Origin of the sequence: Saccharomonospora cyanea NA-134 (genome assembly GCF_000244975.1) — a bacterium.
Taxonomy (GTDB): domain Bacteria; phylum Actinomycetota; class Actinomycetes; order Mycobacteriales; family Pseudonocardiaceae; genus Saccharomonospora; species Saccharomonospora cyanea.
This window is the reverse complement of record NZ_CM001440.1, coordinates 1-223721: the sequence shown is the minus strand read 5'-3', so window position 1 is coordinate 223721 and position 223721 is coordinate 1. Positions and strand designations below refer to the sequence as shown.

Here is a 223721-nt window from a genome sequence, read left to right as displayed (position 1 = left end):
GCCTGTCCAGCGGGGTGCCACTCGTCGGTGTGCTGTTCCTGGTGCTGCCGCCCCACATCGGCCGCAACGACCCGGCCCCGAGTCTGCTGGTGCTGGCACTGATCGGGTTGGTGGTCGGCGCGCTGGCGACGGCGTTGTTCGCCAGGGCCGTGGCCGCGCCGCTGCACCGGTTACGGGTGGTGCTCGACGACATCCGCGCGGGACGCCGCGACGTCGCGGTGGGCATCGACGAGGCGGGCGAGATCGGCATGCTCCAGGCCTCCGTCAACGACCTCGCCGCGGGGCTGAGGGAACAGGAGCGGCTACGCGACCTGTTCGGCCGCCACGTCGGTGACGACGTCGTCCAGCACGTGCTGGAACACGGGGTCTCCCTGTCCGGCGACGTACGCGACGTGTGTGCGCTCTTCGTGGACGTCGCCGACTCGACCGCCCTGGCCTCCGAACTGCCACCCGACGAGGTCGTCCGCAGGCTGAACCGGCTGTTCGAGGTGGTCGTCGCGGCCACGAACGCCCACGGCGGGCTGGTCAACAAGTTCCAGGGTGACGCCGCGTTGTGCGTGTTCGGCGCGCCCACGCGACACGCCGACCCGGCGTCCTCGGCTCTGCGCACCGCCAGGGTGATCCGAGACGCCGTCCGCGAACTCGGCGAGCTGGACCTCGGCATCGGGGTGGCCACGGGGCAGGTCTTCGCCGGTCAGCTCGGCTCGCCGAGCAGGCTCGAGTACACCGTGATCGGGGACGCCGTGAACGAGGCGGCCCGGCTCACCGAACACGCCAAGCAGGTCCCGGGCCGGGTGCTCGCGAGCGGGCCGACGGTCGAGGCGGCGACACGGTCCGAACGCGGCCACTGGACCGAACACGAGGCCGTTCGCCTGCGTGGCAGGCCCGTGCCCACGGCCACCTGGACCACTACGTCCTGACGGTCACGGCAGCGGTGCGCACGCCAGTTCCGGCCAGCGCAGCACCGTCGAACCCCAGGTGAGACCCGCGCCGAACGCGGTGACGAGCACGCGGTCGCCCGGCTGCAGCATGCCGTCGACGGCGGCGTCGACCATGGCGAGCGGGATGGAGGCCGCGCTCGTGTTGCCAGTGTGCCCGATGTTCACCACGAGGCTGTCGGCGGGCAGGCCGAGGTTCTTGGCCGTGGCCGTGAGGATGCGAACGTTGGCCTGGTGCCCGACGAACCGGTCGACGTCCGAGGTGGTCCACCCGGCCTTCTCCAGCACCGCTCGCGACGAGGACGCCATGCGCGCGGTCGCGTGGCGGAACACGGCAGGACCCTGCATCTTCAGGAAGTGGTCGCTCGCGTTCTCGGACTTCTTCCGTCGCGAGCCGCCCGCCGGCACGATCAACAGTTCCGCCAACTCGCCGTCGCTGTGCAGGTCGAACGGCCCCACAGCGCCCAACTCGTCGGCGCTGCCCTCCCGCAGCACCACGGCCCCCGCGCCGTCGCCGAAGATCGGGACGGTGGTGCGGTCGTCCGGGTCGAGCAGCGTGGTGAAGGCGTCGGCGCCGACGAGCAGCACCCGCTTCGCCACGCCGCCAGAGATGAGCCCGGAGGCCGTCGCGAGCGCGTAGACGAAGCCACTGCAGACCGCGTTGACGTCGAACGCCGCGGCGCCGGACAACCCGAGCTCGGCGGCCACCTGGGGCGCGCTCGCCGGGCACACGTGGTCGGGGGTGCTGGTGGCGAGGACGACGGCGTCGACGTTCTCGCCGTACGGCCCCGCCGACTCGAGCGCCCTCCGGCCCGCCTCCACCGCCATGTCGACAGTGGACAGCCCAGTGTGGACAACGTGACGTTTCGCGATTCCCGTCCTGGTGCGGATCCACTCGTCCGACGTGTCGAGGCGTCGGCTGAGTTCGTCGTTGTCGACCACGCGGGGCGGCAGCCAGCCACCGAGGCCGGCCAGCACCGCCACACCACGCGCGTCCTGCGTGGACACCTGCACTCCTCCACGGGCCGACGACGGGAACAACGAGTGGTGAAAACGGCCCCTCCCAAACTTCTATGGGCTACCAGAGGGTAAGAGATTTACATGTGATTCTTGTCTCTACAGCCAGGCCCAACTGGGTGATTGCGGAAAGGAACGGTCATACCTAACGGCTAGGACTACCTCATGACGGTCCTCGGAAGACGCGCACTGAACCGCGCCCTGCTCGCCCGCCAGTTTCTGCTCGAACGCACGGCGATACCGGCGCTGGACGCGGTTCGGCACCTCGTGGGCATGCAGGCGCAGGCCCCGTTCTCCCCGTACTTCGGCCTGTGGACACGGCTGGCCGGCTTCCGGCCCGAGGAGTTGTCCCGGCTGCTGCTCGACCGTGAGGTGGTACGGCTCGTCTGCCTGCGCGGGACCGTGCACCTCATCACCGCCGGCGACGCGCTGGAGCTGCGCGCGTTCACGCAACCGGTGATGGACGCCGACCTGCGGGGCAACACGACGCACACGTCCCGACTCACCGGGGTGGACCTCGACGAACTCGCCGACACGGTCAGGAAGGTGCTCGCCGACGGGCCGCTCGACCACCGTGCGCTCGGCCGCCGGTTGGCCGAGCGCTGGCCCGACACCGAACCGACCAGTCTGGTCTTCGCCGCCCGGAACACCCAGCCGCTCGTCCAGGTGCCACCCAGGGCGGTGTGGGGCCGCAGCGGTCTTCCCACCTACGCCGTCGCGCACGACTACCTCGGCCTTCCATCGGTCGACGTCCCGGACGTCGAGGGGATCGTCCGCCGCTATCTCGCCGCCTTCGGACCCGCCACCGTGCGCGACATCCAGACCTGGTGCGGCCTGACCAGGCTCTCCGCCGTGGTCGACCGGCTCCGGCCGGCGCTCGTGACGTTCCGCGACGAGGCGGGGCGGGAGCTGTTCGACCTGCCCGACGCGCCACGCCCGGAGCAGGACGTGCCCGCGCCGGTGCGCTTCCTCCCCGACTTCGACAACCTGCTGGTCTCCCACGCCGAACGCACGCGCGTCATCAGCGACGACGACCGTCGCCGCATCCGGACCCCCAACGGCGTGCAACCCGGGCTCTTTCTCGTCGACGGCTTCGTGTCGGGCCGCTGGAGGACCGTTCGCGAGAAGAAGCACACCACCCTGGAGATCGAGCCGTTCCGGCCGCTGACCCGCGTGGACGTCCGCGAACTGCGGGACGAGGGTGAGCGACTGCTGTGGTTCTCCGAGGCGGCCGACGGCGACGTCGTGGTGAGGGAGCCCTGAGCCACCCGCTATTCGGTGTGGGGCCTGTCCCGGGTCGGCCTCACCGAAGGCGCGTCGCTCCGACGTTGCTCGTCGCTGCGCGCCCTCAACGCCTCGTCGGCAGGCGATGGTGGGGTGAACACGGTCGACATCGGCAGGGCATCGAGGCTGGGCCCGCCCGGCTCGTCACGCGGGACGTCGATCGGCACGGGCAGTTCCCCACGATCGTCGCGCCAACTGTCGGCGGAGTCGCGCCGCCGGTCGGGGTCGGCGGGCACGACCGACGGCACCACCTTCCGCAGGGTCGGCTCCACCGAGGAACTCGGCATGGGACTCGTCCGGCTCGTCGTGTCCTCCGGGACGGGCGACGACGTCGTCCGCTCGGTGGCGTCCGGCTCGCCGTCCAGCAGCACCGGAGGTGACGAGCGCAGGCTCGACGCGACCGGAACCCCCTCGACCACCTGGGAACCGCCGGTCGTGGTCCGGGCGATCTCGGTGGGGCTGTCGTGGCGCTCGCGCACACCGGTGACCAGGACGGCCGCCATCAACACGACGGCGACCAGTGCGCCGAACTGGGCCCGGAGCCCCCTGTGCCGGTAGGCGTCGGGTGGAACGTCGAACGCGTCCGGCACGCAGGGCGCGCTCGAGGAGATGATGCCCGTGCGGTCGAGCATTCCGGCCTCGTGCGGCGTGCGGCGCAGGACGTCGGGGGCCATCAGCCTCGTCCCTCCATCAACGGTCCCCAGCGCGGTCACCCACAGCAAGATCGATCTCACTGGTGTCTACCGCGCGTAGCCTGTGCCTGTCACCAAACAACGACCGTTCCAGACCCAAGACGACTCGATCGTGTGACACTCGGCGTGCGTCCGGCCCACCCTCGACCGCCCGGTCGGCCCAGAAGAGGCACCCACCCCGACAGCGCATCACCGCACCTGCTCTACTGTCCGTCTCGATCATCAAGATTCGCCCGAACGGCGCATCACTTTGATGGCAGATGGACGTCTTCATCAAAGGGAACGACCGCACGCGCCAGGCGGGCGCCACGGATGGACGGGAGCGTGCCGTGGACAACAACGCCGTACATCAGAACCAGTTCGTGTACCTCAGCGGGTGCGAGACGCCCGTGTTGTCCAGGCTGACCTACGCGCCGAGCGCGCCTTTCACCGTCGCGCTCGCCTTCCGGGTCGAGCCGGGCGAATGGGTGGAGTGGGAGTTCTCCCGCGACCTGCTCATCACCGGGCTGCACGCGCCTGCGGGAATCGGCGACGTCCGCATCCGGCCCGACCTGTCGCCGTCCGACGACGACGTGCTCGTCATCGAGCTGGAGTCGCCGGACGGCTACGCGGCCGTGGAGATCAACAAGGGTGACGTCAAGGCGTTCGTCGACGCCACGCTGACGCGCGTGCCCCTGGGGTACGAGTCCGACCGGCTCGACATCGACGCGGTGATCACCAACCTGACCACCGCGCGCCCCTGAGCACGCTCGCGGCTCAGCCGCAGGCGCCCTTGGCGGTCAGCACGCGGGTGAGCGCGTCGTTGACGCGTTCCTGCGGCAACTCGCCATCGGCCATCGCGGCCTCCAGCCGGTCGAGCACCGGGCCCACGTCACCGCCGGCCGACCACAACGGCTGGTCGGCACCGGCCTTGAGCGCGATCAGCACCGCCTCGTCGAGCGTGTAGTTGTCCGAGATGGCCCTCATCGCTCCGAGGTCGTCGGTGAGGACCACGCCGTCGTAGCCGTAGTCCTCGCGCAGCAGCCGGTACGCCGCCGGGGACAGCGAAGCGGGCTGTCCCTCGGTGAGGCCGGGCACGGCGAGGTGGCCCACCATGACCTCGGTGTCGTCGGGATAGACCCCGAGGTCCTCGTAGGGCACGAGGTCGGTTTGACGGAGGTCCTCCAGCGGCGGCGTCTGCACCAACCCCTGGTGGGAGTCGCCGCTGGCGCGGCCGTGTCCGGGAAAGTGCTTGATGACCGGGTGCACCCCGGCTTCGGACAGCCCCCCGGCGAACGCGGCGGCGTACTCGGTGGCCTCCTGGGGATCGGCGCTGAACGACCGGTCGCCGATCACCCCGCCCGCGGGGCCGTCGGTGAGGTCGACCACGGGCGCGTAGTCCACCGTGACCCCGAGCTCCCGCAACTGACGGCCGCGTTCGGCCGCGAGCTCCCGCACCTGCTCGGGCGTCATCGTCGCCGCCATCTCCCTGGCACTGGGAATGGACCCGACGAGCTCGTCGATGCGCTGCACCCGGCCGCCCTCGTCGTCCACCGCCACCGACACGGGGAGGTCGGCGGCCTGCTGCACCTGCTCCAGCGCGTCGCCGGTGAACACCTCGGTGGCGTTGCCGCCGATGAAGATGCCGCCCACCTGGTTGTCGCGCACGAGCGCGACGGTGGAGGCGGGATCGCTCGGCTCGACGCCCACCACGAGCAGTTGGGCCGCACGTTCCCGGGGCGACAGGCCCTCGATCACGCTCGCGCACTCGCCACCCGGCGGCTGCGTGGCCGAGGGCGAGGGCCTCGGTGAGGCCTGCTGCGTTCCCGTCGGCCCCGGCCGTGGTGAGGCGCCGTCGCCGTCGCCCGCCTGGTCGTCACCACCGCATGCCGCCGTCGCGAGGGCGGCGACACAAGCCGCCGCGAGCACCGTTCGCTTCATCACCCCGCCACGCTATCGCCGTCGGCGGAGGCTCGCCCATCACCGCCTCCGCGAACCGCCGGGATCGTCCGCCCGTAACGGCGCACGCACTGGACGCTTCCGTCGACGCGTTCGACGGTCAGCTCCGCGTGGCCGGAGGCGCGGGCGAGCCGCGCGGCCTCACGGACGGCGTCCCGCTTACGGCAGTGCCGGGACAACGCGGTCGGGCCCCTGCTCACCAGCCAGGTCAGCGAGTCGGGCGAGAACCGGAAGACCACGGAGTAGGACGTGCACACCAGCGAACCCCCTTGCGTGTTGCAGAGGAGGAACAGTGTATTGGTCGAGCAACGCCGTGGCAGGTGTGACACACCCCTGTGATAGTGAAAGAGGACGCACGGACAGCAGTGACATGGAGGGCGTTGAGGCGGCGACATGGAAGGCCGGATGGACGCGCGGCGCCTCTACGACGCGCTCGACGCCCAGCGGCGGGCTCGCGACCTGTCGTGGAGGCAGCTCGCCGAGCAGGCCGGGGTGAGCCCCTCGCTGCTCAGCAGGATGGGCAACGGGCAACGCCCCGACCTGGACGGTTTCATCGCGCTGGTGCAGTGGCTCGGAGCGCCGGCCGAGGAGTTCATGGTGTGGCCCGGCGAGGCCACTCGTTCCGGGGAGCAGCCAGCACTGGAGACCCAGTTGGCCCTGCTCCTGCGCGCGAGGGACGACCTGAGCGAAGCCGACCGGGAATACCTCCTCGACATCGTGGGCGCCACCATGCGGCGCATCAAGGCGGACCGACGGGAGAGCTGACGTGGCGCTGCGGCGCGGCTTCAAGGCGGAGGCCAGACGGCTCGCGGCCGAGGTGCGTGAGGAACTCGGCATCCGCACCTTCCAGCCTCTCGACCCGTACGCGCTGGCCCGCCTGTACGGCATCGAGGTGCTCACCCTCGACGAGCCGTGGTTGCCCGTCCGGGCCGTCACCCACTTCACCGGTCCGGCCCTCGAATCGTTCTCGGGCGCGCTGATCCAGGTCGGCACGGGTTGCGTGATCGTCGAGAACCACGTGCACGAGCGGACCCGCCGCCGCTCGACCGTGGCGCACGAGATGGCCCACGTGCTGCTGGAACACGAGTTCGACGTGCTCGTCGCCGGCGGCCTGTCGTGCCGGTCCGGTGACGACCGGCACGACAGGCCACGCTCGACCGTGGAGCAGGAGGCCGCGGAGCTGTCGGCCGAGCTGCTGCTCCCGAGCGACGCCGCGAGGACGGCCGCGTTCCGCGACTGGACCGACGCGAGCGTCGCGCGCTACTTCCGGATCAGCGAACGCATGGCCCGGTGGCGCATGAACGTCACCGGGGCCCGCCGGATCGCCCGACGCTCGCGGGAACGCCCGCCGTGTCCGGTGGCGGTCCGAGCGTGACGTCGCCGAGCCCACGCAGCAGCGCCGCCGTCGCGTCGTCCAACGGGTAGAACAGCTCGATCGCCAGCTCGGACAACGTCACGTCACCGGGTGCGCCGAACGTCGCCATCGTGCTGAACATCGCGAGTTCGCCGTGGGGCGTGCGTACCCGCAGCGGCACCTCCACGGGACTGCGCAGCACCGGGTCGGCGCCGGCGCTCCCCTCGGCCCCGGGCGGGGCGGGATAGCCCCTGACCTCGGACAGCAGCGCCTCCAGGTGGGGATCGCCGGTCTCCTCCACCTGCCGGTGCAGGCGTTCCAGGAACAACGACCGGACCTGCCCGTAGTTCACCAGCTTCGGAGCCAGGCCGTCGGGGTGGAGCACGAGCCGGAACACGTTGGGCGCCGGTGCCAGCAGGTGCTCCGGCGTGTCGCCGGTCAGCACGGTCATCGCGCGGTTGCCGAGCCGCACGTTCCACCACCGGTCCACCACGACGGCCGGGTAGGGCTCGTGCGCGGTGAGCATCGTGTCGAGCGCCGCCCGCACCGCCGCGAAGCCGTCGTCGTCGAGGCCGCTCTCGCGGTACGCGGGCGCGTACCCCGCCGCGAGCAGCAGCGTGTTGCGTTCGCGCAGCGGGACGTCGAGGGTGGCCGCCAGCCGCAACACCATCTCGCGACTCGGCTGCGCACGTCCGGTCTCGACGCAGGAGACGTGCCGGGCGGAGCTCCCCGCCTTCAACGCCAGTTCGAGCTGGCTGAGCTTGCGGCGTTGCCGCCACTTCCGCAGCAGTACCCCGACCCGGGCCTGGTCCCGTTCGCTCACGCCGGTGACCGTAGCGGCCCGCCCGTCATCGCGGCCATGACCTCGGAGGTCATTGAGCCCGAACACCGCACCGTGTCACCGTCCACGGCAGACCGACGGAATAGGAGTCGTCACATGCACCACGAGGATGGGAACGCACCGCGGCGGAGCGGTCCGCTGCTGACCAGCCTGCGGCTCGACGCCGTGGGAACGGGGGCCTTCGGGGTTCTCATGCTCACGGGCGCACCGTGGTTGAGTGCCCCGCTGGGGCTCCCGGCCGCCGTCTTCGTGCCCGTGGGCATCACCATGCTGGCGGGCGCCGCGGCACTGGAACTCGTCGCGCGGCGCGTGCCGAGGTCGACGCGGGGCGCCGTGGTGGCGGTCGGCGGCGACGCCGTGGCAGGGCTTTCGATGCTGGGGCTGCTGACCACCGGAGCCCTTCCGTTGACCCACCTCGGCGAGGGGTTCCTGCTCGCGGGCGTGGCCTGGGTGGCGGCCTTCGCCACGCTGACGTCGGCGGGTCTGCGGTGGTACGGGAGGGCGACGTGAAACTGACGGTTCTCGGAGCCACCGGAGGCACGGGGCGGTCGGTGGTCTCCCAGGCGCTCGACGCCGGGCACGCGGTGACCGCAGTGGTCCGCGGACGGGACGCGCTGGGTCTCACGCACAAGGCACTGCGCGAGGTGGTGGCGGACGTGTTCGACGCCACCTCGCTCGAATCCGCCGTCGCGGGCTCGGACGCGGTGCTGTCCGCACTCGGGCCACGCGGCCGCAGGGACACCTCCGCGGTGTGTTCGACCGCGGTGCGCAACGTCGTGGAGGTCATGCGCCGCACGGGCACCACGCGCATCGTCGCCGTGAGCGCACAACCCGTGCTCCGCTCCGGCGCGGGCGAGCCCCTGTGGTTCCGGGCGACGACAAGGCCGTTGGTGCGGGCGCTCTACCGCACCGTGTACGCCGACCTGGAGCGGATGGAGGAGGTCCTGCGCGCGAGCGGCACGGAATGGACGGTGCTACGGCCTCCGTACCTGACGGACAAGCCCGCCACCGGGCGGTATCGCACGGCGGTCGACGCCAGTGTGCCGGGTGGCAGCCTGCCACGCGGTGATCTGGCCCGCGCGATGCTCGACATGCTCGCCGAGGCGGCCACCGTCAGGGCCGCCCTGGGCGTGGGTCCGGGCGGCCGCTGAGTGTCGTCGAAGGGTCAGCTCGTGGTGCGAGCCTTGCCGCCGTGCACGGCGATCGCGTAGATCACCACGATGTCGAGTGCGATCACCACCAGTGCCCACAGCGGGTAGGCGGGGATGAACGCGAGGTTCACGATCGCGCTGAGAGCGGCCAGGGTGATACCGAGGGCTCGGGCCCACGTCTGCCCGGTCAGCAGGCCGAGTGCCGCGGCCACCGCAGCGGCGCCGAGCGCGAGGTGCACCCAACCCCACGCCGTGTAGTTGACGTTGAGGGCCAGGCCGCTCTCGGTGACGACGTAGAAGTCGCTGTTGAGGAGCGTGGTGAGCCCCACGATGATCTGGTAGGCGCCCGCCAGGAACAACAGCGTGGAGGCGAACGCGATGCCGCCCATGCTCCCGTCGGCCATCCGCGTGGGCATGGACTGGCCGGTCATGGGCCGCTCGTAACCCTCTTCCCTGCCTTCTTCCATGCGACCACGCGTCTGCGGGGGCACCCGTTGCGTGTCGGTCGCCTCCTGGGCCCCGGATCGGGCCTGTGACGTCTCGCTCATGCTTCCTCCCGCCTACGACCACGGATGTCCTTCCACCGTGGACCGGGTGGGTCGGTCACACATCATGCGCAGCGGATGAACTCCGGGCCGACGGCCCGGCTCAGCGGGGTCTTTCGTCCGTGGTGGGCCGAAGCGGGCACTCGCTAGTTTCGTATCGAAGCTCCCAGCCGTCAGAAGGCACTCCACGGTGAAGGCCACCACGCGAGTTCTCCATCCCACCCCGGTGACCCCGGTGACCACGGCGGATCCGGTGTCGGCATGCCGGTTCGGTGCGCCCGGACCGCCCCGTCACCACGTGCACCGCGAACGGGCGTCGAGGCTGCTCGCACGGGCGGACGCGGTTCCGCTCGTGGTGGTGGCCGCCCCCGCGGGTACGGGCAAGACCACGCTCGTCGCGGAGTGGGTGAAGGCCGAGGGCCGTTCGGGCGACACGGCGTGGGTCACGTTCGACGGTCCGGGGGAAGGTCTCGGCGAGCCGGCCACGTTCTGGGCCTGCGTCGTCCGCTGCCTGGCCGAACTCGGGGTGGACGTCCCCCCGTACCGCCAGGCGTGGCCGTCGTGGACGTGGTTGCCGTCGGTCGCGGCGGCGGTCGTCGCCGCGGGACGGCGGTTGACCATCGTGCTCGACGACCATCACCTCGTCACCGCCGACGTCGCCGACGACGTGGACCTGCTGCTGCGGCTTGCGAACGGCCACCTCCGGCTGGTGTTCGCGGGTCGTCGGGCGCCGGCTCTCCCCCTGTACCGGTACCGTGTGGCCGGCACGGTGGTCGAGCTCGGGTTCCCGGAGCTGGCCTTCGACGACGCCGAAGCGGCGGCGTTGTTGGACGCGCTGGGCGAGTCACCGGAGGCATCCGAGGTCGGCGCGCTGAACGCCTACCACGGAGGCTGGGCGGCCGGCCTCCTCCTCACGGGAAGGCGGCGGCGCGAGGGCGGCGCCCCCGGCGGCACGGCAGGCTCGGACATCGGCTCGGACATCGACGACTACGTGTGCCGTGAGGTGCTCGACCCGCTTCCCCCGCAGGCGCGCCGGTTGCTGCTGGGCACGTGCGTGGCAGGCGAGTTCGACGGCGAGCTCGCACACGACCTCGCCGGGCCTGCCGCCGACCGCTTGGTGCGGCTGGTCGAGTGTTGCGCGTTCGCCGCCGCCACGAACGGCGGGCACCACGCCTACCCGCCCGTGGTCCGCGACGCGCTCCGCAGGCAACTCACGCACGAGACCCCCGGAGAGCAGGCGGAAGTGCGGACGATCGTCGCGCGCCGACTGCGTCGCGACGGCGCGAGGGACGCGGCGCTGCGGGAGTTCGTCACCGCGGGCGCGTGGGACGAGGCGGCCGAGCTGCTGATCGAGGACCAACTCGTCGGGCGGCTGCTCTCGGAAGGACCGGACGGCGTGGTGCGCGCCTACAGTGCTCCCCTGTTGGGAACCGCGAGCAGGGCCGACCTGGTGGTGCGTGCGGCCACCCGGCTCGCGGCCGGGGACGCGGCAGGCTGCGCCGACGCGCTGACCCGCATACCGGGCGCCCCCACCGACACCGCGTTGCGGGGCTGTGTGGCCGCGCTCGACGCCGTGCGAGCCCGCCTGGCGTCCGATGCGGACAGCGCCCTGGCGGCGGCCGAAGCGGCACAGCGTGAGCTCGGCGAAACCGGGACGTTCCACCCGGTGGGGCCCCTGCCCACGCTGGTCCGCCTCGCGCGCGGGGTCGCGCTGCTGCGGCACGGCGCGTTCGACCTCGCCCGCGCGGCGTTCGAGGAGACGGCGGCCCGGCAGGACGGGCGCAGCCTCTCCGCCCCACACGCCGACTGCCTCGCACACCTGGCGCTCACCGACGCGCTGGAGGGTTACCTGGCGAGAGCGGAGCACACGGCCACCGAAGCGCTCACAGCACTCGCAGCGCTCACGCCGGACAACCCGGGCACACCGTTCGGCGGGCAGGCCGCCGCGCACGTCGCGCTCGCACTCGTGGCCCTCGATCGCTGCGAACCAGGGACGGCCTGGCACCACGCCACCGCGGCCGAACCGGCGCCGGAACCGCTCACCCGGCACCTCGCCCAGCAGGTCACCGCCGGAGTCGAGGCGGCCGAAGGACATCCCACGGCGGCGGCGAGCCGCCTGCACGCCGCACTCGCCGAGGCCACGGCGACGGACCCGTGGACGGCCGACCACCTGCGCGTCGAGGCCGCCCGGCTCGCCCTGGTGGAGGGACACCCGGGTCTCGCCCTCCACGAACTGGGGCAGCTCGGCAACCCCCACGCCCCCACCCACCTCGACGCGGTCGTGGTGAGGGCCGCCGCCCACACGCGACGCAACGAGGACGGCCCCGCACAACGAGCGCTGGCAGCGGTGCTGGACGGGTTCCCACCACTGCGGCCACGCGTGGAAGCCCTGCTCGTGGAGGCGGAGCGACGCCTGAGGCACCATTCGCCGACGCGCGCGGCGACCGTTCTGGACGCCTCGCTGCGACTCGCCGCGCCGGAACGGCTCCGGCTGCCGTTTCGGCAGGCCGGTCGGGAGGTCCGACATCTGCTGGCCACCGAGGCGAGGGGCGCGCACAACTGGCTCGGCCGTGCCGGCGATGCGTCCGAGACGGCACGCGTGGAGACGCTCACCGCGAGGGAACGCGAGGTGCTGGGCTACCTCACCGAGCTGCTCACCACCGAGGAGATCGCCGAAGCCATGGTGGTGTCCGTCAACACCGTCCGCACCCACGTGCGCGGCATCCTCCGCAAACTCGGCGTCAACCGTCGCTACGCGGCCGTCCGCCGCGCGAGGGAACTCGGCCTCCTCGACGAGTGAACCGGCCCGTCACGCGAGGACCTCCGGCAGGCCGAGGAGACGGGAGTGGTCGGCGTCGAGGAACGCCGTCACCGCCGCGATGCGATCGTCCCGCAGCGTCGACACGCCGACTGCGGGATGTACTCGCCGCCTGACCGCGCCTCGACACCGGGACAGAGTTTGGACTAACGTACTAATTGTACGGAAGTCCAACATGATTGCGGGAGACATGGCATGAAGCCTGGAACCACCGGGCGTGCGGGCCGCACGGAATGGGCCGGTCTCGGAGTCCTCGCTCTACCGACCTTGCTGCTCGGCCTGGACGCCACCGTGCTCTACCAGGCTGTTCCCGTCCTTTCGGCGGATCTGCGCCCCAGTGGCACACAGACGCTGTGGATCATGGACAGCTACGGGTTGCTGATCGCCGGATTCCTGATCACCATGGGATCGCTGGGAGACCGCTACGGGCATCGCCGGATGTTGCTCATCGGAAGCCTGGTCTTCGGCGCGACGTCCGTCGTCGCCGCTTACTCAGTGAACGCGGGCATGCTCATCGCCGCGAGGGCCGCACTGGGCATCGCGGGAGCGACCCTGATGCCGTCGACACTCGCGCTGGTGAGAACCATGTTCACGGACACCCGCCAGCGAGGGGTGGCGATCGGGATATGGGCCACGATGTTCGCCCTGGGCATGGCGGCAGGCCCCGTCGTGGGAGGAGTGCTCCTGGAGCACTTCTGGTGGGGCGCGGCCTTCCTCGTCGCACTCCCCGTCGTCGTGCTCGTGGTGGCGCTCGCCCCGCTCCTGCTGCCGGACCACCGAGCCCGTCACGGCGGACGCATCGACCTGTTCAGCGTGGCCCTCTCCCTCGGCGCGATGCTGCCGCTGGTCTACACGGTGAAGCATCTGGCCGCCGATGGCGTGCGGCCGCCGATCCTGGTGCTCCTCGCGGGCGGGCTGGTCTGCGCCGTCGTGTTCGTCCGGCGGCAACGGACGCTCGCCGAGCCCCTGCTGGATCTCAGCCTGCTCACGAACCGCGCCCTGGCCTCGGCGCTCACCGTCCTCCTGCTCGGGCTGGTCTGCGTCGGCGGCGTGATGTACGTGGTCACCCAGTATCTCCAACTCGTCGACGAACTGAGTCCACTCATCGCCGGAGCCTGGCTCGGCCCGCCCGCACTCCTGATGTTCGTGGCCGCGCTCGCCGCACCCCTGGTCGCGCGCCGCGTTCCTCCGGGCCACGTCGTGGCTGGCGCGCTCGGCCTCTCCGCGATCGGCCACATCCTGCTGACACAGGTGGACGGCCCCGGCCGGACACTCCTCGTCGTGTCCGGTTTCGGACTCGTCTACCTCGGGTTGGGTGCCATCGCCGCGCTCGGCACCGACCTCGTGGTCGGCGCAGCGCCACGGGGAAAGGCAGGATCGGCGGCCGCGCTCTCGGAGACCGTCCAGGAGCTCGGCATCGCCGTGGGAGTGGCCTTCCTGGGCACGCTCACCACGGCCGTCTATCGCAGCCAGGTCGCCGAGCACCTGCCTGCGGGTCTTCCGGACCACGTCGACGCGGCGGTCCGGGACAGCCTCGCCGATGCCACTGCGGTGTCGCCACCCACGCAACTGTTGACACAGGCGAAGCTCGCGTTCACGTCGGGCCTCAACTCGACCGCGGTCCTCACCTGCGTCATCACCGTGGTGGTGGCCGTCCTCGCGGCCACCACCCTGCGCCGATCCCCTGCAGACGGGCCCGGCCACGTGGACGCACCGCTCGACGCGAGACACGGATAGAGCTGGTCGACCGTGGGGCTACCGTTATGGTGTTGGCGTGGGTCGGCGTGCGGCGGATCGGACGAGACCCCCGGGCACCGACGGCAGGCGTGCCCGGGGTGAACGACGCAAGGCCGAGATCATCGACGCCACTCTTCGTGTCGTCGAACGCGACGGCGCGGACGGTGTCACCCACCGAAGCGTCGCCCGCGAAGCCGGGGTGCCCCCCGGCCTGCTCACGTACTACTTCGCCAGCTTGGAAGAACTGCTCGTGGCCGCGCTCTCCGCCGTGGCCGACGAGTACGTGGCACAACTACGAAAGATCGCCGAGAGCGCCGACCCGCTCACCGGGTTCGCCGAGCTCATCGCCAGTACAGGCAGCAGTGGTCGCCGACGCGCCGTGGCGGAGCGCGAACTGTCCACGCTCGCCGCCCGGCGCCCCGCACTGCGCCCCAAGGCCCGCTACTGGCGTGACGCGGTCACCGGTATCGCCCACCGGTACACGTCGGACCCGATGCACGTCGAGGCGCTGGTCGTCGCCGCCGATGGTCTCTGCGCGGCGATCCTGCTGGAGTGCATCGAACCGGACCCCGAGCACATTCGCGGTGTCCTGGCCCGAGCTCTCGGCGTGTTCTCCGCCGACGGCGACTGACCGCACGCTCCGGACCGGTTCGATGTGGTGACGCACTTCCTGACAGCGCGTCTTACGGTGACCGGCGAGACCAGCCTCCCCGCCGCATGAGCGAGGCAGGACTCATCGGCCGTCCACCCCAGCGGAAACGAAGGGGTTGCCGCCCCGCCGAAGCGTGTGCGAGCGTGGAATCAGAGCCCGATCAGGCGGGTTCCCGGACGAGGGGCGCCGTACCCGGTGTGCGACAAGACGGCCCGCGGGAGGCTGTCATGTCCTGGCTCGTCCTGGTGCTCTCCGGTGTGCTGGAGGCCGTGTGGGCCATCGCGTTGGGCAAATCCGAGGGCTTCAGCCGGCTCGGTCCGTCGGTGGTGTTCTTCGCCGGCCTGGCCGCGAGCATGGCAGGGCTCGCCTACGCGATGCGGGAGCTGCCCGTCGGCACGTCCTACGCCGTCTGGGTGGGAATCGGTGCGGTGCTCACCGTCGTGTACTCGATGGCCACCGGGGAGGAACCGGCCTCGGCGCTGAAGGTGCTGTTCCTGGCCATGATCGTCGGAGGCGTGGTCGGACTCAAGCTGGTCCACTAGAACGCGACCGGTGACGGCCAACCGTTGCGAGGTGGGCGGGGGCTCTTCCCGCCCACCTCGCATTTCGGTGGGCCAACCGGTCGTCCGTCTGTAGCCTCGCTCTCCTATGAGCTGGCTGCCTGACGACTTCGTCCACCCCGTCTCCGTGCCCGTGCCCGGCACCTCGCTTCGCCTGCGGCCGATCCGGGAGGCGGACACCGCACTCGACTACCCCGCCGTGATGGGCTCCAGGGAGCGCTTGTGGGAGATCTTCGGCCCGGCCTGGGCCTGGCCCGGGGAGACGATGACCTATGAGGAGGACCGAATCGACCTGCTGCGGCACGAGAAGGAGATAGCCGCGCACCAGTCGTTCAACTACGCGCTGCTGGACCAGGAGGAGACGGCGCTCTTCGGCTGTGTCTACATCGACCCACCCGAACGCACCGGCTCGGACGGCGAGATCTCCTGGTGGGTGGTGGACGACCTCGCCGGCGGCGAGGTGGAGCGCGCGCTCGACGCGTTCGTGCCGCAGTGGATCGCCGCCGACTGGCCCTTCCAGCGACCCAGGTACCTGGGTCGCGACATCACGTGGCAGGACTGGCTCGCGCTCCCGCGCGCGACTCCGTGACACGTCCGGTGCGGCCGGCGGCTGCACCGGAACGGCGAGCGAGTGTCACGCGGCATCCCCGTGGTCGGAGGGGAATCCCCGTCGCGCCACGAGGACGACGACGAGGCTCAGCAGTCCGAGCGCGGCTGCGGTGATCGGCACCGCCGTGATGTCGATGCCTTGCAGCAGGATTCCCCCGATGACGCCTCCGGCGGCCATGGCGGCGTTCCACAGAGTCACGAGGATCGCCTGGGCTGCGTCGGCGGTGGCGGGACTGTGTTTCCCTCCTAGTTGGCCCGCTGCTGTTTGAAGCAACGTGGGAACGCCGCCCCAGCCGAGTCCCCAGAGGACCGCGGCCGCCCAGACGACGGCCGTGGCCGTGGTGACGGAGAACGCGGCCACGGCCACGGTGAACAGGACAGCGGCCGTGATCGTGAGATGCCGTAGTGCCGTGTCGATGTGGCGCCCCGTGTACCAGATGCTGACCAGGCAGACAGCGCCGAAGACCAACAGGACGAGGTCTGTCGAGGACCCGAGTTCGGCGTGCTCGAGGTAGGGCGCGACGTAGGCGTAGATGACGGTGTGGCCCAGGACGAAGGTGACGACCACCGCCATGATCGCCGCCATTCCTGGAACGCTCAGCGCTGTGCGGGCGGTGACTCGACCGCGCTGGGTACCCGACGCGGCGGGGACAGAGGGAACGCTGATCACGGTCCACAGCATCACGATGACGGTGAGCCCGGTGATCGCCCCGAAGGTGACACGCCAACCGATCTGCTGTCCGATCAACGTTCCCGCAGGAACCCCCAGTGACAGCGCGAGAGGGATACCGACCATCGTGACGGCGATGGCGCGGCCTTCCAGACCCTCGGGCGCGATACGTCGCGCATATCCGGCCAGTAGCGCCCAGGCCAGCCCGGCTGCGACACCGGCCAACACCCTGGAGACCAACAGCACGGGGTAGTTCGGCGTGACCGCGGTCAGGGTGTTGGCGACGGTGAACACCAGCAGCGCCCCCAGCAGAAGGGGTTTGCGTGCCCAGTGTGCGGTGGCGGTGACCAAGGGGATGGCCGTCAAGGCCGTCCCCGCCGCGTAGGCGGTGACTGACTGCCCGGCCTCACCCGCGGTGATGTCCAGGCTGGACGCCATGTGAGGAAGCACCCCGGCGGGGATGGTCTCGGTCAGGCTGGTGATGAACACGGCGGTGCCGAGAGCAAGCAACGCGGCCCACGGGAGCGTCGCGTCGGCGCGTGGAAGCGTCGAGGTCGATGTCATGCGCGGATCGTGAAACCCTCACATGGATGTGAAGGTCAAGTCGGTGTGTCGTACTTATCATCAGGCCATGAGGATCGGTGAACTGTCACGGCTGACCGGGGTCTCACGAAGGCTGCTGCGCTACTACGAGGAGCAGGGTTTGATCGTTCCTGACCGGTCGCCGAACGGGTACCGCGACTACGACGCCCGCTATGTCGATCGCGTCAAGCAGATCCAGGGACTGCTGGCTGTCGGGTTACCGACCCGGATGATCAAGCAGATCCTTCCGTGTCTGGACAAGCCCCGGTCCATCCATTTCCCGGATGCCACCCCCGAGATGCTGGCGATGCTCACCGCCGAACGCGACAAACTCTCCGAACGCATCGAGTTGCTGATCCGCAACCGTGACGCCATGACGGAGTACCTGGAGGAGGTGGCCCGCTGCCGAGCCGATGCCTCGGTGCCGCATCCGCGGAGCGCCTGACACCCACGGCGGATGCCGTCCCCCGAACCGAACGCGAACGAGACCGGAAAACGAGGCCAGGGCGACCACCGACCAGCCGGAGCGATCCGGACCGACCGGCGTTCGCCCTGGTCACGGCTGCGGAAGCGGAGGGATTTGAACCCCCGGACCCTCGCGGGTCGCTCGCTTTCAAGGCGAGTGCATTCGGCCGCTCTGCCACGCTTCCCTGCGCGCCTAGCCTAACGTCTCAGTCTCCCGACTCCGACAGGTGTGCGAGGATCCGCGAGAACGCGCGACCCATGACCTGTTGCTCCTGTTCGGTCAGCAGGTTCACGAAGTGGGCGCGCACCCCGTTCACGTGGGTCGGTGCCGAGCGCCGCAGCAACTCCGCGCCCTGCTCGGTCAGCTCCGCAGCGACGCCTCTGCGGTCGCCGGCCTGACGAATCCTGCGCACGAGGCCCGCGGACTCCATGCGGGCGATCTGGTGGGACAGCCTGCTCTTCGTGGACCCGAGCATCGTCGCGAGTTCGGTCATGCGCATGGCGCCGCCGTCGGCATCCGCCAGGCACACCAGCACCTCGTAGTCGATGAGCGACACGTCCTGCCGCTCGGCGAGCTCCCTGTGCAGCCGCTGCCGCAGCATCAGCGTCGACACGATGTACGAGCGCCACACCAGCATCTCCGTGTCGGTCAACCAGCGCACCTCGCGGGGTTCCTCGCTCATGAACACGCAGGGTAGACACCCGGGTCCAGCTGGTCAGCAGGATATCCGTCCGGGCATCGATTCCCTGACAAACCGGACGAAATCGCGTGTGAACGTGCCACGGGCCGGGCACTCAGTCGACAACGAGCGGGTCGCATCCGAACGACGGAGCTTCCGCCCGGAGCCCGGTTCGATGCGCCCACCGGGAAAGGTCAGGTGATGTGGTGGCAGCTAGTTCCACGCGGTTGACCGTCCCGCTGCAGGACAGCGGAAACTGTATCCCCACGATCGAGGTGGCTAGATCCGGCCGGTCGTGACGAAGGGCAGTTCCGGGGCCGAGAAGGACTTGTCTTCGCGGCATTCCGCGTTCGGCTCCGCCGCTGGCGTTTCGGGCGTCGGATGCCGGTCCCGCGACACGGTGCAACCGCGTTCGCACGAAAACCTCGGTAAGCAGCCCGGGCGCGGACGGCAGCGACGTGCCTCCCCGCGCCCGGGCCTTTCCGTGTGCGCCCGCCCGTGGATCAGGCGGTCACCGCGTGAGCGTGCGCGGCGGTGGTGGCCGCCACGGCCTGGCCTGCACGCTGCTTCGCGAGCTTGGCCTTGTTCTTCGGGCTCGCGGGCCCGACCCCGTTGACGTCCTCTGTGCTCAGCGCGTACTTGCCGGTCACGTACGCCATCGCGTCGGCGTTGCGGTCGAGCGCGACCCGGTCGACGTTGCCGAGGTCGTCGCAGGCCTGGTGGTAGCAGGAGTCGTACGCCTCACCGGCCGTACCGCCCCACTGCGCGGCCTCCTCCTCGGTCTTGATGCCCTCGGCACCGGTGAACAGGCCACCCGCCGGGATGCCGACCGCGATGAACTCGCCGTAGTCGGAGCGACCGTCGAAGTCCTTCTCCCCGGTCGCGACGCCGATCTCACCTTCGAGGTAGTCGACGAACGCCCGCTCGATCTGGGCCGAGCCGTACGGGCCGGGGCCCGAACCCTCACCCGCGGAGTCGTCACCGTCGTACACGAAGTAGCCGGCGTTCGGCGAGCCGATCATGTCGAAGTTGAGGTACAGCGCGATGTCGAGCTGCTGCTCGAAGCTCAGCGAGTTGACGTAGTGCGTCGAGCCGACGAGACCGAACTCCTCGGCGCCCCACCACGCGAACCGCACCGCGTTGTTGACCTCCGGCTTCGACCCCATCGACAGCGCGGTCTCCAGCAGAGCCACCGAGCCGGTGCCGTTGTCGTTGATGCCGGGGCCCTCCGTGGCACTGTCGAGGTGCGCCCCCGCCATGACCACGTTGTCCTTGCGGCCGGTCTGCGTCTCGGCGATCACGTTGTAGGTGGTGCGCTCCTCCATCAGGGCGCGCAACTCCAACGTGATGTCCTTGCCGTCGAGCGCGGCGAGCGCCTCGCCGTCGGCCCGGGTGATGCCACCGGCGGGCACGTAGCCGTCGTTCACCTCGCCGAGAGTGCCGTTCACCGGCCCTTCCGCGTTGTTGTAGACGAGGACGGCCACCGCTCCCGCCTCGGCCGCTGCGAGGCTCTTCTCCGCGAACGAGCACGAGCCACGCTGCACCAGCGCGATGCTGCCGGTCACGTCACCGTAGTCCGACGCCTCGCAGCCCGGGGTGTCGTCCGGGGTGATCGCCGCGAGCGGTGCCGTGACTCCACCCTCCTCAGTGGACGGGCTGTAGCTCATGATCGTCACGGGGATCTCGGTGCCGTCGGCGACGAGCTTCTCGGCCAGCGTCTCCGAGTAGTGGAACGGAAACTCCTGGCGCGTGACGTCGAATCCGGCCCGCTCCAGCTTGGTGGCGATGTACTCGGCTGAGGCGTCGTACCCCTCCGTGCTGGCCGCGCGGTTGCCGTTGTGGGTTTCGGCGATCCGCTGCAGCGCGATGAGGTGCCGGTTCATCTTCTTGATGTCGACCTGCTTGGTCAGCCGGTCGGGCAGCTTGGGATTGGCCATCGGTTCGGCGACAGCCGTACCCGCACCGACGAACGCAAGGCTCGCGCACGCCGCGACAGCGACGGCAGGTCTCAACCTCGCTCGCAGAGATGACATGTGAAATTCCCCTTCGTCACAGGTGACGGATCACTTTTGTTCGTTCCGTCCGAGAAATCAAGCATCATTGGTAGGAACGTGTTCAGCCGGCGCCCGTACGGTGACCTACAGTCGACGCATGCGCGCGATCATGCTCAGCGAACCGGGTGGTCCCGGCAATCTCACGTGGACGGAGGTCGACGACCCGAGCGCGGGCCCCGGCGAGGTGGTCGTCGAGGTCGTGGCGAGCGCCGTGAACCGGGCCGACCTCCTGCAGCGACAGGGCAAATACCCGCCGCCCCCCGGCGCCAGCGACATCCTCGGTCTCGAATGCTCGGGCACCATCGCCGAGGTGGGCGAGGGGGTCGAGGGCTGGCGGGTGGGCGACCACGTGTGCGCGCTGCTCGCGGGCGGCGGCTACGCGGAGCGGGTCGCGGTCCCCGCAGGTCAGCTCCTGCCCGTCCCCGGAGAGGTGGAGCTCGTCGCGGCGGCGGCACTACCCGAGGTGGCCTGCACGGTGTGGTCGAACGTCGTCATGATCGCGCGGCTGGCCGAGGGGGAGACACTGCTGGTGCACGGCGGCGCGGGCGGTATCGGCACCCACGCGATCCAGGTCGGCAAGGCGCTGGGCGCCACCGTCGTCGTCACCGTGGGCTCCGACGAGCGGGCCGAGCGGTGCAGGCAACTCGGCGCGGACCTCGCGATCAACTACCGCGAGCAGGACTTCGTGGAGGTCGTGAAGGCCGAGTTCGGCGGCGCCGACGTCGTCCTCGACAACATGGGCGCGGCCTACCTCGACCGCAACGTCGACACCCTGACCACCGGCGGCAGACTCGTGGTCATCGGCACGCAGGGCGGCCGCAAGGGTGAGCTGAACCTCGGCAAGCTGCTCGGCAAGCGGGCGAGCGTCACCGCCACCACCCTGCGTGCCCGGCCCCTCGACGAGAAGGCCGCGATCGTGGCGCAGGTGCGCGAACACCTGTGGCCGCTGGTGGAGCAGGGCAGCGTTCAGCCGGTGATCGACCAGGTGTTCCCGCTCTCCCGCGCGGGCGACGCGCACCGGGCGCTTGACGAAGGCGGGGTCTTCGGGAAGGTCCTGCTCACCGCGCGTTGAGAGCTCCTGCCCCTCTGGCGTTCGCTCGGGAAGCGGCGGCAGGGGACACGTCAGGAACTCCGAGCCAGTTCCTCCAGCACGCGCACGAGCTGGTTGATCTCGAACACGTTCGAGTAGTGGGCGAGGCCGATCCGCACGGCTCCGCCGACCTCGCCGACCCCGAGGGCGGCGAACACTCCCGTGGTGCCCTCGTCGGCGAACGCGCAGACGTTCCTCTCCGCCAGATGCCGCACCACGTCGGTGGCCTTGCGATCGGCCACCGTGAACGCGACGACGGGAATGCGCCGTGTGGCGTCGCCGATCACCATGACGTGCGGCAGGGAACGCAGCTCCGTCGAAAGCTGCGCGAGCAGCCCCGCGTGGTACGACTTCGCCGAGCCCAGCGACGTGAGCAGGCGTTCCCGCCGGGAACCCGCGGCGGCGTCGTCGAGGCCGGCGAGGTAGTCGACCGACGCCACGACCCCGGCCAGCAGCGGGTACGCGTGCGGGCCGAGTTCCAGCCGTTCGGGTCCGGTGGCCGACGGGTCGAGTGCCACCGCCGGGATGCTGTCGAGCAGTTGCCGGTCCCGGAAGACCAACGCACCCACGGAGGGCCCGCCCCACGCCTGCGCCGACAGCACGACGACGTCGGCACCGAGTGCCGCGATGTCGGTGGGCACGAACGGCGCCGCGTAGGTGGCGTCGACCACCACGAGAGCTCCGGCCTTCTTCGCGATCTCCACCACGGTCGCGACGTCGGGCCGGGTGCCCACCGACCCGGACGCGGAAGTCACCGACACGACCTTCGTGCGCGGACCGACCAGCTCCTCGTACTGCCAGGCGGGCAGCTCGCACGTTTCGATGTCGATCTCGCCCCAACGGACCTTCCCGCCGACGCGCTTCATCGCCCGCACCCAGGGTGCGATGTTGGCCTGCTCGTCGAGCCGTGAGACCACCACTTCGTCGCCGAGCGTCCAGGTGTCCGACAGTGCGTCCACCAGCCGGTCGAGCAACACGGTCGAGTTCGGGCCCAGCACGACGGCGTCGGGTTCCGCGCCCGCGAGGTCGGCGACGGCACGCCGCGCGGCTCCGACGATGCTCTCCGCGCGCTGGGACGCCGGGAAAACCCCGCCGGGCCCCGACACCGGCGCCCGCATCGCCGTCGACACCGCCGACGCGACCTGTTCGGGCACCAACATGCCGGCCGAACCGTCGAAGTGGATCCAGCCGTCACCCAAGGCGGGGAACAACCCACGTATCCGAGCGACGTCGAACGCCATGCCGACACCGTACGGACCAGTAATTTCGCAGCGCGTTCGGGGTTGGCCTCGGCGGGTCACGGTACACCGGGACCCCACTACCCTTGAAAGCAGAGCGAGGCGTCGCGCAAGAACCAGGATGGAGCCCATGACGGAGCCGAAACCAACAGACATGAACCAGCCGGACGGGTCGCAGCACGTCGTGGTGGTCGGGCCCGACGGATCGCCGGTGGGAGCCGCGCGCATCGACCCCGACCACGACAAGGGGGAGTCGGTCGGTGACATGGTCGAGGAACCCGCCAAGGTCATGCGGATCGGCACCATGATCAAGCAACTGCTCGAGGAGGTCAGGGCCGCCCCGCTCGACGACGCCAGCCGCAACCGGCTCCGCGAGATCCACGCCACCTCGGTCAAGGAGCTGGAGCAGGCACTGGCGCCGGAACTCCAGGAGGAGCTGGAACGGCTCGTCGCGCCGTTCACCGCCGAGCGCATCCCGTCGGACGCCGAGTTGAGGGTCGCTCAGGCCCAGCTCGTGGGGTGGCTCGAAGGCCTGTTCCACGGCATCCAGACGGCCCTGTTCGCGCAGCAGATGGCCGCGCGGGTGCAGCTCGAACAGATGCGCCGCGGCCTCCCGCAGGGCACACACGGCGGCGACCAGCAGCACGGCCACGGCCTCGGCAGCACCGGCCAGTACCTCTGAGTACCTGCGAGTACCTCCGAACAGCGAGAAGGCCGCCCGGCACGGGGCGGCCTTCCTCGTCTCGCCACCCCCCTCAGCCGCCGCCGAGGCGGGTGGCGAGCCGATCGACCCAGCGGTCGATGGTCAGCTCGTAACGTCCGGGGTCGTAGGTCGCCTGCGCGTAGGTGGCATGGCGTTCCACGGCGGTGGCCACCGGGTCGGCCCATTCCGGCAGCACGAACAGGTTCAACCAGTACCCGTCGCGCATCTGCACCCTGCCCACGTACTCGTAGCCCGCGGTCGCCTCCACGACCCGGAGCCCGTAGGCGTTCTGAGGCACGTAGGGCCCGTACGCGCGCACGACGATCATCGTCGGTCGGGCCTGCCGCACGACCGCCGTCGGGTCGGCGCCGTGCGCGATCGCCTCGTCGTTGAGCCCGATGTAGTCGACGGTCTCCCAGCCGCTGAAGTAGGGGATGGCGCCCGCGTCGTGGACGGCGACGCTGCGGTGCCGTTCGTCGACGTCCGACTCCGCGAGCGCCTTGCCGATGGCCACGTGGGCGCGCTGGAGGTCGACACCGTAGTTGGCGATCAGGGGCAGCTGGTCGGACAGCACGCCCCACAACCCGATCCAGCCGACCGCGAGCACCCCGGTCGCCGCCGCGAGCGTGCGCTGGATGACCGCGTTGCCGCCGATCCTCCTGGCGATCACGCTCACGCCGAGCCCCGCGCCCAGGCAGATCACCGGAAACGCGTGGTAGGCGAACCGGTGCAGGTAGTCCATGGTCGGGCCCGAGAGCGCGTACGTGACGTACGTGGCCGCGACGACGGCGAGCAGCAGCGCCCCCCACCTGCGCGTCGCGCGGGGCACGAGCAACACCCCCGTGAGCGACACCAGCGGGCCCATCACCACGGCTGTGTCCTCGATCCAGCGCAGCCCCGCGTCGACGTCGCCGAACTTCACGTAGAACGTGTTCGGCAACGGGTGCCCGTAGAAGGACCAGCGCCACCCGAAGTAGCCGAGGCCCACGGCCGCGGCCAGGCCGGTCCAGAACCACGCGGCGCGATCACGACGCTGCTGCCACAGCCACAACGCCAGCGGAATCGCGGCCACGAGCACGCCCTCCGGCCGCAGCATCCCGGCGACCACCACGAGCAGCGGAGGCTCCCACACCCGCACGCGCCGCTTCTCCACCGCGTCGAGGCCGACCACGCTCGCCCGCAGCACCACGGCGGCGAACGCCATGGTCTCCAACCCGGCGGCCACGTGGAAGTACGTCGGCAGGAACACCACGAACGCCGTGGCCGCGACCACCGCGGCGGGCCAGGAGCCGAACCGGTACCCGTGGCGCACCAGCATGCCCGCCGTCACCACACCGATCACAGCCGACACCACCTTCGCCACGGCGTCGAGGTGCCAGTCGAGCGCGGCGAACAGCGAGAACAGCAGCATCCAGCCGAAGTTCGTGAACCCCTCCACCGGATCGGCACCGACGTTCCACACCGGCCCGTGCCCGTCGGCGAGGTTCTCGCTGTACCGGAAGGTGATGTAGGCGTCGTCCACCGTGAACTCGATCGCCGCCCACGTGCCCACGCCGAACACCGCGACGAGGCCGAGGAAGAGGGCGGCCTTCCCGACTATGGCCCGAAGGCTCGCGCGTGGCGCCTCGGGCTCGATCATGTCGTCACCCTCACCGCGGCGTCGAGCACTCGCGCCGCCCCGAGACCGTCCACAGCGGCGGCGGCCTCGGACGCCATCCGCCGCCGCCCGTCGGGATCGCCGAGCAGGCCCGCCAGTGCCGCCGAGGCGCCGTCGAGCGCGGAGTCGCCCCGGGCCCACCCCAGTCCTACGGCGAGCCGCTTCTGGACGGCCGCGTGGTAGCCCGCCTCCTGGTTGTCCACCAACAGCACCAGCGCGGTGGGCACACCGATGCAGCACGCTTCGAGCAGGGTCACCCCCGCCGCGCTCACCACGAGGTCGGCCCCGGCCAGCCGCTCCGGCAGGTGGGTGTCCGGTGTGGACACGGTGAACCGCTGACCCGGCGCAGGTTCGGGAACGTCGGGGTCGCCGTGGGCAACGACGTCGGCGTCGAAGGCCAGGCCGGTGTCGCGCAACGCGCGCAGCACGCGCGTCACCTCCTCACGCCACACCGCACCACCGCCGAGCACCACCACGACCCGGGGTGCTCCGGGGTGTTCGCGCGATCCGGCCCGCTGCCGTCTCGCCCGCAACACCTGCTCACGCAACGGCGCGTAGCGCGGCCCCCGAAGCACCACGGGAGAGCCGTCGTCGGGCCGGGGAAGGTCGTGGAGTTCCGACTCCACCACGACGTCGGCCTGCCTGCGCCCGAACGTCCGGCTCTCCAGCGACACCAGCACCGCGCCCGCGGCGTTCACGGCGGCGCGCTGCTCACCGATGCCGTAGTGGTCCACCAGCACCACGTCGGCCGCCACCGCTCGCGCCAGCGCGGGGAGGGCCCGCTCGTCGTCCACCTCGGTCGGGGGCACGACGTCGACCCCGAGATCCTTCAGTCGCGCGGCGAACCAGTCGGCGCCGGTCAACGTGCCCGAGAACGTCACCGGCCAGCCGCGGGTCCGTGCCTGCTCGGCGAACGCCACCATCCTCGACACGTGCCCGACACCGATCGTCGGCGACGCGTCGGCCCGCAGCAGTAGCCGCGTCATCACGCGACCTCCTTCTGTTCGACGTGGGCGTTCAGGGCCACGAGATCCGCGCGTTCCCGGAGTACCGCCACCACGTCGCGCCACGCGAACGGACCTTCGCCGTGCCTGCGCGACAGCTCTCGCACGAGCGCTTCGAGCAACGCCCAGTCGTCCTCGGTGTCGAGCGTGACGCGCAGGTCGTCGGCACGCGGCGCCGTCACCACACCGGAACAGGCGTAGGTCTCGGCGTCGTTCGCCACGCCGTAGGTGACGTGCTCCCGGTGCGGGCCCTCCGGCCGCCGCGCCTGCTCGGCCAGCACGGGCACCCGCACGAGTTCGGCGTCGAACCCTCGCGGCAGCGTCCGCACCAGCGTGGTGCTCACGTAGTCCAGCTCGGGCTGGGCCCGCCACAGCGCCACCACCTGCGTCAGCAACGCCGGGTCGTGCAGCGGGCAGTCGGCGGTCAGCCGCACCACGGCGTCGGCCGGATACTCCTCACACGCCACGAGAAACCGCGCGAGCACGTCGTCGAGGGGACCGCGAACGACCCGCGCGCCCTGGCGGAGCGCCTCCTCGGCCACGGCGTCGTCGTCGGGTGCGTCCGAGGTGGCCACCACCACCGTGTCCACACCGCGCGTCCGCCGGGCCGCGCGCACCACCCAGCCCAGCACGGACCGCTCCCCCAGCGGACGCAGCACCTTGCCCGGCAACCGGGTCGAGGACGCCCGAGCCTGAATCACGACGTTCACGGTCGGCGATGACGACATGAATGACATGATGTCGGTCGGCAACAACGCATCACCGCGGAGGTAGGGATGGCCGAGCTCGACGGGTCCAGCATTCTGCTCACCGGAGGAACGGGCTCGTTCGGGAAGGCGTTCATCGACTACGCGCTCGCCGAACTGAACCCGCGCAGGCTCGTGGTGCTCTCGCGTGACGAACTCAAGCAGTACGAGGTGAAACAGCAGTTCGGGAACGACCCGAGGCTGCGGTGGTTCATCGGCGACGTCCGCGACCGGCGCAGGCTGGAACGCGCCATGCACGGCGTCGACTACGTCGTGCACGCCGCCGCGTTGAAGCAGGTCGACACCGGCGAGTACAACCCGTTCGAGTTCGTCCAGACCAACGTGATGGGCTCGCAGAACGTCATCGAGGCGGCCATCGACACCGGTGTGAAGAAGGTCGTCGCGCTGTCCACCGACAAGGCGTCGAGCCCCATCAACCTCTACGGCGCCACGAAGCTGTGCGCCGACCGCATGTTCATCAGTGCGAACCACTACGCCGCCACGCACCCGGCCCGGTTCGCCGTCGTGCGGTACGGCAACGTGATGGCCTCTCGGGGAAGCGTGATCCCGTTCTTCCGGTCGCTGGCCGAGCGGGGCGAGTCACTTCCGATCACGCACAAGGACATGACGCGGTTCTGGATCACGTTGCCGCAGGCCGTGAAGTTCGTGGTCGACTCCTTCGACCTCATGCGCGGCGGTGAGCTCTACGTGCCGCGCATCCCGAGCATGCGGCTCGTGGACCTCGCCCAGGCCATCGCACCCGGCAGCCCCATGCACGAGGTCGGCATCCGCCCCGGCGAGAAGCTGCACGAGGAGATGATCGCGCCCGACGACTCGCGCCGCACCGTGCGGCTCGGCGACCGCTACGTCGTGCAGCCCCACATCGCGGGTTGGGGCTACGAGCCGCCCGAGGACGGCGTGCCGGTGCCGGACGGCTTCTCCTACCGGTCCGACACCAACGACCTGTGGCTGTCCACCGACGACATCAAGAAGCTGATCGCCGAGCATGAGTGACTTCCTGCCCTACGGACGCCAGTCGGTCAGTGAATCCGACATCGCCGCCGTCACCGAGGTACTGCGCGGCGACTGGCTGACCACCGGGCCCGCCGTGACCCGGTTCGAGTCCGACCTCGCCGAACACACCGGTGGCACGCCCGCCGTGGCCGTCACCTCGGGCACCGCCGCCCTGCACGTGGCCTACGCCGCCGCGGGCGTCGGCCCCGGCGACGAGGTGGTGACCAGCCCCCTGACGTTCGTGGCCACGGCCGCCACGGCCGCTCTGCACGGCGCGAAGGTCGTGTTCGCCGACACCGAAGCCGACACCGGCAACCTCGACCCGGCCGCCGCGCGAGCCGCGGTCACCGAACGCACGAAGGTGCTCGCGGCCGTCGACTACGCCGGGCATCCCGCCGAACTCGACGCCCTGCGCGACGTGGCCGACTCGGCGGGCGCGCTGCTGCTGGAGGACGCGGCCCACTCCATCGGCGGCAGTTGGCGGGGCAGGCCCGTCGGGTCGATCGCCGACCTCACCACGTTCTCGTTCTTCGCCACGAAGAACCTCACCACCGCCGAGGGCGGTGCGGTGGTCAGCCCCGTGCCCGAGCTGGTGGAGCGCGCCCGCGCGTTCCGCAACCACGGCCTCGTGCGCGACCGCGACCGCCAGCGGTACCCGGACGAGGGCGCGTGGCACCAGGAGGTCCACGCCTTCGGGCTGAACTACCGGCTACCCGACGTGCTGTGCGCGCTCGGCTCCAGCCAACTGCGCCGCCTGGCGGCCTTCAAGCAGCGCAGGGCCGAACTGCACGCCCGGTACGACGCCGGGCTGAAGGACGTGGCGGACGTGCTGACCCCGGTGTGCCGGGCCGAGGCCGACCCGATGTGGCACCTCTACCCGCTGCGGGTGCTCGACGGCAGGCGCGGGGAGCTGTTCGACCACCTGCGCGCCCACGGCATCGGCGTGCAGGTGAACTACATCCCCGCGTACTGGCACCCCGTGTTCGAGGACCTCGGCTACCGGCGTGGACTGTGCCCGAACGCCGAGGCGTACTACTCCCAGGAGCTGTCACTGCCGCTGTTCGCCGACCTCACCGACTCCGACGCCGACCGCGTGATCGACGCCGTACGGTCGTTCTTCGGCGCCTGACGACTAAAGCAAATCCCAGGTCAGCGGCGTGCCCTTGGCCGCGTCGGCACGGAACGTGCGGCCCAACACGGTGGTGATCTCCGCGGGCGGAAGTCCCCCGGCCGGCCGGATCGAGCGCACGTTGCGCTCGGTCACCGGTTCGCCCGCCTTCACGTCCTCCACCACGTAGAGCGAACGGCGCAGGCGCAGCCCCTCCTGCTCGCTGGCCTTCGGCCCGATCGACGCCGTTCCGAGTGCCTCCCACGCACGCCGGGTCTCGGTGACGAGCGCGGCCAGTTCGTGGGGCTCCAGCGAGAACGCCGAGTCGACGCCGCCGTCGTCGCGCGCGAGCGTCACGTGCTTCTCGACCGCGCACGCGCCCAACGCCACGGCCGCCACGGGAGCACCGATACCCATCGTGTGGTCGGACAGCCCGACGGGAGTGCCGAAGGTCTGCGTCAGCACGGGCAGCGAGCGCAGGTTGCTGTCGCTCGGCGGCGCCGGGTACGACGCGGTGCAGCCCAGCAGCAGGATCCGGTCGTTGCCCGCCGCGCGCGCCGCACGCACGGCGGCGTCGATCTCCCCCACGCTCGCCATCCCGGTGGAGATCACCAACGGCTTGCCCGTCCGCGCGCACAGCTCGATGAGCGGCAGGTCCACGATCTCCGACGACGCGATCTTGTACGCGGGCGCGTCCAGCGATTCGAGCAACTCCACGGCCGTGGGGTCGAACGGGCTGGAGAACACCTCCAGGCCACGCTCACGGGCGCGGGCGAACAGCTTCTCGTGCCACTCCCACGGCGTGTGCGCGCGCTCGTACAGGCGGTACAGGTTCTCGCCGCTCCACAGTTCGTGGTCGTCACTCAGCCGGAAAGCGGGCGTGTCGACGTCGATGGTGATCGTGTCGGGCCGGTAGGTCTGGAGCTTCACGGCCTGCGCACCGGCGTCCGCGACCGCGTCCACGATGGCCAGGGCCCGGTCGAGACTGCCGTTGTGGTTGCCGGACACCTCGGCGATCACGAAGGGTGGGTGGTCGGGCCCGATCTCGTGGCTGCCGATGCGGATCGACGTCATTCACTGCCCTTCCGACGAGACTGCCTTGACGAACCGGAGGAAACCGGTGTCCGTACCGTCCGTGCCGTCCGGCGCGTACCCGGCCGTGCGGAACAACGCCACCGACGCCGTGTTGTCGCGGTGCACGGTCGCCAGCACGGTACCGGGTGACCGGCGACGGCGGAGCTCCCGCTCACCCTCGGCGAGCAGCGGGCGGGCGAGCCGCGTACCCCTGTGCTCGGGGGCGACCGTGATGCTGACCTCCCACGTCCCCGCGTCGATCCGGTCGAACCGGACCATGCCGACCCGTTCCGCCGCGTCGTTCTCCGCGACCAGCAGCAGCCGGCCCTCCGACGCCAGCACCCCGCGCAACCAGGCGAGGTGATCGGCGAGTGCGACCTCGGCCGTGTTCCGTGACCAGCGCCGGGTGTCCGGATCGTTGCGCCAGCGCAACAACGCCTCGGCGTCCGACTCCGAGGCGAGGCGGACCCTCGGCACGCCGTCAGCCATTCGCCTTCTCGGCTGCCTTCTCTGCCGCCTCCTCGGCGGCCTTCTCGGCCGTACGCTCCTCCAGCACCCGCAGCCGGTCCTCGTAGCGCGCGATCCCCGCCAACCGCACCCGGATCTGCGCGTGCTGCCGCTGGATCTCCTCGATCAGCGTGCGCGCCTCCACCGCCTGCTTGTCGTCGCTCGACGGGGTCAGGGCGATCCGCTCGCGCAGGTCCTCCAGCTGCGCCTCCTGCGCTGCGACGTGCGGGACGAGCCGCTGCACCTCACCCGTCGTCCACAACAGGTCACCACGTACCCGGTCGAGCCCGGCCTCCAGCTCGTCGAGGCGGCGGCGATGGTCGACCGTGCAGTGCTCCTGCTCGGTGATCCGCTCCTCGTGGCTGTCCAACCGGCCGCGCGTGAGCTCTCCGACACGGAAGTCCACGAGGCGGGCGAGTCTGTCGCCGAGGCGGGCACGGAGCATGGCGAGCGGGTTCGTCGAGGTCATGTTCAGCGGTTCCTTAGGTGCGTGAGGTGAGTCCACGAAGACGGTCAGCGGAGCAGCCGGGCCGAGCCCGCGTCGAGCCACGACTGGAGGAGCCTGCCCTCCAGCGCGATGCGGTGTTCCGGGCCGACGATGCACGAGTCGCCCGCGGCGTGCTGCCACGACGTCTGGTTCGGGTCGTCCACGAAGGAGAAACCCGACAGCACGAGGTCTGCGTCGGGAAACGAGGACCGCGCGATCCACGCCGCCATCGTGCCCGTCGTCGCCCAGGCCGCCTCCTCACGGCTGGGCAGGCCCATCGCTTCCGACAACGGCAGCGTGACCTCGCAGTTCGACACCGGAACGAACCCCAGGTCGGCGGGCCACCACCCCGGAATGTCCTCCGGTTCCCAGTGCAGCCTGCCGGGCTCCACCATCAGGTAGAGCTTCGAGCGGTAGTCGGCGAACACCCACTTCGTCGCGCGCAGTGCGCGGTTGAAGACGACGACGTGGGTCCTCGCCCCCACGGTCGGCGGCGCACCCGGCTCGTCGCACACGAAGCCGTTCACCCGGATCACCAGGTCACACGAGTCGATGGCCTTGGCGCGTTCGGCGTCCGGAGCGAGCGGCTGGTTCCCCACGACGGCCACGGACCGTGGGTCCGGGCGGTCCGCGTACGCCTGAAGCAGGCTCACCATCAGGCTCGACGTGAGGACACCAGAAGTCATGCGGCGGAAGTTATCAGGGCGCGCGCCCGTGTGCTCCACGTACACCCGGGATCGACGCAACGTGTCGACCGCCGCGCGAGCCCTGGAAGCCGCTCGCTGCCTTCACACCGACCTCACGCCACCACGGCGAGCCCGTCACCTGCGACAACGGCCGCCGAAACGGTCTGGTCCGGTGTTCGGGCAGACCGCGCGATCGCCGTCCGCGGACGCAAGTACCCTCATATGCCGTGCACGCCACAAGCACCGTCGACCCCACAGAGACGACATCGATGACGTCGGCACCACCCTCCTCGGACAGCCGGACCTTCGGCCGCGCGCTGTCGGACATCAGAAACGGCTTCAAACAGCCTGAGCTCTGGGGCCACCTGGCCTGGCAGGACATCAAGCAGCGCTACCGGCGTTCCGTGCTCGGTCCGCTATGGATCACCATCAGCATGGGAATCACCGCGCTGGGGCTCGGCCTGCTGTACTCACAGCTCTTCGGCGCCTCCGTCGGCACCTTCCTGCCCTACATCACCACGGGCTTCATCGTCTGGAACTTCATCCTCGGCTGCCTCACCGACGGCACCGACACGTTCATCGCCAACGAAGGCCTCATCAAGCACCTGCCCGCGCCGTTGTCGGTCTACGCGCTGCGCACGGTGTGGCGCCAGTGCATCATGTTCGTCCACAACATGGTGATCTACTTCATCGTGGTCGCCATCTTCTGGAACGACATCACGGCGCCGAACTACACGATGACCGAAGGCGGCATGTCGCATCCGGGCCTGAACTGGGACGCGCTGCTCGCCATCCCGGGCTTCGCGCTGCTGGCGATCAACGCGGGCTGGGTGGTGCTGCTGTTCGGCATCGCCTCCACGCGCTTCCGCGACATCCCGCAGGTGGTCTCCAGCCTGATCAACCTGCTGTTCTTCATGACGCCGATCGTGTGGACCACCGACATCCTGAAGGACAAGTTCGGTGGCACCGCCGACTGGCGCGACTACGTCGCCGAGCTGAACCCGCTGTATCACTTCATCCAGGTGGTGCGGGCGCCGCTCATCGGGAACAGTGTGAGCTGGCACCACTACGCCATCGTCGGTGGCATCACCGTCGTCGGCTGGGCACTCGCTCTCGTGGTCATGCGCAACTACCGTGCCCGCGTCTCGTATTGGGTGTGACAATTCATGATCAGCATTGACGTTCGGAACGCCTACGTCGACTTCCCGATCTTCGACGCCAAGACGCGGTCGCTGAAGAAGCGGGTCCTCGGCAAGGTCGGCGGCAAGATCGGCACCGAGAGCCGGGTGCCGATCATCGAGGCGCTGCACGACATCAACCTGTCGTTGAAGAGCGGTGACCGCGTGGCGCTCGTCGGCCACAACGGCGCGGGCAAGTCCACGCTGCTGCGGCTGCTGTCCGGCATCTACGAACCCACCCGCGGTTCGGCCCGCGTGCGGGGTCGCGTGGCGCCCGTGTTCGACCTGGGTGTCGGCATGGACCAGGAGATCTCCGGCTACGAGAACATCCTGATCCGTGGCCTGTACCTGGGCATGTCCCGCAAGGAGATGGAAAAGCGGATCGACGACATCGCCGACTTCACCGAACTCGGCGACTACCTGTCGATGCCGCTGCGCACCTACTCCACGGGCATGCGGGTGCGGCTCGCGCTCGGCGTGGTGACCTCCATCGACCCGGAGATCCTGCTGCTCGACGAGGGCATCGGCGCGGTGGACGCGGCGTTCCTCAACAAGGCCCGCGACCGGCTCGTCGACCTCGTGAACCGGTCGGGCCTGCTGGTGTTCGCTTCCCACCAGGACGACCTGCTGCTGGAACTGTGCACGTCCGCCATCTGGATGGACGAGGGAAACATGAAGATGCAGGGCTCGCTGCGGGAGGTCCTCACCGCCTACAAGGGCAGGGATCCGTTCGAGAACGTCAGCCAGGAGACCCTCGACCGGCTCGAACAGGCCTCGGCGACGAGCGGTGCCTGACGTGGAGGCGAAGCGCTTGCCGGAAGGTGCGGTGGTGGCCGTGGTGGTCACCCGGCACCGCCGTGACCTGCTCGCGGAGTCGCTGAAGATCGTCGCTGCCCAGACCCGGCCCGTGGACCACCTCGTGGTGGTGGACAACGGGCCGGACCGACCCGCGCGGGACGTGGTGGCCGACTGTGGCGTGCCGTCGACGTACCTGCCCTCGCACCACAACCTGGGCGGCGCGGGCGGATTCGCGCTGGGGATGCTGCACGCGCTCGCGATGGGCGCGGAGTGGGTGTGGCTCGCCGACGACGACGGCAGGCCCGCCGACGAGAACGTGCTCCAGGTGCTGCTCGAGGAGGCGGAGCGGCGCAACCTCGCCGAGGTGTCGCCGGTGGTGGCGAGCATCGACGCACCCGGAAAGCTCGCCTTCCCGCTGCGGCGTGGCCTGACGTGGAAGCGGTCGGCGTCGGAACTCGGCACCGACTTCCTGCCCGGTATCGCGTCGCTGATGAACGGTGCGCTGTTCCGCGCCTCGACGCTCGAAGTGACCGGTGTTCCGGACCTGAGGTTGTTCGTCCGGGGTGACGAGGTGGAGATGCACCGCAGGCTGGTGCGCTCCGGTCTTCCGTTCGGCACCTCGCTGCGCACCGCGTACCTGCACCCGAACGGTTCGGACGAGTTCAAGCCCATGCTCGGCGGCCGGTTCCACGCGCAGGACCCGGAGAACGAGGTCAAGCGGTACTACACCTACCGCAACCGCGGCTATCTGCTGTCGCAACCGGGGATGCGCAAGATCGGGGCGCTGGAGCTGCTGCGCTTCGGCCTGTACTTCGTGGGAGTCAAGCGCGACCCGAAGGCGTTCGCCCAGTGGCTCAGGCTCGTGCGGCAAGGCCGTAGGGAGCGCTTCTTCCGGTACTGAGAGACGTCCGACGGTGGCGTGGTCGAAAGGAGTGGGCCACGCAACCGTCGGTTTTCGATGCGGCTCTCAGTGCAGCTTCGGGGCGATGAGATCAGCCATCCTGCGGGCCGTAGGGCAGTTGTCCTCCGGGTCGGGCATCGTCACGGTGACATCGACGACGCCCGTCTGCTTCGTCGAAGGTTCCTTGAACACAGGCATCGTCACCGTGCAGGAGTTGTCGAGCTCCCTCTCCGTGAACGGTCGTCCCGCGGCGGTCCTGCCCTGCCGCCCGTCCTCCTCGGCGCGGGACAGCACGGCGCTGAAACGCACCTTGTGAGCGACCTGGATGTTGAGCTGCGGTTTCACCGTGGTCTTCAGCGGCTCCGTGGTGGAGTTGTACCAGGTGCACTTCGTTCGGTTCCCCTCGCTCTTCCGCTTCGGCTCCCCATAATCGCCGAACGACGAGAGCTCCGAGGGGCTCAGGAGTTCACACGGGTCGACGTCGCGGCTGGAGTCGAAGAGCGAGCACCCAGTGACCAGCATGCCGGCAGCGGCGACCGAAGCGATCGTCCTGACGCTGCGCCGACGGTTCGTCAAGGTTGGCCTTTCGGCTTTGGCCGACGGATGGTGGTGACGTGAAACAGCGGACACGCCACGGAAGGGCGTGTCCGCTGTCAGCGGTGTCGGTCAGGCGCCGATCACGGGCGGCGCGGTGCGCTGGCTGGTGCCGAAGACTTCGTCGGGGTCGGCTTCCACCAGGTAGGTGGGACGCTGGTGCTCGCTGTCCTCGCTACCCTGGCCCTTGCCTCCACCGGCCCCCATCGGCGCGCCCGCCATACCGGCGCCGCGGGCGGCTCCTGCCGCACCGGGCGCGGCCGCGCCGGGACCCGCTGCGACGGGGCCTCCCATCGGCTTCGCGCCGGTCGCGGCCCCAGCGCCCGGTCCGGCGCCGGGCCCGGCTGCGCCGCCCCCGCCAGGACCGAACCCACCGGCCGACAACCGGCCGCCGCCGTAGCCGCCGCCCCCGCCGCCGGGACCGAACCCACCGGCCGGCCCCATCGGCATCGGCCCGATGCCGGGCCCACCGCCCGGTCCGAACGTGTTGCGACCGCCGTTGTTGTTACGCCCGCCAGGTATCGACGGACGCCATCCGTTCGGCTGCAACCCCGACGGCCGGGTCGAGCCGGGCCTGATCGCGGCACCGGTGGACGGACCGGGCGCCACCGGTGTGAAGGAACCACCACCGGACGGTGCGCCACCGGAAGGCACGCTCACCGAGCCACCGCCCGTAGGCACTCCGCCCCCGGCAGAACCGGCGACACCACCCGCGAACCCGGACGCACTCGTGCCGGGGTCGTTGATCTGGATCACCCCGCTGGCGCTGGTGTCACCGGACCCACCGGCGCCGTTGAACTTCGGCGGTTCGGCGAACGCGGGCTGCTTGTTACCAGCTTGATACAGGTCGCTGTCGTACTGGGTCATGACCCGCGCGGCCTCGTCGTGCGCGGCCCGGCTCTCCGCCATCTTCGTGATGGTCTGATCGACCTGCTCGTGGAAGGTGAACGGGTTGTAGCCCCAGCTGTCCATCTCCTGTTCCAGGTTGAACGGGATGGGCTCGGGCATGCTGTCTCTCGCCCGGATAGCGGCGTCTGTCTCTTCCGAGATGATGCGGGAGGCGAGTTCAGCATTCTCCGAGTTGGCGTCTGCCCACGTGCTTAGGCTCGTGAAGTAGCCGTGGGCATTGTCAGCCGCGCCGCCTTCCCACCCCTGCTTCGACTTGCCGACAGCCTCATTCAGCTCGCTCGACAAGTCGAAGAAAAGCTGCTTCAGATCGTCGTAGCCATCCTTGTAAGAAGCGATCCCCTCGGCCTGGATCACGTCGACGTCTTGCTTGAGCTTCTGGTGCTCGATTGCCGGATAATTGTTGTCCGACGGCGGTATACCGTCTATGTATTCTCGATCGCCAGACTGCAACTGTTCAATACGCTGATCCTGATACCTGTTGGCATCAGCACCAACGCGCAACATACCAAGCAACCCAGAATATTGCGGGTCTCCCGTTGAGGCAAGATAGAGCGGCAGAGCATCCTGATGCAGCTGCGCCTTCTGCTCATCGGAAAGCATTGGGGGCTTTTGCCCCGACATCAAATATGACTGGACACGACTAGGCGGCCATGTTACGAATTCTTCCGCCGTTGGCGCTCTCCCGCTCATCCTTCCACCCTACTCACCCAGAGGCAGCTTTTCGTCGATGATGTCGACCAACTCTTCGGCAATCGAGCAAGCGTTGTCGAGCTCGATCATCGAAACGATGACATCCACACGAGCACTTTCACCTACCGCCATAGCCACGACGCAGCCATCCTCGTTAGATGTCCGCACAACGCTCCGACCCGATCCAGCACTTCCGGTTTGCCGACCCCCGCCGAGGTCAGGAAGCAGGCCTATTCCAGCGTTGTCCTCGACAATAAGGTCCACGAGTGGCACCTGCTCGGACGCCCCCTCGCGATCGGCCTGCCATCTGCAGTTGCGCCCAGTACCATACTCCCGATACTCCCCTTGACCGAACTCGCCGAAACGATCGAGTTCAGATTCCACAAGAAGAGAGCACGGGTCCACCTGCTTAATTGACTGATTTTCGTGGTCCTGATTACCCGATGTTGGCGGAGCCGCAACGGTGCTACCGCCTTCATTACGCGTGGTAGACGATGCTGAACCCGGTTCAGTTGCAGTACAACCAACCAACATCAGACCCACAAACAGCGGGACAACGATAACACTGCGTCGCATGGCGCACATGGCTAGACCTGACCCGACTTGAACGGATTTGAAGCGTCGCCTTCCGCTTCCTTGTATTTCTCCATAGCAATCTTGAGTGCTTGGTCGGCGTCTGCCAGAACTTGAGTCAACTGCTCAAGAACCTTCACTGGAGATCCTGCCCTGACAGTGACGGCCTCTTGATGGTGCAGGGCCACTTTCTGCCCGTAATCGTGATTTCCCAGTGTTGGCTGTCTCGCTGCCAGAACGTTCATGTCGGCCCTCATTCGGTCGACGCGGTCCTGGAACTTTTCCAGCACGTCCCGGATCGGCTGCGCCGCGTCCTCGCTCACCCGGAAGCCGCCGGACTTCGCCGCCTTGAGCATCTCCTTGGCTTCGGATGCCATGGAATTGACAGCCTTGCTGTTGAGGCTGGCCCCCATCGCCGCCGCTGCGCCGCCCCCCACGGCACCACCCACGGCACCGGCCTTCACCGGCTCGTCCCAGCTGATCGGCATACGTCACCCCCGCTTCACGACTACGGCCGCGCGCAGTCTACCGGTCACAAACGTGCGGTTGAGCACTTCCGGCAAGGACAGGTACTCCTACCTACTCCCCGGCTACTGCAGATACGGCTGGATCTGCGCCGTCAGTTGTTGCGTGATGCGCGCGTTGTCCCCGGGCGCGTAGGTCAGCCAGGTCTGACCGTCCTCCGCCTTGCGGCTGGTGCTGAAGATGCGGCCGTCCTCGGTGTCGAACCACACCACCGGGGAGAGGTGCCGGTGTTCGCCCTTACGGCCCTGGGTGAACGCCGTGAACTGTCCCATCCGCTTCGTCGGCTTCTCGAACATCCGCTGCACCGCTCGCTCCTGCACCGACGACCGCGAAGCAGGCGCCGACATGCCGGCGAACGGGTCGTACGAGTCGGGTTCCGCGCGCCGCGGGTTCTGTGTTCTCGGCTCCGGCTTCACCAGGGTGACCGACTGACCCGGTGCGGGGCGAGCCGACGGGATGAGATCGACGATCTCGGGAACGAGCCCCTCCGGGCGGATCATGGTGAACACGATGAGGTTGCCGTCCCGCTTGGCGAGTACCGCGAACTGCCCGTCGCCGGCCGACCGGGCGAACAGCTTCTCGCCGCCGTCCAACTTCGCCGCCGCCGTCAACGCCACCCGACCCCGCGCGAACGTCGTCAGCGCCGCTTCCGCGTCGGCGTCCAACCTGCCGCGCCTCATCAATCCGCGACCTTCGAGGTCGCGGAACACCGCATCCCTGATCTGCGCGCGCTCGGTGTGCGTGGTGCCCAGGTGCGGCACCTCGAACGGAAACGGCGCGTGCCCGAGCTTCAGTTGCTCGAACAGGATGTCGACGGCGGCCAACGACAACGAGAACGACTGCACCATTCCCAGCTCCCCCACTGAAAAACGACGTATCGCACAGGCACGGTAGCAGTCAGGTGTCACCCACCCGGACGTTCACCCGAACGGGAGGGACCTGATCACGCCCTCAGCGAACTCCGTTGCGGCCACCACCCTCAGCTGCTGGTCTGAGTACATGGCCGAACAGAAACCCGCGCTCGTCCTCCACCTCGTCAGCGGCGGCGACCCGCTCGTCTTCACGCTGCGCCCCGACGACGTGTCCGAGCTGCGCAAACAACTGCACCTGCACCTCGAACACGGCTCCGTGGAGGCCGTCCACACCGCCGAGGGCCGGACGGTGAACGTCAACTTCACCCACGTGGCCGCCGCCTACATCGACGACCTCCAGCGCCAGGGCAAGGTGTTCGGGCTGCACTGACACAGGGTCCGGACACGGCGGCGGGGCCGCGAGCACATCGCCCACGGCCCCGCCGACCGAACGAGTCAGAGCTGGTAGAGGCGCTTCCAGTTCTCGCGGCTGGTGAGCTGCGGCATGGCGCGCTTGTACTCCTCCTGCACGAGCTTGCCTTCCTTGCGCAGCCTGCTGATCACCTGCACGCCCCGCTTGGCGAGTTCGAACATGCGCTGCCGGTCGTAGCGGCGCACCCGCACGCCCTCCTGGGAGGCGTCGGTGACGATCGCCGTCTCGAACTGCGACACGTGCCACCAGTGGGCCTCGTCGCTCGGGATGGCGCCGAGCTCGAAGCGGTGCTTGCCCAGCAGCCGGTAGATGATCCGCTTGAGCAGCACGAGGCGCTGCATGCTCGGCCTCGGCGCGGTGTTGATGATGCCGATGTCGTTGGACGCGATGCCCGGCACCTCGGTCGGCGCGTAACGCTTGGTCTCCGGGTACTGCGCGCGGATCTCCCGGATGCGCTTCATCGCGGCGACGCCGCCGTCGTGCAGGACCTCCGGTCCCTTGAGGAAGTCCTCCACCGCGGTGATCAACGTCGCCGACAGGCCGTACTGCATGCCCAGCAGGTAGCGCACGAGCTGTGCCAGCAGCACCCGCGAGAGCAGGTTCAGGTCGAACGGGCTGTGCAGCGCGGCGGTGATGATCGAGTTACGCAGGTTGAAGTAGCGGTGCCACTCGTCCCAGTCCTTCCAGTGGAAGTCGGCGTGCCACACACCCGCGCCGGGCAGCGTGACGGTCGGGAAGCCGTGAGCCCGGGCCCGGTAGCTGTACTCGGCGTCGTCCCACTGGAAGAAGAACGGCATCGGGTAGCCGATCGCCTTGACCACCTCGTAGGGGATCAGGCACGACCACCAGCCGTTGTAGCCGGCGTCGAGCCTGCGCTCCTGGCGGTTCGGCCTGCCCGTCTCGGGGTCGACGTCGAGCAGGTCGGCCGTGGAGAGGCTGTGCGGGACGGGCTGGCCCGGCTCCAGCGTGTTGAGGCGGGCGTACTCCGCGCCGACGTGAAGCTGGTTGGGGTGCAGCAGGTTGAGCATCTGCCCACCGACGATCATCGGGCTCGCGGCCCGGTTGGAGAACGCCGTCAACCGGATGATCAGGTCCGGTTCCAGGAGCACGTCGTCGTCCATGAACAACACGTTCGCGTGCTCGGTCTCGGTGTTGCCCGCCACCTCGTACAGACCACGGGTGAAGCCGCCCGCGCCGCCGAGGTTCGGCTGCTTGATGTAGTGCAGCTTGTCGCCGAGCCGCCGCGCGACCTCGGCGAAGCCCTCGCGCGAGTCGACGGTGTCGGTGCCCTGGTCGGCGACGTAGATGGCGTCGAGCGTGTCGAGGGCGGGCAGCGAGTCGGCGAGGGCGTACAGGTTGCTCAGGCAGTCGTCCGCGCGGTTCATCGTGCAGATGGTGACCGCGGTGGGCCGGATCCTCTCCGGCGAGTCGACGGTCCAGCGCACGTTCGAGACCGTCAGCTGTCCGCCCTCGGTCTCCAGGTCCAGCCACAGCGCGCCGCCGTCGAGGAACTTGTCCAGCGGGGCGGCGAGCACCACGTGCTCGTCCTTCACGTCGGTCACGTTGCGTACGGCGACGGTCCTCGGCTCGCCCTCCATGTCGGAGGCGCGGACCGCGAGCTGGCCGGAGCCGGTGACGTCGGCCTCGACGGAGACGGACTTCGCGGTGGTCCAGCGCTGCCAGTAGCTGGCCGGGAAACGACCGAAGTACGTGTTACCGCAGACCCGGGCCGACGGCTCCAGCGAGACACTCTCCCGCTCACGCGTGGCCACGCCCTCGACGACCTCCGAGTAGAGGTCCTTGCTCACCACCTCGGACGGGCCGGAGAACAGGCCGCGCTGCGCGAGCAACCTACCGGTGCCGGCATGTTCGGAGAACAGGGCCTTCTCTGTGCTCGTGGCCTTGCTCGCGGCTGCTTTGCCGTTTTTGGCCTGCTCTGGTGCGGTGGCCGGTGCCGCTTTACCGGGCATGAGACCTCAGTCCTCCAAATGAATTGCAATCACGCGGGGAGTCCGTCCAGTAAGGTACAGGCCGATCGGTTGATCCCTCCGCCTGCCCGTCAGGGGCGCGGTTCCCTGAACACAACCCACTTCAGCATGATGAAATTGATGGTGGTGGCTGTGCCCTGCGCGACGATCCAGGCGATCGCCAGCCGCCACCGCAGGTCCGGGAGCAGGTGCAGGGCCAGTGCATTCGTACCCACATTGACGAAGAACGTCACCGTGTAGAGCAGCACAAAACCACCCAGCTGCCCGGCTCCGCCCTTTTGTGCCGCAGTAAAGGTAAAACGCCTGTTAAGGAAATACGCCGTAGTGGTGCCCGCGATGAAACTCAGGGCCTTGGCGAGGTGGACCCACGCGCCCGCCTGGAGCAGCAGCCAGTACAGACCGGAGTCCACGAGTGCGCAGAAGCCGCCGATGAGGACGAACCGCGAGATCTGGGCCAGCAGGCCGGGCGACGTCGTGCGCGCCGCGCTCTCGGTCCCGCTCGCCTGCGAATCCGTTGCCACCATGCATTACCTCGTCGGCAGTTGGTCGTCCCGTCCGAGTCTAGGCAGCCTGCCGCCGCTACTCTGGTTCGGGTGAGCACCGAACGGCGGACACTGACCGGATGGGGCCGCACGGCGCCGACCACGGCCGACGTCCTGAGCACGCCCGATGTGGACGTCATCGCCCGCGCTGTCACCGAGGCCGGTGGGCGCGGCGTGATCGCCAGAGGACTGGGTCGGTCCTACGGTGACCCGGCGCAGAACGCCGGCGGTCTAGTGATCGACATGACGGCGCTCGACCGCATCCACTCGATCGACCCCGACAGCGCCGAGGTGGACGTCGACGCGGGCGTGAGCCTCGACGCGCTGATGCGCGCCGCGTTGCCGTACGGGCTGTGGGTGCCGGTGCTCCCGGGCACGCGCCAGGTCACCATCGGCGGTGCCATCGCCAACGACATCCACGGCAAGAACCACCACAGCGCGGGCAGCTTCGGCAACCACGTCGTCTCGATGGACCTGCTCACGGCCGACGGTTCGGTGCGCACCCTGACCCCGGAGGGCCCGGAGAAGAACCTGTTCTGGGCCACCGTCGGCGGTATCGGGCTCACCGGCATCGTGGTCCGCGCCACCATCCGGATGAAGCGGACCGAGACGGCGTACTTCGTGGTGGACGCCGACCGCACGGCGAGCCTCGACGAGACCCTGGAGCTGTTCACCAACGGCTCCGACCTGCGCTACGACTACTCGATGGCCGTTCCGGACCTGATCTCGCGGGACGGCAAGCTCGGCCGCGCCACGTTCTCGCGCGGCTCGCTGGCCACCGTCGACCAGCTTCCCGACAAGCTGAAGGCCGATCCGCTCAAGTTCGACGCGCCGCAGTTGATGACGCTGCCCGACGTCTTCCCGAACGGTCTGGGCAACAAGCTGACGTTCGGCACCATCAACGCGCTGTGGCAGCGGACCGTGCCCAAGAAGGGGGCGCGCGGGAAGATCCAGAACCTGACGCAGTTCTACCACCCGCTCGACATGCTGGGCGAGTGGAACCGCGCCTACGGTTCCCGTGGCTTCCTCCAGTACCAGTTCTCGGTGCCGTTCGGGCGGGAGGACGCACTGAAGTCGCTGTGCCGCCGCATCGCGAACTCGGGCCACTACTCGTTCCTCAACGTCGTCAAGCGGATGGGTGAGGCGAACCCCGCGCCGTTGTCGTGGCCGTCGCCGGGGTGGATGCTCAGTGTGGACTTCCCGGTGAAGCAGGGGCTCGCCGAGTTCTGCGACGAGCTCGACGCCGAGGTGCTGGCCGCGGGCGGCCGCCTCTACACGGCCAAGGACTCACGGACCTCGCCGGAGACGTTCCATCGCATGTATCCGCGGCTGAACGAGTGGCGCAAGGTCCGCGACGCCGTGGATCCCGACCGCATCTTCATCTCCGACATGGCCAGGAGGCTCGAACTGTGATCGACGCCGTGGGCAACCCCCAGTCGTTGCTGCTGCTCGGCGGCACCTCGGACATCGCGCTCGCGATCGCGGAGAAGTATCTGTCGGCCCGGCCGTTGCGGGTGGTGCTGGCGGCGCGGCCGTCACAGCGCCGCGACGAGGCGGCCGAGCGGTTGAAGGCCGCCGGGGCCGACGTGGCGAGCATCGACTTCGATGCCCTCGACACCGACTCCCACCCCGCCGTGCTCGACCAGGCGTTCGCCGACGGTGACATCGACGTCACCGTGGTGGCGTTCGGGCTGCTCGGCGACGCGGAGCAGGCCTGGCAGGACCACGCCACGGCGGTTCGGCTGGCCACGGTGAACTACACCGCCGCCGTGTCGGTCGGCGTGCCGCTGGCGCGGAAGCTGCGGGAGCAGGGGCACGGCAAGGTGATCGCGCTGTCGTCGGTGGCCGGTGAGCGCGTGCGCCGGTCGAACTTCGTCTACGGCTCCACGAAGGCCGGTTTCGACGGTTTCTACCTCGGACTCGGCGAGGCCCTGCGGCCCCACGGTGTGACGGTGACGGTGGTCCGGCCGGGCCAGGTCCGCACGAAGATGACCGAGGGAATGGGCAAGGCTCCGCTGGAGCAGACCGCCCCGCAGGTCGCCGAGATCGCCGTGAACGCCGCCCGCGAGGGCAGGGACCTGGTATGGGCGCCGGGTGCGTTCCGCCTGGTCATGTCGGTGCTGCGCCACGTTCCGCGACCGATCTTCCGCAAGCTGCCGATCTAGGTCGGCGGTCACTGCACGAACCAGTACCCGAAGGACGTGTACTCCGGGTACGGCGACAGCAGCGGGCGGGTGGGCCCCAGCTCGACGGTGACCTCCGATGAGGTGACGAGCTCGCCCGCCACGGTGAACTCGGCGGTCGTCCACGCTCCCGGGGACTCGGGCAGCCGCCACACACCGGCGTCGCGGCCGTCGATCCGCACCCGCACCTCCCGGTTCTCCGCGGACGACAGCACGCGCGTGGCGATCCGCAGCGGCTTTCCGGGCGTCAGCCCGCGTGCCGTGAAGCTTTCCCCGCCGACGACCGTGCGTCCGCTGTCGACGACGTCGCCCTGCCTGCGCAGCACCGTGTACGGCTGCCAGCCGGGTTGCTGCGGGCGCACCTCGTAGCCGTGCCGCTGTTCGCTTTCCAGGGAACCGACGTTGAGGTAGTCCCTGACCCGGCCGTTCACCGGGGCCCGGTCGCCGCTGCCCGCGAGCGTCCAGTCCGCGCGGTACACGCTCATGTCGGTGAACGGCACGATGCGCCGGTTGTTCAGGTCCGGTGGGGTGCGCACCGGGAAGGTGATCAGCGCGGGCGAGGCGAACACCCCCGCGTCGACGAACGGCCGCATCGGCGCACCCGGCCACGGCTCGTACACGGCGAAGTGCGTGGGCCGCTGCCCGCGCGGCAGCTCCCGCAGCTTCTCGTAGAGGCTGCCGGCGCCGTTGTTGCTGGCGTCGGCGAAACCGTTGGTGGCGAGGCCGATGGTGTCGACCACGCGACGCTCGCCGAAGTAGGCGATGGCTCCGACGTCCTTGACGCCCACGACGGCGTCGGCGGGCAGGTTCCCGCTGATCCACGCGCCCACCGACACGTCCGTGTCGCGGATGGTGGCCGCCTGCCGCCCGAGGCGCACCGCCCACGTCGGGGTGGCCACCACCGTGAACAGCACCATCACGAGCAGCACGGCGTACAACGTGAACCTGCGCTCGCGTTCTCGTGGGACGAGGCGGGTGAGCGCGTAACCGCCGATCGTTGCGAACACCAGAAACAGCGGCAGGAACGGCTGGAAGTACCGCAGCTCGTGGATGAGCGCGGTGCTCAGCGTCGACGCGGACAGCACGACGGCCGCGAAACCCGCGATCACGGCCACCCCCAGTGCCCGCCACTCGGGGCGTGTCACCAGCAGGTAACCGAGGCCGACGAGGAAGAACACCAGGGCGAACGGGAACGCGAAGTCGGTGTTGTTGAGGCCGTTGAAGTGGTCGACCACCACGCGGACGTTGGCGAACGTGCGGTCGACGAACTCACCGAAGTAGAAGATCGGCCGGTCGTAGAGGTGGGACTTCGACTGCACGCCGTTGGCGCTGAACGTGCCCGTGGCGAGGCGGTAGAACGCGTACTGCGCCACGGCCACCAGCAGGGGCGAGCAGCACACCGCGAGACGGCCGAGCCGCATGCCGTGGGCACGCCACGAGGTCCACGCCATCGCCGCGCACAGCATGAGCGCGAAGAACAGCCCCTCGGGCCGCACGAGAGCCAGCAACGCGGCGAGCACGGGCGTCCACCGGAACCGCGCCGTGTCCCGCTCGCGGGCGAAAGCCAGCACCGAGCCGGTGACCAGCGCCGCCGTCAGCCCGACCTCCATGCCACTGGCCGCGCCCCACAACAGCGGGCCGCTCACGGCCGTGAGCACACCGGCCCAGACACCCACCACCCGGCCGGTGAGAGCCGCGCCCAGCTTGCACACGAGCACGGTGGTGAGGGCGAAGCACCCGACCCCGAACGCCACGGCGAACGCCAACAGTGCGGTGCCCGTGAACCCGACGGCATGGGCTGCGGCGAGCACGAAGGCGTACAGAAGGCTGCTCGCGCCCGTCGAGACGGGATCACCGGTGTTGTACTCGAACGGATGGCCCGATCCCAGCTGGCTGGCGTACTGGAGGTGGATGTACGCGTCGTCGATCGGCGCGATGAGTTTGCCCTGGTTGAAGGCCAGGTCCACGGCGACGAAAGCGCAACCCAGGAGCAGGGCGAGTACCCCGACGAGCCACGCGCCCCGGTCGTCGCGCCCCGGGAGCGGCCCGGAGCTCGACCAGGGCTTCGACGGCGAGGCGGAGCCGATGGGCGAGGAGGCCTTCACCTCGCCCGCCTCGGCGTCACCGCCCGCTTCGTGCTCGGTGGTCTCTCTGTCCGTCTCCGCAGTCATGACCGCCTGTCTCGTCGGGCTCTCTTTCGTAAGCTACCCATCGGCACAGCCCCGGAGGCACCTGGGGCGAGATCATCAGGTGCGTCCGGAACCGTTCGTCTTCCACGCGCGTCCGAACAGACCAGAAACACCCGGAAAACGCCAGAGGAGTGCCGTGGGTAGCGAGGAACGGCTGGAACAGGCTCTGCGCTCCTTCCAGGAGCAGGCCAAGAAGGCGTCCGAGCTCAAGGAGAAGCTCTCCGAGTTACGGGGGCACGCCCGCAACGCCGACGGGTCGGTGACGGTCACCGTGGCGCCGTCGGGCGCGGTGCTGGGGCTCCAGCTCTCGCCCCTGGCCATGCGCCGCAGCCACACCCAGCTTCAGCAGGAGATCCTGGCCACCATCCGGCAGGCCACCCAGCAGGCCGCCGCCACGATGCAGGCGACGGTGGAACCGGTCCTCGGCGACAAGATGCAACGCTTCAGGGAAGCGTTCCAGGCACAGAGCGTGACACCCCTCGGCCCCAGCGCGCCGCCGCCCGCGTCGTCGTTGCCACCGCCGGGACAGCAACCGGGACAGCCGCTGGGGACACAGCCGGGACAGCAGCCGGGTCGACAACAAGCCCAGCCGCCTCCCCCGCAGCCCGCGCAGCACCCGGGACAGCAGCCCCTCAGGTCCGCACCACGCACTCGGCGTCCCGTGGAGGAACCGGACGACGAGGACTTCAACGGCCCGATCCTGCGCTGAGCCCGTCCGCAGCCTCATCGACCCGCACCGAGAACAAAAGAAGAGGACATCGTGACCGGCTACGAAGTACATGCCGAAGCTCTGCTCGAACACAGCAAGGGCTCGCAGGCGTCCGCCGAGAACTTCGCGAGCCTGGCGAGTCTGCTCGAACAGGCGCGCGTCAGCGACGACTGCTTCGGCCCGATCGGCGAGTTCATGGCTTTCGCCTACTTCAACGGCCTGGAGGAGTGCCAGGCGCTGGCGAACGACGCCAAGGGCTTCCTTGAGGAGATCGCGGAGAAGACCACCCAGGCCGCCAAGATGTACCAGCAGTCCGACGAGGCGGTCGGCGACGGCATGAAGCAGATCGACAGCGCGTTGTCGCAGGTCAGCACCGGGCCGGGCTCGCTGGCGGACCTCAACTCGGCTGGTGGCGACAAGCAGCGGAGCTTCGTGGAGCAGCACGGCGGATACGGCAGTTCGTGGCTCAAGACGGGGCACAGCCTGTCCACCGCCACGAGTCCGCCCGACATCGCCATCGCCACCGTCCACACCCGGCTCGAACAGCTCCAACTCGTCACCAGCCCGGGGCAGGCGTTCATCGACAACGGCCTGGGCTTCCTCATCGGTATCGTCATCAGCCCGTTCGTCGAGTTCATCCTCGAACCCGCCATCGGCGACCCCGACCAGATGCGCAGCACGGCGATGGGCTGGGAGAAGGTCGCCGAATGGCTCGACACGGCGGGTGAGGACGAGAAGAAACGTGCCGAGGCCACCGCCGAGGCGTGGCAGGGCCCGGCAGGGGACGCCTTCCGAACCCAGCTGAACGAGTTCGGCGACGGCTCCGCCGCGTTCGCCGACAACATCAGGGACCTCAAGCAGATCCTCGAAACGGCTGCCGACCTGTTCGACATGTTCGTCGAGATCGTGATCGACATCCTCACGGAGCTGGTGCTCGGGCTCATCATCGAGTGGCTCGCGGCACTCGCGGCTTCGTGGATCACCGCGGGTGCGTCGGTGGCCGCCGCCGGTGCCGCCACCACCGCGCAGGTCGGCATCACCGGGACGCGCCTAGGCCTGAAGGTCAAGGACCTCGTCAGCAAGCTCGGGCCGCTGGTGCGCAGGCTGGAGGACATCCTGGTCACCCTCCGCAACGGTCCCCTGCGTGGGCTCATGCAGCAGTCGCAGCGCCTGCGGGGCATGCCGGGCGGTGACTTCCTGCACCGCCAGCTCGGCGCTCAGAGCCCGCTGTACCGCATCGTCGCGAACGCCGACGACGCGGGCAGGTCGGTCACCGGCAACCACTTCATGGGCAGCCGCGGGTTGAGCAACACCGGCTCCGACGCCCTCGCCGCGAACCTCAGCGAGCTCGGGCTCCGCGCCATGGGCATGAACGGCACGACCAGGGTGGGCACCGCGGCGCTTCACGGCACCATGGAGAACGCGCCGACCACCGCTGTCGAGCAGGGTGTCAAGCACGGTTACCACGAAACCACCACCTCCGACGAGCAGCAGCGTCAGGAGGACATCGACCGAGGGTTCAGTCTCTGATGGGTTTCTCCGACGCTCCCGGGCCTGCCACGCTGGCCCGCCAGGCGGTCGCGGAGGGCGAGACGGTGTTGTGGGCCGCCCACGGCAGCCGCTTCGTCTACGACGTGGCCCGGCTGGACGAAGAGGGCCGCCCACAGGCGGGCGCGGTCTCCCGAGGACTCGGAGCGCTCGGCCGTGGGGCGGCGAACGTGGCGGTGGGGCTCGTGGCGGGAGTCGAGGACGACCCCGGTGCGCCCAACCTGCCTCCGGACGTCGTCGTGTTCGGTGACGAGCCCGACTGCCTGGCTCGCACGGCCCTGCAGGACGTCCCCCTCGCCGCCCGAAGCAGTTGGCGAACGTGGGCGCTGACCTCGGCGCGACTGCTCGTGCTCGACGTCGTCCAGGAGCACAGCCCGCCCAGGGAGGGATCACTGCTCCGTAAGACGCTCGGGTGGGGTATGGACATCGTCAACATCGTCACCGACCGCACGAAGAAGTACGGCGAGAACGTCGCGGACGTTCCCGTCGCCTGCCCACCGATGACGGTGTCCGCCTCCGTCGACCGCGGCCGGATCGGCGAGCTCACCGTGTCACGACGCAGACTGCGGATGCGCACCAGGCCCTGCTTTCGGGTGTCCTTCGTGGACGGCTCCGGCGTCGACCTGCTGCTGGGCGTGGACGACGAGAGCGTGTTCGAGTGGATGCTGGCGCTGAGCCGAGGAGGCCACTGATGGAGGAGAACCCGAGGCAGGCGGCGCAGAACGACGAGATCGTCGAGACCGAACTCGCGCAGTACTGGCTCGCGAAGGGCGAGCGGCTGATCCTCGGCTGCCCGCCGATCCGCGCTCACGTCGGTGCGCTCGTGGGGGGTCACCGCCGCGCACCGCACGTACCGAGCCGGCGACTACCGGAGGTCCGGGCGGAGAAACCGCGGTGGCCGCTGCCGGTGGAGGGGCTGCCCCCGGAGGACTGGACCGACGACCCCACGCTGGGACACTGGGTCCACGCCGACCACGAAGGGCAGGTCGCGGTGCGGTTCGCCGACCATCTGGCCGTCAGCCACGGCGAGGCACGGGTGGTCGTCACCGACCGCAGGATCGCGGTGGTGTACCCGACGAAACTCCTCGCCGGCGATCCGGTTCCGGGCCCGCACGTGTTCTCCACGTTCGAGGAGATGGACGCCGGGCACCTCGCAGCCCTCGACGCGCCGTTCCTCGGCCGCAGCGTTCCACCCCGCCCCGTGATCGCGTTCCGGTTCACCGACGGCTCCGAGTTGTACTCGCGGGACGTCCACGCGGTGATGAAGGTGCGGCGGGCACGGGAACGGGCCCACGCCCGCCGCTGAGTCCGGGTCAGCGCGTGGCGGTGTGGGCCCCCGGTCCCCGCCCCTCCTCGGTCACGAGGGTGAAGTGCCCGACACCGAGTGCGTCGGAGTGCACCTGCCAGGTGTTCTCGCCGCCGCCGGGACCGCGTTCGTAGCGCAGCCGGTGATCGACCTGCGCGCGCTCGACACCGTCGTCGAAGAACAGGTAGTTCAGTTCCAGCAACGCGGAGGACACCGGACCGGCCTCGGCGACACGCTTCTCCACGAGTTCGGCCACCCGACCACGATCGGAGAACACGTCCACGATCCTGCACTCGCAGTGGTAGGCCAGCGTGCCGATCTCGCCTGGTGACAGCACGGTGTCCCCGCCGACCCGCTCACCGAGCTCCCGACCGACGTGCGCGTAGTCGGAGGCGCTCGCCCAGTTCCCGAAGATCACGGGTGAGCGCCAGGGCACGCCCCGGCTCGCGTCCACGGCCACCGCCCCCACCACGAACGCCACCACGACGCCGAGCGCGGCCAGCGGAGTGCGCTCCACCAGCCTGGCGTCCTCCCTGGCCTTCACCAGCCACACGCCGAGAGCCGCCACCGTGAACATGCCCATCGCGGTGGTGGGGGCCACGTAGTACCAGTGGTACGGCCCCACTCCCAACGCGGTGTAGACCAGGTAGTAGGCGATGGCGCCCCCACCGAGACCGATGAGTGCGGAGAGGTCGGGAAAGCGCGTCCAGCGCCGGGCCAGCCGTAGACCCACGAGCCCGAACCAGGCGACGAGCCCCACCAGTGCGGGTGCGAACGCCATCAGCACGGCGAACTCCTGGCCGAGGTAGTACATCACCGGACCCGTCGCGTAGGTCCACCTGCCGAAAAGCCCCTCCTGTTCCTGCTTGATGACGAGAGTGTCGGGCACGGCCGAGCCGAGGACGATCCAGCTGAACACGTACCACGGCGCCGACACGGCGACCGCCGTGGACACGGCCCTGCCGATGCGCCGCCGGATCGGGCCCGCGCACAACGCCACCACGAGCACGAACACCACGAGGTCGAGTCGCGTGAGCACGGCGAGCGCCGCGGCCACCCCGAACGCCATCGGACGCCCCTCGACGGCGAACACGGTGAGCAGCACGAGCACCATCGGGATGAGCAGCACCTCGAGGCCGATGGCCGACAGGACGAACGGGTTGGCCAGCACCACGAGAACCCCGAGCAGCGCCACCGGCCACGGCAGCCGGTACGCGCGCGCCAGGCGCGTCCAACCCCACGCGAGCACGGCCGTCGCCAGCACCGTCAGCGCCCCGAGCGCGAGCACCGGGTGGGCCGCACCCGACACCCGGGTCAGCAGCGTGAGCGCGCCGAGCAACAGCACGTTCAGCGGTGAGGTGGCCGAGTTCGCCTGCATGCCCGGCACGAGTCCCCACTCGCCGTGCACGGCGAGGTTCTTGGCGTAGGACAGCGTGATGTAGGCGTCGTCGATGAGGCTGTCCTTGACGACGACGAAGATCCCGGCTGCGAGTAGCGCCGCCCCGGCCACGACCAGGGAGGTGGCCCGCCGAGTCGGATCGGTTATCCGTTCTTTACGCTCCAACGGTGACCTTCCGTATTTGGTTGATCACGATATGCGGCGTGCTGTCCACGGTGACAGCCGGGCTGTTCGTGCTCGCGCCCGTGGAAACGCGCACGACGGTGTACGAGTGGCCGGACGCACAGGTGGGGAACAGGACTCTGCCGCTTCTTCCGTACGAACCACACCGAATGGACGCCACGTTCCGCTGCACGGACGTGCACACGCTCGGTGAGGGCCTGCTGCTGTCTACCACGGCACCACGTGAAGTGCCTGTTGCGAACCACGTCGGCGGTGGGCTCACCGTCGACGTCGCCGCCGGTGCCGTCACGGTCCGGGTCGGAGACCTGCGGTTGATCACCTCCAGGGCGGGCCGCGACTGCGAGTGGTCCGTCTCGTCCGACCCGCGCGGCACCGTCGTGTCGGTCGACGGCGAGCAGGTGGCACACACCGAGAACACGCCTGTGGTGACGGGGATGTTCACCGAGGCTTCCGGCCAAACCGGTCTGCGGGTGACAGTGGTGCCGGACACGAGGTTCGAGAGCACTCCAGGCCCGGCACGTGTCGCACTGGCCGTCTTGGCGCTGGCGTCGGCGGCCGCGATGTTCGTACTGGTGCTTCGAGCCCGGTCGGCACGGACCGCACGGACCCGCCGGGTGCGGATGCTGCCACGTGGCTGGTGGAGCCCCCGTGGCCCCGACGCCGTCGTGGCCGGAGCGCTGGCGGGCTGGCTCGTGGTCGGTGCGCCCACGGTGGACGACGGCTACATCCTCACCATGCTGAAGGCCGCGGGCGACGGTGACTTCGTCGGCAACTACTTCCGCTGGTTCAACGCGCCGGAGGCGCCGTTCAGCTGGTTCTACGAGCTGTACCGGATCGTCACCGAGGTCGACGACGCCGCCGTGTGGTGGCTTCGCCTGCCCTCCGTCCTCCTCGGGTTTTTGCTGTGGCTGCTCGTCGACCGGCTCCTGCTTCCCCGGCTGGTCCGCCGACCGAGCGGGCTGGCGCGGTACGGCGCGGCGGGAGCGTTCGCACTCTGGTACGTCCAGTTCGGGGTGGGCCTGCGTCCCGAACCGTGGGTGATGCTCGGCACCGTCGTGGTGTTCCTCCTCGTGGAGCGCGCCGTCGCCACGCGAAGCGCCGCCGCGCTGGCCGCGGCCGTCGTGGCGGCGGCACTGACCGTCGCTGTCACCCCCACCGGTGTGGTGGCTCTCGCGCCGTTCCTGGCCGCCGCGGGCGGCCTCGGGCGGCTGCTACGGCTCCACGGCGCGGTGCTGGCGCCCGTCGTGCTGGGTGCGGCGGCCGTCCCGCTTCTGGTGATGTTCGCCGACCAGTCACTGGCGGCGGTGCTGCACTCCACGGACGTGCGCACCGCGATCGGCCCCTCCTACGGAGTGTTCGACGAGCCGAGGCGCTACGAGGACGTGCTCGATCCGGTTCAGGGCGGCCTCAACCGCCGGATGCCGCTGGTGCTGCTGTGGCTGTCGATACTCGTGCTCTCGCTGCTGCTCGCCACCCGTCGCGCGCGCGGGCTCGCGACCCGCCCCACCCGACGAGCGGTGCTGGTCGCGGTGCTGTTCTTCGTCGCCCTGGCGTTCACCCCCACCAAGTACACGCACCACTTCGGCGCCATCGGCGGCATCGCCACGGTGTTGTTCGCCGCCGTGGTGCACACCGTGCGTTCGGGCGCGCTACGGCGGCCCGCGGAGTGGTCGCTGTTCGTCACCGCCGTGGCCGCGACGGCGGCCTACGCACTCAGCGCGCCGTTGCGCTGGTGGTTCGTCGCCGACCTCGGGGTGCCGTGGTCGCGGGAACAGCCGGACGTGGGCGGCGTCGACCTCGCCGACCTCGTGCTCCTCGGCGGACTGTCGCTGGCCGCGGCGGGCCTGCTCGGCGCAGCCGTCGGCAGGCCGCGCCGACTGCCGTCGGCTGCCTGGCTGCTGCCCCTCCTCGCGGTGGGCACCGTGGTGCTCGAACTCGTGTCACTGGCCTACCCGCTGCACTCCCGTGCCGGCACCTACAGCCTCGCGCGCTCCACGGTGGCGTCGTTCTCCGGAGGCTGCGGTATCGAGGACTGGCTCGACGTGGAACCCGACGTGCGGATGGGCCTGCTGCGGCCCGAGCCCGGCGGAGAGGCGGCACACGGTTTCCGGCGCAACGCGGGCTATCCCGACCACACTCCGCCACCCGCTCCCTACGGCACGGACGCGGCGCCGGTGTGGGGCAGCGACGGGGCCGCCGCCACGGGCTCGTGGACCGGCCCGTGGTATCCACTGCCCGCCCATGCGACCGCCCGCGGCGCACCACCACTCGTCGTGCCCCTCGCCGGGCGCGGCGAGGTGTCGGCGACAGTGCAGTTCGCGGGCCGCGACGGCACCGTCGACCGCGAGGTGCGCCTCCGGCTGGGCGACGGCTCGTGGCGCGAGGCACGGCTCGCTCCCAGGGACTCCGAGCGCATCCGGATCGTGGCCGTCGACCGGGGTGACGGGTGGCTCGCGGTGGGCACTCCCCGGCTGCCTCACGTCGTGCCGGTCACCGAGTACGTGCCCGCCTCCCGGCCCGTCGCGCTCGACTGGGTGGACGCCTTCTTCCTGCCGTGCAGGCAGCCGGCCTCCGTCGCCCACGGCGTCACACAGCCGGTGACCCACCTGTTCGCAGCGGGCCCGGACAGCCGCTGGCTCACCGGCATGTCCTACTCCACGGACGCGGGCGGGCCCTACGCCCCGCTGCTGGACGTCGCGAAGCTCGTGCCGGTGCCCACGTACCTGCGCGGGGACAGGCTGCGAGAGGAGATCAGTGTGTTCCGGTTCGACTACGTGGCACCGCCGTTGGACGGCGTGGCGAGGTGACGCTCAGAGGTAGTACGAGCAGGCCAGCGTGACGACCCAGCTCGCGCCGAGCACCTGGAGCACGCGGTCACGCAACGCGATCTCCTCCGGCTCACCCGCGTTGCCGCCGTCGACGTCGACGGCGTAGCGCAGCACCGCGATCACGAACGGCACGATGGAGATGACGCTCCACACGGTGCCCGGCACCCGATGCTGCTGCTCGAACGCCCACAGGCAGTACGTCATGATCAGTATCGCCGCCGACGTCGCCCACACGAAGCGCAGGTAGCTACCCGAGTACTTCTTCAACGACGACCGGATCTTCGCCCCGGTGCGCTCGTAGAGCATCACCTCGGCGAAGCGCTTGCCCGCCACCATGAACAACGAGCCGAACGCGGTGACCAGCAGGAACCACTGTGACAGGCTGATGCCGGTGGCGACACCACCCGCGATCAGACGCATCAGGAAACCGGATCCGACGATCACCAGGTCGATCACCGGCTGGTGTTTCAGACCGAAGCAGTAACCGAGTTGGACCGCCTCGTACACGACGAGCACGATCAACAACCGCCAGTCGGCGAGGAAACTGACGCCGATGCCCGCCCCGAAGAACAACGCCGCGGAGGCGTACGCGAGGGGGATCGGCACCACACCCGCGGCGATCGGGCGGTTGCGCTTGGTGGGATGCGCGCGATCCGCCTCGACGTCCACCGCGTCGTTGACGAGATAGACCGAGCTGGCAACGAGCGAGAACGCCACGAACGCCACCGCGGCGTCGACGAGCACGCCGACGTTGGTGATCTGTCCCGCGGTGAACGGCGCCGCGAAGACGAGGACGTTCTTCACCCACTGCCGTGGCCGGGCTGTCCGGACCACGCCGAACAGGGTCGGGATCGGTCCCCTCCGGGTGGAGGCACCGCCCTTGACGTCGGCACGCTCGGTCGTCTCACTCATCGTCGTGTCCGCTTCCGTGAGGTCAGCCTGCGGCGCAGGATGCCGCCGACGGCACCACCCAGGGCGGCGCCGGCGAGTACGTCGGTCGGATAGTGCACGCCGAGCACGAGACGAGAGACGAGCATCGGCGGCACGAGGGCGGGCACGAGGTTACGCCCCACCAACCCCGAGTACAGCACAGCGGCCGCCGTGGTCGACGTGGCGTGTGACGAAGGGAAACTCAACCGGCTGGGGGTACCGACACCCACGGTGACGGCCGGGTGCTCCGGCCGCCGCCTGCGCACGACCCTCTTGACCGCGATCGAGGTCGCGTGCGCGCCGACGGCCCCCGCCGCCGCCGTGAGCCACTCCCTGCGCCGCCGCGAGTCCACGGCGGCGCCCACGAGCCCCAGCGCGAACCAGCCCGCACTGTGCTCGCCGAAGTGCGACAACCCGCGCGCCGCCTTCACGACGGCGGGGCGGGCGATCGCCCGTTGCACGCCCGCCAGGACGGCGAGCTCCCCCGAGGGCCGTGGGATCTCCTCTCCCACGGCCCTGTCGTCGGGTCGCTTCTCAAGCATCGATCGACCCGTCGAGCGGAGCGCCGTCGGTCAGGTGCGGCGCGATCTTGTTGTCGAACATCGACAGCGCCGACCCGATGGCCATGTGCATGTCCAGGTACTTGTACGTGCCGAGACGGCCACCGAAGAGGACGCCTCGTTCCGCCGCCTCCTTCTTCGCCAGCTCGCGGTAACGCTCCAGCTTGTCCCTGTTCTCGGGCGTGTTGATCGGGTAGTACGGCTCGTCGTCGTCCTCGGCGAACCGCGAGTACTCCCGCACGATCACCGTCTTGTCGGTCGGGTACTCGCGCTCGGGGTGGAAGTGCCGGAACTCGTGGATCCGGGTGTACGGCACGTCGATGTCGTTGTAGTTCATGACCGCCGTGCCCTGGTAGTCACCTGTGGGCACGACCTCCTGCTCGAAGTCCAGCGTGCGCCAGCCGAGCTTGCCCTCCGAGTAACCGAAGTACCGGTCGAGCGGCCCGGTGTAGACCGTCGGCGTGCCCTCCGGGATCGCGTCGCGCACCTCGAAGTAGTCGACGTTCGTGCGAACCTCGATGTTCGGGTGGTCGGCCATCCTCTCCAGCCACGCGGTGTAGCCGTCGACGGGCAGGCCCTCGTAGGTGTCGTTGAAGTACCGGTTGTTGAAGTTGTAGCGAACCGGCAGCCGCGTGATGATCGAAGGCGAGAGTTCCTTCGGGTCGGTCTGCCACTGCTTGGCCGTGTACCCCTTGACGAACGCCTCGTACAGCGGACGCCCGATGAGGGAGACGGCCTTCTCCTCCAGGTTCTTGGCGTCCTTGGTGTCGATCTCGCTGGCCTGTTCGGCGATCAGGTCGCGGGCCTCGTCGGGCGAGTGGGACTTGCCGAAGAATTGGTTGATCAGGTGCAGGTTCATCGGGAACGTGTAGACCTGCCCCTGGTACTTCGCGAACACGCGGTGCTGGTAGCCCGTGAACTCGGTGAACTGGTTGACGTAGTCCCAGACCCGCTTGTTCGACGTGTGGAACAGGTGGGCGCCGTAGCGGTGCACCTCGATGCCGGTCTCGGGTTCGGGCTCCGAGTAGGCGTTGCCGCCGATGTGCTCACGCCGTTCCAGCACCAGCACGCGCTTGTCGAGCTGGCTGGCGGCGCGTTCGGCCACGGTGAGACCGAAGAAACCGGATCCGACGACAACCAAATCGAAACCGGTGTATGCGCCGTTCGTGATGTCTGTGGTGTTCGTGTCCGCGCTCACGAGCGAAAGGCTACCGACGCGCATCGACCCCCGTGCGGTGAGGCCGTGGTTATGAAAACCCCGTTAAGTGGGTCCGCTCCACGCCGCTTCCGCCTCGTCGCACGAGGGCCGTGCGCCCCTCACTGCCCCTCTTCCCCGGGCGCCTGTCTGTTGCCCTTGCGTCGAGTCCGACGATCCGGGAGCCCGGCGAGTTCCTCACGCTGAGTGATTCACCCGTTCAAGCGAATCAGTTGGTCTGGTCCCGACCCTGCACGCGAGGCAGGAGGTCGGCGGCGATCTCCTCCAGCACCGACTCCTTGCCCTGGTAGGGCGTGCCGCTGCGCGGCCAGTGCACCACCACGTCGGTGAAGCCCAGCTCCTCCGCCCTGCCCACAGCCTCCGTGAAGGCATCGATGCTCGTCAGCGAGAACACCGGTGCGGCGTCCAGGCTGAGGCAGCGCACCACCTGCTCGCGGCCCGCCTCGGCGAGGGAGTCGTCGAACCTGCTCGACAACTCCCGTACCCGGCTCCACCACGCCTTCTGCGTCTGTCCCTCCTCGGGACGGCCCGTGGTGATCCAGCCGTCGCCGGCGCGAGCGGCGAAGGCGATCGTCCTCGGTCCGTCCGCTGCCAACAGCAGGGGCGAGCGCGGTTTCTGCACACATCCGGGGAGGTTCCGCGCACCGTCGGCCTTGTAGTAGGTGCCCGAATGGTCGAAACCGTCGGTGCGCAGCAACCCGTCGAGCGTCTCGACGAACTCGATGTACCGGTCGGCCCGCTGCGCCGCGGACAGCTCGGGCCCGCCGAGCACCGAGGCGTCGTACCCCTGCCCGCCCGCGCCGAGACCGAGCACGAGACGCCCGTCGGCGAGGTCGTCGAGGGTGATGACCTCCCGCGCGAACGGCACGGGGTGGCGGAAGTTCGGTGAGGCCACGAAAGTCCCGAGTCTGATGGTGGTCGTGACCATGGCCGCCGCGGCCAGCGTGGGAACCGCGGTGAACCACGGTCCGTCCACCAGCGAACGCCAACCCAGGTGGTCGTACGTCCACGCGTGGTCGAAGCCGTACTCCTCGGCGGCCCGCCACTTCGGCTCGGCGGCCCACCACCTGTCCTCCGGGAGGATCACAATGCCTACGCGCACGCCGTCGACGCTATCGGTGAAACACGACACCCCGCAGCACGGGCATGATCTGGGAAACTGGTGTCGTGGAGAAACCCCGGCTCATCGCCTCTGACGTGGACGGCACCCTGCTCACCCCCCTGGAGCAGGTGGCGCCTCGCACCGCCGACGTGGTGACCCGCGCCGTCGACGACGGCGTTCCGGTCATCCTCGTGACGGGCAGGCCGCCACGCTGGATCCCCCCGGTCGCCGAGGCCACCGGCCTGACCGGCTACGCGGTGTGCGCGAACGGCGCCGTGCTGTACGACATCGGCGCGGATCACGTCGTCGACGTGCACGGCCTGCTCGAACCCGTGCAGCTCACCGATCTGGCCGAGGCACTCGACCACGCGCTGCCCGGATGCAGGCTGGCGGCGGAGCGCATCGGCACGAAAGCGCAGGAGAACGACCTGCACAACTTCGTGATCGAGTCGGAGTACCACAATCCCTGGGGTGACGGAGAGGGGTTCGTGGTCCCGCGCGCGGAGGTGCTCGGCCACCCGGCTGTGAAACTGCTGGTCAGCCACCGCAAGATGACGTCCGACGAGATGGCCGTCGCGGCGCACAGCGTGCTGGGCGACAGCGTGCACGTCACGTTCTCCTCCGGTGGCGGACTGATCGAGATCGCCTCTCCCGGGATCACGAAGGCGAGCGGGCTCGCCGAGGTCGCCGGGCGGTTCGGCGTGTCGGCCGAGGAGACGATCTCCTTCGGTGACATGCCCAACGACCTGCCGATGCTCGGTTGGGCCGGCCACGGGGTCGCCGTCGCCAACGCTCACCCGGCGGTGTTGGAAGCCGCGGACGAGATCACCGCGTCCAACGCCGAGCACGGCGTGGCGCAGGTGCTGGAGCGCTGGTTCTGAAGGCCGCGACGGAGCCGGTCAGAGGCACGACACGTACGTGAAGTCGGGGTGGGCGTCCAGGAGTTCGAGGAGGTAGCTGGCCGACACGCGCCGCACGTACACCGACACCCAGTACGGTGTGCCCTCCCGGCGGAAGCTCGCCACCTCGTAGAGCCCCGCGTAGGCGGGGTTGATGCCGCATTCCTGCTCGGTGGTGTAGCCGGACTCCTCGACCGCCACGGCCGGTGAACGGGTGTTGACCACGTAGTCGAAGTCACGCGTGAGGTAGACGCTGTGACCTGCCACCCGCAACGGTTCGCCCTCACGGGCGATGTGCTCGTCCGTGCGGCCGAAGACGTCCACGACGACGATCGACGGTCCCGCCTCGTACGCCAATGCCCCCGTGTTGTGAGTGCTGATCACCGTCCCTGCCGGTAACGACTCGTCGAGCCACCTGCCGACCTCGGCGAGCTGGTCGGCGGACGCGCGCAGCTCGTGCATGGCGGGCAGTGCGCGGGGATGCACCATGGTCACGACCAGCGACAGCCCGCACAGTGCCATGGTCACCACGGAAACCGTGCGCCTTCGTGCGAGCGGGGATCGCGGTTCCGGCTCGGCGGACGTGGGCGCTTCCCTCGCCGGGCTGGTCACGACGAAGAGCCCGTACGCGGCCGTGCCCACGATCGCCAGCAGTACCGGCACCGGGGCGAGCAGCCGCCACGCCGGCATCCAGCCACCGCCTGCGGCCAGGACACCCACCACGTGTCCGACCGCGAGCGCCACCAGCAACCACACCACCGAACGAGCGCGCGCCACGCTCTCCGGCACCCCGCGGCGGGTCAGCAGCAGCGCCAACGCGGTCACGGCGAGCGCCACGAACGCCTGGTAGGCCAGCGCGAACTCGGCCACGTACTCCCAGCCACCCGCCAGCCGGTCGGACCAGCCGCCCTTCCATCGCGACACGACGACGTTGGGCAGCAGGTGTTCGTAGATGGTGAGTCGCCACACCGTCCACGGCACCAGCAGCACGACGACACCGACCACATACGCCACGGCGGTCGAACCCGCCTGCCTGCGGCGGACCGCCTCCACGGCGAACCACGCCAGCCCGACCACGGCGAGGACGAGCCCTTCCGGTCTCGTCATGACCGCCAGCGCGGCCACCACCCCGGCCACCACCGCTCTACCGGCCGCGAGCGCCAGACAGAGCATGAGCGTCAGCAGCACGAACAGCGGCGCTTCGAGACCCGACGCACCGTAGGCCGAAAGCGAGCTCGACCCGGCGGTGAGCGCTGCCGCCACCACTCCGAGACCGGGCATCCCCGGCCCCCCGGGCCGGGCGAGCAGCACGATCCGGTTCGTCAGCCGGTACGCCAGCAGCACACACCCGAGGGCACTGGCGATGCCGAGGGCCACGGCGGTCGCCACGATGGCGTCGGAGTCGTCGAACACCGCGCCCGGCAGAGCCACGACAATCATCCACAGGAAGTTCGCGTAGCCCTCGACGTACTCGCCGGGGTTGTAGACGGCGCCGTAGCCCTCGGCGACGTTGCGCGCGTAACGGAAGGTGACGTAGGCGTCACCGGCGATGGTGGCATAGGCGAGCTGGTGGAACAGCGACAGCAGCAGAGCGAGCCCCAGCGCGACGAGTCGCCAGAGCCGCCTCGTGTTGATGCGTGGCCACCACACGATCAGGAAAACGGCCAGCACGAGCCACGAACCGATCGTGACCGCCGTCACCACCACACCCCGCCCGCTCGACCGATGTGCACCCCTTCCGTGGCGAAGCTACTCGCTCCACGACGACTCGGGGCTGATCCGACCACGTGTGTCGGCAAGGGTGTCGACAAGATCCACGGCCACGCCGACCCACGGCCACTCACCGTTCAACAGCAGTAACGTTCCGCTCTCGCGATCATCACGAAGGGGTCGGGTGCGTTACGCCGCCCGCACCGGGCCGATGTCCCAACCGTGCTCAAGAAACAATCCGGACTTGTCACCGTCCTGATCGTGGTGGCGCTGACCACGTCGTGCTCGGCCTCGGAAACCGGGAAACCCGAGCGAACCGGCGCGGCGGACCAGCCCGGCACCGCCCAGGAAAAGCCGCTGACGGCCGAGGCCGCTCTCGGCGACCTCTCCGCGGTCGACTTCTGCGAACTCCTCGACGCCCAGGCTCTGGCGAAGGCCGGCGCCGACGTCGACTTCACCGTGCCGAGCTTCCGGCACTGCTACGTCGGAGTCACCACCCCGTCCACCACGCTGACCATGACGATCGGCAACCTGTACGACAACAACCCGAAGGTCATCTGGCCCTCGGAGGACGAAAAACTGTCCCGCTCGGTGCGCAGGCAGAGCATCGAGGTCGAGGGCGAGGGATGCCTGCGGGCTCTGATGTTCGCCGACGAGATCGGCCTGCGGGTCCTCGCGCAACCACTCAGCGACGCCGAACAGATCGATCAGGAGGAGCTCTGCCGCATCGCCGACGCCGCGACAGACGGGGTCGCCGAGGCCGCCTTCTCGGAGGAGACGTTCCCGCAGTCGTTCCGGCCGGGCTCCCTCGCGGAGTTGGACCCGTGCGAGCCGTTCGAACGGGCCGGAGTGCCCGACCTGTTCGAGGATGGCGTGAACGTCCACGAACAACTCGACGGCCACGGCTGCGCCCTCGGTAAGCCGAGCATGCCCGCGGTCGAGCTGGACTTCGAGGTGTCGCTCACCGACCTGTCGGACTTCTCCACGAAGATCGCGGGTCGTCCGACGAAGGTGACCCCGCTCGAGTACGGCTGCGAGGTGACGACCCCGCACATCCGGTTCTCGGAGGAGAACCCGCACGAACGGGAGGTGGTCACCCTCTCCGCCGTGTCCTTCGACCCGGACCGCTGCGCGGGTGCCGAGGAACTCGCCGCCCTCGTCTGGCCGGAGCTCCCCGAGTACCGCGCCTGACCCGTCCCCGGGAACGGCTCGACTTCGGCCGAGCCGCTCCCGGCGGCGTAAGCTGCCGCACCGTGCGGCACGTGACGGTCATCGGTGGCGGCATCATCGGCCTCGCCGTCGCCTGGAAGCTCACCGGGCGCGGCTACCGCGTCACCGTGCTGGAGAAGGAGAGCCACTGGGCGGCTCACCAGACGGGGCACAACTCGAACGTCGTGCACGCCGGGCTGTACTACCGGCCGGGTTCGCTCAAGGCGCGGCTCTCGGTGGCGGGCAACCGGTCGATCGTCGCCTTCGCCCGCGACCACGGGGTGCCCGTCGACGTGTGCGGCAAGCTCGTGGTCGCGACATCCGAGGCGGAGCTGCCCGCGCTCGGCGTGCTCGCCGAGCGGGCGGAGGCGAACGGCGTACCCGCCACGATGCTGGACGCCGCGCAGGCCAGGGAGTACGAGCCCGAGGTGTCGTGTGTGCGCGCGTTGCGCGTGCACTCCACCGCGGTGATCGACTTTCCCGCCGTGTGCCATGCGCTGGTGTCGTTGTTGCACGACGCCGGTGCGGACCTGCGGCTGAACACACCCGCGCTCGGGATCCGCACCGGAGCACGCGGGGGCGTCGAGGTCGCCACGCCACAGCACGTGGTGCGGGCGGACGTGCTCGTCAACTGTGCGGGCCTGCAGTCCGACCGCGTGGCCCGCCTGGCCGGGCTCACACCGTCGGCGCGGATCGTGCCCTTCCGCGGCGAGTACTACGAGCTGCGGCCCGAGCGGCGTCACCTCGTACGCGGACTGATCTACCCGGTACCGGATCCGGCGCTGCCGTTCCTCGGCGTGCACCTCACACGCATGCTCGATGGCAGTGTCCACGCGGGACCGAACGCCGTGCCCGCGTTGCGGCGGGAGGGCTACCGGTGGCGGGACGTCTCACTCGGCGACCTCGCCGAGGTGGTGACCTTTCCGGGCACGTGGCGGCTCGCCCGCCGCTACGCCGTCCCCGTGGGGCTGGCCGAGGTCACCCGGTCGCTGTCGAAGCGGCTGTTCGCGGCGAGCCTCGCCCGGCTCGTTCCCGCCGTGACACCGGACGACATCGTGCGCCACGGCTCCGGAGTACGTGCCCAGGCCCTGCTCCCCGACGGCAGACTCGCCGACGACTTCCTCATCGAACAGGTCCGCGACCAGGTGCACGTGCTCAACGCTCCCTCCCCCGCCGCCACGAGTGCGCTGGAGATCGCCGCGCACGTCGCCGACCGGGTCGAGGCGTTCGCCTGAACGCTCACTGCCGCGGCAGGTTCTCGGTCACGAACGGGATCGTGTCCTCGACCTTCGCGCAGACCTCGTCCATCTCGGCCTCGGCTTCCACGACCGTGATGTTCACGTACGACTTGTCGGTGAAGGCCACGTGGGCGAGGCACAACCCGGGGATGTCCGCGGAGTACACCACCCACTCGTGACCGTCGGACTCGACGTCCTTCGGTTTCCGGTCCGACTGCTCCTCCGGGACCGGTACCGGTCGGTCCGTCTCGACGCCCACGATGGTGGCGTTGCGTTCGTCGCCGTCGGCGGCGATCCAGCTGCACCGCGCGGGCAGCAGCTCGTCCGGTTCGAGGAACTCACCGTGCCCACGACGGCCGAGTTCCTTCGCCTGCTCCGCGGTGAGCAGCGAGCACGGGTCCACCGACTCCAGCGGGCTCGGCTGCTCCGGCTCGATCTTCGCAGGCGCGCCGCCGGGAAGGTTGGAGGCCACGTACGGCGCCGCGGCCTCGGCCTGCTCGCAGGACTTCGACTCGTCGACGAAGTCACTGCTCGCGATCAGAACGAACGACGAGGGCGAGAGCTCGGTGGCGATCGAGCACATCGCCTCGGTACCGAACGGGTCGGGATAGTGCGCCCACGTCAGGCCACCGAAGTCCTTCTCCCAGTCCGGCTCCGCACCGTTGACGTAGTCGGTGAGCGGGATGTCCACGGAGAAGTAGACGTCGAGCAGGTCCATGCCCTGATCGCTGTAGGCGGGGCTCCACGTGCACGCGGGCGGCACGAGCTGCTGCGGCCTTCCGGGGGTGAACTCGCCCTTCTCCTCGTAGTCGAGGGCGGCGGCCTGCTCCGGGGTCAACAGCTCGCACGGCTCGCCCGCGGCCACGTCCGGCCGACCGCTCGACGGTGGTGAAGCCGGTGAGGCCGTGCCGCTCACGGTGGTCGCACATCCCGCCAGCAGCAACGCGGACCCCAAAACGGCGAGAACCCTCCCGCGCACGTGACCCTCCCAGAGTCGCCTTCCGGCTGACACGATCAGAGTAACGGCACGGGAGGGCGCAGCGGGCTGACTCGCGAACTCAGGCTCGCGGCTCCAGAACGGACAGTCCACCGAGGAACGGGCGCAGCGCCTCCGGGACGCGCACGGAGCCGTCGGCCTGCTGGTGGTTCTCCAGGATCGCGACGATCCACCGCGTGGTGGCGAGCGTGCCGTTCAGGGTGGCCGCGACCTGCGGGCGGCCGTCGGAGTCGCGGTAGCGCACCGACAGCCTGCGCGCCTGGTAGGTGGTGCAGTTGGACGTCGAGGTCAGCTCGCGGTACGCCTGCTGGGTGGGCACCCACGCCTCACAGTCGTACTTGCGTGCCGCGCTGGAACCGAGGTCGCCCGCCGCCGTGTCGATCACCCGGTAGGGCACCTCGATCTTCGCGAGCATCTCCTCCTCCCAGGCGAGCAGCCTCTCGTGCTCCGCCTCGGCGTCGGACGGCTCGCAGAAGACGAACATCTCCACCTTGTCGAACTGGTGGACGCGGATGATTCCGCGGGTGTCCTTGCCATAGGAGCCCGCCTCGCGGCGGAAGCACGACGACCAGCCCGCGTACCGCTGCGGTCCGGCCGTGAGGTCGAGGATCTCGTCCGAGTGGTATCCGGCCAGCGGCACCTCCGACGTGCCGACCAGGTAGAGGTCGTCGTCGGGCAGGTGGTACACCTCCGACGAGTGCGCGCCGAGGAAGCCGGTCCCCGCCATGATCTCCGGCCGCACCAGCACGGGCGGGATCATCAGCTGGAAGCCCTTCTCCGCCGCCTGCGCCGCCGCCAGGTTCAGCAACGCGAGCTGGAGCCGGGCGCCGATGCCGGTGAGGAAGTAGAACCGCGCCCCCGACACCTTGGCGCCGCGTTCCATGTCGATGGCGCCGAGCGCCTCGCCGAGCTCCAGGTGGTCCTTGGGCGTGAAGTCGAACTCCCTCGGCGTGCCCACGTGCTTGAGCACGACGAAGTCGTCCTCGCCGCCCGCCGGTACGTCCGGGTGCACGACGTTCGGCACCACCCGGTGGAGCTGCTCGAACTCCTCGCTGGCGCGGTTCTGCTCCGCTTCGGCCGCCTTGACCTGGGCCGCGAGCTCCTTACCGTGCGCGAGCAGGGATTCGCGTTCCTCGCCGGACGCCTTGCCGATGCGCTTGCCGAGCTGCTTCTGTTCGGCACGGAGGTTGTCGGCCCTGGCGATGGCGGACCTGCGTTCGGCGTCGAGGGACAGCAACCTGTCCACGACGCCGACGTCCTCACCGCGGGCGCGCTGCGAGGCGCGCACGACGTCCGGTTCCTCGCGCAGAGTCCTCAGGTCAATCACGGTTAGCAGGGTAGACCGGTCGCTCGGCGCACACGTGGTCGGCCGCCCCCCAACGCGCAACCCATAGGTTGCAGTGAGGCGACTTCATGTGCAACCCTGTGGTTGCACTAATCGAAGGAGAATCCAATGAACCTGGACCGCATCGAACGCGACGTGTGGATCAACGCCCCCGCAGCACGGGTGTGGGCGACGCTCGTCGAGTTCTCCTGGGTGGACGACGGCCACCGCCGCGGCGTCACCCCGGAGAGCGGTGAACGCTTCGTGGCCAACAGCGCCGAGGACGGTGACTACCCGATCCGGATCGAGAAGTCCGAGCCCCCTCACTACCTCGCCTATCGATGGGCCAGCGCCTTCGCCGGTCAAGAGCCCGGCGAAGGTAACTCCACGCTCGTGGAGTTCACCCTGACCGAGGAGCAGGGCGGCACTCGCCTGTCAGTGGTGGAAACGGGGTTCGCGACGCTGCCCGAACAACACCGTGCCCGCGCCTTGGAGGAGAACACCGGCGGCTGGGAGGAACAGCTCGACGTGCTGCGGAAGTCCGTCGCGGCATGAGCCCGGTCGGTGTCGACGCGGTGCTCGGCGCGCTCGCCGACCCCACCCGGCGAGCGGTGTTGGACGTACTGTCGGCACGGGGTCCGGCCAGCGCCTCGGCACTGGCCGGACAGCTTCCCGTGTCGCGGCAGGCCATCGCCAAGCACCTCACCGTGTTGGAGCGGGCGGGGCTGGTATCGGCGCAACGCACCGGCCGCGAGGTCCGCTACGTCCTCCGATCGGAGGCACTCGACGTAACGGCACGCTGGATGGCACGACTGGCCGCCGATTGGGACCGCCGTCTCGCGACCGTCAAGCGCGCCGCGGAAGGACAGCCCTGACGCCGGACGCGAACGGGCTCACGGGCCGGAAGGACCCGGAGCCGGGAGCCGGGGAACCCCGGGAGGCCAGAGTGGACTCAGGGTCGCTCCAGTCCGCGCACGAACTCGACCACGACACGGGCCAGCTCCTCGCCCGCGTCCTCCTGGAGGAAGTGACCCGCGCCCGCGATGGTCGGGTGCTCCCGCCCTGCGGCGCCCGGCATGGTGCGCCGCAGAACCGGGCCCATGGCCTCGGTGATCGGGTCACCGTCGGAGAACGCGCACAGAAACGGCAGCGACGACGTCGACAGCTTCTTCCACGCCGCCCTGTTGGCCTCGGACGCGTCGTCGTCGGGCGTGGTGGGGACCAGTGCGGGCAGCGCACGCGGCCCCGCCTTGTACATCTCGTTGGGAAACGGCGCGTCGTAGGCGGCACGCTCCGCCTCGGTCAGGGTGCGTTCGCAGCCCGACTGCACGAAACGGGCGATGTCGAGCACCTGTGCGTTCTGCACGGCGTCGTGGAACGCCCACCACTGCTCGGGCATGTCGTGGTCGCCGGTCGGCAGACCCGTGTTCGCCGCGACGACTCCGGCGAAGCGGTCGATGTTCTCCGCGACGAGCCGCAGGCCGATGAGGCCACCCCAGTCCTGCCCCACGAGGACGACGTCACGCAGATCGAGGGCGTCGAACGCGAAGGCGCGCATCCACTCGACGTGCCGCGCGTAGGTGTGGTCGGCCACGTCCACGGGCTTGTCGGATCGGCCGAAGCCCACGAGGTCGGGCGCGACGGCCCTGATGCCCGCTTCGGCGAGCACGGGCAGCATCTTCCGGTAGAGGTAGGACCAGCTCGGCTCGCCGTGGAGCAGCAACACGGTGGGGCCGTCGGGTGGTCCCGTCTCCACGTAGCCGATCCTGATGATGCCGTGCAACGGGTGGTCGACGTCCGCGTGGAAAGCGGGGAAATCGAAATCGGGCAGGTCGCTGAACCGGTCTTCAGGTGTCCGCAGTAACCGCACGCGCCACACCGTAGTGGACGAAATCATCCGAACGGGCCGTCAGAAACCAAGGCGATATGTACGCACCTCCCGCGGGACCTCCGTCGGGAGGTCCCGCGGGCGGGGCGCTAGGAGATCGAGACGGCGACCACGAGGCCGAGCGCCAGGTGGGCGGCGGCCACGATGAGGCTCGCGGGCGTGTACCTGTCGCTCTCGATGGCGGAGCGGATGTCGATGCGCGTCGCCCACTCCAGCAGCCGTACCGCCAGTACCTGGGCGACGATGCCCACCAGGCCGTACACGAGCGAGGTGATGAGGCCCTCGACGAGGTCGCTCGACGACGTCCAGATGGCCACCACCACGATGAACGCCATCGACAGCAGCCCCGACGCCGTGATCACCACGGCGTTCGGCAGACCCCGGCGCACCAGCTCGGACAACTTGCCAGGGGTGGTCAGGTCGATGGCGTAGAAGCCGAGGAGCATGAGCACCAGGCCGACGATCGCGTACAGCATGATCGCCCCGATGCCCCTGGCCAGGTCGGTACCGAAGGTGTCGGACAGTGCTACGAGCACGAAGGTCTCCCAGGTCGAGTGAGCAGGTTGCGGGCGTGTCCTATCACGACTGCGGGATGCGGTGTGGGACGAACGCCGCTCCGTCGTCCGTCACCAGACCCGACGACTCCCGGATGCCGAGCCCCGCCGCATTGTCGCCGACGATCCACGCGCCCAGCACGGGACGGTAGCCGTCGAAGTCGGGAAGCGGGTCGAACGCCTGGTAGACGTAGCCCTCGGAACCGTAGACGCCACCGGTCTCGGTCTCGTACCCGGGAGCGACGATCTTCACGTTGGCCCCCTCCCGTCCGAGTTTCGGTTTGCGCACGTACTCGGTGAGCAGGCCGGGCTGGTCGTTGAACGCGGGCAGCAGGTTGGGGTGCCCCGGGTAGTTCTCCCACAGGATGCCGAGGAGAGCCTTGTTGGACAGCAGCATCTTCCACAGTGGCTCGATCCACAGTGTCTGTGGCAGCGACTCGACGGCGTAGCGGCCGAACTCCTCGTCGATCACCCACTCCCACGGGTACAGCTTCACGACCGTGTTCATGGGAGCTTCCTCGAGGTCGACGAACCGCTTGAGCAGCGGGTCCCAGCCGATCTCCTCGATGGCGAGCCCCACCGTGTCCAACCCGGCCTCCGCCGCGGTCTCCTGGAGGTAGGTGACGGTCAGATGGTCCTCACCGGTGGGATCGGCACTCGACCAGCTGAAGTGGAGTTCGTTGGACGGGAGTTTGGCTCCGACGACCCGCCACCGCTCGACGAGCTGCTCGTGCAGCGAGTTCCACTGGTCGTCGTCGGGGTGGACGTCGGTCTTCCAGTACCACTGCACGATGGCCGCCTCGAGCAGGGAGGTCGGCGTGTCCGCGTTGTACTCCAACAGCTTCGCGGGACTGCGGCCGTCGTAGCGGACGTCGAACCTGCCGTAGACGTGCGGATCGGCACGGCGCCACGACTCGGCGATGTGGGGCCACACCCATTCGGGGAGTCCGAACTCGGCGTACCTCTCGGTGGTCACGACATGGTCCACGGCTTCCAGACACATCGAGTGCAGCAGTTCCACGTCGGCCTCGACCGAGAGCACCTCCTCCATGTCGAGGACGTAGTGGACGGACTCGTCCCAGTACGGCCGGGGCTGTCCCGTCCCGTACCGCGCGGGGGTGCCGAACACGAGCCCCTGCTCGGCGACGGTCTTCTCCCAGCCCGCGCGGGGCGTTCCCGTCTCCCTGCGCATGTCAGGAACCCCCGCCCTTGCCGAAGCTGCCGCCGCTGATGCCGAAGCCGCCGCGCTGGACGGTGCTGCCCGACTTGGTGCTGATGGAGGCGTTGGCGGGGCGCGTGTACGTACCGCCGCTCACCTTCTGGCCCACCGTCCCGGAGCCGCCGTAGTTGTAGCGGTACTGCTGGTAACCGCCGCCCGGCGACGGGAGGAAGATCCAGCCGCCGCTGTGGTAACCGTGGTGGGAGTTCACGTAGTCGTCGTCGCAGTAGTCGTCGTCGACGACGGTGCCGTCGGCCGTGGTGCAGACGGCGGTGACCTCCTCCGGCATCGCGACGACGTACCAGGCCGCGACGAGACCGACGAGGCCGACCGTCACGCCGCCGCCCGCCAGGACCTTGCGCCGGGTGCGGGCCTTGGCCTCGGCCTCCTCGCGCTGCCGGCGCTTCTCCTCGGCTCGGCGCTGGTTCTCCTCGACCGCCCTCATGCGTGCCCGCTTCTCGGCGAGCGTCGGTTCCCGGGGGGTGGTCGTCTCAGGATCCTGGAAGCGCATCGAGCCGCGCCGTTCCCCGTCCCTCTCGTCCTTCTCGCTGTCATCCGTCATCGCGCACTCCAAGACCGCGGGCCATGCGGTATGTCACCTTAGCCACTCACTCACGGTCACACGGCGAAACAGGCATGATGGTGCTGATGTCCGACCAGCCCGACCGCCCGCCGAACGACTCGGCGCTGCGTACCCGCGTGTTGATGGGGGGTGCCTTCCTCGGTGCCCTCGTCGCCATGACACTCAGCTGGGTCTTCTCGTGGGTTCCCGAGAGCCCGCAGCTCGTCGCGCAGCGACAGGCCGAGGAGAAGGCCGAGCAGGTGGCCAAGGCTCGGGAGGAGGCGTTCCGCTCACCTCCGGGCAGCTGCCTGAACTGGACCGCGCCGGACGCGAGCGACGTGCACAAGGTGTCGTGTGACGAGGAGCACCTCTTCGAGGTCGTCGGGGTGGCCGACCTCACGTCGGAGCACGGGCCGAAGGCTCCCCTGCCCGACGAGCGGACGTGGCGGGAACTCACCGAGGAGCACTGTGGCCCGCTGGTCGAGGACTACCTCGACGGCCCGCTCGACCCCGAGGGCAAGCTGACCATCGGCGTGCTGCGGCCGGACGAGAAGCAGTGGTCGGGCGGGGACCGCGCCCTGCACTGCGGACTCCAGTGGGTCGGCCCCGGTGGCGGCCTGCAGGTGCTGACGGAGTCGGCGAAGGACATCGACCAGTCGAACGTGTGGGAGCCCGGCACCTGCCTCGCGCTGGTCGACAAGAGCGTGGGCGACCCGATCTCCTGTGACTCGCAACACTCCTACGAGATCGTCGCCACGGTGGACCTCGCCGACGAGTTCGACTCCTACCCGTCGGAGGACGACCAGAAGGAGTGGCTCGAACCGACCTGCGCCGAGCTCGTGGAGTCCTACACCGGAGGCAAGAACGTCGAGGCGCTGGCCGAGGACGGGCTGATCCTGAGCTGGGACACGCGCTCGGAGGAGAGCTGGGAGGCGGGTTCGACGCTCGTCAACTGCAAGGTGGGCACCACGCTGGAGGACCGCAGCGGGCTGGCTCCCGTCCAGGGCAGCGTGAAGGACAGCAAGGACACCGAGAAGGGCGACAAGGGCGACAAGGGCGACAAGGACGGCAAGGGCGAGAAGGGCACGGAAAGCGGCGAGGACGGCCAGGGCAGCGGCGACGGCGGCAGCGGCAACGGCGAGAACGGCGGGACCGCCGAAGGCGGTGACGACCCCGGGGACGGCGAGCCGACCGACCAACCGGAGCCGTCCGGCAACCAGGGAAACGGGGGTTGACGGCAAATGCCTGTCGACATGAGCCGCGCGCGGTTCGAGGAGCTCGTCGCCGACGCCCTCGACCAACTACCGCCGAAATTCGCCACCGCGATGGACAACGTGGTCATCCTCGTCGAGGATCACCACGAGGAGGAACGGGATCTGCTCGGGCTCTACCACGGCGTCGCGCTGACCGAACGCGGCCACGACTACGGCGGCGTGTTGCCCGACCGCATCTCGATCTACCGCGAACCGATCCTGGCCATCTGCGAGACCGAGGAGGACGTCGTCGAGGAAGTCCTGATCACCGTCGTTCACGAGGTGGCACACCACTTCGGTATCGACGACGCTCGGCTCCACGAACTCGGCTGGGGGTAGTGCACATGGGCCCCGCCCCGGATGCGCCCGAGGGAACCGACCCCGATCGTGCCGACGGGCCCACGACACGTGAAGACACCGTGTCGCCCAGGAGGCTCAACCGGCTGGTGGGCTCCAGCGCCTTCGCCAACCTCGGCGACGGCATCGCGAAGGTCGCGTTCCCGCTGCTCGCCGTCCAGGTGACCCAGGACCCGCTGCTCATCGCGGGATTGTCGGCTGCGCAGTTCCTACCCTGGTTGTTGTTCGGCGTGCTGGCGGGCACGCTCCTCGACCGTGTCGACCGCCGCGCCGCCGTCGTCGTGGCCAACACCGTCCGCGCCGCGGTGGTCGGCCTCCTCGCCCTCCTCGTCCACCTCGACGCGACGAGCATCTGGTTGGTCTACGTGGCCGCCCTGCTCGTGGGTACCGCGGAGACCGTCGCCGACAGCGCCACGAACGTGCTGATCCCGTCCGTGGTGGAACGCAGCGGGCTCGCGGGCGCCAACAGCAAGCTGCAGGCCGCGGAGATCGTGGGCCAGACCTTCCTCGGTGGCCCGGTGGGCAGCCTGACGTTCGCGGTCTTCGCCGCGTTCCCCTTCCTCATCGACTCGGTGGCCTTCGCGCTGGGTGCCGTCCTCCTGGCGGCGCTGCCGGGGAACTACCGGCCGGAGCGCGACAGAGCCGACCTGACGTCCGCCACGGCAGGCGTGCGCGCGGACATCGTGCGGGGGCTCCGCTGGGTCCGCGGGCATCCGGTCATGGGGCGCCTGGTCCTGGTCGTGGGGCTGGTCAGCCTCGTCAGCGAGATGGCACAGGCGCAACTCGTGCTGTACGCGATCAAGGACCTCGGCCTCAGCGAGGCGGCGTTCGGGGTCTTCGGTTTCGCGGGCGGCATCGGGGGGCTGCTCGGCGCCGCCGTGGCGTCCCGGCTGATCGACCGCCTGGGCAACACGGCCACCCTCACCCTCAGCCTGGTCACCTCCGGAGCCGCCTTCCTCGCGATGGGACTGGTGAAGGTCCCCGTCCTGTCGGGCGCGCTCTTCGGGTTGTTCGCGGCGGCGGTCGTGGTCGTCAACGTCCTGCTCGCCACCGCCCGCCACACGCTGGTGCCGGAGGAACTGCTGGGCCGGGTGATCGGGGTGTGGCGCACGGTGGCGTGGGGTGCGCTGCCCGTCGGCGCTCTGCTCGGTGGGGCCACGACCCGGGTGCTCGGCTCGGCGAGCGCCACGTTCGTCCTGTCAGGGGCCGGGCTGCTGCTGGTGGCGCTGGTGGCGTGGGGCGCGGTCCGCGCCCACGACCTCACGCCTGCTCGCCATTCCTGACCGCCTGCACCCACCGGGTCGCGTCGGCGAAGTCGGAGTCGGTGGCCGTGGCACCCACGGTGGCCCGAACCCCGTCGGCGCGGGGATGGGAACCGAGGAAGCGCACGTCGCAACGGCGTTTCAGGGCGGCGAGCGCGTCGCCGACGCGGGCCTCGGCGACGTGGCCCTCGAAGTCGAGGAAGAACCGGTAGAACCCGAAGTTGCCCTTGATCGGGCGCGCGTCGAGGCGGGTCAGGTTGATCCCGCGTGAGGCGAGTTCGGTGAGCAGTTCGGCGAGCGCGCCGGTGCGGTTGGCCGTGGATGCGACGATCGAGGTGCGGTCGGCGCCCGTCGGCTCGGGCTGCGGCCCCGGTGGGGAGAGCAGCAGGAAACGAGTGCGCGCGTCGGGCACGTCGGCGACGCCTTCGGCGAGTACGCGCAAGGGGTAGGTCTGCGCGGCGACGGGTGCGGTGACAGCCGCGTCGTACTCGCCGTCGCACACGGCGACAGCGGCCGCGGCCGTGGACGACGCGGCGACCGCGGTCGCCTCCGGAAGGTTGCGTTCGAGCCAGTTCCTGACCTGGGCGAGAGCGTGGGGATGGCTGGCGACCGTGCGGATCGTGTCCACGTCCGGCCGGGTCAGCACCGTGAAGTGCACCGGCAGCAACGCCTCCGCCACCGCCACCAGAGGGGAGTCCTCGGCGAGCCCGTCGAGCGTCGCGGTGACCGGACCCTCCACGGAGTTCTCCACCGGCACGCACGCCATCTCGGCCTCGCCCTTTCGCACGGCCGTCAACGCGGCGGGAATCGTCTCCATCGGTACGAGTTCCCGCCCTGCGGCGAGGCGGCGGGCGGCCTGCTCGGTGAACGTCCCGGCAGGGCCGAAGTAGGCGATGCGCGACATGCGTCAGAGGCTACGCCGCGCACGAGATGAGACGATCCTCACCCGTGTCGCGTGTCCAGGTGGTCGGATACCCGGTTACCTGGGGCCTGGATTTTTGCCATGCTGTTAGCGTGACCGCCGAATCAGGCACGCACACGTGGAACGGCACAGGCGCAACGACCTCTCCCGCGCTCCCGGAGTTGGTGTTGTGCGCACTCGACGACTCCCTCGCGACGGCCTGGCACAGCGTCGCCGAGGCCGTGAACGGCCCCTTGCGGGTGCACCGCGGTTCGGTGTTGGACGTCCCGGCGCAGGCCGTGGTGAGCCCCGCCAACAGCCACGGATGGATGCGGGGCGGGGTCGACGCGGTGTACGCGCAGGCGTTTCCCGGCATCGAGCAGCAGGTGCGCAGCACGATCCTCGCCTACCACGGCGGTGAACTGCCGATCGGTGAGGCCGTCGTCGTGCCCACCGGTGAGGCATTGCCCGAATGGCTGATCAGCGCCCCCACCATGCGGAGTCCCGGCGAACGGCTCCCCGACGACACGGTTCACCCGTACCTCGCCGCGCGTGCGGTGTTCCTGCTGTGGCGCGACGGTCAGTTCGAGCACGGCACGCGTTTCCGCGACGTCGTCGAGACCATCGCGATGCCGGGGCTGGGCACCGGGATCGGCGGCGTGTCGCCGCGGACGTGCGCCCGCCAGGTCGCCGCGGCCTGGGACGAGGTGTTCGGCAACCGCTGAGGAGGCCCCACCGGGAGGGCCTCCTCAACCGGAGTTCAGGACCCGATCTTCTCGCCCTTGGGCTGGACCGAGCCGGAGTTCTGCCCGTTCGACTGCTCGATCTGGTTCAGCGCCTCACCGAGGTCGATGAGCACGGCGATGAGGCGGGTGACGACGAGCGCGAGACGGGAGACCTTGCCCGCGATGTCCATCGCCGCCTTGGCGATCGTGGAGATGGCGGCGGGGATCGCCGTCACCGCCAGCGGCGGGATCAGGCACTTCACGGCCGCGCTGACGAGGCTGCCCGCGAGGTCGGCGAGAATGTCGCGCACCATGTTGCGCACCGACGCGACGACGTCCTTCATCTTCAGCGCCGCGTCCTTGACGGCCATCGCGCCCGCGTACGCGCCGGACAGCGCGCCCTGGGTGTTGGCCGCGGCCTTGCGGTAGGCGTCGGCGCCGTCGCCCTTCCAGTGCTCCTGGCCGTTGACGGCCTCGCCGATGGCCGCGTACTGGCCTTCCAGCCGCTTGGCGATGTTGTCCCACGTGTCCGCGTAACCCTGCACGATCGCCGGCTCGCCGGTGAGGCCGTGGAGCACCATCCTCAGTGGTTCGAGGTGCTCCATCATCCAGCCGACCAGCTGCCCGGCCACCGCCGCGATCGGGTCGCCGATGGCGCCGACCACGTCGGCGCCCACGATGAGCGCGTTGGGGATGCCCGCCGCGTAGTCGCCACTGCTGATCTGGTTGTAGGCGTCCCACGCCGTGCCGATGGAGGTTCCGGCGGTGAGTTCGTAGGCGGAGCCCATGTTGTCGAACTGGCCGCCCATGGCTCCGGCAGCGATGCCCACGGGCAGCAACGCCGGGTTCGCCAGCCCCAGCATCAACGCGCCACCGGCCGCGGCCTTGGTGGGGCTCTGCAGCGAGTCGTACGTGTCGCGGGCGGTGACCCCGTCGGCGATCAACCCGCTGTCGGCCAGCTCCTGGCTGGGCTGCTCGTCCAGGATTCCCATACTTCCGCCGCCTCTCAGACCGCGATGATGTCGGTACGGTCGATGTCGTCCTTCGGCGGCTGGAGCCGCTCCTGGCCTTCCTTCTCGCCCGCCTCGTACTTCTCGGCGGCGGTCTTCAGCTTGTCCGCGAGACCTTCGAGCTGCGTGCTGACGGAGTCGATGAGGCTCGCCACCCGTTCCTGCGCGTCCTGCAGGGCGTTCGGCAGGAACATCATCCGCGGGATGGCACCGTAGGCGTCGTCGAGCCCGGACACGTAGTGCCCGGCCTGGCCCGCCTCGGCCACCTCCGACCTGATCGTCCCGATGCTTCCCGCGTGCTCACGCAGCCGCCCCACGTCGACCTGGTATCCAGGCGCACCCACGTTCGTCCTCCTCGTCGTCGAAGCGATCCCCGTCGCGGCTCAGCGCCGCAGGACCGAGCCGCCGAAGTAGTCGTCGCCATCATCGCCGTCGTCGTCGGAGTTGGGACGCGGCCGGGACGGACGTGGTTCCGTGCGCGGCGGCGCGGGCGGTTCGTCGGGCTGCGCGCCGAGGTGCATGGTGCGAGGCCCGGCGGCGGGCGGTTCCTCACGGACCGGCTCGGTGAACCGCTCGCGGTAGTTGTCGACGATGTCCTGCCCCGCGGCGTCGTCCCCGACCGTCGCCATCGTGAGCTGGGTCACCTGCTCACGCAGCCTGGCCTGCGCCTGCCGCAGCGTCTGCGTCAGGGTGTGCGAGAGCTGCGCGGGGTCCACGCCCCGGCCCCGTTCGGTGATCGTCAGCTCGGTGGGAACACCGTTGGCGTCGACGGTGACCCTCGCCACTCCGTCCGGTGACTGCGCGGACACCGACACCGCGTCGAGGCGCCCCTTCAACTCGTTGTACTGCGCCGCCTTGCGCTCCAGGTTCTTCGCCCAGTCGGTCAGATCCTGGGCGAACTTCATCGGGTCGGACGCGTGTGGTTCGGGTGTGCTCACAGTGAAACCCCTTGTTGGAAGAACCGGGTGGCAGAACAAAGTAACGGATCGCAGGGGCCGGGGTGACTGTGACGGGTGTAGAACGTCACAGCCCGCCACGGCCACGGAAGACCTAACGTTGAATGCGCGTTGAGAGCTCCTGACACATTGGCGTTCGATCAGGGAGCGGTGGCCGGGCTGCGTCGCCGTGAGCCGGACAGTCGATGTGTCCGGGGCTTTCGGAGAGCTGATGTACGCGCCAGGCCCATCGACGGGCGAGGAGTGACCGAATGCCACCACGGGTCCGTGAGCGCAGTCCCTACGTCGAACTACAGCGCGATCAGTGGCGCGAGTTGCGTCGCTCGACCCCATTGCCGTTGACCGCCGAGGAACTGGACCGGTTGCGGGGCCTCGGCGAGCAGATCGACCTCACCGAGGTCGCCGAGGTGTACCTTCCGCTGTCCCGCCTGATAAACCTCCAGGTGGCGGCCCGTCAGCGCCTGTACGAGGCCACCACCACCTTCCTCGGCGAGGACGCGCACGGCACCAAGGTCCCGTTCATCATCGGCATCGCGGGCAGCGTGGCGGTCGGCAAGTCCACCACCGCCCGTATTCTGCGAACGCTGCTGGCCCGTTGGCCGGACCATCCGAGGGTCGACCTGGTGACCACGGACGGCTTCCTCCACCCGCGCGCCGAACTCGTGCGCCGGGGCCTGATGCACCGCAAGGGCTTCCCCGAGAGCTACGACCGTCGCGCGTTGCTGCGGTTCGTCACCGAGGTGAAGTCGGGTGCCGAGGAGGTCAGGGCGCCGGTCTACTCCCACCTGGCCTACGACATCCTCCCCGGCGAGGAGCAGGTGGTGCGCAGGCCCGACATACTGATCCTCGAAGGGCTCAACGTCCTGCAACCGGGCCCCAGGCTCACGGTGTCGGACCTGTTCGACTTCTCCATCTACGTGGACGCCCACACCGCCGACATCGAACAGTGGTACGTCGAGCGGTTCCTCAAGCTGAGGCACACCGCGTTCGCCGACCCCGCGTCGCACTTCCACCACTTCGCCGGTCTTCCCGACGACGAGGCCAGGGCCGAAGCCCGGCACCTGTGGAAGACGATCAACGAGCCGAACCTCGTCGAGAACATCCGGCCCACCCGGCCCAGGGCGACGCTGGTGTTGCGGAAGGACTGCGACCACTCGATCAACCGGGTGCGGCTGCGCAAGTTGTAGGGACCACCCGATCCGGTGGCTTTCCGAGTGGTTGACCTCCGAGTAGGGCTCGACCATGGCCGGTGTGGGCAAAGGCTCGACTCACCCGCTTGTCAGTGTTCTCGGTCCGCTCCGCGTCACCAGACGTGGGGCTGAGCAACCGATCACAGACAAGGCCATGCGTGTCGTGGCTTCGGCGCTGGTCGCCGAAGCCAACCGCGCTGTGCCGACCGACACCCTCGTCCGTCTCGTGTGGGCCCCTCACGAGCTGCCGGCCAACCCCCTCGACTCCCTCGAAACCCGGATCAGCAGGCTGCGCACGCTGCTGGCCCCCGAAGCCGACCTCTCGTGGGCGGCGGGCGGGTGCGTGCTGACAGTCGAGCCCGAACTCGTCGACGCGGTGTGTTTCGAGCGGATGGTCGAGGCGGCCCGCTGGTGCACACCACGGGAGGCGATCTCCACGCTCGAACGGGCGCTGTCACTGTGGCGCGGGGACCCGCTGCCCGACCTCCGCCGGGACGGTGTGGACCATCCCGCCTGCGTGCGGCTGCGGCAGCTCCGGGCCCGCGCCGTCGAGGACCTGGCCGCGTGCGAACTCGAGGTGGGCTCCGTCGAGGACGCGGCAGGACGGTTGCTCGCGCTGCTGTCGGCCGAGCCGCTGCGGGAGCGCGCCTGCGGACACGCGATGTGGGCGCTGCACCGGCTGGGCATGACGAGTGACGCCGTCGCCTGCTACGACCAGCTCGTCGAGCGGCTGGAGGACGAACTCGGCGAGGGGCCGAGTACCGAGCTGCGCGAGACCTACCGCGCCGTCACCGGGCGGGAGCCCGCTTCGGCGGATGCTGTCGCGGCCGATCGCGTCGACACGACGTTCGTCGGCCGTGGACACGAGCTGGCCCGGCTGTCCACGATGATCCACCGCGACCGGTTCGTCACCGTGACGGGACCCGCCGGATGCGGCAAGACCCGCCTCACGCTGGAAGCACTGTCCGCGACGGAGGTTCCTACCACCTTCGTCCGTTTGTCCACGTGTGACTCGGTCGATCTCCACGGCACGTTGGCCGCCGCGTTGGGGATGCACTCGCGGGGACGCCACGACACGTCCGACGACCTTCCCACGGTGCTCGCCGAGTACCTGTGCGGACGGCGGCACGTGCTGGTGCTCGACGGCTGCGAGCATCTGCTGACAGCCGTGCGCACGCTCGTGCGCAGGCTGCGCTCCCGGTGTCAGGACGTCACCGTCGTGGTCACGAGCCGGGTGCGGCTCGGCCTCGCGGGCGAACAGGTGCTGCCGCTGGGCCCGTTGGCCAGGGACGGTGTGCGCGATCCGTTGCTGTCCAGGGCAGGGGAGTTGTTCCGCGACCGGGCCCGCCGGCTGAGGGCCGACTATCCCCGCGACGACGCGGAGGCCGACGCGGGACGGGCCGTGCTGCGGCGAGTGGACTGCCTGCCGCTGACGCTGGAGGTCCTCGCCGGAGGCGTCGCAGGCGACGGCTGGACGATGCCGTCGGCCTGGCCGAACGACCTCGTCGAGTGGTCGTGCTCCCAGCTCACGCGCATCCAGCGTGACCTCCTCGGTGCCCTGACGGTGTTCGGTGGCGACGTCTCCGCTGACGCTGCGGGGAGGGTGGTGGACAGCAGCGACACCGTGGAGGACGCCCTCGATCGTCTCGGGCGCGCGGGACTGCTCACCACCACCGCCGACTCGCGCCACCGGCTGCCCGACCTCGTGCGCAGGCACGCCACACAGTGGTTCGCGGGCACGGAGGCCGAGCACAAGGCCAGGCAGAGGCACGCACTGTGGTGTGTCGACGTGGTCACCGACGCCGTGACCCACCCGCCCGCCGACGAGCTCGCGAGCTTCGAGCGGCTCCGCCGGATGGAGGACGACGTGTGTGTCGCGCTGAGCTGGGCCTTCTCGGAGGAACCGGCTCTGGCGGCGGAGCTGACCGGGTTGGTCGGGTCGCTCACCACCTACCGTCCGGCCCCCAGGCTGCTTCCGTGGCAGCTCGCCGTGGCGCGCGCTTCTGACCCCCGGCTGTCCCGCCATGCTCCCGCCGCGGCGTCGGGCGCGGCCGCGGCGCTGCGCTGTGGCCTGCCCGAGGAGGGATTGCGGCTCGCGGCCCGAGCCGCGGAGCTGGCCGCCACGCCGCAACAGCACTGTTCGGCCGTGCACACCCTCGTCTGCGCCTACTACGACCTCGGTGACGACGACCGGGCCGCCACGGTGTGCCACGAGCTGCTGGAACTGCCCGACATCCCCGACCACTGCAGGGCCGACGCCCACTCCTTCCTGTCGTTGGTGGCCGCACGCGGCGGACACCACCACGAGGCGTCCCGCAACGCCGAACTCGCGACCCGGTTCGCCCGCGAGTCCGGCTCCGCGTGTCGCATCGCCCTCGCCGCCTACGCCGAGGGCCGCTCGGCGAGCCTCACCGACCTCGGCAGGGGCGCGAGTGTGCTCGCGAGGGCGCGGGCCAAGGCCAAGGCCGCCGAGGCCACGTGGATCACGGCGTCGTCGGGGACCGCGCTGGCGGACGCGCTGCTCACGCTCGGCCGTGTGCCCGAGGCGGCCAAGCTGCTGCAGCTCACCCTCGACGACTGGCACCGCATGCGGGCACCACGACAGCTCAGGGCGTGTGTGGACGTCGGTCTGCGGTGTGTCGCCTCAGCGGGTGGGAAGGCCGCGGCCGAGGCACTGGCGCGGGCGCAGGCGGAGCGCAGCACATCCGAGAACCTGGCACTGGCCAGGACCGCGCGTGCCGTGGCGAAGGCGCTCGCCGGAACGTTCGGCGCCGCGCATCCCTAGGTCGATCGGCCGAGCCGTCCCGGCAGCACTAACCACTTGGCCGATACCCGGTTGATCCCCCGCCCGTGACCCTGGGGGAAGAGCGACACACACGTTTCGGGAGGGCGGCCACGATGCTTGCGGACATTCTGACCTGGGTCGGTGCGGTACTGGGCATCACGGTGCTGCTGGCGATGGCCTTCGGCGCCGCGGCCCTGGACTACGGCGACGTGCGCGGCTGGCGCAGGGCCAGGCGCTCGAACACACCGGTCCGGTGACTCAACCGGCGAGAACCTTCGGCAGCGCGACCCGCGCCTTGCGGAGCTCGTCGAGCAACCGCGTCTTGCGCCGGTGCCGGGTGAGCAGCTCGGCGAGGTACGTGGAGAACTCCCCGGAGGTGCCCGCGCGCCGATACAGCATCCGCAGCCGCCGCAGTTGCACGGCCGCGTACTCGTACTGCCGCGGGTTGCGGGAGTCGATGAGCCGCTCGACGCAGTCGCGGTAGAGCGGGATGACGTCGGAGGGCTCGTAGTCCGCCGAGGCCTTCCACGCCTCGTCGCAGCGACCCTCGTTCAGCAGAAGCTCGACCTCGGAGGTGTCGACGGGCGACTGCCGTGTGCGCACCCGCTCCAGCGCCTCCACCACCGGGCCACGGCTGCCGTTGCCGCCCGCCGCCGTGTTGCCCAGCGCCTTCGCGGCGTGGGCGATGGCCTCGGAGTGCCGTCCCGCAGCCCGCAGCACCCGCACGATGCGCAGGCTGACGTCGAGGCGGGGCAGTTCCTCGGACAGCAGACTCACCACGGTGTCGACGTCCGAGGTGATCTCGGCGAGCTCCAACCGCAACGCGCGTGCCGCGCGTGCCCTGCGGCTGTCGCCACCGCCCTCGGCGAGCACCGCGTCCACCACCGACCGAACCCGCGCCAACCCGTCGTCGCCGAGCACTTCGGCGAAGTCCGCCAGGCACACGACGGGCCTACCGGAACCGTCGAACGCGAGCCGGGTGAGCCATTCGGCGAGTTCGCGCCGCGGCGGTGGATGGGCCGCGCACGCCCGCGCGTACAGCGACACCGCGCGCCCGAGCTGGGCGATCAGCCCGTCGGAGGGCTCGTCGCTCTCGCGTACCGCCGTGGCGAGGCGGTCGGCCGTTCTTCGGGCCAGTGGCGTGACGTCGGCGGACGTGCCCGCGTCGAGCAACCGCTGGACCGTGTCCAGTACCGAGTCGAACTGCACCGTGTCGGCCCGTGCGGTGTCGTCGTCGAACAGCACCCGCGCGGGCTCGCTGTCCCCGCCGAGCGCCACGAGCCGCCGCCGCAGCTCCTCGTCCCGATCGGCCTGCTCGCACAGGACGTCGACCAGCGTCTCCGGGTCCAACGTCAGGAGGAACGCGCGCAGGTCCGATCGGCGGGTCACCCGGCTATCGTGCCATCCGGCGCCGGATGAGTGATCACGGTCGCGGTCCATCCGGTGGCGGACTGTTCCCGCTGGCGGGGAATCAACACCTCACCCAGTCGGCGCACCACCAGTCCGCCCCGCAGGTGGAGGGCCTCCACCGCCCCCAGCGGCGTGCCCGCGGGAGCACCTCGCACGGCGTCGAGATCCGCCAGCAGGTACAGCCTCTCGCGAGCGCGGGCGATGCCGGAGAGGAACGACCGCACCCTGTCGTACCAGCCGTCGGTGGTGAGGTCGAGGACCACAGTGCCGAACTCGTGGCCGGTGACCGTGGTCGCGGTGCCCACGTCCACGGTGAGGGTGTCGCGCAGCACCTCGCGCCACTGCTCGACATCCTCCTCCGACGGCACGAGGATCGCGCCGCCGTCGGAGGAGATCAGCCGTACCAGCGCCGCGCGCTCCACCGGCTCGCCGGCCGTGTCGAGCAGGACCACCTCCGTGTGCGAGCCTTCGGCCGCGACCAGTGCCTTGTAGCCGATGTTGTCGGCGATCGCCTGGATGGCGGGCCCGACCCGGTACTGCCGGGTCAGCACAGCACAGCCGGGATGGGCGTGCGCGTCGGACGGGGTCAGGATGCCGCAGTGGCTGAACGGCGTGGACAGCGTCCACTTCTGGACCTCGGGCAGCTTCTCCAACTCCACGGGCGACACCTGCGGCCACGGCTGAACCAAATCACCGAACACGACGGCGGTCTCGCGGGCCTGCGCGACGGCCAGCAGCACGTCGCACAGCCGGGCCGAACCGGCGTCGTCGACCAGCACCACGTCGAAAACGCCGCCGGCGTGGGTGAGCCCGGCCATGGTCGTGACGACCACGGGTTCCGAGGCCCACCACCGCGCCTCCTCCCCCATGCGCAGCTCGTGTTCGCGTTCGCCGATCCACCACAGGCGTTCCTGGAACCTGCCGCGGAGCGCGGCCCGGTGCCTGGCCCGTTCCCTTAGCGCCTCGCGTTCGGCGTGCAGTCGCGGCAACTCCCGGTGCAGGCAGTCGGCGTAGTAGCGGTGGTCGGTCTCGTCAGCCAACCCGGCCGCACTCAGCCGGATGAGTTCGTCCCGCACCAGTTCGAGCTGCGTGCGTGTCTCCGACTCGACCCGCTCGGCCTCGCGAGCCTGCGCACGTGCCCGTTCGAGCTCGGACGCGAGCCTGCGCACGTCGTCGGACACCGTGTTCACACGCTTCCGGCACTCCTCGATGCGCGACACCAGCCTGCGGCGCTCCTCCTCCGCCGCGCGCAGTTCCTGCCGGTCGCGCTTACGACCACGGTGGAGCGGGTTCCGGTTGCGCGCCCGCTCACGCAGCTCACCGAGCCGCTCCTCCACCTTCGCGAGCTGGTTCGTCAGCACGCGGGCCTCGGTCCGCCGCGCGTGCTCGCCTGTCACCCTGTCGTGGGAACGCTGCGCCAGGCGCAGCGTCTCCCCCGCCTCGGCCGTCTGCAGCGCCAGCGCCCAGTGCCGTTCGCACAGAGCGGCGAACTCGCTCTCCAACGCGGCGACGCGCTGAGCGTTCTCGATACGCCGCTCGGCCGCGAGGAAGGCTTCGTGGTCGTAGTCGCGGAGTTCGGAGTCGAGCCGCGCGAGTTCCCGATCCACTGCGGACAGATCGGCGAGGTCCCGCTGGAGCGCGAGCCGCTCGCCGCCGTCCACGGTGTGCAGTGACGCCCGGCCCGCGACAGCCTCCTCGGTGACGAGCAGGACGCGCTTGCCACGCCGGGCCAACTCGGCCGCGGCCTGCGCGGCGATGTGCGACTTCCCGCTGCCCGGCGGTCCCCACACGAAGTGCAGACCGGGCACGAAGCACGTGGAGTAGGCGTCCTCGCCCGCCGGATCGAGCTCGCCGTCCGCGAGCCGGTCGGCCAACGGCGCGTCACCCAACTCCCTCAGCGCACGCGCGAGCCGCGCGAGCTGGTGGCCGTGCGTCACCTCACGCGCCCAGACTCGGTCGCACTCGAACGGCACCGGCCCGACGTCGTGCAACCACAGCACGCCGCGCGAGAACTCGGTGCTCACCGGCACCGCCGTCCCCTGCCTCGGACGCTCGGAACCCGAGACCCGGACATCGTTCAGCGGGTGGACCCGGCGTCCCCGAAGATCGACGACACAGTCGCCGTCGTCGGTCCGCCGCAGCGGGCCCAGCACACTCCACTCACCGGCCTGCCGCGCGTGTTCGAACTCGGCCTCGACCGCGCTGGCGGCCTGCTGACGCCACTCGGTCATGCCACCCCTTTCGGTCCAAGCCGAGTAAACCAAGGGTGCGTCTGACCAGCGCTTCGAGTAATCCCTGCGGGTTACAGCCTGCATCCGGGTGCGTGACGGGGCGGGAACGGCACGGGCGGTTGTGGCTGGGGCTTCCGCGCCGCTCAGGTGCTGGCTCAGGAGGGCGGGTCCACCTCCGCGTTCGAGCCGAACCGCCGCGTGGTGGCGCCCGGCTTAAGAGCGAGCAGTCGCCGCAGGGTGGTCGGGGTGTGCCCGAGGTGTTCACGGACGGTACGGGTCAGGTGTGCCTGGTCGGAGAAGCGCAGGTCGGCGGCCAGCGAGGCGAGGCTGCTCTCGCCCTCCGCGAGCCGGTCCATGGCTCTGGCGACACGGACCCGGTTCCGGTAGCGGGTCAGCGAGAGGCCCATCTGCCGGGTGAACGACCGGCTCAGCCGGTACGGCGAGACCTTGAGCAGGGCCGCCAGTGTGCACAGCCCCTCGGCCTCCCGCGCACCTTCGATGATCGCTTCCCTCGCCGCCGCGACGAGCGCGCGGTCGGCAGCCCTCTTCGGCAGCACCTGCTGCTCGGCGGCGACCGCCACGAGGCCCAGCAGTTCCTCCGTCACCTCGTAGTCGAGGTCGCCACCACGGGCGGCGGCGAGCATCCGGCGGTGTGCCAGGTCGACGCGGGCGTCGACGTACACCGCTCGCGCGGCGGGGCGCCTCTCCCAGAGCGAGGGCGAGAACGTCACCGAAGTGCAGACGTCGCCGCCCGCGGGATGCGCGAAACGTTCCTCCTCCCCCGGTACCGCCAGGTAGCCCAGCGTGGCATCGAGGTCGACGTCCGCCCCGCCCGTCCTTCGCCGGAACCTGCCGCGCCTGACGAGCACGATGCGGTGGCCGTCCGGTGCCTCGACCTCGGACCATCGCGCGTGGTCACCACGGCAGGCGACCGTGGTGACGACGAAGCCTTCTCGCGCGGCGAGTGTCTCGGTGGACAACACGGGCGTGACACTACGCGCGGGGTACGACGAAACAGCCCGCAAGAATCTTCAAGACTCGGCCTCTCCCGCGAGGAATGCTGACCGGGTAAGCAATCCACCGCTGGGAGACATCGCAATGACCGTCCACGCACGACTCACCACGATCACCATCGACTGCACCGACCCGAAGGCACTGGCGGAGTTCTACCGCGACGTCACCGGCTGGGAGATCACCCACAGCGACGACGACTCCGCAGAGGTGGGAACCGGTCCGGTCCAGCTCGCCTTCCAGCGGGTCGACGGATACCGGAGCCCCGGCTGGGGTGATGGCCACACGCACGTCCACCTCGACTTCGCGGTCACCGACGTCGATGCCGCGACCGAGCGCCTGCTCGACCTGGGAGCGACCAAGCCCGACCTCCAGCCCGGTGAGGACCGGTGGACGGTCCTCGTCGATCCGGAAGGCCACCCGTTCTGCATCGCCACGGCCTGAACAGGAGCACCAGATGGCCTCCATCCACAAGGAATTCGTCCTCGACGCCGACCCGGAGGTGGTCTGGGAGGTACTCCGCGACTTCGGCGCCGTGCACCAGCGCCTCGCCCCCGGCTTCGTCACCGACACGCGGCTGCACGCGGACACCCGCACGGTGACGTTCGCCGACGGCACCGTCGTCGCCGAACGGCTCGTCGATCGGGACGCGGAGCACAGGCGGGTCGCCTACACGGTCGTCGGCGGCGACCTCCACCCCTCCCACCACCACGCCTGGATGCAGGCGCTGCGGGCCGAGGACGGCCGGACGAGGTTCGTCTGGCACACCGACGTGCTCCCCGACACGCTCGCCGCCCCGATCGCCGACTTCGTCGAGCAGGGTTCCACGGTCATCCGGCGGACCTTGGGGAACGCCACCACGAGCGAGGACGCGGCGGCACAGCCCTCCCGTTGAGATCGCGGCGTCGCGGACGGCCTGGTGCGCCGGGCACCGTGCGCGACGCCGCATCCGGGCGCGTGGCGGGGCGGGCACGAAAATCCGTAACCTCGTCGGCACGACGACAGCGGGGAGAGCGACCGAAGTGTCCTGGCAACTGAAGCAGGCGGACCGTCTCGTCGGGACGATCACTTTCACGGAAAGGGACATGTTCTGGCACCAGGGCAGTTTCGAGCCCGGCCCCGCCTGGCCGGAGTTCGCTCCGCTGTTCGACGCGCTGAACGACGCGACCGAACGCGGTGACGACGAGGCCCTCCACGAGGCGGACGAGGCGATCGGCGCGGCCGGGTTCGTGCTCGTTCCCCCTGGCGACGGTCCGGTGGTCACCGAGTTCCTGCTCAGTATCGAGGACGACGCCGTCGCGGTGCGTTTCCCATGAGCCGGCAGCGGCTTCAGCCCTCGTCGCGGACGCCGTCCACGTACACCTCCGCGCGGTCCTGCGGGAAGGCCAGGTAACCCGCGATGGGTTCGCTCTCCCGCAACGGAGTGCGGTAGCTCCACGCGAGGTCCTCGACCAGCTTTCCGTTCACGCGCACCGACCAGTACTCCGCCTGCCCCTTGTACGGGCAGTGAGTGACCTTGTCACTGGGTTCGAGCAGGTCGAGTCGCACGTCGACTTTCGGCAGGTAGTACCGCACCGGGAGGTTGGTCTCGAACAGCAGCCGCGGTGAGCGCGTGTCGGCCACCGTCACGCCGTCGACGACCACCCGCACGTGCCGGGAGCTGGTCAGCACGTCCACCCGCACGTACGGGTCTCGTGGATGCGTGTAGACCTCCTCGTCCTCCTCGAACCAGGCGTCCATGGCGTGCCAGTGCAGGCGCACATGGCCGCGCAGGGCCTCCGAGTCCGTGTACTCGGTCACGGCGTGGGCGGCCTCGCGGTCACCGACCCGCAGGTGCGACACCGTGCCCGCGCCCCGCTGCCTCGAGTTCCGGGTTCGGCCGGTCGGCACGAACAGCTCCGTCCTCACGTCCTCGCGCGGGAGGTAGTAGGTCGGGTAGTACGGCACTTCCCACACCAGCAGCGGCCGGGTCGTGTCCGCCACCACCTCGCCGGCGAACACCGCCCGCACGCGTTTGGCGCTCCGCTCGATCCGCCCTCGGTTTCGGCTCTCGACATCACCGTGTGTGCTCACGGTCACAGCAACGTGCGCCGGTCGTGTGGTTATTCCGGCGCCGTCCGGCAGGACTACGCTCGACGTCATGGCGATCGAGGTGCTCCTCGTCGACGATCACGAGGTCGTCCGTCGCGGGTTGAAGGAGTTGCTGAGCGACGAGCCCGACATCGAGGTGGTCGCGGAGGCCGGCAGCGCCGACGAGGCGTTGGCCGTCGCCATGCACATCGAGCCCGACGTCGCCGTGGTGGACGTGCGGCTCGGCGAGAACGAGACCGACGGCATCGAGTTGTGTCGCGAGCTGCGGTCCCGGCCCGACGCGCCGCGCTGCCTGGTGCTCACCGCGTTCGACGACGAGGAAGCCATGGTGGGCGCCATCATGGCGGGTGCTTCCGGATACCTGCTCAAGCAGGTGCGCGGCCAGGACGTGGTCAACGCCGTCCGTGAGGTCGCCGCGGGGCGTTCCCTGCTCGACCCGCTCACCACCGCCCGGCTGCTCGACAAGATGCGCAACCCTGCCGAACGCGACCCACTGGCCAAGCTCAGCGAACGCGAGCGCAGTGTGCTGGAGCTCATCGGTCAGGGTCTGTCCAACCGGGAGATCGCCGAGCGGCTCTTCCTCGCGGAGAAAACCGTGAAGAACTACGTCACGTCGCTGCTGGCCAAGCTGGGCATGCAGCGCCGTACCCAGGCCGCCGCGTGGGTGGCGAGGTACGGCAACCGCCAGGCGCGGTGACCAAAGAGTCCTAACCGGACTTCAGGGGCAGGTCGAACGCCACCAGCGTGCCCATGCTGGGCGATGAGTTGACGGAGAACTCCCCCCCTGCCCCCTCGGCGCGTTCGGCGAGGTGGCGCAACCCGCGTTTGGCGACGTCGCGCGGAACTCCGCACCCGTTGTCACGCACCCGCAGTCGCACACCGCCGTCGTCGCGGTGCAGGGTCACGCGGACCTCGCTCGCTCCCGAGTGTCTGACCACGTTGGACAGTGCTTCGCGCAGGGCCGCGCGGATGTGGTCGGCGCGTTCCGCCGGGATGTCGGCCAGCTCGCCCGAAAGCTCCAGGGTCGGCGGATAGCCCAGCAACTCGCCCGCGATGCGGACCTCGCCCCGCGCCGACTCGGCGAGGTCGGTCTCGGTGGCGGCGGGCTCGCGCGGCTCCACCTCGGTGGTGCGCAGTTCCCGCACCGTGCCGCGAATCTCCTCGATCGTGGCGTCGAGCTGGTCGATGGCCTCGCCGAGGCGCGCGCCGTCGGCCTGGGCGAACCGCCACCGCATACGACGGCGGACCCGGTCGAGTTGCATCCCCGCCGCGTACAGGCGCTGCACGATGACGTCGTGCAGCTCGCGGGCTATGCGTTCGCGCTCCTCGTACAGCGTGAGCCGGTGCCGGGCGTTGGCTCCCTCCGCGAGGGCGAGCACCACCCCGGCCTGTCCCGCGAACGCCGTGAGCACTTCCACGGTTTCCGTCGCGAACGGCTCGGCGCCCTTGTCGCGGTACACGGTGAGCGAACCGAGCAGCCGCCCGCCCTGACCGAACGACGCGGCGGCGAACGGCCCGTACGACCGCAGGACCTCGGGCACGAAACGCGAGGTGCGGGGGTCGCTCGTCACGTCGTCGGTCACGACGGTCTCGCCGCCTGCCGCCACCCGTCCCGCGGCCGACTCGGCGGGCAGGACCAGCCCGAGCACGTCCCGCCGGTCGGAGCCGTGCGCGGCCTCCACAGTGACACTGCCGTCCTCGGCGCGCACCATCACGAGCCCCAGGTCGGCGTCAGCGAGTTCGGCCGCGTGCCGTACCACCGTGCCCAGCACCGTGCCGGGATCGACGTCGGACAACGCCGAAGCCGTGATCTCGGTCGCCGCGGCCAGTGCCCGCGCAGCCAGGGTCGGTTCCATGAGCAATGCCCAGTTTATGTCCGCTCACCTGCCCTCATCACCTCGCCGGCGCCTCGGACGAGGCGGACCCGGCCGTCGGTGACCTCCACCACCACCTCGGCGTCGGCCGCCTCCTCCGGCCGGTGGGTCACGTGGAGCACCGTCCGGCCCGCCAATGCGGTGCGCAGGTTCGCCAGTACCGCGGCCGCCGTCTCCCGGTCGAGGTGGGCGGTGGGTTCGTCGAGCAGCACGACGTCGGCGTTCGACGCGGCGAGCACCGCCCTGGCCAGAGCCAGGCGGTGTGCCTGGCCACCTGACAACCCGCGCCCGGCGTCGCCCAGCACGACGTCGAGGTCCACCTCGCCGAGGCAGGCGGTGGCCAGTGCCTGCCGCAACCGCTCGTCGGTCGCGTGTGGGTCGGCAAGGCGCAGGTTCTCCGCGACCGTGGTCGACACGAGCTGCGGCTCCTGCGGCGCCCAGGCCACCCGCTTCGACACCACGGCGTGACCCCGCTCCGGCCGGAGGAACCCGAGCACGGTCGCCAGCAGCGACGACTTGCCCGCCCCCGACGGACCGACCACAGCCACGTACGCGCCGTGCGGCACGTCGAGGTCGACCTCGCGCAGCGCCGACCGCGCAGCGCCCGGCCAGCGCACGTCCACGGCCCGCAACCGCACGTCACCACCGTCCACGAGCTCCACCGTGCCGAGAGGCCGCTGTTCGTCCGGCTCGGCGTCGAGTGTGGCGGCGAGCCTCGTCCGGGCCCGCCGCAGGGCGTCCCAGTGCTGCGCGGCGGGCGGCAGCAGCGACAGCGCCTCGGCCAGGGCTAGCGGCACGAGGGCGAGCACCGGCGCGAGCACCGGGTCGAGCGTTCCCGCCCCGACGGCGTCGGCGGCGAGCACCGCCCCCGCCACGGCCGCGAGCCCGGTCGTCACCGTCACCACGGCCTCGGCGACTCCCTCGCCCCACGCCTGCCTGCGCGCGAGCGCGGCCAGGCTCCGGTCCCGCTCCGCCAGCCGGGCCCTGCGCTCGACGTGCGCGCCGAACGCGATCAGCTCGGCGGCGCCGTCGAACAACGCCAGCACGCGGGCGGACACGTCACGACGGCCGTCGGCCAGTGTCGCGGTCGCACGCCGGTCGAGCAGCACGGCCAGCGTCGGTGCGACCACGGCGGCCACCACCACGGCCGCGGCGAGCACCCAGCCCGCCGCGGGGAGCACGGCCGCCTGCACCACGACCGCGCCCGCGACGACCACCGCGGCCACGCACGGGGGTGTCACCGCCCTCGGAAGCAGGTCGCGCACCGTGTCCACGTCGTCGACGAGCTTGCTCAGGCTCTCGCCGTGACGCGCCCGCACGCGCGCCGGGCCCAGCCGCACCAGCGACCGCCACAGCCGCTCCCGCAGCCGCGCGGCCACCCGGAACGCGCCGTCGTGGGTGACGAGCCGCTCGACGTAGCGCAGGCCCGCCCGCGCGAGCCCGAACGTGCGCACGCCCACGACGGCCACGGTGAGGGTGAGGATCGGCGGTTGCTGGGACGCCTTGGCGATCAGCCACCCGGACGTCGCCGTGAGCGCCACGCCCGCCAGCAGTGCCGCCGCGCCGAGAACGACGCCACGCGCGAGCCTGCGATCACCCAACTCCCGCAGCGGAACGGGCCGCCGGAACGAGCGCCGCGACGGCCGGGCCTCGCCGCCGGAGCCGACGTGCGGGACCACGTCCTCGTGTGGTGGCGCCGCCTCACCACGGGTGTGTGCGGCGACCACCACCGCCGCGCCCGCGTCCTGCGCCTGCCGCACGGCCTCCCACACCCGTTCGGCGTTCGCCGGGTCGAGGTGCGCGGTCGGCTCGTCGAGCAACAGCAGCCACGCGCCTTGCCGCACCCGAAGCAGAGCCCGCGCCACGGCGACCCGCTGCCGTTGCCCGACCGACAACCGGTGTACGGCTCGCTCGGCGAGCCCGGCCAGGTCCAACCGCGCCAGCATCGCGTCCACCTCGGGTTCCGTGGCGCCGCTCAGCGCCAGCTCGTCGCGCACCGTGCCGCCCGCGAACGCCGGCGACTGCGGAACCCACGCGACGGCGTCCCGCCACCGCGACATGTCGAGCTCGCCCAGGGCCACGCCGTCCACCGTCACCGTTCCCGAGGTGGGCGTGACGAAGCCGAGCAGCACGGAGAGCGTGGTGCTCTTGCCGGCCCCGCTACGGCCGGTGAGCCGCACCCGCTCGCCCGGACGCACGGTGAACGTCTCGCCGTCGGGCGCGTAACCACCCCGCCGCCGCACCCGCAGGTCGCGGACCCGCAGCGGCCCCCGCCGCGGGTCACGCGTCCCCTGTCGCGGCGCGGGAACGGAAAGCACGTCGGCGACCCGGCGGACGGCCTCCACGCCGTCCTGGCTCGCGTGGAAGGCGGAGCCGACCGTGCGCAGCGGCTGGTAGCACTCCGGAGCGAGGATCAACACGCCGAGCCCCACGGCCAGCGAGAGGTCGCCCGACACCAGCCGCACACCGATCACCACGGCCACCAGCGCCACCGACAGTGTGGCCGCGAGTTCCAGCGCGAACGCCGACGCGAAAGCCAGTCGCAGCGTCGCGAGCGTGGTCGTGCGGTGGTTGTCGCTCACCCTGCGCACCGCCTCGGCCTGAGCCTCGGCCCGGCGGAAGGCGGTGAGCACGGGCAACGCGCGCACGAGTTCCAGCAGGTGACCCGACATCCGGTGCACGGCGTCGGTGGCCTGCTCGACGCGGTCGGCGGTCTGCTTGCCGATGAGCACGGCGAACAACGGCAGAAGTGGCAGGGTCACGGCGACGAGCACGGCCGAGGGCCAGTCGGCCACCAGCACGGCGAGCCCCGCCGCGAACGGCACCACGGCGGCCGTGACCAGCGCGGGAAGGTACTCGGTGAAGTACGCGTCGAGCGCGTCGAGGCCCTTCGTGGTGAGCGAGGTGAGCTCCCCCGTGCCCCGGCCGTCGATCCACTCGGGCCCCAACCGCAGCGCGTGGTCGACGGCCTTGGCCCGCAGTTCCTCCTTGGTCCCCGCCGCCGCGCGGGCGGCCACCACGCGCATCGCCCAGCCGAGCACGCCACGCGCCACGACCGACCCGGCGAGCGCGGCCACGGCCGGGGTGTGCCCGGTGACGTCACCGGCGACGAGGTCGGCGAGCACGGAGGCGAGCAGGAACGCCTGAGCCACCAGCGCACCGGCGTTGACCAGGGCCAGCACGGCCGAGAGGACCAACGCCCGGCGCGCCGCCGCGGACAGTGCGGGCAGCGCGCCGAGCGGGCCCCGACCCACCCACGTGGTGTCCCGCCCCGGCTGTCGGCCGGAGGACACCTCGGCGGAAAGGGGAGCGTGGGTGAGCGCGTTCATCGGGGTGCGTGGACCTTCGGGATGTGGTCGGTGCCGATGCGCTTGCGGAAGACCCAGTACGTCCAGCCCTGGTAGACCAGCACGGCGGGCGCTCCGAAGAGCGCGACCCAACTCATGACCTGCAACGTGTACGGGCTGGACGAGGCGTTCTCCACGGTGAGCGAGTTCGCCACGTCCAGCGTGGACGGCAGCACGTCGGGGTAGAGCGCGCCGAACAGGGTCACGACCGCCGCGGCGATCACGGCACCCAGCGCGGCGAACGCCTGCCCCTCCCGGCCGAGCAGCAGCCGCCACAGCGCGACCAGGCCCGCGAGGGGAACGAGCAGCAACGGCACCAGCGTCCAGGTGATGCCCTCACCCCACTGCACGAGCAGCAGGAGCGTGAACAGCGGGAGCAGCGCTACGGGCACGAACCGCACGGCGAACGCGCGAGCCCGGTGCCGCAGCTCGCCCTCGGTCTTCAGCGCGAGGAAGACCGCACCGTGCACGAGTGAGAACGCCGTGACGGCCACCCCGCCCAGCACCGTCTCCCAGCGCACGGCCTCCAGCACCGACCCGACGCGGTCGCCGTCGGAGTCGAGCGGCAGTCCGAACACCGTCGTGGCCAGGATCAACCCCACGGCCAGTGGCGGGATCCACGAGCCGAGCACGATGACGCGGTCCCAGTTGGCCCGCCAGCGGGGGGAGTCGACCTTGCCGCGGTACTCGAACGCCACGCCACGGCCGATGAGGGCGAGCAGCAGCACGAGCAGTGGCAGGTAGGCGGCCGAGAACAGCCCCGCGTACCAGGCGGGGAACGCGGCGAAGGTGGCTCCGGCGGCGACGATGAGCCACACCTCGTTGCCGTCCCAGACCGGTCCGATCGTGTTGATCATGACGCGGCGCTCGGTGTCGTCACGCCCGAGGACCGGCAGCAGCATCCCGACGCCGAAGTCGAACCCCTCCAGGAAGAGGTAGCCGAGCCAGAACAGGGCGATGACGCAGAACCACAGGGTGGGCAGGTCCATCAGCGCGCCCCCTCCCCGAAGACCGACATTTCACGTGAAACAAATGATCCACAGGCTGTGGACAACTCCTGAAGTTGTCCACAAACCGCAGGTGGCAGCCCGTGGAAAACTTGATCTTGGCCGTGTGGCATCCCTGGTGTCCCTTCCACCTCAGTACGCGAAGGCCAGCGCGTCGCCCGAGCCCTGCTTGTCGTCCGGATCGCTCTCCGGCGGCAGTACCGCCTCGACGCCACCCCGCACGTAGCGCACGATCAGGAACACCTCCACCGCCGCGAGCACCGCGTACACCGAGGTCAGCGCGAGCAGCGATGTCCACACCTCGCCGGTGGTCAGGTCCGAAACCGCCGTGGCCGTGTACATCCACACGCCGTCCACGCCCGTCGGGTTCGGCACCACCACGAACGGCTGCCTGCCCATCTCAGTGAAGATCCAGCCGGCGCTGTTGGCGATGAACGGCAACGCGATCCCGGCCAGCGCCAGCCGGGGGAACCACCGCGACTCCGGAATACGGCCGCCCCGCGTCAGCCACAGCGCCGCCATGCCGATCGCGGCACCCAGCGCACCGAAGCCGATCATGATCCGGAAGCCCCAGTACGTCACCGGCAGACTCGGGACGTAGTCGACGGGTTTGCCCGCGAGCTCCCCGAGCGCCGGGTCGTTCGGGTAGTGCGTGCCGTAGCGCTCCTGGTACTCGCCGACCAGCTCGTCGATGCCCTTCACCTCGGTGGTGAAGTCACCGTGCGCCAGGAACGACAGCAGAGCCGGGACGTTGAACGTCTTCACGCTGTCGCAGTCGGCGTCGGCCACGTCGCCGACCGCGACGATCGAGAAGCTCGCGGGCTGCTCGGTGTGGCACAGCGCCTCGGCGGCGGCCATCTTCATCGGCTGCTGCTCGAACATCAGCTTGCCCTGGAAGTCGCCGGTGATCGCGAGCACGGCGAACGCCACCGCGCCGGTCCAGGCGCCGAGCTTCACCGACGAACGCCAGACCGGGCGGTCCAGATCGTCCGTGTTCCGCTTGCGCCACAGGTGCCAGCACGCGATACCCACGAGGAACGCCGCGGCGACGGCGAACGCCCCGGCGATCGTGTGCGGGATCGCGGCGAGCGCGGTCGAGTTCGTCAACACCGCCCAGATCGAGGTCATCGTGGGCCTGCCGTCCACGAACTCGGCGCCCACGGGGTGCTGCATCCAGGAGTTGGCGGCCAGGATGAAGTAGGCCGACGCGACGGTGGCCAGCGAGAACGCCCAGGCACACGCCAGGTGCACGCGCTTGGGCAACCGGTCCCAGCCGAAGATCCACAGTCCGAGGAACGTCGACTCGACGAAGAACGCGACCAGGCCCTCCATGGCCAGCGGCGCCCCGAACACGTCACCGACGAACCGCGAGTAGGCACTCCAGTTCATCCCGAACTGGAATTCCTGGACTATGCCCGTCACCACACCCATGGCGAAGTTGACGAGCAGGAGCTTTCCCCAGAACCTGGTCATCCGGTAGTAACGCTCGTCACCCTTCCGCACCCACGCCGTCTGCATACCGGCGACGAGGATGGACAGGCCGATGGTGAGCGGCACCATAAGGAAGTGGTAGACGGTGGTGATACCGAACTGCCAGCGAGCGAGGTCGAGGACTTCCACGAGATCGACTCTGCCCTCTTCCTGGGCTTTCGCGTCAGGTCCCGTGGTCCTGGAAAGGTCGGGACCAAGGTCCTGCCGGAGCCGTGGCCGCCGTCACGACTCCGGTTACGGAGCGCCGAAGAAAATTGTCAGTCGCACCGTCGTGAATTTCTCAGCGAGCCGCAAAAAGCAATTCGACAAATCGACGGTCTAGGCATTCCACGGACTCCCCTTTATCGTTGAAGAAGAAAGGGGTGGGAAACTGCCGTGTCTGCCGCGCTCATCGCATTCGTGACCGCTTTCGCACTGGTCATGGCCGTGGAGCTTCCCGACAAGACGTTCGTGGCGACGCTGGTCCTCACGACCCGCTTCCCCGCGAAGGCCGTTCTCGCCGGGGTGGCGGGCGCGTTCGCGGTGCAGGCACTGATCGCCGTCGGTTTCGGCAGTGTCCTGACCTTCCTGCCCGACCAGCTCGTTTCCGTGGTGGTCGGCGTGCTGTTCGGCGTCGGCGCGGCCATGCTGCTGCGGGAGGGCTTCCGCACCGGGGACGACGACTCCCACGACGCGTCCCGGGGCGGCGCCGCGCCCGTGACCTTCCGGCGCGCGGCCCTGACGTCGTTCGGCGTGCTCTTCGCCGCGGAGTGGGGCGACGCGTCCCAGCTCGCCACCGCGGGTCTCGTGGCCCGCTCGGCACAGCCGCTGGCCGTCGGCCTCGGCTCCTTCGCCGCACTCGTCACCGTCGCCGCGCTGGCCGTGCTGCTCGGCCGCAAGATCCGCACGAAGCTGCGGCCCCGGCTGCTGCAGCGCATAGCGGGTTTCGTCTTCGCCGGGCTGGCGGTGCTCGCCTTCGGCAGCGCGGTCCTCGGCTGAACACCACCGCGGCAGAACTCCCGTTCGCTTTCAGTCGCGCAGGGCCTCGGCCAGTGTGCTCGCCGCCTCGACGAGCCGCGCTCCGACCGTCGCGTTGTCCAGCGCCACCAGCGACACCACGCCCAGTGCCGCTCTGACCCCGACGATGCCCCGCACCGGGGCGGCGACACCGTGAACGCCCGGCTGCGGGTCCCCCGTCGCGGCCGCCCAGCCCCGGCCCCTCGGTCGCAGACTCAACGCCTTCCCCACGGCACCCCGCGACGCGGCGTGCCTGCTCCCCAGGCGGTACGCCACGTGGAACGTCGTCAACGTCGGCTCCGCCACCGCCACGACGTGGACCTGGTCACCCTCGGCCACCGACAGGTGAGCTGTCGCGCCGACGCCGTCGGCCAGCGCACGCAGCACCGGGCGCGCGGACGCCCGGAGTTGCGGCAGCATCTGTTCGGCCAGGCGCAACACCCCCGCGCCGAGGCGGACCCGGCTGCCCTCCCGCCACACGAGCCCGCGCTCGGTGAGCGGCACCAGCAGGCGGTACACGGCCGCTCTGCTCGTGCCGACGACCCTGGCGAGGTCGGTCACCGTGGCGGAGGCTCCTTCGGCGTCCGCCACGGCCTGTAACAAAGCGAGCCCGCGATCCAGCGTCAGCGAGCTCTCCCGCGTCACAGCAGGCCCAACCCCTTCAGGTCGGCGACCGACTCGTCGAACGTCGCCGAGGCGTAGCAGGCGAACACCGAGCGCACGGCTTTGGAGGCCTCGTCGCTGAGCCCGAGCGCCTCACCGGCGAGTGCCTCCCCGTCGGTGCTCGCCAACGCCTCGCGCACGTTGCCGCCCGACAGGCTGCGGCCCACCGCCACCAGCAGGTTGAGGAACCCGTGGTGTTCGAAACCCGTGTCGGCTGCCGCGTGCCGCACGGCCCGGTGAAGGCTGTTGGTGGCCTTGAACGCCGCGCCGGGTGCGCTGCTGACCACGGCGAGGAAGTCGGCCACCTCGTCCACGCTCGGGAAGTTCTCGGTGGACAGCCCGCCACAGCGGATCTTCGGCCAGCTCCCGTGCTCGATGACGTTACGAACCCCGTCCAACCAGCCGACGCCCCTGCGAGGCTCGACGACGCGGTGGACATCCTCGGGAACGAACTCCGAGACCCGCTCCAACCACACCTCGTCGACGTCCGAGGGCGCGGGCATCTCGACCATGCGTAGCGACAGCAGCTCCTCGCGCGACTCGACGATGGAGATGGCCTTGGGCACACCGCCGAGCCCGGTGTCGATGATCAACGAGAGGGGCAGCGGCTCCTTCGGCCGGATCTTGATCAGCTCTGTGATCATCTCGGGCAACCGGGAGGCCGGGCAGAGGAAAACTCCCTGCACTCCGGCGTGCTCCCCCGCCCTGTGATCCAGGTAACCGGCCAGCGCGTCGGCCATCGACGCCTCGCTGGGTGGGAAGAGTGCCGAATCGTCGACAAGCCGGGCGAGCAGGGGTGGGATTCCACGGGGGCCTGGGGGCGGGAGTTCCACAGCGCTTGTCACGTCCCCCACGCTAGTAGCGAACGTAATGCGGACAAAACTGTCCGTATTCCGACCAGATTCGGACAGGGTGCCGGACGCCACGTTCCACTCACAAGATCGATAGGTTAGCCTTACCTAACAGGAGGTGAGTCGTGAGCGAACCCGCCACTCGCATGCCGCCGACGCCCCGCCCCGCCGAACGGGCCAAGACCATTGCCGTGCGCGGCGGTCCGGCACACCTACTCCTCGCCGTCGGCCACGACGCGCGAACCGAACCGACACCGCCCGTGCTCTGGCACCTGCACGCGGGACACGACGTCAGCATCGTGCTGCCCACCGACGACCCGCTCGCCTCGGGCCTGCACGGCGACGCGAACGCCGAACTCGCCGTCACCCTCGAGGTCACCGACGAAGCCCCGGTCGACCTGCGCCAGCCCGTCCGCGGCCTGCTGTGGCTCACCGGGTGGCTGCGCGGCCTCGACGACCACACCGCCCGTTCCCGCGCGGTCACCATCGCCGACGCCTCGACCGAACCCGAGCCCCGGCTGCTCGACGTGGGACACGGCCTTTCGCTGCTGCGGTTCACCCCCGCCTCGGTGGTCGTGGCCGACAGTGAGGGCACGCACTCACTGTCACCGATCACCTTCGACGCCGCGATGCCCGACCCACTGCACGACTACGAGGGCCGGTGGCTGCGGCACCTGGAGCACGACCACGTCGACATCGTCACCCGCCTGTCGCGACTGCTGCCGCCCGAACTCCGGGAAGGCCGCGTGCGGCCGCTGGGGCTCGACCGCTACGGTCTCCGCCTGCGCGTGGAGCTGCCCGACGACGACCACGACGTGCGGTTGGCGTTCACCCGCTCCGTGGAGAACCCGCCGCAGCTCGCCGTCGAACTGCGCAAGCTCGTCGGCTGCCCGTTCCTCCACCGTCGCGACGTCCAGAGCCCCGGCGTGGACGGCGAGGCCTGAGAACGACCGCGGCGCCCCCGGTCTGAGCCGGAGGCGCCGCGGTCCGCGAGTGACCGACGTCAGGACGTCGTGACCTTCTCGCCCTTCTTCCCGTCATCCTTGCCGTTCGGTTCGACGAGGCCGTCGTCGATCAGGCTGTTCGTGACGTGTTCGGTGAGCTGTTCGCGTTGCAGCTTGCGCTGAGCTCGCAGCATCGCCTTGCGTTCGGCCCGGAAGTCGCGCCAGATCGACACGCACATGCCGATCATCACGACGCTGAACGGCAACGCGATGAGGATCGCCACGATCTTGATCGCGTCGAGACCGCCCGCCAACAGCAGCGCGACGGCGACGGCACCTTCCAGCAGACCCCAGAACACGCGGTTCCACTTCGCGGGCTCGATGTTCCCACCGGTGGCGAGCATGGTCACCACGAGCGAGCCGGAGTCCGCCGACGTGACGAAGAAGAGCACGATGAGGATCAGCGCGCCCACCGACAGCGCGGCCCCCGCGGGCAGACCGTCGAGCATGCTGAACAGCGACGCCTCCGTGTCCACCGTGGCGGCGCCGGTCTCGTCCGTGCCGACGAGGCCACCTTCACCGAAGAGCTCCCGGTGCAGCGCGGTGCCGCCGAACACGGTGAACCACAGCATCGTGACCGCCGTGGGCACCAGCAGCACACCCGCGACGAACTCGCGCACCGTACGGCCGCGCGAGATGCGCGCGATGAACACGCCGACGAAGGGCGCCCACGAGATCCACCAGCCCCAGTAGAACGTCGTCCACCAGCCCTGCCACTCGTTGCCGTCGGCGCCCTCGTACGCGGTGGTGTTGAGGCTCATCCGCAGGATGTTCTGCAGGTACTCGCCGATCGACAGCACGAGGTCCTTGAAGATGAACAGCGTCGGGCCGAGCACCAGGACGGCGAGCAGGAGAACGGTGGCCAGTCCCATGTTGAAGTTGGACAGCCACTTGATGCCCCGCTTCACGCCGGTGACGACCGAGAAGATCGCCAGCGCCGTGATCGCACCGATCAGCACCACGTAGGTCAGGTTGCCGGGGTCGGACACCACGTCGAGGAAGTCGAGCCCGGCACCGATCTGGATGACGCCCAGACCGAGGGAGGTCGCGACACCGAACAGCGTGCCGACGATGGCGGCGATGTCGATGACGTCACCGAGCCAGCCGTTGACGCGCTTGCCGATCAGCGACTCCAGTCCGTAGCGGATGGACACGGGGCGCTTCTTGCGGTGGATGGCGTACGCGATGGCCACACCCACGACCACGTAGATCGCCCACGGGTGCAGGCCCCAGTGCAGGAACGTCTGCACGATCGCGCCCTGTGCACCCTCCTCGTCCTGCGTGATGCCCGTAGCGCGGTTGGGCAGCCCCGCGTAGTGGTTGAGCGGCTCGGCCACGCCCCAGAACACCAGGCCGATGCCCATACCGGCCGCGAACAGCATGGCGAACCACGACTTCAGACCGAACTCGGGTTCCTCCTCGTCGGGGCCGAGTTTGATGTCACCGTAGTGACTCAAGCCGATCCACAGCGAGAAGACCACGAACACCGAGACGATCAGCATGTAGTACCAGCTGAACGTGCTGATGACCGCTTCCTGGATCCCGCTGATCGCGTTGTTCATCGCGTCGGGTGCGATGACCGCCGCCAGCACGAAAGCCAGGATGATCACTGCCGATGGCCAGAAGACCCGCGGCGCCACCGTGGCGTGCCACGGTCGCCGCGAACCAGGCGGCACGCGGGCCTCAGTATCGGACTTCGCCGTCACGAGGCTTGCCTCCTTCTTCGGGATTTTTCGGACCGTAAGACCCTAGTGGTCCAACTTGCCGATTAAGCCAAGGATCACGTACCCGATACGGAAAGGACACCAGTTCGCGCCTCTGACCAGCACAGATTCAAGTTAATGTAACGTGCCACAGTGGCCATTCGAGCGCGTGATTGGATCAGCCCACAGCCTCCGGCGTCGCCTGAGCGCGTCGTCGACCCGCGCGAGCGCCGCATGCTCGTGGTGGAGCTCGTGCTCGTTTTCTCGATCACGCTGGGTCTTTCGGGCGTGCGCAGCGGGTTGTCCCTTCTGGATGCTCTGTTACGTCCGGAACCTCTTTCGCGGCAACAGGTCGCCATCAACGTCTCCCGAGCGGAACTCGGCCTCATCGACCTGCTCAAGCAACTGCTCGGTGTCGTGCAGCTCGTCGGCTGGGGAGCGCTCGGGCTCTACCTGTTGTGGCGTACGGGAATCCGGTTGTCCCGCATCGGCCTCGACCGGGAAAGGCCCGGCAGGGACACGGTGTGGGCGGTCGCGTTGGCGGCCGGGATCGGGATTCCGGGTCTGGCTTTCTACTTCGTGGCGTGGAAGCTCGGGTTCAACCTCGCCGTGCAGCCATCCACTTTGGACGAAGCATGGTGGCGCCCCTTCGTGTTGACCCTCTCGGCGTTCGGCAACTCGTTCGCCGAAGAGGTGCTCGTGGTCGGCTACCTGCTCACGCGGTTGCGGCAACTCGGGCTCTCCGAGAACGCCTCCCTGCTGCTGTCGTCGGTGCTGCGCGGCTCGTACCACCTCTACCAGGGGCTCGGCGGGTTCGTCGGCAATGTCGTGATGGGGCTCGTCTACGGCAGGGTCTGGCAGCGGACGAACCGGTTGTGGCCACTGGTCGTGGCACACCTGCTACTGGACGTGGTGGCCTTCGTCGGCTACGCGGTGCTGCGCGACCACGTCACCTGGCTGCCGTGACGCCGTGACGGCGTTGCCACGCGTTCGAACACGTGTTCTAATTGTCGAGCCGGTCAGCAACCGACACAGCGAGGCCAGGAGGGGACGATGGCTTGCAAGATCACTCACCGGGTGACCGACCAGCAGATCCGTTTCGCCAACCGCGACGCGGCGGAGCGGTACGCCGAGATCATGGGGGGCGGCGTCCACAACTGGGTCTTCACCACGGTGCCGAACTCCGAGGTTCGGCAGCCGCGCCTGTCGAGCCCCCGTACGGTCTCCACCGCGGGCTCGCCGGGGATGGCCTCTGCCGTCCGCTGGTGACGACGTAAGGCGGACGGCGCAACGAACCGCGCTCGGGGCGCCCTCTTCGTTGCGAAGGAAGGGCTCCCCGGCGCGAAGGCGCTACCACGCCGCGCCGCGTCGTTTCGCGTCACGCGAAGGGGCGCCTCGGTCACTAGTCTCGCCCCTGTGACCGAATCGACTTCCCCCAGCTCCAGCGGCCTTCCCGAGCGCCTCCCCACCCGCGTGGAAAGCGAGGTGGGACCGCTGCGGACGGTGCTGGTACACCGCCCCGGCAACGAACTCCGGCGGCTCACACCGCGCAACAACGACCAGTTGCTGTTCGACTCCATCCCGTGGGTCGACCGGGCACAGGAGGAGCACGACGCCTTCGCCACCGTGCTGCGCAGCCGCGGCGTGGAGGTGTTGCTCCTCGCCGACGTGCTGCGGGCCGCGCTGGAGGACCCGAGGGCTCACGCCGCGGGAGTCCACGCGGCGGTCGACAGCAGGCGACTCGGGGACGAACTCGCGGACGTGCTGCGGTCACACCTGTCGAGTTCGACTCCCGCAGCGCTGGCCGAGGCGCTCATGTCGGGCATGACGTTCGAGGAGCTGCCCGCGTCGGAGGGCGGCTCGCTGGTGCGGAGAATGCACCATCCGCACGACTTCGCGGTCGATCCGCTGCCGAACCTCCTGTTCACGCGCGACTCGTCGGTGTGGATCGGCGATCGGGTCGCCATCTCGTCGCTGGCGATGCCCGCACGGAAACGGGAGACCGCGCTGGTGGACCTCGTCTACGCCTACCATCCCCGCTTCCGAGGGGCAGTCCGCGCCTACGGTGCGCATTCGGCTCCGGTCGAGGGCGGCGACGTGTTGCTGCTCGCGCCCGGTGTTCTGGCCGTGGGCGTGGGCGAGCGCACCACGCCGGCGGGTGCCGAGTCGCTGGCGCGGTCCGTGTTCGCCGACGACCTCGCGCACACGGTGCTGGCCGTGCCGATCGCCCAGGACCGCGCCACTATGCACCTCGACACGGTCTGCACGATGGTGGGACCGGACTCGGTGGTGATGTACCCGCTGGCGAGGGACTCCCTCATCGCCTACACGCTCACCCCCGACGAGGAGAAGGGCGTGCGCGTGGCCGGGCCCGCCCCGTTCCTGGAGGCGGCGGCCGAAGCGATGGGCATCGACCGGCTACACGTCATCGACACGGGCCTCGACCCGGTGACGGCCGAACGGGAGCAGTGGGACGACGGCAACAACACGCTCGCCCTCGCCCCCGGCGTCGTCATCGGCTACGAACGCAACATCGAGACCAACGAACGCCTGGAGGACGCGGGTATCGAGGTCGTGCGGATCGCGGGCTCCGAACTGGGTTCCGGCCGCGGCGGACCGCGGTGCATGTCCTGCCCCATCGCGCGTGAAACGGTCCCGGCAAGCGGTTAGGCAAGCCTTTTCTCAATAAGCGAAGGCTCAATTAAATAAGCGAAACCTTGGCTCAGAAATTGTACTACAATGGGATCGAGGTCACCACTTCCAAGTGGATCGGGAATGAATTTCGAGCGTATGGTGGAAGCATGTCGAACCTCAAGAGGAGCCCTCGCTCGAAATTCTACGAACTGATACAGGCGCAGATCCGGAACGAATTCCACGCTTCCCAGCAGTACGTGGCGGTGGCGGTGTGGTACGACGGCAAGGACCTGCCGCAGCTGGCCCGGCACTTCTACCGGCAGGCGCTGGAGGAACGCAACCACGCGATGGCCCTGGTCCAGTACCTCCTCGACACCGACCACCACGTCGAGATCCCGGAAGTGCCCCAGGTCCGCAACGACTTCGCCGACATCCGAGAGCCGGTCGCGCTCGCCCTCGCCCAGGAGCGGGAGGTCGAGGCCGACTTCGTGCAACTCGCGAAGGTGGCCCGGGACGAGGACGACTTCACGGGCGCGGAGTTCGTCCGATGGTTCCTCAAGGAACAGGTCGAGGAGATCTCCTCGATGAAGCGGCTGCTCAACGTCGTCGACATGGCCAAGGGCAACGTGTTCGACGTGGAGCAGTTCCTCTTCCGCGAGTCCGTCGGTGACGAGGACGATTCCACCATGCCGCCGGTCGCGGGCGGAAAACTGTGACGCCCAGGCACCTCGACGGTGCATCGAACGGCACCGTCGAGGCGTTCCCGTCGCACTGAACGAGCAATTCGATCGACGGAATCCTCGGCACCTACGGTGTCCGACGAGTGCGTTGCCACCGTCGCTGCCTCCCGGCCGGCCGGAGCCGTCGGTTGTCGCCCGGCTGCGACGTGACCGCCTCCCACAGCGCCGCCCACTGGTACGCGTCGAGATCGCGCGGCAGACTGCGGGCACCCGTTCGCGCTCTGTCGAGAGCGCGCCGCGTCGTCGACGTGCTCCACCCGGTGTAGCTCTGAACGATCGCCTCCAGCCCGTGTCCACGCCCGGTGAACACCGCCCGGACGAAGGCTTCGTACCTACGTCGATGCTCGGGAGCGACGAGGGGCGAGCCCCGCCTCGTGATGGCGAGCAGGCCACCGTCGACGCTCGGCACCGGCCGGAAACCCCGCGCGGGCACCCGGCCGTGGAGTTCGAAGGTGAACCACGGCGCGGTCTGTGCGGTGAGCATCGTGCTACCACCGACTCCGGCCCGTTTGCGCGCGACCTCCCACTGGGTGAGCAGGATCGCGTGCTGCCACCGGCTTGCCGCGAGCAGGCGGCGCATGATCGGGGTGGTGATGTGGTAGGGCACGTTGCCGACGACGACGGGGTGGTCGAAGGGCCGCGTGAGGGCGTCGCCCCGCACCACCGTGGCGCGGGGAACACGTCGGCGCAGCAGACGAACGCGATGCTCGTCGATCTCGAGCGCGGTGAGGCGCCGCCCGAGTCCGGCGAGCGGACCGGTGAGGGCACCGTCGCCGGCACCGATCTCCAGGATCGGCCCGGTCGTGTCGGCGACGAGCGCGACGATGCGGTCGATCGTCGGCCGGTGGACGAGGAAGTTCTGTCCGAGTTCGTGGCGGCCGCCGTGGCGGGAACGGTTTCGCATGTGAGCGCTCCAAGGCGAGAAGGTCTGGAGCACCCCGACGCGACGTCTGTCGGGTACGAAAGAGAAAGACGCGCGGCCGGGGTGCACGGGCATCCCGGTCGACGGCGCGCTTACGCGAAGACCAGCGAACGCGCCGTCAGGCGCGGCGGTCGCGAATCCAGAAGGAGCACACCGTCAACGGCGCGCTGCACAAAATTCCTGCCACGGCACCAGAGCCTAGCGGTGCGTCCTGCCGACGGCCACCGGTTTTCCGCGGCCGTCCATGTCCGCTCCCGCCTCAGCAGTCGGACGTGTGCGCCTTCAGCGTGACTTCCGTGACGACTCCGTCTGGAACCCGGAACTCGTAGAAGCCCGCACCGGTGTCCACCGTGTACGCCGCTTCGGCCTGCCTGCCGCCCGGATACAGACCTTTCAACTGGTCGACCGACGTCCCGACACCCGCGCCCTCGGGTGTCACCGCGTTGTTGGCGGCGAAACCGACGACCCCGTACTGGCGTGAGATCGTCACCGACCGCACCGACGCGTCACCCTCCACGAGCGCGTAGTCGGCGCACGTCGGGGGCGGAGGGGTCTCGCCCGAGACCATGAGCATGTCCGTCGCCACGGCTTCGCGGTACGGCATCCCCAGCTTCAACGCGCGATAGCCGTCGGGATCGAGGACAGCGTCGGCGATCACCACGGAGCCGCTGTGGACAGGGGGAGTCGCTGCCGTCGAGGGCCCCGGGGGCGGGCTCACCAAGTGGCTCGAAGTCGGGTGCTCCGCCCCGGGCGTCCTCGACTCGTTCAGTGGCGGAGGGTCGTCGGGCGCATCCGGTTCCCGAGTCGTGAACACGGACGCGGAGGCGGGCGGCGGTTCGGCAGGGGAGGCCGCCACACGGATTTCGTCGCCCTTCTCCCCCGTGCGCGACCCCGCGACCATGACAGCCGCCGCCACGGCCACGACGGCGAGCGTGGTGCCGCCGCCGGCGAGCACGGCCCTGCGCCTGCGCAGCCGCCGCGCACCCGCCACGATCCGCTCCTCCGCGCGCGCACCGGGTGTCACGTCGAGCCGGGAGTCGGCGAAGAGCGCCCGCAACCGGGCGTCGAGATCGTCGGCGTCCGGGCCGGAGGTGTTCACACCACTTCCCTCCCCTCACTGCCCTCGTCGCGGCGCAACTTGCCTCGCAGCGTCGTGAGTGCCTTGCTCGCCTGACTCTTCACGGTGCCCTGGCTGACCCCGAGCGAGGCGGCGATCTCCGCCTCGCTGAGACCTTCGTAGTACCGCAGCACGATGACCGCCCGCTGCCTAGGGGGCAGTTCGCGCAGCGCCCGCCACAGCGGTTCGTGCTCGAACGGGTCCGGGTGCACCACCGAGTCGGAGTCGGGCACCTCGGCCACGAGGCGTTCGCGCCGCAACCGGCGCCACCGGCTGATGTGGGCGTTCGTCATCGACCTGCGGACGTAGGCCATGGGGTCGCCCGTCTTGCGCAGCACCGAACCCCACCGTGAGCCGATCTTCTCCAGCACCGACTGCACGAGGTCGGCGGCGTCGTGCGGATTGCCCGTCAGTGCGTGCCCGTAACGTAACAGTGCGGGCAGGCTGGCCTGCACGAACTCGGAGAAGTCCGTGAGGTCGCCAGACACGACCATGTCCTTCCTGTGGCCGACAATGCCCGCCAACCCGCCGTCGTGAGGGGGCGCGGGCACAGCGGATACGAACGCAGTCACCGTAATCCCTCCCTCACGCGGACGTATGTGCGCCTCGGCGTTCCGGCCGAAGTGGTCACGCGTGAGGGAGCCGGTAGGTTGCCCGGGACCGGATGCGTCACCCACCCGGCGCCGGGGACGGCGGCCGGAACCGCCCGTCCGGGCCCGGTAGGTAGGGGGTCACCGACACCACCGCCGAGACGGGGATCGGCCCGTAGACGTGGGGGAACCACGCACCGTCCGGCTCGGCCGGATCACCCGGCTCCCACCGGACGGGCACGGCGAGCCGGTTCTCCTCGATCCACAGCAGAACGAGGTCGGTCCGGCCCGCCGCCACCGCGTTGGCGGGCAGGTGCACGGTGCCGTGCTCCGAGCAGTGGACGAAACCCACCTCGTCGAGCGACGCGGCTCGGTACGAACCACCGTCGGGCACGGCCTCCCAGTCCCGGGCAGGACAGAAGTGCAAGATCATCCGGTGGAGCGTGGTCAGCGCAGGGTGAGCTGCCGACCGATCAGTCCGTCCCGGGCCCGGCGCTCGGCCGCGTTCAGCGGTTCGTCGTCCAACGTCTTGAGCGCGGTGTCCAGCCGCGCGCCGAGCTGCTCAGCCGGTTCGCTCCACTCCCTGGCGTGAGCCTCGGCGTCGAGGTCCCACACTGGCACGAGCAGACCGTGCGCGCGGAACGAACCCGCGTAGCGCGAGCCCTCGCCGAGTGACAGCTCGCCCGCCGCCGCCAGCCGGGCCATGGCCTGGAGCAGCTTGTTCTCGTCGGTGGGCCACACCCAACGCAGGTGTGCCTTCTCGCCCGCCAACGTCCAGTACGCTCCCGGGCGCACGCGCTCGGTGGGCATGATCGCGGCGTTGGCGCGTTCGAGCGACATCGCGACCTCGCCGGTGGCCTGTGCGTCGTCGGTGAGCCACCAGCCGAAGTCGGAGTGCAGTTCGACGTCCAGCTCGGCGTTCGGGTCGAGCAGGTCCTGCAACCGCTCGCCCGGCTGCGGTTCGCTGGTGGTGTCGGGCACCGACAACACCTGACCCGGCTTGGCGTCCAGCGCCCAGCGCAGCGCGCGCCCCAGGTCACGGCTGATGTCCGACGACCGCGTCTGCACCTGCATGCCGATGAGGATCTCGCCGGTCTCACCCCGCACCATCGCCGCGGCGGCCACCGGCAGCACGGACGCGAGTGTCACCGTGCGGTCGCCCGCGTCCTTCACGGGAAGCGACGCGGTCGCGGACGGCACGAACTCACGCAGCGCGATGAGCTCCGGCTCCGCCGCGAGGCCCTCGAACGGGCGCGCCACGAAGACGTCGCGAACCTTCCGCTTGCCGGCCGCCTTGCCCGGCCCCTTCCTACGTGCGCCCTTGCCCACGGTTGCCGCCCTCCTGCGTGTTCGGTTGGCTCGACGCTACTCGACCCGAATCCAGACTAGGCGTGACGGGGCCGCCCCGCCCGGGTGACGGCCGCCTGGTCACGTCAGGCGGGACGGGTCTCGCCGACCACCCACGACAGGTACTCGGTACTTCCCCCGACGACCGGGGTCGCGACGACCTCCGGGACGTCGTAGGTGTGGTGCCGCTTCAGGTGCTCCACCAGCTCGTCGACGCGGTCGGCGGCGGTCTTGATCTCCACTCGCCACTCGGGGTCGGTGTTGACGCGCCCCTCCCAGCGGTACACGCTGGTGATCGGCCCGACCACCTGCGCGCAGGCCCCCAGCCTCGCCTCGACGGCCCCCGCGGCGAGTTCACGCGCGGCCGATTCCGAATCCGTCGTCGTGGACACGACAAGATGTTCCGAGACCATGCTCGTCAGGCTAGCCTGAAGAAGGTGACGACTCGGCACGACGAAGGACCGGTCGCACTGAGCGGCCGCACTGTCCGGCTGCGCGAGTTCACCCTCGCCGACCTCGACGGGGTGCGACGAATAGTCGGGGACGACCGCGTCACCCACTTCCTCTCGTTCACCACGCGCAACGACGAGCAGGCACGCGAACTTCTCCACACCATCGTCGAGCGGTCCAGGGAACGACCACGCAGCGAGTACTACCTCGCCATCACACCTCGGGAGCCCGCGGACACCGCCGACCACGACAGGGCGGTGGGCTTCACCCGGCTCAGGCGGACCAACGAGCACTCGGGCAGGCTCGTCTACGCCGTCGCCTACGCCCACCAGGGTCGCGGCTACGCCGGGGACGCGGTGCGCACGGTGTTGGACTTCGCGTTCGGAACACTCGGGTTGCACCGGGTGACCGCCGCGGTGGGCCCCGACAACCGGGCGGGTCTCGCACTCGTGAAACGCCTCGGGTTCACCCGCGAGGGTGTGCTGCGCGACCACGTGCACACGAACGGCGCCTGGCGCGACTCGGTGCTGTTCTCCATGCTCGCCCCGGAGTGGAGCCCGACCCCGGAGGCGTGACCGGCGTGGACTCCCGGTCTACGCTCTCCTGCGTGTTCGACCCTCGTGATCCGCGGTTCCTCGCCGACCCCTACCCCGTGTTCGCCGAGCTCCGCTCGTGCGGAGCCGTCCACCACCACGACGGACTCGGGCTGGCCGTCGCGGTTTCCCATGCCGCGGCCTCGGCGGTGTTGCGCGACCGCAGGCTCGGTCGGATCTGGCAGGACGCCACCCCCGCCGAACAGTTCGCGTCGTTCAACATGCTGCACCGCAACTCGCTGCTGGAGAACGAACCGCCCGCCCACACGCGGTTGCGCAGGCTGGTGTCCGCCGCGTTCGCGCGCGGACACGTGGAACGCCTGCGCCCTTCGGTGGAGGCACTCGCCGATCGCATGGTGGCCGAACTCGCCGACCGCATCACCTCCGACGGCCGTGCCGACCTCTTGGAGCACCTGGCCCAACCACTGCCCGTCGCCGTGATCGCCGAACTGCTCGGCGTTCCCGAGAAGGACGGGCCGATGCTGGTCGGTTGGAGCAACGCCATCGTGAAGATGTACGAGTACGGGCTGCCGGAGCCCCGGCGAAGGGAGGCCGAGGCCTCGGCGACCGAGTTCGCCGACTACCTCCGCACGCTGGCCTCCCACCGGGCCGCCCACCCCGGCGACGACCTGCTGAGCCACCTCGTCGCGAGCGACCTCACCGGTGACGAGGTCGTGGCCACGGCGGTGCTGCTGCTCATGGCGGGACACGAGGCCACGGTCAACGTGATCGGCAACGGCGTCCACGCGTTGCTGACCCACCGCGACCAGTGGGACCGGCTGGTGGCCGAACCCTCGCTCGCGCCCACCGCCACCGAGGAGTTGATCCGCTACGACTCCCCGCTGCAACTCTTCGAGCGCACCGCCACCACCGACGTGGAGGTCGCCGGGCACCGGGTCGCCGAGGGCGAGAAGATCGCCGCGCTGCTCGGGGCCGCGGCCAGGGATCCCGAGGTCTTCGACGCTCCGGACACCCTCGACATCGGTCGCACGCCCAACCCGCACCTCGGGTTCGGCGGCGGTGTGCACTACTGCCTGGGCGCTCCCCTGGCACGGATCGAGATCGCGGCGGCGCTCACCGCGCTGACCCGGCGGCTGCCCGGCCTGCGGGAGGCCGAGGCGCCCACGCGGCGCGGGGAGTTCGTGATCCGCGGGTTCAGCACGCTGCCCGTGACGGTGTGATCGCGGGGTTCAGCGCGCCGCCGTCTTCGGACGGGCCCGCCGCGGCAGCTCCGGTGCGTTCTCGACACGCAGCACGCGCAGCGGTCGGACGAACTGCTCGTCCATCGGCGCGAGCAGCCTGGTGAACCGGCGGACGACCTGGACGGTGGCCACCGCCAGCAACACCGCCGAGGCGTCGGTGAACGCGGTGAGCGCGACGGCGTCGACCTGGGCCTGCACCCCGTCCCGGGCGCGCCACACCACCGTGAGGGTCACCAGCAGTGCGTTGGCGATCCACGCCGCCCACCACACCAGCACCAACCGCGACGGCGTGGGCCGCTGGTTGGCGGGCCTGCGGGTGGCGGCGTGTTCGAGCTCAGCGAGGATCGAACCGGCCATGGCCAGGTTCAGGCCGGGCACGAGCAGGCCGACGAGCACCTGCCACGTCTGCCGGGGCGGGTGCTGCCCGGCCTCGTCCGCCGCCGCCCTGCGGGCCACGAGCAGCCACCACACGGACACGGCGAACGCGAACACCGTCATCACGAACGTCAGCAAGGAGAACGTCAGCACCAGCGCGTCCGAGGCGCCCACGACAGAGGAGGACAGCGCACTGTCACGGCTCAGCACGAGCAGGACATAGCGCCAGACCTCCGCGCCCGCGGCCACCGTGGCGAGGGCCGCCAACGTCCACAGCACGGCCACCGCGTTGCGGGCGATGAGCAACATCCGCTGCGACGGCACCGGCGTGGCCGCGCTCGTGCCCTGCACCGCCGTCGGCCACCGCCACACCACGTGCGGGAAACCCCAGCGCGGCGCGGCGGCGTACGCGGGCGGACCCAGATACGGGCCGCGCTGCCGTCGGCCGTCGCCGTCGGCCTGCGCGCTCCTCGCGCTGTCGGGCACCGACGCGACCCACCTCACCGGGACGCGCGCGGGCTGCCCGTTCCGGTGTCCCGGAGCGGGGCCCCAGCCGGATGCCGCCCGATTCACGCGACCGCCCTCGCGCCCCTCACAACACCTCGGGAGGCGTGTCGGCGTGGTCGGAGACCAGCGGCCGCCCCATGACCTCCCACGTCTTCATGCCGCCCGCGACGTTCACGGCGTCGACGACACCCGCGGCGTTCAACCAGGCCGCCGCCCGTGCCGACCGGCCACCGGTGCGGCAGATGACGTGGACGGGACGGTCGCCGGCGAGCTCGCTCAGCTCACCCGCGCGCGAGGGCAGGTCGCCCAACGGGATGTGAACGGCGGAGGGGGCGTGGCCCGCCGCCCACTCGTCGGGTTCCCGCACGTCGAGCAGCACGTGGTCCTCTTCGGAGGAAAGCTCCTCGACCGAGACCGTAGGTACATCGCCGGAGTGGTTCACGGGCCCATCGTCGCATGCGCCGTCGTGCGATGCCCGTGAACCTTCACGACCTGCGAGCGCGGCCACTCGCGCCCGGCTTGCCCACACCACTCGGGTCGCGCATGAACCCCAGCCGGTCGGGCGCGTGCAGTTGGAGCATCACCACATCGACATCCTCGGGCACGCGGCGCGCGGTCGCCAGGCTCACGACCACCGTGGTGAGCAAGGCGGCGGGCACCGTCAGCAGCGCCGGCTGCGTGACGAACCACGGCACGCTCTGTCCGCTCAACCGGTTCGCGACGTGGAAGGCGATGGCGGTGAGCACCCCCGCCCCACCGACCAGCATTCCCAGCATCGCGCCGACCCACGTCAACCTCCGCCACCAGATACCGAGCAGGAGAAGCGGGCAGAACGTCGACGCCGCGAGCGCGAACGCGAGGCCGACCGTGTGCACGAGGTCGTCGAGCGGCAACACCGCCGCGCCCGCGGCGGCCGCACCCGACGCCAACGCCACCGCGGTGACGAAGTCCCTGCGTTTGTTCCACATCAGGTCCGTGGCGACCATTCCGGCCACGCTGACCAGCAACCCCGACGACGTCGACACGAACGCGGCGAACGCACCCGCCGCGAGCACCGCGACCACGAGCTGCCCCACGACATCCGGCAGCATGGCGGTGGGCACCCGCAGCACGGCGGCGTCGGACTCCCCCGTCACGAGCAACTCCGGCACGTACAGCCGGGACAGCGCGCCCATCAGCACCGGGAAGAGGTAGAACAGTCCGAGCAGCAGCAGCACCTGCACCGTGGTGCGACGCGCGGCTCTGCCGTCGGGGTTCGTGTAGAAGCGGCCCAGCACGTGCGGCAGTCCCATCGTGCCGAAAAACGTCGCCACGAGCACCGAGTACGTCCACCAGACCTCGTCGGTGTCCTCGGCGGGCCGGAGCCAGCCCGCGTTGTCCGACTCGGCGTCGTCCACCATGGGCACCGCCGACGCGGCCGGGAACAGCAGCCGGTCCCCCTCCCGCACCGGGTAGTCGATGCCCGGAACCCACATCCTCGGCCCCGGCGGCTCCTCGTCGAGTTCGTGCACCATCGTGGCTTCCTCGACGCGCAGCACAGCGTCGGAGCCCACCGTCACCGTGGTCTCCTCGGTGAACTCCGGCGGCGCCTCCTGGCCGAGCCCACCCGCCGCGCCCGTACCTCCGCTGCCCAGGAACACGGCACACAGCACGAACACCGGGATGGCCAGCGCGAACAGCTTGACCCAGTGCTGGAACGCCTGCACCAGCGTGGCCGAACGCAGCCCACCCCACACGACGTTGCCCGCGACCAGCACGACCGCGAGCACCGAGCCCCACGGCACCCAGGACTCGGGCATGATCGCGGCCAGGGTCAGCCCGACGCCCTGCAACTGCGGCACGAGGTAGACCAGCCCCAACAACGCCACGAAACACGTCGACAGCCTGCGCAGCCCCGCGGAACCGAGCCGCGCCTCCACGAAGTCCGGGATCGTGTACGCGCCGGACCGGCGCAGCGGCGCCGCCACGAAGATGCCGAGCGCGAGGAAACCGACGGTGAAGCCGATGGGAAACCACAGCGCGTCGGCGCCGTCCTTCAGGACCAGGCCCGCGACACCGAGGAAGGACGCGGCACAGAGGTACTCACCGGAGATCGCCGACGCGTTCCGCCGCGACCGCACCATGCGCCGCGCCACCAGGAAATCGTCGGTCTCCCTGGCGGACTGTGCCGCGCGGCGCCCGAGGTAGGAGGTCGCGGCCATGACCAGCGCCACGCTGGCGAGGGCCCACGGGTTCAGCTGCACGGACTGTTCCCTCGCTACCTCGTGCCGACGGCATCAGTTTTCGATCATCGCGACGAAGTCCCGTTCGTGTCGCTCCGCCAGCCGGTTGTACCACAGGCCGACGCCCAAAAGCAGCGGGAAGGGCAGGATGCCCAGCAAGATCCACGGTACGGGTATCCCGATCACCCGCCACGACACCAGTTCCGGCACGTGGTGGAACAGCACCGGCAGCACGCCCAGCAGCACCACGACGAGGCCGAACAGCAGCAGCCCGGCCCGCATCTGCACCCGGACGAGGTCCCTGACCAGCAGCTTTCCCCAGCTCGTCTGCTCGGCCAGCTCGACACGCGCCCGCATCGACGAACTCGACATCCGCCGCGGCTCGGCGAGCACGACACGCTGCCTGCGAGGCTTGACGTTTCCCTCGGCGGCCTGCGAACCCGACGACAACGACACGGCGGGCCGCACCACTTCCGACGGCCGTGGCTTCTTGCCCAACGTCGGGTCCGGCTCCCGGATGCCGTGGACTCTGCGGTAGATGTCGTCGTCCGCCATGTCCGGCTATCCCAACCGGGACGATCCGACCAGTTTGTCCTTGAGCGCCCGCGTGTGCCTTCGGCTGACCGGCAGGATCTTCTCCTCGTTACCGATCACGACCTGGTAGCCGCCCTGTCCCATGCGCAGTTCCGTGATGAGCGGCAGCGACACGAGGAACGACCGGTGGATGCGCACGAACCCGGCCTTGGCCCAGCGGTCCTCCAACTGGGCCAGTGGAATCCGCACCAGATGACTGCCCTCGGTGGTGAACAGCCTGGCGTAGTCGCCCTGCGCCTCCACCCATCGCACCGACGAGCGCGGGATGAGCTTCGTCGTACCCGCGAGCTCGACCGGGATCACCTCGTCGTCCCGGCCACGGTCGGGCTCCGACGGTCTGCGGTGCCCCGAGGCGGCCTCGATCTTCTCGACGACCCTCGCCACCGCCTTGTCGATACGCTCCTGCCGGGCCGGCTTGAGCACGTAGTCGACCGCACCGAGGTCGAACGCCTCCACCGCCTCCTCGGCGTGCCCGGTGACGAACACCAGCACGGGAGCCGGGTTCAGCGAAGCGAACACGCGCGACATCTCCATGCCGGAGAGCCCGGGCATGTTGATGTCGGCGAACACCGCGTCCACCGGCGGCAACCCGCGTTGCTTGCGCGCCCGGATGAGATCGTCGTCCGAACCGAGGAGCCGTAGCGCCTCGGACGCGTCGACGGCGGGAAGCACCCGGCCGACGTGCACGTTCGCCTCGAGACAGTGCTTCAGCTGAGCAAGGCCGTGCGGCTCGTCGTCAACGGCCAAGACGAGCAGCTTCGGTGTGTCGTGGGGAGCACTCACAGTGAAACGCATCCTGCCGCTTGCAAGGGTCGATGTCCACTACGCTGCCGGGCGAATCGAACGCCGCCCGTTCACCCCAGAGTAGAGAGCATCGATCACAGACCGAAGCGAGACCATATCGCTCGGTGTTGCACCGCGTCCAGCACAGCGGCGGCGGGGGAGGCCACTCCCAGCCTGGCGAGCAGCGGCTTCTTCGGCTCGGCCACCGCGATCTCGGCGTCGGGGTAACGCTCCTCCAGCACCTCACGAAGGTTGCCGAGGCCGTCGACCAAGCCGAGCTCCAGCGCCTTGGAACCGAGCCAGATGTCGCCGGAGAACAGGTCCTCCGAGTCGCTGAGCCGGTCGCCGCGCCGCTGTTTCACCCACTCCACGAACATGTCGTGCAACTGCGTGTGCAGCTTGCGCAGCCACTCCACGTCCTCGGGTTTCTCCGGGCTGAACGGGTCGAGCCGCGACTTGTTCTCCCCTGCCGTGTAGAGCCTGCGCTCGATGCCGAAGCGTTCGAGCAGCCCGGCGAAGCCGAACGAACCCGAGATCACGCCGATGGAGCCCACCATCGACGTCCGGTGGGCGTAGATCTCGTCGGCCGCGCACGCCAGCCAGTAACCACCGGAGGCCGCCACGTCCTCGGCGAACGCGATCACCGGCACGCCCTTGGAGTCGGCCAGCTTCCGGATGCGCTCGGCCACGAGGCCCGACTGCGTCGGCGCACCACCGGGCGAGTTGATCTGCAGCGCGACGGCCTTCAGCCGCTCGGGGGCGAACGCGCGCTTCAACGCCGACTCCATCGCGGCGAGGTTGATGACGCCACGCGCGGCCAGCGGCGAGGCCTGCGGCGTGATCACGCCGTGAAGCTTGATGACGGAGACGACGTCCTTGCGCTCGACACGCTCACCGAGCTTGGGAATGCGGGAGACCAGAGTGTCCTTGCGGCTCATGACGACCAGCGTACTGACGTGGGGCGGGCCGTGGCAGGTAGTCGATCACGAGCCGAGCGCGGCGCCGGGCCTCGACGGGGAGAGCTCTCGGCGGGCGGGAGCGAGTTCACCGTACCCCGGCATGTCGGGGCGCACCGCCCTGACGAACTTCGGCACCCGCATGGTGACCTTCATGCCCGCGCCCACGGCCGTCTCCACCATGAGCGAGTACCGGTCGTGGTACACCTGCTTCATCCGGTGGTTGATGCCTGCGAGACCGATGTGCGCGCTGCCGCGGGAGTTGCGCATGTCCTCCAACCGCGCGGGGTCCATGCCCACGCCGTCGTCCTCGACACTGATCTCGGCCTCCGTGCCGACGTCCTGGGCCACCACGGTGACCGTGCCGCCGCTCGGCTTCTTCGAGATGCCGTGCTTCACGGCGTTCTCCACCAACGGCTGGATCAGCAGGAACGGCACCACCACCGACTGGACCTCGGGGGCGATCTTGAGCCGGACGTTGAGTCTGCTGCCGTAGCGTGCGCCCTCGATGGTCAGGTAGCGGTCGATGTTGCGCAGCTCGTCGGAGAGGGTGGTGTAGGTGCCCTCGACCCGGAAGCAGTACCGCGTGAAGTCGGCGAAGTCCTGCAACAGCTCACGCGCCTCCTCCGGATCGGTCCGGATCAGCGACGAGATGGTGTTGAGCGCGTTGTAGACGAAGTGCGGGGAGATCTGCGCCCGCAGCGCCTTGATCTCCGCCCGCTGGAGTTCGTGACGGGCCTTCTCCAGGCGTGCGGCCTCCAGGGGATTCAGGACGATCTTGGAGGCGACGTCCGCCATCTTCGCGATGTGCCTGCCCCGCGTGCGACCCACCACGATGAGGACGGCCTCGACTGTGTCCTCGATGAGGAGCGGCACGATCACGGCGGTGCGCATCCGGCACGTGCTCTTGTGGTTGCACGGCACCCTGTTGTGGGAGATGATCTCGTGCCGCTTCTTGCGGATCGCCGCGCCGATGGGGTCGACGAGGTCGAAGTAGTGGTCGTTGGCCTCACCGTCCCACGACAGCAACGAGCCGTCGCGGTCGGTGATCCCGATCGCGACGCACCTCAGCAGCCTCAGCAACCGAGACGTGATCTTGTCCGCGGCATCCTGGTCCAGGCCCCGCCGCAGTTCGAGTTGCGAGTCCGACATGAACCGAACGGCGTCGAGGACGGTCTCGTCGACGGCTCCGCCCGCATTGCGGCGTCTGATGACGACGACGAGGACGGTGACCAGCCCGACGAGGCAGGCCCCCAGCCCGAAGGCCACGACGGTCTGCGTGGTCAATACACTTGACACAACGTCCATGCTCTGCTTTCACACGGTGACGTGCAAGATCTGACCGCGTACCTTCCGTACTCGATCAGCTACCTTTTGCTCTCGGCGAACACAGCGGGTCACTTTCATACGCGAAACAGTTACTTCAGCAAACGGGACAACCGGCGGTCGGCGAGTGGCTTCCCACCGGTCTGACACGTCGGACAGTACTGGAACGCGCGGTCGGCGAACGACACCTCACGCACCGTGTCACCGCACACCGGGCACGGCAGTCCGGTGCGCCCGTGCACCCGCAGTCCCGAACGTTTCTCACCCTTCAGCCGCGCGGCCTTCCGCCCCACCGACCGGTCCACCGCGCTCGTGAGGACGTCGCGCACGGCGTCGGAGAGCCGGTCCAGCGCCTCGTCGGACAGCTTCCCCGCCGTCACGTACGGGGACAGGCGCGCGGCGTGCAGGATCTCGTCGGAGTACGCGTTGCCGATCCCCGCGACGAGCGACTGGTCCACCAGCGCCGTCTTCAACCTCACGCTGCTGCCGTGCAGGAGGCGTTCCCAGCCGTCACGATCGACGTCCATGGCGTCGGGACCGAGTCTCGCGATGCCCGGCACCTCGCCGGGAGCCCGGACGAGCCACACCGCGAGGCCCTTCTTCGTCCCGGCCTCCGTCAGATCGAAACCCGGCGCCGTGCCCGGCTCACCGCCACGGTCGGCCTCGCCTGACAGTCGCACCCGCAGAGCGACGGGGCCGCGTCCCGGCCGGGGTGGGGCCTGCGACAACGCGTCGGACCAACGCAGCCACCCGGCCCTGGCCAGGTGGACGACGAGGTGGAGGCCGTCGCAGTCGACGTCGAGGTACTTGCCGTGTCGACCGGCGCCCGTCACCGTCGCACCGTGCAGCTCCGTCCAGGCCGGGCTCACGGTCTTGAGGACGGTCGGCGACGCCACGTCGATTCTCGTCACCGCGCGGCCCACCGCGTTCTCCCTGAGGAAGAACGCCAGCGCTTCGACCTCGGGCGACTCGGGCACGGCTACTCGACCGGATGCAGTGGCCCGTCGAAGTCGGGCAGGTCGTGCTTGTGGATGGACTTGGCGATGCGCGTGACCTCGCCCCTGACGTTGAAGATGCCGATGACCGTGCCGACCCAACGCTCGGACGGCTTCTCACCCGTGGCGTCGCCCTCCGTCTCGGCTACCACGGTCCACGGCCTGCGCAGCACCCACCGCAGCGGGAAGAACAACAACACCAGCAACAACGCGAGGGGCACCCACTCGGGCACCACGACGTCCTCGGGCATCCACACGAGCAGGACGACGCCCAGCGCGATCGCCACACCCATCATCGCGACACCGGGGGCGTAGTTGGCGGCGACGTCGTGCTCGAAGTCGTCGGCGGTGGCGGGTTTGCGCCACTCCATCTGCGCACGGATGACCCAGTCCCGGCCGTCGGATCCCTGGACAAGCCGGTTCATCGCTTCCTCCGCTAGCCCGGTCCGTGCAGATCGTCACCGCAACGTTACCGTGATCGTCACGGCCTCGGAAAGCCCGCGGTGCCCCCGAGTGGGCGGACTTGTTCCGAGAGGTCGGCACCCGTCCGTTCTCGTCCCGGCCGGCGCGGGCCGGTGTCGTCCTGGGGGCCGCCTTCAGGGCGGTCCTTCGGCCCCGCCCACGGCGGCGTTCCCGTCGTGTCCGACGGCCTGCTGTCGTGGGCGGGCGGGTCCACCTTCGGCCGCCGCGTCGGCTCGGTCGCCGAGCTCCCACCCGCCCCGGCACCCGCGTCGTCGCGGGGTCCTCCACCAGAGCCCTGCCGCGTCTCGTCGGAGAAACCGGGGCCACGCGACGGAACGTCCCCCTCCGGCACCGCGCCGTCCGCGGCCGGTCCACCGGGCAAGGCGCCGGGGGAACCGGAGTCCGCCACGAACTCGGTCTCGGCGGGCAGGGTGAAGTCTGTGGGGCCCTGCGGACCGGCCGCGGACTCGGCGGACTCGGCGGGCAACGTGGTCGAGCCGGTGCCGTCGCGACCTTTCACGGGGTGGCCGACGGCCGCGTCGAGGCCGCCGCGCGACCATCGTCCGTCGTCCGTGGCGCTCGACGGTGCCACCACCACCTCCCCGCCCGGCATGGAGGCCTGCGCGCGCCGGCTGTCGATGTCGTCGAGCATCGGGGCACCCGACACCCCCACGACCGCCGCCGCGGACGCGAACGTGAGCCCGAGTTTGCTTCCGCCGAAGGCCGTGGTGATCGCCGCCCCGGCTCCCGTCCCACTGCCCGCCGCGACACCACTCACCGTGGCCGAACCGCTCGCGGCGACGGCCACACCCGCACCGGCGTACGCCCCGGAACCGGCCAGGGCGAGCCCCGAGAGAGGCACCAGGGCCAGGATCGCACCCGCGTGCGCCCGCAGCGACGACGAAACCCGCAGCAACTCGTCGTGTGTCGACCGGCACGACGCACACGTGCTCAGATGGTCGCTGATCTTGTGTGCCTCGGCTCCCGTCACGCTGCCCGCCGTGTAGCCGCCGAGCTTGCACACCACCCGACGGCAGCCCGCCGAGGAACGGTCGGTGGCCAGGTGGGCCTGCAGGTAAGCGGCGCGCAGACCGATCCTGGCGCGCCGGGCCAGCGCGGCGGTGGCGTTCGCGCTGAGGCCGAAGTGCGGAGCGACGACGGCGGGCTGCTCACCCTCCACCTCCGTGTGCCACAACACGGTCCGCCATCGCTCGGGCAGACTGGTGAACGCGCGGACGACCAGGGTCGACTCGGCGGTGCGACTCTGCGAGTCGGAGCCCGCCCCCGCCCGTGCCACGAGCTCGTCGTCCGTCACGGGAACCTCGCGGCGCGCCGCCTGCCACTCCCACGACACCCGGCGAGCCACGGTCAACAGGTAGGCGCGCACGTTGTCCCGGGGACCGTTGCCCCTGCGGATGGCCTGGAAGACGCGGAAGAACGTCTCCGCCGTGATGTCCTCGGCATCGGAGGCGTCGGACACCAGCCGACGGGCCAACCTGCGCACGGCGGTCTCGTGCGCCTGGAAGAGCTCACCGAAAGCAGCGTCGTCTCCGAGACGGATACGTTCGACGAGACCCGGCTGGTCGGATGCGGAGCCCGATTCGTTCGACATTCAGCCAGGCACCCCCTCCGGGCCGTAGCCCTTTCGGTTGAACTTTGAACACCATACGGAGTCATTCGGGCACCCGCACCCGTCAGTTTCCATGGCGTGACCAAACGACCCGCTGTCGAGTGACGCAACGGGTGGGTATACACTGGCTTTCGCACGGGTTGAGAAACCCGGGGCACGCGGACGTAGCGCAGTTGGTAGCGCATCACCTTGCCAAGGTGAGGGTCGCGGGTTCGAGTCCCGTCGTCCGCTCTCCCGAAGAAAAGGGCGGGGCCTTCCGGCCACCGCCCTTTTTCGTACGCTGCGTGAGCTGCGGTCACCCGGCCGAGGCGATCCCCACCGGGCAGGACACGCCCGTGCCACCGAGACCGCAGTAGCCGTTCGGCACCTTGTACAGGTACTGCTGGTGGTAGTCCTCGGCGTAGTAGAACTCGCGCAACGGCGCGAACTCCGTGGTGATCTCTCCGTGGCCGGCGGCCCTCAACGCCTTCTGGAACGACTCGCGCGACGCCTCGGCGATCTCCCGCTGCCGGTCGTCGACGTAGTAGACGGCCGACCGGTACTGCGTCCCGATGTCGTTGCCCTGCCGCATGCCCTGCGTCGGGTCGTGTCCCTCCCAGAACACCTTCAGCAGAGACTCGTACGACACCTGCGCGGGGTCGAAGACGACCAGCACCACCTCGGCGTGTCCGGTGCGGCTCGTGCAGACCTCCTCGTACGTCGGGTTGGGCGTGTGGCCCCCCGCGTATCCCACGGCCGTGGAGTACACGCCCGGCGTCTGCCAGAAGAGCCGTTCGGCACCCCAGAAGCAGCCGAGACCGAACACCGCCGTGCTCATGCCCTCGGGAAACGGCGGCTTGATCCGCCGGTCACCGAACACCGCGTGGAAGTCGGGCGTCACAAGCGCCTCCGCCCGCCCCGGCAGAGCCTCGTCAGGGGACACCAGCTGCGTCTTGCTTCGACCGAACAACACCATGTCGTCGATTCTACCGCCAGAATGTCACGCGAACGGGTGGCGAACTATGGTGTAGCAGCCGCACAGGCTCAGGGGGTTGACGATGTCTTGGCAGGAAGAGTTGCGTCGTCTCGACGCCGAACTGGCCGCGGGCACCATCAGCAGCGGCGAACACCGGCGCCGCCGTGAGGACATCCTCGCCGAGGTGTCCGGTGCGCCCCTGGTGCCGTTCGCGGGTGCGGCCTCCTCCCGCACTCCCGACGACGTGCCCGCACCGAACGCGACGGAAGCCACGGCACCGACCACGCCCGGTACCCCGGAAGAGGCCCCTCAGTGGCGGACCGCCAACCCCGCCGGGGCCGAAGCCGTTCCTCAGACCACCGACGCCGCCCCACCCGAGAGCTCGGGCCCGAGCTCGGCCACAGCCGCACTGCTGTCGACGACACGACCCACCACGGCGCCCAGTCCCGCCGACCAACGCCCCACGGAGCTCATCCGCAGACCCGATTTCTCGGTGCCTCCCCCCGGACTTCCGGCTGCCGGGGAACGAGCGCACACGGGGAGCGGCGCGGGCCCCCGCCGATCCGGGCTCACCTGGGTCGCGATCTCCGGCGCGGTGTTCGTCGCGCTCGGCGCCGTGATCGGCGGTGCGTGGTGGCTGGGGCAGGACCGGTCCGACCCACCGCCCGCGGCGGCCGGGAACCCGGCACCGGCGGAGGACGCCGCGGCGAGCGCACACCAGCCGACGCTGGAGGACCGCATCCCGGCCCTGCCCGGTCAACCCAGCGCCAACGACTCCACGCTCGCCGTGGACAAGGGCGTGGACCTCGGCCTCTACCCCGACCACTCGGCCCGCATTCTCGCCGACCACGGAGTCAACGAGGTCATTCACCGGGCGTCCACCGACGGCGACACCGGCTACTTCCTGCTCGTCATACCCACGCCGGACGCCGAGCGCGCCGCCTCGCTCACCGACGAGCTGAGCGCCCTGACGGTGAGCGCCGGGTTCACGAGCGTGGAAGGCTACGAGGGCGGCCTCACCGGAGTGCTCGGCGACCACAGACTGCGCGGCACCTGGTACACCTCGGACAACGTGGCGGTGAACCTGTGGGTGTCGCAGCGCACGCCCGCCGACACCGATCGGCTCACCTCGCTCACGAACGAGGCTGTGGCGACCCTGAACCGGGCGCTCCCGCCCTCGTGAGAGGGCCCCGCCCCGTGTGGGGAACGGCTGCCGCCGCCGGGAGCCGAAGCCTCAGTCCACCGGGTCCGCGCCCGTCAGCAGCTCGGACAGGGTGCTCCTCGCCACGTCAGGGCCGAACCCGGCCTCCACGGCCGTCCTCCCGGCTCGGGCCAACCTCGTCCACAGCCCGTCGTCGGTGAGCACGGAGGAGATGCCACGCGCCAGTTGCTCGGCCGTGTCACCGACGATCGCGCTCTCACCGTCGCGCAGGTCCATACCCTCGAGCGCCAGCGTGGTGCCGACCACGGGCACACCGTGCGACAACGCCTCGCCGACCTTTCCCTTCACACCCGCACCGAACCGCAGCGGCGCGACGACCACGCGCGCCTCGCGGTACTTCACCGCCAGGTCCTCGACCCAGCCGTGCACCACGACACCGTCGCGTTCCAGATCGAGCACCTCCCTCGGCGGTTTGCTGCCCACGATGTGCGCCACCGCAGCGGGGTGCTCCCTCCTCACCAAGGGCATGATCTCCTCGGCCAGCCAGCGCGCCGCGTCCCGGTTCGGCACGTGGTCGAAGCCACCCACGAAGAGCACGTCCCGACGCCCGTCGGGGAAAGTGGGAGCGGGGGACGCGCTGTGGATGTTCGACAGGACCTTCACCCGTGCGGACGGTACGAGTTCCGCCAGAACCCGCCGCTCGTCGTCCGACACCGTCAACGTCACGTCGCTGGCGCGGGTGAGGCCGAGTTCGAGTTCCCGCAACGCCTCCGCACGCCGGGACAGGGAGACGTACTCGGGTTCGTCACCGAGTTCCTTCGCCAGCTCCGCCTGCCTTCCCAGGCGTACGAAGTGGAGGTCGACGGTGTCGTAGGCCACCACACAGTCGGGCGCGTACTGCCTGACCTGCTCCAGCAGTTGCCAGGCCACCTGAGGACGCGACAGCACCGCGAGACGCAGCTCGGTACCGGCCTCGCGCAGGAACTCCTGCCGCTGTCCCGCATCGGCGACCACGGTGACCCCGGCCTGGTACAGCGCGGAGGTGTAGCGCTCCGGGAGCGCGCCGTTCATGGGGAAGAACACCACCCGCTGGTCGAGTCCGACCAGCAGGTCGAGGATGCGCGACATCCGCACCGAGCCGGAGTCCTCGTCGGTGCGCGGCACCTGGTGGTCGGCGACCAGCACGATGCCGCCACCGTGACCCCGCGAGGTGCGGTTGCGGCCGAGCCACAGGTTCCGCGGGCTCGCCTCGGGGCGGTGGTGGGCGAGCGCGTCGGCCCACTTCTCGACGAAGACGGCGCGGTTCAACTCCTGGTGGCGCTTGACGCCCGAGGAGACGTCCGTGCCGTTCGAGATCCCCTCGTGGTGCGTGACCACCGACTCCGGCTGCACCACCGTGCGGTAGCCGGCGGCCCTGACCGCGAAGGCGAGGTCGGTGTCCTCGTAGTAGGCGGGCGCGTAACGGGTGTCGAAACCGCCGAGGGAGTCGAACAGGCTCTTGCGCACCATGACGGCGGCGCCGGAGCAGTAGTCCACGTCGCGCAGGGTCGCGTACCGCGGTTCGTGCGGGTTGTCCCCCCGGCCGTAGTTCCAGCCCGTGCCGTCGGCCCAGATGATTCCGCCGCACTCCTGGAGGGTGCCGTCCGGGTAGACCAGTTTGGACCCCGCGAGCCCGATGTCCCGGTGTTTCTCGAAGGCCGACACCAGCGAGTCGAGCCAGCCTTCGTGGACCTCGGTGTCGTTGTTGAGGAACAGGACGAACTCGCCGCCCGCGTGCCGCGCGCCGAGGTTGCACGAGTGCACGAAACCCTGGTTGCGTTCGGCCCGCACCAACCGCACACCGGGACACCGCGCGACGAGGTCGGCGGAACCGTCGGGCGAGGCGTCGTCCACGACGATCACCTCGAACGGGGTGTCCGGCAGGTTCGCCTCGATGGAGGCGAGGCAGCGCCGCGTGTAGGACCAGTTGCCGTACACGGGGACGACGACACTGACGATGGGATCGACGCTGGTGGTGACCCCGACCGGCGAGGTGTCCTCGACCGGGGTGGGCAGCACGCCCTTCGGCCTGCCCAACGCGCTCTCGTAGGCGTCGCGGAGGCGGGTACCCCGCGGGGCGACGCGCTCGACGGTGCTGCGGTAGCGACTGATCAACCGCTGTGCGAGTGCCGACTGCTCGGCCTTCAGCTTGGCGTTCTCGGCCGCGAGCGCCCCGACCGTGCGGCGCAGTTCACCGGTGTGGTCGGACAGCCAGGCCAACCGCTTCGCATGGCGGGCGAGTCGTTCGCGCAGATCGGTGTTCTCGCCGACGGCCTCGGCGTGCCTGCGTTCGGCGTCGGCTGCCCTGGCGAGCGCGGCGTCCCGTTCGTCGGCGCGCCGCCGCGACTCCGCCTGTTCGCCACGAAGGTTGTTCTCGGCGTGTTCGAGGCTCGCGCGCAGGGTGGACACGGCCGCCGTCAGCTCCGCGATCTCGTCGGAGCGGCTGTGCGCCACGAGCGTGAGGTCCGGGTCCGTGAGCACCGAGGCCCGCGGCACCTCGACGGGGACGGCGGAGGCGACGCCGAGCAGGTACGTGTGCGGGGCCCCGGGCGACACGCTCCATCCCTGCCCCGGTGTGCCGTTCAGCGTGTGGGTCTCCACGTCGCCCCGCTCGGGACCGTCGTGCACCAGGGAACCCACGGCCACGTTCTGCCGAAGCAGCGTCACGTGCTCGAAGGTGCCCGCGAGCAGTTGCCGGAAGCCGTCTCGGGTCAGTTCCTTGACGTGGTACGGGTTCTCGTTGCCGTGGTCGTGGGTGTAGACCGCGACGTCCGGGGTGCTGCACAGCAACACACCGTCGGGGGCCAGCCGCGCCCGCACGAGTCGCATCAGCTCGTCCTGCTCGGCGACGTGTTCCACAGCCTCGAAGCAGGTGACGACGTCGAACGGCTCCTCGTCGGCCAGCACCTCGGGATCGGTGATCGAGCCGACGGTGAACCGCAGGTTGCCGAGCGGGTAGGTCGCGCTCGCGTGCGCGACGGTCGCCTCGTCGATGTCCAGACCGACGACCTCGGCGGCTGTCGTGGCGAGCATGGCGCTGCCGTAGCCCTCACCGCTGGCCAGGTCGAGCACCCGCTTGCCCGCCGCGAACCGCAGGGCGAACGCGTAACGGTGGTAGTGCTCGTAGATGACCTGGTAGTCGTGGACCCACGGAACACACCGTTCCCCGGTCCACTCGATGAGTCGGCCGTCCCCGACTCCCGAACCGCCCACAGCCTCGCCAGCCATGCCGGGGAGGTTATCGGCTCACCGGGACCCCACGCCGTCAGGTTCCGCTTTTCCGCACGGTGACACCGTTCAGGACGTACGACAACGTCCTGCGGTCCTCACCGAGCCCCGCGGCGTGCGGGTTGACCCACCAGTCGGCGCTCAACGTCAACTCCGCCGTCACGTGCGCGGGAAGCGCGACCTCGACCGACCGGTGCAGCAGCCCGTGTTCGACCGGCACCGCCGCCACCTGGTGCCCGTCGAGGGACACGGTGAGCGTTCCCCGCTCCGGCATCCACTCCGGCAACCAGAACTCCAGCTCGACCGTGTCCACCTCCGCCGTGGTGCGCAGCGGGATGGTCGCCGTCCTGCCGACCCACCGGTCGTGCAGAACGCCGTTGCACCGGCCCACGGCGAGACCGGAACCCCGTACGAGCCGGTGCGGGTCGGACGCCGCGGGATGGAAGGACACCCGGCCCGCCGGGTCCACGACGTCGGTGCGGCGCACCGACCGTTCTGGAGTGCGGTCCCGGTACGCGCGCAGCGGTTGCGGACGTGGGTGGAACAGGGCCGTCAGCCGGGTCGGTGTGACCACGCCCAGGTCGATGAGGCTGTCGTCGAGCACACCGATGTCGTCGATGAGAGCACGGTGCCGCTCGTTCTCCATGTCGAAGTTGTGCCCGTAGACGCGGTCAACGAACGGGTCGATCACGTTGCCGAACGTCAGGAAGACGCTCGGGTGCAGGTACTCCAGCAACACCGGGAGCACGTCCTGCGAGCGGATGCCCTCGAAGCCGTCGACGGCACAGTCGATGTCGTCGAACCGTTCGTCGATCATCCCGGTGACGGAGTTGCGACGCAGCTCGGGCGGCAGCGTCGCCCAGATGCGTTCGATCACCTCCAGCGCCTCGGGCCAGCGGCGATGCCCGTTGCGTCCGATCATGTCGTGCACCACCAGCACACCGTCGGACCGCAGTCCCTCGGCGACCTGCCCGTAGAGGTGTTCGAGGTCGAGCACGTGGTGCAGTACCTGGAACGCCACCACGACGTCGTACTCGGTGTCGGCCTTCCACGTGTTGAAGTCGGTCTCGAGGTGTTCGACCCGGTCGGCGAAACCGAGTCGCCCCGCGGCCTCGGCCGCCCGCCGCTGCATGTCGTGGTTGATCTCCAGAAGCCGTACCCGCACGTTGTCGACGCCGTCGTCCGCGAGCGCGCTCAACCAGCCGAGTTCCTGGTCACCGTTGCCACTGCCGAGGGACAGCACCACCGCGTCCCGTCCGTGTTCCGCGGCCTCGCGGGCGCGGGCGCGGATCTCGTCCACGATCAGCGAACCGATGCTCTCCACACCCAGTTCGTGCAGTTTCGGCACCATGTGGCGGGCCGCCCACCGGTGGGCCGAGGGAGGAAGATCGCCGTGGACGTCCTCCTGGTCGGAGAAGTTGTCCCGCTCGGCAGCGAGCCGTTCCGCGTAGTCAGCACCGTGTCCGGACATCGCCTACTCCACTCCCGTGCCCGCCGATCATCGTGATCGGCCCTCCCACACCGTGGCCGGCGGCTACGATACGGCGCGTGCTCTCCGGCATCCCGCCACACCCGCGCAACGGGCCTGCCCTTCCACCGACGCCCGAGTCGTGGTTGCCGCAGGAACACAACCTCTACCGGCCCCGGCACAGTGCGAGGCAACGCACCGCCCTGGTCTGCGCCATCGCCTTCTTCCTCGCCCCGGCCCTGGCCTTCGTGCTCGGGGTCCGCGCCGAGCCGTTCGAGAACCGGAAACTGAACGACTTCCCCAGCCTGGCCGACGGCTGGAGCTTCTTCACGGAGCTGTCGCCGTGGGCCACCGACCACCTGCCGTTGCGGGAGGCCGGAGTGGAGGTGGCGGACGCCGTCGGAACGGGACTGTTCGGCGATCCGCCCGGAACCCAGTCGGGCGCGCGGTCCGGCACCGTCGGAGTCCAGCCGGACCAGCCGGAGTCCAAGCAGGTGGTGCCCCGCAAGCTGTATCCCCGAGTGATCTCGGGCAAGGACGACTGGCTCTTCCTCGGCGAGGACGTCGCCAGCAAGTGCTTCCCGGTCATGGACGTCGGCCGGACCGTGGCGGCGTTCAACAAACTCCGTGCCGCCGTGGAATCCTCGGGGCGGAAGTTCGTCCTGGTCATCGCCCCGAACAAGACCACGATGCTGCCGCAGTACCTTCCCGACGACTATGTCGGGAAGGACTGCGCCGCCGCCAGGAGTCGTGAGTTCTGGGAACGCGTTCCCACCGAGGCGGGCGCCATCGACCTCCGGGAGCCACTTCGCCAGACGGCCACGCAGCTCGGCACAGACGTCTACCCCACCGTCGACAGTCACTGGAACTTCGCGGGCGGCCTCACCATGACGTACGCGGTGGCGGAGCAGATCAGCCCCGGCATCACCCGTACCTGGCAGGTGGAGGCGAGCAAACTCCGGACCTGGCCCGCCGACCTCCCCCGACTGCTCGGCAGGTCCGAGGAGTGGGAGCTGCGCGAGTACACGCTCGCCCCGGACGGAGCGGACGACCGGACCCGCTACATCGCGAGCGACTTCAAGACCCCGCTGCGCACGCAACAGTTCGGCGACCCGGCGACCGGTGTCTACAACGGCAACGTCGGGGTCGTCGCCGACTCTTTCACGCAGTTCGCCTCACCGTTCCTCGCGGCGACGAACCGCGACCTCCTCATCGCACACTCCGACACCGTGGCCCAGGGCTCCCCGGAGGACATCGCGAAGCTGCTCGGTGACCGGGACGTCGTGGTGTTCGAGTTCGTGGAACGCATCGTCGCGCACGGCGGCAGTTCGCTGCTGCGCGACGATGTGATCGACGCCATCGCACGGGCCCTGGCGGACAACCCCAGATAACAACCCGGTGTCAGCTGGGGTAACGCGTGATCTGCCTACCTCACTCGGGACGTCACACAGTAAGTTACGTGCTGGCGCGGCTGATCGAGTGCGCACGAGGTTCGTTGTAGACGACAAGTCCCGAAGGGGGGCCGGGGGTGACCTGGCAGGAAGAGCTACGCAAGCTGGACGAGAGTCTCGCGTCCGGCAACCTGTCCGCGGACGAGTACCGCTCCCGTCGTGACCAGATCCTGTCGTCAGCGGTGAGTTCGCCCGACCAGGCAGAGGCACCCGAGCAGAGCAACGTGGACGCGACACAGATCATCGCACCGCTGTCAGGCGCTCAGCAGTCGCAACCGGGACAGCAGCCCCCGCAGGGACAACCGCAGCAACCCGGCGTCGAGGCGACCCAGGTCGTCTCGCCCGGCGACGTGGGTGCCGAACGCACCCAGGCGGTGTCGCACTGGCAGATGCAGCAACAGCAACAGCCCGGGCAGGCCTATCCCGGGTCCCCGCCGGCCGGGTTCCAGCAGCCCCAGCCGGGGCAGCAGCCCGCCTCGCCCGCAGGTGGCTTCCAGCAGCCGGCCGCGTCGCCGCCCGGCGGGTTCGCCCAGCCGCAGAACCAGCCGTGGAACGCCGCCCCGGAGGACTCGTCACCGCCGTGGGGCGGTGGGGACTTCCCACCGCTGACGCCCCAGGGCAGCCCGGAGTGGGGTGTCAGTCAGGGACCCGAGTCGTTCGACGAACCGAAGTCCTCCGGCAAGAGCCGCAAGGTACTCCTCTCCGTGGTCGCGGTCCTGCTGGTGGCCGGTATCGGCGTGGCGGTGTACTTCCTGTTCATCGCAGGCGGCGGGGAGAACACGGCGGGCCCGCAGAACGGTCCCCAGCAGTCACAGCAGCAGCCGCCTCCGCCTCCCTCACCCACGAGCACTCCGCTGCCCAAGCCGCCTCCCCCGAAGGAGGAGCCGGCGGACAACGACGCGGCGCTCGTCGATCCGCCGGGTGAGGAGCGTGCCGGTGGTGGCTCCTTCGACTACGAGTTCCTCGAGAGCAACGGCGACATGCTGCCGGAGACCGTGGTGGAGGCGTTGGGCGACGCCGACATGGGCGACGGTCTGCTGAAGACCACCACGGACGACGAGATCACCATCGGCCTGTACGCCATCGAGGTCGGTAGTGAGGAGGAAGCCGTCGCGGTCGCCAACGAGTACGGCGTGGCCCAGCAGGAGGGCGGCATCCCCGCGGTGCGCGAGCTCTCGATGCAGGGTGTGCAGGTCTTCGGCGCGGGTGCCGACAAGGACAGCGTTCTCCGAGGCGTCTACGTCCTGTACGACAGGGTGGTCATCCTCGACGTCTTCGGCGAGGGCCGGAAGAACATCGAACCCGTGTTCACCGAGCTCCTCGACGAGCAGATCAACCACGCTCCGCCGACGTACACGCAACCCTGACGGGCATCGGACGGGGAGGACCGTCGGGCAACGCACCCCGGTCCTCCCCGCCCGGCCGCGGTGCCGGTTTCGCTCGCCGCGGTGTTCGCGGCGTTCCTCACGGTGTGTGCGGCACGGGTCGGACACCCGGCACGGAGTGGTCCCGACCCGGAACCGCCACGCGTGAGAAGAACGTGAACGCCAGCAGCAGCCCGGCAAGACATCCGGTCGCCGCCAGGAGCCAGCCCAGCGGGTGGACCTCATCCGACATGGCCAGCCATCCGAACAGCGACCAGAACCCCGACGCGAACAGCGTCGCCGAACCCGTCCACAGCAGTACCGTCACGGCCCGGTGAGGGCCTCGCGCGCCCAGCAGCGCAACGGCCACAACGGCGCTCAGAGCGGCGAGTGCCTCGACGACGCCGAGGACCGTGTTGGCGAGCCTCAGTCCACCCGCGAACACGTCCCGGAACTCCGCGACCGCGACAGCAAACGCCAGCACCGCGCCCGTGACACCGATCGGTCCCACTCCGCGAGAGCCTGCCGCGCCACTGAACGCCTGTGGCCAGCGCACCCGCGCGTACAACGCGAACGCGGCGACCAGCACGGTCCCTTGCCACGCGAAGCTGGTATAGACCACTGGCGTGACCCAGTCGGCCAACCCCTCGTTGGTCGAGCCCACCATGAGGAAGTCGGCGCCGATGGCGGGGAACGAGACGACGATCGGGACGAGCAGGCCCGTGCCCACCCACATCGGGAACACGACGAGCCCCGCGGGTACCCGCAGGCCCCAGCGGTGGGTCAGGGTCAGCACCACCACGATCGCGACGAGCTCCATGGCCGCCGTGAAGGCGTTGGCCGCGCGCATCACGGCCGTGGTCATCAGGCCCGGCTCGGTCACGCCGATCTCGACACCGGCGATCCACGCGAGCTTCAACAGCAGGTACGGCAGGATGCCGACCACCGCGACGTAGCCGAAGACCGGCCGTAGCCGGTGGGGTCCTGGCGAGGAGTTCGGATTCATGCTTCCGAAGCCTTCCGCTTCGGTACCGTTCGCGGTCCTCTCGCAGGTGGTGTCCTCCTCCCTCGGGAGAGGGAGCACTCGCCGAGGAGCGCGAGATGTCGGTGTCCGACGGCAGGATGGCCCCATGGACGTGACGACTCTCTACCACCGGTGGCTGGCTGAGCTCTGGAACGGCGAGCTCGACCGACTCGGGGAGACTGCCAGGACCATCGTGACCGACGACTTCGTGGGCCACTGGCCGAAGCAGCCGCGACTCGCCCAGGGCCCGGACCAGCTCGCCGACATCGTGCGCCAGGGCAGGCGGCTGGTCGAGGGCAGCGTGTTCGAGCTCGTGGTGGGCCCCGTGCCCCACGGGGAGCTGGTCGCCGCCCGCTGGCGCGGCAGGGGTCGCTACGAGGGGGAGCCGGTGACCTTCCACGGCCACGACCTGCTGCGTGTGGACGGCGACCGGTTCGCCGAGTACTGGGTGATCGCCGAGGATCCCACCGCCTGAACGCGTCTCAGCGTCCGACGGCGTAGCCCTGCATGCCCCTCGGGTTCGCCGCGGCCCTCAGGATGCCGGACGCCGCGTCGCGCGAGACCGCCGACAGCCTGCCCAGCGCCCACGGCCCCGCGTCCACCACGTCGTGACCCCGCTCGCGGAGTTCCCGGATCGTGTCCTCGCCCATGCGCGACTCCACCACGAGCTCCTTCGGCCGCCACGACCGCGGGTAGAACGAGCTCGGGAACGCCGTCGTGTGCCACGCGGGCGAGTCGATCGACTCCTGGAGGTTCAGCCCGCCCACGGTGTGAGCCAGCCAGAAACAGAGCTGCCACTGGTCCTGCTGGTCACCGCCGGGCGTACCGAACGCGATCGTGGGTTCGCCGTGGCGCAGCGCCATCGACGGCGACAGCGTGATCCTGGGCCGCTTGCGTGGCGCCAGCGAGTTGGGCAGACCTTCCTCCAGCCAGAACATCTGTGCGCGGGAGTCGAGGCAGAAACCCAGCTCGGGAATCGTCGGCGACGACTGGAGCCAGCCGCCCGAAGGCGTCGCCGAGATCATGTTGCCCTCGGCGTCGACCACGTCGATGTGCACGGTGTCGCCGCGGGTGCGGCCCACTGCGTCCACGGTCGGCTCACCGATGGCCCCCGTGCCCGCCAGTTCGCCGCGCGTGCGTTCGAGCACCGCGGGCAGCCTCGGGTTCGTCCCTCCCGGCCGCAGTTCCCCGCTGGCCTCGTCGCCGATCAACGCCCGCCTGCTCTCCGCGTACTCCCACGACAGGAGCGTGTCGAGGTCGACGTCGGTGTCACCGTAGTGCGCCTCGCGGTCGGCGAACGCGAGCTTCGCGCACTCCGTGGCGAGATGCACCGTGCGCGCGTCGGGCCTGCCGTCGACGTAGCGAAGCTGGTCGCGGAAGCCTTCGAGAAGCCGCAACTGCTGCGCGAGCACGGGCCCCTGCGTCCACGCACCGCACTTGACGAGACTCCACTCGCCGAAGTCGGTGATCACCGCGTCCTCGTACGTGGCCTCCCACGACGCCAGGTCGTCGCCGGTGAGCAGTCCCGCGTGGTCGCGGCCGGAGTCGTCACGGAACGCCCTGCGACCGAACTCGTCGATGGCCTCGGCCACGAACCCCTGCGACCAGGCACGGCGGGCGGCGTCGATCTGCGCCTCCCGGCCGGCGTGGACTTCCGCCTGGCCGAGCAGTCGCTGCCACGTGCGCGCCAGTGCACGGTTGCGGTGCAGCGAACCCGGTGTGGGCGGTTCCCCGTCCGGCAACCACAACTGGGCCGAGCTGGGCCAGTGGTGGACGAACAACTCGGAGACCGCGTCGATGGTGTCGGTGATCCGGCCGACCACCGGAACGCCCTTCCAGGCGTAGGAGATCGCGTACTTGAGGACGTCGCGAAGGCTCTTGGTGCCGTGGTCACGCAGGAGCAGCAGCCACGCGTCCCACGCGCCGGGCACGGTGGCGGCGAGCAGTCCACTACCGGGGATCAGGTCGAGGCCGAGGTCACGGAAGTGAGCGGGCGTGGCCGCGGCAGGCGAGGGGCCCTGCCCGCACAGCACCCGGGGCGTGCGGTCGCGTGCCGTCACGAAGATCGCGGGGACCTGTCCTGCCGGGCCGTTGAGGTGCGGCTCCGCCACCTGAAGCAGGAACCCGGCGGCCACGGCGGCGTCGAAGGCGTTCCCACCGTCCTCCAACACGGCCATGCCCGTGGCCGAAGCCAGCCAGTGCGTGGTGGCGACCATGCCGTGCGTCCCGACGAGTTCCGGTCTGGACGTAAACACGGTATAGACCATACGGGTGATCACTTCGTTCGCACAACTAACCGACAGTCATCTCGCATACATTCCCTCTGGCCTACGCGAACGCCCGTTAACCTATGGCCACTGTCACTGTGGCGACAACCCCCGACAGTCCCCGACCACAGAAAGGACGCGAACATGCAGATCGCCAACACCGCGGCCATCGTCACCGGTGGCGCCTCCGGCCTCGGCGCCGCGACAGCGAAGGCACTGGCCGCGAAGGGAGCCCGGGTGTTCGCCGCCGATCTCGGACCGTCCATCGCCAAGGCCGAACCCACCGACGGCGTCACCCTCGTGGAGGCCGACGTCACCGACGCCGACCAGGTGCGGCGCGCAGTCGACGCCGCGACCGGGTCGGGCGCTCCACTCCGCGTGGTCGTCAACTGCGCGGGGATCGGCCCCGCCTCCCGCATCCTGTCGAAGAAAGGCCCCCACGACCTCGACCTGTTCCGCAAGGTCGTCGAGGTCAACCTGATCGGCACCTTCAACGTCATGACCCTGGCCGCGCAGGCGATGGCCACCACGGAACCGGTCGACGACAGCGGCCAGCGCGGTGTCGTGATCAACACCGCCTCGGTGGCCGCCTTCGAGGGCCAGATCGGGCAGATCGCCTACTCCGCGTCCAAGGGCGGCGTCGCCGGCATGACGATCCCCGCCGCTCGCGACCTCGCGTCCCACGGCATCCGCGTCACGACCATCGCACCCGGGATCATCGACACCCCCATGATGGCCGGGATCACCGAGGAGTTCCGGGAGAGTCTCGCGGCGTCCGTGCCGTTCCCCCAGCGGCTGGGCCGCCCGGACGAGTACGCGCAGCTGGCCGTGAACATCGTCGAGCACGACTACCTCAACGGCGAGGTGATCCGCATGGACGGGGCGCTGCGCATGTCGCCGAGGTGAGCCTCGGATCCCCTACAGCTCGCCCATGAACGGGACGGCGTGCGCGGCCTCCTCGCTCATCCACACCCGCAACGCGCGCGTGGCGCGCACGTCGTCCTCGTTGTACCGCAACAACCTCTCGCGCTGCCCCAGGTCGGGCGGACCGCCGTCCATACCCACCGCGTCGCGGTACCAGCGCATCGATGCCTCGCCACCCGCCTCGGGGTCACGCCAGGTGAACCCCGCCACCGGGGCCACCACCTTGAGACCCTTGCCCCGCGAGCACAGGAACTGATCGGACACGCTGCGGAAGAGATCGACCCATTCGTCGGAGTCGACGAACCGACGCATCTCCCCCCGTGTCGGCACGCCTTCCGCACCCGCGAACCGCTCGACCGAGGCGTAGAGCCAGCGGTTCTCCGCGAGCGCGTTGTAGCAGTAGGCGCGGAACGTGAGCCCCGCGGCCTCGGCCCTGGCCCGGACGTCCGAGAGCCAGGCCCAGAACCGCGCGAACGACCGCGCCTCGTCGTCGGTGGGCAGTGGTTCCCACGTCACGAACGCCCGATAGCCCGGCTCGACACCGATGTCCGCGCCGCTGAGCAGGCAACCCCACAGGTAGGCACCCGAGTCGCCGAAGCTCTCCATGTCGATGTCCACCTCGACGTCGGCGCGCGGAACGTGCACCTTCTCGACCCTGCGCACCACCGTGAGGTCGGCCAGCCACGCCCTCGCCAACGCCACGCCGTCTTCGAACGTGGTGCCGGTCCACTGGATCGGCGATTCGTCGGCGGGGTCGAGCGCCGCCAGCTTGTCTACAGTGGACACACCTGCGCGCCGCAGTTCGACCGCGTCCTCACCGCGCACCACGAGACTGACGTCCCGCGCCCGGACCAGGTCCGCCTCACACACCGGCCACCACGGGCAACGCTTGCACTCCAGGATGCGCGACGGCTCCGCGAGCGCCTCGGCGCGCGAGGCCGCGGCCCGTGCCACCGCGAGGCGGTCGGCGAACCTTTCGTCGTACTCGTCCAGCGCACTGCGACCGCCCGGCCAGGTCGGCGCCGTGAGGTCGTGCCAGACGACGACATCGGCGTCCAGGCCGACGACACCACCCACCGCCCTGTCCGGCTCGGCGTACCCGGCCGCCTCCAGCAACCGTCGCACGTGGGCGAGCCTGAGCTGGTCGCGCGGATGCGAACGCACCTTGCGCTTCGCGTCGGTCTCCGCGCGATCGGGATCGACGTCCGGCAGCACCGTGGTGCGTGCGCCGCTCCCGGGGTCGGTGATGCGGTGCCGCACCACGAGCACCGGCGCGTACCCACCGGTTGTGCGCACGAGCAGGTTGATCCCACCGCGCCTGCCCCCGTCGCGGTCCGCGGGGAACGTGGCGCCCCAGACCAGCGCGACGCCGTCGGCCAGGGCGGCACGGGTCAGCTCGGCGCGCTCCGCCGCGGGCAACTCGGGAGGGACGGCGACCCAACCACCCTGCGCCTCGGCGCGGAGCCACTCGGCGATCCGCGCCCGGTGCGCCTGCGCGTCGGCGATGCGCTGCTCCGCGGCCGGATCGGGCGGCGCCAACTCCGCGCCCCTCATGGTCGGATCGTGGTCGAGGTGTACGCGACGGCGACACCGCGTGACGACCCCCGCGTCCAACAACACCTCGACAGCCATGCCATTCACTGTATGAGAGCCCCCTGACATGGAGCCGACGTGCCCGTGGACGAGGCGAACAGTAAGTTCACGAGGAAAGCCAGTGCACGACTCCTGACAGCGACGAAGGGGACCGGGGCGATGGGCCGCAGGGCGGATCGGACGCGGAGCGCGACCGAGGATGACAGCGGGTTGACACCGAAACGCGCGAAGAACGCCGTGCGCGTGGCGAAAGTCATCGTTCCCGCCGCCGTGCCCGCGCTCGCACCGCTGGTGCTGCGTGTCGCCGGCGCGGTGCGGGAGGCGTACGACCGGCGCCAGGCTCACCGCCTGGGCGTCGACGTCTCCCAGCTACCCGAGTACAGCGGTCGCGGTGGCGCGCTGCTCGCCCGGCTCGCCGGGGCGGCGGTGGCGCTGACTCAGCTCTCCCGATCCGAGCGGGCGACGCGCGAGGACCAGGAGTTCGTCACGCGCAGCCGCTCGACCCTGGAGCAGCTCACCGCCTCCGTGCGGGCGGCCGAGCACATGCCCGCCCCTCGCAGGAAGGCGGCACACCGGGCCGTCGCCGCGGAGCTGGACACCATCGAGACCGAGGTACTGCGCCGCCTCGGTGTCCCGGGTGCGGCGAGCTGAACCGCGGACACGCGTACAGGGACCGCGGACACGGCGTTCAGGGGGTCGTGATGAAGCCCTTGGACACCAGCCAGTCGCGGGCGACCTTCGCGGCGTCGCGGCCGTCGACGTCGACCTGCTTGTTGAGCTCGATGATCTCGTCGTTGTTCAGGGCCTTCGTGATGGGGGCCATGACCTCGGCGATCTGCGGGTACTGCTCGTGGAAGTCCTGCCGCAGGGTCAGTGAGGCGTTGTACTGCGGGAAGAACTGCTTGTCGTCCTCCATCACCCTCAGGTTCAGCCCCGCGATCCGGCCGTCGGTGGTGAAGACCTCGCCGAAGTTGCAGGTGTCGTTCACCACAGCCGCGTAGATCGCGCCCGAGCCGAACGTCTTCATGTCGGTGATCGGGAACCCGTAGGTCGCCTGCACCCCGGGCATGCCGTCGGGCCGGTTGGCGAACTCGGTGTCCACGCAGAACACGGCCTCCTCCGGGTTCTGCTCGAGGAAGTTCGTGACGTCGCTCATCGTGCGCAGCCCGTGCTTTTCGGCGTAGGCCTCGGTGACCGCGAACCCGTAGGTGTTGTTGACCTCGGAGTACGGCAGCCACACGAGGCCGTTGCGCTCCAGGTCAGCCTTGCGTACCGCCTCGTACTGCTCCCGCTCGGACGACAGCGGCCGGTCCTCGCCCAGGTAGGAGAGCCAGCCGGTACCGGTGTACTCCCACATCAGGTCGATCTGGCCGTTCTGCAACGCGGCCCGCGCCCCGTTCGACCCGGTGATGTTGGTGAAGTCGATCGGGTTCGCGCCCGCGGCCTTCAACGCGAGCTGCGTGATGTAGCCGAGGACGACGTTCTCGGTGAAGTCCTTGGACCCCACCACGATCTCCACGCCGTCCAGTTCGGGCACATGGTGGATCGACCCCGGTCGCACGTCGAACGGCAGGGCCGCGTTCACGTTGAGGCCGCACCCGCTCACCAGCAGCGACACCGCGGCCACGAGCGCGCACACCACGCGCCGTCCGGCCCGACTCGTGCCATGCCTCATGAGAGTCCCTTCGGTCCGAAGTACTTCTCGAGCACCGCGCCGAGCCAGTCGACCAGCAGCGCCACGCCCACGGCCAGCACGGCACCGACCACCAGCACCGGAGTGCGGTTGAGCTTGTAGCCCGCGTCGATCAACTCGCCCAGTCCGCCGCCGTTGACGAAGAACGCCAGCGTCGCCGTGCCCACGGCGAGCACCAGCGACGTGCGCAGACCCGCGAGGATGAGAGGAAGCGCCAGGGGCAGTTCGATGCGGAACAGCACCGAAGCCGACGACATGCCGATGCCGCGCCCGGCGTCCACCAGGGCCAGGTCGACGGACTCGATCCCGACGATCGTGTTACGCAGCACCGGCAGCAGCGAGTAGAACGCGATCGGCAGCGCCGCCGCCCACAGGCCCTCCCACTCGCTCCACAGGAAGAACAGCACCAGCACACCGAGCGCGGGCGCGGCCTGGCCGATGTTGGCGATGCCGATGAACACCGGTGCCGCCGGCCGCGCCCACGAGCGTGTGAGCACCACGCCCAGCGGCAGCGCCACCGCCACCACGATGGCGGTGACCACCACCGTCAGCAGCAGGTGTTCCCACGTCTTGTCCAGCAGGTACGAGCCGTTCAGCGCCTCGGCCTCGATGACGTCGTTGTCCCTCGACAACGCCCACACGAGCACGGCACCGACGACCACGATCACCACGGCGGGCTGCGCCAGCAGGCGGATCCGGTCGGCCAGCCTCGATCCCGACTCCGTGGAGTACCCCGACAGTTCCGTGGACGTCATGACGCGGCGCTTTCCGACTCGACGTGCTCGGTGCGCAACTGCTGGATGGTGTCGGTGACCGTGGTGATGTCGATCGTCCCGACGTACTCGCCGCGCGAGCCGGTGACCACGGCGTTGCCGCCCTCGGCGAGGATGGCCTCCAACGCGTCCTGGAGCGTGGACTGCAGGCTCACCGGGTCGCCGATCGGCCTTCCGACCGTGGTGAGCGACGTCGCCGACGACAGCTCACGCACGTGCACCCAGCGCAGCGGCCGTCGGCGCCCGTCCAGCAGGAGCGCGTACGTCTCGCCCTTGCGGGCCATCCGCTCGCGCGCCTCGGCGACCGGCGTGTCGACCGGCATGGCCACGATGTCGTCGCTGTAGCTGACGTCGCGGACCCGCAGCAGAGTGAGCTGCTTGAGCGAGGCACCCGCGCCCACGAAGCCCGCCACCATGTCGTTGGCCGGGTTGGCGAGGATCGCCTCGGGCGTGTCGTACTGCTGGATCGACGACTTGTCACCGAGCACCGCGATCTTGTCGCCGAGCTTGACGGCCTCGTCGAAGTCGTGGGTGACGAACACGATGGTCTTGCGCAGGTCCTCCTGGAGCCGCAGCAGCTCGTCCTGGAGGTTGCCCCGCGTGATGGGGTCGACCGCTCCGAACGGCTCGTCCATGAGCAGCACCGGTGGGTCGGCGGCGAGTGCCCTGGCCACCCCCACCCGCTGCTGCTGGCCGCCGGAGAGCTGCCGCGGGTACCGGTCACGGAACTCGGCGGGGTCGAGCCCCACGAGATCCATCAGCTCGTCGACGCGGTCGTTGATCCGTTTGCGGTCCCACTTCAGCAGGCCCGGCACCACACCGATGTTCTGCGCCACCGTGAAGTGCGGGAACAGCCCGGCCTGCTGGATCGCGTAGCCGATCTTGCGGCGTAGCGCGTCACCGTTGAACGCCAGCACGTCCTCGCCGCCGATGGTGATCCGCCCGGAGGTGGGCTCGATCAGTCGGTTGATCATGCGCATGGTGGTGGTCTTGCCGCACCCGGACGGACCCACCAGGATCACGATCTTGCCCGCCGGGATCGTCATGCTGACGTCGGCGACGGCGGGTTCCGAGCTTCCCGGATAGTGCTTGGTGACGTTCTCCAACTGGATCTCGGCACCACTGGGTTTGTCAGCCACGAATACCCCTCGAGACGGTGAGGCGAGCGATCAGGAAGTACACGCCCTCGAGCAGGAGGGCGAGGATGACGACGCCGAGCGTTCCCGCCAGCGCCTGGTTGGTCGCGTTGGCGCTGCCCGCCCTCGTCAGGCCCGAGAACACCTCGCTGCCGAGCCCGGGCCCCTTGGCGTAGGCGGCGATCACCGCGATGCCCATCAACATCTGCGTCGCGACCCGCATCCCGGCGAGGATGGCCGGCCAGGCGAGTCGCAGTTCCACCCTGGTCAGCACGCCGAAGCGGCTCATCCCGATGCCCTTGGCCGCCTCGGTGACCGCCGGATCGACGCTTCCGAGCCCCACGATGGTGTTGCGGGTGATCGGGAGCAGCGCGTACAGCACCAGCGCGATCACCGTCGGGGTCGCCCCCAGGCCCACCACGGGAATCAGCAGGCCGAGCAGCGCGAACGACGGAATGGTGAGGATGGTGCTCGCCAACGCGGTCGCGACGGCGGAACCGATAGGGCTGCGGTAGACCGCGACACCGATCAGGATGCCGATCACCGCGGCGATGATCGTCGACTGGACGACTTCGCTGACGTGCAGCAATGCCTGTAGCGACAGCCGCTCCCACCGGTCGGCCACATATTCGAACAGATTCAACGGACCACCCGCTCGCATCGCTCGGCACATGTCAGTGGCGCAAACACGATTCACGATCCTCGCGGAAACGGCAAGCTTCGGAGGAGATTCGTCTCAACCGCGCGATCCCATAGGCTTGGCGACATGAGCAGGCGAAGCGGGTCCGACCACGCGATGCGTGCGATCCGTGGCGTACTGCTCGCGGGCTGCTCGGCCACGCTCAGTGTGACGGCGCACACCCTGGGCGGGGGGCACTTTCCGCACCTGCTGACCACCGCCGCGATCACCGTGCTGATCGGGTGGATCTCCACCGCCGTCGCGGAGCAGACCCGCGGACCGGGTGGTGTCGTGCTCGTCCTGGGTGGCGCCCAGGTGGGCACCCACCTCGTGCTCGGTGAACTGTCGGGACACCCGGTGGAGGGCCCGGCGATGCTCGCGGGGCATGCCGTCGCCACCGTCGCCACCGCCGTGCTGCTCGCGCACGCCGAAGCGATGCTGGCCGTCGCCGTCAGCACGCTCTCGGCGCTACGCGGTCTGCTGGTCACGGTCTGCTCGCCGCCCGGGTTCGAGTCACCGTCCGGGGCCGTCGTGCCGACCGCCGAGGGCACCGGCGCCTTCTCCGTTCACCTTCGCCGCGCGCATCCGAGGCGCGGACCCCCCGCAACCTCCTGACCGGTTCGAACACCTAACTCATCCAGATTCAGGATCAGGAGAACAGTTGCTGTCGACAAATCGACGTATAGCTCGTGGCGCTGTGCTGGGCGCGGCGGTCACGACGGGCATGCTGCTCGCGGGTGGCATCGCCTCGGCGCACGTGACCGCCAACGTCTACGGGGATACCCCGGAAAAGGGCGGCTACGGGGCCGTCGTGCTGCGGGTACCGAACGAGGAGGAGAAGGTCGGCACCACCGAGGTCGAGGTGACCGTGCCCGCCGAGTACGGCATCACGTCGGCCCGCACCAAACCCGTCCCCGGCTGGACGGCCGAGGTCACCGAGACCGACGACGTGGTCACCAGGATCACGTGGAAGGCCGAGGACGGCCACGAGATCGCGGCGGGAACCACGTCGTACGAGGAGTTCGAGATCGTCCTCGGTGCCCTGCCCGAAGACGTGGACACGCTGGTGCTGCCCACCTCGCAGACCTACGCGGACGGCAAGGTCGTGAAGTGGGACCAGCCGCCGGCCGAGGGCACCGAGCCCGAGCGGCCCGCGCCGGTGGTCGAGCTCGCCGAGTCGTCCGGCCACGGTCACGGCACGGGTTCGGAGCAGTCAGCCGAGGCCGGCGAGGCCACCGGCACCGAAGCCGACACCGGTACCACCGACGACACCGCACGCTGGCTGGGCGGAGCCGGGCTCGCCCTCGGCGCCCTCGGCTTCGGACTCGGCATCGGCGCCACGCTGCGCGCCAGGAAGGCAGGCAGGTCATGAGGAGACCACTCGCGTTCGTCACCACCCTCGTGGTGGCGCTGCTCGCGATGCTCGGAGCCGCGCTGCCCGCATCGGCCCACAACGTGCTCGTCTCGTCGAACCCCGCCGAGGGCGACGAGCTCGGCACCGCCCCGACGGAGGTCGTGCTCACGTTCGACCAGCCGGTCCAGGACGCCGACGTCAACGAGGTCGCCGTCACCGGGCCACACGGCGACCAGTGGGCCGAGGGCACCGTCGAGGTCGACGGTGCCACCGTGACCGCGCCGCTGCGGCCGCTCGGCCCCGCGGGCGAGTACGTCATCGGCTACCGCGTGCTCTCCGCCGACGGACACCCGGTGTCGGACGAGATCCGCTTCACCCTCACCTCACCCGGTCCGGGCGAGGCCAGCGGGGCGCCCGACTCCGTGGGCCCCGACCAGAGAGGTCAGGGTGAGGCAGCGCAGGGCGACCACGACCAGGCGCAGTCCGGGCAGCCGGGTGACGCGGGCCAGGACGACCAGGCAGCGAACGAGGACGACTCCTCGGGCGTGCCCGTGTGGGTCTGGCTCGCCGGTGCCGCGGTGCTGCTCGTCGCCGGACTCGTGCTGGCGTTGCGGATGGGCAGGTCGCAGGACTAGAAAAACCAGGAAAAGCAGGAAAAACCAGGAAAGGCCTCGGGCCGGGCCCCGAACCGGAGCCCGGCCCGAGAGCCGTACCGCCTACTTCCGGTTGCGCCGTTGCCTGCGCTCCTTCACGCGTTCGGCCTTGCGCTCGTCGTGCAGCTTGCGCAACGACCGCATCACCTCGTCCTCGCTGACCACGAGCGGATCGCGCCGCAGATCCCGGTACAGCGAAACGCACAAGGCGATCATGACGAGCACGAACGGCACCGCCACCAGGATCGTCAGATTCTGCAGGCCGGTCAGCGCCTCGTCACCGCCCACCAGCAGCATGACGGCGGCGACGGCACCCATCACCACGCCCCAGAAGATCACGACTCTGCGGTGTGGCCCCACGGTGCCCCGCTGCGAGAGCGTGCCCATGACCACGGACGCCGCGTCGGCGCCGGACACGAAGAAGATCGACACCAGGACCATCACGACGATGGCGACGGGCACGAACAACGGCAGGGTCTCCAGGAGCGCGAACGTGGCCGCTTCCTCGCCACCGGCGCCCGCGATGTCGACACCGGAACGCTGTCGCCGGATACCCGCACCACCGAAGATCGAGAACCAGACCAGGCTCACGACGCTGGGCACGGCGATCACGCCGATGACGAACTCGCGGATCGTGCGGCCACGCGAGATACGGGCGATGAACATGCCCACGAACGGTGTCCACGAGATCCACCACGCCCAGTAGAAGACGGTCCAACTGCCGAGCCAGTCGCGCATCTCCTCGCCCCCGGTGACGCCCGTGCGTCCGGACATGGCGGGGAACTCGCGGAAGTAGTCACCGATGGCACCTGGAACCAGGTTGAGGATGAGCACCGTCGGCCCGACCACCAGGATGAACACGGCGAGCACTGCCGCGAGCACCATGTTGATGTTCGACAGCCACTGGATGCCCCGCGCGACGCCCGAGACGGCCGAAGCCACGAACGCCACCGTCAGCACCGCGATGATCGCCACCAGCAGCCCGGTACCGGGGTTGTCGCTCCAGCCGACCGCAGCCAGACCACCACCGACCTGCAACGCGCCCAACCCGAGCGAGGCGGCCGACCCGAACAGCGTCGCGAAGATGGCCATGATGTCGATGGCCTTGCCCAGCGGGCCCTGACTGCGCCGCTTGCCGATCAGCGGCTCGAACACCGCCGAGATGAGCTGGCCGCGCCCCTTGCGGAACGCGCTGTAGGCGATGGCCAGCCCCACCACCGCGTAGATCGCCCACGGGTGCAGCGTCCAGTGGAACAACGTGGTCGCCATCGCGAGATGGACGGCATCGTCCGAGTTGGGCGCCACCGTGCCGGGCGGAGGACTCGTCAGGTGCGCCACCGGCTCGTACACGCCGAAGAACATGAGGCCGATCCCCATGCCCGCGCTGAACATCATCGCGACCCAGGAGATCGTGCGGAACTCCGGTCGTTCGTCGTCCCTGCCCAGCGGGATCCGTCCGTACCGGCTGATGGCCACGCACACCGCGAAGACCACGAACCCGCTCGCGGTCAGCACGAAGGCCCACCCGCCGTACGGGATGACGGCGCCGTTGAGCACCGTGTCCGCCACGCCGGCGAGGCTGCTCGGCGATGCGATGCCCCACGCCACTATGGCGAGTGCGACCGCGGCCGCCACACCGAACACCACGCGGTCGGTTCTCGCGGGGCGGTCCGCCGCGACAGCCTTCGTCGGCTGCCCGGCCGAATCGGTGGCGTCCCTCGGGCCGGTGTGCTCGGGCGCGTTGGCGGGCCCGGCCGCACCGGTCTCCTGGGAGTCGTTGCGCACCAGTCCTCCGGTCTCGTCCGAATGATCACCCATACGCAGCTGCCTCCATGGTTTCCGCCCGGGTTGCCCGTTCGGGATCCCTACTAACCCCTCTCCCGGCCCCCACTGTGGATCGAGAGGCGCGACACGGAGCAGGGCCGATGCGTAGGCTCGACGGGGTGAGCAGGCCAGCCACCGCGTCCACCTCGGTGCCACGTCCCGGACCTCTGGTCGCGCTGGTCACAGCCGCCCTGGCCGGGGTCCTCGTCGGGCTGGCACTCACGACCACGACCCCGGTCGCGGGCATCGCGCAGGTCGACACGGCGGTACGCGTTGGCCTGCCGATCGCCAGAGTGGCGCTCGACCTCGCCGCCGTGGCGGCCGTCGGATTCGCGCTGCTGCCCCTGCTCGTGGGCGACCGCACACCCGCCTCGACGGCGCCGGTGTTCGCCAAGGCCCGGCTCGGTGTCGTCGTCTCCGCTCTCGTGTGGGCGGTGGCGGCGCTGGTGAGCCTCGTGTTGCAGGCCGCCGAGTACCGGCCGAGGGACACGGCGCTGTCGTTCGCCGACCTGCGGTCGTACGCCGACACGGTCGCCGCGGGCAAGGCACTGCTGGTGGTGGCGGGTTTCGCGCTGGCCCAGGCCCTGCTCGCGTTCGCGGCGACCCGGGTGGGGCGGAGGGTGCCGCCCGAACTCGTCGTCGGGTGCGGCCTGTTCGCGCTGCTGCCCCTGCCGGTCACCGGACACGCGGGCGACTCACACCTCGCCGAGTACGCGATGCTGTTGCTCGAACTGCACATCGTGAGCGTGGTCGTCTGGACCGGGGGGCTGGCCGCCACGGTGGTGCTCGCGGCGGGCCACCGCGGTCTGCTGGCCACCACACTGCCCCGCTTCTCGCGCCTCGCCACGGTGTGCCTGGCCGTCGCCGCGAGCACCGGCGTGCTGAACGGGGTGACCGAGTTCGTGCAGCACCCCACCGTGGGACTGTGGCCGGGCCTGTTCACCACGACGTACGGCCAGCTCCTGGTCCTCAAGACCGTGGTGCTCGCGGCCGCCGCCGCGCTCGGCGGCTACACGAGGTGGAAGCTGATGCCCGGCATCGTCCGCCACCGGCGCACCGCCCTCGCCACGTTCGCCGTCGTGGAACTCGCCACGATGGGACTCGCCTACGGTCTCGCCGCGGTCCTGTCCCGAACCCCACTCATGTGATCCCGGTTACACATCCGGCTTCGGTCGCGCCGAACTTCCCGGTCGACCCCCGGTCTCCCGACCGTTTCCGGTCAAAGCGGCGAGCGGCTGCTGACGGTCGGCGAATGCGCTGAAATGCGGCCTTTCAGCGGTACCGGAACCAGCGCGAACGCCTGCGGTCGCGCCGCAGGTCCGTGAGCCTGCGCGCTAACTCGTCCCGCACCGCGGGATGGCTGCGCGCGATCGGCAGCACACTCGTCGTCAGCTTCAGCTCCCGGACCGCCCGTAGCACGGGGAAACCCGCCCACGATCTGACGTCGAAGCCGTAGTGGCACGCGAGCTGGGCGTACCTGTGCGGCGGATCCCGGAACCGCTCGTACCCGACGGCCAGGGGCACGAGGTCCCACTCCGCGGGCCCCACGCACGAGGAGTCGAAGTCGCACAACACCGGCCCGTCCTCGCCGACGATGACGTTGCCGGGGTGGGCGTCACCGTGCACCAGCGACGGCGGAAGCGCGAAGTCCAGCTCCCCCACCTGCTGTTCCAGAGACGCACACCGCTCCAACAGGAACCGCCTGTCGGCTGCCGAGAGCTCCTCCGCGTCGGCGACCCTCGCCCTCACGTCGTCCAGCGGAGCCCAACCGGGAATGCCGTCCGGAGGCGGCAGCGCGTGCAGCGACTTCAGCAGGCAGGCCAACTCCGCCGACGTCGCAGCCCGCCCGGCCGAGGGGACCCGCCGCCACACCGTGACGACGTGGTCACCGATCTCCAACGGCTGTGGTGCGTCGCCGAAGAGCCGCACGGCGGGGGCGCCGTGCGCGGCCAGGTACTCCGCCACCCGCACCACCTTGCGGGCCCGGTGCCGCAGTGCCCGTGATCCCACGATGCGCACGACCACGGGATCGTGGGCCAGCGAGTACACGGCGTTGTTGGTGAACCGGAGCAACGTCGCATCGCGGTGGCTCAGCCCCAGAAGGGCGCAGGTTCTCCGCAGGACCTCGTCCAGTGTCGACCTGGTGAACCGCCCGTCCAACGACGTGGTGTCCCGCCTTTTCGCCGCCGTCGCGCTCAGGCGAAGAACTCGGTCATCCGCTCGGCCAGCTCGCGCGCGTCGCTGTTGTTGCTGCGCCGCAGCGCTTCCTGCCGCAACGGCTCCATGCGCTTCTTCACCCGCGCGGACTTGAGTCCCTCCGCGCAGTCCAGCGCCTTCCCGCCGATCTTCGCGCCGTGATCGATGTCGCCCTCCAACATGTGGTTGGTGGCCAGCATGCTGAGACTGAACGTCTTGCTGCGCGCCATGTCGTCGCCGTACGCGTCGGTGGCCCTGCGCAACGCGGGGATGGCGTAGCGCGTGTGCGCCGCGTCGGCGTGCTGCGCCAGCGCCGTGTGAACGGTACCGATCATCGCGTACACGTCGGTCTCGTCGAAGAACTTCACCCACGACTCGGCGTTGGCCACGTCGGCGCGCTGGAACTTGTCCTTCGTCCGACCGAGCAGCTTCACGGACTGCTCGACGTTGCCCATCATCGCGTAGGCCCACGCCTCGTTGGCGCACAGGACCGCGACCGCGAGCTCCGAACCGGATTCCTGTGCCGCGAGCTGCCCGAGCTGGAACAGCTTCAACGCGTCGTTGGGCGCGTCCTGGTGCAGGTACACCCTGCCCATGCGGTAGAGGATGTTGGCGACGAGCGGGTGGTTGTCCCCTTGCTTCGCGAGTTCCAGCGCCTGCGCGAAGTGGTTGCGCGCCGAGTCGACGAGGTCGATGTCGAACGAGGTCCAGCCCGCGAGGCTGTGCAGGTCGGCGAGCGCCACGTACAACCGGGACTTGACCCTCTCGGGGCCGCTCGCCTGGAGCATCTGCTGCCCCCACGACAGCTGCGCCACCACCGCATCCCGGCAGAAGCCGCCACCGTACTGGTAGTCCAACGCCCTCAGCGCCCTGGTCGCCGCCTCCACCTGACGGACATCGGTCATCCCGATACGCCCCGGCGCCGGGGTCCTTCCGGGGCTCGACGCCCATGCCGCCGAGGCTGGGCCGAACACCGCGGCCCCCATCGTGACCTGGGCCGCGTGCGCGAGGAACTTCCGTCGTTTCACGGACTCGTCCTCCTCAGCTTGCTGCTCGTCGCCGTCGCCGACGACCTGGTTCCTCGTGGCCTCGTCGTAGGCGAGACCCATGTACCCCCTCGGGATGCCGAGGCCCTTGGCGATGCGGGAGAGCACGTCGTAGGCCATCACCTGGCGTCCCTTGAGGATTTCCGACACCTCGGACTGTGACTGACCGGTCATGGCGGCGATCTGGCGTTGAGAGACTCCGTGCATCCGGAGTCTCCGGTAGACCTCGCTGATGTTGCGGTTCGCCAGCGCGTCACGCATTTCGCGGGCTTCCCACACCTCGGGGTTGATGCGGCCCTGCTTGGCATCCTCGTTGGCGTCCATGTCCGCCCCTCCACAGTCCCGTCGGGCGTCGTGTGCAGCGTAAGCAACGCCCATTCAACCGTGCGAAAGCTCGATGTGGGGGTTTGATCGGTCGGGCCGAACTCCCGCGACCGTTCGGCGTGCCCCTCGGGCCGGTCGCCGCTACGGGACACACCGAGGGTTCTCACGTCGTTCTTTTCACCGCAAGGTATGGGCAGGAGGTGCGTGGCCGGACGGACACGGTCCGCAGCCATCGCGGCTCCCGAGAGGAAAGACCCGAACGACCGAGAACGACGGAACCGACGAAGGACGTGGTGGACGTGCACTCGCTCGCAGCAGATTCTGCTGGGACCGACACGGTGTTCTCCCGGTCTCGCGGTTCCGAGCAGCCCACGCGCCGGGCCATCACGCCGCCGAGCAGAACGGCTCAGCCCTACCTCGACTCGGGACGACGTCACGAAGGCGGCCAGGTGGTCTGGCGCGTGCAGTGCGGTGATCTGATCAGCCGCGAACGGTGCGTGACGGTGTATGTGGACGACGGCGAGGTGGTCCTCGTCGGACCGCCCGGAGAGACGGCACGACTGTCGGTCGGCCAGCTCGGGCAACTCCGGGCCGCACTGAACGAAGCCGCCGAACTGGCGGGAAGGCGACGGTGAGGGCCAAGTGGACCAGATACTCGGGCAAGTGCTCCGCAACGCCGTGTGGGAGCGACTCGACATGCTCGCCGACCTCGCCAAAGAGGCGGACTCACCGGCGCTGATCTCGGCGGCCCGCGCCGAGTTGCCCCGCCTCACCGAAGGCTGGCGGGTGATGCTCTCGGCTCACGAGCCCGACGAGCGGGGTGACTGCCCGACCTGCTCCACCCGCTGGCACCGTTGCAAGGCACCGTGCTCCGTGTGGCAGGTGGCCCATGACCACCTGGTCGCAGGCGGTCTCGCGCACTTCCACGACTCGCGCCGAGTCCGGCGCCTGCGCGGGACAACCGCCGCGACCGCGACGCCACCGGTCCAGAAGCGGCGCACGCCCGCGTCCCCCACCGGCCGGCACGCCCTCGCGGGGGGCGCGGGCCGATGACGTCCTCCCCACTGTTTTCCGCCACACGGCGGACACTGTCGCCGGCGGCCGGGTCGTGCGTACCCCCGAGCGTGACGAGCCCGGCCGCCGGTTCTTCGGCGATCGACACCGGCGGCTGCTGACCGCTCCGCCGGATCGCCACAACTCCACATCGCACACCGCGAGTCCCCGCCCGCGGTGCGGCCCCGATACCCCGCGGGCCGGTGCCGTTACACTCCCCCTCCCCCCGACCGGCACCGGCCTGCGGCCTTGTGTGCGCCTGCTTTCGCTTACGGTGCAAGGCATTCACTCGACCGTGAACGCCAACCCGGGCACGATAAAGTCGCTGACCTGCACAGCAAGGAGCACGACGTGTCCCAGAACCACACGGTGACGCAGGCGACGACACCACTGCGCCGGCAGCCGGTCCAGCAGCGCAGTGCCAAACGGGTCGAGCGAATGCTCGACGCGAGCGCCGAACTGCTCGACGAGGTCGGCTACGAAGGACTGACCACCACCCTCATCGCCAAACGCGCGGGGGTGGCCGTGGGCTCGCTGTACCAGTTCTTCCCCGACAAACGGGCCGTGGTGCAGGCTTTGACCCAGCGGAACCTCGAACGTTTCATCGCCGCCGTCAACGAACGCCTCGAGACGCTCGACCCGCATCACTGGTGGGACGTCGTCGACTCGCTGCTCGACATCTACCTCACCATGCACCGCGAGATCCCCGGCTTCTCCAAGGTGCACTTCGGGGACGTGGTCGACCTGCGGCTGCTCGACGACCGGCGGACCAACAACCGCGTCGTCGTCGACGCACTCGCGGACTTGGTGACCGCCCACGTCAAGCTGCCGCAGGACGAGGTGACGCTGCCCATCTCGATCGCCGTGGAAGCGGCGGACGGGTTGCTGAACTACGCCTTCCGCATCGACCCCCACGGCGATGCGGCCGTCATCGACGAGACCAAGGCCCTGATCAAGGGCTACCTGGCGGGCAAGTTCGGTGAGTGATCGTCACCGGACCCGGTAACGCAGGTGGTTCACCGCGGAGTCGAAGACCCTGGACTCCACGAGCTCCAGGTCCAGCCGCGTCTCGAGCGTGGGAAAGAGCGGTGTACCGCCACCGAGCACGACGGGGTGTACGAACAACCAGTACTCGTCGATCAGGTTCTCGCGGACGAACGTGGACACGATGTCACCTCCGCCGAAGAGCACCAGGTCGCCACCGGGCTGCTCCTTCAGCTCGGTGACGGCTCCGGCGACGTCCTCCGCGACGACCGTGGTGTTCCAGTCCGCCTCGGTGAGGGTCCTGGAGAAGACGTACTTGGGCACCCGCTTCCAGGTTTCCGAGTACCGCAGGTCGAGCTCGGTGGCTCCCGGGTACCGCCGCGGGTCGGGCCAGTAGGCGGCCATGCCCTCGTAGACCTTGCGGCCGTACAGCATGGCTCCCATGTCGGCCGCCTGCTCCACGGCGAAGGTGTTCAGCTCTTTCTCGTACGTGGGCCAGTCGAACTCGCCGTTCGGTCCGGAGACGAAACCGTCGAGCGAAACCTGCATCCACAGTCTGAGCTTGCGAGCCGCGGCCATGAGTACTGTCCTCCTCGGGAAAACGGTGATCGACAGGATGGACAACACCGCCGCGCCGGACTCATCGGCCCTTCCGGTGGATCAGCCGAAAAAGTGACCTTCGCCACGGTACGTCGGCACGGTGCAGACGAGCCGCCCCCCGGACACCAGGTGGTACCGCGGGAAGTGCTCGGCGAGCTCGCCCGCCTTGGCGTGGCGGAACCACACGCGATCTCCCGGCGCGAGCCGTCGCGCGGCCCGTCCGGTGACCGGCGTCTGCACCTCGCCCGCCCCCTCCACCGTGAGCAGCCGCAACCCCCGCGGCAGGTAGGGCGTGGGCAGCCGCGACGGTCCCGCCTGCCCGGAGGCCACGTATCCGCCCGCGGCGAGTGTCACGGTCCTCCGGTTGGGTCTGCGCACGACGGGAAGCGCGAACAGGGCCGCCGGCCGGGGCGAGAAACGCCGGTACCTGGAGAACAGGGCGGGCCCGACGAGGCCGGAACCGGCCGTCACCTCGCTGACGGCGGATTCGCCGCGGGTGTACTCCAGGCTTCCCGTGCCACCGCCGTTGACGAACTCCAGCCGCGTCACCGCCCGCACCGTGTTCACCACGGCGGCCCGCCTCCGGGCGAGTTCGGCCGCCGAGCGGCGCTGCATCCAGCGCACGACGGCGCCGGTGACACCTGTGTCACCGTCGGGCAGCCCGGCGATCTGCCCCTCGTATCCCATCACCCCCACCAGCCGGAAGCCCGGCCGCCCGGCGATGTGCCGGGCGAGGCGAGCGGCCTGCCCCGGTGTGAAGACCGGGGAGCGCCGGGTGCCGACGTGAACACCGGGCACCGGCCGCCACGACGCGTCGAACTCGAGGCAGACCCGCAGTTCCGCGTGGTCGGCACCGACGGTCGTGTCGATGAGGTCGAGCTGTTCGGGCGAGTCGACCATCACCGTGATCGCCTTCCGGGCCGCCTCGTCGGCGACGAGGGCCCGCAGTGCCGCGCGGTCCGCGGTCGGATACGCCACGACGAGGTCGTCGCTCGTGCCTTCGCCGAACAACCACAGTGCCTCGGCGAGCGTGTAGCACAGCAGCCCCGAGAAACCCGGCCGCGCCAGCACCCGTTCCAGCAGGGCGCGGCAGCGCACCGACTTGCTCGCGACGCGAATGGGCAGTCCTCCGGCACGCCGCACGAGGTCGTCGGCGTTGGCGTCGAACGCGTCGAGGTCCACCACGGCCAGCGGCGGGTCGAGATCGCGGGTCGCCAGGTCGTACGGAACGGCGTATGCGGAGCTCACGTGCCGACGGTACGGCAGAGACCTTGTAAACGCGAATCTCATTCACCTATTGTGACGACAACGTCGAGAGCCTGTTCCTGGACCCTTCTCCGTCGCGCAGCAGGTAGTCGAGGGTTCGAGAACGGGCTCTGAAGGAGGTCGGGGTGACACCGTGGACGAACTGGGCGGGAACCGTACAGGCGCACCCACACCGCCTCCATCGGCCGACGAGCACCGACGAGATCAGCGCGATCGTCACGGACGTCGCCGAGCGCGGCGGCCGGTTGCGTCCCGTCGGCAGCGGCCATTCCTTCACCCCCGTCGCCGCGACCGACCCGGGCTGCGACGCGCTCGATCTCGCCCACCTCACCGGCCTCGTCTCGGCGGACGCCGAAACCGGACTCGTCACCGTGCGGGCGGGCACCACGCTGCGTCAGCTCAACACGCTGCTCGACACGCTGGGCCTCGCGATGACCAACCTCGGCGACATCGACGCCCAGACCGTCGCCGGCGCCATCTCGACGGGAACCCACGGAACCGGCGCACGCTTCGGAGGGCTCGCGACCCAGGTGGCGGCGCTGGAACTGGTCACGGCCGACGGCTCCGTCGTCAGGTGTTCCGCGAACGAGCGGCCGACGTTGTTCGACGCCGCTCGCGTGGGTCTCGGAGCCCTCGGCGTCATCACGGGCGTGACCCTGCGCTGCGAACCCGCCTTCGTGCTCGAAGCGCACGAGGGGCCCCAACCGCTCGACCGTGTGCTGGCCGACTTCCACCAGCTCGCCGACGCCGAGGACCACTTCGAGTTCTACTGGTTCCCCTACGGCCGGAACGCGCTGGTCAAACGCAACACCAGGCGCCCGCCGGGGACCTCGGCGCGCCCACTGTCGGCCGCCCGGCAGTTCCTCGACTACACCGTCATGGAGAACGTGGCGTTCGGTGGCCTGTGCCGCATCGGAAGGGCGGTGCCCCCGCTGGTGCCGAAGCTCGGCGCGCTGGCGTCGTCGGCACTGTCCACCCGCCGCTACAGCGACGCCTCCCACCGCGTTTTCGCGACGCGGCGTTCGGTGAGGTTCGTGGAGTCCGAATACGCGGTGCCGCGCGAGTCCGTGCTCGACGTCCTCGAACGACTGCGGGCGCTCGTGTCGCGGCTGCGGCATCCCGTGGCGTTTCCCGTCGAGGTCAGGGTCGCCGCCGCCGACGACATCTGGCTCTCCACCGCGTACGGCCGGGATTCCGCCTACGTCGCCGTGCACCAGTACGTCGGCATGCCGTACGAGGAGTACTTCGCCTCCTTCGCCGAGATCGCGGACGCGGTGGGCGGGCGGCCTCACTGGGGCAAGATGCACGCGCTCGACGCCGCCCGGCTGCGCGAGCTCTACCCCCGCTTCGACGACTTCCGACGGGTGCGGGCCGAGCTCGATCCGGGCGGCGTGTTCGGCAACGCCTACCTCGACCGCGTGCTCGGCCCCGTCGGCTGAGTCGTCACAGCCGCTCCAGCGCCTCCGCCGCGGGCGTGTTGCCGGAGGTCAGCTCCAGCGTGCGACCGTACGTGGTGGTGTCGGCGACCAGCAGGCGTACGACCTCGGCGACGTCGTCCCTCGGGACGTCCGCCCTCGGCACCTCGTTCGCGAGACGCACCATGCCCGTGCCCGGGTCGTCGGTGAGGCGCCCCGGGCGCAGGATCGTCCAGTCCAGGTCACGACCTCGCAGGTCCTGCTCCGCGGCGGCCTTGGCCCGCAGGTAGGCGGCGAACACCTCACCCACCCTGGCCTCGACGTCGGCGTCGATCTCGTCGCCCGCGCCCATCGAGCTGACCTGCACGAACCGGCGGACTCCGGCGCGCTCGGCGGCCTCCGCGAAGAGCACCGCGGCGGCCCTGTCCACCGTCTCCTTCCGCGCGACCCCGCTGCCCGGCCCCGCGCCCGCGGCGAACACGGCCGCGTCGGCGCCGGACAGCACGTCGACGACCTCGTCGACGCTCGCGTTCTCCAGGTCGAGCACGACCGGTTCGGCACTGCGTTCGCGCAGAGCGTCGGCCTGCTCGGGCTTGCGGATGATGCCCACGGCCGTGTCACCGTTCGCGGCGAGAAGCTTCTCCAGCCGCAACGCGATCTTGCCGTGTCCTCCGGCGATGACGACTCGCATGACGCCGAGGTTAGCCGCCCGCGGCAGCCGCAGCAGAGGTCAGGCGATCGACTCCGCGCTCTCGCAGGCGAGCAGCCGCTCGTAGGCGACCTCGTGCACCCACCGCCACACCTCGTCCTCGCCCAGGTTGAGGTGCTCGTCCCCACACGTGAGGTCGAGGTCGAGCTTCGCGTTCTCGTCGGCCGCCACCACGCCAAGGCCGTACATGCGGGCCCTCGGCAGGCAGTTGTCCACGTAGTCGTGGCTCATGGTGGCCGAGGTGGGCAGCACCATCGCGGCCTCGCCGTAGCGCGCGAACGGCACGGTCGCCGCCATGCCCGTCCGCCAGTGCCGGGCCACGGTGAGCACACCCGCGATGTGGACGGCGGGAGGCGGCGCGATCCGGGACAACTCGGGCCACGTCCAGGTCGCCACGGTGGCCCTGTCGGTGACCGGGCGCAGGCCCGTGGCGATGCGCTCGGCGTGGGCCTCCGGCCGGAGCCGGGCCACCACGAACACGCGCCTGCCGAACAGTGTGAGCTGCGGGAGCACGGTCCCCTGCCAACCCAGCAGCGGAGCGGCCCGCTTGGCGAGGTCGGCGGGGCTGGCGGGAAGTTCGAATGTGGGACCGACGCGACCGGGGATCGACCGAACACCGTTCGATCCGCTCGTTGTCGCGATCTGCCCAGGTGGTACCGCCACGAAGTCCGCCTCCCTGATGTCCGCCGATGTGCCGCCGTGCCGCGTCGAAAACGGCACGTGACTTGAGTACCAGCGCAAACGGGCGTCGTCTGCGCTCTGAACGCCCACCTGCGATCGGCGGCGCCCAACGGTCGGTGATCGGTCGGTAGGCGGTTCGGCGACTTCAGCCGAGCGGTGCGGCCGTATGGGTGACATCAGGCCGAGCGGTCGGAAGTCCGGTTCAACGGCGGTGCCGGTTACCGGTGCGTTCACGGCGTTCGACGTCACCGGCGCGGGAGCCCCGTAGGGTTTGAGTGGAGCGGAACCGAAACCGCCCGTCCACCCGACCCGCACGAGGAGGACCACGTGAAACCGCGCCGTTCCGTTCTCTACCTTCCCGGGGCGAACGAGCGTGCTCTGGAGAAGGCCGCGACGCTCGCCGCCGACGCGTTGGTGCTCGACCTGGAGGACGCCGTCGCGCCGGAGGCCAAGGAGGCCGCGCGGCGGCGGGTGTGCGAGACGGTGGCCGCGGCGCCGTACGGGCGGCGGGAGGTCGCCGTGCGCGTCAACGGCATCGGAACCCGGTGGCACGAAGCCGACGTACGCGCCGTGGCCGAGGCCGGTCCGGACGCGGTCGTGGTGCCGAAGGTGGGCTCGGCCGAGGACGTGCGAAGCGTGGTGGAGGCTCTGGCCGAGGCCGGTGCGCCGGAGCACACGGCCGTCTGGGCGATGATCGAGACCCCGGCCGCCGTGCTGAGGGCGGAGGAGATCGCGAACGCGTCCGAAGCGCTCACGGTGCTCGTCATGGGCACCAACGACCTCGCCAAGGAGCTACGGGCCGAGCCAGGTCCCGGAAGGGCCCCGCTGTTGACGAGTCTCTCGCTGTGCCTGCTCGCCGCACGCGCGGCTGGTAAGTCCATTCTGGACGGTGTGTACAACGACGTGCGCGATGTCGCCGGTTTCGAGGCGGAGTGTGTGCAGGCCCGGCGGTTCGGCTTCGACGGCAAGAGCCTGATCCACCCCAGCCAGCTCGAACCGTGCAACCGGGTGTTCGCGCCGTCCGAGGCGGAGGTCGAACACGCGCGGCGCGTCGTCGCGGCCTTCACCGACGCCGAGGCCCGAGGACTGGGCGTGGTGACCGTGGACGGCCGTATGGTGGAGAACCTGCACGTGGAGCAGGCCCGGCGGGTGCTCGCGCTGGCCGAGGCGATGCGGGCGGAGGGCGGGCACTGACACCGCGGAACGAAGGAGCCCGCGGGAACGTTGGGTCCGGCGTGAACCGACGAACGTGGCCGGTGCCGCTGTCCGTGCTCGACCGGTCGAGCGTGCGGGCGGGAGAGGACCCGGCGAGCGCGGTGCGCCACACGGTGGAGTTCGCCCGCCGGATCGAGGAACTGGGTTACCACCGGTTCTGGGTGTCCGAACACCACAGCGTCCCCGGCATCGCCGGTTCCGCTCCCACAGTGCTCGCGGCCACGGTCGCGGCCGCCACCACCCGCGTCCGCGTCGGCACGGGCGGCGTCATGCTCCCCAACCACCGCCCGCTCGTGGTGGCCGAGCAGTTCGGCACGCTGGAAGCGCTGTACCCGGGCCGCATCGACATGGGTCTGGGGCGTTCGGTGGGATTCACCGAACGCGAGCGAGCGGCACTGGGCGCGGGCAAGGAGGACGCCGAGAGATTCCCCGAGCGGCTTCGTGAACTGCTCGGCTACTTCGCAGGTCCGTCGACGGTGCATCGTGGCGTGCACGCCTTTCCCGCCGAGGGGCTGCGTGTTCCCGCCTTCGTCCTCGCCACCGGCGCGGGCGCCCGAATCGCGGCCGAGGCCGGGCTGGCGCTCGTGATCGGCCAGGTGTCCGGTGTGGACGCGATGGTGGAGCACATCGACCGCTACCGCACCGAGTTCCGGCCCTCCACACTGTGGCCGCAACCGTACGTCGTGGTGTCCATGGCCGTAGCCGTGGCCGACACGCCCGAGCGGGCGAGGGAACTGCTGCTGCCCGAGGCGTGGTCACTCGTGCACTCGCGCACGCGCGGCGTCTTCCCGCCGCTGCGGCCACCGAACGAGCTGCCCGAACCGACCGAACGCGAGGCGAGGCTGCTCGCCGACGTGCTGCGGAGGCAGCTCCACGGCACGCCCTCCACCGTGCGGAACGACCTCGCGGCGCTCGTGGAACGCACCGGAGCCGACGAGGTACTCGTCACCCTGAGCACCCACGACCGTGGCGATCAGCTCGACTCCTACACCCGCCTCGCCGAGCTCGCGGGGTGACGCGGAGCCTGCGCTACCGTGTGCGCCCCTGACGTCGTCATCGGACGACACCGCTCGTTCAACACCTCCGGAGGAGGCCTCTCGTCATGGTGACGTGGCCCCGGATCCGGTCGAGATATCGGAGCGGTGGTCCGGCGGGAACTGGCTGCGAAACTCGCTGAGGAAGACGTCACCACCGACACGTACGTACTTCGAGTGCTGGCGGCGCGCGTCGCCGTACGAGCCACCAGCCGTCACGACCCGCGTACCCTCATGGTCGGTCTCAGCGAGGTGTTGAACGTGGTCGGGAGGCCGTGCGGTCGGCCGTCCCCGCCACCGGCAAGCTGGACGGCGAGGAACACGGACTCGGCCACTACGGGGAGACGATGACGGATCTCGCGAACGCCCAGGACTGTCTGGAGACCATGCGGGATTGGTTCTGATCCGTTCGCACGAGTCACCCCGGCGACGAGTCGCACGCTAACCGCGCCGCCTTCCCGGGCCGAGGTCAGGTCGTCACCCGCCGAAGCAACGTCTCGCTGTGGGTCCACAGAAGCGATCCGCCGCCGTCCGGCACGGAACGGCGCGAGGCGCCCGGAACGCGGGAGGTCAGAGTGACGCCGTTGTCGGGCGAATGCGAGGTGTCCTCCTCGCCGTACCAGATCTCCACCGGGCACGAGACGCGATCGAGGTCGAGCTGCCACGGCCTCATCGCGAGCACGGTGTCGGTGGCATAACCTCCCGCCCCCTGCGCGAATCCCTCTCTCAGCGCCTCCCGATAAGCGGCGTCGAAAACGGGATCCGTGTACACGGCCGTGTCCCGATCCCCGCTGTTTTCCACGACCATCTTCCGCACGGAGTCGGCGTCGAAGGAGAGGAATTGTTCGTACGCCGCCCTCGGATTCCGGCCGCAGAGATCCACCACCGTCGCCAGGTGGCCACCGAGCATGCCCGCGAAATGTGGAGAGCCGATCTCGTCGGCGGCGGACACGAGATACAGAGCGGACGCCAACCCCGCGACCGCGCAGGCGAGAGCGAACGGAGCACCCTGCGAATTACCGATCACCACCGGGGACGTCCAACCGCGCCCCTCGGCGAGTTGTTCGACGTCGACGGCGAAGTCCGCGATCGTCCGTTCCGGCGCCGGTGTCGACACCCCCAGCCCCGGACGGTCCACACTCACCAGTCGCACCCCCAGCGGATGCACCAGTTCGGTACCGAACCCGAGTCGCCGGCTCGTCGCCGCACCCGGGCACAGCAACACGGGTCTTCCGTCGACGGGGCCCCACTCGCTCCACCCGAGCGTCCGCCCGTCGGCGAGTCGGAACTCGCCGAGCCTCTCCGGTGATGCGACCCCTTCCATCCGACCTCCTCGACTTCCGTGACACGACACGACAAAGGCCACCTTCCCCGCGCCGCGCGGTGGAAGGTGGCCTTCGATCGTGTCAGTGGACGTCGTCAGGCGTCACGCGTTTTTCCTGCGACGCTGCAACAGGATCGCACCGGTGCCCGCACCGACGAGACCCAGGCCGATGAGCAGCGGAACCATCGGCGAAGCACCGGTGTCCGCCAGGTCGTCGGTGTTGGCCTGCGGAGTCACCGCGGGCTGGGACGTCTCGGTCGTCGGGGCGGCGGGCTGCGTGGTGGTTTCGGACGGCGTGGTGACCTCGGTGGTCTCCTCCGGCTGGGTCGGCTGCGGAGCGGCCGCCCACTCGACGCTCGCCTTCGCCGACAGGTTCGTGTCCTCGGACGAGGCGACGATCAGCGACTGCGCCGGCTTCTTCTGGTAACCCTCGCTGACGAACAGCCGGCCGGTGGCCAGGTGTGCGGTGGCGTTCAGCGAGAACGCGCCCGCGCCCTCCTCGGCTTCCTCGGGAACGTCGACGTAGATCTCCGTGCCGTCGGCGATGTCCGCCGCGGTCAGCTCCTTGCCGTCCGCGTCGGTGAGCTTGACGCCCTCGGGCAGCTCACTGGTGATCTCGGTGATCTCCCCGGTGGTGGCCACGGTGAACGGGCCCAGCCGCTCACCGGCCTTGCCGGTGGCCGTCTCCGGGGAGACGTTCAGGGCCGGAGTGGGCTCAGCGATGCCCACATTGGACTCACCGGTGAGGTAGTCGTAGAGCGCGAGCACGTCCGCGTCGGAGCCGGCGTCCCTCGCGCTGGACGGGTCCTTGCGGTCGATGTCCTTGCCGTCGCTGAAGTGCCACACGGCCGCCTGCGTGGCGGCGATGGCTTCCTTGCGGTCTAGTCCATTGTGGAGTTCGACGCCCTGACCCTCGAGCGTCTGCACCAGCGCGTCGGTGTCCTTGACCGGGAAACCGTGCTGCAACACCCAGTTGATGCGGTCACGGTTGGCGTGGAAGGGAGAGTCGGGGTTGGGGAATTCGTCCCACGGGCTCTCGAAGAGTGAGCGACTCGGGTCCACGTTGACGCTGATCTCGACACAGTACGCGCGCAGCGTGTTGCCACCCTCGATGTTCAGCTTGAACAGGGTGGTCTGCTGGCTCTCGGAACCGATGTTCACGTTGTAGCCGTTCTCGCCGCCGCCGCGAACGATGTCCGCCTTCGCTCCGTCCGCCGAAGCGGGAACCGAACCGAGGGAGAGGGCCGCAGCCGAACCGGCGACGAGCGCACCGATCCTGGCCAACGTTCTTCTGCTGCTCATGAGTCTCCTAAGAAGACAGTGGAGGGAAAACCCAGTCAGGTGAAGATCAGACACCAGTCGTTGCGGAGCATACACACGGCGTCAATTCTTCGTGAGACCACTACTCGAAACAGTGAAGAACCAGGATGTGTCAGTTCACTGAGCACAACGCTCGGTTTAAATCAGCCCACAAATCTTCGGGATCTTCCAAACCGATACTCAAACGAAGCAACCCCGAAGCCACATGCGCGTCACCGGATCGCGCCGCACGTCGTTCCACGGTGCTTTCGACCCCGCCGAGACTCGTGGCGTGCCGCACCAGTCGCAGCGCCTCGCACACCGCGTCGGCGCGATCGGCGTCGGCGACCTCGAAAGCGAGCATCGCGCCCGAACCCGGATAGCGAACACGAGTGACAGCCGCGTGCGCCCCGAGTCGCTCCGCGAGCATCGCCGCCGTCCGCGACGCCTCGGCGAACCGCACCGGCAGTGTGCGCAACCCCCGCAGCGCGAGAAAGGCCTCGAGCGCGCCCGGCGTCGCGCCGATGCGGGTGCGCGCGTCCCGCAGCGCCCTCACGTGCGCGGGGTCGGTGGCGACCGCCGCCCCGAGCAGCAGGTCGCTGTGCCCTCCGATGAACTTGGTGGCGCTGTGCACCACGATGTCCGCCCCGAGCGACAACGGCTGCTGCCCCAAGGGCGTCGCGAACGTGTTGTCCACCACAGTCGTCGGTCGCCCCGGTGTCTTCCGCGCCGCCTCGGCGATCGCGGCGATGTCGACGACGTGCAGGCTCGGATTCGTCGGTGACTCCAGCCACAGCAGGTCGGCCTCCGCTGCGGCCTCGATCCACCTGGCCGTGTCGGTCGGCTCGACGGACACGACCTTCACCCGGCCCGTCTCCTGCTCGTGCCCGAAGTAGGAGCGGGTACCGGCGTAGCTGTCCCTCGGCACCACCACCGTGGCGCCCACCGGGTGGGCGTCCAGCACGGCCGAGGCGGTGGCGATGCCCGACGCGAAGGCCGTGGCCGTACCACCCTCCAGCTCGCCGAGAGCCTCCTCGAACGCCGCCCACGTGGGCGTGCCGTCCTCGCGGGCGTACGAGAGCCCCAGCATGCTGGCAGGAGCGATGGGGACGTTCATGGGCTGCCCCTCGCCTGTCGGGCGTCCCGCGACGATCGCCCTCGTCCTGGCCGACCACTGTTCGTTCACGTCGGCCACGGTAATCAGTCCTCAATGCGGAATCGCCGCCGGGGAACCATCCCCGACGGCGATTCGTCTCTATCTGTGGGCGAGGAGGGAGTTGAACCCTCACGTCCTTCCGGACACACGGACCTGAACCGTGCGCGTCTGCCATTCCGCCACTCGCCCGAGCAACTTCGACAGTGAGGACAGCGTAGCAAGGCGAATCGGAAGGCTTGCACGGGGGCCCGTGTTACACCGGTAAAACCCGATACGATCGGCTCGAAGACCCGTGGAAGGAGGTGATCCCAGTGGGACGCGTGCAGCGCTTCGATCGGCGTCTCGAGAACCTCGTGGGAGATGCCTTCGCGCGGATCTTCGGTGGCAACGTCGTCACGCAAGAAGTGGCGTTGGAACTGGAGCGGGAGTGTGAGGACAACGTTCGGGACCTCGCGGGCGGGCGCAAGCTCGCGCCCAACCACTATGTCGTGTCGTTGGGTGCCGAGGACTACGACCGGATGGCCGCGGACGGGCAGCGGGTCACCCGCATGCTCGCCGAGGCGGTGTCCGAGCACCTCGCTGAGCACGGCTGGGACACCTATGGTGACGTCGTAGTTTCGCTAGAGCGCAACGAGGCGCTGCATACTGGAAAGTTCAGAACCCGCTCGACCGTCGACCCGGACGTCAAGGCAAGCGACGCCGGGACTTTCGCGCGGTCGGCACCAATGAGCGACGCAGGAGACCGACCAATGAGCCAGCCCGGCGGCTACGGCCAATACGACCAGGGTGACCCGTACGGCCAGCAGGGTCAGTACGGCTACGGACAGGGACAGCCCGGTTACGACCAGGGCTATGGCCAGCAAGGCGGCTACGACCAGGGCTATGGCCAGCAGGGCTATGACCAGGGTTACGGTCAGCAGGGTTACGACCAGGGCTACGGCCAGCCCGGCGGCTACGACCAGGGCTATGGCCAGCAGGGCTATGACCAGGGTTACGGTCAGCAGGGTTACGACCAGGGCTACGGCCAGCCCGGCGGCTACGACCAGGGCTACGGCCAGCCCGGCGGCTACGGCCAGCCGCCCGCGGGTCAGCCGGGTTACGACCAGGGATACGCGGCTCCGCCGAGCCCGCCCGCCGGTTACCCCGCACAGGCTCCCGCACCGGGTGGGGACCCCTACGGACAGCAGGGCGGCTATCCCGGCGGCATGCCTCCGGGTGGCAACCGTCAGCTCAGCGCCATCCTGCAGCTCGACGACGGCTCCAACCGCACCTACTCGCTGAAGCAGGGCGGCAACGTCATCGGCCGGGGCCAGGACGCCGACTTCCGGCTTCCGGACACCGGGGTCTCCCGACGCCACCTCGAGATCACGTGGGACGGGCAGAGCGCCACGCTGGCCGACATCGGCTCCACCAACGGCACCACGGTGAACGGCACCCCGGTGCAGACCTGGCAGCTCGCCGACGGCGACGTGATCAGGGTGGGCCACTCCTCGTTGGTGTTCCGTACCCAGGGCTGAGTCCGACCGAGCTGACCGACAGCCGACCGACAGCCGACGAACTTCGGCGTCCCGCACGGGGACCACACGCGTGTCCCGCATAATGGCGGCCATGCGGGGGACCTGTGGAGCCGACGACAGTCGAACGCCTGGCGGTCGAACGACGGTGGGCGCCAGGGGTTGGGCGCGAGAAAGCGGGAGCTGACACAACAGGTGCCGGAGCTGGTCGTACAACTCACCAGAGTGGGATTCCTCGTCCTGCTCTGGATGTTCGTGTTCGCCGCGTTGCGCGTGGTGCGCTCGGACCTCTACGCGGCGTCGGGGCTGCGGGTCAACCTGCCCAGCCTCCGCCGCGGGAAGAAAGAGAAGAAGCCACTACTGGGCAGGAACAAGCTGCCCCGGCAACTGGTGGTCACCCACGGGGCGCTCGCCGGTACGCGCATCGCCCTCGACGGCAGACCGATCCTGCTCGGGCGGGCCGACGACTCGACCCTGGTCCTCGACGACGACTACGCCTCGACACGGCACGCACGCCTGTCGTTACGCGGTGACGAGTGGTATGTCGAAGATCTGGGCTCGACCAACGGCACCTTCCTGGGGCGGGCTAAGGTCACTGCACCCTTGAAAGTCCCACTCGGCGTCCCCATCCGGATAGGCAAGACGGTGATCGAGCTTCGCCCATGACTCTCGTCCTACGCTACGCGGCCCGCAGTGACCGGGGCCTGGTCCGTTCCAACAACCAGGACTCCGTGTACGCCGGCCCTCGCCTGCTCGCCCTGGCCGACGGCATGGGCGGCCACGCCGCCGGTGAGGTGGCCAGCAAGGTCGTCATCGCCTCCTTGGCACATCTCGATGACGACGAGCCTGGCGACGACCTGGTCACCCAACTGCGCGAGGCCGTCAACCAGGGGAACCAGGCCATCTCCGAACTGGTGGCCAACGACCCCGACCTCGACGGCATGGGCACCACCCTGACAGCGGTGTTGTTCTCCGGCTCGCGGCTCGGGCTGGTGCATGTCGGCGACTCGCGCGCCTACCTGCTCAGAAACGGGCAGTTCTCACAGATCACCCGCGACGACAGCTTCGTCAACGAACTGCTGGAACAGGGGCGGATCACCGAGGAGGAGGCCGCCACCCATCCCCAGCGCTCGCTGCTGCTGAAGGCTCTCACCGGGCACGAGGTCGAACCGAGCGTCACGGTGCGGGAGGCCCGCGCGGGCGACCGTTACCTGCTGTGCTCCGACGGCCTTTCGGGCATGGTGAGCAACGAGACACTCGCCGAGGCGCTGCGCATTCCCGACCCCCAGGAGTGCGCCGACCGGATGATCGAGTTGGCGCTGAAGGGCGGCGGCACCGACAACGTCACGGTGATCGTCGCCGACGTCGTGGACGTCGACTTCGGTGAGGACGCCCCCATCGTGGGCGGCGCTGCCGGTGACGGCTCCGACGAGGGCCCGCAGGGCGACTCCCCGGCCGCTCGGGCACGCGCGCTCACCGCGCCGCCACCTCCACCACCGCAGCCCCAGACGACCGAGCAACTGGAGACGCAACCCGACCCAAAAGCCAAACGGCGTAAGCGGGTCCGCCTGCTGCTGGCGTTCGGACTCGCTCTCGTGCTGCTGGCCGCGGCAGCGTTCGCCACCAGGTACTTCGTTCTGCGGCAGTACTACGTCGGCGTCGACGAGAACAACGAGGTCGTGGTCTACCAGGGTGTTCCGGGCAGCATCCTCGGTTTCGACCTGCAGAAGAAGGCCGAGGGTTCGTGCCCGCCCGAGGCGTCGCTGTGTGAACCGCTTCGCCTGCAGGACCTCCAGCAGGACGCTCGCGCCGCCGTGAACAACGGTGTGAAGCGCGACGGCCTGGAGGAGTCGCGTCAGTACATCAACACGCTGCGCCGCAACAACCTCCTCGAGATCTGCGACGACGAGTCCGACCAGGCGCAGGGCGGTGGGCTCGGCGGCGTGGAGCAGGGCGGAGCGTCGCGGGAGGCGTCCGAGGGCGCGGAGCCGGGTTCGAACTCGACGGAACCGACCGACACGACCGCGGGACGGGACGAGGGCGGCCAGCGTCCGGGTGTGGACTGCCGCCCGGCGCCCAGCTCGGGCGGTAACTGATGGCTCAGCCCGCAGGTACCCCCAGCGCGGCAGCTCAGTACACCACGAACCCGCCACGTGAGCTGCCGAAGAGACGCGGCACCGAACTCGTCATGCTCGCGTTCTCGGCGTTCATCGTCACCTCCGCTTTCGTCCTCGTGCAGGCGAACCAGGAGGAGGAGCTGTCGTGGTCGGTGGTGTGGTACGGGCTGGCCTACCTCGCCATCTTCAGCGTCGCTCACCTGGCCGTGCGGCGGTGGGCGCCGTACGCGGACCCGCTGATCCTGCCGTGTGTGGCGTTGCTCAACGGTCTCGGCCTCGTGATGATCCACCGGATCGACCTCGCCGAGGCCCGCATGGCGCTCGCCCGGGGCGAGGAGGCCGCGAGCTACGCGCCGCGCCAGGTGCTGTTCACCGTCGTCGCGCTGGCGTTCTTCCTCGGCATCCTGATCGTGGTCTCCGACCACCGGAAACTCACGCGCTACGCCTACACGTGCGGGCTCGTGGGCATCGTGGCGCTCGCGCTGCCCGCAGTGCTGCCCAGTTCGATGTCCGAGGTCAACGGCGCGAAGGTGTGGCTGAAGCTTCCGGGCTTCTCGATCCAGCCCGGTGAGTTCGCCAAGATCCTGCTGATGATCTTCTTCGCCTCCTTCCTGGTGTCGAAGCGGGATCTGTTCATGACCGCGGGCAAGCGCGTGCTCGGCGTGGAACTACCGCGAGCACGCGATCTCGGGCCGATCATCATCGCGGCCGTCGTCTGCCTCGGCATCCTGGTCTTCGAAAAGGACCTGGGAACGGCGCTGCTGTTCTTCGGCATCGTGCTCGTGATGCTGTACGTCGCCACCGAACGCATCATCTGGGTCGTGCTCGGGCTGAGCATGTTCTCGGTCGGCGGCATCATCGCGTACTCGCTGTTCACCCACGTGCAGCAGCGGGTGGCGAACTGGATCGACCCGCTGGAGACCTACCACGACCTCGGCGGCGGCTACCAGATCGCGCAGGGCCTCTTCGGCCTCGGAACCGGCGGCATGTTCGGCACCGGCCTCGGGCTCGGCAGGCCCGACGTGGTGCCCGAGTCGCACACCGACTTCATCAGCGCCGCGCTCGGTGAGGAACTCGGGCTCGTGGGGCTGTCCGCGATCCTGCTCGTCTACCTGCTGCTGGCCATGCGCGGCATGCGCAGCGCGCTCGCGGTGCGGGACACGTTCGGCAAGCTGCTCGGCGGCGGCCTGTCGTTCGCGATCGTGATGCAGCTCTTCGTGATCATCGGTGGTGTGACGAAGCTGATCCCGATGACGGGCGTCACCACGCCGTTCCTCTCGGCTGGGGGCTCGTCGCTGCTGGCAAACTACATGCTGGTCGCTCTGCTCCTCCGCATCTCCGACGCCGCGAGGAGGCCGCAGCAGCCGGCCAAGCCCAAGCCCATGCCCAAGGCCCCGCTGGCCGAAGCGCACACGGTGATGGTGCAGCGCCCACCGGCCGACTCGGGCCCGGCCGGGCCGGCCCACCCGTATGAAGGGGGGAGGCATCCGTGAACACACCGCTGCGCAAGGTCGGCATCGCCATGATGGTGATGATGGCCATGCTGCTCGCCAACTCCACGTACGTCCAGGTCGTGAAGGCCGACGACTACCGCACCGACGGTCGCAACACCCGCGTGCTGTACGACGAGTACTCACGCGAGCGCGGCAAGATCACCTCGGACGACGCCGGCCAGGTCCTCGCAGGTGTCAAGCCCACCGACAGCTTGTACAACTACCGCCGCACCTACCTCAACGGGCCGATGTACGCGCCGGTCACCGGCTACTACTCCGTGATCTACGGCGCGGGTGGCCTCGAAGGGGCCTACGACGAGTTCCTCAACGGCTCCGACTCGCGCCTGCTCGTGCGGCGGCTCAGCGACATGATCACGGGCCGGGACCCGCGTGGCGGCAACGTCCGGCTCACCGTGAAGCCCGCCGTGCAGGAGACGGCGTACAAGATGATGACCGATCGCGGGTACAAGGGTGCCGTCGTGGCACTCGACCCGAAGACCGGTGACATCCTCGCCATGGTGTCCACCCCGTCGTACGACCCGGGCAAGCTGGCCTCCCACGACACGGAGAAACAGCAGGCGGCGTGGAAGGCCTACAACGACGACTCGGACAACCCGATGTTGAACCGGGCGATCAGGGAGACGTACCCGCCGGGCTCCACGTTCAAGATCTTGATGACGGCAGCGGCCCTGGAGAACGGGGCCACGGCGGACACCGAGGTCACCAACGCACCCGAGGTCACGCTGCCGGGCACATCCACCACGCTGGAGAACTTCAACGGCCAGGTCTGTCCCGGCACGACGCTGAAGGACGCGCTGGCCTACTCCTGCAACACCGCGTACTCCGTGCTGGCGGCCGAACTGGGTGCCGAGAAACTGCGGGAGATCGCCGCCGACTTCGGTGTCGGCATGGACGGCCTCACCGTCCCGATGAGCGTCGTGCCCTCCGACCTCGGGGAGATGGAGAGCGATGCGGCGCTGTACCAGAGCGGCATCGGCCAGCGGGACGTCCGCATGACCCCGCTGCAGGTCGCGTTGCTCGCCTCCACGGTCGCCAACGACGGTGTCGCCATGAAGCCGCGGCTCGTCAAGCAGTTGCTCGCTCCCGACCTGTCGGAGATCGAGGAGTTCTCCCCGGAGGAACTCACCGGTGACGCAGCGATGTCCGCGGCCAACGCCGAGGTGCTCACCGACATGATGATCGCCTCCGAGGGCAACACGCAGGGCGGCGGCAAGGACCCGGCTCTGAAGATCGCATCGAAGACGGGGACGGCCGAGCACGGCACCGACCCGAAGGCCACCCCGCCCCACGCCTGGTACACCGCCTTCGCCCCGCACGACGACCCCAGGATCGCCGTGGCCGTCATCGTCGAGTCGGGCGGCGACCACGGTCTCGCCGCGACGGGTGGCAAGGTGGCCGCCGAGATCGGACGCGCGACCATCGCCGCCGCGCTCGGAGGTGGCTGAGTCATGCTGTCGTCCGGGCAGCTGCTCGCGCAGCGCTACCGACTCGAAGGCCGCATCGCGGTCGGCGGGATGGGCGAGGTGTGGCAGGCCAGCGACACCCGGCTCGACCGCACCGTGGCCGTGAAGATCCTCAAGGCGGAGCTGTCCGGCGACGCCGAGTTCCTGCACAGGTTCCGGACCGAGGCGCGCACCACGGCGTCGCTGAACCACCACGGGATCGCGGCCGTCCACGACTACGGCGAGACCGAGACCGGCGACGGGTCGATCGCGTACCTCGTCATGGAACTCGTCCAGGGCGAGCCGCTGGCGGCGATCCTCGCGCGGGAAGGGCGGCTGGCTCCGGAGCGGACGCTCGACATCCTCGAACAGGCGGGCCGCGCACTCCAGGCAGCACACGAGCGCGGCCTCGTGCACCGTGACGTGAAACCGGGAAACATCCTGGTCACACCCACCGGCGTGGTGAAACTCACCGACTTCGGCATCGCCAAGGCCGCCGACGCGGCACCCGTGACCCGCTCCGGCATGGTGATGGGCACGGCCCACTACATCGCCCCCGAGCAGGCGCTCGGGCACGACGCGGAACCCGCCAGCGACGTGTACTCACTCGCCGTGTGCGGGTACGAGTGCCTGGCGGGCCACCGGCCGTTCCTGTCGGAACACGCCGTGAGCGTGGCGATGATGCACATCAGGGACCTGGCACCGCCGCTGCCGCCGGACGTGCCTCCGGGCGCTCGCGCCGTCATCGAAGCTACGCTCGTGAAGGACCCGCGGCAGCGCTACGCCAACGGTGGCGAGTTCGCAGGCGCCGTCGCGGCCGTACGGGCGGGCCAACCCCTCCCCCCACCGTCGGGGCTCGCCGCCGCCGGCTACCTCACGCATCCGGTACATCCGAGCGCACATCCCCCGCAGAGTGCGCCGATGGTGTTGGCGCCGCAGGCACCGGGCTCCGGCCCCGTCGGGCCGGGTTCGCGTCCGTCCATGGCGCCGGTTCCCCCACCGATGGCGATGGGGCAGCCCCGACGGCGCGCTCCCGCGTGGACGTTGCTGGCCGTGGCGTCGGCACTCCTGCTGCTCGTCGTCGTGCTGGTACTCGCCCTCACCGTGTGGAGCGACGACTCCGACGGCGAGTCCCGGGTGCCGATGGGCACCGGCTGGTCGCACGCCGGTGTCGACTCACCCGACGGAGGCGCGGACAAGGCATGATGAGCACATTCCCGATGGAGAACCACAGGTGAATGTCGTTGGCCACAAGGCACTGGCGACACGTTCCGGCCCCGGGCCGGACGTGAGTAGAAGACCGAGTGAATGGGACGGCACCGAGCTATGAGCGCACCCCGACTGCTCTCTAACCGCTACGAGCTGGGTGACACACTCGGCTACGGCGGTATGTCCGAGGTCCACCACGGTCACGACATTCGACTCGGCCGCGAGGTGGCCGTGAAGATCCTGCGTGCCGACCTCGCCCGCGACCCCATGTTCCAGGAGCGCTTCCGCAGGGAGGCGCAGAACGCCGCGGCCCTGAACCACCCGGCGATCGTGGCCGTGTACGACACCGGGGAGGCCGAGACCGAGTACGGTCCCCTGCCCTACATCGTCATGGAGTACGTCGAGGGCAGGACGCTTCGCGACATCGTGAAGACCGAGGGCCCGATGCCGCAGAAGCGCGCCATGGAGGTCATGGCCGACGTTTCCGCCGCGCTCGACTTCTCCCACCGCCACGGCATCATCCACCGCGACGTCAAACCCGCGAACGTCATGATCACCCGCAGTGGTGCGGTGAAGGTCATGGACTTCGGCATCGCCCGCGCCGTGCACGACGGGCAGGCGGCGATGACGCAGACGGCCGCGGTGATCGGCACAGCCCAGTACCTGTCGCCGGAGCAGGCCCGGGGTGAGACGGTGGACGCCCGGTCGGACGTCTACTCCGCCGGGTGTGTGCTGTACGAACTCGTCACGGGCGAGCCGCCGTTCACCGGTGACTCGCCGGTCGCGGTGGCCTACCAGCACGTGCGGGAGGCGCCCCGCTCGCCGTCGGAGTCGAACCCGTCGGTGAGCCCGGAGCTGGACGCCGTGGTGTTGAAGGCGCTGGCCAAGAGCACCGGCGAGCGCTACCAGTCGGCCGCGGAGCTGCGTTCGGATCTCGTCCGTATCCTCTCGGGACAGCGGCCGTCCGCTCCGATGGTGGGCGCCGTGGCGGTCGAGGACGAGCGCACCCAGGTGTTGAACGCGCCGCGGCAACCGGAGCCCGTCGACGACTACGAGGCTTCCGTCTACGACGCCGAGGACGACGCGAGGAAGCGGCGCAGGCGGCGGGGTCTCCTCGCTGCCGCACTCACCGTCCTCGCTCTCGGGGCCGTGGCCTTCATCACGTGGATCAACGGCGGGTTCAAGACCGCCCCTGAGCAGAAGGCCATACCCGACGTCACAGACGTGCAGTTCGAGCAGGCCAGGCAACAACTGAACACGGCGGGTTTCCAGAACATCAAGATCGAGAAGATCGTCTGCCACGACAACCCGCCGTCCGGTGAGCCGCAGTGCACCGACGACCAGATCGACAAGGTCATCGGCACCGCACCCCCGGCTGGCCGCGAGGTGGCGCTGGACACCGAGATCGTGCTCCGGGTGGGCGTCGCTCCCGACAAGGTCGAGGTTCCCGACCTGGTTGGCCTGTCGCGCGAGGCCGCCCAAGCGGAGCTGGAGAAGGCCAACCTCACCCTGGACCCGGACGTCGAGTACGTCGAGGTCGAGGACGAGAACATGTACAGCAGGGTCGTGGAGCAGAACCCCACGCCCGGCAAGAAGGTGGAGCAGGGGCACTCCATTTCCATCAAGGTCGGCAAGGAGCCGGAGCAGGTCGAAGTGCCGGACATGACGGGCAAGTCCTACGAGGAGGCCAAGGCCACCCTCGAGGGTCTGGGGCTCGTCGTCCTGCGTAACGATGTCGACCACGAGGATCCGGCAGGCACCGTGGTGTCGCAGAAGCCGAACGGCGGCAACGTGAAGGAAGGATCGCAGGTCACGCTGGACGTCTCCAACGGCTCGCAGTCCAAGATCGAGGTCCCCGACCTCACGGGCCTGACGTTGGAGGAAGCGGTCAGCGCGCTGAAGGACCGGGGCTGGACCGGCTCCGCCTCCGAGCAGACCCAGACAACGTCCGACTCCGACATGGTGGGCAAGGTGATCGGCACCAACCCGGCCGCGGGTAGCTCGATCACCAGGGACCAGAAGATCACGATCATCATCGGAGCCGACGACGAAGGCTCGACGGAGCCTTCGGACGACGACAGCGATTTCCCGGGATTCCCCTAGTAGGCGCGAACACCGACGGAAGAAGGCCACCTTCTCCGGTAGTCACCGCGAGAAGGTGGCCTTTTCGTGTCCTGCACGCGTGCGGACTTCAGCGCCGGGAGACGAAGGCCGTGGACGCCGCGCTCACCAGGAGCGCGACGGCCGACGTGACGACCGCGACGAACACGGTATGGCCTGCGTCACTGGAGGTTCCCAGCGCGCGCAACATGGGGTTCACCAGCGGGATCCACCGGACGAAGAACACGATGCCGATGACCACCAGCGCGGCGATGACCGTGTAACCGATCCTCGGCAGCACGAATCGGGAACAGGGCAGGCCTGCGGCGACACCCGTGCACGTGGCCGCCAGGTGGGCTCCGGCGCCGAGCAGTAGCTCGTCTCCGGCGATCCCGCCGTGCAGTAGCCCGGCCCACCCCATCGAGAGCGCGGTGCATCCGGCGCACACGACGAGCACTCCCGTGACCACACCTGCGACCACCGCCACCGAGCCGCGCGCGTGGGCGAGCGTGACCAGGCGGTGTACCGGATCCTCGATGTCCACGACCGCCACGGTCAGCCAACACGACACGACGACGAGCCCTCCGGCGCTCACGGCGAACTCCGGCGCCACGGGCGCGTTCGCACTGGTGTAGAGCACGGCGAGCAGGGCGAGGAAGGCAAGAAGGGGCGGAAGGTAGCGCTGCGAGGCGAACAGCAGGGCCAGGTGGTAGCGCGTGACCGCGATCATCCGGAGGTCCGCCGTTCCACCCGCTGTACGGAAGCTCCGCGACGCAGTGCCCGCAGCAGCACGGTGTCGCAGTGGGCGTCGGAGACGGTCAACGTCAGGCGGTTCCTCGGCTCCACACCCTCCGTCGCGACCGACAGCACGATGTCGCCGTCCCTCCATTCGTCCACCGAACTGCCGGTCAGAACGATGTGCGCGGACCCGGTGCCGCGGCGGCCCGACTCCACGTCCACCGGGTTCAGGCGCCCGTCGGCGAGCCGGAACACCCGCGTTGCGAGCCCCGTGACCCGGTCGGGGCGATGCTCGGTGACCAGGACCGCGGCACCGCGCCGGCGAGTCTCCGTGACCACCTCTGTCACGAGCCCGTGTGCGGGACCGTCGAGGCCGGAGAAGGGCTCGTCGAGGACGAGCAGGTCCGGCTCGGTCAACAGGGCCTGGGCGAGCCCGACCTTCTGGGCGTTGCCCTTCGACAGCTCACGCAGCGGGGTCCTGGGTCCGCCCACCAGGGCCAGCCGTTCCATCAGCTCGCCGGCACGCCGACGGGCCACCCGGGTACTCAACCCGCCGATACGGCCCATGTGCTCCAGATAACCGAGGGCGGACAGCCGGAGATCGGCGGGGAACCGGTCGGGCAGGTAACCGACCACGACCCGGCCACTGACCCGCCCCGACGACGGACGCACCATCCCGGCGGCGATCCGGAGCAGAGTCGACTTGCCGCTGCCGTTCGCTCCCAGGACTCCCACGACCTCACCGGGAGGGAGATCGAGGTCCACACGGTCGAGCACGGCCGAACCGCGCAGGTAACGCTTCGACACGGCGACGAGTCTGCGCACACGGAGATACTACGCCGCGACACCACGTGCTGTGGTCTACGCCATAGCCGCTCGCTGCACCGCGCGCGTGGCCTGCTCCAGTTCGTCGACCAGTTGTTCGCGGACGGGATGTCCTGCCGAGGCCATCCAGTTGGCCAGCATCCGGTGCCCGCCCTGGGTGAGTACGGACTCAGGATGGAACTGCACCCCCTCGATGGGCAGTTCCCGGTGCCGCATGCCCATCACCACACCCGACGCGGTCCGCCCGGTGATCTCGAAATCGTCCGGGATGGTCTCGGGAAGCACCGTGAGCGAGTGGTAGCGGGTCGCGGTGAAAGGGCTCGGCAGCCCCGCGAGCACACCCGCGCCGTGGTGTTCCACCTCGCTGGTCTTGCCGTGCAGCAGCTCGGGCGCACGGTCGACCGTCGCTCCCCACGCGACACCGATGGCCTGGTGACCGAGGCAGACGCCGAGCATCGGCACCGACTCGGCCGCGCAACGCCGCACCACTTCGACGCTGCGGCCGGCCTTCTCCGGCGTCCCCGGCCCGGGCGACACCAGCACACCGTCGAACTTCGCCACGTCGTCGACGTCCACGACGTCGTTGCGCCACACCGTGCACTCCGCGCCGAGCTGGGCGAGGTACTGCACCAGGTTGTAGACGAAGCTGTCGTAGTTGTCGACGACGAGTACGCGCATGTGCTGCATGGAATCAGCCTACGTCGTGCGGTTTCAGCCCAGACCGCGCCGGCGGAACAACACGGCGGCCAACGGAACGGCCACCACACTCCCGCCGACCAGCCATGCCACCACGGCCCACGCCGTGCCGTCGGCCACCGGCAGCCCCAGCAGAAGGCCACGCAACAACTCCACGAGCGGTGTGGTCGGCTGGTACTCGGCGAACCCCTGCAGGAATCCCGGCAACGACTCGACGGGCACGAAGGCGCTCGAAACGTACGGCAGGAACAGCACGACGAACGAGAACGCCCCCGCGGCCTGCACACTCTTCACCAGCAGGCCCCACACCACCGACCACCACGCGACGGTGACGACGTAGCCGACGACGACGGCGAGGACGAGCAACCAGTCCACGAGGTCGGCAGAGGGCCGGAAGCCCAGCACCAGCGCCGCGACGACCGCGAGTCCGGTGGCGCAGACGTTACGCAACACGGAGGCCACCACCTGGCTGGCCGGCAGTCCCCATCCCGCGATCGGCAACGTCCTGAAGCGCTGCGTGAGCCCCAGCCTGCGATCCTCGGTCATGCCGACGCCGGTGGTGGCGGCCCCGTAGCCCGCACACAGCAGCATGACAGCGGGCGTCACGTAGTCGACGTACGTCAACGCCGTCCCGGTGTCGATGGCGCGGCCGAAGACGCCGACCATGGCGCACATGAGCACGATCGGCAACGCCACGCCGACGATCAGGCCGTCGACCTGCCGGAACTCCCGGCGCAACGCACGCTGGGTGAGCAGCACCAACTCGTCGACCCGGCTCCCGTGGGCGGTGTTGGTCTGGACCGTCATGCCACCGGCTCCTTGTCCGTCAGCTGGAAGAACACGTCGTCGAGGGTGGGAGCCGCGAGTGACACGGACGCCACCGGAAAACCCGCCCGATGGAAGTCGTCGAGCACCTGCCGCAGGTGGTCCGGGTCGCGCAGTGCGACCACCACCTCGCCGGTCTCGGGATCGAGGTGGGCACCGGGCTGGAGCGTCACGGCCGCGAGTGAGTGTTCCGGTCGAGCCATGGTCACGTGGAGCCGTTCCGTGCCGACCCGACGCTTGAGGCCGCTCGGGGTGTCCTCCTCCACGACGCGGCCGTCGCCGATGATGGCCACCCGGTCGGCGAGTTGATCGGCCTCGTCCAGGTACTGCGTGGTCAGCAGGATCGTCGTTCCGGCTCGCACGAGATCCCGGACTACGTCCCACAGGTCCGCCCTGCTGCGCGGGTCGAGCCCGGTGGTGGGCTCGTCGAGGAACAGGATCCGGGGTGCGGCGACCATGCTCACGGCCAGGTCGAGGCGGCGTCGCATACCGCCGGAGTAGTCCCCCGCCCTGCGGTCGGCGGCGTCGGTGAGCCGGAACTGTTCGAGCAGTTCGGACGCCCGGCGGCGGGACGCCTTCCGGCCGAGGTGGTTCAGACCGGCGAACAACTCCAGGTTCTCCCGCCCGGTGAGGAGTTCGTCCACGCTGGCCTGTTGCGCGGTGAGGCCGATGGCACGGCGGACAGCGGCGGGCTCCGTGCGCACGTCGTGACCACCGACGCGGGCTGTACCGCTGTCCGGGTTCAGCAGCGTGGTGAGGATGCGGACGGTGGTCGTTTTGCCTGATCCGTTGGGTCCGAGCAGGGCCAGCAGGGTGCCGGTGGGCACCGTGAGGTCCAGCCCGTTCAGTACCGGACGGCCCTGGAAGCTCCTGCGAATGCCCCGGGCCTCGATCGCCGGTGGTGACATGCCCCCTCCAAATTGCGTATCAATTACAGTGTATGTCCTACGATGTAAACCATACGCAGATTTCGGGAGCCTGGTCAAGAAGGCTCCGACACGGCACATAGGGTGAGAAACGAACGGACAGGCGAAGGAGACGCATGGCGGACGAACACGCTCGGCCGGACCTCCCCCCGGTCGTCGCCCGGATGTGGGGGCGCGAGGCCGCCTCCCGCCGGGGACCGAAACCCAGCCTCGACCTGGCCCGGATCATCGCGGCCGCCGTGGAGATCGCCGATGCCGACGGCCTCGGAGCGGTGTCGATGAACAGCGTCGCCTCCCGACTCGGGGTGGCCCCGATGTCGCTCTACCGCTACGTCGGCAGCAAGGACGAACTGCTGCTCGCCATGCTCGACGCGGTGTCGGAGGAGCCTCCGGCCCTCGACGACCTGCCGTGCCGGGAATACCTGTACGTGTGGACGAAGGCCAACGTCGAACTCCTCGTCGCCCGGCCCTGGGCACTGGCCATCGCGCACACCGGGCCACCGATGGGCCCACGTGGGCTGCGCTGGCTCGACCGCCTGCTTCTCGCGTTGGCCGACACGCCGCTCAGCGAGGGCGAGAAGGTCGGCATCGCCACGACGCTGAGCGGTTACGCGCTGAACCAGGCGTCACTGATCACCGCACTGGCCCCGGCGGGCAACGCCGACAGCCAGTTGCCCGCCAGCTCGACGATCTACGGGGAGTTGCTGGCCGAACTCGTGGACGAGGAGTCGTACCCGGCGCTGGCACGCGCGGTCGACAGCCAGGCCTTCGTCGCGGGCAGTGCCGAGTGGTACGACCAGGACACCGACTTCAGGTTCGGCCTCGACCTGCTGCTCGACGGCATCGACGCGTTGATCGAACGGCGTACGGAAACCGCGGACACGCGTCGCTAGCCTGCGGACACGCCGGGCGGGGTCAGCCTTCGACAGCGACGTCGTTGAACGGCAGCAGGGGCTCCGCCCACGGGAACACGACGAACATCAGCAGCGCCACGACGCCCAGGACGAGGGCCGCGGCCAGGCCGATCCGCACCACCAGCGGGCCCGGCAGGTGCCGCCAGATCCAGCCGTACATCAGACCTCCCCGATCTCCTTCAGCAGTTGGTCGTAGGTCGCGCCCGCTTCCTTCTCGTACACGTGCGTCAGCACCCCGTGGATGATCATGCGCTCGCGGTCGGAGAACCGCGGATGGCAGGTGGTGAGGGTCAGCAGCTCGACCTGCTGCTCCTCCGGCAGCGTGGAGTCGGCCTGGTACGGCACGGGCGCGACCGCGTCACCGCGCGTCGGCAACACGATGCGGCGGCCCACCGTCTCGCCGTAGGCGGGGTCGAGCTCGGTCAGTGGCCGCACTCCCTCACACCGCGGGTCCCCGCCCTTGCCCTGCGCCCAGCCCTGCACCTCGTCACTCATGGGCAGCACCCGGTAGACGAAGAAGGTGTCGACGGTCTCGATCACCACCGCGTCGCACGAGCCGAGCAGGTCCAGGTCGTTGAACGGCGCTCCCTTGCCCACGCGGTGCCCCGCGACGGCGAAGTTTCCGGGCTCACCCGGCATGGCCGTCTTCTTGTAGTGACCCGGCCCAATCTCCAGGGTCGCGGCGTCCACACCCTGCTGGATCGTGAAGTTCCAGTCGACGCCGAACGACGGGATGTACATGCGCGCGAACGCCTCACCGTCCATGGGGTCGGTGTGCATCTCGCGCTGCTGCGACCAGCGCTGGTCGAGATCGGCGCTGGCGTCGCGCTGGAGTTCCTGGGACATGAGGTTGGTGACCCACAGCTCGTACACCACGAACAGCAGCACCACGATGCCGAGCGTGATGAGGATTTCCCCGAAGGTCCGCACGGCCGCGCGGGCCCTTCCACCCCCACCCCTGCCGGGCCGGGCCTTCGGGGCGGGAGGCTCCTCCGGCGGGTCTTCCGGTGCGTCCGACTCGGGCGGCGCCTCGTCGGGTTCGGAAGGCGGTACCGGCTCGGGCCGGGCCTGCCGCCGGGCGACCGGTGGCATCACCGGCCGGGTCGGGGCGTCGGCCAGCGGTTCCACCATCTGCGTGCGCTCGGCCGGGCGAGGAGCCTGCGGAATCCGCTCCGGCCGTGGTGGTCCCGCGGGACGCTGCGGTCTGCCGCGTCCCGGCTCCGCCCCAGGTCGCGGCAGCCTCCCCTGGACCCGCTCCTGCGGGTGAGAGCGACGCGGCGGGTGCAGCTGACCACGGCGCGTTCCCTCGGGTGAGGTGTCGTCGGGGGGAACTCGGGGCAACCGGCCTCGGGAGGGCGCGGCGATCTCACGGGTCTCCGGGTCCTCGTACCTCGACAAGCGGGCTCCTCTCGCGCGAGTGCGCAAGGTCATCACAATCTGCTGACCGGCGCTCGCTCCCCGGTTCTGACGCCTGCCCGATTACGTTAACGTGTTGAGAAAGTGGCAGTTGCGCACTGCCGATCATTTTGCCCCACAGCACGCGAGGACTCCGATGCCCAAGTCCAAGGTTCGCAAGAAGACGGCGTACACGCCGCCGACGAATCGCCGCACACCGGTCAAGGTCCGCGCGGCGGGCCCTTCGCATCCGGTCTACAAGGTCGTGATGTTCGGGTTGATGCTGCTCGGCCTCGCGTGGCTCGTCGTCAACTACCTCGCGGGCCACAAGATCGACTTCATGGCCGAGCTCGACGCCTGGAACTTCGCGATCGGCTTCGCCCTCATGATCACCGGCCTGCTGATGACCATGCGGTGGCGTTGACCAGGCGAAACACAGAGATGTAATTCATCCCCACTGTGGATAACTCTGTGGATAACTCGGTACGAGGCTGGGCTCCGAAGCCCGGACTCGTCGGTGTCGGCTGGGCTCTCACAGTGGCGGCGGCCGGCGCGCTCGCCTGGACCGCCCTCTCCGGCGACCGACCGGGCACACTACTGCTCGGCGTGGTGACGGCCGCGTTCGCAGCCCTGTCACTGCACGGGACCGTGGTGCGTCCCCGTCTCGCCGCAGACAGCCACGGCGTGCGCCTGCGCACCCTCGGCGGCACCCGATCGCTCCCGTGGTCCGAGGTCACCGTGCGCCTCGCCACGACCAAGCGGTACGGCCGGGACGCCGAGACCGTCGAATTCGACGCCGACGACCGGCTCACCGTACTCGGGTGGGTGGAACTCGGCACCGATCCGCGGGACGTGTACGACGAGCTCCTGCGGCTGCGTCAGGCCCCGCACAACGCCGGGTAGGCCCCACACACCTGGTCGGCGAGCTGGGCGTCGCGGTAGACGACGAGCCCGACGAGCGCCACCGCCACGATCGCCAGAGCTCCCGCCTGGTAGGCGGCCCGGTTCTTCTCCGGCGCGTACACCATCGCCACCATCGCCACGGCACCGGCGACCAGGCCGCCGAGGTGCCCGAGCAGCGAGATGTTCGGGATCGACACGCTGATGATCACGTTCAGCACGATGATCCCGATCGCCGTCGTGGGATTCAGCCGCAGGCGCAGCACCGCGACGAGGATCGCCCCCATCAGCCCGTAGATCGCGCCCGAGGCGCCCGCCGTCCCGGTCGCGGGATCACCGAACACGAACACGGCCGCCCCGCCCGCGAACATCGACAGGAAGTAGACGGCCAGGAACCGGACCCGGCCGAGCAACATCTCCAGGTCCCGGCCGAGCACCCACAGGGCCAGCATGTTCATGGCCAGGTGAAGGAGGCCGTAGTGCAGGAAGCCGGAGGTGAGCAGCCGCCACCACTCGTCGAACAGGACGACGACCTCCGGCCACAGCACTCCGTCGTTGAAGACGGGCGAGTTGTGGTTGCTCATCACGTCGCGTGCCTGGAAGACCGTGAGCGCATAGACGATCACGTTGACCGCGATCAACAGCGGAACGACCACGACCCGTTGTGGAACCCTCGCCCCCGCCACGGTGCGTGAACCGAGACCGGCCCTGCGGTAGGCCGCCGACCGGGCGCGATGGTGTTGCTGCGCCGAGGTCACGCAGTCGATGCACTGGTACCCGACCGACGCCTCACGCAGACAGTCGGGACACGCGGGCCGGTCACAGCGCACACAGCGCAGGCCGGTCTGCCTTGCCGGATGCCACCAGCAGCCCGGCAGAGCCGCCTGCTGCGGTGGCTGACCGTACGGCGGGGGGGTGGGGGGCTCGGTCACAGTGCTGTCGACACTCCTGCGCTCACGGTCGGCGTCCGTCCACGACATGGTCGGTCACCACGCGCACACGGCCGAGGAGCGCGTGGCCCACCACCAACCTACCTGGTGCCGGGCACCTTTCAGCCGCGTTCGACGGTGACGCGCTCGATGACGACGTCCTCCAGCGGCTTGTCGGCCGGGCCGGTGGCGGTGCGGGCGATGGCGTCGACGACGTCGCGCGACTCCTGGTCGGCCACCTCACCGAAGATCGTGTGCTTGAAGTTCAGGTGCGGCGTGGGAGCCACGGTGATGAAGAACTGCGATCCGTTCGTGGCCGGGCCCGCGTTCGCCATGGCCAGCAGATACGGCCGGTTGAACTGGAGCTCGGGGTGGAACTCGTCGCCGAACTTGTAGCCCGGGCCGCCACGGCCGGTGCCCGTGGGGTCCCCGCCCTGGATCATGAAGCCGTCGATCACCCGGTGGAAGATGCTGCCGTCGTAGAACGGACCGGACTTCTCACCCCTGGCGTTCGGCTGGGTGTACTCCTTCGTGCCTTCGGCCAGACCGGTGAAGTTCGCGACCGTCTTCGGCGCGTGGTCCGGGAAAAGTACCAGGTGGATGTCGCCTCGGTTGGTGTGCAGAGTGGCCTTGATCTTCCCGCCACTGGGGGTTGCGTTGCTGTCAGTCACGCGATTCATCGTGCCATCCACGGCGCGATCGGCGGGAAAGGGGCAGGATGAGCTGCAGGCGCACGAGCCACACGGACCAACGAATGACGAGGTGAGGCCGATGGGACAGAAGGGTCGAACCACCCAGGCATTAGGCGAAGCCAGCACCGGCGCGCGCACGTTCCGGGAACGCGCCCTCGAGATCGGGAGGGCGAGCGCCGACGTGGCGGCGCAGGCCGCGCAGGTCGCGGAACAGCGGTTGAGCGAAAGCACCGAGGTCGCCCGCAAGGAGCTTGCTCGCAGAGCCGCACAGACCCGGAAGGAAGCCATGCGCAGCGCGAAGGACGCCCGCGCCATCGCCGAGGTGCGGCGGGAGGAGCTGCGCGCACCGGGCCGCAAGGCCAGGAAGGCAGCCATCAAGGCCGCGAAGGCGGCGGGTCATTCGCGCCGCAAGGCCAAACGCGACTTCCGCGCGGCGAAGAAGGAGTTCAAGGCCGCCATCTCGGAGGCGAAGGCCGTGTCCAAGCACGGAGTGGGCAAGCGCAAGACGCGCAGGTGGCCCTGGCTGCTGGGGCTGGCGGCTCTGGCCGGTGCCGCCACCTACGCGATGCGGTCACAGCGGGAGGAACCGGCCATCGCACCGGTGCCACCGCGCAGCACCGACAGCCCCACCCCGCCCAGCACGCCCGCGGCCTCCGAGTCCGCGAAGGTCCCGACCCAGGAGTCGGCGTCCGAGCAGAAGCCGACTTCGAGCAAGACGAAGGCCACGCAGACGGGCAAGCCGACCAAGAGCTGACGCGCCGTGCGGCCGGCCACACGATTCGACCCCCGAAGACAGCTCGCGCTGCCCCGGGGGTCGAGTCGTTACGCCGTGGCCGATCAGGCGGCGTGCTTGTCGATCAGCTTGCCGAGGCGCGGCAGAGCCTCCTCGACGTTCTCCTTACCCTTCGGGCGCAGCTTGCTGTAGACCTTCTTGATGCTGTCGCGGTCGCTCTTCTCAGCGCGGGCGTCGGTCACCGACAACAGCGCGTCGGCGGCGTCCGGCCGGGTGGGCAGGTACGAACCGAAGTCGCTCGCGCCGCTCGCCTTGAAGTCGGCGTAGATCGGCTCGAGGGCGGCGACGAACTCGTCCAGCAGGCTCTCCACCGCAGCGCCGATGATGCCCGGCTTGATCTTCTTGACGGCCGCGTAGCCGGTCTTGATGGCGGTGCCCGAGAAACCGCCCTTGGCCGCGACCTCCTCGTCGATCAGGGTCTGGAGGTCGGTCACCACGGTCGGGCGACGGCTGGGGTCGAGCAGGATTTCCTTGAGGGTGTCAGCCACGGATCTCATCCTTCACAGTCTGATTCCACGATTCGGTCGCAGGGCCGCATCGCGGCTTCGGCACGCTCCCGTGTAGCCGGTAACCCGGTAGGGACTTGCCTTTCTTGGTGTGCCTGCGCGTGCGCGTAACCCTAATACAAGATCAAATTGGGCTGCACGCAGCGGTGTCCTGCCGTCACTCTCAGATCCCGAGCCTGGTGATGGCCTCGGTCACCACCGTGCGCGCCTTCACGCTCTGTTGCTGATTGGTGGTCACGATGACGGCGTTTCCCCCTTTCGAGACGGCGTAGACCGCGCCGTCGTCACGTGATTCGTAGCCCCCCTCCCAGCCGGTGGGTTGCGAGGTGGGGTTCGACGTCGCCACGGGGGCGGCGGCGTCGACCAACGCCCTCGCCACGTCCTCCTCCCCCACGTACACCCGCACGGTGAGCTGGACATCACCGTCGGGGCGGTAGAAGAAACACGTCGGGTGCGGCTCGTCCACCGACGTCCTGACACTGCCGACCCGCTGGCCGTTGGTCTGGGCCACGAACTCGGTGTCGAGGTAGGGACACTCCCCCTCGTTCTCCGGCTCGGGCTCCGGCGGCAACACCACCGACGAGGACGCTGTTGCTGTGCTCGGGGATCGCTCCTCGGCTTCCGGCTGACTCTCCGACTGCGGCTGGGCGCAACCGACCACGAACGCGGCCACGGCCGAACCGATCACGACAAGGCTTGTGCGCATAACTCGCACAGTGAACCAGACGTGAACGGCGCAACCGTGGCCGCTGGGTGTCAGATCGTTCTCACGTGCCTAGGGGCGAGCTCCCCGGCCCGGCTCGTGGGCGGTGCGCTCCGTGGTGCGCCTGCGGGGGACGAGGCCGAGCAGGCCGAGCAGACCGAAAATGCCGATCCACTCCCAGTCGCTGTCGGTGTCGACCTCCTCCTGCTGTTGCTGCTGCTGGGCGAGAGTGCCCTCCCGCCCGGTGTCGGCATGGGCGAACGCCCCTCCGGCCAGTGGAACGAGCAGCGCGGCCGCGGCCGCGGCCACCGTTCGCCGAGTACGCATGGCCTGCACCTTCGTTTCTCCGCGTCGGTCTCTTTCCTTCACCGTGGTCCATAGCACCGGACGGAGGCTTCAAACAGGAAGGCGGCAGTTCGCGCGGAAATGTTTCCCGAAGGACGGGCTCGGCAACACCGGGGCCATGCGCTTCGGAAACACCGAGGTCAGAGTGCTCGGTGGACGCCTCGGATGCCTGTGGATGATCGCGCTTTCGTTGCTGCTCTCGATACTGCTGACCGTATTGATCAACGTGCTTTAGCCGGCTTTCGCGCCCATCGGCCGACGAATACGGACACCGTTCACGCGGCGGAACGACCGCCCCGCCTCCCGGCGTCCCCGCGCCTTCAGGTCCGGCATTGAACTTCTGTTGATACTTTCTCCGGTGCTCGGCTTGCGGACGGGGCGAGGGGGAACGGGATGGTGGGACAGCGAGCGCTGCGGCCGGTGGACCTCGCCCGCGCCGCCGGTGTCTCGACACAGCAGATCCGCAACTACGCCGACGCGGGCATCCTGCCTCCGGCCCCACGCACCCCGACGGGCTACCGGGTGTTCTCCCAGCGCCACAGGGACGCGCTGCTGACCTACCGCGCGCTCGTGGTGGGTGCCGGCCCACAGGCCGCGCAGGAGCTCATGGCCGCGGCCAACGCCGGTGACCGGAACCTCGTGCTGGCGTTGCTGGACGCCGTCCACGCCGACCTGCACGAGACACGCCGCTCGCTGAAGGAGATGGCCGAGGCGCTGGAGGCTGTCGCGCGGCAGGACGCCGCACCTCCCCCGCACACCGACCTGCGTATCGGTGACGTGGCGCGTCACCTCGGCGTACGCACCTCCGCTCTGCGCGTGTGGGAGACCGAGGGTCTCCTGAAGCCCCGCCGCGAGAAGGGCACGCGGTACCGGGTGTTCTCCCCCACCGACGTGCGTGAAGCGCAGATGATCCACATGCTGCGCCAGGTGCGGTACCCGTTGCCCCGGATCGGTCCCGTGCTCGACGCGCTGCGGCAGACCGGAAGTACGGAGGCGTTGCTCGCGGCTGTGGCCACCCGCACCGACGAGGTGAACCGCAGGGCCACGGCGCTGCTCGAAGCGTCCGCGCTGCTGCACACCTACCTGTCCGAGGCGAGGGACGACGCCGGCGAGCAAGGTGACGGCGGGAGCGTGACCGGCACGGCCGAACGTGGGCGGACCCCGGCGAGGGAGCACTGAAGTGGTGGCGCCGTCGAACTTCATGGACCACCACGGGCGGTCGTGGTGGGTCGCGGAGGGGCTGACGCTGCTGCTGTTCGGGTGGGCGCTGGCGGAGATCCTGCTGGCCGGGCCACCTTTCTGGGTGGGGGCGGCGCTCGTCGGCGCGTTCGCGTGCTGGCTGGCGTTCGTCGTGCTGTCTCCGCGTCTACCCCGCACGGCGGCGAGTTCCCTGGCAGTGGGCTCACTGCTCGCGTCGGTGGCGCTGGTGACGGGTGAGCTGGCCGTGTTCGTGGTGTCGGCGATGGCCCTCGGGGTCTACGCCTCCCACCCGGCACCCGCGACGCGCACGATAGTGGCGGTGGGCGGGACCAACCTCGCCATCGCCACGGTGTCGGGGCTGCTCGTGGGCGCAGACGTCGGCACGCTCGTGTCCACGGCGCTCGTCGTGGTGGTGATGCTGTTGATCGGGATCAACCGCAGGCAGTACCAGCTTCGCGCCCACCAGACGGCACTGCTTCTGGAACAGACCCGCCTGGCGCGCAGCGAACACGCCCGCGCGGCGGCGCTGGACGAACGTACGCGCATCGCACGGGAGATCCACGACGTCCTCGCCCACTCCCTGGGTGCCCTGCGCGTCCAGTTGGAGGTCGCCGAGGCGGAGTTGGAGGCGGGCAGGGACCCGGCGTCGGCGCTGGATCGGGTACGCCGGTGTCGCAAACTCGCCACCGACGGGCTCACCGAGGCACGGGAGGCGGTGTCGGCGTTGCGCCGTGACGTGCCCGCCCTCCCCGACGCGATCGCCGAGCTCGTCGACGGCTTCGGTCGTGACCACGGCGTGCCCGCGACCCTGCGCCGGTCCGGACCACCGCGACCGGTACCGTCCGCCGCGACGGTGGCCCTGCTCGGCGCCGTTCGCGAAGCCCTGACCAACGCCGCGAAGCACGCGCGGGGAACACCGATCACGGTCACCCTCGACCACACCGACACGGCCGTCCGGGTGGTGGTGCGCAACCCGGCGGGGAACACGCCCACGCGCGGCACCGGGACCGGTTTCGGCCTCACCGGCATGGCCGAACGGCTCGCCCTCTGCGGCGGAACGTTGACGGCAGGTCCCGACGGCGACGGTTGGTCGGTCACCGCCGTCGTCCCCGCCCGGCTCGCCGACGAACCCGCGCTGGAGGTCGAACCCGGATGAGCATCCGCGTCGTCGTCGCCGACGACCAGCAGCTCGTGCGCGAGGGGTTGGTCGCGTTGCTGGAGCTCATGGACGACGTCACCGTGGTCGGACAGGCCGCCGACGGACGAGGAGTGCTCGACGTGCTCGGGCGCAAGGCATGCGACGTGGTCCTCATGGATCTGCGCATGCCGGTTCTCGACGGGGTCGCCACGACCAGGGAGGTGCGCTCCAGGCATCCCGGGGTGGCTGTGCTCGTGCTGACCACCTACTCCGACGACGACTCCATCCGCGCGGCACTCACCGCGGGAGCGCGCGGATACCTGACGAAGGACGCGGGCCGTGTCGAGATCCACGCCGCCCTGAGGGCCGTGGTCGCCGGGCAGGCCACCTTCACCGCCGACGTGTCACATCGACTGGTGGCAGCCCTGACACAGCGGCCCCGGCCCGACGTGAGTCCGGAGGCTCTGACGGCGAGGGAACGGGAAGTGCTCGCACTCATCGGCGCCGGTCTGTCCAACCGCGACATCGCTCGCAGACTCCACATCGCCCAGACCACCGTGAAGACCCACATCAACAACGCGTTCGCCAAGATCGGCGCGCGGAACCGCGCCGACGCCGTGCGCTACGCCTACCACGCCGGTCTCGTGGACGACTGACGATCTCCACCCGGATCTCCACCCGCGAGTGGAGCCGCGCGGACGGCGAGCTCCCTAGCCTGACCGCACTGTGAACGACGGACGACACAACACCGCGACACCCGGTGGACAACGCATCGACGCGCTCGACCTCGCACGTGGCGTAGCGATCCTCGGCACCCTCGGCACCAACATCTGGATCTTCACGGACCCGCGGGGAGCGTTCGGCTGGGTGTCCACGGACGCAGGGGAGGACTCCGGCGTCGTCGGAACCCTTCTACTGACACTGTCGAACGGGAAGTTCCTCGCACTACTGTCCATCCTGTTCGGTGTGGGTCTCGAACTGCAGTACCGCTCAGCGCTGCGCAGGGGGCGGCGCTGGCCCGGCCGGTACCTGCTGCGGGCGACACTGCTGTTGTTCGAGGGCCTGGTCCACTACCTGCTGATCTTCGAGTTCGACGTGCTCACGGGTTACGCGCTCGTGTCGGTGCACGTGGCGTTCCTGGTGTCCCGCAGTGACCGGATGCGACGCGGCTGGCTGGCACTGGCGGGCGTGGTGCACGTGGCGCTGGTCGGGCTGCTGACGTTGGCCGCGCATGCCGGTCAGCTCTCGCTCAGCGCCGAGGACACCGACACCGGCAGGCACCTGTACGGCTCGGCGAGCTGGGCCGAACAGGTCGTCGCCCGCATCGAGGAGGCCGCGTACTTCCGCAGCGAACTGGTCATCATCATCCCGTTGTCCACGATGTTGTTCCTCGCCGGGATCGAAGTGCTGCGCGCGGGCACGTTCGAGGACTCCGAGCGGGGTGCTCGCGTCCGGCGTCGCATGCTGGTGGCGGGAGTCGGCGTGGGTCTTCCGCTGAACCTGGTGACCGCCTTCGCGGGCCCGGAGTGGTTCTTCGTCGACCGCTACCTCCTCCCGCCGATCGTCGCCTTCGGGCTTCTCGCCGCCGTCGTGGAGATCGCTCGGCGATCCCGCGGTGGTGGCGTGCTCCGGCGCGGACTCGTCGCGACGGGCCGCGCGGCCATGTCGTGCTACGTGTTCCAGAACCTCGTGTGCAGCGTGCTCTGCTACGGCTGGGGGTTCGGGCTCGCGACGGCACTCTCGGACGCCAGGCCGTGGTGGGTGATCGGGGCCTGGGCCGCGGTGAGCGCACTGTTCATGACCCTGGCCTCACTGTGGCTGCGACGCTTCACCCGTGGCCCGCTGGAACTCGTCCTGCACCGCCTGTACACGGGGCGGCCGAGCCGGACCGCCGAGCCCGTGTGACTCCCGGAGGCAACCGGTCAGGAATCGAGAAGCACCGCCTGCGCAGGCGCGCCTAGCGTTCCTGCCATGACCTCTTCCGACACCGTCGCCTCCACGGACACACCCTGATGTGCCACCACCTGTCCGGCATGCTCGCCGCACTCGCCCGGGACAACGCTGAGGGCTACGTCGACTCGTCCGCCCGGCGTCGGCCCGACGCCACCGACACCACGACGCCACCCGCCGACACCGCACCGACCAGCACGGAGAACCCGGCCAGGACCGCGCAAGCCACGATCACCGAAGGGGACCGACGATGAGCCGCACCGAAACCAGCGCGTACGAGGGATTCACGGCCGAGGAACGGGCCGCGATGAAGGAACACGCCGAGGAGAAGAAGAAGGAAGCCCGCCGTAGGTCCCGCGCGGACAAGGCGGCGGAAGCGGAACGGGACGTGCTCGCGAAGATCGCCGAGATGGCCGACTCCGACCGGGTTATCGCCGAACGCGTACACGCCATCGTCAAGGCCAACGCCCCCACGCTCGCGCCGAAGCTCTGGTACGGGATGCCGGCCTACACCCTGGACGGCAAGGTCGTCTGCTTCTTCCAGAGCGCGGCGAAGTTCAAGGCGCGCTACGCGACTCTCGGCTTCAACGACGCGGCGAGGCTCGACGACGGCGCGATGTGGTCCACCTCCTTCGCCCTGACCGAGGTGACGGCCGAGGTCGAGGAGCGCATCGCGGCCCTCGTCCGCCAGGCGGTGAGCTGACGCGCACCACGAACGCCCGGTGCCGGGGTCGGTCGCAACGGACCGCCCCGGCGGCTCCGGTCAACGGACCACGTCGTAGACCAGCTTCTGGACTCCGTTGCCGTAGGACTCGCTCTCGACGAGTTCGAGCCGCTGCTTGTCCTTGTCGGTGTCGCTGAAAAGCCGCTTTCCCGCGCCGAGCAGGACCGGGAAGACCAACAGGTGGTAACGGTCGATCAAGCCGGCGTCGGAGAGGTGGCGGTTCAGGGTGGCGCTTCCGTGAACGATGATCGGCCCGCCCTCGGTCTCCTTGAGCGCGGCGACGTCGTCCAGTGAGCGGAGGATGCTGATCTCGCCCCAGTCGGACACCAGGTCCTGTTCCCGCAGCGTGGTCGACACGACGTACTTCGGCATCGCGTTGTAGGCGGCGAACTCCTCGGTCATGCCCGGCCACACCGGCGCGAAAGCCTGGTAGCTGACCCGACCCAGCAGCATCGCCGTGGACTCCTCCTGCTCGCGGGCCTTGATCTCGTACGCGGCCGGGTCGAACTCGACGGTGTCGACGGTCCAGCCGGCGTTGCGGTAGCCGGCTTCTCCGCCCGGCGCCTCGACGACGCCGTCCAGCGAGACGAACGAAGTAGCGATCAGGGTGCGCATCGGTTGCTCCTCGGCATGTCGGCTGTCCTGTCATCACCACGTCGAACGGGCAGGGCCGAGTTCGACACCTCGCCCCGAGAATTTTCCGGCTCGAATTCGTCCCGAAGAACACCTGGCAGAGTCACCCACCTCCTGGCCGTGTCGGCCTCCGAGCACAGCGACCGGCGAGCCGGCGCGGGGTCGTGGAAAACCGAGAACCGCGGGTCAGCGACGCAGTCGGGAGTTGAGCCGGGCGGCCTGGCGCGTCAGGTGGTCACGCTCGGCGAGGTTGGGTGCCTTGTGGGCCGCCTCGGCGTACAGCCGTGCCGCCGTCACCACGTCGCCCGCGCGCTCGTGGAGGTACGCGGCGGCCGCCACGTAGCGCGGCAGCGAAGGGTCGAGTTCCGCGAGCGCCGCCAGACCGGCGTGTGGCCCGTCGGCCTCGCCGACGGCCACCGCGCGGTTGAGCCGGACCACCGGGCTGTCGGTCAGGCGCGTGAGTTCGTCGTACCACTCGACGATCTGCACCCAGTCGGTCTCTCCGGCGGTGGGCGCGTCGGCGTGGAGTGCCGCGATGGCGGCCTGGGCCTGGAACTCGCCCAGCCGGTCGCGGGCCAGCGCCGCCTGCAGGATCTCGACGCCCTCGGCGATCGACCCGGTGTCCCACAGGCTGCGGTCCTGCTCGGCGAGCGGCACCAGGCTGCCGTCGGGTGCGGTCCGGGCGGCGCGCCGGGCGTGGTGGAGCAGCATGAGGGCGAGCAGCCCCGCCACCTCGGGGTGGTCGATCGCGGCCGCGAGCTGCCGGGTGAGCCGGATGGCCTCGACTGCGAGGTCGACGTCGCCGGAGTAGCCCTCGTTGAATACCAGGTAGAGCACGCGCAGCACGGTGGCCACGTCTCCGGGCTGGTCGAACCGAACACCGGAGACGGTGCGCTTGGCGCGGCTGATGCGCTGCGCCATGGTGGCCTCGGGCACCAGGTAGGCCTGGGCGATCTGTCGGGTGGTCAGCCCGCCGACGGCACGCAGCGTGAGCGCGACCGCCGACGCGGGTGTCAGCGACGGGTGGGCGCACAGGAAGTAGAGCTGGAGTTCCTCGTCCACCGCGGGCGCCGCGCCGGCGGGAGGCTCGGCCTCCACGGCGAGTTCCCGCCCCCGCCGCGACGCCTCGGCACGGGCGGTGTCGAGGAACTTGCGCCACGCGACCGTGACCAGCCAGGCCTTCGGGTCCCGCGGGGGATCGTCCGGCCAGGTTTCCAGTGCCCGGACCAGGGCCTCCTGCACGGCGTCCTCGGCCGACGCGAAGTCCGCTCCGCGCCGGACGAGGATGCCGATCACCGCGGGCACGAGCTCCCGCGGCAGCGAGGGGGTCACTCGGTCACCGTGGGGGACGTGGTCAGGAACGGGCGCACCTCCAACCATTCGTGGACCGGCTTGCCGCCCGCCCCGGGGGCGGCCGACAACTCCCCGGCCAGCTCGACGGCGCGCTCGTAGCTGTCGACGTCGATCACCATCCAGCCTGCGATGAGGTCCTTGGTCTCCGCGAACGGGCCGTCGGTGACCGGTGGGCGGCCCTCACCGTCGTACCGGACCCACGTGCCCTCGGGGGCGAGCGCCTGGCTGTCGACGAACTCACCGGTCCGTTCGAGCCGGGCCGCGAAGTCGTTCATGTACCGCACGTGGGCCGAGACCTCCTCCGGCGTCCACTGCTCCATCGGCACGTCGTTGACCGAAGCCGGAGCACCGCGGTAGTGCTTGAGCAACAGGTACTTGGCCATGGTGTTCTCTCCTCGTGCTGATGCGACCCATTGTGGTCGCGTTCACCACGGGGACGGAGCCCGTCGCGGATTCTCGACATCGCCGTCCGAACTTTTCCGGATCCCGTGGACGAGTCCGAGTACCCCGGCGTCGGCCGGTCAGACGGTACGGGCACTCCGGCGGCGGACCGGCCACCGAATCCACTGGACTGCCGCCAGGAGCGCGAACACGCCCGCGCCCGCCGCGATCGCCCACGCGGGGCCGAGCAGGGTGTTGTGTTCCGCGTACTCGTCCCATGTCACGACCACCAGGACGAGCAGCGCAGTGGCACCGGCGAGCACGAGGGCCGTCCCACGTCGGTACGAACCGCTGCTTCCTCCCCGGCCGGGTCCGACAGCCCTGTCCAGGGCACTCGCCACGCCGATGGCCCACAGGGCGACGGCGACGAAGGCGGTGGCACCACCGGGTGGACCGGCCGTGAGAGAGGCGAGGATGACGGCGGCACGGGCGACCGCGCCGGCGACGACTCCCAGCAACGCCGCACCCAGCACATGGAGTGCGGGCCGTTTCGGCTTCGGCTTCCCGAGATCCGCCTGGTCATGCCGTAGCAGCCGCCACCCGAGCACCGCCAGCCCGGTCACGACCACGGCCGCCAGAAGCACGAAGACGATCGCCAGAACGACGGTCTCGGGCCGGGAGATGTGGTCGACAACGCGGCCGTCCCCATGGACACACGTCGCACTCGGGGGAAAGTAACTCCTCTCGACACCCGTGGCACCTGGGCAGGAGTCGTCGGGATCGAACCAGGACGGCATCGCCGCCTCGACGGCGACGGCCCACACCATGAAGCCCGCGAGGCCAACACCGACAAGGTTGCCTGCCGCTCGGGTCGTCACCTTCACCGGTGAGATCCTGCCATGGTCCGAACCAACACCGTGGGGCCGCACCGTGGCGTCGTGCAGGATCAGCCCGTGGCCGGGGCGAGCGTGTACTCCTCCGGCGCGAGGTCGCCGGCGAGCTTGCGCAGCAGCGCGCCGATCTCGGCGAGACGTTCGGGCGTCATGCGTTCGGCGGGGCCGGTGACACTGATCGCGACGTCCTGTGAGGTCGTGGAGGTGAGGGCGATCCCGACGCAGGCGATACCGGACTCGTTCTCCTGGTTCTCGATCGCCCACCCGAGGGTGCGCGCGGCGTCGACCGCGTCGCGGAAACGTCGGTCGAGCGTGGGGTGCTCGTGGTCGGGGTCCGCTTCCTCGACGTAGCTGGTCATGAGCGAGTCACTCGGGGGTGCCGAGGCGACGAGCGCGCGCCCGAGCGCCGTGGTCGCGATGTGCGCGCGACGGCCGACGCGTGACCACACCCGGACGGAACGTTCCGGCTCGATCTTGTCGAGATAGACGACGCGGCGTCCGTCGAGTACTCCGAGGTGGACCAGTTCCTCCGTACGGCGCGAGAGTTCGAGCAGCAGCGGCCGGAAGAGCAGGGGGAGGTTGTCACCCGCCCCGAAGGTCCGCACGATCCGTCGGAGTGCCTCGCCGAGGACGTAGTTGCGGTCCTCGCCGTCGCGCGTCACGTATTCGCGGTACGCGAGACCGCGGAGCAACCGGTGGACCGATCCCTTGTTGATGCCCGTGCGTGCCGCTATCTCGCCGAGTGGGAGTCCCTCGGGGCCCGCGGTCGCGACCGTCTCGAGCACGAGGAGGGCGCGATCGAGGCTGGTGACGGGTGGTGTGTCCGATGTGGGTTCGGTCTCCATGACTCCATTGTCCTTCGATCGATCTTGCATCGCGCTGAACGTGAGTTTAGCTTGTGTTCTGACATACAAAACGAGCGGTTCATAATGCGAAACACTGTGGGCCGCAGCCTGTGCGTCGCGGAAGGACAACGACGTCATGACACAGCCACTCGGCCGGATGAACGTGCCCGCGGGGTCGCTCATCGGGGCTTCCGCACCTGACCGGACGGGGATCGTCCACCTCGGCCTGGGCAACTTCCATCGCGCACACGGTGCCGTCTACACCGCGCAGGCGATGGCCGCCGCGGGCGGGAACTGGGGCATCCGCGGCTTCGCGTTCTCGTCGGACCGCATCGTCGCCCCCATGAGGGCCCAGGACAACGTCTACTCGATCCTCCAGCTCACCGAGCACGGTACCGAGGCGGGCGTCGTCGACGTCCACCGCGACACCGGCGTGGCCGCCCAGGACCCTCAGGCGGTCGTGGACGCGATCGCGGACCCGGCCCACCGCATCGTCACGCTCACCATTTCCGAGGTCGGGTACACCCGTGACCCCGTGACCGGCCGCCTGGCGCTCGACCACGCGGGCGTCGCCGCCGACCTCGCTGCCGGCTCCACGCCGCGCACCGCCGTCGGGATGATCGCCCGTGGCCTCGAGAAACGGGCCGCCTCGGGCGAGGGGTTCGCCGTCCTCTCCTGTGACAACCTCCAGTCCTCCGGTGACGTCACCCGCGCCGTGGTCGAGGAGTTCCTGCAGGCCGCCGGGGTGAGCGACGACGTCCTGGCCTTCGTCTCATCCTCGGTGTCGTTCCCGGGCGCGATGGTCGACCGGATCGTGCCGAAGACCACCACCGAACACACGCGCCTCGTCGCGGACCTGCTCGGCGTGAAGGACCTCTGCCCCGTTCCCGCCGAGGACTTCACGATGTGGGTTCTCGAGGACGACTTCGCAGGCGGCCGCCCCGCCTGGGATTCGGCGGGAGCGACCTTCTCCGACGAGCTCGAGGCGTACGAGATGGTGAAGCTGCGGCTGCTCAACGGCTCGCACTCGCTCATCGCCTACCTCGGCGTCCTCTCCGGTGCGCCGACGATCGACGTCGCGTGGGGCCAGGACTTCGTGCGCGAGGCGGTTCTCGGCGGGATCACCGACGACTACCTCCCGACGTTCACCCCGCCCACCGGGTTCGACGCCGAGGCGTACGTGTCCCAGCTCGACGACCGGTGGCGCAACCCGCTCATCGGGCACGCCACCACCCAGGTGGGCACCGACGGATCGCAGAAGCTCCTCCAGCGCATCCCCGACGCCGCGCTCTTCCACCTCCGGCGCGGGCGCATGCCCCACCACCTCGCGCTGTGCACCGCCGCCTGGATCGCTTGCGTGGCCCCGCCTGTGGGCTTCACCCCGGACCCGCTCTCCGCGCGCATCGTCGAGCCCGCACGTGACCGGCTCGCCTCGGCCGTCGACGGTGCCGTGACGGTGCTCGACCACGTGCGCCGAATCATGGGCGGCGGCTTCTTCCCGGACGCCCTGGCCGAACAGGAAGCCTTCACGGCCCGGGTGGCCGACCTGCTCACCCTCATCACCCGCGACGGTGTGCGAGCCGCGGCCGCCGACGTCGCCTCCGCCCGCTGACCACCGGGAGCTGATCACCGATGAAAAGCCTGTTCATCCACGGTGCCGAGGACATGCGTCTCGAAGACGTCGCCGTCGGAGAACCCGGCGAGGGCGAGGTGCTGCTGCGCGTGCGTTACGTGGGCATCTGCGGCTCGGACCTGCACTACTACTTCCACGGCAAGAACGGGGAGAACCTCGTGCGCGAGCCCTTCACCCCGGGGCACGAGCTCTCCGCGACCGTCGAGGCGGACCCGAGCGGGGAGTGGGCGACGGGAACCCCGGTGACGGTGCACCCCGCGCGGTACGGCGCCCCGGTGGAGAGGATCTCGGACCGCCCCCACCTGTGGCCTGGGGGCGACTACCTCGGCAGCGCCGCGAACCTGCCCCACCGCCAGGGTGCCGCGGCGGAGTACGTGATCGTCGAGAAGCACATGCTCCGCGGGTTGCCCGACGGGCTGTCGCTGCGGGACGCGGCGCTGGCCGAGCCCCTCGGCGTGGCGCTGCACGCCCTCACGGTCGCGGGTGACGACCGCGGGAGTCTCGGCGACCGCGCCCTCGTTCTCGGCGCCGGTCCCATCGGCCTCCTCGTCGTCGCGGCACTGCTCGCCCGAGGTGTCGAGCACGTGGCCGTGGGGGACATCCAGGAGCCCGCCCTCGCGCGGGCCCGCGCCCTCGGCGCCCACGAGACCTTCCTCGTCGGGACCGACGACGTCCCGGCGGCCGCGTACCCCGTCGTGTTCGAGTGTTCGGCGGCACCCGTGTCGCTCACCCAGGCGATCACCTCGGCGGCTTTCGCCGGTGTCGTCGTGCAGGTGGGAATGCTCGCCGACACGACGATCGGCGTGAATCTCGCCCCGCTCGTGTCGAAGGAGGTGCAGCTGCGCGGCACGTTCCGCTTCTCGACGGAGATCGACGAGGCGGTGGACATGCTCGCGGCCAACCCCTCGATCTCCCAGGTCGTCACACACGTCCTCCCCGCGACCGAGGCCGTGAAGGCGTTCGAGACCGCGAGGGACTCCGCGTCCTCCTGCAAGGTCCTCATCGAGTTCTGAGCCCGCCCTCTCCCCGACCGACGGCACCGACGAGGGTGCCACCCCGACGAAGGAACAACGATGTCCACTTCAGCACCGCCGCCCGAGACGGGCACCACGAAGGACGGCCCCGCCCAGCGCAGCACCGGTGACCTCACCCGCGCCGCGATGTCCGGTTGGCTCGGCACCGCGCTCGAGTTCATGGACTTCCAGCTGTACTCCCTCGCGGCCGGACTCGTCTTCGGTCAGCTCTTCTTCGTCGGGGAGAGCCCCGCGCTCGCGGTGGTCTCCGCGATGGCGACGTACGCGGTCGGCTACATCGCCCGCCCCGCCGGTGCCTGGTACTTCGGACGCCTGGGTGACCGGGTGGGTCGCACCAAGGTCCTCTTCATCACGATCGCCCTCATGGGCGGGGCGACGACACTCATCGGCGCCCTGCCGACGGCCCACGAGATCGGCATCCTCGCCCCCATCCTTCTCGTGGTGCTCCGCCTCGTACAGGGATTCGGAGCCGGCGCGGAGATCTCCGGAGCCGGTGTCATGCTCGCCGAGTACGCACCGACCAAACGCCGTGGCATCATCGCCTCGCTCGTCGCCCTCGGCACGAACTGCGGCACGCTCGGAGCCTCGGCGATCTGGGGCGTCCTCGTCGCCACTCTTTCCGAGGAACAGCTCCTCTCCTGGGGATGGCGCATCCCGTTCCTCGGCAGCGCCGTGATCCTGCTCTTCGCGGTGTGGGTCCGCGTCCGGCTCAAGGAGAGCCCCGTGTTCGAGGAGAGCACCCACGTCGACGACGGCGTCGCGCTCACGACGGACGAGATCCGGGCGAAGGCGGAGCGGGAGAACGACACCCGGATGCTGGAGGCGCTCGAACAGAACAAGTGGCGCGCGTTCGTGCCCGCGTTCCTCCTACGCTTCGGGCAGGCGGGCAACTCGGGGATCCTGCAGACCTACATGGTGTCGTTCATCACCGTCACGCTCGCGATGTCCGCCTCGGTGGGCACGAACGTCGTGATCGTCTCCTCCCTGTGCGCGTTCCTCACGGTGCCGATCGTCGGCGCACTCGGCGACCGGTTCGGCCGCCGTCGCATGTACCAGGTCATGAGCGTCATCTCGCTCGTCCTCATCGTGCCGACCATGATGGCGATCGCCGGAGCGGACGTGCCGCAGGTGTTCGTCGGCTACATCGTCATGCACAACGTGTCCGTCATGGCGCTCGCCTCGCTGGAGAACCTCACGCTGCCCGAGCTCTTCGGCTCCCGGCACCGGTACACCGCCACCGGAGTCATCCGGGAGATCGCCGCGATGGTCGCCACCGGGCTCGGTCCCGTCGTCGTGGCCGCCTGGGTCGCCGCGACGACCGGGTCGTGGATTCCGATCGCGATCATGCTCGGGATCTTCACGGTCTGCCCGCTCATCGCGACGTTCCTCATGCCTGAGGTCGCCGGGCGTGACCTCAAGGACCCGCGCAACGCGGTCTGATCCGCACCGGCCCGAAACCGTCCACTCCCGACACTCACCACCGGCCCCACCGCCCCGGAAGGAAGCGAGTCCCGTGAGCATCTCGACCGTCGACGTCATCGTCACGAGCCCCGGACGCAACTTCGTCACCCTCAAGATCGTCACCTCCGACGGTGTCGTCGGCTGGGGCGACGCGACGCTCAACGGGCGCGAACTCGCCGTCGCGTCGTACCTGCGGGACCACCTCGCGAGCACCCTCGTCGGCCGGGACGAGGACCGGATCGAGGACACGTGGCAGTACCTGTACCGCGGCGCGTACTGGCGGCGCGGTCCCGTGACGATGGCCGCGATCGCCGCCGTCGACATGGCGCTGTGGGACATCAAGGCGAAGAAGGCGGGCGTCCCGCTCTACCAGCTGCTCGGTGGGGCGAGCCGCGAGAAGCTCCGCGTCTACGCGCACGCCTCCGGCAACGACTACGCCGCACTGGCCCAGGCGATCCGCGGGTACGTGGCCGAGGGCTACACCGCGGTCCGTATCCAGACGGGTGTCCCGGGGCTCGACTCCGTGTACGGCGTTTCGGCGACGGCGAAGCCCGGCGAGAAGTACGACTACGAACCCGCGCACCGTGCCGCCGACGGAAGTGCCGCCACCCGGCCCGAGGAGGAGGACTGGGACACGCCCGCGTACCTGCGGCACGTTCCGTCGATCTTCGAGAAGGTGCGGGAGGAGTTCGGGCCCGAGCTGCGACTGCTCCACGACAGTCACCACCGCCTGTCCCCGATCGAGGCGGCACGCCTCGCGAAGTCCCTCGAACCGTACGACCTCTTCTGGCTGGAGGACGCCACCCCCGGCGAGGACCAGCAGGCGTTCCGGCTGATCCGGCAGCACAGCACCACGCCACTGGCCACGGGTGAGGTCTTCAACTCCGTGTACGACTACCAGACGCTCATCACCGAACGGCTCATCGACTACGTGCGTTCGGCCCCCACGCACACCGGCGGTGTCACGGGGATGAAGAAGCTGCTCGACTTCGCCGCCGTCTACGGGATCCGTTCGGGCATCCACGGTCCCACCGACGTCTCGCCGATCGGCATGGCGGCCGCGCTCCACATCGACCTGGCGATCCACAACTTCGGCATCCAGGAGTACATGCCGCACAGCGACCTCACGCTCGAGGTGTTCCGCACCTCGTACACGTTCGACCGTGGTTTCCTCCACCCCGGCGACACCCCGGGCCTCGGTGCGGAACTCGACGAGGACCTCGCCACCCGCCACCCCTACACCGCCGCCTACCTCCCGGTGAACCGCCTGCTGGACGGCACCGTGCACGACTGGTGAGTCGAGAGGACGGACAGCATGAGCCAGCGCCAGACACTGCCGCAGCGGACCGCCGCCTCGCGTCTCGTCGTCGTCATCCGAGGTGAGCGCGCGGAGGACTACGTGCCGGTGATCGACACCATGGTCGAGGCGGGTGTGCGGAGTTTCGAACTCACCCTCACGACTCCCGGAACGTTCGCCGCGCTGCCCGGACTCGTCGAACGGTACGGGGCGACGGCCGACATCGGGATCGGCACCGTGACGCGTCCGGACGACGTCGACGCCGCCGTCGACGGGGGAGCCCACTACCTCGTCACCCCGGTCTCCGACCTCCCCGTCGTCGACCGCGCCCTCGCTCTCGACATCGCCGTCGTCCCCGGTGGGCTCACCCCCACCGAGCTGCACTCCACGTGGAACCGTGGAGTCCCCGCGGTGAAGTTGTTCCCGGCCGGCCAGGTGGGCACCGGCTACCTCAAGGACCTGCGCGGACCGTTCCCCGACCTCGCCGTCATCCCGTCCGGAGGAGTGGACCTCGAAGCGGCGCGGGCCTGGCTCTCCGCCGGTGCGGCGGCGGTGAGCGTCGGCGGCCCGCTCCTCGGAGACGCGCTCGCAGGCGGTGAGCTCGCCGCCCTCGCGGCGCGAGCGCGCCGGTTCGTCGAGGTGTGCACGGGGAGTGGAGCCGAATGACGGCCCCCAGGGTCCTCACCCTCGGCGAGACGATGGGCCTGCTCACCGGAGGGCGGATCGGTTCGCTCGCCCACGTGTCCGAGATGCACGTGGGGATCGGCGGCGCCGAAACGAACGTCGCCGTCAGCCTGAGCCGCCTCGGTGTGCCGGTCACCTGGATCGGACGTGTCGGCGACGACTCGCTGGGCAGGCGTGTCGTGCGTGAGATCCGGGGTGAGGGCGTCGACGTGCGTGCCCACCTCGACCCCGACGCGGCGACGGGCCTCATGCTCAAGGAGCTCACGGGACCGGGGACCGCACGGGTGTACTACTACCGTGCCGGCTCCGCCGGTTCGCGGTTGACCGCGACGGACGTGCCCGCGGGTCTCGTCGAGAGTGCCGGGCTCGTGCACCTCACGGGCATCACTCCGCTGCTGTCGGATTCCGCGCGCGAGGCGTGTCTATCCGTGGTGCGGCGGGCGCGGGAGGCCGGGGTGCGCGTGAGCTTCGACGTGAACTACCGCTCCACGCTCGCTCCCGCCCACGTCGCCGCGGAGGTGCTCGGTGAGCTCGCCGCGGAGGCGGACCTCCTGTTCGGTTCCCCCGACGAGCTCGCGCACGTGGTCCCCGGCGGGGCCGGGGACGGTCCCGAGCCGGGCTCGGCCCCGGGAGACGAGGAGATCGGCGCGCTCGCCCGCGCACTCGATCCCACCGGAGCGCGCGAGATCGTCGTGAAGCGGGGCGCCGACGGTGCGTCGGCATACGCCGACGGCTCCGTCGTCCACGCTCCGGGGCACCGCGTCGACGTGGTCGACACCGTCGGTGCGGGAGACGCGTTCGTGGCCGGTTACCTCAGCGGCGACGTCCAGGGGCGGAGCGTCGAGGAGAAACTCGTCCGCGCGAACGCGTGCGGGGCCGTGATGTGCACGATGGCGGGCGACTGGGAGGCCGCCCCCACGCCCGCTGAACTGGAGGCGTTCCTCAGCGCCGGAGGCGACCCGGTCCAGCGCTGAGCCCCGCGGTGACACGGCTGGCGTGGCCGCGTGGCCATCGCGGTCAGGCCGTTTCCAGGTGCCACTCCACGAGCTCGTGCTCAGGCGGAGCGGACGGACGCCGTGCGTGACACGTGAGTGCTCGGTCGATGGAGTCGGCCGTGGTGCGCACCCGCACGCGGTAGCGGCCTCCCTGCGGGGCCGTGAAAACCGCTTCGGTCTCGTCCCCTTCTCTGCGCGCGGACCGCAGCGGCAGGTCGTCGATCCCGCGGATGCCCGTCCGCCTCCGCAGGAGACATTCCGCTGCCTGCACGCCGAAGTCGTATGCGGTGCGCCCTCTGAGGTACCGCACCTCGACCTCCCCACGCTCGTGCGTTCGGGCCAGGGAGACGGCGGCTTCCGGAGGTACGCGCCCGTAGTAGAGGCCCTGGGGAAGGACGAGGATGTTGGCGGCGAACCGGTCCCCGCCGATGTGGGAGACCTCCCACGTCTGCTGCGGGAGACCGTCGGCCAGCGCCCGCGCCACCGGTCGCCCCTGTTCGGCGCAGCACGGGTCGTGGGACCCGTGGGTGCAGACGAGGTAGAGCGGGTGGGCGACCTTGCGCAACCCCGGCGAACGCCCGTGTGAGAGCGCCTCCAAGTCCAGCTCCAGTACCTGCTCGGGGGCGTCGAGCACCGCTTCCTCGACCCATCCGCCCTTGGATCCTGTCCAGGCGAGAAGGCACCGTCGACGCTCTGGGCTCGCTCCCCTGCGGCGGTGCACCCGGCGAATGAGGACCACCCGCAGGCGCAGCGGGCGAACCATCTCGCGTATTCGTGACATCAGCTCCGGGTCCAGGCGGTTGTCGCGCAGCGCGTCCGGCCCCCACGGACCAGGCTCCTCGATCAGCACCCACCTGCGTACCGTGGAGGCGGTGCCATGCAGCGACTCGTGCAGATCCACGCTGAGGGCTCGGCATCGGGACAGCGGTCTAGGCATCCACGACCTCGAGCAGACCTTCCCGCACGAGGCGCCGTACGAGGACCAGGCGGCTGGTCGGGTCGAGATGGTCGGCGAGCTCCCGAACGGTGAGGCCGTCGCTCGCGGCGATCTCGCGGATCGCCGGTTCGAGCCGGTCCGGGACCCGCAGCTCCCGATCACCGAGAAGGACCCGCAGAACTCCGGCCCCACCGGCACGGAGCTCGCACACCGAGCCCGGACGCCTGCGCACCCGAGCGGAGTCGTCCATCGTGGACAGCCGGAGGCGGTCGGAAAGCCCTCCGCGCAGCATCGGCGGCCGGGACGTGAGGAAGCGCTCGACGCGTTCCTCCACCGGATCGGACGGATCCGTCGCCATCAGCTGGGCGCCCAGCTGCTTGAGGTGGCGTCCGAGCTCGTTGACCACCGAATCCCGCTGCCGGTGGTATCGCACCGGCAGTGGCGATGTCCACGCCGGATCGTCGAGCACTCGTGTGACGGCGGCTTCCAGCAGGTCCCGCCACCGCGCCGGATGTATCCCGACGGTGAGATGCCCGGAGACGTCGTGTTGCGCTCGGGCCGCATGTCGAGTGCCCGTCGGCAGGTAGAGGGCCGTACCCGGTTCCAGCTCGACGTCCTCAGCGCCTCGGTCCGCCTCGGCTCCCTCACCCGGAGCGGGCCACACCTGCCACGACTTCGACCCGAACGCCTGCAGCACGAAGACGTCGTGCCGATCGGAATGTGGCCGTAGCCCCTGCGCGCCGGGAGGCGTCACGTAGGCGTTCACCTGGCAGGGATGGCCGAGGCTGAGTTCCAGCTCCCGGAAGAAGCCTGCCAGCGGGGGCCAGTACCGGTGGAGCCCCTGCAACACCAGAGTGGCGCCGCCCTCGACCGCGGCCAGTATCCGTGCCGGGTCCGCGACGCCGGTCACCGGTGTGCCGCCGATCCGAGCCGTGCGCGTGTAGTCCGACAGCGGCAACGTCCGGCCTTCCCGGACGAGCCGGAAGGCCGGACTGCGCAACGAATGCTCCGTCAGCAGCTCGTCCACACCGTCGAGGCTCAGCAGGTCCTCGAACCCGTCCACGGTCGGCCCGTGCACCAAGGCCCGTTTACCCCACACCTCGTCGGCGAACTGGCCGACGTCACCGACGCACCGCTCAAGGGCCCCAGCCACGGCTAACCCTCACGCATCTCGCGAGTCCGTGCTGTCCGCGTCCTGCGCGTCGCTGTCGGCGTCCTGCGCGTCGGTATCGGCGTCTTTCGCGTCGGCGTCCGCGTCCCGCACGTCGGTGTCGTCACCACGGTCGGTGCTGTCGGCGTCCTGGCCCCGGCCTCCCGGCCCGGAGCCACCTCCACCGACGGTCTGCATGTCGTCGTCCCGCAAGGGACGGTCCGGATTCGATCCCATGACGCCTCCAGGCTCTCCTCGCTGGCCGAGTGCTTTCGTACGAGCTACCCGCGGCGTGACGGCCGAAACGAACGCGACACCGCGGGGTGCCCTGGCAAGCGGGTGAGCCTCTATGTCGGCGATGAACCCAGCTTCACCTGGGACGCCCGCCCGCGGTCTCGACCGTTCACGGCCACATCAACCGCCGAGGAGGTTGAGGCCGACGATGCCGGCGAGGATCGCGGCGAGGAGGGCCAGGCGTGGTGGCGTGGCCCTGTCACCGAAAGCGATGATGCCGGTGAGGGCGACGCCGACGGCACCGATGCCCACCCACACCGCGTAGGCGGTTCCGACCGGCAGTTCCCGGAGTGCGAGTGACAGCAGGACCAGGCTCAAAATCGCCAGCGTGATCCCGGTGATGCCCCAGCCGGGTTCGCGCAGTCCCTCGGCCTTCTTCAAGGCGTACGACCAGGCGATCTCTAACAGCCCGGCGAGGATTAGGAGTGCCCAGGCCATCAGCCCCCACCACCCCCGCCCTCGATCCGCACGGCGGTCTGTTGCCTTGGTTTCCGCGGGGTGTCGGTCCTAGCGAGTCCGACGACGCCGCCGATGATCAGGGCCAGACAGGCTGCCCGGGGCCAGGTAAGTGGCTCGTCCAGGACGAGCGCACCGGCGGCGGCGACACCGACCGCACCAAGGCCGACCCACACGGTGTAGGCGGTGCCCAGCGGCAGTATCCGCAGCGCGCGAGTGAGCATGATCAGGCTCGCGATCGCGATCGCGATTCCAAGAACTGCCCAGCCCGCATGCCTCAGGCCCTCGGACGCAGTCAGCGCGAGCGCCCAGAAGATCTCCAGCCCCGCGGCCGCCAGAACCAGACTCCAAGCCGCGACCACGACACGAGGCGCCTGTGGTCGACGGCTCTCTCCGGGACTCATGCCGTGGCTCCGCCGTCGACGGTGATCGTGGTGCCAGTGATGTAGGCACCACCCGGCCCGGCGAGGTACGCGACAAGCGCGGCGATGTCGTCAGTGGTGGCATAGCGCCCCAGCGCGGTCATCGCACGCTCGGCCTCGGCCTCGGGCGCATCGGCCGGGTTCATCTCGGTGTCCGTCGACCCGGGATGGACGACGACGGCGGTGATCCCACGCGGGCCCAGGTCGCGGGCCAGGCCCTTGGTGAACCCGACCAGGGCGGACTTGCTCATCGCATACAGGCTGATCCCGGGACCGGGCACCCGCTCGACGAGGCTGCTCCCGATACTGATGATCCTGCCGCCCGCGCCCATGGTCGGCAGCGCGGCGTGCACGGCTGCGAACACGGCCCGGACATGGATCGCCACGGCATGCTCGAAGTCGGCCAGGGTCAACTCGTCGATGACGCCGGTGGGGAAGGCGCCGGCGTTATTCACCACGACGTCCAGCCCGCCGTATGCCTCCACCGTCGCTGCGACGGCGTCCCGAACCTGCTGCGGGTCCTCCATGGCGGCCGGCACGGCGATCGCCGTGCCGCCGTCCGCCTTGATCCTCTCCACCACGCCGGTCGCCCGGTCCGGAGACGAACGGTAGGTCAGCGCCACGCGGGCACCGTCGCCGGCCAAGCGTGCCGCTATCGCCGCCCCGATTCCCCGGCTACCTCCGGTGACCAGGGCGGTCTTACCAGTCAACGGGCCCATCGCGTCCTCCACATCCATGACCTTCTTGAATTCTGTAGCGATCACTACATTGGATATTATGTAGTGATCGCTCTCGAATAAGCAAGGTACGTTGCCGACGACAAGCAAGGAGGCTCACCCAGATGGCGACACGAGGCCGCCCACGCGCCTTCGATCGCGACGCGGCGCTACGCACGGCGATGAAACTGTTCTGGCGTCGCGGTTACGAGGGTGTGTCGGTGGCGATGCTCACCCAGGAGCTCGGCATTACCCCCACGAGCCTGTACGCCGCGTTCGGCTCCAAGAACGAGCTCTTCGACGAGGCCATCGAGCTCTACGACGCTCCCGGCACCACGCCCACCGACCACGCACTCGCCCTCACGCCCACCCGCACTGCCATCGAGGCACTCCTGCGCGGCAACGCCGACGCCTACACGGACCCGACGACACCGCCGGGCTGCATGATCGTGCTCTCCGCACTCAATCTCGGCGCGGCCCATGATGACGTCGGCCGCGCACTCGCCGAACGCCGCAACCGTGACCGGGCCAAGATCGAGGCTCGCATCGAACGCGGCATCGCCGACGGCGACGTGCCCGCGGGTCTAGACGCGGCCGGGGCCGCGCTCTACGTGCAGACCGTGCTGCACGGCATCTCCATCCAGGCCCGCGACGGCTGCACCCGCACACAGGCACACACCATCGTCGACGCCGCCATGGGCAGCTGGGACGCACTCGTTACCCAGCCCGGCCTACGACCGTCAGGGGCAACGAGCGCGCACCGCGGGGCGTGACGACACTCGGGGCCCAGGACAGTGCGGGCCGCCGCCGCTGGGTCATCCCCTAGGCATCCGCCCACGCCATGCAACCCCTCACGACGCGCCCAGGCTCTCGCACGAGATTTCGGTGCACCCGCCTGGCGAACCCACCCGACGGCGGCAACGAGCTCAACGCGGGAGAACGAGTCCGAGCGCATGAGCCGCACCTGCACTGCTGAACCCCTGGGACGAAAGGGTTTGGAACGAGGTCGGCGACGGTGAATCCTCGGCGAGAACCCTCGTGCACGCCGACGGTAGTCAGTACGCGAAGGTGGTGCCCGCCGACCAGGTGGCTCCCGAGCGCGTGGACCAGGCGAAAGGATCGCGGCGGCCGCCACTCGCTGATGGCGGAGCTGCGACGTGAAGCCTCCGAATTCAGTCCCAGTACCAATATCAGACCGTTCTTGCTCGACGTCAGCAGACCAAAATGACCATCGGAAACCGGCATCCATCGCTGCGGATCACACGCCGCTGATAAGCGGCTCGCCCAAACTCCTCTACTGTGCTCGACCATGACGACGTTCGTATCGGAGTTGTCGGAGCGGCACCCCATCGACGAGGCATGGATTATCCGGGGAGAGTCCTAGGCGCGCGTCCACAAGAAAGGCGAACTGGAATTCAACGGGATACCCGCCAACGCAGGTTTGAACCCAGCGCAGTTGCGCGCTCGCCGTGGCGTTGCTGGCCGCCACGCAAGGGCAGGTGTTGCCCGACACCGACAGCTGGTGGAGCCGAGGCCAGTGGCGCGATAGAAACGAATAAGGGCAACCGCCCGCAACGTCCGCCACATACAGTGGTGGGGGACGGGGCCGACCATTCTCTGGCCGGTCCCATCTCTGTGTCGCTCAGTGTTCGCATTTGCAGCCCCATCGCCTTCGAGGAGCAACACACCGACCTCACGCGACGCCTGGCCCCACGCCCGCCGCATCCGGCGAACGAAGGCACTCTCAAGATCGATATCACTTGGCGTGGAGAGCGGCCATCAGATGTGGAAGGTTGACCTGCGCGTTGTGGGCCAGGTTGCGGACGTGGTCAGGCACCGGTTGGAGTGGATGGGTGCAGCGGGTACTCGGAAGTCCTTCGTCACCGGCGAGCAGGGAAAGTGGTGTGCCTAGTGGAGTGAGGCGGTAGGTCCTCCAACGCGGTGCTGTGGATTCGGCAATCACCACGGTGGCGTTCTCCCGCAGGATGAGGCTTGCTCTGCGGTCGTTGCGGGCGAGCACCACACAATGCGGGCCAGCGAGGGTGGCGATACGGGCGGCGATACGGCGCGGGTTGTGGAACTGGCCGTCGGCTACCCAAACTCTGTCGATGTGTTGGACGGCCAGTCCTTCGTTTTCGAAGGCAGCACGGAGTTCGGCGTGGGGATCGTCCGCCGCGGCGGTAGCGAGCTCGATAAGGGCAGTGACCTCGGCGTGGCTCGCGACTCGCGCGTAGGGCTGGTTGGGGAGATAAAGGTAGTTCTCGACGAGTTCGGGTTCGGCGAAAGGCACCCATTCGCGGGCGCTGTTCCATGCGGCCTTCGCGATGAGATCGTGTTCGGTGCCGCCGTGCAGGTTGGCGTCCTGGCACAACAGGGTGAGGCAGACGGCGGTGAGTGAGCTCATGAAACTCAGCGCCTGGCTGGGTGTTGTGCGGCATTCGTCGTCGGATGGTGAGAGCGATCGGATGATGTCGCGGAGATCTGCACGCCAGGTCTGGTCGGTTCCCCAGATGCCGGCAGCGAGCAGGTCGACGTAGAGACGGGCAACAGTCATGCGCATTTCGAGCGGCGGCGGTGGTTCGCTGTGGACGGCGTGGCAGAGTCGGCGCATCGTGGTGCGCCACTTCTGGCGTTGGGATGGCGGCACGAGCGGGGCGCTCGTGGTGGGGCTGTCGGTAGCGAGGTCGTCGAGGATCTCGTCGGTTTCGTCGTCGGCGAGTTCAGTTTCGTCGGCTTCGGGGCCGACGGTCCAGCCTGTTGCAGTGTCGGCGGGGAGGGTAATGACCACACCGGGGAACACGAGGTTGGTCAGCGACGGCCCAAGGGTTCGTTCGACGCGGTCCAGCCATATGCTCCATCGATCGTCACCCACTGCACTGGACTTGACGGCTATGTTTTTCGACAGCGGCGCTACCGGGGCACGGCGTTCTTTGATCTGGCTGAGTAGGCGGAGAAAGTCGGCGCTAAATCGGCTGGCCAGCACTGGGTCAGTGATCACCTCGTCAAGTTCGTAGTTGCGGATGAGTTTGGGCTGGTCCGGGCGCTCATCGCGGGGGAGGCAGCGGTTGGTGTCGGTGAGGAAGACAACCGGGGAGATGATGCGAGTGCCGGAAACGTTGGCCCAGGCGCGCACAGCTCCGCCGAGCTGTTCAGGCACCCGGAACTCGACGGTCATGGGTGTGCTGGCGTCGGCGGTGACGACGTGCGCCGGTATCCAGGTGTCGGGGGTGCCATCTGGTGAAGTTTCGATGGTGATCGGCTGGCGTGTGGTAGTGGCCAGCTCCACCCTGATCAGATCAGGTAAGCGGCGAGCGCCGAACACGGTCAGGGCGGCAGCACGGGCATCAGAAGGTTCTGCGGGGATGGTGTTGCGGGTGACGAGCGCGGCTCGGCCGACGCGCGCGCCGTCGGGCAGGAGGCTGCCCGCCACCGAATAGGACACCACCAGCTCGCAGTTGCCGCCTGCGGCAGTGGTGGTGAGCATAGCCGCGGCACTGAGGTTCGCGCTGCCGACCAGCGCCGTGGTATCGCCGTTGGCGGTCCATTCGACCAGTTTGCCGTGCCGGGTGCGGTCCTCTCCCAGGAACCGGAACTCTGTTCGGGGCACGGCGGCGCTGGCGTGGTCGAGTGCGCGGCCGTCGTACTGGGAAAGATTGGGTTGCACGGCAAGCGTGACCTGGTCGGGGGCGAACCGTGCGATCAAGGCCTGCACCGCAGCAGCCTGGGCGTCGAAGAACGGCGCCGTCATTCGTAACGACGCCACGGGTGTCGCCGGTAGCTGCTCGATCAGGCTCCGCCGAAGGTTGCCGAACACCCGCAGGCGAGGTAGCGAGCCATCGGTCTCGGCTGGGGCGATCGTATGGCCGACATGCTCGAGGGTCTCGGCGATCCACGACGGCATGGCCACCACTTGTGGTAGGTCGGCAAGCCAGCCGGCCAGATCGCGCAGCGCCACCGGTCCGGGGCCTCGGGAGGCACGGAGTACGAGCCAGAGTTCGTGATTGTGGCCCCAGCCAGACATGGTGGGATTACCGGATCCGATCGCCGCCCATACCTCGTCGTCGCCCGCGAGGATCACGAGCTTGGGGTGAAACGCGCCGCCGCAGTGGGCGTAGCCGTGCTGGTAGGTGCGACCAGCGTGCCGCACGTCGACCGGATCGTGCACAGCTTGGTGGGCGTCGCCGAGCACCGTGATCCGGGCGCCCAACGCCCGTGCGGTGGACACACAGTGCCGTTCCAGGAAAACCAGGTCCAGCGTGTAGCCGGTGATCAGCACTTCCCGCAGTGGTGCGCCGTCATTGCGATCGCGCCACTGCCGCAGCAGTGTGAGTGGTGAGTGGAATTCGTAGCGCGCCTCGCTCATTTGGGTAGCGCCAACCATTCGACGCCGCACGCGGTGACCGCCAACTGGCCTGACTCGGTGGTGAAGAGATCGAGTTGCTCGGCCATGGTTCCGAGCTGCTCGATGCGCAACCCCACATTGCTCGCACCTTCGGCACGGTCGGCGAAATAACGGCCGTTGCGCTCGTGCAGCTTACTGAACAACGTCATCCTGCCGTCGTTGTCCACTCTCATCTTTCGCAAGGCCACCCGCCGTGACTGGGCGAGCATGTCATCGACGAACGCGCGAGCGAGCTCCGCCACGGGGCGGTCGATGTGCTCACGGTGCCGGTAGGCGACCCAGCTCGGGTCCAGGAATTGCCCTCGTCCGCGGGAACGTCGGTTCAGGAAGGCCAGCAAGCAGTGTCCGGATAGCTGGTCTCGGCGGATCCCGCCAAGCAGGAGCACGGCCAGGTCGGCTTCCACCGGTGTCCACTCGTCACGGACCTGCTGCTCCGCGGGCAGTGGATGGCCGTTTTGGTTCACCGTGCGCGGGAAGTCCGCCACGAAGTCGCGCACCGTCCCCGCCGGCGCCTCGCTGCTGATCCAGTCGTACAGGTCCTCACGGGCGACCGAGCCCGAGACGCGGACAACCTGATCCACCAGGGCGGCCCAGAGCCGCCGCCACGCACCCACAGACCAATGCCGCAGCAACACGCCGCGCCACGCGAGAGCGCGCTCCTCGTCGGCCAGCACCGGATCGGCGCTGACGGCATCGCCGTACGCCACACAGGCGTGAAGCGCATCGGTCCACCGCTCGGCTTCCGGACACAGTTGCACGGCTCGCGCCAGAATCCGCAACGTGGCTCGGCGCGTGTGATCGTCGCCGGTCCACTCGTCCGGATCATGAACTCCGGCACGCGTCGCGGTGAACAGCCCGCCGAGTGGCCCCAGGTCTGGTGTAGCCAGCGTGTCCAATGCGAGCACGGCAAGCTCTTCGACGGCGTTCATAGGCGACTTGCGCTTGACAGCGATGTCCAGGAGCGGCTGGAACAGCTGCAGCACCACCGGAGGACAGGGATGCCGGCCCGGCCGCAAGGCACCGCCATCCACTCGTACCGTGCCCAGCGTCATGCTGGGCCCGCCGTACTGGGACCAGAACCCCCATGGTCGCGGCGAGTACGAAGCTCGACCCAGCTCAGCTGCCCCATCGACCGTGCCCTGGTCTACGAGGGCTTTTACCCGATCCAAGCCGTGCGCCTGCCGCCGCGTGTCATGCTTTCGCGACACCAGCGCAAGCCCTACTTCCGCACGCCGCACCAACATCTGACACGCGGCGCGATCGAGACCTTCTTCATCCGCGAAGCCGGACAATGCCCAGTACAACCCGTAGTAACGCACCAACTGCGTCAACGTCGACACACCTGGCACCAGCGTGTCCACCATCGCCATCACCGGCGCCTCCACCGACAGCGGATAACGCCCACCGCGTAGGTCCAGGCCAGGCTCGCACCACGCCGGCCCCTGCACCTCGACTGCCGCCGACACCCCAGTCACCTTCCAGTTCGCCCGTCGCCGGACACGTCACCTGCGCCCACGAGTCAAACACCGAACACGCCCCAGAGCCACCCACACCAGCCGGTCTCGCTCGTTATCGGCGGCAAGATCGCACCAGGAGAACCGCGCTCGCACGCCAGAACCCGCAACAACTGGCCGCTGCCCAGCCTGACCTGCGGAAGCAGCTGTGACAGCAGAGTGACACCCCCATCGCCCTGTCACTTCCCACACTCGCTATGTCGCACCAGTCACCAAGAACGGCTGAAACACTGGCAGGGCGTCCCCTTGTGTTTCAGCCGTCACCTTGCCGCCAAGGTCCGCCACCGCAACGCTGGCCCACAACCGCCGCATACGGCCGAACTGGGCTGCATACAGTCGCACATACGACAAACGCCCCGGGGTCCAACGGCACGGCGAGCCGCAAACCCTCGTCGGTCAGGATGCCCAGCAGACGAGCGATGTCGGCTCCGGGGAGGTCGCCGAGCTGGCCGGGCAGCGCGTCACTGATCGCACGCGTGGGACCCGGTGCGGTCCAGCCTGCCTTACAGCGCGATCCAGTGCGTTGAGCTGTGCCACGACTTCGTCGAAAACCTCCGCCGACGAGGCTTCTTCGACCGGGAGCTATTCATACCTGGTATTCGGCGCACGACCTCAAAGTGTTTCGTTGCATGGCTCTGTTGACGGCTTCGGCTGACGAAGGCGGCCGCCGAGGATATGGGCGGCTCGCCGGTCGGCCTCACCGACCCACGCGGCATAGACCCGCAACGTGGTAGCTCCGCCGCCGGCGTGGCCGAGGCGACCGGCGCACATGCGGGCGTAGCGGTGCGTCACTCCACTCGGGTCGTACGGGCGGTTGAAGGTCGGCTCATACGAGAACAGGAACGCCTCGTCGGTCGGCTCGACGTCGAGCTGCCGCATCGCGTCCTCGTACTGCTCGCGGTGCTCCTGCAAGACCTCAACGGTGGACGGATCGAGAGAGACCCGCCGCATGCGGTGAGTCTTTGTCTGCTTCTCGACAGAGCGGCCGCCGACGCGGACGTAGTTGCGGCGTACCGAGATGTAGCCACCGGCCAAGTCGACGTCGCTTCACGCAGCGCCAGCACCTCGGCGCGGCGCATGTCGGTGACCATGACAAGCCAGACGAGCGTGCCCCAGCTCTCGTCCTGTTCCCACGCCGCCTCGATGATCCAGCTCGCCTGCTCGGCGCTCGGCGGTGCCGGCTGCGGCGCCGACTGCCGCGGCTTCCTCGCCTCCTCCGCCGGGGTCGAGTCGATCCAGTCCCACCGCTTGGCCGCCGAGAACGTCCCGCTCAGCATGAAGTGAATCTTCGAGATCGTTGCGTTGTCCAGCGGCTTGCACTCGTGCGGCAGACACTCCTTCACCACACAGCCGACTGCGACGCAGTCGTGTGGCGGGTAGCCACCGGCCGGCGGGCGACCCGGTGGCCGACGGTGCTTGACCTCGCGAACGCTTACGCCCGCCCCCAGCCTTGGCCATGTCCGTAGGGTGCTCGCAGTCACAATGACTGTCAGACCTCGGAACTCATGAGCAGAATCTGAGGGGTTTTCCCTGGTTAAACCTTGTGGAGCTGAGGGGAATCGAACCCCTGACCTCCGCCTTGCAAAAGCGGCGCTCTACCAATTGAGCTACAGCCCCGGACCGCGAGTCAGAACACCCGCGGGAAAGCTTTCAGTTCTTGCTCGCGGCGTCCGAGCCAGCCTTCGCCGGTGCGCTGCCGTTCGGGGAGACACCGTTCGTCGGGCGCTCGGTCGGTGCGGTGGCTTCACGCCACAGGTCCGCCTCGGCCTTCGCGTCCCTGTTGCGCTTGATCAGGAAGAACACGCCGCCCGCGACAACCGCGAGTGCCAACAGCTTCTTCACGGTGAAGCCCTCCTCGACAACCTGCTGACCGTGCACAGGTGATGTTACTGCACCACGCCGCGGCCGCGTTTACGCGGTCCACCTCACGGGTAGCTCGCGACAGGAGACGGACGAAATGGGAGGAATTGTCATGGCCGGTGGCGGCGACAAGCAAGAAGGCATCAAGGGCGCGGTCGAGGACCTCAAGGGACGCGCGAAGGAAACCGCGGGCACCTTCCTCGGCAACGACGAGATGGAACGCGAGGGCGGCGCGCAGCGGGAGAAGGGCAACGCACAGCAGACGGCCGCCGCGAAGCAGGAGCAGGCCGAGCAGGCTCAGCGCGAAGCCCGGGAAGCCGAGAACCGCGAGCGTCGCCAGCAGTAGAACCGCAGGTGGAGGCCCCGGCCATCTCGGCTGTTCCACGTGGAACACGGAAAGTGACTCAGTAACGCATGCTGGGTAGCGGGAGGCGCCCCAACGCCCATCCGGACACCTCGGTGAGCAGACCTCGCCAATGCACTCCCGGTTCCGGGCCGAGATGGCCGTCCTGCGTGAGCCATTGCGTGTCGCGCAGATGAATGTAGGTCACCTCGCCGTGCACTTCTCCGCGATTCTGCGCGGCCCTTTTCTTGTAGATGGCGGCCTGTTCCCGGTACACGTTCGCGATGTGAAACGCGGCTTCCGAACCTTCCATTTCCACGAGCGTGGCGACCTCGTCCATCCATCGTGGCGCCGTCACGAGATCGCCCGAGATGATTCCGCCCGAAACGCTCAGCGTGACGCCCATGGCGAAGTCCTCCATCTGGTTCGCCGCGTCCACGAAAGCCTGCAGCAGAAAGTCCGGCCGGGCCGCTCCCATCACCCCACCTCCTCGCCCCAGGTCACCAGCTGTCCCGAGGGACTACTACCCGCGGCGGATGCGCCTGAACTGCAACGCTGCCAGGATCACGCCTGCGACTGACGGCCGGCTTCCCGTGACGACGCCCGGCTCAGTGAGGGCGGTCCGGTGCTCTCAGGTGGGGTGGCTGCCAGCGCCAGGTGGGGTTGCCCTCCGGGGCGATGCCCTTGCGCCACAGGGCCGCTGGCATCAGCCGGATCATGGTCACCAGTACCCGGTGCGCGGCTCTGGAGGTGGTGCGTCGGCCGTCCGCGCGGGCGCCCCTGGCGGTGGCCTGGGTTCGCGGGCGACGCTCGGTATCGTAGCGGGCGAGGGCCGCGGCGATCGTGGGTTCGTCGGCGAGGGCCGCGGCGAGCACGACGGCGTCCTCGATCGACTGCCCTGCGCCCTGACCGCGATCCGGGCTCATCGCGTGCGCGGCGTCGCCCAGCAGCGCCACCCGGCCTCGAACGTAGGTCGGCAACGGGTCCAGGTCGTGGATGTCGATGTGAATGATCCGCTCGTCCGGGGTGGCGGCGATCAACTGCGGGATCGGCTCGTGCCAGGTGGCGACCCTGCGGACCACCTCGGCCTTCTCCCCGGCGTAGCGGACACCGGGCTCGTCGGCGGTGGCGACGTGGGCCCAGTAGGCACGGCCTCGGGAGATCGGGTGGATGAGGAAGTAGCCTTCCGGGCCGAGCGTCATGCTGCCGGGCAGGTCGGCGATCTCGGCGATGCCCAGCCATGCGGTGCGGCCCAGGAAACGAGGTGGCGGTGCGTCCGGCCACAGCAGTCCCCTGACGGTACTGCGGATTCCGTCCGCGGCGACGACCAGCTCGGCGCTCAGTTCGGTCTCACCGCACGCGACCGTCACCGAGTCGCCGTCCTGCCGGATCGCGGTGACCTCTGAGCCGGTGCGCACCCAGCCTGCGGGTAGCGCGTCGAGGAGCGTCCGATGCAGGTCCGCCCGGTGGTAGGCCACCAGCGCGGTCGTGTCGTTGGGCCACGCGCGTTGCAAGTAGCGGCCGTCGGGCAGCCGGAGGTTGCCCGAGGCGTGGGTGGGCACTCCGACCGACCGCGCCCGCTCTTCGACACCGAGTTCGGCCAGCGCTCGCAGGGCGTTGGGAGACTGGGACATCCCCGCGCCGATCTCACCCGCCTCGGGGGCGCGCTCCAGCACGGTGGCACGCCAGCCGATCCGGTGCAGGGCCAACGCGGCGGCCAGCCCGCCGATGCCGCCGCCGACCACGATCGCATCCCTGGTCATACCGCCTCCCCGTCTGCCGAGCCCGGGGCGGGTGGCGGTGGCGCGTCGGCGAACACCCCAGCCATCCATTCGAAGGTGGCGTGTGCCTCGCGAACGCGCGCGGCCCGGTCCCCGTCCGGACCGACCAGCTCCAGCCCCCTGCCGGTGATGTCGAGGAACGAGGTGATGCTCGCGAGCTGCCTGCGGACCACGCCAGCCCAGGCGCCTTCCGCCATCCGGTAGTAGACCGTCCGCTCACCCGGCCGGGTTCTGCTGGTCAGAAATCCCATGCTGGACAGCACCCGCAGGTTCGAAGTCAACGAGGCTCGGCTGGCGCCGATGGCGGCGCTGATCTGTCCTGCGGACTGCTCCGGCGGGTCACAGACCATCAACCATCCCAGCACCCGCCCGGCGATCGGTGGCACACCATCGCGTGCCAGGTACATCGAGACCTGCTCCGCCCACTCCAGCAACGTCTCCCGCTCGGCCATGCACACTCTCCTTACAGTTGTTTCAGCATAAGCTAAAATATCTGTATTGAGAGGGGGCTCGCAACACTCGCCACCAGCGGAAGACCACGAAGGAGAGGGAGCACACCGGAAGCCACGGAACCACGGAGTAGTTCTCCGGCTGGGAGCGGAAACGAGAGCGGACGGCTCAGACTCCGGCGGGACGGATCCGGTCAGACAAAAAGGGGCGGTTGACCTGTACAAGTCAACCGCCCCTGATCTGCTGTGGGCCCAGGAGGACTTGAACCTCCGACCTCTTCGTTATCAGCGAAGCGCTCTAACCGCCTGAGCTATGGGCCCGTAACGCTGAACAGCTTACCTCAAGCCGATCAGCGCCCTTTCGCCGGGGTCACTCCCGTTCCGACAGCGTGAGCTCCAACCCGCCGGTGAGCCCGGCGCACACGTTGTAGACGAAGGCTCCCAACGTGGTCAACGCCGAGATCAGCACGATGTTCACCGCTCCCACGATGGCCGCGGCGCCGAACACCGTGCCCGCCGTGATGAGCAGTTCCCCTTCGGCCCCGTCGTTGGCCACCAGCGAGGTGTAGGTGCCGTTGAGGTTGTCCCACACCCCCATGCCGTCCAGCACCATGTACAGCACGCCGACGGCCACCAGCCAGACGAAGAACAGCGCCACACCGAGCACGAGCGACAGCTTCAGCACCGACCACGGGTCGACGCGCTTGACCTGGAGGTTCGCCCTCCTCGGCCCTCGCCCCGGCCTGCGGAACGCGCTCACCGACCGGGTCGAGCCCGCTGTCGCGGCACCGCGCGCCTGCTGGGTCTGGTCACCGGCGCCGCCCTGGCCGAACAGGCCACCGGCGCCGCCCTGCGCGAAGACGGGCTCCCCGGCACCGGCCTCCTGCTGGGGCGGTGCCGCCGCCGACGGCTGGGCGCCCACCTGACTCGACTGGCTCGGTAGCCACTGCGTAGCTCCGTCGTCACCCTCCGACGGAGCTGTCGAGCTGTCCTTGGCCACCCGCTGCCACGGCGGAACCTCCTCCGTACTGGTGTCCGCCCCACCGGAGCCGCGTTGTTCGGTGTTGTCAGGTGGTGTCACAACCGGTCAGTCCCTCTGTCTGTCGCGAGCCACTACTGTTGCTCCGTGTCCGTGTCCGACACGGCATCGCCCTCGGCTTCGACGCTCCCCGCGTCCTCCAACTCGGGGACGTCCGACGGCCGGTCCGCGTTGCGCGCCACGGCCAGCAGAGTGTTCCCCCCGCCAAGGTTGATCAATCGGACCCCCTTGGTCTGCCTTCCGGCCTGGCGAACCTCGGCCGCAGGCGTCCTGATCACCCCACCGCTGGACGTGATGGCGTACAACTCGTCGTCGGCGTCGACGATGAGCGCCGTCACAAGCCTGCCACGTTTCTCGTCGTGCTGGATGGTGAGCACGCCCTTACCACCGCGACCCTGCACCGGGTAGTCCTCGACGGGGGTGCGCTTCGAGTACCCGCCGTCGGTGGCGACCAGCAGGAACGTGCCGTGCTTGACCACGTTGATGCTGAGCAGTTCACCACCGTTGTTGAACCGCATCCCCAGCACACCGGACGTCGCCCTGCCCATCGGCCGGAGCGCCTCGTCGGTGGCGTGGAAGCGGATGGACTGCCCGTCCGAGGACACGAGCAGCAGGTCGTCCTCGGCCGAGGCGAGCACGGCGCCGACGAGTTCGTCGCCCTCGCGCAGGTTGATACCGATGAGTCCGCCCGAGCGCGGCGAGTCGAAGTCGGCCAGCCTCGACTTCTTCACCAATCCCTTCTTCGTACCGAGGATCAGGTACGGCGCCACCTCGTAGTTGGGGATCTGGATGACGCTGGCGATGTGCTCGTCGGGCTGGAAGGCCAGCAGGTTCGCCACGTGCTGGCCCCGCGCGTTGCGGTTGGCCTCGGGCAGGTCGTAGGCCTTCGCCCGGTAGACCCGGCCCTTGTTCGTGAAGAACAGCACCCAGTCGTGGGTGGAGCACACGAAGAAGTGCTCCACGATGTCGTCCTGCTTCAGCGTCGCGCCCTGCACGCCCTTACCGCCACGCTTCTGCGAACGGTAGAGGTCGGTCTTCGTGCGCTTCGCGTAGCCGGTACGCGTGATCGTGACGACGACGTCCTCTTCGGCGATCAGGTCCTCCATCGACACGTCGCCGTCGTAGGGGATGATCTGCGTACGGCGGTCGTCGCCGTACTTTTCGACGATCTCCTGCAGTTCACCGCGGACGATCGCGCGTTGCCGGTCGGGCCGGTCCAGGATGTTCTGCAGATCGGCGATCTTCGCCTCGATCTCGCCGAGCTCGTCGATGATCTTCTGCCGTTCCAGAGCCGCCAGCCTGCGCAACTGCATGTCGAGGATCGCGGTGGCCTGGATCTCGTCCACGCCGAGCAGCTCCATCAGACCGGTGCGGGCCTCGTCGACACTCGGCGAGCGGCGGATCAGCGCGATCACCGCGTCGAGCTGGTCGAGAGCCCTGACCAGACCACGCAGGATGTGGGCGCGTTCCTCGGCCTTGCGCAGCCGGAACCGGGTCCGGCGCACGATGACCTCGATCTGGTGGGCCACGTAGTGCCGCACCATCTGGTCGAGCCGCAACGTCCTCGGCACGCCGTCCACCAGCGCCAGCATGTTGACGCCGAAGTTGTACTGAAGCTGCGTGTGCTTGTAGAGGTTGTTCAGCACGACCTTCGCCACCGCGTCGCGCTTCAGCGTGATCACGATGCGCATGCCGCTGCGGCTGTTGCTCTCGTCGGCGATGTCCGAAATGCCGACGATCTTGCCGTCGCGCGCCAGGGTCGCGATGTTCTCGACGAGGTTGTCGGGGTTCACCTGGTACGGCAGCTCGGTGACCACCAGGATGGTGCGCCCCTTGGCGTCCTCCTCGACCTCCACCACCGCGCGCATGCGGATGGAGCCGCGACCCGTGCGGTAGGCGTCGGAGATGCCCTGCGTGCCGAGGACCAGACCGCTCGTCGGGAAGTCCGGACCCTTGATGCGCTGCATCAGGGCCGCGAGCAGTTCCTCGTCGTTCGCCTCGGGGTTGTCCAGCGCCCAGAACACACCGTCGGCGACCTCGCGCAGGTTGTGCGGCGGGATGTTGGTCGCCATTCCGACGGCGATACCCGAGCCGCCGTTGACCAGCAGGTTCGGAATACGGCTCGGCAGCACGTCGGGCTCCTGGGTACGCCCGTCGTAGTTGTCCGAGAAGTCGACCGTGTCTTCCTCGATGTCCCGCAGCATCTCCATCGCCAGCGGGTCGAGGCGCGACTCGGTGTACCGCATGGCGGCCGCGGGGTCGTTACCGGGCGAACCGAAGTTGCCCTGGCCGTCGATCAGCGGGTACCGCATCGACCACCGCTGGGCGAGCCGCACGAGAGCGTCGTAGATCGCCGAGTCACCGTGCGGGTGGTAGTTGCCCATCACGTCGCCGACGACGCGGGAGCACTTGTTGTACCCGCGGTCGGGCCGGAAGCCCGAGTCGTACATCGAGTACAGAACTCGGCGGTGCACCGGCTTGAGCCCGTCGCGCACATCCGGCAACGCACGCGACACGATCACGCTCATCGCGTAGTTGATGTAGGAGTTCTGCATCTCCTGCTGGAGGTCGACAGGCTCGATGCGGCCGTGGTTGGTCGGCGGCAGGGTTTCGGTCACGGCTGGAAGTTCCTTTCACACGGTCGGACGTCTGGCTTCGCGCGGGTACTCGACAGCAACCCGGATCAGACGTCCAGGAACCGCACGCCCTTGGCATTGCGGGTGATGAACGAACGACGTGCCTCGACGTCCTCGCCCATCAACACGGAGAACAACTCGTCGGCCTGCGCCGCGTCGTCGAGGCTCACCTGGAGCAACACGCGGTTCTCGGGGTCCATGGTGGTCTCCCACAGCTCCTCGGCGTTCATCTCGCCGAGACCCTTGTACCGCTGGATACCGTCGTCCTTCGGCAGCTTCCGTCCCGCCTCGGCGCCGGCGCGCAGGAGCCCGTCGCGCTCGCGGTCGCTGTAGGCGTACTCCGGCTCGGAGCGCGGCCACTTGATCTTGTAGAGCGGTGGCTGGGCGAGGTACACGTAACCCTGCTCGATCAGCGGGCGCATGAAGCGGAACAGCAGGGTCAGCAGCAGCGTGCGGATGTGCTGACCGTCGACGTCGGCGTCCGCCATGAGCACGATCTTGTGGTACCGCAGCTTCGAGATGTCGAAGTCGTCGTGGATACCGGTGCCCAGCGCGGTGATGAGCGACTGGACCTCCTGGTTCTTCAGCACCCGGTCGATGCGGGCCTTCTCGACATTGATGATCTTGCCTCGGATGGGCAGGATCGCCTGGAAGCGCGAGTCACGGCCCTCCTTGGCCGAACCACCGGCCGAGTCACCCTCGACGATGTAGAGCTCGCACTCCTCCGGGTTCCGCGAACGGCAGTCCTTCAACTTGCCGGGCAGCCCACCGATGTCCATCGCACCCTTGCGGCGCACGAGGTCGCGGGCCTTCCGCGCGGCCAGGCGCGCCTGCGCGCTCGACACGGCCTTGTTGATGATGATCTTGGCTTCGGCCGGGTTGCGCTCGAACCAGTCGGCCAGCCACTCGTTGCAGGTGGTCTGCACGAACGACCGCGCCTCGCTGTTGCCGAGCTTGGTCTTGGTCTGGCCCTCGAACTGCGGTTCGGCGAGCTTGACGGACACGATCGCCGCGAGCCCCTCGCGAACGTCGTCGCCGGTGAGGTTGGCGTCCTTCTCCTTGAGCAGCTTCTTGTCACGCGCATAGGCGTTGACCACGCGGGTCAGTGCGGCGCGGAAGCCCTCCTCGTGCGTGCCACCCTCGTGCGTGTTGATCGTGTTGGCGAAGGTGTAGACCGACGGCGTGAAACCGCTGTTCCACTGCATGGCCACCTCGACCTCGAGCCCCTCGCCCTTCTGGTCGAACGAGATGACGGTCGGGTGGATGGCTTCCTTGGAGGCGTTGATGTGCTTGACGAAGTCCTCGAGGCCGCCCGGGTAGTAGTAGGTGCGCTCCTTGATGCCCGCGCGCTCACCGGTGGCGTCCTCGTCCGGCTCCTCCGAGACGCGCTCGTCACGCAGCACGATGGTCAGGCCCTTGTTGAGGAAGGCCATCTCCTGGAGCCGCCGGGCCACCGTCTCGGCGCTGTAGGTGGTGGTCTCGAAGATCTCCGGGTCCGCCCAGAACGTGACGCTGGTGCCGGTGCGGTCGGTGGGTCCCTTGTCCAGCAGGTCGCCGGGCACCGACTTCTCGTAGTGCTGCACCCAGACCTTGCCGTTGTAGTGCACCTCGACGTCGAGCGCGGTGGACAGCGCGTTCACCACGGAGACACCGACGCCGTGCAACCCGCCCGACACCGCGTACGACTTGCTGTCGAACTTGCCGCCCGCGTGCAACTGGGTCAGCACGATCTCCAGGGTGGGTTTGCCGTGCACCGGGTGGATGTCCACGGGGATGCCCCGGCCGTCGTCCACGACCCGGACACCGCCGTCGGCCAGCAACGTGACCTCGACGCGCGTCGCGAAACCCGCCATGGCCTCGTCGACCGAGTTGTCGACGACTTCCTGGATGAGATGGTGCAGCCCACGTTCACCGGTCGAACCGATGTACATGCCGGGGCGCTTACGGACCGCCTCCAGGCCCTCGAGCACCGTGATGGAGGACGCATTGTATTCGCTGTTGTTCGCTGCCACCGGCTGACTTCTCCTCGTCTCGCCCAACGGACATCCTGTGACTTAAGGTCCTACGTCGGGCCCGAAGCTGACACTCGTTCCGGCACCAATCCGGCTTGCCTCCACAAGTTTACTTGGCCAGTCGCGCTTACAGGCACCAAGGACACCTCTGGCTGCGTCACAGAGACACGATTTCGGCCGGGTGCGAGTCCGGCCTTAGGCGCTACCTGTGCCGACCCGTGCTGCGCGGTTTCAGGCGGGTGCGCGGAAGCGGTGCCGACTCGGCCGTGCGCGGTGTCCCCACCACGACTCAACCGTAGGTGTCGCGGGGGCCCCTTCCCGGAATGTGCCGCGGCCCCTTTCGCCAACTCGGGGCCGTCGGTCCCTGGATCCGCATCCTCGTGACCACGCCGTTTCCGACGCCCGCTGCGATTCTTGCCAGGAGCTGCCGTTGCAGCAAGCGCAACTGGGTGGCCCATGCGGTGGAACTCGCGCGCACGGTCAGCTCGCCGTCGTTCAACGCCACCGGCTGGGCGTGTTCGGCGACCTCCGCCCCCACCAGGGCCGACCACTGTCCGAAGACCCGGCCGTTCACGAGCCGCGTGGTCCAGCCGAGTTGCGTCGACATCCTCGACACCAGGCGACCGAACGGCTGTGGATCCCGCTCGTCCGCCCCCGGCCCCGACCAGCGGCGCCGCCGGGGGTTCTGCCCCGGCAGCCCGGGCACCGTGCGGCTTCCGGCCGCCCCCGCCGTTCCCGGCCTGCGGGCGCCCGGCTCGGTTCCCCGCGCCGCGGCGCGTTCCTTCGCCGCGCGCAACGCGGCCCTGGCCAGGTCCCGGCCCTGTGGATGACTGCCTTCGTGCCCCTGGGAGACCGCCGGAGCGGAGTGACCCCCGGCCTCGTTCGGCCCAGCCCCACTGTTACGCTCTGTGCGCCGTTCGGGGGTTCTTTCGTCGACAACGCTCACCAGAGGACTATGCGTTCCTCCTTCCGGGACTTTCGTTACCCGGAGTGGTAACGCGCTACCTGAGTTATCCACACTATCCACAGACTTATCCCCAGGTCGGTGGGTAACTCGCGTATCGGCCGTCACGTTTTGTTGTGTGGACTCCTCGAGATCAGCCACGGGTCACCTCGCCCTCCGACACGCGGTAGTGCACGCCGTCCAGCTCGGCAGGCACGTCACCCTCCACCGCGGCGGTCACCAGCACCTGCTCGGCCTTCGTGGCCACGTCGGCCAACCGAGCACGACGCCGCGTGTCGAGTTCGGCGAACACGTCGTCGAGCAACAGGACGGGTTCCCCACCCATCTCGCCGCGCAGGAGCTGGTACGAAGCCAGGCGGAGCGCCAACGCGAACGACCACGACTCGCCGTGGCTGGCGTAGCCCTTCGCAGGAGCCTGGCCCAACACCAGGTCGAGGTCGTCCCTGTGCGGCCCCACCAGACTCACGCCTCGTTCCAGCTCCGCGTCCCGCGACTCCCCGAGCACGCGCAGCAGAACCTCCGCCAGTTCCTCGCGCGTCACCCTCGGCCCTTCCGGGGTGCCACTGCCCTCCGGCAGCGCGGTACCGAGACTCGACCGGTAGGAGATCAGAGCGGGACGTGAGTCGGGCGCGACCTCCGCGTAGGCCGAGGCCACGAACGGCGCCAGGTCGGCCACGAGGTTGAGCCGTGCCGCCAGCAGCTCGGCGCCGGCCGTCGCCAGGTGGTTGTCCCACACCTGCAGCGTCGAGGCCGCGTAGGGGTCCTCCTCGCCGCGGCCACGGCGGGAGGAGGGTCTGCCCATGCTCTTCAGCAGCGCGTTCCGCTGCCGCAACACCCGTTCGTACTCCGACCGCACACCCGCGTACCTCGGGGCCCGCTGCACGAGCAACTCGTCGAGGAACCGTCGCCGCTCGGAAGGGTCGCCTCGCACGAGCGCCAGGTCCTCGGGCGAGAACAGCACCGTCCGCAGGATGCCCAGAATCTCCCGCGGTTTGCCGACGGCTCCGCGGTTGACCCGAGCCCGGTTCGCCCGCCCCGGGGCGATCTCCAGCTCCACGGTGAGCTCTCGACCCTCGTTCACCACGGCCGCGCGCACCAGGGCCCGTTCGCACCCGTGCCTCACCAGCGGGGCATCGGTGGCGACACGGTGCGAGGAGAGCGTCGCGACGTACCCGACCGCTTCGAGCAGGTTGGTCTTTCCCCGCCCGTTGGGGCCCACCAGCACCGTGGGCCCGGTCTCGAGCGGGAGATCGACGTGCTCCCACGACCGGAAGTCGGTCACCTGGAGGTGCCGCAGGTACACCTAGCCGGATACCTTCTTCGTCTTGACGGCGTGTCCACCGAACTGTTCCCGGAGAGCCGCGACGGCGCGCATCGCCGCCGAGTCCTCCTGGCGCGACGCGAAGCGCGCGAACAACGCCGCCGAGATCACCGGGGCGGGAACGGCGTTGTTGATGGCCTCCTCCAGGGTCCAGCGGCCTTCCCCGGAGTCCTCGACGTAACCCTCGAGGTCGTCCAGTTCCGGGTCCTCCTCCAGAGCGCGGACCAGTAGTTCGAGCAACCACGACCGCACCACGGTGCCGCGCTGCCACGCCTTGATCACAGCGGGCACGTTCCGCACGACCTGCGAGGCGTCGAGCAGCTCGAATCCCTCGGCGTAGGCCTGCATGAGCCCGTACTCGATGCCGTTGTGCACCATCTTCGCGTAGTGCCCGGCGCCGACACCGCCCGCGTGGGCGAAGCCCTCCTCACGTGGTCCCTCGGGCCGGAGGGCGTCGAAGAACGGCATCGCGCGTTCGACGTCGGCCTCGTCGCCGCCGACCATGAGGCCGTACCCGTTCTCCTTGCCCCACACCCCGCCGGAGACCCCGACGTCGAGGTAGCCGACCCCGTGGCGGCCGAGCAGTTCGGCGTTGCGGGTGTCGTCGGTGTAGCGGGAGTTGCCACCGTCGATCACCAGGTCGCCTTCGTCGAGCAGTTCCGCGAGTTCGGCGACGGTCTGCCGGGTCGGCTCGCCGGCGGGCACCATCACCCAGACGACCCGCGGCGCCGAGAGCGCCGACACCAGGTCCTTCAACGATGCGGTGTCGCTGACCTCGGTGTTGCGGTCGTAGCCCACCACCTCGTGGCCGGCCGCCCGAAGGCGTTCCCGCATGTTGAAGCCCATCTTGCCCAGACCGACGAGTCCAAGCTGTGCCATTCGCATGCTCCCCTTCCAGGTGTACCGCTGCTCAGCCGGGAAGCCGCACCGGCATCAACAGGTAGAGATAGCCGGGCACGACGTCACCGCTTTCGTCGGCAGGCTTGAGCAACGCGGGCCGGTTCGGCGTCGTGAACGTCAACTCGGCCCGCTCGGCGTGCAGAGCGCCGAGGCCGTCGACGAGGTAGGTCGGGTTGAACGCGATGGTCACCGGTTCCCCCTCGTAGTCGACGGGAAGCTCCTCTTCCGCACTGCCTTCGTCGTCACCGCCTGCCGAGAGCCGCAGCGAGTTGTCGGCGAACTCCAGCCTGACCTGGGTGCCCCGTTCGGCGACCAGCGACACGCGCTTGATCGCTTCGATGAGCGCGGGGACGTACAGGATCGCCCGCGAGGAGTGGTCGGACGGCAGGAGCTGCCGATACGGCGGGAACTCCGCGTCGAGCAGGCGCGTGGTGGTGAACTTGCCTCCGCCGGAAAGCCCGAGCAGACCGTCACCGCCCGCGAGACCGATCTGCACCTTCGTGCCGGCAGAGCCGAGAGACTTGGCCGCGTCGGCGAGCGTCCGTGCGGGCACGAGCACGGCGGAGTCGGAGATGCCCTCGGCTGGCTGCCAGTCGAACTCGCGCATGGCCAGCCGGAACCGGTCGGTGGCCACGAGAGTCAGTGTGGTGCCGGTGATCTCGACGCGCATGCCGGTGAGCATGGGCAGGGTGTCGTCCTTGCCTGCCGCGACCGCCACCTGGGCGACGGCCTGGGCGAACGCGTCGCCCGCCACTTCCCCGGCGAGTTCGGGCTGTGCCGGGAGCTGCGGGTAGTCCTCCACCGGCATGGTCGGCAGGCTGAACCGGGCGTTTCCGCAGGTGATGGTGGCGCGAGCGCCTTCGACCGCGATGTCCACGGGTTTGGCGGGCAGCGACTTGGTGATGTCGGCGAGCAACCGGCCCGACACGAGCGTGCGGCCCTCGTCGGAGACGGTGGCGGGCACCCCGACCGTGGCCGAGACCTCGTAGTCGAATCCGGAGACGGTCAGCGCCTCGGTACCGCCACCCGTGTCGAGCAGGACTCCACCGAGCACGGGAACGGGCGGCCTCGACGGCAGACTCCGGGCCACCCATGCGACGGCATCGGCAAGTCCGTCGCGCTCGACGCGGATCTTCATGCGCCCATCCTTTCGACAGCCGAGCCGGTTGGAGCTCGTGAGATCGCATACCGCCGGTGGATGACTCCCGGCGAGGTCTGTGGGTCCGCACGGCGACGGATCCCGTTGGCCACTGGCCAACAGTCGTGGGCCACCGAGCGCACCGACGTGTGGACTTCCACGGTAGAGCGTGCTGACTTGCGGCCTCACCTCGGGCCACGGGTTCCCCGGAGCTTCTCGGAGCTTCTCGGAGCTTCTCGGAGCCCTCCGGCGGCGAGTTGTCCCCAACTTCGCGTCGAGCCTGTTTTTCTTCTTTTCTTCTCAGAAGAAGAACAAAAGCAGTCGTAGTAGTAAGGGCTGTGGATTGTGTGGATAACGCCCGTTGCCGCAGGTCATTAGCCACATCGGCGTGTGGACAACCTGGGGATGGGCCCGTGGACAACTCGGGGCATCTGTGGATGAACGGGCGCCAACAACGAACTATCCACATCTCGGCCAAGTTGTCCACAGCTCTATCCACAGATTTGGGCTGAGTTATACCCAGGTTGTGCACCGCCCATACACGTGCCTGTCACCGGAACGAGTGACGGAAGCCTCGATGTGGACACAAGTGTGGACAACCTTGTGGAGTACCTGTGGAAAGACTGTGGACTACTGTGGACAAACACGCGTCTTCCCTTGTCGGCGTCTTCATCCACATGTGTAACACTCGATCGAGTAACCCTGTGGATAACTCGGGAAACCAGCACGCGGGCTTTTTTCTGCCGAAGCAGGCGAGCACCGCAGGACCGCGCGTACGAAGGTGAAAAGACGACGAATCCGCGCCCGACCACGTCGCGAGCGCGGAGAAGAGGGGGAAGTGCTACGGCGTCACTGGCGAGCGCACTGCTTGATGCGGGAGGTCAGCTCCTGCACCTGGTCGTAGATGCGGCGCCGCTCCGCCATCTCCTTGCGGATCTTCTTGTCCGCGTGCATCACCGTGGTGTGGTCACGGCCACCGAAGGTCTGACCGATCCGGGGCAACGACATGTCGGTGAGCTCCCGGCACAGGTACATCGCGATCTGCCGTGCCGTGGCCAGGGCCTTGGTCTTGCCGGGCCCGCAGAGATCGTCCATCGTGACGTCGAAGAACTCCGCAGTCACGCGCATGATCGTCGACGCACTGATCTCGGGTGCCTGGGAATCGGTGGGAATGAGGTCGCGAAGCACTATCTCGGCGAGCCCCACGTCCACCGGCTGCTGGTTCAGCGAGGCGAACGCCGTCACACGGATCAGCGCGCCCTCGAGCTCGCGGATGTTCGCCTCGATGCGGGCCGCGATGAACTCCAGCACCTCACCCGGAACGGCCAGGCGGTCCTGAGCGGCCTTCTTACGCAGGATCGCGATGCGGGTCTCGAGTTCCGGCGGCTGGATATCGGTGATCAAGCCCCACTCGAACCGCGTGCGCAGCCGCTCCTCCAGCGTCTCCAGCCGCTTCGGCGGGCGGTCGGAGGACACGACGATCTGCTTGTTCGCGTTGTGCAGCGTGTTGAAGGTGTGGAAGAACTCCTCCTGGGTTCCTTCCTTGCCCTCCAGGAACTGGATGTCGTCGACCAGCAGGATGTCGATGTCGCGGTAGCGACGCTGGAACGCCACCTTGCGGTCGTCGCGGAGCGAGTTGATGAAGTCGTTGGTGAACTCCTCCGTCGACACGTATCGCACCCGCATGCCCGGGAACAGCCGTTGCGCGTAGTGTCCGACCGCGTGCAGAAGGTGCGTCTTGCCGAGGCCGGACTCGCCCCAGACGAACAACGGGTTGTAGGCCCGTGACGGCGCCTCCGCGACGGCGACGGCCGCCGCGTGCGCGAAGCGGTTGGAGGCACCGATGACGAACGTGTCGAAGTTGTACTTCTCGTTCAGTCTGGTCTTCGACGTCTGCGGCTGGGCCGGAGCGGTGTAGGGCTGCCCGGCGATCGGCTGACCCGAGAAGGTAGGCCAGATCTCGTGCACCGCGGCCAGGGCCTCGCTCTCCTCGTCGACCTCCTCGTCACCCTCGTCGCCCTCCGGGGAGTGCTTGGGGTGCGGAGCCGGCGGCTGTGGTGGCCCGCCGGGCCGGGGCGGCGGATGCGCCGACGGCATCGTCGGTGGGTGCGCGCGGTGAGTCAGCCCCGGGATCCGGGGCTCGACGGTCTCGGTACGGGGCCGGATCGCCGGAATGATGATGGTGTCCTCGCCCGACGGCAGCGGTGGCCGTTCCGGGTGCGCGCCGACGGGCCCCGGCCCGTAGTGGCCGGAAGGAGATACCGGCGTGACGGACGGCGCGGGGTTGCTCGGCGGTGCGGGCGGAGGAGGTGGGGGAGGCGGTGCGCTCTCGGCGGTGTCGACCTTCACTGCGAGGGACACCTCACGACCGAGGTGCCGGGACAGTGCGGAGGTGATGGGTTCACGCAGCGCGCGCTCGATGGCCTCCTTGGCGAAGTCGCTCGGAGCGGCCAGCAGCGCCGTGCCGTCCAGGAGGCCGATGGGACGGGTCACCCGCATCCAGGCGCGTTGTTGCGGGGACAACGTTCCGTCGGAGAGTTCCGCGACAACCTGCTCCCAGACAACAGCCAGATTCAGCTGATGCTCAGACACGCTGCTCCGCTCCCCTCCCCTCGACCTTTCTCCCCTCGACGGCTCGGCGGAGCGTCACGGCAGGTCGGTGTGGCCACCCGCGTACGCAGCAGGTATCCACATAGTTGTCCACAACTGTGCACCAATGTACGCGCGACCCGCGGACCCTCCACCCCACGGGATCATGGTTTCGCCCCGGAACGAGTCTCCCACCCCTGCGACCACACTTCGCGACCCGGTGGGTTCGTCGAAGTCCGAGGAGGGGCACGCTAACAAGCCGTGCGCGATGCCACAAGGCTTGCGTGATGGCAAGGAAATCACGGGCTTTGGCGTGTCGCCAGTGGTGTTCTGCGAACGGGTGACCGGGGCCTCGACCGACTTCGCCGGGCTTTCGTGATAGCCGCAGACAGGGGGCGGTGTCGCA

General features: G+C 69.6%; 221 protein-coding genes, 5 tRNA genes and 1 riboswitch (1 of these 227 running past the window's edge). Of the genes, 96 read left to right on the top strand and 130 right to left on the bottom strand.

The features are described from left to right. A protein-coding gene (locus tag SACCYDRAFT_RS01105; RefSeq protein WP_005452800.1) for an adenylate/guanylate cyclase domain-containing protein crosses the window boundary here: on the top strand, positions 1 to 920 show its 3' portion. It extends 526 nt beyond the left edge of the window; only the last 920 of its 1446 coding nucleotides appear in the window; its start codon lies off the left edge, out of view; its stop codon occupies positions 918 to 920. Positions 921 to 923: 3 nt separating this feature from the next. Here SACCYDRAFT_RS01105 and SACCYDRAFT_RS01100 read toward each other — a convergent pair whose 3' ends face one another. Further along, the gene (locus SACCYDRAFT_RS01100) at positions 924 to 1946 is read right to left on the bottom strand and encodes a beta-ketoacyl-ACP synthase III (RefSeq protein ID WP_005452799.1); all 1023 of its coding nucleotides are present in this window, start codon (positions 1944 to 1946) and stop codon (positions 924 to 926) included. Between the two features lie 174 nt (positions 1947 to 2120). Between SACCYDRAFT_RS01100 and SACCYDRAFT_RS01095 the strand changes: the two genes are divergently transcribed. Further along, complete coding sequence (locus SACCYDRAFT_RS01095; protein ID WP_005452798.1) at positions 2121 to 3218, top strand: winged helix DNA-binding domain-containing protein; 1098 nt, start codon at positions 2121 to 2123, stop codon at positions 3216 to 3218. An 8-nt stretch (positions 3219 to 3226) separates the two neighbouring features. Here the strand turns inward: SACCYDRAFT_RS01095 and SACCYDRAFT_RS01090 are convergent, their stop codons facing one another. After that, complete coding sequence (locus tag SACCYDRAFT_RS01090; RefSeq protein WP_005452797.1) at positions 3227 to 3913, bottom strand: hypothetical protein; 687 nt, start codon at positions 3911 to 3913, stop codon at positions 3227 to 3229. Positions 3914 to 4191: 278 nt separating this feature from the next. Between SACCYDRAFT_RS01090 and SACCYDRAFT_RS01085 the strand changes: the two genes are divergently transcribed. Beyond that, positions 4192 to 4674, top strand: coding sequence for an SsgA family sporulation/cell division regulator (locus SACCYDRAFT_RS01085; RefSeq protein WP_005452795.1), 483 nt, complete (start codon positions 4192 to 4194; stop codon positions 4672 to 4674). A 13-nt stretch (positions 4675 to 4687) separates the two neighbouring features. Here the strand turns inward: SACCYDRAFT_RS01085 and SACCYDRAFT_RS01080 are convergent, their stop codons facing one another. Further along, complete coding sequence (locus SACCYDRAFT_RS01080; protein ID WP_005452793.1) at positions 4688 to 5851, bottom strand: glycoside hydrolase family 3 N-terminal domain-containing protein; 1164 nt, start codon at positions 5849 to 5851, stop codon at positions 4688 to 4690. Next, positions 5851 to 6126, bottom strand: coding sequence for a DUF2188 domain-containing protein (locus SACCYDRAFT_RS01075; RefSeq protein WP_005452791.1), 276 nt, complete (start codon positions 6124 to 6126; stop codon positions 5851 to 5853). Before SACCYDRAFT_RS01075 ends, SACCYDRAFT_RS01080 begins: the two co-directional genes overlap by 1 nt. A 136-nt stretch (positions 6127 to 6262) precedes the next feature. Here SACCYDRAFT_RS01075 and SACCYDRAFT_RS01070 point away from each other — a divergent pair, with 136 nt between their 5' ends. Next, positions 6263 to 6634, top strand: coding sequence for a helix-turn-helix domain-containing protein (locus tag SACCYDRAFT_RS01070; protein ID WP_005452789.1), 372 nt, complete (start codon positions 6263 to 6265; stop codon positions 6632 to 6634). 1 nt (position 6635) lies between these two features. Next, positions 6636 to 7244, top strand: coding sequence for an ImmA/IrrE family metallo-endopeptidase (locus SACCYDRAFT_RS01065; RefSeq protein ID WP_005452788.1), 609 nt, complete (start codon positions 6636 to 6638; stop codon positions 7242 to 7244). On the opposite strand, the gene SACCYDRAFT_RS01060 is transcribed toward SACCYDRAFT_RS01065, so the two are convergent. Beyond that, positions 7174 to 8046 carry a helix-turn-helix domain-containing protein gene (locus SACCYDRAFT_RS01060; RefSeq protein ID WP_005452786.1) on the bottom strand — a complete coding sequence of 291 codons (873 nt, stop codon included), beginning with the start codon at positions 8044 to 8046 and terminating at the stop codon, positions 7174 to 7176. The genes SACCYDRAFT_RS01065 and SACCYDRAFT_RS01060 overlap by 71 nt on opposite strands. A 114-nt stretch (positions 8047 to 8160) precedes the next feature. Between SACCYDRAFT_RS01060 and SACCYDRAFT_RS26185 the strand changes: the two genes are divergently transcribed. Continuing rightward, positions 8161 to 8574 (top strand): hypothetical protein, encoded by a 414-nt coding sequence (locus SACCYDRAFT_RS26185; RefSeq protein ID WP_005452784.1) that lies wholly within the window; start codon positions 8161 to 8163, stop codon positions 8572 to 8574. Beyond that, entirely contained in the window at positions 8571 to 9215 is a 645-nt protein-coding gene (locus SACCYDRAFT_RS01050; protein WP_005452783.1) for an NAD(P)-dependent oxidoreductase, read from the top strand. The genes SACCYDRAFT_RS26185 and SACCYDRAFT_RS01050 overlap by 4 nt, the downstream gene beginning before the upstream one ends. 14 nt (positions 9216 to 9229) lie before the next feature. Here the strand turns inward: SACCYDRAFT_RS01050 and SACCYDRAFT_RS01045 are convergent, their stop codons facing one another. After that, entirely contained in the window at positions 9230 to 9763 is a 534-nt protein-coding gene (locus SACCYDRAFT_RS01045) for a DUF7144 family membrane protein (RefSeq protein WP_005452781.1), read from the bottom strand. A gap of 232 nt (positions 9764 to 9995) precedes the next feature. On the opposite strand from SACCYDRAFT_RS01045, the gene SACCYDRAFT_RS01040 reads away from it, so the two are divergent. The 5 genes from SACCYDRAFT_RS01040 (at position 9996) to SACCYDRAFT_RS01020 (ending at position 16116) form a co-directional block, all read left to right on the top strand. After that, positions 9996 to 12560: a LuxR C-terminal-related transcriptional regulator gene (locus SACCYDRAFT_RS01040; RefSeq protein ID WP_232283753.1), complete on the top strand. Its 2565-nt coding sequence runs from the start codon at positions 9996 to 9998 to the stop codon at positions 12558 to 12560. Between the two features lie 213 nt (positions 12561 to 12773). Further along, positions 12774 to 14315 (top strand): MFS transporter, encoded by a 1542-nt coding sequence (locus tag SACCYDRAFT_RS01035; protein ID WP_005452775.1) that lies wholly within the window; start codon positions 12774 to 12776, stop codon positions 14313 to 14315. 37 nt (positions 14316 to 14352) lie between these two features. Next, positions 14353 to 14946, top strand: a complete 594-nt coding sequence (locus tag SACCYDRAFT_RS01030) for a TetR/AcrR family transcriptional regulator (protein ID WP_005452773.1) — start codon at positions 14353 to 14355, stop codon at positions 14944 to 14946. A gap of 170 nt (positions 14947 to 15116) precedes the next feature. Further along, positions 15117 to 15184: riboswitch (guanidine-III (ykkC-III) riboswitch) on the top strand. Positions 15185 to 15194: 10 nt separating this feature from the next. After that, positions 15195 to 15509, top strand: a complete 315-nt coding sequence (locus SACCYDRAFT_RS01025) for a DMT family transporter (RefSeq protein ID WP_005452771.1) — start codon at positions 15195 to 15197, stop codon at positions 15507 to 15509. A gap of 106 nt (positions 15510 to 15615) precedes the next feature. Beyond that, positions 15616 to 16116 (top strand): GNAT family N-acetyltransferase, encoded by a 501-nt coding sequence (locus tag SACCYDRAFT_RS01020; RefSeq protein ID WP_005452769.1) that lies wholly within the window; start codon positions 15616 to 15618, stop codon positions 16114 to 16116. Between the two features lie 45 nt (positions 16117 to 16161). Here the strand turns inward: SACCYDRAFT_RS01020 and SACCYDRAFT_RS01015 are convergent, their stop codons facing one another. Further along, positions 16162 to 17370: an MFS transporter gene (locus SACCYDRAFT_RS01015; RefSeq protein WP_005452767.1), complete on the bottom strand. Its 1209-nt coding sequence runs from the start codon at positions 17368 to 17370 to the stop codon at positions 16162 to 16164. Between the two features lie 67 nt (positions 17371 to 17437). On the opposite strand from SACCYDRAFT_RS01015, the gene SACCYDRAFT_RS01010 reads away from it, so the two are divergent. Continuing rightward, positions 17438 to 17833, top strand: a complete 396-nt coding sequence (locus tag SACCYDRAFT_RS01010; protein WP_043536031.1) for a MerR family transcriptional regulator — start codon at positions 17438 to 17440, stop codon at positions 17831 to 17833. A 120-nt stretch (positions 17834 to 17953) separates the two neighbouring features. Here SACCYDRAFT_RS01010 and SACCYDRAFT_RS01005 read toward each other — a convergent pair. The 3 genes from SACCYDRAFT_RS01005 to SACCYDRAFT_RS00995 form a co-directional block, all read right to left on the bottom strand. Beyond that, a tRNA-Ser gene (locus SACCYDRAFT_RS01005) sits at positions 17954 to 18038 on the bottom strand. Between the two features lie 21 nt (positions 18039 to 18059). Next, positions 18060 to 18536, bottom strand: coding sequence for a MarR family winged helix-turn-helix transcriptional regulator (locus SACCYDRAFT_RS01000; RefSeq protein ID WP_005452764.1), 477 nt, complete (start codon positions 18534 to 18536; stop codon positions 18060 to 18062). Between the two features lie 500 nt (positions 18537 to 19036). After that, entirely contained in the window at positions 19037 to 20566 is a 1530-nt protein-coding gene (locus tag SACCYDRAFT_RS00995) for a M28 family metallopeptidase (RefSeq protein ID WP_005452762.1), read from the bottom strand. A gap of 118 nt (positions 20567 to 20684) precedes the next feature. Here SACCYDRAFT_RS00995 and SACCYDRAFT_RS00990 point away from each other — a divergent pair, with 118 nt between their 5' ends. Continuing rightward, a complete protein-coding gene (locus tag SACCYDRAFT_RS00990; RefSeq protein WP_005452760.1) occupies positions 20685 to 21659 on the top strand; it encodes an NAD(P)H-quinone oxidoreductase in 975 nt (324 codons plus the stop codon). Positions 21660 to 21709: 50 nt separating this feature from the next. Here the strand turns inward: SACCYDRAFT_RS00990 and SACCYDRAFT_RS00985 are convergent, their stop codons facing one another. Then, positions 21710 to 22918, bottom strand: coding sequence for a cysteine desulfurase-like protein (locus tag SACCYDRAFT_RS00985; RefSeq protein ID WP_005452758.1), 1209 nt, complete (start codon positions 22916 to 22918; stop codon positions 21710 to 21712). A 127-nt stretch (positions 22919 to 23045) separates the two neighbouring features. Between SACCYDRAFT_RS00985 and SACCYDRAFT_RS00980 the strand changes: the two genes are divergently transcribed. Further along, positions 23046 to 23597, top strand: a complete 552-nt coding sequence (locus tag SACCYDRAFT_RS00980; RefSeq protein WP_005452756.1) for a bacterial proteasome activator family protein — start codon at positions 23046 to 23048, stop codon at positions 23595 to 23597. 73 nt (positions 23598 to 23670) lie between these two features. On the opposite strand, the gene SACCYDRAFT_RS00975 is transcribed toward SACCYDRAFT_RS00980, so the two are convergent. Genes SACCYDRAFT_RS00975 through SACCYDRAFT_RS00965 form a run of 3 tightly spaced genes read right to left on the bottom strand, consistent with a single transcriptional unit; the run spans position 23671 to position 27016 of the window. After that, positions 23671 to 25257: a hypothetical protein gene (locus SACCYDRAFT_RS00975; protein ID WP_005452754.1), complete on the bottom strand. Its 1587-nt coding sequence runs from the start codon at positions 25255 to 25257 to the stop codon at positions 23671 to 23673. Further along, entirely contained in the window at positions 25254 to 26261 is a 1008-nt protein-coding gene (locus SACCYDRAFT_RS00970) for a hypothetical protein (RefSeq protein WP_005452752.1), read from the bottom strand. Before SACCYDRAFT_RS00970 ends, SACCYDRAFT_RS00975 begins: the two co-directional genes overlap by 4 nt. Continuing rightward, the gene (locus tag SACCYDRAFT_RS00965) at positions 26261 to 27016 is read right to left on the bottom strand and encodes a cytidylyltransferase domain-containing protein (protein ID WP_005452751.1); all 756 of its coding nucleotides are present in this window, start codon (positions 27014 to 27016) and stop codon (positions 26261 to 26263) included. Before SACCYDRAFT_RS00965 ends, SACCYDRAFT_RS00970 begins: the two co-directional genes overlap by 1 nt. 39 nt (positions 27017 to 27055) lie before the next feature. Between SACCYDRAFT_RS00965 and pseB the strand changes: the two genes are divergently transcribed. Beyond that, entirely contained in the window at positions 27056 to 28039 is a 984-nt protein-coding gene (gene pseB / locus SACCYDRAFT_RS00960; protein WP_005452749.1) for a UDP-N-acetylglucosamine 4,6-dehydratase (inverting), read from the top strand. Further along, positions 28032 to 29168, top strand: a complete 1137-nt coding sequence (locus SACCYDRAFT_RS00955; protein ID WP_005452747.1) for a DegT/DnrJ/EryC1/StrS family aminotransferase — start codon at positions 28032 to 28034, stop codon at positions 29166 to 29168. Before pseB ends, SACCYDRAFT_RS00955 begins: the two co-directional genes overlap by 8 nt. 3 nt (positions 29169 to 29171) lie before the next feature. Here the strand turns inward: SACCYDRAFT_RS00955 and pseI are convergent, their stop codons facing one another. Genes pseI through SACCYDRAFT_RS00935 form a run of 4 tightly spaced genes read right to left on the bottom strand, consistent with a single transcriptional unit; the run spans position 29172 to position 31871 of the window. Further along, complete coding sequence (gene pseI, locus SACCYDRAFT_RS00950) at positions 29172 to 30221, bottom strand: pseudaminic acid synthase (protein ID WP_005452746.1); 1050 nt, start codon at positions 30219 to 30221, stop codon at positions 29172 to 29174. Beyond that, positions 30222 to 30710 (bottom strand): GNAT family N-acetyltransferase, encoded by a 489-nt coding sequence (locus SACCYDRAFT_RS00945; RefSeq protein ID WP_005452744.1) that lies wholly within the window; start codon positions 30708 to 30710, stop codon positions 30222 to 30224. It abuts the gene before it with no gap. Next, positions 30703 to 31197 carry a hypothetical protein gene (locus SACCYDRAFT_RS00940; RefSeq protein WP_005452741.1) on the bottom strand — a complete coding sequence of 165 codons (495 nt, stop codon included), beginning with the start codon at positions 31195 to 31197 and terminating at the stop codon, positions 30703 to 30705. The genes SACCYDRAFT_RS00945 and SACCYDRAFT_RS00940 overlap by 8 nt, the downstream gene beginning before the upstream one ends. A 44-nt stretch (positions 31198 to 31241) precedes the next feature. Continuing rightward, the gene (locus tag SACCYDRAFT_RS00935; protein ID WP_005452740.1) at positions 31242 to 31871 is read right to left on the bottom strand and encodes a hypothetical protein; all 630 of its coding nucleotides are present in this window, start codon (positions 31869 to 31871) and stop codon (positions 31242 to 31244) included. A gap of 299 nt (positions 31872 to 32170) precedes the next feature. On the opposite strand from SACCYDRAFT_RS00935, the gene wzm reads away from it, so the two are divergent. Genes wzm through glfT1 form a run of 3 tightly spaced genes read left to right on the top strand, consistent with a single transcriptional unit; the run spans position 32171 to position 34778 of the window. Next, positions 32171 to 33061 carry a galactan export ABC transporter permease subunit Wzm/RfbD gene (gene wzm / locus SACCYDRAFT_RS00930; RefSeq protein ID WP_005452739.1) on the top strand — a complete coding sequence of 297 codons (891 nt, stop codon included), beginning with the start codon at positions 32171 to 32173 and terminating at the stop codon, positions 33059 to 33061. Between the two features lie 6 nt (positions 33062 to 33067). Next, positions 33068 to 33874 carry a galactan export ABC transporter ATP-binding subunit Wzt/RfbE gene (gene wzt / locus SACCYDRAFT_RS00925; RefSeq protein ID WP_005452738.1) on the top strand — a complete coding sequence of 269 codons (807 nt, stop codon included), beginning with the start codon at positions 33068 to 33070 and terminating at the stop codon, positions 33872 to 33874. Continuing rightward, positions 33867 to 34778, top strand: coding sequence for a galactofuranosyltransferase GlfT1 (gene glfT1 / locus SACCYDRAFT_RS00920; RefSeq protein WP_043536026.1), 912 nt, complete (start codon positions 33867 to 33869; stop codon positions 34776 to 34778). The genes wzt and glfT1 overlap by 8 nt, the downstream gene beginning before the upstream one ends. Positions 34779 to 34844: 66 nt before the next feature. Here glfT1 and SACCYDRAFT_RS00915 read toward each other — a convergent pair whose 3' ends face one another. From SACCYDRAFT_RS00915 to SACCYDRAFT_RS00900, 5 genes are all read right to left on the bottom strand, one after another. After that, positions 34845 to 35300: a DUF3558 family protein gene (locus tag SACCYDRAFT_RS00915; RefSeq protein WP_005452736.1), complete on the bottom strand. Its 456-nt coding sequence runs from the start codon at positions 35298 to 35300 to the stop codon at positions 34845 to 34847. A 144-nt stretch (positions 35301 to 35444) separates the two neighbouring features. Further along, on the bottom strand, positions 35445 to 36881 hold the full coding sequence (locus SACCYDRAFT_RS26710) for a hypothetical protein (RefSeq protein ID WP_005452734.1): 1437 nt from the start codon (positions 36879 to 36881) through the stop codon (positions 35445 to 35447). 99 nt (positions 36882 to 36980) lie between these two features. After that, entirely contained in the window at positions 36981 to 37547 is a 567-nt protein-coding gene (locus SACCYDRAFT_RS25580) for a DUF3558 family protein (RefSeq protein WP_157606454.1), read from the bottom strand. 11 nt (positions 37548 to 37558) lie between these two features. Continuing rightward, positions 37559 to 38032, bottom strand: coding sequence for a hypothetical protein (locus SACCYDRAFT_RS00905; protein ID WP_005452731.1), 474 nt, complete (start codon positions 38030 to 38032; stop codon positions 37559 to 37561). Positions 38033 to 38134: 102 nt separating this feature from the next. After that, on the bottom strand, positions 38135 to 38917 hold the full coding sequence (locus SACCYDRAFT_RS00900) for an ESX secretion-associated protein EspG (protein ID WP_005452729.1): 783 nt from the start codon (positions 38915 to 38917) through the stop codon (positions 38135 to 38137). A gap of 151 nt (positions 38918 to 39068) precedes the next feature. Here SACCYDRAFT_RS00900 and SACCYDRAFT_RS00895 point away from each other — a divergent pair, with 151 nt between their 5' ends. Beyond that, positions 39069 to 39311, top strand: coding sequence for a hypothetical protein (locus SACCYDRAFT_RS00895; protein ID WP_005452727.1), 243 nt, complete (start codon positions 39069 to 39071; stop codon positions 39309 to 39311). Between the two features lie 65 nt (positions 39312 to 39376). On the opposite strand, the gene SACCYDRAFT_RS00890 is transcribed toward SACCYDRAFT_RS00895, so the two are convergent. Together SACCYDRAFT_RS00890 and SACCYDRAFT_RS00885 are read right to left on the bottom strand one after the other, a co-directional pair. Further along, positions 39377 to 41323 (bottom strand): glycosyltransferase, encoded by a 1947-nt coding sequence (locus SACCYDRAFT_RS00890; protein WP_005452726.1) that lies wholly within the window; start codon positions 41321 to 41323, stop codon positions 39377 to 39379. 89 nt (positions 41324 to 41412) lie between these two features. Beyond that, entirely contained in the window at positions 41413 to 41865 is a 453-nt protein-coding gene (locus SACCYDRAFT_RS00885; RefSeq protein WP_005452724.1) for a GtrA family protein, read from the bottom strand. A 69-nt stretch (positions 41866 to 41934) separates the two neighbouring features. Between SACCYDRAFT_RS00885 and SACCYDRAFT_RS00880 the strand changes: the two genes are divergently transcribed. After that, entirely contained in the window at positions 41935 to 43296 is a 1362-nt protein-coding gene (locus SACCYDRAFT_RS00880; protein WP_005452722.1) for an FAD-binding oxidoreductase, read from the top strand. Further along, on the top strand, positions 43293 to 44048 hold the full coding sequence (locus SACCYDRAFT_RS00875) for a decaprenylphospho-beta-D-erythro-pentofuranosid-2-ulose 2-reductase (protein WP_005452721.1): 756 nt from the start codon (positions 43293 to 43295) through the stop codon (positions 44046 to 44048). The genes SACCYDRAFT_RS00880 and SACCYDRAFT_RS00875 overlap by 4 nt, the downstream gene beginning before the upstream one ends. 8 nt (positions 44049 to 44056) lie before the next feature. On the opposite strand, the gene SACCYDRAFT_RS00870 is transcribed toward SACCYDRAFT_RS00875, so the two are convergent. Next, positions 44057 to 46237 (bottom strand): hypothetical protein, encoded by a 2181-nt coding sequence (locus tag SACCYDRAFT_RS00870; RefSeq protein ID WP_005452719.1) that lies wholly within the window; start codon positions 46235 to 46237, stop codon positions 44057 to 44059. Positions 46238 to 46391: 154 nt separating this feature from the next. Between SACCYDRAFT_RS00870 and SACCYDRAFT_RS00865 the strand changes: the two genes are divergently transcribed. The 4 genes from SACCYDRAFT_RS00865 to SACCYDRAFT_RS00850 are packed head-to-tail and all read left to right on the top strand — an operon-like array spanning position 46392 to position 49818. Then, positions 46392 to 46964 carry a YbaB/EbfC family nucleoid-associated protein gene (locus tag SACCYDRAFT_RS00865; RefSeq protein WP_005452717.1) on the top strand — a complete coding sequence of 191 codons (573 nt, stop codon included), beginning with the start codon at positions 46392 to 46394 and terminating at the stop codon, positions 46962 to 46964. Between the two features lie 51 nt (positions 46965 to 47015). Continuing rightward, a complete protein-coding gene (locus tag SACCYDRAFT_RS00860; protein ID WP_005452716.1) occupies positions 47016 to 48494 on the top strand; it encodes a WXG100 family type VII secretion target in 1479 nt (492 codons plus the stop codon). Beyond that, positions 48494 to 49204, top strand: coding sequence for a hypothetical protein (locus SACCYDRAFT_RS00855; RefSeq protein ID WP_005452714.1), 711 nt, complete (start codon positions 48494 to 48496; stop codon positions 49202 to 49204). The genes SACCYDRAFT_RS00860 and SACCYDRAFT_RS00855 overlap by 1 nt, the downstream gene beginning before the upstream one ends. Then, the gene (locus SACCYDRAFT_RS00850; RefSeq protein ID WP_005452712.1) at positions 49204 to 49818 is read left to right on the top strand and encodes a hypothetical protein; all 615 of its coding nucleotides are present in this window, start codon (positions 49204 to 49206) and stop codon (positions 49816 to 49818) included. The genes SACCYDRAFT_RS00855 and SACCYDRAFT_RS00850 overlap by 1 nt, the downstream gene beginning before the upstream one ends. A 7-nt stretch (positions 49819 to 49825) precedes the next feature. On the opposite strand, the gene SACCYDRAFT_RS00845 is transcribed toward SACCYDRAFT_RS00850, so the two are convergent. Next, positions 49826 to 51382, bottom strand: coding sequence for a hypothetical protein (locus SACCYDRAFT_RS00845; RefSeq protein ID WP_005452710.1), 1557 nt, complete (start codon positions 51380 to 51382; stop codon positions 49826 to 49828). A 2-nt stretch (positions 51383 to 51384) separates the two neighbouring features. Here SACCYDRAFT_RS00845 and SACCYDRAFT_RS00840 point away from each other — a divergent pair, with 2 nt between their 5' ends. Continuing rightward, entirely contained in the window at positions 51385 to 54207 is a 2823-nt protein-coding gene (locus SACCYDRAFT_RS00840) for an arabinosyltransferase domain-containing protein (RefSeq protein WP_005452708.1), read from the top strand. 3 nt (positions 54208 to 54210) lie between these two features. On the opposite strand, the gene SACCYDRAFT_RS00835 is transcribed toward SACCYDRAFT_RS00840, so the two are convergent. The 4 genes from SACCYDRAFT_RS00835 to SACCYDRAFT_RS00820 form a co-directional block, all read right to left on the bottom strand. Next, positions 54211 to 55140 (bottom strand): decaprenyl-phosphate phosphoribosyltransferase, encoded by a 930-nt coding sequence (locus SACCYDRAFT_RS00835; RefSeq protein ID WP_005452706.1) that lies wholly within the window; start codon positions 55138 to 55140, stop codon positions 54211 to 54213. Further along, positions 55137 to 55700: a phosphatase PAP2 family protein gene (locus tag SACCYDRAFT_RS00830; protein WP_005452703.1), complete on the bottom strand. Its 564-nt coding sequence runs from the start codon at positions 55698 to 55700 to the stop codon at positions 55137 to 55139. The genes SACCYDRAFT_RS00835 and SACCYDRAFT_RS00830 overlap by 4 nt, the downstream gene beginning before the upstream one ends. Next, the gene (gene glf, locus SACCYDRAFT_RS00825) at positions 55693 to 56940 is read right to left on the bottom strand and encodes a UDP-galactopyranose mutase (protein ID WP_005452702.1); all 1248 of its coding nucleotides are present in this window, start codon (positions 56938 to 56940) and stop codon (positions 55693 to 55695) included. The genes SACCYDRAFT_RS00830 and glf overlap by 8 nt, the downstream gene beginning before the upstream one ends. Positions 56941 to 57142: 202 nt before the next feature. Next, positions 57143 to 58066 carry an LLM class flavin-dependent oxidoreductase gene (locus tag SACCYDRAFT_RS00820; protein WP_005452700.1) on the bottom strand — a complete coding sequence of 308 codons (924 nt, stop codon included), beginning with the start codon at positions 58064 to 58066 and terminating at the stop codon, positions 57143 to 57145. A gap of 35 nt (positions 58067 to 58101) precedes the next feature. Here SACCYDRAFT_RS00820 and SACCYDRAFT_RS00815 point away from each other — a divergent pair, with 35 nt between their 5' ends. After that, on the top strand, positions 58102 to 58917 hold the full coding sequence (locus tag SACCYDRAFT_RS00815) for a Cof-type HAD-IIB family hydrolase (protein ID WP_043536965.1): 816 nt from the start codon (positions 58102 to 58104) through the stop codon (positions 58915 to 58917). A gap of 18 nt (positions 58918 to 58935) precedes the next feature. On the opposite strand, the gene SACCYDRAFT_RS00810 is transcribed toward SACCYDRAFT_RS00815, so the two are convergent. Then, positions 58936 to 60642 (bottom strand): hypothetical protein, encoded by a 1707-nt coding sequence (locus SACCYDRAFT_RS00810; protein ID WP_005452697.1) that lies wholly within the window; start codon positions 60640 to 60642, stop codon positions 58936 to 58938. A gap of 264 nt (positions 60643 to 60906) precedes the next feature. On the opposite strand from SACCYDRAFT_RS00810, the gene SACCYDRAFT_RS00805 reads away from it, so the two are divergent. Continuing rightward, entirely contained in the window at positions 60907 to 61836 is a 930-nt protein-coding gene (locus SACCYDRAFT_RS00805; protein ID WP_232283750.1) for a hypothetical protein, read from the top strand. A 62-nt stretch (positions 61837 to 61898) separates the two neighbouring features. Continuing rightward, positions 61899 to 63089 carry an L-2-hydroxyglutarate oxidase gene (gene lhgO / locus SACCYDRAFT_RS00800; RefSeq protein WP_005452693.1) on the top strand — a complete coding sequence of 397 codons (1191 nt, stop codon included), beginning with the start codon at positions 61899 to 61901 and terminating at the stop codon, positions 63087 to 63089. Positions 63090 to 63093: 4 nt separating this feature from the next. Here lhgO and SACCYDRAFT_RS00795 read toward each other — a convergent pair whose 3' ends face one another. Together SACCYDRAFT_RS00795 and serS are read right to left on the bottom strand one after the other, a co-directional pair. Further along, entirely contained in the window at positions 63094 to 64071 is a 978-nt protein-coding gene (locus SACCYDRAFT_RS00795; protein ID WP_005452692.1) for a DUF3558 family protein, read from the bottom strand. Positions 64072 to 64150: 79 nt separating this feature from the next. Next, positions 64151 to 65416 carry a serine--tRNA ligase gene (gene serS, locus SACCYDRAFT_RS00790; protein WP_005452690.1) on the bottom strand — a complete coding sequence of 422 codons (1266 nt, stop codon included), beginning with the start codon at positions 65414 to 65416 and terminating at the stop codon, positions 64151 to 64153. A gap of 126 nt (positions 65417 to 65542) precedes the next feature. On the opposite strand from serS, the gene SACCYDRAFT_RS00785 reads away from it, so the two are divergent. Beyond that, the gene (locus SACCYDRAFT_RS00785; protein ID WP_005452688.1) at positions 65543 to 65968 is read left to right on the top strand and encodes an SRPBCC domain-containing protein; all 426 of its coding nucleotides are present in this window, start codon (positions 65543 to 65545) and stop codon (positions 65966 to 65968) included. Further along, positions 65965 to 66288 (top strand): ArsR/SmtB family transcription factor, encoded by a 324-nt coding sequence (locus SACCYDRAFT_RS00780; protein WP_005452682.1) that lies wholly within the window; start codon positions 65965 to 65967, stop codon positions 66286 to 66288. The genes SACCYDRAFT_RS00785 and SACCYDRAFT_RS00780 overlap by 4 nt, the downstream gene beginning before the upstream one ends. Positions 66289 to 66365: 77 nt before the next feature. Here SACCYDRAFT_RS00780 and SACCYDRAFT_RS00775 read toward each other — a convergent pair whose 3' ends face one another. The 4 genes from SACCYDRAFT_RS00775 to SACCYDRAFT_RS00760 all read right to left on the bottom strand — a co-directional run bounded on the left by SACCYDRAFT_RS00775 (position 66366) and on the right by SACCYDRAFT_RS00760 (position 69636). Beyond that, positions 66366 to 67283, bottom strand: a complete 918-nt coding sequence (locus SACCYDRAFT_RS00775; protein ID WP_043536020.1) for a haloalkane dehalogenase — start codon at positions 67281 to 67283, stop codon at positions 66366 to 66368. 107 nt (positions 67284 to 67390) lie between these two features. Next, the gene (locus tag SACCYDRAFT_RS00770) at positions 67391 to 67837 is read right to left on the bottom strand and encodes a DUF350 domain-containing protein (RefSeq protein WP_005452679.1); all 447 of its coding nucleotides are present in this window, start codon (positions 67835 to 67837) and stop codon (positions 67391 to 67393) included. A gap of 43 nt (positions 67838 to 67880) precedes the next feature. Then, positions 67881 to 69047 carry a glutathionylspermidine synthase family protein gene (locus tag SACCYDRAFT_RS00765; RefSeq protein WP_005452676.1) on the bottom strand — a complete coding sequence of 389 codons (1167 nt, stop codon included), beginning with the start codon at positions 69045 to 69047 and terminating at the stop codon, positions 67881 to 67883. A 1-nt stretch (position 69048) separates the two neighbouring features. Next, positions 69049 to 69636 (bottom strand): hypothetical protein, encoded by a 588-nt coding sequence (locus SACCYDRAFT_RS00760; RefSeq protein ID WP_005452675.1) that lies wholly within the window; start codon positions 69634 to 69636, stop codon positions 69049 to 69051. A gap of 74 nt (positions 69637 to 69710) precedes the next feature. Between SACCYDRAFT_RS00760 and SACCYDRAFT_RS00755 the strand changes: the two genes are divergently transcribed. Genes SACCYDRAFT_RS00755 through SACCYDRAFT_RS00745 form a run of 3 tightly spaced genes read left to right on the top strand, consistent with a single transcriptional unit; the run spans position 69711 to position 72529 of the window. After that, positions 69711 to 70871 (top strand): septum formation family protein, encoded by a 1161-nt coding sequence (locus tag SACCYDRAFT_RS00755; RefSeq protein ID WP_005452673.1) that lies wholly within the window; start codon positions 69711 to 69713, stop codon positions 70869 to 70871. 6 nt (positions 70872 to 70877) lie between these two features. Next, positions 70878 to 71228, top strand: a complete 351-nt coding sequence (locus SACCYDRAFT_RS00750; protein WP_005452671.1) for a metallopeptidase family protein — start codon at positions 70878 to 70880, stop codon at positions 71226 to 71228. 5 nt (positions 71229 to 71233) lie between these two features. Then, positions 71234 to 72529, top strand: coding sequence for an MFS transporter (locus tag SACCYDRAFT_RS00745; protein WP_005452670.1), 1296 nt, complete (start codon positions 71234 to 71236; stop codon positions 72527 to 72529). Here SACCYDRAFT_RS00745 and pheA read toward each other — a convergent pair. Then, positions 72507 to 73412, bottom strand: a complete 906-nt coding sequence (gene pheA / locus SACCYDRAFT_RS00740) for a prephenate dehydratase (RefSeq protein ID WP_005452668.1) — start codon at positions 73410 to 73412, stop codon at positions 72507 to 72509. The genes SACCYDRAFT_RS00745 and pheA overlap by 23 nt on opposite strands. 110 nt (positions 73413 to 73522) lie before the next feature. Here pheA and SACCYDRAFT_RS00735 point away from each other — a divergent pair, with 110 nt between their 5' ends. Beyond that, complete coding sequence (locus tag SACCYDRAFT_RS00735) at positions 73523 to 74134, top strand: macro domain-containing protein (protein WP_043536019.1); 612 nt, start codon at positions 73523 to 73525, stop codon at positions 74132 to 74134. 35 nt (positions 74135 to 74169) lie between these two features. Here SACCYDRAFT_RS00735 and SACCYDRAFT_RS00730 read toward each other — a convergent pair whose 3' ends face one another. The 3 genes from SACCYDRAFT_RS00730 to SACCYDRAFT_RS00720 are packed head-to-tail and all read right to left on the bottom strand — an operon-like array spanning position 74170 to position 76082. Continuing rightward, positions 74170 to 75126: a hypothetical protein gene (locus SACCYDRAFT_RS00730; protein WP_005452666.1), complete on the bottom strand. Its 957-nt coding sequence runs from the start codon at positions 75124 to 75126 to the stop codon at positions 74170 to 74172. 14 nt (positions 75127 to 75140) lie between these two features. Then, positions 75141 to 75488, bottom strand: a complete 348-nt coding sequence (locus SACCYDRAFT_RS00725) for a type VII secretion target (protein WP_005452665.1) — start codon at positions 75486 to 75488, stop codon at positions 75141 to 75143. A gap of 39 nt (positions 75489 to 75527) precedes the next feature. Further along, positions 75528 to 76082, bottom strand: coding sequence for a YbaB/EbfC family nucleoid-associated protein (locus SACCYDRAFT_RS00720; RefSeq protein ID WP_005452664.1), 555 nt, complete (start codon positions 76080 to 76082; stop codon positions 75528 to 75530). 269 nt (positions 76083 to 76351) lie between these two features. Between SACCYDRAFT_RS00720 and coaA the strand changes: the two genes are divergently transcribed. The 3 genes from coaA to SACCYDRAFT_RS26550 all read left to right on the top strand — a co-directional run bounded on the left by coaA (position 76352) and on the right by SACCYDRAFT_RS26550 (position 80332). Continuing rightward, on the top strand, positions 76352 to 77287 hold the full coding sequence (gene coaA / locus SACCYDRAFT_RS00715; protein WP_005452663.1) for a type I pantothenate kinase: 936 nt from the start codon (positions 76352 to 76354) through the stop codon (positions 77285 to 77287). Between the two features lie 157 nt (positions 77288 to 77444). Continuing rightward, positions 77445 to 80075 carry an AfsR/SARP family transcriptional regulator gene (locus SACCYDRAFT_RS00710; RefSeq protein WP_232283749.1) on the top strand — a complete coding sequence of 877 codons (2631 nt, stop codon included), beginning with the start codon at positions 77445 to 77447 and terminating at the stop codon, positions 80073 to 80075. A gap of 113 nt (positions 80076 to 80188) precedes the next feature. After that, the gene (locus SACCYDRAFT_RS26550) at positions 80189 to 80332 is read left to right on the top strand and encodes a hypothetical protein (RefSeq protein WP_005452660.1); all 144 of its coding nucleotides are present in this window, start codon (positions 80189 to 80191) and stop codon (positions 80330 to 80332) included. Position 80333: 1 nt separating this feature from the next. On the opposite strand, the gene SACCYDRAFT_RS00705 is transcribed toward SACCYDRAFT_RS26550, so the two are convergent. The 3 genes from SACCYDRAFT_RS00705 to SACCYDRAFT_RS00695 all read right to left on the bottom strand — a co-directional run bounded on the left by SACCYDRAFT_RS00705 (position 80334) and on the right by SACCYDRAFT_RS00695 (position 84699). Next, positions 80334 to 81464, bottom strand: coding sequence for a hypothetical protein (locus tag SACCYDRAFT_RS00705; RefSeq protein WP_043536016.1), 1131 nt, complete (start codon positions 81462 to 81464; stop codon positions 80334 to 80336). Continuing rightward, positions 81461 to 83716 carry a hypothetical protein gene (locus tag SACCYDRAFT_RS00700; RefSeq protein ID WP_005452656.1) on the bottom strand — a complete coding sequence of 752 codons (2256 nt, stop codon included), beginning with the start codon at positions 83714 to 83716 and terminating at the stop codon, positions 81461 to 81463. Before SACCYDRAFT_RS00700 ends, SACCYDRAFT_RS00705 begins: the two co-directional genes overlap by 4 nt. 155 nt (positions 83717 to 83871) lie before the next feature. Then, positions 83872 to 84699: a helix-turn-helix domain-containing protein gene (locus SACCYDRAFT_RS00695; protein WP_005452654.1), complete on the bottom strand. Its 828-nt coding sequence runs from the start codon at positions 84697 to 84699 to the stop codon at positions 83872 to 83874. Between the two features lie 115 nt (positions 84700 to 84814). Between SACCYDRAFT_RS00695 and SACCYDRAFT_RS00690 the strand changes: the two genes are divergently transcribed. The 3 genes from SACCYDRAFT_RS00690 to SACCYDRAFT_RS00680 all read left to right on the top strand — a co-directional run bounded on the left by SACCYDRAFT_RS00690 (position 84815) and on the right by SACCYDRAFT_RS00680 (position 86043). Then, on the top strand, positions 84815 to 85171 hold the full coding sequence (locus SACCYDRAFT_RS00690; RefSeq protein ID WP_005452652.1) for a VOC family protein: 357 nt from the start codon (positions 84815 to 84817) through the stop codon (positions 85169 to 85171). A gap of 13 nt (positions 85172 to 85184) precedes the next feature. Continuing rightward, complete coding sequence (locus tag SACCYDRAFT_RS00685; RefSeq protein WP_005452651.1) at positions 85185 to 85622, top strand: SRPBCC family protein; 438 nt, start codon at positions 85185 to 85187, stop codon at positions 85620 to 85622. A 190-nt stretch (positions 85623 to 85812) separates the two neighbouring features. Beyond that, positions 85813 to 86043 carry a hypothetical protein gene (locus SACCYDRAFT_RS00680; RefSeq protein ID WP_232283748.1) on the top strand — a complete coding sequence of 77 codons (231 nt, stop codon included), beginning with the start codon at positions 85813 to 85815 and terminating at the stop codon, positions 86041 to 86043. 13 nt (positions 86044 to 86056) lie between these two features. Here the strand turns inward: SACCYDRAFT_RS00680 and SACCYDRAFT_RS00675 are convergent, their stop codons facing one another. Next, positions 86057 to 86800 carry a DUF427 domain-containing protein gene (locus SACCYDRAFT_RS00675; protein WP_043536961.1) on the bottom strand — a complete coding sequence of 248 codons (744 nt, stop codon included), beginning with the start codon at positions 86798 to 86800 and terminating at the stop codon, positions 86057 to 86059. Between the two features lie 67 nt (positions 86801 to 86867). Between SACCYDRAFT_RS00675 and SACCYDRAFT_RS00670 the strand changes: the two genes are divergently transcribed. Then, complete coding sequence (locus SACCYDRAFT_RS00670) at positions 86868 to 87515, top strand: response regulator (protein ID WP_005452645.1); 648 nt, start codon at positions 86868 to 86870, stop codon at positions 87513 to 87515. Positions 87516 to 87525: 10 nt separating this feature from the next. Here the strand turns inward: SACCYDRAFT_RS00670 and SACCYDRAFT_RS00665 are convergent, their stop codons facing one another. The 4 genes from SACCYDRAFT_RS00665 to SACCYDRAFT_RS00650 all read right to left on the bottom strand — a co-directional run bounded on the left by SACCYDRAFT_RS00665 (position 87526) and on the right by SACCYDRAFT_RS00650 (position 94666). After that, positions 87526 to 88674: a GAF domain-containing sensor histidine kinase gene (locus SACCYDRAFT_RS00665; RefSeq protein WP_005452643.1), complete on the bottom strand. Its 1149-nt coding sequence runs from the start codon at positions 88672 to 88674 to the stop codon at positions 87526 to 87528. 14 nt (positions 88675 to 88688) lie between these two features. Continuing rightward, complete coding sequence (gene cydD, locus SACCYDRAFT_RS00660) at positions 88689 to 92021, bottom strand: thiol reductant ABC exporter subunit CydD (protein ID WP_005452641.1); 3333 nt, start codon at positions 92019 to 92021, stop codon at positions 88689 to 88691. Further along, positions 92018 to 93028: a cytochrome d ubiquinol oxidase subunit II gene (cydB, locus tag SACCYDRAFT_RS00655; RefSeq protein ID WP_005452639.1), complete on the bottom strand. Its 1011-nt coding sequence runs from the start codon at positions 93026 to 93028 to the stop codon at positions 92018 to 92020. The genes cydD and cydB overlap by 4 nt, the downstream gene beginning before the upstream one ends. Before the next feature lie 150 nt (positions 93029 to 93178). Further along, positions 93179 to 94666: a cytochrome ubiquinol oxidase subunit I gene (locus SACCYDRAFT_RS00650; RefSeq protein WP_005452637.1), complete on the bottom strand. Its 1488-nt coding sequence runs from the start codon at positions 94664 to 94666 to the stop codon at positions 93179 to 93181. Between the two features lie 246 nt (positions 94667 to 94912). On the opposite strand from SACCYDRAFT_RS00650, the gene SACCYDRAFT_RS00645 reads away from it, so the two are divergent. Next, on the top strand, positions 94913 to 95515 hold the full coding sequence (locus SACCYDRAFT_RS00645; RefSeq protein WP_005452635.1) for a TMEM165/GDT1 family protein: 603 nt from the start codon (positions 94913 to 94915) through the stop codon (positions 95513 to 95515). Positions 95516 to 95545: 30 nt separating this feature from the next. On the opposite strand, the gene SACCYDRAFT_RS00640 is transcribed toward SACCYDRAFT_RS00645, so the two are convergent. Continuing rightward, entirely contained in the window at positions 95546 to 96178 is a 633-nt protein-coding gene (locus SACCYDRAFT_RS00640) for an IclR family transcriptional regulator (protein WP_005452632.1), read from the bottom strand. Continuing rightward, positions 96175 to 97029: a hypothetical protein gene (locus tag SACCYDRAFT_RS00635; RefSeq protein WP_005452631.1), complete on the bottom strand. Its 855-nt coding sequence runs from the start codon at positions 97027 to 97029 to the stop codon at positions 96175 to 96177. Before SACCYDRAFT_RS00635 ends, SACCYDRAFT_RS00640 begins: the two co-directional genes overlap by 4 nt. A gap of 143 nt (positions 97030 to 97172) precedes the next feature. On the opposite strand from SACCYDRAFT_RS00635, the gene SACCYDRAFT_RS00630 reads away from it, so the two are divergent. Continuing rightward, positions 97173 to 97991 carry a DUF2470 domain-containing protein gene (locus tag SACCYDRAFT_RS00630; RefSeq protein ID WP_005452629.1) on the top strand — a complete coding sequence of 273 codons (819 nt, stop codon included), beginning with the start codon at positions 97173 to 97175 and terminating at the stop codon, positions 97989 to 97991. Between the two features lie 59 nt (positions 97992 to 98050). Here SACCYDRAFT_RS00630 and SACCYDRAFT_RS00625 read toward each other — a convergent pair whose 3' ends face one another. Further along, complete coding sequence (locus SACCYDRAFT_RS00625) at positions 98051 to 99757, bottom strand: BCCT family transporter (protein ID WP_005452627.1); 1707 nt, start codon at positions 99755 to 99757, stop codon at positions 98051 to 98053. A gap of 150 nt (positions 99758 to 99907) precedes the next feature. Here SACCYDRAFT_RS00625 and SACCYDRAFT_RS00620 point away from each other — a divergent pair, with 150 nt between their 5' ends. From SACCYDRAFT_RS00620 to SACCYDRAFT_RS00605, 4 genes are all read left to right on the top strand, one after another. After that, positions 99908 to 100720, top strand: a complete 813-nt coding sequence (locus SACCYDRAFT_RS00620; RefSeq protein ID WP_083844717.1) for a CPBP family intramembrane glutamic endopeptidase — start codon at positions 99908 to 99910, stop codon at positions 100718 to 100720. Between the two features lie 87 nt (positions 100721 to 100807). After that, positions 100808 to 101023, top strand: coding sequence for a hypothetical protein (locus SACCYDRAFT_RS00615; protein WP_005452624.1), 216 nt, complete (start codon positions 100808 to 100810; stop codon positions 101021 to 101023). Between the two features lie 147 nt (positions 101024 to 101170). Further along, positions 101171 to 102424 carry an arginine deiminase gene (locus tag SACCYDRAFT_RS00610; RefSeq protein ID WP_005452621.1) on the top strand — a complete coding sequence of 418 codons (1254 nt, stop codon included), beginning with the start codon at positions 101171 to 101173 and terminating at the stop codon, positions 102422 to 102424. A 131-nt stretch (positions 102425 to 102555) separates the two neighbouring features. After that, on the top strand, positions 102556 to 103104 hold the full coding sequence (locus SACCYDRAFT_RS00605) for a ferritin (protein WP_005452620.1): 549 nt from the start codon (positions 102556 to 102558) through the stop codon (positions 103102 to 103104). A gap of 91 nt (positions 103105 to 103195) precedes the next feature. On the opposite strand, the gene erm is transcribed toward SACCYDRAFT_RS00605, so the two are convergent. The 6 genes from erm to cutA form a co-directional block, all read right to left on the bottom strand. Continuing rightward, complete coding sequence (erm, locus tag SACCYDRAFT_RS00600) at positions 103196 to 104032, bottom strand: 23S ribosomal RNA methyltransferase Erm (protein ID WP_005452619.1); 837 nt, start codon at positions 104030 to 104032, stop codon at positions 103196 to 103198. Positions 104033 to 104309: 277 nt separating this feature from the next. Further along, a complete protein-coding gene (locus SACCYDRAFT_RS00595) occupies positions 104310 to 105149 on the bottom strand; it encodes a hypothetical protein (protein WP_005452618.1) in 840 nt (279 codons plus the stop codon). Then, positions 105146 to 105739: a SigE family RNA polymerase sigma factor gene (locus tag SACCYDRAFT_RS00590; protein ID WP_005452617.1), complete on the bottom strand. Its 594-nt coding sequence runs from the start codon at positions 105737 to 105739 to the stop codon at positions 105146 to 105148. Before SACCYDRAFT_RS00590 ends, SACCYDRAFT_RS00595 begins: the two co-directional genes overlap by 4 nt. Positions 105740 to 105836: 97 nt before the next feature. After that, entirely contained in the window at positions 105837 to 106190 is a 354-nt protein-coding gene (locus SACCYDRAFT_RS00585) for a DUF952 domain-containing protein (protein WP_005452616.1), read from the bottom strand. A 14-nt stretch (positions 106191 to 106204) separates the two neighbouring features. Beyond that, complete coding sequence (locus tag SACCYDRAFT_RS00580; RefSeq protein ID WP_005452614.1) at positions 106205 to 107086, bottom strand: DUF5926 family protein; 882 nt, start codon at positions 107084 to 107086, stop codon at positions 106205 to 106207. Positions 107087 to 107190: 104 nt separating this feature from the next. After that, positions 107191 to 107517, bottom strand: a complete 327-nt coding sequence (gene cutA, locus SACCYDRAFT_RS00575) for a divalent-cation tolerance protein CutA (protein ID WP_043536013.1) — start codon at positions 107515 to 107517, stop codon at positions 107191 to 107193. A 24-nt stretch (positions 107518 to 107541) separates the two neighbouring features. On the opposite strand from cutA, the gene SACCYDRAFT_RS00570 reads away from it, so the two are divergent. Beyond that, on the top strand, positions 107542 to 108129 hold the full coding sequence (locus tag SACCYDRAFT_RS00570; RefSeq protein ID WP_043536011.1) for a GNAT family N-acetyltransferase: 588 nt from the start codon (positions 107542 to 107544) through the stop codon (positions 108127 to 108129). Positions 108130 to 108161: 32 nt separating this feature from the next. After that, on the top strand, positions 108162 to 109328 hold the full coding sequence (locus SACCYDRAFT_RS00565) for a cytochrome P450 (RefSeq protein WP_043536957.1): 1167 nt from the start codon (positions 108162 to 108164) through the stop codon (positions 109326 to 109328). Between the two features lie 9 nt (positions 109329 to 109337). Here the strand turns inward: SACCYDRAFT_RS00565 and SACCYDRAFT_RS00560 are convergent, their stop codons facing one another. From SACCYDRAFT_RS00560 to SACCYDRAFT_RS00515, 10 genes are all read right to left on the bottom strand, one after another. Further along, positions 109338 to 110297, bottom strand: a complete 960-nt coding sequence (locus SACCYDRAFT_RS00560; RefSeq protein ID WP_005452608.1) for a DUF4328 domain-containing protein — start codon at positions 110295 to 110297, stop codon at positions 109338 to 109340. Between the two features lie 19 nt (positions 110298 to 110316). Then, positions 110317 to 110673, bottom strand: a complete 357-nt coding sequence (locus SACCYDRAFT_RS00555; protein WP_005452606.1) for a rhodanese-like domain-containing protein — start codon at positions 110671 to 110673, stop codon at positions 110317 to 110319. A 43-nt stretch (positions 110674 to 110716) separates the two neighbouring features. Next, positions 110717 to 112474, bottom strand: coding sequence for a sodium/solute symporter (locus SACCYDRAFT_RS00550; RefSeq protein WP_005452604.1), 1758 nt, complete (start codon positions 112472 to 112474; stop codon positions 110717 to 110719). Positions 112475 to 112507: 33 nt separating this feature from the next. Beyond that, on the bottom strand, positions 112508 to 113008 hold the full coding sequence (locus SACCYDRAFT_RS00545; RefSeq protein WP_005452603.1) for a hypothetical protein: 501 nt from the start codon (positions 113006 to 113008) through the stop codon (positions 112508 to 112510). A 6-nt stretch (positions 113009 to 113014) separates the two neighbouring features. Beyond that, complete coding sequence (locus SACCYDRAFT_RS00540; protein ID WP_005452600.1) at positions 113015 to 113842, bottom strand: LytR/AlgR family response regulator transcription factor; 828 nt, start codon at positions 113840 to 113842, stop codon at positions 113015 to 113017. Between the two features lie 83 nt (positions 113843 to 113925). After that, on the bottom strand, positions 113926 to 114768 hold the full coding sequence (locus SACCYDRAFT_RS00535) for a S49 family peptidase (protein ID WP_005452599.1): 843 nt from the start codon (positions 114766 to 114768) through the stop codon (positions 113926 to 113928). 45 nt (positions 114769 to 114813) lie between these two features. After that, the gene (locus SACCYDRAFT_RS00530; RefSeq protein WP_005452597.1) at positions 114814 to 116094 is read right to left on the bottom strand and encodes a sensor histidine kinase; all 1281 of its coding nucleotides are present in this window, start codon (positions 116092 to 116094) and stop codon (positions 114814 to 114816) included. Between the two features lie 110 nt (positions 116095 to 116204). Beyond that, positions 116205 to 117089 carry an Fpg/Nei family DNA glycosylase gene (locus SACCYDRAFT_RS00525; protein WP_005452595.1) on the bottom strand — a complete coding sequence of 295 codons (885 nt, stop codon included), beginning with the start codon at positions 117087 to 117089 and terminating at the stop codon, positions 116205 to 116207. A 2-nt stretch (positions 117090 to 117091) separates the two neighbouring features. Next, positions 117092 to 117532 (bottom strand): hypothetical protein, encoded by a 441-nt coding sequence (locus SACCYDRAFT_RS00520; protein WP_005452594.1) that lies wholly within the window; start codon positions 117530 to 117532, stop codon positions 117092 to 117094. 56 nt (positions 117533 to 117588) lie between these two features. Further along, positions 117589 to 119181, bottom strand: a complete 1593-nt coding sequence (locus SACCYDRAFT_RS00515) for a sigma-70 family RNA polymerase sigma factor (RefSeq protein WP_005452593.1) — start codon at positions 119179 to 119181, stop codon at positions 117589 to 117591. Positions 119182 to 119357: 176 nt separating this feature from the next. Between SACCYDRAFT_RS00515 and SACCYDRAFT_RS00510 the strand changes: the two genes are divergently transcribed. Beyond that, positions 119358 to 119430: transfer RNA gene (locus tag SACCYDRAFT_RS00510), tRNA-Gly, on the top strand. A 64-nt stretch (positions 119431 to 119494) separates the two neighbouring features. On the opposite strand, the gene msrA is transcribed toward SACCYDRAFT_RS00510, so the two are convergent. Next, the gene (gene msrA, locus SACCYDRAFT_RS00505; protein ID WP_005452592.1) at positions 119495 to 120154 is read right to left on the bottom strand and encodes a peptide-methionine (S)-S-oxide reductase MsrA; all 660 of its coding nucleotides are present in this window, start codon (positions 120152 to 120154) and stop codon (positions 119495 to 119497) included. 82 nt (positions 120155 to 120236) lie between these two features. Between msrA and SACCYDRAFT_RS00500 the strand changes: the two genes are divergently transcribed. Further along, positions 120237 to 121337 (top strand): ACT domain-containing protein, encoded by a 1101-nt coding sequence (locus SACCYDRAFT_RS00500; protein ID WP_005452591.1) that lies wholly within the window; start codon positions 120237 to 120239, stop codon positions 121335 to 121337. A gap of 51 nt (positions 121338 to 121388) precedes the next feature. On the opposite strand, the gene SACCYDRAFT_RS00495 is transcribed toward SACCYDRAFT_RS00500, so the two are convergent. Continuing rightward, positions 121389 to 124583: a glycosyltransferase gene (locus SACCYDRAFT_RS00495; RefSeq protein WP_005452590.1), complete on the bottom strand. Its 3195-nt coding sequence runs from the start codon at positions 124581 to 124583 to the stop codon at positions 121389 to 121391. A gap of 37 nt (positions 124584 to 124620) precedes the next feature. Further along, positions 124621 to 126054 carry a class I SAM-dependent methyltransferase gene (locus tag SACCYDRAFT_RS00490; protein WP_005452589.1) on the bottom strand — a complete coding sequence of 478 codons (1434 nt, stop codon included), beginning with the start codon at positions 126052 to 126054 and terminating at the stop codon, positions 124621 to 124623. Positions 126055 to 126131: 77 nt separating this feature from the next. On the opposite strand from SACCYDRAFT_RS00490, the gene SACCYDRAFT_RS00485 reads away from it, so the two are divergent. Further along, positions 126132 to 127442, top strand: coding sequence for an alginate O-acetyltransferase AlgX-related protein (locus SACCYDRAFT_RS00485; RefSeq protein ID WP_232283747.1), 1311 nt, complete (start codon positions 126132 to 126134; stop codon positions 127440 to 127442). A gap of 137 nt (positions 127443 to 127579) precedes the next feature. Then, the gene (locus tag SACCYDRAFT_RS00480; RefSeq protein ID WP_005452586.1) at positions 127580 to 128869 is read left to right on the top strand and encodes an SHOCT domain-containing protein; all 1290 of its coding nucleotides are present in this window, start codon (positions 127580 to 127582) and stop codon (positions 128867 to 128869) included. Between the two features lie 97 nt (positions 128870 to 128966). Here SACCYDRAFT_RS00480 and SACCYDRAFT_RS00475 read toward each other — a convergent pair whose 3' ends face one another. Next, positions 128967 to 129872 (bottom strand): hypothetical protein, encoded by a 906-nt coding sequence (locus SACCYDRAFT_RS00475; RefSeq protein WP_005452584.1) that lies wholly within the window; start codon positions 129870 to 129872, stop codon positions 128967 to 128969. Between the two features lie 124 nt (positions 129873 to 129996). Between SACCYDRAFT_RS00475 and SACCYDRAFT_RS00470 the strand changes: the two genes are divergently transcribed. Next, positions 129997 to 130365, top strand: coding sequence for a nuclear transport factor 2 family protein (locus tag SACCYDRAFT_RS00470; protein WP_005452582.1), 369 nt, complete (start codon positions 129997 to 129999; stop codon positions 130363 to 130365). A gap of 7 nt (positions 130366 to 130372) precedes the next feature. On the opposite strand, the gene SACCYDRAFT_RS00465 is transcribed toward SACCYDRAFT_RS00470, so the two are convergent. Further along, positions 130373 to 132157: a gamma-glutamyltransferase family protein gene (locus SACCYDRAFT_RS00465; RefSeq protein ID WP_043536007.1), complete on the bottom strand. Its 1785-nt coding sequence runs from the start codon at positions 132155 to 132157 to the stop codon at positions 130373 to 130375. Positions 132158 to 132301: 144 nt separating this feature from the next. Here SACCYDRAFT_RS00465 and SACCYDRAFT_RS00460 point away from each other — a divergent pair, with 144 nt between their 5' ends. Further along, the gene (locus tag SACCYDRAFT_RS00460) at positions 132302 to 133063 is read left to right on the top strand and encodes an SDR family NAD(P)-dependent oxidoreductase (RefSeq protein WP_005452578.1); all 762 of its coding nucleotides are present in this window, start codon (positions 132302 to 132304) and stop codon (positions 133061 to 133063) included. 12 nt (positions 133064 to 133075) lie between these two features. Here the strand turns inward: SACCYDRAFT_RS00460 and SACCYDRAFT_RS00455 are convergent, their stop codons facing one another. Then, a complete protein-coding gene (locus SACCYDRAFT_RS00455) occupies positions 133076 to 134713 on the bottom strand; it encodes a TM0106 family RecB-like putative nuclease (RefSeq protein WP_043536005.1) in 1638 nt (545 codons plus the stop codon). Between the two features lie 93 nt (positions 134714 to 134806). Between SACCYDRAFT_RS00455 and SACCYDRAFT_RS00450 the strand changes: the two genes are divergently transcribed. Continuing rightward, positions 134807 to 135325 carry a DUF6474 family protein gene (locus SACCYDRAFT_RS00450; RefSeq protein ID WP_232283879.1) on the top strand — a complete coding sequence of 173 codons (519 nt, stop codon included), beginning with the start codon at positions 134807 to 134809 and terminating at the stop codon, positions 135323 to 135325. A 37-nt stretch (positions 135326 to 135362) separates the two neighbouring features. Here the strand turns inward: SACCYDRAFT_RS00450 and SACCYDRAFT_RS00445 are convergent, their stop codons facing one another. The 4 genes from SACCYDRAFT_RS00445 to SACCYDRAFT_RS00430 are packed head-to-tail and all read right to left on the bottom strand — an operon-like array spanning position 135363 to position 138919. Then, entirely contained in the window at positions 135363 to 136349 is a 987-nt protein-coding gene (locus SACCYDRAFT_RS00445; RefSeq protein WP_005452573.1) for a glycine betaine ABC transporter substrate-binding protein, read from the bottom strand. Next, a complete protein-coding gene (locus SACCYDRAFT_RS00440; RefSeq protein WP_005452571.1) occupies positions 136346 to 137122 on the bottom strand; it encodes an ABC transporter permease in 777 nt (258 codons plus the stop codon). Before SACCYDRAFT_RS00440 ends, SACCYDRAFT_RS00445 begins: the two co-directional genes overlap by 4 nt. Beyond that, positions 137119 to 138279, bottom strand: coding sequence for an ABC transporter ATP-binding protein (locus SACCYDRAFT_RS00435; RefSeq protein WP_005452569.1), 1161 nt, complete (start codon positions 138277 to 138279; stop codon positions 137119 to 137121). The genes SACCYDRAFT_RS00440 and SACCYDRAFT_RS00435 overlap by 4 nt, the downstream gene beginning before the upstream one ends. Then, the gene (locus tag SACCYDRAFT_RS00430; RefSeq protein ID WP_043536947.1) at positions 138272 to 138919 is read right to left on the bottom strand and encodes an ABC transporter permease; all 648 of its coding nucleotides are present in this window, start codon (positions 138917 to 138919) and stop codon (positions 138272 to 138274) included. Before SACCYDRAFT_RS00430 ends, SACCYDRAFT_RS00435 begins: the two co-directional genes overlap by 8 nt. A 123-nt stretch (positions 138920 to 139042) precedes the next feature. Here SACCYDRAFT_RS00430 and SACCYDRAFT_RS00425 point away from each other — a divergent pair, with 123 nt between their 5' ends. Genes SACCYDRAFT_RS00425 through SACCYDRAFT_RS00415 form a run of 3 tightly spaced genes read left to right on the top strand, consistent with a single transcriptional unit; the run spans position 139043 to position 140944 of the window. Continuing rightward, entirely contained in the window at positions 139043 to 139570 is a 528-nt protein-coding gene (locus SACCYDRAFT_RS00425; RefSeq protein ID WP_005452564.1) for a hypothetical protein, read from the top strand. A gap of 46 nt (positions 139571 to 139616) precedes the next feature. Further along, entirely contained in the window at positions 139617 to 140327 is a 711-nt protein-coding gene (locus SACCYDRAFT_RS00420; RefSeq protein ID WP_005452562.1) for a YcnI family copper-binding membrane protein, read from the top strand. Next, positions 140324 to 140944 carry a copper resistance CopC family protein gene (locus SACCYDRAFT_RS00415; protein WP_005452560.1) on the top strand — a complete coding sequence of 207 codons (621 nt, stop codon included), beginning with the start codon at positions 140324 to 140326 and terminating at the stop codon, positions 140942 to 140944. The genes SACCYDRAFT_RS00420 and SACCYDRAFT_RS00415 overlap by 4 nt, the downstream gene beginning before the upstream one ends. A gap of 81 nt (positions 140945 to 141025) precedes the next feature. Here SACCYDRAFT_RS00415 and SACCYDRAFT_RS00410 read toward each other — a convergent pair whose 3' ends face one another. After that, entirely contained in the window at positions 141026 to 142780 is a 1755-nt protein-coding gene (locus tag SACCYDRAFT_RS00410; RefSeq protein ID WP_005452558.1) for a BCCT family transporter, read from the bottom strand. A 107-nt stretch (positions 142781 to 142887) separates the two neighbouring features. Between SACCYDRAFT_RS00410 and SACCYDRAFT_RS00405 the strand changes: the two genes are divergently transcribed. After that, positions 142888 to 143934 carry a copper resistance D family protein gene (locus SACCYDRAFT_RS00405; RefSeq protein WP_005452557.1) on the top strand — a complete coding sequence of 349 codons (1047 nt, stop codon included), beginning with the start codon at positions 142888 to 142890 and terminating at the stop codon, positions 143932 to 143934. Between the two features lie 124 nt (positions 143935 to 144058). Here the strand turns inward: SACCYDRAFT_RS00405 and SACCYDRAFT_RS00400 are convergent, their stop codons facing one another. Together SACCYDRAFT_RS00400 and SACCYDRAFT_RS00395 are read right to left on the bottom strand one after the other, a co-directional pair. Then, positions 144059 to 144946, bottom strand: coding sequence for a phosphotransferase family protein (locus SACCYDRAFT_RS00400; RefSeq protein WP_005452555.1), 888 nt, complete (start codon positions 144944 to 144946; stop codon positions 144059 to 144061). A 35-nt stretch (positions 144947 to 144981) separates the two neighbouring features. Further along, a complete protein-coding gene (locus SACCYDRAFT_RS00395; protein ID WP_005452553.1) occupies positions 144982 to 146352 on the bottom strand; it encodes a helix-turn-helix transcriptional regulator in 1371 nt (456 codons plus the stop codon). A gap of 290 nt (positions 146353 to 146642) precedes the next feature. Here SACCYDRAFT_RS00395 and SACCYDRAFT_RS26705 point away from each other — a divergent pair, with 290 nt between their 5' ends. The 3 genes from SACCYDRAFT_RS26705 to SACCYDRAFT_RS00380 all read left to right on the top strand — a co-directional run bounded on the left by SACCYDRAFT_RS26705 (position 146643) and on the right by SACCYDRAFT_RS00380 (position 148392). Beyond that, positions 146643 to 146987 carry a hypothetical protein gene (locus tag SACCYDRAFT_RS26705; protein WP_232283745.1) on the top strand — a complete coding sequence of 115 codons (345 nt, stop codon included), beginning with the start codon at positions 146643 to 146645 and terminating at the stop codon, positions 146985 to 146987. Between the two features lie 7 nt (positions 146988 to 146994). Beyond that, positions 146995 to 147405, top strand: a complete 411-nt coding sequence (locus tag SACCYDRAFT_RS00385) for a hypothetical protein (protein WP_005452549.1) — start codon at positions 146995 to 146997, stop codon at positions 147403 to 147405. 351 nt (positions 147406 to 147756) lie between these two features. Further along, positions 147757 to 148392, top strand: a complete 636-nt coding sequence (locus SACCYDRAFT_RS00380; protein WP_005452547.1) for a TetR family transcriptional regulator — start codon at positions 147757 to 147759, stop codon at positions 148390 to 148392. Positions 148393 to 148395: 3 nt separating this feature from the next. Here SACCYDRAFT_RS00380 and SACCYDRAFT_RS00375 read toward each other — a convergent pair whose 3' ends face one another. Then, the gene (locus SACCYDRAFT_RS00375) at positions 148396 to 148968 is read right to left on the bottom strand and encodes a dihydrofolate reductase family protein (protein WP_005452546.1); all 573 of its coding nucleotides are present in this window, start codon (positions 148966 to 148968) and stop codon (positions 148396 to 148398) included. An 81-nt stretch (positions 148969 to 149049) separates the two neighbouring features. After that, positions 149050 to 150279 carry an amino acid deaminase/aldolase gene (locus tag SACCYDRAFT_RS00370; protein ID WP_005452543.1) on the bottom strand — a complete coding sequence of 410 codons (1230 nt, stop codon included), beginning with the start codon at positions 150277 to 150279 and terminating at the stop codon, positions 149050 to 149052. Between the two features lie 101 nt (positions 150280 to 150380). On the opposite strand from SACCYDRAFT_RS00370, the gene SACCYDRAFT_RS00365 reads away from it, so the two are divergent. Next, a complete protein-coding gene (locus SACCYDRAFT_RS00365) occupies positions 150381 to 151694 on the top strand; it encodes a D-arabinono-1,4-lactone oxidase (protein ID WP_005452541.1) in 1314 nt (437 codons plus the stop codon). Between the two features lie 4 nt (positions 151695 to 151698). Here the strand turns inward: SACCYDRAFT_RS00365 and SACCYDRAFT_RS00360 are convergent, their stop codons facing one another. Continuing rightward, positions 151699 to 152361 carry an NAD(P)H-binding protein gene (locus SACCYDRAFT_RS00360; RefSeq protein WP_005452539.1) on the bottom strand — a complete coding sequence of 221 codons (663 nt, stop codon included), beginning with the start codon at positions 152359 to 152361 and terminating at the stop codon, positions 151699 to 151701. Positions 152362 to 152400: 39 nt separating this feature from the next. Further along, complete coding sequence (locus SACCYDRAFT_RS00355) at positions 152401 to 153042, bottom strand: hypothetical protein (RefSeq protein WP_005452537.1); 642 nt, start codon at positions 153040 to 153042, stop codon at positions 152401 to 152403. 345 nt (positions 153043 to 153387) lie between these two features. Between SACCYDRAFT_RS00355 and SACCYDRAFT_RS00350 the strand changes: the two genes are divergently transcribed. From SACCYDRAFT_RS00350 to SACCYDRAFT_RS27125, 3 genes are all read left to right on the top strand, one after another. Continuing rightward, positions 153388 to 154254, top strand: a complete 867-nt coding sequence (locus SACCYDRAFT_RS00350; RefSeq protein ID WP_005452529.1) for an HpcH/HpaI aldolase/citrate lyase family protein — start codon at positions 153388 to 153390, stop codon at positions 154252 to 154254. Positions 154255 to 154295: 41 nt separating this feature from the next. Next, on the top strand, positions 154296 to 155291 hold the full coding sequence (locus SACCYDRAFT_RS00345) for an MsnO8 family LLM class oxidoreductase (RefSeq protein WP_043535996.1): 996 nt from the start codon (positions 154296 to 154298) through the stop codon (positions 155289 to 155291). Between the two features lie 293 nt (positions 155292 to 155584). After that, the gene (locus tag SACCYDRAFT_RS27125) at positions 155585 to 155713 is read left to right on the top strand and encodes a hypothetical protein (RefSeq protein ID WP_269744638.1); all 129 of its coding nucleotides are present in this window, start codon (positions 155585 to 155587) and stop codon (positions 155711 to 155713) included. Positions 155714 to 155778: 65 nt separating this feature from the next. Here SACCYDRAFT_RS27125 and SACCYDRAFT_RS00340 read toward each other — a convergent pair whose 3' ends face one another. The 4 genes from SACCYDRAFT_RS00340 to SACCYDRAFT_RS00325 form a co-directional block, all read right to left on the bottom strand. Then, positions 155779 to 156633, bottom strand: a complete 855-nt coding sequence (locus SACCYDRAFT_RS00340; protein WP_005452524.1) for an alpha/beta fold hydrolase — start codon at positions 156631 to 156633, stop codon at positions 155779 to 155781. A 102-nt stretch (positions 156634 to 156735) separates the two neighbouring features. Continuing rightward, complete coding sequence (locus SACCYDRAFT_RS00335) at positions 156736 to 157935, bottom strand: thioester domain-containing protein (RefSeq protein ID WP_005452522.1); 1200 nt, start codon at positions 157933 to 157935, stop codon at positions 156736 to 156738. 130 nt (positions 157936 to 158065) lie between these two features. Then, positions 158066 to 159127 (bottom strand): trans-sulfuration enzyme family protein, encoded by a 1062-nt coding sequence (locus SACCYDRAFT_RS00330; protein WP_005452521.1) that lies wholly within the window; start codon positions 159125 to 159127, stop codon positions 158066 to 158068. 67 nt (positions 159128 to 159194) lie between these two features. Next, positions 159195 to 159277: transfer RNA gene (locus tag SACCYDRAFT_RS00325), tRNA-Leu, on the bottom strand. Between the two features lie 122 nt (positions 159278 to 159399). Here SACCYDRAFT_RS00325 and SACCYDRAFT_RS00320 point away from each other — a divergent pair. The 7 genes from SACCYDRAFT_RS00320 to pknB all read left to right on the top strand — a co-directional run bounded on the left by SACCYDRAFT_RS00320 (position 159400) and on the right by pknB (position 168987). Next, the gene (locus SACCYDRAFT_RS00320) at positions 159400 to 160605 is read left to right on the top strand and encodes a DUF3662 and FHA domain-containing protein (RefSeq protein WP_005452518.1); all 1206 of its coding nucleotides are present in this window, start codon (positions 159400 to 159402) and stop codon (positions 160603 to 160605) included. A 192-nt stretch (positions 160606 to 160797) separates the two neighbouring features. Beyond that, positions 160798 to 161268: an FHA domain-containing protein FhaB/FipA gene (locus tag SACCYDRAFT_RS00315; protein ID WP_043535993.1), complete on the top strand. Its 471-nt coding sequence runs from the start codon at positions 160798 to 160800 to the stop codon at positions 161266 to 161268. After that, positions 161265 to 162698, top strand: coding sequence for a Stp1/IreP family PP2C-type Ser/Thr phosphatase (locus SACCYDRAFT_RS00310; RefSeq protein WP_005452513.1), 1434 nt, complete (start codon positions 161265 to 161267; stop codon positions 162696 to 162698). Before SACCYDRAFT_RS00315 ends, SACCYDRAFT_RS00310 begins: the two co-directional genes overlap by 4 nt. After that, a complete protein-coding gene (locus SACCYDRAFT_RS00305; RefSeq protein ID WP_005452511.1) occupies positions 162698 to 164212 on the top strand; it encodes an FtsW/RodA/SpoVE family cell cycle protein in 1515 nt (504 codons plus the stop codon). The genes SACCYDRAFT_RS00310 and SACCYDRAFT_RS00305 overlap by 1 nt, the downstream gene beginning before the upstream one ends. Further along, a complete protein-coding gene (locus SACCYDRAFT_RS00300; RefSeq protein WP_005452509.1) occupies positions 164209 to 165678 on the top strand; it encodes a peptidoglycan D,D-transpeptidase FtsI family protein in 1470 nt (489 codons plus the stop codon). The genes SACCYDRAFT_RS00305 and SACCYDRAFT_RS00300 overlap by 4 nt, the downstream gene beginning before the upstream one ends. A 3-nt stretch (positions 165679 to 165681) precedes the next feature. Next, on the top strand, positions 165682 to 166881 hold the full coding sequence (locus tag SACCYDRAFT_RS00295) for a serine/threonine-protein kinase (RefSeq protein WP_005452508.1): 1200 nt from the start codon (positions 165682 to 165684) through the stop codon (positions 166879 to 166881). 120 nt (positions 166882 to 167001) lie between these two features. Next, positions 167002 to 168987, top strand: a complete 1986-nt coding sequence (gene pknB, locus SACCYDRAFT_RS00290; RefSeq protein WP_005452506.1) for a Stk1 family PASTA domain-containing Ser/Thr kinase — start codon at positions 167002 to 167004, stop codon at positions 168985 to 168987. An 88-nt stretch (positions 168988 to 169075) separates the two neighbouring features. Here pknB and SACCYDRAFT_RS00285 read toward each other — a convergent pair whose 3' ends face one another. From SACCYDRAFT_RS00285 to SACCYDRAFT_RS00265, 5 genes are read right to left on the bottom strand one after another with little or no spacing between them, the layout of a single operon-like run. Further along, positions 169076 to 169714 (bottom strand): hypothetical protein, encoded by a 639-nt coding sequence (locus tag SACCYDRAFT_RS00285; RefSeq protein WP_005452503.1) that lies wholly within the window; start codon positions 169712 to 169714, stop codon positions 169076 to 169078. Next, complete coding sequence (locus SACCYDRAFT_RS00280; protein ID WP_005452501.1) at positions 169711 to 170547, bottom strand: ATP-binding cassette domain-containing protein; 837 nt, start codon at positions 170545 to 170547, stop codon at positions 169711 to 169713. Before SACCYDRAFT_RS00280 ends, SACCYDRAFT_RS00285 begins: the two co-directional genes overlap by 4 nt. Positions 170548 to 170583: 36 nt before the next feature. After that, positions 170584 to 171225: an aminodeoxychorismate/anthranilate synthase component II gene (locus tag SACCYDRAFT_RS00275; RefSeq protein WP_043536943.1), complete on the bottom strand. Its 642-nt coding sequence runs from the start codon at positions 171223 to 171225 to the stop codon at positions 170584 to 170586. A gap of 33 nt (positions 171226 to 171258) precedes the next feature. Continuing rightward, the gene (locus SACCYDRAFT_RS00270; protein ID WP_005452498.1) at positions 171259 to 172050 is read right to left on the bottom strand and encodes an ABC transporter permease; all 792 of its coding nucleotides are present in this window, start codon (positions 172048 to 172050) and stop codon (positions 171259 to 171261) included. Further along, positions 172047 to 172976, bottom strand: a complete 930-nt coding sequence (locus SACCYDRAFT_RS00265; RefSeq protein ID WP_005452496.1) for a daunorubicin resistance protein DrrA family ABC transporter ATP-binding protein — start codon at positions 172974 to 172976, stop codon at positions 172047 to 172049. The genes SACCYDRAFT_RS00270 and SACCYDRAFT_RS00265 overlap by 4 nt, the downstream gene beginning before the upstream one ends. A gap of 134 nt (positions 172977 to 173110) precedes the next feature. On the opposite strand from SACCYDRAFT_RS00265, the gene SACCYDRAFT_RS00260 reads away from it, so the two are divergent. Next, positions 173111 to 173887, top strand: coding sequence for a TetR/AcrR family transcriptional regulator (locus SACCYDRAFT_RS00260; RefSeq protein WP_005452490.1), 777 nt, complete (start codon positions 173111 to 173113; stop codon positions 173885 to 173887). A gap of 22 nt (positions 173888 to 173909) precedes the next feature. On the opposite strand, the gene SACCYDRAFT_RS26545 is transcribed toward SACCYDRAFT_RS00260, so the two are convergent. After that, positions 173910 to 174068: a hypothetical protein gene (locus SACCYDRAFT_RS26545; RefSeq protein ID WP_005452489.1), complete on the bottom strand. Its 159-nt coding sequence runs from the start codon at positions 174066 to 174068 to the stop codon at positions 173910 to 173912. Further along, on the bottom strand, positions 174068 to 175039 hold the full coding sequence (locus tag SACCYDRAFT_RS00255; protein WP_005452487.1) for a class E sortase: 972 nt from the start codon (positions 175037 to 175039) through the stop codon (positions 174068 to 174070). Before SACCYDRAFT_RS00255 ends, SACCYDRAFT_RS26545 begins: the two co-directional genes overlap by 1 nt. A gap of 421 nt (positions 175040 to 175460) precedes the next feature. Between SACCYDRAFT_RS00255 and crgA the strand changes: the two genes are divergently transcribed. Together crgA and SACCYDRAFT_RS00245 are read left to right on the top strand one after the other, a co-directional pair. Beyond that, positions 175461 to 175727, top strand: a complete 267-nt coding sequence (gene crgA, locus SACCYDRAFT_RS00250; protein WP_005452485.1) for a cell division protein CrgA — start codon at positions 175461 to 175463, stop codon at positions 175725 to 175727. 47 nt (positions 175728 to 175774) lie between these two features. Then, the gene (locus SACCYDRAFT_RS00245) at positions 175775 to 176206 is read left to right on the top strand and encodes a PH domain-containing protein (protein ID WP_005452483.1); all 432 of its coding nucleotides are present in this window, start codon (positions 175775 to 175777) and stop codon (positions 176204 to 176206) included. Here SACCYDRAFT_RS00245 and SACCYDRAFT_RS00240 read toward each other — a convergent pair. Together SACCYDRAFT_RS00240 and SACCYDRAFT_RS00235 are read right to left on the bottom strand one after the other, a co-directional pair. After that, positions 176182 to 177183, bottom strand: coding sequence for a rhomboid family intramembrane serine protease (locus SACCYDRAFT_RS00240; protein ID WP_005452481.1), 1002 nt, complete (start codon positions 177181 to 177183; stop codon positions 176182 to 176184). The two genes, SACCYDRAFT_RS00245 and SACCYDRAFT_RS00240, sit on opposite strands and share 25 nt — an antisense overlap. 71 nt (positions 177184 to 177254) lie before the next feature. Further along, on the bottom strand, positions 177255 to 177812 hold the full coding sequence (locus SACCYDRAFT_RS00235; RefSeq protein WP_005452479.1) for a peptidylprolyl isomerase: 558 nt from the start codon (positions 177810 to 177812) through the stop codon (positions 177255 to 177257). 91 nt (positions 177813 to 177903) lie between these two features. Here SACCYDRAFT_RS00235 and SACCYDRAFT_RS00230 point away from each other — a divergent pair, with 91 nt between their 5' ends. Beyond that, positions 177904 to 178578 (top strand): hypothetical protein, encoded by a 675-nt coding sequence (locus tag SACCYDRAFT_RS00230; protein ID WP_005452478.1) that lies wholly within the window; start codon positions 177904 to 177906, stop codon positions 178576 to 178578. A gap of 83 nt (positions 178579 to 178661) precedes the next feature. Here SACCYDRAFT_RS00230 and SACCYDRAFT_RS00225 read toward each other — a convergent pair whose 3' ends face one another. The 3 genes from SACCYDRAFT_RS00225 to SACCYDRAFT_RS00215 form a co-directional block, all read right to left on the bottom strand. Beyond that, positions 178662 to 179105, bottom strand: a complete 444-nt coding sequence (locus SACCYDRAFT_RS00225) for a DUF6918 family protein (protein ID WP_005452477.1) — start codon at positions 179103 to 179105, stop codon at positions 178662 to 178664. Between the two features lie 181 nt (positions 179106 to 179286). Then, positions 179287 to 179829, bottom strand: a complete 543-nt coding sequence (locus tag SACCYDRAFT_RS00220) for a DUF2020 domain-containing protein (protein ID WP_005452475.1) — start codon at positions 179827 to 179829, stop codon at positions 179287 to 179289. 69 nt (positions 179830 to 179898) lie between these two features. Continuing rightward, the gene (locus SACCYDRAFT_RS00215) at positions 179899 to 180153 is read right to left on the bottom strand and encodes a WGxxGxxG family protein (protein ID WP_005452474.1); all 255 of its coding nucleotides are present in this window, start codon (positions 180151 to 180153) and stop codon (positions 179899 to 179901) included. A gap of 411 nt (positions 180154 to 180564) precedes the next feature. On the opposite strand from SACCYDRAFT_RS00215, the gene SACCYDRAFT_RS00210 reads away from it, so the two are divergent. From SACCYDRAFT_RS00210 to SACCYDRAFT_RS00185, 6 genes are all read left to right on the top strand, one after another. Beyond that, positions 180565 to 181350, top strand: coding sequence for a MerR family transcriptional regulator (locus tag SACCYDRAFT_RS00210; protein WP_005452473.1), 786 nt, complete (start codon positions 180565 to 180567; stop codon positions 181348 to 181350). Position 181351: 1 nt separating this feature from the next. Continuing rightward, positions 181352 to 182527 carry a sensor histidine kinase gene (locus tag SACCYDRAFT_RS00205; protein WP_232283744.1) on the top strand — a complete coding sequence of 392 codons (1176 nt, stop codon included), beginning with the start codon at positions 181352 to 181354 and terminating at the stop codon, positions 182525 to 182527. Next, entirely contained in the window at positions 182524 to 183165 is a 642-nt protein-coding gene (locus SACCYDRAFT_RS00200) for a response regulator transcription factor (protein ID WP_005452471.1), read from the top strand. The genes SACCYDRAFT_RS00205 and SACCYDRAFT_RS00200 overlap by 4 nt, the downstream gene beginning before the upstream one ends. Before the next feature lie 70 nt (positions 183166 to 183235). Next, positions 183236 to 184414: a DUF418 domain-containing protein gene (locus tag SACCYDRAFT_RS00195; RefSeq protein ID WP_005452470.1), complete on the top strand. Its 1179-nt coding sequence runs from the start codon at positions 183236 to 183238 to the stop codon at positions 184412 to 184414. Between the two features lie 107 nt (positions 184415 to 184521). After that, positions 184522 to 184713 (top strand): hypothetical protein, encoded by a 192-nt coding sequence (locus SACCYDRAFT_RS00190; protein WP_005452469.1) that lies wholly within the window; start codon positions 184522 to 184524, stop codon positions 184711 to 184713. Next, positions 184710 to 185162: an iron chaperone gene (locus SACCYDRAFT_RS00185; RefSeq protein WP_005452466.1), complete on the top strand. Its 453-nt coding sequence runs from the start codon at positions 184710 to 184712 to the stop codon at positions 185160 to 185162. Before SACCYDRAFT_RS00190 ends, SACCYDRAFT_RS00185 begins: the two co-directional genes overlap by 4 nt. A 60-nt stretch (positions 185163 to 185222) precedes the next feature. On the opposite strand, the gene SACCYDRAFT_RS00180 is transcribed toward SACCYDRAFT_RS00185, so the two are convergent. The 5 genes from SACCYDRAFT_RS00180 to SACCYDRAFT_RS00160 all read right to left on the bottom strand — a co-directional run bounded on the left by SACCYDRAFT_RS00180 (position 185223) and on the right by SACCYDRAFT_RS00160 (position 189288). Then, complete coding sequence (locus SACCYDRAFT_RS00180) at positions 185223 to 185798, bottom strand: dihydrofolate reductase family protein (protein ID WP_005452464.1); 576 nt, start codon at positions 185796 to 185798, stop codon at positions 185223 to 185225. Positions 185799 to 186002: 204 nt separating this feature from the next. Next, positions 186003 to 187196, bottom strand: coding sequence for an RNA polymerase sigma factor (locus tag SACCYDRAFT_RS00175; protein ID WP_052309064.1), 1194 nt, complete (start codon positions 187194 to 187196; stop codon positions 186003 to 186005). Further along, the gene (locus tag SACCYDRAFT_RS00170; RefSeq protein ID WP_005452460.1) at positions 187145 to 187552 is read right to left on the bottom strand and encodes a YciI family protein; all 408 of its coding nucleotides are present in this window, start codon (positions 187550 to 187552) and stop codon (positions 187145 to 187147) included. The genes SACCYDRAFT_RS00175 and SACCYDRAFT_RS00170 overlap by 52 nt, the downstream gene beginning before the upstream one ends. A gap of 138 nt (positions 187553 to 187690) precedes the next feature. Then, complete coding sequence (locus SACCYDRAFT_RS00165) at positions 187691 to 188434, bottom strand: hypothetical protein (protein ID WP_005452458.1); 744 nt, start codon at positions 188432 to 188434, stop codon at positions 187691 to 187693. Between the two features lie 62 nt (positions 188435 to 188496). After that, on the bottom strand, positions 188497 to 189288 hold the full coding sequence (locus SACCYDRAFT_RS00160; protein ID WP_005452457.1) for an IclR family transcriptional regulator: 792 nt from the start codon (positions 189286 to 189288) through the stop codon (positions 188497 to 188499). A 136-nt stretch (positions 189289 to 189424) separates the two neighbouring features. Here SACCYDRAFT_RS00160 and SACCYDRAFT_RS00155 point away from each other — a divergent pair, with 136 nt between their 5' ends. The 6 genes from SACCYDRAFT_RS00155 to SACCYDRAFT_RS00130 all read left to right on the top strand — a co-directional run bounded on the left by SACCYDRAFT_RS00155 (position 189425) and on the right by SACCYDRAFT_RS00130 (position 196371). After that, positions 189425 to 190900 carry a mannitol dehydrogenase family protein gene (locus SACCYDRAFT_RS00155; RefSeq protein ID WP_005452456.1) on the top strand — a complete coding sequence of 492 codons (1476 nt, stop codon included), beginning with the start codon at positions 189425 to 189427 and terminating at the stop codon, positions 190898 to 190900. 20 nt (positions 190901 to 190920) lie between these two features. Beyond that, on the top strand, positions 190921 to 191934 hold the full coding sequence (locus SACCYDRAFT_RS00150; RefSeq protein WP_005452455.1) for an L-idonate 5-dehydrogenase: 1014 nt from the start codon (positions 190921 to 190923) through the stop codon (positions 191932 to 191934). Between the two features lie 60 nt (positions 191935 to 191994). Then, positions 191995 to 193395: an MFS transporter gene (locus tag SACCYDRAFT_RS00145; RefSeq protein ID WP_005452454.1), complete on the top strand. Its 1401-nt coding sequence runs from the start codon at positions 191995 to 191997 to the stop codon at positions 193393 to 193395. Positions 193396 to 193468: 73 nt separating this feature from the next. Beyond that, entirely contained in the window at positions 193469 to 194713 is a 1245-nt protein-coding gene (manD, locus tag SACCYDRAFT_RS00140; RefSeq protein ID WP_005452453.1) for a D-mannonate dehydratase ManD, read from the top strand. Between the two features lie 18 nt (positions 194714 to 194731). Further along, a complete protein-coding gene (locus SACCYDRAFT_RS00135) occupies positions 194732 to 195379 on the top strand; it encodes a bifunctional 4-hydroxy-2-oxoglutarate aldolase/2-dehydro-3-deoxy-phosphogluconate aldolase (RefSeq protein ID WP_005452451.1) in 648 nt (215 codons plus the stop codon). After that, complete coding sequence (locus SACCYDRAFT_RS00130) at positions 195376 to 196371, top strand: sugar kinase (protein ID WP_005452450.1); 996 nt, start codon at positions 195376 to 195378, stop codon at positions 196369 to 196371. Before SACCYDRAFT_RS00135 ends, SACCYDRAFT_RS00130 begins: the two co-directional genes overlap by 4 nt. A gap of 43 nt (positions 196372 to 196414) precedes the next feature. Here the strand turns inward: SACCYDRAFT_RS00130 and SACCYDRAFT_RS00125 are convergent, their stop codons facing one another. The 6 genes from SACCYDRAFT_RS00125 to SACCYDRAFT_RS00100 all read right to left on the bottom strand — a co-directional run bounded on the left by SACCYDRAFT_RS00125 (position 196415) and on the right by SACCYDRAFT_RS00100 (position 200370). Further along, on the bottom strand, positions 196415 to 197293 hold the full coding sequence (locus SACCYDRAFT_RS00125) for a sucrase ferredoxin (protein ID WP_043535989.1): 879 nt from the start codon (positions 197291 to 197293) through the stop codon (positions 196415 to 196417). A 28-nt stretch (positions 197294 to 197321) separates the two neighbouring features. Then, a complete protein-coding gene (locus SACCYDRAFT_RS00120) occupies positions 197322 to 198482 on the bottom strand; it encodes a cupin domain-containing protein (protein WP_005452441.1) in 1161 nt (386 codons plus the stop codon). Between the two features lie 9 nt (positions 198483 to 198491). Then, a complete protein-coding gene (locus SACCYDRAFT_RS00115) occupies positions 198492 to 198716 on the bottom strand; it encodes a hypothetical protein (protein WP_005452439.1) in 225 nt (74 codons plus the stop codon). Between the two features lie 177 nt (positions 198717 to 198893). Next, positions 198894 to 199211, bottom strand: coding sequence for a DMT family transporter (locus SACCYDRAFT_RS00110; RefSeq protein WP_005452437.1), 318 nt, complete (start codon positions 199209 to 199211; stop codon positions 198894 to 198896). Then, complete coding sequence (locus SACCYDRAFT_RS00105; protein WP_005452435.1) at positions 199211 to 199633, bottom strand: DMT family transporter; 423 nt, start codon at positions 199631 to 199633, stop codon at positions 199211 to 199213. Before SACCYDRAFT_RS00105 ends, SACCYDRAFT_RS00110 begins: the two co-directional genes overlap by 1 nt. After that, positions 199630 to 200370, bottom strand: coding sequence for an SDR family NAD(P)-dependent oxidoreductase (locus SACCYDRAFT_RS00100; RefSeq protein WP_005452433.1), 741 nt, complete (start codon positions 200368 to 200370; stop codon positions 199630 to 199632). Before SACCYDRAFT_RS00100 ends, SACCYDRAFT_RS00105 begins: the two co-directional genes overlap by 4 nt. A gap of 122 nt (positions 200371 to 200492) precedes the next feature. On the opposite strand from SACCYDRAFT_RS00100, the gene SACCYDRAFT_RS00095 reads away from it, so the two are divergent. Then, positions 200493 to 201140 (top strand): TetR/AcrR family transcriptional regulator, encoded by a 648-nt coding sequence (locus SACCYDRAFT_RS00095; RefSeq protein WP_005452430.1) that lies wholly within the window; start codon positions 200493 to 200495, stop codon positions 201138 to 201140. A gap of 983 nt (positions 201141 to 202123) precedes the next feature. Here SACCYDRAFT_RS00095 and SACCYDRAFT_RS00090 read toward each other — a convergent pair. The 3 genes from SACCYDRAFT_RS00090 to SACCYDRAFT_RS25360 form a co-directional block, all read right to left on the bottom strand. Next, on the bottom strand, positions 202124 to 204730 hold the full coding sequence (locus SACCYDRAFT_RS00090; RefSeq protein WP_005452424.1) for a phospholipase D-like domain-containing protein: 2607 nt from the start codon (positions 204728 to 204730) through the stop codon (positions 202124 to 202126). Next, complete coding sequence (locus SACCYDRAFT_RS00085; protein WP_198284966.1) at positions 204727 to 206235, bottom strand: hypothetical protein; 1509 nt, start codon at positions 206233 to 206235, stop codon at positions 204727 to 204729. Before SACCYDRAFT_RS00085 ends, SACCYDRAFT_RS00090 begins: the two co-directional genes overlap by 4 nt. Before the next feature lie 660 nt (positions 206236 to 206895). Beyond that, positions 206896 to 207318 (bottom strand): hypothetical protein, encoded by a 423-nt coding sequence (locus SACCYDRAFT_RS25360; RefSeq protein ID WP_157606452.1) that lies wholly within the window; start codon positions 207316 to 207318, stop codon positions 206896 to 206898. Positions 207319 to 207372: 54 nt separating this feature from the next. On the opposite strand from SACCYDRAFT_RS25360, the gene SACCYDRAFT_RS26225 reads away from it, so the two are divergent. After that, positions 207373 to 207567 carry a hypothetical protein gene (locus SACCYDRAFT_RS26225; protein WP_157606451.1) on the top strand — a complete coding sequence of 65 codons (195 nt, stop codon included), beginning with the start codon at positions 207373 to 207375 and terminating at the stop codon, positions 207565 to 207567. A 260-nt stretch (positions 207568 to 207827) separates the two neighbouring features. On the opposite strand, the gene SACCYDRAFT_RS00075 is transcribed toward SACCYDRAFT_RS26225, so the two are convergent. Together SACCYDRAFT_RS00075 and SACCYDRAFT_RS00070 are read right to left on the bottom strand one after the other, a co-directional pair. Further along, positions 207828 to 207900 (bottom strand) — tRNA-Ala (locus SACCYDRAFT_RS00075). 33 nt (positions 207901 to 207933) lie between these two features. Next, a complete protein-coding gene (locus tag SACCYDRAFT_RS00070; RefSeq protein WP_005452422.1) occupies positions 207934 to 208125 on the bottom strand; it encodes a DLW-39 family protein in 192 nt (63 codons plus the stop codon). Between the two features lie 115 nt (positions 208126 to 208240). Between SACCYDRAFT_RS00070 and SACCYDRAFT_RS00065 the strand changes: the two genes are divergently transcribed. After that, complete coding sequence (locus tag SACCYDRAFT_RS00065) at positions 208241 to 208489, top strand: CsbD family protein (protein ID WP_005452421.1); 249 nt, start codon at positions 208241 to 208243, stop codon at positions 208487 to 208489. 58 nt (positions 208490 to 208547) lie between these two features. Here SACCYDRAFT_RS00065 and gvpU read toward each other — a convergent pair whose 3' ends face one another. The 12 genes from gvpU to dnaA all read right to left on the bottom strand — a co-directional run bounded on the left by gvpU (position 208548) and on the right by dnaA (position 223318). Next, on the bottom strand, positions 208548 to 208964 hold the full coding sequence (gene gvpU / locus SACCYDRAFT_RS00060) for a gas vesicle accessory protein GvpU (protein WP_005452420.1): 417 nt from the start codon (positions 208962 to 208964) through the stop codon (positions 208548 to 208550). 130 nt (positions 208965 to 209094) lie between these two features. Continuing rightward, a complete protein-coding gene (locus SACCYDRAFT_RS00055; protein WP_005452419.1) occupies positions 209095 to 210249 on the bottom strand; it encodes an FAD-dependent monooxygenase in 1155 nt (384 codons plus the stop codon). Then, positions 210246 to 210719 (bottom strand): GbsR/MarR family transcriptional regulator, encoded by a 474-nt coding sequence (locus SACCYDRAFT_RS00050; protein ID WP_005452417.1) that lies wholly within the window; start codon positions 210717 to 210719, stop codon positions 210246 to 210248. Before SACCYDRAFT_RS00050 ends, SACCYDRAFT_RS00055 begins: the two co-directional genes overlap by 4 nt. A 244-nt stretch (positions 210720 to 210963) precedes the next feature. Then, positions 210964 to 211037: transfer RNA gene (locus tag SACCYDRAFT_RS00045), tRNA-Ile, on the bottom strand. 49 nt (positions 211038 to 211086) lie between these two features. Then, positions 211087 to 211797, bottom strand: a complete 711-nt coding sequence (locus SACCYDRAFT_RS00040; protein ID WP_005452416.1) for a DUF3566 domain-containing protein — start codon at positions 211795 to 211797, stop codon at positions 211087 to 211089. 32 nt (positions 211798 to 211829) lie between these two features. Beyond that, positions 211830 to 214373, bottom strand: a complete 2544-nt coding sequence (gene gyrA, locus SACCYDRAFT_RS00035) for a DNA gyrase subunit A (protein ID WP_005452415.1) — start codon at positions 214371 to 214373, stop codon at positions 211830 to 211832. Between the two features lie 65 nt (positions 214374 to 214438). Further along, complete coding sequence (gene gyrB, locus SACCYDRAFT_RS00030; protein WP_005452413.1) at positions 214439 to 216403, bottom strand: DNA topoisomerase (ATP-hydrolyzing) subunit B; 1965 nt, start codon at positions 216401 to 216403, stop codon at positions 214439 to 214441. 289 nt (positions 216404 to 216692) lie between these two features. Then, positions 216693 to 217349 carry a DciA family protein gene (locus SACCYDRAFT_RS00025; RefSeq protein ID WP_005452411.1) on the bottom strand — a complete coding sequence of 219 codons (657 nt, stop codon included), beginning with the start codon at positions 217347 to 217349 and terminating at the stop codon, positions 216693 to 216695. Between the two features lie 151 nt (positions 217350 to 217500). Continuing rightward, entirely contained in the window at positions 217501 to 218670 is a 1170-nt protein-coding gene (gene recF / locus SACCYDRAFT_RS00020; protein ID WP_005452410.1) for a DNA replication/repair protein RecF, read from the bottom strand. After that, positions 218671 to 219567: a phosphogluconate dehydrogenase (NAD(+)-dependent, decarboxylating) gene (gnd, locus tag SACCYDRAFT_RS00015; protein ID WP_005452409.1), complete on the bottom strand. Its 897-nt coding sequence runs from the start codon at positions 219565 to 219567 to the stop codon at positions 218671 to 218673. It abuts the gene before it with no gap. 31 nt (positions 219568 to 219598) lie between these two features. Beyond that, complete coding sequence (gene dnaN / locus SACCYDRAFT_RS00010; protein ID WP_005452408.1) at positions 219599 to 220726, bottom strand: DNA polymerase III subunit beta; 1128 nt, start codon at positions 220724 to 220726, stop codon at positions 219599 to 219601. 849 nt (positions 220727 to 221575) lie between these two features. Then, positions 221576 to 223318 carry a chromosomal replication initiator protein DnaA gene (gene dnaA / locus SACCYDRAFT_RS00005; protein WP_005452407.1) on the bottom strand — a complete coding sequence of 581 codons (1743 nt, stop codon included), beginning with the start codon at positions 223316 to 223318 and terminating at the stop codon, positions 221576 to 221578. Between the last annotated feature and the right edge of the window lie 403 nt (positions 223319 to 223721).

Bases quoted from the DNA above. Each gene is read 5' to 3' on its own strand.
- SACCYDRAFT_RS01095 (WP_005452798.1), top strand. From the start codon at position 2,121: ATGACGGTCCTCGGAAGACGCGCACTGAACCGCGCCCTGCTCGCCCGC.
- SACCYDRAFT_RS01090 (WP_005452797.1), bottom strand. From the start codon at position 3,913: ATGGCCCCCGACGTCCTGCGCCGCACGCCGCACGAGGCCGGAATGCTC.
- SACCYDRAFT_RS01085 (WP_005452795.1), top strand. From the start codon at position 4,192: ATGGACGTCTTCATCAAAGGGAACGACCGCACGCGCCAGGCGGGCGCC.
- SACCYDRAFT_RS01080 (WP_005452793.1), bottom strand. From the start codon at position 5,851: ATGAAGCGAACGGTGCTCGCGGCGGCTTGTGTCGCCGCCCTCGCGACG.
- SACCYDRAFT_RS01070 (WP_005452789.1), top strand. From the start codon at position 6,263: ATGGAAGGCCGGATGGACGCGCGGCGCCTCTACGACGCGCTCGACGCC.
- SACCYDRAFT_RS26185 (WP_005452784.1), top strand. From the start codon at position 8,161: ATGCACCACGAGGATGGGAACGCACCGCGGCGGAGCGGTCCGCTGCTG.
- SACCYDRAFT_RS01045 (WP_005452781.1), bottom strand. From the start codon at position 9,763: ATGAGCGAGACGTCACAGGCCCGATCCGGGGCCCAGGAGGCGACCGAC.
- SACCYDRAFT_RS01035 (WP_005452775.1), top strand. From the start codon at position 12,774: ATGAAGCCTGGAACCACCGGGCGTGCGGGCCGCACGGAATGGGCCGGT.
- SACCYDRAFT_RS01025 (WP_005452771.1), top strand. From the start codon at position 15,195: ATGTCCTGGCTCGTCCTGGTGCTCTCCGGTGTGCTGGAGGCCGTGTGG.
- SACCYDRAFT_RS01020 (WP_005452769.1), top strand. From the start codon at position 15,616: ATGAGCTGGCTGCCTGACGACTTCGTCCACCCCGTCTCCGTGCCCGTG.
- SACCYDRAFT_RS01015 (WP_005452767.1), bottom strand. From the start codon at position 17,370: ATGACATCGACCTCGACGCTTCCACGCGCCGACGCGACGCTCCCGTGG.
- SACCYDRAFT_RS01010 (WP_043536031.1), top strand. From the start codon at position 17,438: ATGAGGATCGGTGAACTGTCACGGCTGACCGGGGTCTCACGAAGGCTG.
- SACCYDRAFT_RS01000 (WP_005452764.1), bottom strand. From the start codon at position 18,536: ATGAGCGAGGAACCCCGCGAGGTGCGCTGGTTGACCGACACGGAGATG.
- SACCYDRAFT_RS00995 (WP_005452762.1), bottom strand. From the start codon at position 20,566: ATGTCATCTCTGCGAGCGAGGTTGAGACCTGCCGTCGCTGTCGCGGCG.
- SACCYDRAFT_RS00990 (WP_005452760.1), top strand. From the start codon at position 20,685: ATGCGCGCGATCATGCTCAGCGAACCGGGTGGTCCCGGCAATCTCACG.
- SACCYDRAFT_RS00985 (WP_005452758.1), bottom strand. From the start codon at position 22,918: ATGGCGTTCGACGTCGCTCGGATACGTGGGTTGTTCCCCGCCTTGGGT.
- SACCYDRAFT_RS00980 (WP_005452756.1), top strand. From the start codon at position 23,046: ATGACGGAGCCGAAACCAACAGACATGAACCAGCCGGACGGGTCGCAG.
- SACCYDRAFT_RS00975 (WP_005452754.1), bottom strand. From the start codon at position 25,257: ATGATCGAGCCCGAGGCGCCACGCGCGAGCCTTCGGGCCATAGTCGGG.
- SACCYDRAFT_RS00970 (WP_005452752.1), bottom strand. From the start codon at position 26,261: ATGACGCGGCTACTGCTGCGGGCCGACGCGTCGCCGACGATCGGTGTC.
- SACCYDRAFT_RS00965 (WP_005452751.1), bottom strand. From the start codon at position 27,016: ATGTCATTCATGTCGTCATCGCCGACCGTGAACGTCGTGATTCAGGCT.
- pseB (WP_005452749.1), top strand. From the start codon at position 27,056: ATGGCCGAGCTCGACGGGTCCAGCATTCTGCTCACCGGAGGAACGGGC.
- SACCYDRAFT_RS00955 (WP_005452747.1), top strand. From the start codon at position 28,032: ATGAGTGACTTCCTGCCCTACGGACGCCAGTCGGTCAGTGAATCCGAC.
- pseI (WP_005452746.1), bottom strand. From the start codon at position 30,221: ATGACGTCGATCCGCATCGGCAGCCACGAGATCGGGCCCGACCACCCA.
- SACCYDRAFT_RS00945 (WP_005452744.1), bottom strand. From the start codon at position 30,710: ATGGCTGACGGCGTGCCGAGGGTCCGCCTCGCCTCGGAGTCGGACGCC.
- SACCYDRAFT_RS00940 (WP_005452741.1), bottom strand. From the start codon at position 31,197: ATGACCTCGACGAACCCGCTCGCCATGCTCCGTGCCCGCCTCGGCGAC.
- SACCYDRAFT_RS00935 (WP_005452740.1), bottom strand. From the start codon at position 31,871: ATGGTGAGCCTGCTTCAGGCGTACGCGGACCGCCCGGACCCACGGTCC.
- wzm (WP_005452739.1), top strand. From the start codon at position 32,171: ATGACGTCGGCACCACCCTCCTCGGACAGCCGGACCTTCGGCCGCGCG.
- wzt (WP_005452738.1), top strand. From the start codon at position 33,068: ATGATCAGCATTGACGTTCGGAACGCCTACGTCGACTTCCCGATCTTC.
- SACCYDRAFT_RS00915 (WP_005452736.1), bottom strand. From the start codon at position 35,300: ATGCTGGTCACTGGGTGCTCGCTCTTCGACTCCAGCCGCGACGTCGAC.
- SACCYDRAFT_RS26710 (WP_005452734.1), bottom strand. From the start codon at position 36,881: ATGCTTTCCGATGAGCAGAAGGCGCAGCTGCATCAGGATGCTCTGCCG.
- SACCYDRAFT_RS25580 (WP_157606454.1), bottom strand. From the start codon at position 37,547: ATGCGACGCAGTGTTATCGTTGTCCCGCTGTTTGTGGGTCTGATGTTG.
- SACCYDRAFT_RS00905 (WP_005452731.1), bottom strand. From the start codon at position 38,032: ATGCCGATCAGCTGGGACGAGCCGGTGAAGGCCGGTGCCGTGGGTGGT.
- SACCYDRAFT_RS00900 (WP_005452729.1), bottom strand. From the start codon at position 38,917: ATGGTGCAGTCGTTCTCGTTGTCGTTGGCCGCCGTCGACATCCTGTTC.
- SACCYDRAFT_RS00895 (WP_005452727.1), top strand. From the start codon at position 39,069: ATGGCCGAACAGAAACCCGCGCTCGTCCTCCACCTCGTCAGCGGCGGC.
- SACCYDRAFT_RS00890 (WP_005452726.1), bottom strand. From the start codon at position 41,323: ATGCCCGGTAAAGCGGCACCGGCCACCGCACCAGAGCAGGCCAAAAAC.
- SACCYDRAFT_RS00885 (WP_005452724.1), bottom strand. From the start codon at position 41,865: ATGGTGGCAACGGATTCGCAGGCGAGCGGGACCGAGAGCGCGGCGCGC.
- SACCYDRAFT_RS00870 (WP_005452719.1), bottom strand. From the start codon at position 46,237: ATGACTGCGGAGACGGACAGAGAGACCACCGAGCACGAAGCGGGCGGT.
- SACCYDRAFT_RS00855 (WP_005452714.1), top strand. From the start codon at position 48,494: ATGGGTTTCTCCGACGCTCCCGGGCCTGCCACGCTGGCCCGCCAGGCG.
- SACCYDRAFT_RS00850 (WP_005452712.1), top strand. From the start codon at position 49,204: ATGGAGGAGAACCCGAGGCAGGCGGCGCAGAACGACGAGATCGTCGAG.
- SACCYDRAFT_RS00835 (WP_005452706.1), bottom strand. From the start codon at position 55,140: ATGAGTGAGACGACCGAGCGTGCCGACGTCAAGGGCGGTGCCTCCACC.
- SACCYDRAFT_RS00830 (WP_005452703.1), bottom strand. From the start codon at position 55,700: ATGCTTGAGAAGCGACCCGACGACAGGGCCGTGGGAGAGGAGATCCCA.
- glf (WP_005452702.1), bottom strand. From the start codon at position 56,940: ATGCGCGTCGGTAGCCTTTCGCTCGTGAGCGCGGACACGAACACCACA.
- SACCYDRAFT_RS00785 (WP_005452688.1), top strand. From the start codon at position 65,543: ATGAACCTGGACCGCATCGAACGCGACGTGTGGATCAACGCCCCCGCA.
- SACCYDRAFT_RS00780 (WP_005452682.1), top strand. From the start codon at position 65,965: ATGAGCCCGGTCGGTGTCGACGCGGTGCTCGGCGCGCTCGCCGACCCC.
- SACCYDRAFT_RS00765 (WP_005452676.1), bottom strand. From the start codon at position 69,047: ATGCGCAGGGAGACGGGAACGCCCCGCGCGGGCTGGGAGAAGACCGTC.
- SACCYDRAFT_RS00760 (WP_005452675.1), bottom strand. From the start codon at position 69,636: ATGACGGATGACAGCGAGAAGGACGAGAGGGACGGGGAACGGCGCGGC.
- SACCYDRAFT_RS00755 (WP_005452673.1), top strand. From the start codon at position 69,711: ATGATGGTGCTGATGTCCGACCAGCCCGACCGCCCGCCGAACGACTCG.
- SACCYDRAFT_RS00750 (WP_005452671.1), top strand. From the start codon at position 70,878: ATGCCTGTCGACATGAGCCGCGCGCGGTTCGAGGAGCTCGTCGCCGAC.
- SACCYDRAFT_RS00745 (WP_005452670.1), top strand. From the start codon at position 71,234: ATGGGCCCCGCCCCGGATGCGCCCGAGGGAACCGACCCCGATCGTGCC.
- pheA (WP_005452668.1), bottom strand. From the start codon at position 73,412: ATGTCGCGCATCGCCTACTTCGGCCCTGCCGGGACGTTCACCGAGCAG.
- SACCYDRAFT_RS00730 (WP_005452666.1), bottom strand. From the start codon at position 75,126: ATGGGAATCCTGGACGAGCAGCCCAGCCAGGAGCTGGCCGACAGCGGG.
- coaA (WP_005452663.1), top strand. From the start codon at position 76,352: ATGCCACCACGGGTCCGTGAGCGCAGTCCCTACGTCGAACTACAGCGC.
- SACCYDRAFT_RS00710 (WP_232283749.1), top strand. From the start codon at position 77,445: ATGCGTGTCGTGGCTTCGGCGCTGGTCGCCGAAGCCAACCGCGCTGTG.
- SACCYDRAFT_RS26550 (WP_005452660.1), top strand. From the start codon at position 80,189: ATGCTTGCGGACATTCTGACCTGGGTCGGTGCGGTACTGGGCATCACG.
- SACCYDRAFT_RS00700 (WP_005452656.1), bottom strand. From the start codon at position 83,716: ATGACCGAGTGGCGTCAGCAGGCCGCCAGCGCGGTCGAGGCCGAGTTC.
- SACCYDRAFT_RS00690 (WP_005452652.1), top strand. From the start codon at position 84,815: ATGACCGTCCACGCACGACTCACCACGATCACCATCGACTGCACCGAC.
- SACCYDRAFT_RS00685 (WP_005452651.1), top strand. From the start codon at position 85,185: ATGGCCTCCATCCACAAGGAATTCGTCCTCGACGCCGACCCGGAGGTG.
- SACCYDRAFT_RS00680 (WP_232283748.1), top strand. From the start codon at position 85,813: ATGTTCTGGCACCAGGGCAGTTTCGAGCCCGGCCCCGCCTGGCCGGAG.
- SACCYDRAFT_RS00670 (WP_005452645.1), top strand. From the start codon at position 86,868: ATGGCGATCGAGGTGCTCCTCGTCGACGATCACGAGGTCGTCCGTCGC.
- SACCYDRAFT_RS00665 (WP_005452643.1), bottom strand. From the start codon at position 88,674: ATGGAACCGACCCTGGCTGCGCGGGCACTGGCCGCGGCGACCGAGATC.
- cydD (WP_005452641.1), bottom strand. From the start codon at position 92,021: ATGAACGCGCTCACCCACGCTCCCCTTTCCGCCGAGGTGTCCTCCGGC.
- cydB (WP_005452639.1), bottom strand. From the start codon at position 93,028: ATGGACCTGCCCACCCTGTGGTTCTGCGTCATCGCCCTGTTCTGGCTC.
- SACCYDRAFT_RS00615 (WP_005452624.1), top strand. From the start codon at position 100,808: ATGGCTTGCAAGATCACTCACCGGGTGACCGACCAGCAGATCCGTTTC.
- SACCYDRAFT_RS00605 (WP_005452620.1), top strand. From the start codon at position 102,556: ATGTCGAACCTCAAGAGGAGCCCTCGCTCGAAATTCTACGAACTGATA.
- erm (WP_005452619.1), bottom strand. From the start codon at position 104,032: ATGCGAAACCGTTCCCGCCACGGCGGCCGCCACGAACTCGGACAGAAC.
- SACCYDRAFT_RS00585 (WP_005452616.1), bottom strand. From the start codon at position 106,190: ATGATCTTGCACTTCTGTCCTGCCCGGGACTGGGAGGCCGTGCCCGAC.
- cutA (WP_043536013.1), bottom strand. From the start codon at position 107,517: ATGGTCTCGGAACATCTTGTCGTGTCCACGACGACGGATTCGGAATCG.
- SACCYDRAFT_RS00545 (WP_005452603.1), bottom strand. From the start codon at position 113,008: ATGGCGGACGACGACATCTACCGCAGAGTCCACGGCATCCGGGAGCCG.
- SACCYDRAFT_RS00540 (WP_005452600.1), bottom strand. From the start codon at position 113,842: ATGCGTTTCACTGTGAGTGCTCCCCACGACACACCGAAGCTGCTCGTC.
- SACCYDRAFT_RS00535 (WP_005452599.1), bottom strand. From the start codon at position 114,768: ATGAGCCGCAAGGACACTCTGGTCTCCCGCATTCCCAAGCTCGGTGAG.
- SACCYDRAFT_RS00530 (WP_005452597.1), bottom strand. From the start codon at position 116,094: ATGGACGTTGTGTCAAGTGTATTGACCACGCAGACCGTCGTGGCCTTC.
- SACCYDRAFT_RS00520 (WP_005452594.1), bottom strand. From the start codon at position 117,532: ATGAACCGGCTTGTCCAGGGATCCGACGGCCGGGACTGGGTCATCCGT.
- SACCYDRAFT_RS00515 (WP_005452593.1), bottom strand. From the start codon at position 119,181: ATGTCGAACGAATCGGGCTCCGCATCCGACCAGCCGGGTCTCGTCGAA.
- msrA (WP_005452592.1), bottom strand. From the start codon at position 120,154: ATGGTGTTGTTCGGTCGAAGCAAGACGCAGCTGGTGTCCCCTGACGAG.
- SACCYDRAFT_RS00500 (WP_005452591.1), top strand. From the start codon at position 120,237: ATGTCTTGGCAGGAAGAGTTGCGTCGTCTCGACGCCGAACTGGCCGCG.
- SACCYDRAFT_RS00495 (WP_005452590.1), bottom strand. From the start codon at position 124,583: ATGGCTGGCGAGGCTGTGGGCGGTTCGGGAGTCGGGGACGGCCGACTC.
- SACCYDRAFT_RS00490 (WP_005452589.1), bottom strand. From the start codon at position 126,054: ATGTCCGGACACGGTGCTGACTACGCGGAACGGCTCGCTGCCGAGCGG.
- SACCYDRAFT_RS00475 (WP_005452584.1), bottom strand. From the start codon at position 129,872: ATGAATCCGAACTCCTCGCCAGGACCCCACCGGCTACGGCCGGTCTTC.
- SACCYDRAFT_RS00470 (WP_005452582.1), top strand. From the start codon at position 129,997: ATGGACGTGACGACTCTCTACCACCGGTGGCTGGCTGAGCTCTGGAAC.
- SACCYDRAFT_RS00465 (WP_043536007.1), bottom strand. From the start codon at position 132,157: ATGGTCTATACCGTGTTTACGTCCAGACCGGAACTCGTCGGGACGCAC.
- SACCYDRAFT_RS00460 (WP_005452578.1), top strand. From the start codon at position 132,302: ATGCAGATCGCCAACACCGCGGCCATCGTCACCGGTGGCGCCTCCGGC.
- SACCYDRAFT_RS00455 (WP_043536005.1), bottom strand. From the start codon at position 134,713: ATGGCTGTCGAGGTGTTGTTGGACGCGGGGGTCGTCACGCGGTGTCGC.
- SACCYDRAFT_RS00445 (WP_005452573.1), bottom strand. From the start codon at position 136,349: ATGAGGCATGGCACGAGTCGGGCCGGACGGCGCGTGGTGTGCGCGCTC.
- SACCYDRAFT_RS00440 (WP_005452571.1), bottom strand. From the start codon at position 137,122: ATGACGTCCACGGAACTGTCGGGGTACTCCACGGAGTCGGGATCGAGG.
- SACCYDRAFT_RS00425 (WP_005452564.1), top strand. From the start codon at position 139,043: ATGAGCAGGCGAAGCGGGTCCGACCACGCGATGCGTGCGATCCGTGGC.
- SACCYDRAFT_RS00415 (WP_005452560.1), top strand. From the start codon at position 140,324: ATGAGGAGACCACTCGCGTTCGTCACCACCCTCGTGGTGGCGCTGCTC.
- SACCYDRAFT_RS00410 (WP_005452558.1), bottom strand. From the start codon at position 142,780: ATGGGTGATCATTCGGACGAGACCGGAGGACTGGTGCGCAACGACTCC.
- SACCYDRAFT_RS00405 (WP_005452557.1), top strand. From the start codon at position 142,888: ATGCGTAGGCTCGACGGGGTGAGCAGGCCAGCCACCGCGTCCACCTCG.
- SACCYDRAFT_RS00395 (WP_005452553.1), bottom strand. From the start codon at position 146,352: ATGGACGCCAACGAGGATGCCAAGCAGGGCCGCATCAACCCCGAGGTG.
- SACCYDRAFT_RS00375 (WP_005452546.1), bottom strand. From the start codon at position 148,968: ATGGCCGCGGCTCGCAAGCTCAGACTGTGGATGCAGGTTTCGCTCGAC.
- SACCYDRAFT_RS00370 (WP_005452543.1), bottom strand. From the start codon at position 150,279: ATGAGATTCGCGTTTACAAGGTCTCTGCCGTACCGTCGGCACGTGAGC.
- SACCYDRAFT_RS00360 (WP_005452539.1), bottom strand. From the start codon at position 152,361: ATGCGAGTCGTCATCGCCGGAGGACACGGCAAGATCGCGTTGCGGCTG.
- SACCYDRAFT_RS00340 (WP_005452524.1), bottom strand. From the start codon at position 156,633: ATGGAAGGGGTCGCATCACCGGAGAGGCTCGGCGAGTTCCGACTCGCC.
- SACCYDRAFT_RS00335 (WP_005452522.1), bottom strand. From the start codon at position 157,935: ATGAGCAGCAGAAGAACGTTGGCCAGGATCGGTGCGCTCGTCGCCGGT.
- SACCYDRAFT_RS00310 (WP_005452513.1), top strand. From the start codon at position 161,265: ATGACTCTCGTCCTACGCTACGCGGCCCGCAGTGACCGGGGCCTGGTC.
- SACCYDRAFT_RS00305 (WP_005452511.1), top strand. From the start codon at position 162,698: ATGGCTCAGCCCGCAGGTACCCCCAGCGCGGCAGCTCAGTACACCACG.
- SACCYDRAFT_RS00295 (WP_005452508.1), top strand. From the start codon at position 165,682: ATGCTGTCGTCCGGGCAGCTGCTCGCGCAGCGCTACCGACTCGAAGGC.
- pknB (WP_005452506.1), top strand. From the start codon at position 167,002: ATGAGCGCACCCCGACTGCTCTCTAACCGCTACGAGCTGGGTGACACA.
- SACCYDRAFT_RS00285 (WP_005452503.1), bottom strand. From the start codon at position 169,714: ATGATCGCGGTCACGCGCTACCACCTGGCCCTGCTGTTCGCCTCGCAG.
- SACCYDRAFT_RS00275 (WP_043536943.1), bottom strand. From the start codon at position 171,225: ATGCGCGTACTCGTCGTCGACAACTACGACAGCTTCGTCTACAACCTG.
- SACCYDRAFT_RS00270 (WP_005452498.1), bottom strand. From the start codon at position 172,050: ATGACGGTCCAGACCAACACCGCCCACGGGAGCCGGGTCGACGAGTTG.
- SACCYDRAFT_RS00265 (WP_005452496.1), bottom strand. From the start codon at position 172,976: ATGTCACCACCGGCGATCGAGGCCCGGGGCATTCGCAGGAGCTTCCAG.
- SACCYDRAFT_RS00260 (WP_005452490.1), top strand. From the start codon at position 173,111: ATGGCGGACGAACACGCTCGGCCGGACCTCCCCCCGGTCGTCGCCCGG.
- SACCYDRAFT_RS26545 (WP_005452489.1), bottom strand. From the start codon at position 174,068: ATGTACGGCTGGATCTGGCGGCACCTGCCGGGCCCGCTGGTGGTGCGG.
- SACCYDRAFT_RS00255 (WP_005452487.1), bottom strand. From the start codon at position 175,039: ATGGTGGAACCGCTGGCCGACGCCCCGACCCGGCCGGTGATGCCACCG.
- crgA (WP_005452485.1), top strand. From the start codon at position 175,461: ATGCCCAAGTCCAAGGTTCGCAAGAAGACGGCGTACACGCCGCCGACG.
- SACCYDRAFT_RS00240 (WP_005452481.1), bottom strand. From the start codon at position 177,183: ATGTCGTGGACGGACGCCGACCGTGAGCGCAGGAGTGTCGACAGCACT.
- SACCYDRAFT_RS00235 (WP_005452479.1), bottom strand. From the start codon at position 177,812: ATGAATCGCGTGACTGACAGCAACGCAACCCCCAGTGGCGGGAAGATC.
- SACCYDRAFT_RS00230 (WP_005452478.1), top strand. From the start codon at position 177,904: ATGGGACAGAAGGGTCGAACCACCCAGGCATTAGGCGAAGCCAGCACC.
- SACCYDRAFT_RS00220 (WP_005452475.1), bottom strand. From the start codon at position 179,829: ATGCGCACAAGCCTTGTCGTGATCGGTTCGGCCGTGGCCGCGTTCGTG.
- SACCYDRAFT_RS00215 (WP_005452474.1), bottom strand. From the start codon at position 180,153: ATGCGTACTCGGCGAACGGTGGCCGCGGCCGCGGCCGCGCTGCTCGTT.
- SACCYDRAFT_RS00210 (WP_005452473.1), top strand. From the start codon at position 180,565: ATGGTGGGACAGCGAGCGCTGCGGCCGGTGGACCTCGCCCGCGCCGCC.
- SACCYDRAFT_RS00200 (WP_005452471.1), top strand. From the start codon at position 182,524: ATGAGCATCCGCGTCGTCGTCGCCGACGACCAGCAGCTCGTGCGCGAG.
- SACCYDRAFT_RS00190 (WP_005452469.1), top strand. From the start codon at position 184,522: ATGTGCCACCACCTGTCCGGCATGCTCGCCGCACTCGCCCGGGACAAC.
- SACCYDRAFT_RS00185 (WP_005452466.1), top strand. From the start codon at position 184,710: ATGAGCCGCACCGAAACCAGCGCGTACGAGGGATTCACGGCCGAGGAA.
- SACCYDRAFT_RS00180 (WP_005452464.1), bottom strand. From the start codon at position 185,798: ATGCGCACCCTGATCGCTACTTCGTTCGTCTCGCTGGACGGCGTCGTC.
- SACCYDRAFT_RS00175 (WP_052309064.1), bottom strand. From the start codon at position 187,196: ATGGTTGGAGGTGCGCCCGTTCCTGACCACGTCCCCCACGGTGACCGA.
- SACCYDRAFT_RS00170 (WP_005452460.1), bottom strand. From the start codon at position 187,552: ATGGCCAAGTACCTGTTGCTCAAGCACTACCGCGGTGCTCCGGCTTCG.
- SACCYDRAFT_RS00160 (WP_005452457.1), bottom strand. From the start codon at position 189,288: ATGGAGACCGAACCCACATCGGACACACCACCCGTCACCAGCCTCGAT.
- SACCYDRAFT_RS00155 (WP_005452456.1), top strand. From the start codon at position 189,425: ATGACACAGCCACTCGGCCGGATGAACGTGCCCGCGGGGTCGCTCATC.
- SACCYDRAFT_RS00150 (WP_005452455.1), top strand. From the start codon at position 190,921: ATGAAAAGCCTGTTCATCCACGGTGCCGAGGACATGCGTCTCGAAGAC.
- SACCYDRAFT_RS00145 (WP_005452454.1), top strand. From the start codon at position 191,995: ATGTCCACTTCAGCACCGCCGCCCGAGACGGGCACCACGAAGGACGGC.
- SACCYDRAFT_RS00135 (WP_005452451.1), top strand. From the start codon at position 194,732: ATGAGCCAGCGCCAGACACTGCCGCAGCGGACCGCCGCCTCGCGTCTC.
- SACCYDRAFT_RS00130 (WP_005452450.1), top strand. From the start codon at position 195,376: ATGACGGCCCCCAGGGTCCTCACCCTCGGCGAGACGATGGGCCTGCTC.
- SACCYDRAFT_RS00115 (WP_005452439.1), bottom strand. From the start codon at position 198,716: ATGGGATCGAATCCGGACCGTCCCTTGCGGGACGACGACATGCAGACC.
- SACCYDRAFT_RS00110 (WP_005452437.1), bottom strand. From the start codon at position 199,211: ATGGCCTGGGCACTCCTAATCCTCGCCGGGCTGTTAGAGATCGCCTGG.
- SACCYDRAFT_RS00105 (WP_005452435.1), bottom strand. From the start codon at position 199,633: ATGAGTCCCGGAGAGAGCCGTCGACCACAGGCGCCTCGTGTCGTGGTC.
- SACCYDRAFT_RS00100 (WP_005452433.1), bottom strand. From the start codon at position 200,370: ATGGGCCCGTTGACTGGTAAGACCGCCCTGGTCACCGGAGGTAGCCGG.
- SACCYDRAFT_RS00095 (WP_005452430.1), top strand. From the start codon at position 200,493: ATGGCGACACGAGGCCGCCCACGCGCCTTCGATCGCGACGCGGCGCTA.
- SACCYDRAFT_RS00090 (WP_005452424.1), bottom strand. From the start codon at position 204,730: ATGAGCGAGGCGCGCTACGAATTCCACTCACCACTCACACTGCTGCGG.
- SACCYDRAFT_RS26225 (WP_157606451.1), top strand. From the start codon at position 207,373: ATGACAAGCCAGACGAGCGTGCCCCAGCTCTCGTCCTGTTCCCACGCC.
- SACCYDRAFT_RS00065 (WP_005452421.1), top strand. From the start codon at position 208,241: ATGGGAGGAATTGTCATGGCCGGTGGCGGCGACAAGCAAGAAGGCATC.
- gvpU (WP_005452420.1), bottom strand. From the start codon at position 208,964: ATGGGAGCGGCCCGGCCGGACTTTCTGCTGCAGGCTTTCGTGGACGCG.
- SACCYDRAFT_RS00055 (WP_005452419.1), bottom strand. From the start codon at position 210,249: ATGACCAGGGATGCGATCGTGGTCGGCGGCGGCATCGGCGGGCTGGCC.
- SACCYDRAFT_RS00050 (WP_005452417.1), bottom strand. From the start codon at position 210,719: ATGGCCGAGCGGGAGACGTTGCTGGAGTGGGCGGAGCAGGTCTCGATG.
- gnd (WP_005452409.1), bottom strand. From the start codon at position 219,567: ATGGCACAGCTTGGACTCGTCGGTCTGGGCAAGATGGGCTTCAACATG.
- dnaN (WP_005452408.1), bottom strand. From the start codon at position 220,726: ATGAAGATCCGCGTCGAGCGCGACGGACTTGCCGATGCCGTCGCATGG.